This is a genomic window from Dorea sp. AF36-15AT (assembly GCF_003477705.1).
Classification (GTDB): Bacteria; Bacillota; Clostridia; order Lachnospirales; family Lachnospiraceae; genus Claveliimonas; species Claveliimonas ammoniilytica.
In genome coordinates, this window is record NZ_QUDV01000001.1 from 173014 (window position 1) to 403699 (window position 230686).

Consider the following 230686-nt stretch of genomic DNA (forward strand, 5'->3'; position numbering starts at 1 on the left):
TGCACCGAGCAATTCTAACATATCCAAAGCACTTGGCAGGATTAATAAAAAGCTGATCAGTGGATCAGCGAAAAGATATTACAAAGAAAAAGCACTGCCTCTGGTTGAAAAAGAGCAATATGACAAGGTCCTTTTAGTAGCCGGCATGACTTGTGCATTCACTTCAGATATGTTTTGTGAGATGCGGAGATTACAAAGACAGGCAGAATTTATTTTGTACCAGTGGGATTCAGAAGTGAATCTCCCATATTGTAAGAGTATACATCCATATTTTGACAGGATCTATACATTTGAAAAGGCAGATGCAGAACGGAATTCGATCTATCGGTTTATGCCGACGTTTTACACAAGAATTTATGAAAAAATCGGAAAAAAAGAGCGGTCGGTGCCAAGGTATGACTGTTTCTATGTAGGAACCGCACATCCTAAGAAATATCTGGAAATCAACCGGATGGCGGAAGATTTGAAACCGGAACTGCCAAGGCAGTTTATATATCATTACATTCCGTCGGTTTTGAAATACGTATATCATAAAGTGACGGCAAAGGAATACCGGCATGCGAGATATCGAGATTTTCAGAAAGTTAAGCTGTCTGGTGCGGACATTGTGAAGGGGATGGAGGTATCCACCTGCATTCTGGATGCTCCGCAGGGAGGTCAGACAGGCCTTACACTCAGGTGTTTTGAATGTATGGGAGCGAAGCGAAAATTGATTACGACGAATGTCGATATTGTGAATTATGATTTTTACAGAAAGAGTAACATTCTGGTATACCCGGGAACAGAAGAAGAGAGAAAAGCCTTTTTTGAAAATCCCTATGAGGATCTTCCGGAAGAATTGTACAGAAAATACAGCATGAACAGCTGGATGAAACGGTTGTTATCAGGCGAGGAATCTTAAAAACTACCGGAAAATCATTGAAATTTTACTGTAAATGGGGTAATATGTAAGGCGAGTTGTTACGCTTGTTAACAAATTGTTACAAAAGAAAGGATGTTACGATGGCGAGAAGATCACACAGACGGAGAAAACATGGCTTTGCTTCCTGGTCAATTGGGAAGAAGTTGGGTGTGATTCTTGGTGGTACATTTGCAGCAGTTGCAGCGACGGGTGTTGTACTTGTAGCCAGTAAGATGACGAAGATAGAGACAACGGAACTTGATACAGATAAGTTGAATATAGCGGAGACCAGTGAAGAACAGGAGACTGGCTATCTGAACGTTGCACTGTTTGGCCTGGATTCCAGAGAAGGGGATCTTGGCAAGGGCAATCGAAGTGATACGATGATGATTGCCAGCCTGAACAAGGCGACCGGAGAGGTGAAACTGGTTTCAGTATACCGAGATACGTTACTGGAACTGGATGATGGCAGCTATAATAAGGCGAATGCAGCCTATGCGTTTGGCGGACCGGAAGGTGCCATTTCAATGATCAACCGCAGTATGGATATGGATATTTCCAAGTATGTTGCAGTGAATTTTAATGCACTTGTTGATGTGATTGATGCATTAGGTGGTCTTGATATTACACTGACAGATGCGGAAGTAGTGCATATGAATAACTATTGTGTAGAGACATCTAAAGTTACGGGTGCGGATTACACAAAGATTGAACCGGAAGTTGCAGGTACTTATCATTTGAATGGAGTGCAGGCAGTGTCTTACAGTCGTATTCGATATACAGGAGGAGGCGATTTTGAACGTACCTCCAGACAACGTCATGTACTGGAATTGATTGCTGAGAAAGCGCAGAGTGCAAGCTTCAGTACCTTGAATAAGATTATTGACAAAGTATTTCCACAGGTATCTACGAATTTCACGATTGCAGAGATGATCGCATATGCTAAGAATATTGCAAAGTATAAACTGGGGGACAGCATGGGATTCCCGGATAATAACTCATTCGATATGTTGGATGTTGTAGGTAGTGTGGTAATTCCAGAGACGCTGACTTCGAATGTGGAGGATGTACATAAGTTCCTTTTCGGGGATGATGGTTATACCATTTCTTCGAATATTACAGATATGGAAGCTGGCATTCGAGAGAAATGCACACATAAGGCAACCAGTGATTCTGTGATTGAGAGTGATGATGATTACGGATCTGGTTCCGGAACATCCAATGATTATAGTAATTCTGGAAGTTCGAATAGTAACTATAACAACAGTTATAATAATAACTATAATAATAGTTATAATAATTCGGGCAGTTCAAGTGGTACAGGCAGCGGATCAGGAACAGGCGATTCAGGCGGCGGAAGTGATTACGGAGACTACGGCGGAGGATCTGACGGAGATTATTCTGGGGAAGACTATGATTAATAAGTCGTGTGAGATACGGGAAAGGATAAAGTAAGTTATGAAGAAACTGAAAAAATTAGCTGCACTGATGCTTTGTACAGCTATGACATTTATGATGTGTGGTATAGTATCATCGGCAGCCAGTGGCCAGCTGAGATTTTCTGATCCGTCTACAACAGTAGGTGCAACGGTTGAGATTACTGCAAAGCTGAGTGCGGATGAAAGTCTGAGCAAAGCCAGTGCAACACTGACATATGATACAACAGCATTAAAGTTTATCAGTGGAGAGCATGCGTCAGCATCTAATGGACAGATTGAACTGGAAGGATCTGGAAGCGGCAATACAGAGATGAGCTGGACATTGAAGTTTCAGGCATTATCTGAGGGGACTACGACAGTAAATATTTCCAAAGTAACAGCCAGTGCGTCTTCGGGAGACGATGTGACAGTTGTAGAGGGTAGCTCGACCGTTACGATCGGAGAAGGGGATCCGTCTCTGATCACAGATGATGAAGAGACTACAGAGTCATCTGGTAATGGTGGGGATATTGAGATTGACGGACAGACTTATTCTGTTGTTACAGATATTCCGGAGGTATTGATTCCAGATGGATTTGTAACGGCTGATATGCCTTATAATGGTAATACTTATGCGGCGACTAAGCAGGAAAGTGGTAAGATGTATGCCATTTATCTGAAGGATGCCAATGAGGAAGAAGATTTCTGGCTGTATGATCCGGATAAAGATAAGTTTTCTCCATTTGAGCAGGTAAGTATTTCCAGCAATCGTTACATCGTTCTGTTATCGGAGGATAAGACCAAAGATCTGCCGGATACATTGCAGAAGACGACGATGACGGTAGAAGGAAAAGAGTTCCCTGCATGGCAGAATACGGACGCCAGTTCTTATTATGTGGTATATGCAGTGAACAGTGATGGAGAAGAAGGTTTCTACCAGTATGATACGGTAGATGAGACCTATCAGAGATACACACCGGAGACGAAAGATAAAGAAGAAGACACAACAAAGCTTGGTGGACTTCTGAATAAACTGCGCGCAAATCTGGATAGGGTAATTCTGGTCGCATGGGGAATCTTCCTTGTGATGCTGATTATCCTGATTATTCTTGCAATCAAGCTGCGTCATCGCAATCTGGAACTTGATGATCTGTACGAAGAATATGATATTGATGATGAGCCGGAACCGGTAAAAGAGAGCAAGAAAGAGAAAAAGGCAAGAAAGAAAGCGGAAAAAGAAGCAAAGAAGTCCAAGAAATCTAAAAATAAGTCGGAAGATGATTTCTATGATTTTGATGACGAAGATGATGAATATGATCTGGATGACGATTATGAAGATGAGATGTATGAGGACGAGGATGACTATGATGAATACGATGAGTATGAAGAGGAGCCATTCAAAGAATACAATCCTTCCGATTATGAGGATGACAGTGATATCGATGATCTGGATGAAATTCTGAATGCACGTGTGCGCGTGAAGAAGAGTGCGCCACGAAGAACTGTACAGGCTTCGGCAAGACCGAAAAGTAATCAGAGAAGAGTAGGTCACTCAGAAGCAGATGATACATTCAAAATGGATCTGATCGATCTTGATTAAAACATCAAAGGAGGATGCGGAATATTGTATCCTCCTTTTGTGTATATAATGAAGCAACAGGGAGTATAAAACTTGAAAGGAGAACATTCATTATGTGTGGAATTGTAGGTTATGTAGGAGAGAGTCAGGCAGCGCCAATCCTGCTTGAGGGACTGGAGAAGCTGGAGTACAGAGGATATGACTCTGCCGGTATTGCAGTTTATGACGGAAAGAAAATCAATATGAAAAAAGCAATGGGACGGCTGAAAGTGCTGAATGAACTGACTCATGGAGGCGAGTTGCTTCCGGGTAAGCTTGGAATCGGTCATACCCGTTGGGCAACGCATGGCGCACCGTCTGATATCAACGCTCATCCGCATTTTAATAAAGATCAGAGTATCGTGGTGGTACACAATGGTATTATTGAGAACTATCTGAAATTAAAACATCGTCTGGAAAGCAAAGGATATGAGTTTGTATCAGAGACAGATACAGAGGTTATTGCACATCTTCTGGATTATTATTACGACAGAGATCCGCTGGAGGCAATCACGAAGGTTATGCACCGTATGGAAGGATCTTATGCACTTGGAATTATCTTCGCAGATCACCCGGAAGAGATGTATGCAGTACGTAAGGACAGCCCGCTGATCGTTGGACACACCAAAGATGGAAGTATCATCGCATCGGATGTACCGGCAGTGTTGAAATATACCAGAGATGTTGTATTTATTCAGAATGAAGAGATTGTAAAGCTGACAGAGGATAAGCTGGAGTTCTACAATATTGATGAAGAAGTGATTGAAAAAGAGACCACTCACATTGACTGGGACGTGAATGCAGCTGAGAAGGGCGGATACGAGCATTTCATGCTGAAGGAGATGTATGAACAGCCGAAGGCTATTCTGGATACATTTTCACCAAGAATCAAAGGCAATGAAGTCGTTATTGATGAACTTGGAATGAGTGATGATGAGATTCGTGCAGTTAAGAAGATTATGATCGTTGCCTGCGGTTCTGCTTATCATGCAGGTGTGACTGGCAAGTATATTTTTGAAGGACTGACCAGAATTCCAGTGGAAGTGGATACTGCTTCTGAATTCCGTTACCGTGATCCGATTATTGAAGACGGAACGTTACTGATTGTGATCAGCCAGTCCGGTGAGACAGCAGATTCACTGGCTGCAATCCGTGAGGCACATGCTAAGGGTGGTAAAGTGCTTGGTATTGTCAATGTAGTAGGAAGCTCTATTGCCAGAGAGGCAGATAATGTTATGTATACATGGGCAGGTCCGGAGATTGCAGTGGCAACTACCAAGGCATATAGCTGTCAGCTGATCGCAGAGTATCTGCTTGCAATGAAGTTTGCTCATGTAAGAGGAAAGATCAGTGACGCAGAACTTGCTGATATGATCGAGGATATGAAAGAACTGCCGGCACAGGTGGAGATGCTGCTGAATAATAAGAAGAATGTCCAGAAATTCGCTAACCGCTATCTGGCTGCAAAGGATATCTTCTATATCGGTCGTGGAATCGATTATGCGATCGCAATGGAAGGTTCTTTGAAGATGAAAGAGATTTCTTATGTACATTCTGATGCTTATGCAGCAGGAGAGTTGAAGCATGGTACGATTTCTCTGGTTGAGGACGGTACATTGGTAACGGCCATCCTGACACAGGAGAATCTATACAAGAAAATGATCAGTAACATGGAAGAGGTTAAGACCCGTGGAGCCTTTGTTATGGCAGTGACTAATGTGGATAATACAGAGGTTGAGAGAAATGCGGATTATGTAATGTACATTCCGAAGACGAATAAGTACTTTACCAATACACTTGCGATCATTCCGCTGCAGCTCTTCGGTTACTATGTAGCAGTTGGAAAAGGTTGTGACGTGGATAAGCCGAGAAATCTGGCGAAGTCTGTTACAGTAGAGTAGGAGTTACTATGCATTATGATTATCTGATCGTGGGCGCAGGACTGTTTGGTGCAGTGTTTGCCCACGAGGCTACCGAACGCAGCAAAAAATGTCTGGTCATTGACAGACGAGATCATATCGGAGGAAATATTTATACAGAGGAAGTGGAAGAAATTCAGGTACACCGCTATGGCGCACATATTTTCCACACTTCCAATAAGCAGATCTGGGACTATGTGAATCAGTTTGCTGAATTTAATAACTATATTAATTCACCGGTGGCAGTGTATAAGAATGAACTGTATAATCTTCCGTTCAATATGAACACGTTCAGTAAGATGTGGAACATCCGTACACCGCAGGAGGCGAAGGATATTATTGCTGCGCAGATTGCGGATCTGAATATTACAGATCCGTCCAATCTGGAAGAACAGGCACTTTCACTGGTTGGAAAAGATGTTTATGAGAAGCTCGTAAAGGGATATACTGAGAAACAGTGGGGCAGAGACTGCAAGGAACTGCCGGCATTTATCATCCGCAGACTTCCGCTTCGATTTACTTATGATAATAATTATTTTAATGATCGTTATCAGGGAATCCCGATCGGAGGCTATACTGCGATCGTGGAGAAGCTTCTGGAAGGTTCAGATGTGCGAACAGGTGTGGACTTCCTGAAAAATCGGGATGAATACGAAGCACTGGCTGATAAAATCATTTACACAGGTATGATTGACGAGTATTATGATTATAAACTGGGCGCGTTGGAATACCGCAGTGTGCGTTTTGAAACAGAGACACTGGACTGTGAGAACTATCAGGGCAATGCAGTTGTGAATTATACAGAGCGCGAGGTACCGTATACTAGAATTATTGAGCATAAGCACTTTGAATTTGGTAAGCAGAAGAAAACAGTTATTTCCAGAGAGTATTCTTCCGAGTGGGAAGTGGGAGATGAACCGTATTATCCGGTAAATGATGAGAAAAACGGAGCATTATATGCCCGTTATCAGGAACTGGCAGCGCAGGAAGACAAGGTAATCTTCGGTGGACGACTGGGCGCATATCGGTATTATGATATGGATAAGGTGATAGAGGCTGCGTTAGAACTGGTTTTCAACATTTTTTGATGATTTGGTCACACTTTCAACACAATTTACGACTAGACTAACAGATATAGAAAAGATAAGGTATCCGTGGTCTGACAGTGGATTACGGTTGAGGAAGGAGACTTAGATATGGATAACCAGTATAATTATTATGATCCGAATAAAGAGGATAAGAACAATATATTTGATGAACAGCCGCAGGGAATGAATGGCGGGCAGACGGGAATGAATGGTCAGCTGCCAAAGAAGCATCACAAGTGTCCAAGATGGGCGAAGCTGGCAGGATCGGCAGTTGCCTTTGGTGTGATCGCAAGTTGCACCTTTATGGGAGTGAATGCGGTGGCAGGTAAGTATTTCGGTACGAATACCACACAACAGACATCCGGCAACAAGAGTACAACGTCCAAGAACTCTGACAGTACATCCACATTGAAGCTGAGCCAGTCATCCAGTACGGTGACTTCAGATGTGTCTGATATTGTAAATAATGCAATGCCATCAGTAGTAGCTATCACGAATATGAGTGTACAGGAAGTACAGAGTTACTTTGGAGGCACACAGCAGCAGGAGAGCACAAGCTGTGGCTCTGGTATTATTATTGGTAAGAATGACAGTGAGCTGCTGATCGTTACCAATAATCATGTGGTGGAAGGTGCTGAGACGTTGACCGTATCCTTTGCAAATGAAACTTCAGTAGAAGCAAGTATCAAGGGTACAGATCCCAGCAAGGATCTGGCAGTTGTTGCAGTTCCATTGGATTCCATCGATGATGATACCATGAATGCAATTTCAATCATCACATTAGGTGATTCCGATAAGCTGCAGGTGGGTGAGCCGGTAATCGCAATCGGTAATGCTCTTGGTTATGGACAGTCAGTTACAACCGGTATCGTATCTGCACTGGACAGAAATCTTGACATGGAAGGTTTTGACAGCAAACTGATCCAGACAGATGCAGCAATCAACCCTGGTAACAGTGGTGGTGCACTTCTGAATGCCAACGGTGAGCTGGTCGGTATCAATACAGCAAAGGTAAATGCCAATGCAGTCGAGGGAATGGGTTATGCAATTCCTATTTCGGATGCTACATCTGTTATTGAGAATCTGATGAACCGCGAAACGCGTACGAAAGTGGACGAAAGCGAGCAGGGATTCCTTGGTATCGAAGGATATGACGTTACTTCTGAAAAAGCAGAGATGTACTCAATCCCGACCGGTGTATTTGTAAGATCCGTAGAGGATGGAAGCGCAGCAGATAAAGCTGGTATTACAGCAGAGTGTATTATTACCAAATTTGACGGAATTACTATTGACAGCATGTCCACATTGCAGTCACAGATGCAGTATTTCAAAGCTGGTGACAAAGTGGAAGTAGTCATTGAAGTTCCGAATAAGAACGGTACAAAATACGAGGAGAAGACGGTAACGGTCACTCTTGGTGAACGTTCCAAATAAAACTAAACAAAGGAGAGAAAGCATGTATTCATTTGACGAGGTAAGAGAGGTTGACAATGAGATTGCAGAAGCGATCGAGAGCGAGATGAGCAGACAGAATTCACACATTGAACTGATTGCTTCTGAGAACTGGGTGAGCAAGGCTGTTATGGCAGCAATGGGAAGCCCGTTGACCAACAAGTATGCAGAAGGGTATCCGGGAAAGCGTTATTATGGTGGATGCCAGTGCGTTGATGTAGTGGAAAATCTGGCGATTGAACGTGCAAAGGAGCTGTTTGGCTGTGATTATGCCAATGTACAGCCACATTCCGGAGCACAGGCTAATCTGGCGGTATTTTTCGCAATGCTGGAGCCGGGAGACAAAGTCCTGAGTATGAATCTGGATCAGGGTGGACATCTGAGCCACGGTTCACCGGTGAATATTTCCGGTAAATATTTTGACATCGTATCTTACGGAGTCAATGATGAAGGCTTTATCGATTATGATAAGGTGCGGGAGATCGCACTGGCTGAGAAGCCGAAGATGATCATTGCAGGAGCAAGCGCTTATGCGAGAACAATTGATTTCAAGAAATTCCGTGAGATTGCTGATGAGGTGGGAGCATATCTGATGGCAGATATTGCACACATTGCAGGTCTGGTAGCCACAGGACTGCATCCAAGTCCGATCCCGTACGCTGATGTCGTAACAACTACAACACACAAGACACTGCGCGGTCCAAGAGGCGGTATGATCCTGTGCAATGAAGAAGCTGCTAAGAAGTTCAACTTCAATAAAGCAGTATTCCCTGGTATTCAGGGAGGTCCACTTGAGCATGTGATTGCTGCAAAAGCGGTATGCTTTAAAGAAGCACTTCAGCCGGAATTTAAGACTTATCAGGAGCAGATTTTGAAGAATGCAAAAGCACTCAGCAAAGGTCTGATGGACAGAGGCGTGAAGATTGTATCCGGTGGTACAGATAACCATCTGATGTTGGTAGACCTGAGAGGCCTGGAGCTTACCGGTAAAGAGCTGGAGAAGCTTCTGGACGAGGCGCATATTACATGTAACAAGAACACCGTTCCAAATGATCCGAGATCACCATTTGTAACCAGTGGTGTGCGTCTGGGAACACCGGCAGTAACATCCAGAGGAATGGTAGAAGAAGATATGGATAAGATTGCAGAGGCAATTGCTCTGGTTGTGAAAGAGCCGGAGAAGATTGGAATGGCAAGATCCATCGTAAAAGAACTTACAGAAAAATATCCATTAGTATAATGATGATACTGACAACAGGTCTGGCGTGTGCCAGGCCTGTTGTTTTAGATATAACAGAGACTTTCATTCACCTTTCATTCGAGTTTTCCATAGTATGATACTGTAAATATTCTGAAAGGAGTAAATGAAAAATGCCGAATTACCGTTATCATACACCGGAATCAAACAGGCGTGGTTACTGTGGATGTTCATCCAGCATGAACGGATGTAATCAACAGCAGTCAAATGTCCGCCCCCAGCGGGAATCCTGCGAAGTCCATTACTGCGATTGCGATACTGCCGGAGAAATGTCCTGTGCAGTAAAGGGTCGCTACGATACTCTGGGCGATATGGCAGTTGCCATGGCTTATGTCCCTTGGCAGATGTGGCGAAATGTCTTGGATGTAGAGAAAGGTCTCTGCTGTGGAACTATTTTCGAAGACTTAAACAAACCATTCTGTGGAACAGGAGGTGTCCGTAGATGAATGACAATAAGCCTTGCAGACAGGAGTTGATGAATCGAATCAATGCCGCCAGTTTCGCTGTAGACGATGTAAAGTTATTTCTGGATACCCATCCCTGCGACAAGGATGCCATGGAATATTTTGAAAAATATCAGGAAATGCGCAAATGTGCTCTGCACGAATATGCCAAATACTACAGTCCGCTCACCATCGATACTGTGCGCACAGACTCCTGTGAAAACTGGAGTTGGATCGATGAACCGTGGCCATGGCAGGAAGGGGGATGCTAGTATATGTGGAATTATGAGAAACGACTGCAATATCCGGTAAAAATCAGCCAGACTAATCCACAGATGGCACAAGTGATTATCAGTCAGTTTGGTGGACCTGACGGCGAGCTTAGTGCATCTATGCGTTATCTGTCACAGAGATATACCATGCCATATAAAGAAGTAACAGGAATACTCACAGATATTGGAACGGAAGAACTTGCCCATATGGAAATGATCTGCGCCATTGTCTATCAGCTCACCCGTAACCTTACAGTCGAACAGTTAAAGGAATCCGGATTTGACAAATACTATGTGGATCACACACTTGCTCTGTGGCCACAGTCAGCCGGAGGTATACCATGGAGTGCCACAACTTTCCAGTCCAAAGGTGATCCAATTACCGATCTGCACGAGGATATGGCAGCCGAACAGAAAGCTCGCACGACCTATGACAATATCCTCCGTTTGGTAAAGGATCCGGAAGTTGCTGATCCGATCCGATTCCTTCGGGAACGTGAAATTGTGCATTACCAGAGATTCGGTGAAAGTCTGCGGATCGTACAGGATCGTCTTGACAGCAAGAATTTCTACGCATTCAATCCGGAATTCGATAACAGACGCTCTGGAAAATGCTGTGACTAAACAATCCGTAGGCATCATAGTTGGGGGCTTTTGCCCCCAACATCTTTTTATATTAAAATAGGGGGGAATCGGCATACTGATTTCCCCTAAAATATTGCTTGATAACAATTAAAACGTGAATGAAACGGTTGTATTTGGGGTTTGATATCGTTATAATATGGAGTTAGTATAGCGTGAGTCTGTGCTTGCAGGACACGTATGGATAGGAGAGTGTAGATATTTATGGGAGAAATCAGACATATGTCCGAAGCCAGGAGAAGAAAGAAACGGACGTCTGCCAGACCTGCACCTGCAAAAAAGAGAAGACCTGCGGTGAGGTATTTTGATTACAGTATGTTGGCAGTTTTGGTGTTTCTGGTATGCTTTGGACTGATTATGCTGTACAGCAGCAGTTCATATAGTGCTCTGGTAAAATATAATGACAGTATGTATTTTCTGAAAAGACAGGTGCTTTTCTGTGGCATGGGATTTTTCGCAATGTATTGGATCTCGCAGATTGATTATCATATTTATGCGAAATATGCAGAAAAGCTTTACTGGTTTTCGATTGCCCTGTTATTTCTTGTGAGACTGACACCTCTTGGAAAAGAGGTAAATGGTGCGAAGCGTTGGATTCGTCTGCCGATGAACCAGCAGCTTCAGCCGGCAGAGATTGTGAAGCTGGCAGTGATTCTTTTAATTCCGATTATTTTGTGTCAGCTTGGAAACCGGGCGCATAAAAAAGACGGAATTGTAAAAGTGATCATCTGGGGCTTTGGAGCAGCCGCGGGTGTGTATTTTCTGACCAGTAATTTGAGTTCTGCGATAATCGTAGCAGGGATTACGGTGTGTCTTTTGTTTGTAGTCCATCCGAAGACAAAGCCGTTTATGGTGCTTGCGGGTGGTGGACTTACAGCAGCGATAATTGCTGTAGCAGTGTTGAACCGTATGATTCAGGATGCCGGTTCCAGTGGAAGCTTCCGTTTGCGTCGTGTGCTGGTATGGCTACAGCCGGAACAGTATGCGTCAGGCTCCGGTTATCAGACACTGCAGGGATTGTATGCGATCGGTTCTGGCGGATTTTTCGGGAAGGGACTTGGTAACAGCGCACAGAAGATGATCATTCCAGAGGTACAGAACGATATGATCCTTTCGGTTATCTGTGAAGAATTAGGAGTGTGTGGTGTGATTATTATATTGGTGCTTTTTGGACTGTTATTGTACCGGTTGATGTTTATTGCACAGAATGCACCGGATATGTACGGAGCATTGGTTGCCAGTGGCATTTTCGCCCATATTGCGATCCAGGTGATTTTGAATATAGCGGTTGTGACCAACACAATACCAAATACGGGTGTTACACTTCCGTTTATCAGCTACGGAGGTACGTCGATTTTGTTCCTGATGGCAGAAATGGGAATTGCGCTCAGTATATCGAGACAGATACGTGTGGAAGAATAGTGCAAAAACACTCTTTTCAATCCCTGTATAATGTGCTATTATATATTAAGTGGTTTTTGATACTACATATAATAGAAGCGAATGACGAACATCGACGCTTGCGGGAGGAAATGAAATGAGTTATAAGATTATCGTTGATAGTTGTGGAGAATTATCCCCGGAGATGAAGGCTTCCGGATATTTCGCAACAGCATCTTTGTCGATTGATGTGGACGATTATCATGTGATAGATGATGAGACATTTAATCAGAAAGAATTTTTGGAGAAAGTGGCGGCCAGTCCCAATTGCCCGAAGTCTTCCTGTCCGTCTCCGGATACTTATATGGAGAAGTACCACTGTGATGCAGATCATGTGTATGCAGTGACGTTGTCGGCAGAATTGAGTGGCTCATACAATAGTGCAGTGTTGGGAGTGGAGTTATACAAGGAAGAGTATGGCGAGAAGAAGATCCATGTATTTAATTCCAAGTCAGCATCTATCGGAGAGACTTTGATCGCAATGAAGATCGCAGAGTGTGAAGATAAAGGAATGACATTTGGAGAGGTTATTGACACGGTAGAGACGTATATTGAGGATCAACATACGTACTTTTTATTGGAATCGCTTGAGGCGCTTCGTAAGAACGGTCGCCTGACCGGATTGAAAGCGATGGTAGCTACAGCACTCAGTATCAAGCCTGTTATGGGCGCTACGCCAGAGGGAACAATCTGTCAGTTGGGACAGGCACGAGGTATGAAGAAAGCCCTGGTGAAGATGGCAGATGAGATTGCTGCTCATGAGGAGCATGCAGAGGATAAGATCCTTGCGATCAGCCATTGTAACTGCCCGGCGAGAGCTGAAGAGTTGAAGAAGCTGCTGTTGGCCCGCCTGCAGCCGAAGAATGTGATTATTTTGGATACAGCCGGAATCAGCAGCCTGTATGCATCAGATGGCGGTGTGATCGCAGTTATTTAACATTGTTCTGTCGATGATTCTATGATATACTATAGAAAGTAGTTGTCAGATGGGAAGTGTGTGACAGCAGCCAGATCAGAAGTATAAGGAGTACATGGATATGAGTCAGGCAAAGGTTGATCAGTATAAAAAGGATAAAATGAATCGTAAGAAGAATATGCAGAAGGACAAAGCGAAGCGTGCATTTCGTCGTATCGCAGTCGGGGTTGTCAGCCTTGTGCTGGTAGGATGGCTCGGATATTCTGTATATAATGTGTACGATTCTAATAAGCCACAGCAGACAGCAGAGATTGATTACAGTGCGATCACGAATTATCAGCAGAGTCTGGTTACAACAGATGGTGAATAATAAGTGGCAGATAAGCCCAATAATTTCATAAAAGTGTAACAAAGTGGAGGATTCCCTGTGAATCAGATGAAATAATCTGATTTGCAGGGATTTTTTTGTGTGAGTAAGCGAGTTGTAAATAGGGATTTTTCAAAAATGGGGGTTGAAATGACCTAAAATATGGGTTACAATGGTTTCAAGTGGTAGAAAGTGGTGAAAAGTGGTATAAAGTGGTTCGAAAGTGGAAGAGAATCCTTTGTACGTTTCAGGAAGGCTGCTGGGGAGCGGCCGAATGAAAGAGGGTGAGTTCCAATGACGTTGAAAGGAGAATACAGTCATAACATCGATCCGAAGGGTCGATTGATCATTCCAGCTAAGCTGCGTGACGGATTAGGGGAGCATTTCGTCATCACAAAAGGAATGGAAAACTGCCTGTACGTCTACCCGGAAGCTGAATGGAACGCCTTTGAAGAAAAACTTAACGCCTTACCAACCACCACAGATAAAAATGCCCGCAAGTTTGCATACTTCTTTCAGGGGTCTGCAACTGACGGCGAACTTGACAAACAAGGAAGAACACTGATCCCTGCGGTCTTAAGAGATTATGCGATGCTCAGCAAAGAGGTTGTATTTATCGGTATGGGGAAGCGTGCCGAGATATGGGACAAGGCCAGATGGGATGCGAAGAATGCTGAAGTGGAAGCTGATATTGAGGATATCGCATCTGAGATGGAAGCAAGCGGATTCAGTATCTAGGGGAGAAAGATATGGAATTCAAACATGTATCAGTATTATTGCAGGAAACGGTTGACGGATTGAACGTTAAACCGGATGGCATCTATGTGGATGGCACACTGGGCGGTGGAGGACACAGCTATGAAGTGTGCACCAGATTGGGTGCGAAGGGGAGTATTATAGGAATAGACCAGGATGAGGCGGCAATCGAAGCTGCGAGCATCCGATTAAAGGACTTCGGGGAGAAAGTCACAATAGTCCGAAGCAACTACTGTGATATGAAGTCCAGGCTTCATGAATTGGGAATTGACAAGGTCGATGGGATCATGCTGGATCTGGGCGTATCATCTTATCAGTTAGATACGGCAGATCGGGGATTCTCCTATCGCGAAGATGCACCTCTGGATATGCGGATGGATCAAAGGTCAGAGATGACAGCCAGAGACATCGTCAATGACTACAGTGAGATGGATCTCTATCGCGTGATCCGCGATTACGGGGAGGACAAGTTCGCAAAGAATATTGCCAGACATATCGTCCGGGAACGCGCGAAGAGACCTATCGAAACGACTGGAGAACTGACAGAGGTAATCCGCCATGCAATCCCAATGAAATTTCAAAAGAAAACAGGTCATCCGGCCAAACGGACGTTTCAGGCAATCCGTATTGAGCTGAACAGAGAATTGGATGTACTCAGGGATTCTCTGGATGACATGATCGATATGTTGAATCCGGGAGGAAGGTTATGTATTATTACCTTCCATTCTTTGGAAGACCGGATCGTGAAGAGTGCATTTAAGAAAAATGAAAATCCATGTACCTGTCCGAGTGATTTTCCGGTATGCGTATGTGGTAAAGTCTCAAAAGGACGAGTAATTACCAGAAAGCCAATTCTTCCAAGCGAGGAAGAAATGGAGGTTAACAGCAGATCCAAGAGTGCCAAGCTCAGGATCTTTGAACGGAGTTAAATGATTAATTAGTAGAAAGGGGAGAGGGGTATGGCAGCAAGAACATCTGCAAGAAGACGAGTTCAGAATCAGCGGGTATCTGGTTCGGCAGGAATGTATGTATATGGCAATGCTGTTCCGAAGCCAGCCTACGAACCGCAGCGCAGAACTGCAGAGCCGGCGAGACGTCAGCATGTAAGTCATCAGGTGAAGCAGAATCGCAAGAAAGCCATGGGGATTAACAAAGCTTACGTGGTGTTTCTTTCGGTTGCAGCAATTTTAATGCTGGTAGTCTGTGTGCAGTATGTACAGTTACGTGCAGAGCTTACAAACCGCTCCAAGAATATTACAGCACTTCAGGAGGAACTTGCGAATCTGAATGAAGCGAATACGACAAAGTACAATGCAGTGATGGATTCCGTGAATCTGGAAGAGGTTCGTGAGAAAGCCATGGATGATCTGGGAATGGTATATGCCAATGAGAACCAGGTGGTAGAATACGATAATCCCGATGGAGATTATATCAAGCAGTATGAGCAGATTCCGGATGAAGGAGTTGTTGCCAGTTCTGCAAAAACGAATGAATAAGGTGGAAATATGATCAGAAAAGTAAAATCCTATTTGATAAAGAAATTTCCCAAATTTATGCAAAAGAAGCTGGTATTGCTCTATGGAGTTATTATACTGGCTTTTGTTGTTCTTGTGGGAAGGGTAACTTATATCAATGCCAGATCCGGCGATGAATACACCAGAGTGGTGCTGGAGCAGCAACAGTATGATAGTCAGACGATCCCTTATAAGAGAGGAGATATCACAGACCGTAATGGGACAAAGCTTGCAACGAGTGAACGAGTGTATAATGTGATCCTAGATGTGAAAGCATTAAAGAGTGATGATGCCTATGAGACGCCGACGATCGCTGCGCTGGTGGATTGTTTCGATCTGAAAGAAAGTGATATTCAGAAAGTAATCGAGGATAATCCGGACAGCAGATATCAGATTCTGAAAAAAGGGGTGGAATATGCAACTGCCCAGAAGTTTGAGAAGCTGACAGCGGATACGGAGAATAACTCTAATATTAAGGGCATATGGCTGGAAGAAGATTATGTGAGAAAATATCCATATAATACACTGGCAAGTGATGTGATTGGTTTTACTTCTGACGGTAATGTGGGAAATAATGGTATCGAGGGATATTATAACTCTACGTTAAATGGAAGTGACGGACGCAGATACGGATATCTGGATTCAGATTCGACGGTAGAGAGAACGGTGAAAGAGCCGACCAATGGAGATACCGTAGTGTCTACGATTGATCTTCAGGTACAGAGTATCGTAGAAAAACATATTCTTGCATTCAATGAAGAACATAAGAATTATGCCTATGATGGCGAAGGTAGTAAAAACACGGCGGTAATCGTAATGAATCCACAGAATGGAGAGATCATTGCAGAAGCGAGTTATCCGAATTATGATCTGAATAATCCAAGAGATCTTTCCGGTTATTATACGGAAGAGCAATTAAAGGCAATGTCAGATGATGATAAACTGGAAGCATTGAATTCTCTGTGGAAAAATTTCTGTATCAGCGATACGTATGAGCCTGGATCAACTATTAAACCGTTTACGGTAGCAACAGCATTGGAGACTGGAGCATTGAAAGGAGACGAGACCTTCTATTGCGGCGGTATGCTGCATGTGGGAGATCACGATATTCACTGTATCAATCGGGAAGGACATGGCACACAGACCATCAAAGAGGCTGTGCAGAATTCCTGTAACGTGGCATTGATGCAGATCGGAGCATTGATCGGTAAAGACAACCTTAGCAAGTATCAGCATGTATTTGGATTTGGTGAGTTGACAGGTATTGATCTTCCGGGAGATGCCTCTACAGAAGGTCTGTTGTATACGCCGGAAAATATGGATGATGCCAGCCTGGCAACCAACTCATTTGGACAGAACTTTAACGTAACTATGACACAGTTGGTATCTGGTTTCTGTTCTCTGATCAATGGCGGCGATTATTATGAGCCACATGTGGTAAAACAGATCCAGAACGAGAATGGCAATGTGATCGAGACGAAGAATCCAGTGCTTGTAAAACGGACTGTTTCCCAGGAAACCAGTACCATGGTCAAGGACTACATGCGTGGTGTAGTTGAAAATGGTAGTGGTAAGAAGGCTAATCTGGAAGGCTACGAAGTAGGAGGTAAAACAGGCACAGCCGAGAAGCTTCCTCGTGATAATGGTAAGTATTTGGTATCTTTTATCGGTTATGCACCACAGGAGAATCCGGAAGTGGTTGTGTATGTGGTTATCGATGAGGTCAATGATTATGATCAGGCACAGAGTTCTTATGCGGTACAGATGGCAGCCGATATCATGAAAGAGATTTTTCCATATCTCGGAATTACAACGGTGGAAGGATATGAGCCGACAACTGATGATGCATCAACAGCTGACAGTACATCAACAGACACTGCTGTGGAAAGTACAACTACAGACAGTACTTCTACAGGAACTGCATATACCAATGGTACATCGGGAAGTTCAGACAGTCCGTATGAAGGATACGAACTTGCATCGGATGGATACTACTATGGTATGGATGGGTATTACGATAAATATGGTAATTTCTATACCTATTAAACATAAAAAAGAATAAATAAGCATAACCCCACAAGACGAACCGTAAACTGTATGGAATCGTATTGTGGGGTTTCTTGATTGAAGAACAGAACATATAACAGAAAAAAGATATGTGTCGTATTCCTTGCGGCTCTTGGAATTGTAATCTTTCTGATAGGGAGAATGGTGTATCTGATGATCTTTGAAGCGGAGTATTATCAGAAAAAGGCAGAGGCACTGCATGAACGGGAGCGTGATATCAAAGCGGCAAGAGGGGAGATCATTGATTGCAATGGAACGGTACTTGCTACGAATAAAACAGTTTGTACGATTTCGGTCATTCACAGTCAGATTAAAGATCCGGAGCGGGTGATCCGTTCTCTCTCAGAACTTCTCGATATGGATGAAGAAGCAGTTCGGAAAAGGGTAGAGAAGGTGTCATCTATTGAAAGGATTCAGACAAATGTGGAGAAAGAAATAGGAGATAAGATCCGGGATCTGGAACTTGCAGGAGTAAAAGTGGATGAAGATTTTAAACGGTATTATCCGTATCATGAACTGGCGTCTACAGTGCTTGGATTTACCGGAGGAGATAATCAGGGAATCATTGGTCTGGAAGTGAAGTACGAGGACTGGCTGGCGGGAACGGATGGCAAGATTCTGACCGTGACGGATGCCAGGGGTGTGGAGCTAGATAAGATCGCAGAGGACCGATTAGAACCGGTGCCGGGGAAAACATTGCAGCTCAGTATGGACTACAATATTCAGATGTATGCGCAGCAGATGGCTGAGAAGGTCATGGAAGAAAAACAGGCAGATGGCGTATCGATCATCCTGATGAATCCTTCGAATGGGGAACTGTATGCAATGGTAAATGTGCCGGAATTTGATCTGGATGATCCGTTTACTTTACCGCAGGGGACAGTGGGACTTACGGAAGAAGAAAAACAGGATGCGCTCAATCAGATGTGGAGGAATCGCAGTATCAATGACACATATGAACCCGGATCTGTATTCAAGGTGGTGACGGCGGCTGCCTGTCTGGAGGAAGGCGTGGTCACTACGCAGGATCAGTTTCATTGTCCGGGATATTATGTGGTGGAAGACCGTAGAATCCGTTGTCATAAAATAGGCGGACATGGATCAGAGACTTTTGTGCAGGGGATCCAGAATTCCTGCAACCCGGTATTTATTAATATTGGTCTGCGGCTTGGCGTGGATCGGTTCTGTGATTATTATGATCAGTTTGGTCTGCTTGGAAATACAGGCGTGGATCTGCCGGGCGAAGCATCTACCATTATGCATCAGCGGAAGAATATCGGGCAGGTGGAGCTTGCAACCATGTCTTTTGGACAGTCCTTTCAGGTGACACCTATCCAGATGGCGACAACATTCAGTTCTATTATTAATGGAGGCAACCGTGTGACACCACATTTCGGGAAACGGGTATTGGATCAGGACGGAACGGTGGCGGAGACATTTTCGGATAAAAAAGGGAAACGGATTTTATCAGAAGAAACATCAGCAACAATGCGTGCACTTCTGGAAAGTGTTGTGTCAGAAGGTGGTGGTAAGAATGCTGCTGTAGAAGGTTATCGTATTGGAGGAAAGACAGCGACTTCCCAGACACTGCCACGTAGTGCGAATAAATACATTTCCTCTTTTGTGGGATTTGCGCCGGCAGATGATCCGCAGATTCTCGGGATGTGTATTATCTATAATCCACAGGGAGTGTATTACGGAGGGACTATAGCGGCTCCTGTAATCGGAAAAATCTTCGAAAATATCCTTCCCTATCTTGGCATTGAAAAAGAATAAGAAATGAAGTATACTGTTTTAAGTTAGAAAAAAGCAAAAGAGACGATGAGGTGTGTTATGGATTATAAAATATTTATTCCGGTATTGGTGTCATTCGCGTTAAGTGCAATTATGGGACCAGTGATCATTCCTGTACTGAGGAACCTGAAGATGGGGCAGACAGAGAGAGAGGAAGGAGTAAAAGAGCATTTGAAAAAAGCTGGAACGCCAACTATGGGAGGCGTGATCATCCTGCTCAGTATACTGATTACTTCGTTGCTTTACATCAGAAGTAATCCGCAGATCATTCCGGTACTTTTTGTGACGATCGGTTTTGGCCTGATTGGATTCCTGGATGATTATCTGAAGGTAGTCATGAAGCGTTCGGACGGATTGTTTCCAAAACAGAAGATGGCGTTACAGATTGTAGTAACAGCAATCTTTGCATATTATCTGGTGAAAGTGGCAGGCATTTCTTTGAAAATGCTGGTTCCGTTTTCAGGTGGAAGGTATCTGGATCTTGGATGGCTTGCAATTCCGGTACTGTTCTTTGCAGTGATCGGTACAGTCAATGGTGTGAACTTTACGGATGGACTTGACGGATTGGCTTCCAGTGTTACTGTACTTGTGGCTACGTTCTTCACTGTGGTTGCGATTGGTACCAAGAGCGGGATTGAGCCTGTGACCGGAGCAGTTGTAGGTGCGCTGCTTGGATTCCTTCTGTTCAATGTATATCCGGCAAGCGTGTTTATGGGAGATACAGGCTCCCTGGCATTAGGAGGATTTGTGGCTTCCGCGGCGTATATGCTTCAGATGCCGTTATTCATTATTATTGTAGGTCTGATTTATCTGGTAGAGGTACTGTCAGTTATCATTCAGGTTACCTACTTTAAGAAAACCGGTGGAAAGAGAATTTTTAAGATGGCACCGATCCATCATCACTTTGAACTTTGTGGCTGGTCAGAGACCAGAGTTGTGGCTGTATTTTCTATTATTACAGCATTGCTTTGCATGGTTGCGCTGATGGCTATGTAACAGATTAGGAGGATATCATGGATATAGCAGGAAAAAATGTGCTGGTGTTCGGTTCTGGTATCAGCGGAATCGGAGCAGCAGGACTTCTGGAAGAACGAGGAGCGTCTGTGACGCTTTATGATGGCAATGACAAGCTGGATGTGGAGGAGATCCGCGGCAAGATGAAGGATGGCGCGAAGACGGATATCGTGTTGGGAGAGTTCCCGGAAGAGCTTCTTGGTAAACTTGATCTGGTGATCATCAGTCCCGGTGTGCCGACGGATCTTCCGATCGTGAATCGCATGCGGGAATCAGATATTCCGGTAGTAGGCGAGATTGAGCTTGCATATGAGCTTGGCAAAGGAGAAGTACTTGCGATTACCGGTACCAATGGTAAGACTACGACGACAGCACTTCTTGGAGAGATCATGAAGGCTGTATATGACAGCGCATTTGTAGTTGGTAATATCGGAATCCCTTACACCAATGTAGTAGATGAGACCAGAGATGATTCTGTGATCGTAGCGGAGATGAGCAGTTTCCAGTTGGAGAGTATTGTAGACTTCAGACCGAGAGTATCTGCTATCCTGAATATTACACCGGACCATCTGAACCGTCATCATACGATGGAAGCATACATACAGGCTAAGAAAAATGTGGCGATCAATCAGACAGCAGAAGATACCTGTGTATTGAATTATGAGGACGAAGTACTTCGTGAATTTGGTGAAACATTGCAGACGAAGGTTCTATATTTCAGCAGCAAGCGTAAACTGGATAAAGGAATCTATCTGGATGATGGTAACATCATTTACCGGAATCCGGATGAATGTCTGGTGTGCAATGTAAAGGAGCTTAAACTTCTTGGTGTACACAATTATGAGAATGTAATGGCAGCAGTTGCTATGGCAGCAGCTTACGGTGTGCCGATGGACAGTATCCGTAAGACGATTAAAGAATTTGCAGGAGTAGAACACCGTATTGAATTTGTGGCAGAGAAGAATGGTGTGGCATATTACAATGATTCCAAGGGGACGAATCCGGATGCTGCGATCCGTGGAATTCAGGCAATGAACCGTCCAACGTATCTGATCGGTGGTGGTTACGATAAACAGTCCGAGTATAAAGAATGGATTGAGAGTTTTGATGGCAAAGTAAAGAAACTGCTTCTGATCGGACAGACCAGAGAAAAGATTGCCAAAGAGGCAGAAGAGTGTGGATTTACGGATATTATGCTGTTAGATACATTTGAAGATGCGGTGCTTACAGCTGCAAAGCTTGCTGAGCCAGGAGAGGCAGTGCTTTTGTCTCCGGCATGTGCAAGCTGGGGGATGTTTAAGAACTACGAAGAACGCGGAGATAAATTTAAAGAAATTGTAAATTCTCTGTAAGGAGGCTTGGCGCTTCGTGCCGGACTTGAAAAAGAAAAGCTATGATCACACATTGTTGGTGACACTGTTTCTGATTATGATCATCGGACTGGTGATCCTGTACAGTACCAGTGCCTACAATGGGGAAGTGAAGTTTCATGATTCTTTTTACTATCTGAAGAAGCAGCTGTTTGCGACAGGACTTGGCGTTGTGGCGATGTTTGTGATGGCCGGGACGGACTATCATTTCTGGAAGAAATTCGCGATTCCGGCGTATCTGGGTGCAATCCTTCTGTCGATTGCAGTCGTATTGTTCGGTGATGAATATAACGGTTCCAAAAGATGGTTGTCTTTGGGACCGTTTTCATTTCAACCGTCCGAATATGCCAAGGTGGCAGTTATTCTGTTCCTGGCATATCTTGTGACGAGAAATGTGGAGAAGATGAGCAGTATCTGGACGATGCTTCGGATTATGCTGTGTGTACTGCCGGTAGTTGGTCTGGTGGGGGCCAGTAATTTGAGTACGGCAATTATTATATTGGGGATTGCTGCAGTGCTGATCTTTGTGGCAAGTCCCAGATATGCACAGTTTATCTGGATGGGGGTGCTGGGATGTGGCTTTATGGCTGTGTTTCTGGCACTGGAGAGCTATCGCCTAGAGCGAATCGCAATCTGGCGTAATCCGGAACAGTATGAGAAAGGGTATCAGACGCTGCAGGGACTGTATGCGATCGGCTCCGGTGGATTATTCGGCAGAGGACTGGGTGAGAGTATTCAGAAGCTTGGTTTTGTGCCGGAAGCGCAGAATGATATGATATTTTCCATTATATGTGAAGAATTGGGGCTGGTGGGAGCAGGCTTTGTACTGATATTGTTCCTGGTTCTGATATGGCGGTTCTTTGTGATCGCGACACATGCAGAAGATCTGTTTGGTGCGCTGATCGGAACAGGAGCCATGGCACATATGATGATACAGGTGATTTTGAATATATCGGTAGTGACCAATACGATTCCTAATACGGGGATCACACTTCCTTTTATCAGTTATGGAGGAACATCAGTAGTGTTTCTGCTGCTTGAGATGGGGCTGGTGCTCAGTGTGTCGGCCGGATAATGGATAAAGAGATGGGAAACTACGCAGGAGGAGTATAAATGGCAAAGAAACGGAGAAGAAGGAGAAAAAAGAATCACAGAGTGTATGCATTAGTAACGCTGGTTCTGGCAATTGCGATCATAGTGATCGGATTTGGACTTTTGTTCTATGTACAGAAGATTGAAGTAAGCGGCAATGATTATACAGAAAACGAGATGATAACAGAATCGATGCAGAAGGATACGCTGTCATTCAATTCGGTTTATCTGCTGGTAAAATATCGCTTTCTGAAGCATGATACACCGAAGAGCCTGGATTCTATGAAGGTAAGTCTGAAGAGTCCATGGACAGTAAAAGTAACGGTAAAGGAAAAAACGATTATCGGATATTTAGATGAAGGCAGTGAGTATGCGTACTTTGACAAAGACGGAAAGATTGTGCATAAAAGTACGGAACTTAGGGATGGCGTGCCTGGGATTGAAGGCATAGATGCCGGCAGCACAAAGCTGTATCAGAAAATGAAAGTAAAGAGTCATAAGCTCCTGCAGGCAATCCTTAATGTGGCTGTGGAAGTGAAGAATTATAATTTGACACCGGATCGGATTGTGTATGAGGATGATGGGATTAATCTGTACTTTGGTGCTATCTGTGTACAGCTTGGTACAGATATTACGACAGAGAAGATGGCGCAGATCTCACCGATCATCGCAAAACTCGAGGGTAAGAGCGGTGTACTTCATCTGGAGTATTATGAGAATGATTCCAATGTGATCACGTTCTCTGAGGAAGAGGCAGATGGGTCATCAGAAGATGATACGACATCAGAAGACGATGCAACATTAGAAGATGATACAACATCAGAAGATTCACCGGATGACAGTTATGGCACATCAGACTTTCAGGGAACTTATTATGGAGAATAGTTGTGAATATTATGAAAAATCGGTAAATTCCTATTGATATTTTGCCAAAAAGCTTATATTATAATACTATATATGGCAGAGTCTGTGTGCATCTGATGTATCAGACATGGTCGATATGGGATGTATATTTATATAATAAGGATGACGAAGGAGGAGAAACTCTTGCTGGAAATTAAGACAAACGAATCAGAAGCAGCGGCAAAGATAATTGTTGTAGGTGTCGGCGGCGGCGGTAACAACGCTGTGAACCGTATGATCGACGAGCAGATTGCCGGTGTTGAATTTATAGCTGTTAATACAGATAAGCAGGCACTTCAGTTGTGCAAGGCTCCGACACTGATGCAGGTTGGAGATAAGATTACAAAAGGACTTGGCGCTGGTGCCAGACCGGAGATCGGTGAGAAAGCTGCTGAGGAAAGTGCAGAAGAGATTTCGGCAGCACTGAAAGGTGCGGACATGGTATTTGTTACCTGTGGTATGGGTGGCGGTACCGGTACAGGAGCCACACCGGTAATCGCACGTATTGCCAAGGAGCAGGGTGCACTTACTGTTGGTGTTGTAACCAAGCCTTTCCGTTTTGAGTCTAAGACTCGTATGAACAATGCTCTTGCTGGTATTGAGAAGTTAAAAGAAAGTGTAGATACGCTGATTGTCATTCCAAATGACAAGCTGCTTGATATTGTAGACAGACGGACAACCATGCCGGAAGCTTTGAAGAAGGCTGACGAGGTATTGCAGCAGGGTATTCAGGGTATCACAGACCTGATCAATGTACCATCACTGATCAACCTCGACTTCGCTGATGTACAGACTGTTATGACAGATAAGGGCATTGCTCATATCGGTATCGGTCAGGGACGCGGCGATGATAAGGCTCTGGAAGCTGTTAAGCAGGCTGTTGCCAGTCCGCTTCTTGAGACTACGATCGCGGGTGCATCTCATGTTATCATCAATATTTCTGGTGATATCACTCTTATGGATGCAGCAGATGCAGCTGAATATGTTCAGGAACTTGCAGGTGAAGAGGCTAATATTATTTTTGGTGCTATGTACGATGATTCAAGAGCTGATGAAGCTACAATCACAGTTATTGCTACGGGCTTACATAACGTAGGCGGCACAACCTCTAAATTAAAATCCAGACTGGAAGGCGTACAGCGTCAGGGTATGGTTCCACCGGCATCTTCTTATGAGAGACAGTCATATACTGAGAGACCGACTTACGCATCACATGCAGCTAAGCAGGATATGGGAGCTGCACCGACTTCTAACGGTGGTACAACAGCAGTTCCAAGAAGAACAGTAGGCGGTACATCACCGACACTGGATACACCGAAGATCCCGACTGCTAAGGTGAAAGAGCAGTCCATTAAGATTCCGGATTTCTTCAAAAAATAATTAATATTGACACGATTCGAAGAACCGTTGTAACGGCAGATGTTTTATTCTGCAATTACAGCGGTTCTTTTACGTAATAGTCATTATTGCAACAAAAAAAGGAAAGAATCTTGGCAGTAAAAATGTTATGCGTCTGTTCTGTTTTTGACAAAATATTTATCTTTCGTTCTCTATAATAGGTCTTGTTTGATTACCAAATCGATTTAGTATTCAGAAGAAAAAACAGAAAAAAACGAATTATTATTCAAGAGAGGATATCGTGTGTATTATGAGCTGTATATAGACGTATTATTTCTGGAGAATTTCCTGATGGACTACATATTGCTCCTGATCACAAAGCATGTACTGCGTTCTCGTGAGCCTGTCTGGCGGATCTGTTTGGCAGCACTTGCCGGGGCGCTTGCAACCTGCGTAGTGGTCGCTGTCAGGATACCTTATACGTTTATAAAATATGGACTTTTTTATTTGATTATTCCTGGAATTATGCTGATAGTGGGATTGAGGATCCGCAAAGGACCGGAGCTTGCAAGGGGAATGATTACTCTGTATATCGGTGGATTCCTGACAGGAGGGATATTTTCCTTTCTCGGACAGTATGCACAGGTTGGAAGTCTGTTCTTTGCACTTGCGGTAGCGAGCTATTATCTGGCTTCCGGGGCGCTGAAAATGTTATCACTGTTATTTCATTTTGGAGAGATCCACTGTGAAGTACGGCTGGTGTATAGGGAAAGAACGTGTTCGGCAGCGGCTGTGATTGATACAGGAAATCATCTGCGGGATCCGGTGAGTGGGAAGGCAGTCAGTATTATCACAAGGCATATGGCAGAGAAGCTGATGTCTTTGGAAGAATTGAAAAGTCTGCGCAAGATTGAATATCACACCATCGGAAAAGGCAGAGGAATGCTGCCGGTGGTTACCATCGACAGCCTGTGGATTGAAGGAGAAGAGCAGAGCTATGAGAAACCCATGATCGCAGTAAGTGATGACGCCTCTTTTGGAACGAGATATGACATGATATTAAATCCAGATATATAGCAGGAGGGTGTAATGATGAGTATGGCAGCAGGACTTGGATGGAAGATATTTCCACAGGTGAGAACATTTTTATTTCCGGAAACGAAAGAAGTTTTTTATATTGGTGGTGCCGATATCCTTCCGACACCGTTAAATGCAAGAGAGGAAGCGGAAGCTATCTCCGGGATTGGCACCGAGCGGGAGGAGGAAGTGAAAAAGAAGCTGATTGAGCATAACCTCAGACTGGTCGTATACATAGCTAAGAAGTTCGATAATACAGGAGTTGGTGTGGAGGATTTGATTTCCATTGGTACGATCGGACTGATCAAGGCGATCAATACCTATGATCCAGAGAAGAAGATCAAGCTTGCAACCTATGCATCCAGATGTATTGAAAATGAGATTTTGATGTATCTCAGGAGAAATAATAAGACCAGGCTGGAAGTGTCCATTGATGAGCCGTTAAATGTGGACTGGGATGGGAATGAATTGCTGTTGTCAGATATACTGGGGACGGAAGAGGATACAATCACCCGGGATCTGGAGCATGAAGCAGAGTGCAGAGTACTTCTGAAAGCGCTTGGAAGACTGAGCAGAAGGGAGCAGATGATCGTCCGGATGCGCTTCGGGATCGGTACCGGAGACGGGGAGGAAAAGACTCAGAAAGAGGTGGCGGATATACTTGGGATCTCCCAGTCTTATATCTCAAGACTGGAGAAGAAAATCATGCAGAGATTGCGCAGAGAAATGGTAAAATATGTGTGAATGTAGTATAATAAACCTAACAATAGAACCGTGACAGATACATAAGAAAAAGGGGATGACGGTATGAAACTTACGTTTATAGGAGCAGCCCATGAAGTGACTGGAAGCTGTCATTTGCTTCAGGCATGTGGCAGGAATATTCTGATTGACTGTGGTATGGAACAGGGACCGGATCTGTATGAGAATCAGGAGCTTCCGGTTAATGCGGGTGACATCGATTACGTATTATTGACTCATGCGCACATCGATCATTCAGGTAAGCTTCCTCTGCTGGCAAAAGAAGGATTCCGGGGTGAGATCATTACGACATTTGCTACAGCAGATCTGTGTGATATTATGCTGCGTGACAGCGCGCACATCCAGGAATTTGAGGCAGAATGGCGCAACCGAAAGGCAAGACGAAGCGGTGCAGAGATCTATGAACCAATGTATACCATGGCGGATGCAGATGCAGCGATACGTCTGCTGGCTCCGTGTGATTATAATCAGAGGATCACACTGTGTGAAGGCATTGAGGTAAGATTTACCGATGTGGGACATTTGCTCGGATCAGCCTGTATTGAGATCTGGATCAATGAGGATGGCGTGTCTAAAAAGATTGTATTTTCCGGAGATGTAGGCAATCTGAACCAGCCGATCATCAAAGATCCTCAGTGTGTAAAAGAGACAGATTATGTGGTGATCGAATCTACATACGGGAACCGGACACACGGAGATAAGATTCCGGATTATGTAGGCGAATTTACCCGTATTTTGAAAGAGACATTTGACAGGGGCGGTAATGTAGTGATCCCATCCTTTGCCGTAGGAAGGACGCAGGAGATCCTGTATTTTATCCGGGAGATTAAGGAAGAGAACCGGATTCCGGAGTATCCGGATTTTGAAGTTTATGTGGATAGTCCACTGGCGATTGAAGCTACCAGAGTGTTCAATAAGAATGTAAAGTCCTGCTTTGACGAGGATGCTATGAAGCTGATCGAACAGGGTATTAACCCACTGGTATTTCCAGGATTAAAGACGTCTATCACGAGTGATGACTCTAAGGAGATTAATTTTGATGAGAAGCCGAAGGTTATCATCTCAGCTTCCGGCATGTGTGATGCAGGACGTATCAGACATCATCTGAAGCACAATCTCTGGCGTAAAGAATGTACCATTTGCTTTGTAGGATATCAGGCAGTGGGAACTCTTGGACGAAAGCTTGTAGAAGGTGCAGAGTGCGTTAAGATCTTTGGCGAGAGTATTATGGTCAATGCGAAGATTGAATGCCTGCAGGGGATCAGTGGTCACGCAGATATGAACGGACTTCTGGCATGGCTGCATGGTTTTGAGAAGAAGCCAGAGAGGATCATGGTCGTACATGGTGAGGATCATGTGACAGACAGCTTTGCAGAGCTTGCATCCAAAGAGATCGGATGCCCGGCATTTGCACCGTATTCCGGTGGTTGTGTGGATCTGGCGACGAATACGGTGATTACGGCAGGTACACCGGTACCGAAGAAGGCTGCTGAGAAGCCGGCAAGAGCACGTGCCAATGCTGCATTTGAACGTGTGGTTGCAGCTGCTAAGAGACTGCTGCAGGTGGTTCTTAAGAATGAAGGACTGGCGAACAAAGATCTGGCCAAATTCGAGACACAGATTCAGAATCTGGCAGACAAATGGGATCGTTAATGTCAAGGACTAAAAATTTTTTTATTTTCCTCAAGGGAGAATAACACCTGACCATATGGAGAGAATTTCTACTAGATAGAGCTGTGGATACAGCCAATATACATCTGGTGGAGGTTCGTAATGGCACAGGGAAAAGTGGAAATATGTGGAGTGAATACAGCAAAGCTTCCTATCCTGAGTAATCAGGAGAAGGAAGCTTTGTTTGCGCGTATCAAGGCAGGGGATGAAGAGGCGAAAGAACAGTATATTAAGGGAAATCTGAGATTGGTGTTAAGTGTTATCAAACGGTTCGGTAATAGCAATGAAAACCCGGATGATCTGTTTCAGATCGGATGTATCGGTCTGATCAAGGCAATCAATAATTTTAATACGGAGCTGGATGTGAAATTCAGCACTTATGCTGTCCCGATGATAATAGGGGAAATCCGAAGATACATGCGGGACAACAACAGCATACGGGTGAGCAGATCGTTACGGGATACGGCATATAAGGCAATCTATGCCAGGGAAACCTATGTGAAGCGTAATCAGAAGGAGCCTACGGTGGAAGAAATCGCGCAGGAGATAGGTATCTCAGGTGAGGATATTGTCTATGCGCTGGACGCCATACAGGTGCCTATGAGTTTGCAGGAGCCGGTCTATAATGACGGTGGGGATCCACTGTACGTGATGGATCAGATTAGTGACCGCAAGAACAAAGAAGAAAAATGGGTGGAGAATCTGTCGCTGGAAGCGGCATTGGACCGCCTTGGAGAGCGGGAAAGGTATATCATAGAGCTTCGATTTTTTGAAGGAAAGACACAGATGGAAGTGGCAGATATGATCTGCATTTCCCAGGCACAGGTGAGCCGTCTGGAGAAATGTGCCCTCAAAAGTATGCGCCAGTATCTGAGTTAATTAGCGGTTGCTTTTTCATTCCTTTCATACTATGATAGATACAGAAAGGAGCGGATTATGAAAGCATGCATTTTTGACCTTGACGGAACATTGACAGACACACTTGATTCAATGGTATATTCAGTGAACCTGACTTTGCAGGAGATGGGGCTTACTGAGATCAGCAGAGATCAGTGCCGAAGATTTGTAGGGAATGGAGCACGGAAGCTGATAGAAGATGCGTTGAATGCAGCAGGCGATAAAGGAGCGACACGGATTGAAGAGGGAATGCAGGTATATGGCAGAGTCTTCGGGGAGAACTGTACGTACCATGTAGCACCTTATGCAGGGATCCCGGAAGCATTGGAAGAGCTGAAGGACAGAGGAATAAGGCTTGCAGTGTTGTCGAATAAGCCGCATCAACAGACCCTAGATGTGGTAGAGACCTTTTTCGGAAAAGAGTTGTTTGATTATGTACAGGGACAGATGGATGGAATTCCGCGCAAACCGGATCCGGCTGGTATCCATTACATTCTTAAGAATATGCAGATTCCTGAATCAGAGTGCTTGTATGTGGGAGATTCTGAGGTGGACATTGTCACAGGACGTGCGGCAGGAGTTAAGAGCGTTGGCGTAGAATGGGGCTTCCGTGACAGGAAGACACTTGAGTCTGCAGGAGCAGAGCATATTATTACTACACCGGATCAGTTATTACAATTCGTATCATAGTCGTGAGGGAGGATAAGAGATATGTATGAATACGATGAAGAATGTCTGCAGGCGTTTCTGGAACAACAGGGCAAGCTCTTTGATGAGCCGGTAGCTGATACGCTGGAAGAAGCAGAGGCATTTTTGGAAGATTGCATGGCAGCAGTTGTGAATAATATCGAAGAAGTTAAGGAATTTCTGGAAGAAGAGGGCATGGATGTAGATGGCATGTCAATGGAAGAGATTGAGGAAGCCGCAGAAGTATTTGCACTGCCGAGCGGACAGTATCTGATTGTAGAAGGATAGAAGAATCTGAGATAAAAATTGAAAAAGAAGAATAAGAACTGAGAAGCCGCAGCTAATTAGCCGCGGCTTTTTTCAATGCCTCATCGACAGCATTTATGATTGCCTGAGAGGTATAATGGGTCTCTTCTGTGTACTGGATATCATCGAGAGACTGGTTGGCGACGATCTGGTCGGCAATCTCCTCAATTGCCGGTTGAAGTAATGGATACATGGCAGAGACTGTCTCATTCAGATTGGAGAAATGAATGGATGTGATCTCGGTTTCTGAGACGGTTACTTCCAGCGAAAGCGTGGTATCTCCAACCGTCAGATCTGAAGTATAGACGCCTGGATTATATTTGGCTGTTTTGTTATGACTGCCCCGTACTTTAGGCAGAAACATGAAAATAAGCAGCAGGATCAGTACTATGGCTAAGACAGCAAAGATCGCTGTATAAATGATCTCTTTCATGTGTAAGACAACGATTCTGGTTTTGGAACTCATAATGGCCTCCTTATCAGTGGTCCTGGTATTATTTCTATAAATGTATGCAGGGAGGAAGGGATTTATGCGTGACAAATGGGAGCTTCTCTTGTAGAATAAGGAACGGAGGTAAGAACGATGTATATTATTGCAGGACTTGGTAATCCTACGAAACAGTACGAAGGTACAAGACATAATGTAGGATTTGATGTGATAGACCGCATTGCGGATGAATATAATATTTCTGTAGAGACACGGAAAGGAAAAGCACTGACGGGCACCGGGATCATTGCGGGACGCAAAGTCCTTCTGGCAAAGCCGCAGACTTATATGAATCTCAGCGGGGAGAGTCTCCGGGCACTGACAGATTTTTATAAGATCGATGTAGAGACAGAACTTCTTGTGATCTATGATGATATTAGTCTGGATGTGGGACAGCTCCGGATTCGTAAGAAAGGAAGTGCCGGAGGTCATAACGGAATCAAAAGCATTATCAGCCATTTGGGTACGAATGTATTTCCAAGGATCAAAGTAGGTGTCGGTGAGAAACCGTCCGGCTATGATCTGGCAGATTATGTGCTGGGACATTTTTCTAAGGATGACAGAGCAAAGATGCAGGAAGGCTATACCAGAGCCATGCACGCAGCAGAGATGCTTGTGGCGGGTGATGTAGAGCAGGCCATGAACGAATATAATAAAAAAGCAAAACAGGAGGCGTAGAGGCAGATGCAGGCGCTGATAGGGCCGTTGCAGGAACTGGCTGAATTTGAAGCAATTCAGAAAGAAAAACAGAAAGAAGCCGGAGTACTGCAGATATCCGGCTGTGTAAATTCTCAGAAAACGCATATGATGTACGCACTGGGCGATGGCTGTAAATACAGAGTCATCGCTTGTTCCAGTGAGTCAAAAGCAAGACAGGTATATGAGGAATATCATATGCTGGATCCGGAGACTTATTTTTATCCGGCAAAGGATTTCCTTTTTTATCAGGCAGATATCCGCAGCAAGGAACTTCAGGAATCCCGCATGACAGTAGTACAGGCAATTCTGGAGGAAAAATCGTTGACTGTAGTGGTGTCTTTTGATGCATTTATGGATGCACTTCCAGTGAAAGGTGCTATGAAAGACCGGGTGATCCAGATTGAAAACGGACAGACACTGGACTTTGATGAGATCCGGAAAGCGTTGACGGAGAATGGCTATGACAGGGAAGAACAGGTCGACGGACCGGGACAGTTTGCGATCCGCGGTGGTATCCTGGATATTTATCCGTTGACCGGGGAGCTTCCTGTGCGTATTGAGCTGTGGGGAGATGAAGTGGATTCTATTCGAAGCTTCGATACAGACAGTCAGCGTTCCGTGCAGAATCTGGATGAGGCAGTGATCTATCCGGCAGATGAGCTTCCGGGAAGGCCGGGAAAACGAGTGTCATTTCTGGAATATTTTCCGCCGGAAGATACGTTGGTATTTTTGGATGAACCGACCAGGCTGGTAGAAAAGGGCGAGGCAGTAGAACAGGAATTTGTAGAAGCGCAAGCAAAACGCGTGGAAAGTGGTTATGAAGTATCGGATGATGAGATGGAGCTGTATGAGACGGCAGAGATCGTAAAGCGGATGAATACCTATTACTGCATTGGATTGTCTGCGCTTGAAACTCATGGCAATGGTTTTAGATTCCGGAATAAATTCAGCATTAATACGAAGAGTGTGAATCCGTATAATAACAGTTTTGAGATGCTGACGAGAGACCTGAAGCGTCTGAAACGGAATGATTACAGAGTGATATTGTTGTCAGGTTCCAGAACCAGGGCGAAGCGTCTGGCGGAGGATCTGCGAGATTATAATCTGAGCAGTTATTACAGTGAAGAGCAGGACAGAGAAGTGCAGCCTGGTGAGATTATGACAGCTTATGGTCATGTGGCAGAGGGCTATGAGTATCCGATGCTGAAGTTTACGGTGATCTCGGAAACAGACATTTTCGGTAAAGTGCGTAAGAAACGCAAGCGTAAAAAATACGAAGGCCGCAAGATCCGTGACTTTACGGAACTGAAGGTGGGCGACTATGTGGTACATGAGAATCACGGTGTCGGCATTTACCAGGGGATTGAGAAGATTGAATCGGATAAGATTGCCAAGGATTATATGAAGATTTCATATGCAGCAGGCGGTAATCTGTACATTCCGGCAACGCAGCTGGATCTGATCCAGAAATACGCCAGCGCCGATGCCAGGAAGCCAAAGCTGAACCGTCTTGGCACGCAGGACTGGACCAGAACGAGAAAACGCGTCAAAAGTGCGGTACAATTAATTGCAAAAGATCTGGTGAAGTTGTATGCGGCAAGACAGGAGCAGGAAGGTTTCGTATATGGCGAGGATACCGTATGGCAGCGGGAATTTGAAGAGATGTTTCCGTTTGAGGAGACAGAAGATCAGATGCTTGCCATTGATGCGGTAAAACAGGATATGGAGAGCACTAAGATCATGGATCGTCTGATCTGTGGGGATGTGGGCTATGGCAAGACGGAAGTTGCAATCCGTGCGGCATTTAAGGCAGTGCAGGAGAATAAGCAGGTCGTATATCTGGTGCCGACGACGATTCTTGCCCAGCAGCATTACAATACCTTTGCCCAGCGTATGAAGGAATTTCCGGTGCGGGTGGATCTGATGTGCAGATTCCGGACGGCAGCCCAGCAGAAGAAGACTATCGAGGATACGAAAAAAGGCCTGGTAGATATTATTATCGGTACCCACCGGGTGCTCAGTGATGATCTGGAATTCAAAGATCTGGGGCTTTTGATCATTGACGAGGAACAGCGTTTTGGTGTTCAGCATAAGGAGAAGATCAAGAAGCTGAAGGAAAATGTAGATGTGCTGGCGCTTACGGCAACACCAATCCCGCGTACCCTTCATATGAGCCTGATCGGAATCCGTGATATGAGTGTGCTGGAAGAGGCACCGGAAGAGCGTATGCCGATTCAGACGTATGTGATGGAATATAATGACGAGATGGTGCGGGAAGCTATCCAGAGGGAGTGTGCCCGCCAGGGACAGGTTTATTATGTCTATAATCGGGTGGATAATATTGCGGAAGTCAGCGCGCATATTCAGAAGCTGGTGCCGGAAGCGGTGGTAGCCTATGCCCATGGACAGATGCGGGAACATCAGCTTGAGAAGATCATGCTGGACTTTATCAATGGCGAGATTGACGTGCTGGTATCGACCACGATCATTGAGACAGGACTGGATATTTCCAATGCCAATACTATGATCATCCACGATGCAGACCGGCTGGGACTGTCGCAGTTGTATCAGCTCCGTGGACGTGTGGGACGATCCAACCGTATGGCATATGCGTTCTTAATGTATCAGAGAAATAAATTACTGCGGGAAGAAGCAGAGAAGCGTCTGGCAGCGATCCGTGAATTTACGGATCTTGGGTCTGGATTTAAGATCGCCATGAGGGATCTGGAGATCCGGGGCGCAGGTAACCTGCTGGGAGCAGAGCAGCATGGACATATGGAAGCGGTTGGATATGATATGTACTGCAAAATGTTGAACGAGGCAGTGCGTACGCTGAAAGGTGAAGCGGAGGATGAGGGCTTTACGACTACAATGGATCTGAATGTAGATGCATTTATTCCGGATTCATATATTCCGAATGAGTATCAGAAGTTGGATATCTACAAACGGATCGCGGCGATTGAGAATGAAGAAGAGATGGAAGATATGACGGAAGAGCTGATCGACCGTTATGGTGATATTCCTCGAAAGGTTATGAAGCTTCTGGAAGTGGCAACGCTGAAGGCATTGGCGCATAGTGTTTATGTGACAGCAGTGGAGCAGAAAGGTGAGCAGTATATATTTACCATGTACGAGAAAGCGAAGGTGCGTCCGGAGAAGATACCGGAGCTGATCCAGCAGTACAAAGGGGATCTGACCTTTAAACCAGAGGAGCCGCCGGTGTTTATTTATGAAGAAAAGAAGAAGAACCGGAAGGCGAAGGCTGTGGATGCTCTGGTAGTTGTGAAAAATGTCTTAAATGCCATGAAAGCATTGCTTGATACTTAAAATAATGCTAAAATTAATAGATGTTGTGGGTGATATAATGAAGCATCCACATGAGAAGCAGGAGGAAATGCAATATGAAAAAAAGACTGGCAATGCTTGTGCTGGCAGGTGCGATGGTAACGTCATCACTGACAGGATGCGGGCTGAAAGATAGTGCCACTGTGGCGACGGTAGCAGGAGATGAGATTCCGGCAGGACTTGCGAATTTCTATGCAAGAATGACGCAGGCACAGTATGAGAGTATGTATTCCAGCTATCTGGGAGATAATATGTGGACGACGGAAGCATCCGAAGGCAAGACTTATGAGAAGCTTGTAAAGGATGAGGTGTTGAAGGATCTGGAGAATATGTATCTCTTGGAAGATCATATGGATGATTATAAGATCAGTCTTTCGGATGATGAGAAGAAAGCGATTAAAGATGTTGCCAAGGAATTTAGCAAGGATAACGACAAAGACGATAAGGAAAAGGTATCTGGAGATACTGAGTATGTAGAGCGTTATCTGACACTGGCTACGATCAAGCAGAAGATGACGGATGCCATCGAAGCAGAGGCAGATACGAATGTAACAGATGATGAGGCGAAGCAGAAAGCCATGCAGTATGTACTGTTCTCGATTAACACGACAGATGCCAATGGTGTCTATCAGTCACTCAGCGATGAAGAAAAAGCCAATGTAAAGGCGAATGCAGAGGCATTTGCGGAAGGTGCGAAAGAGACAAGTGATTTTGAAGGCTTTGCACAGACACAGGGATATACGGTATCGGAAGCAAGCTTTGACGGAGAGGGATCTGCATCCGTACCAGAGGCACTTGCGAAGGCAGCAGATGCACTGGATGAAGGCGGCGTGACAGACTGTATTGAGACAGATAATGGCTATTATGTAGCGAAGGTTACCAGCCTGTTTGATCAGGAAGCAACCGAAGAAAAGAAACAGACGATCATTTCCCAGAGAAAACAGGACAAGTATGATGAAGTGATTAAGGGCTGGAGAAAGAAAGGCGACATCAGTGTGAAGAAGAGTGTGTGGAAGAAAGTAGATTTTAATGATCTGAAGGTTACTCTGCATACAGAAGACAGCGAGAAAAGCACGGATTCAGCCAACTAAAAGCTAATAAAGACATGACCTCTGAGTCGCTAATGCCAGATGGCAGACGGTTCGGAGGTCTTTTTAATAATGTCAGGAGCATTATATTAAAGCGCTAAAACGTTAAAGGAGGAAATACATGCTTCAGATACAACATATCTGTAAAGAGTATCGGACGGGGAATCTGGTACAGAAGGCACTGGATGATGTAAGTCTGAATCTGCGGGATAATGAGTTCGTGGCAATCTTAGGTCCCAGCGGTTCCGGTAAGACGACGCTGTTGAATGTGATCGGTGGACTGGACCGGTACGACAGCGGTGACCTAATCATCAATGGAATATCCACGAAGAAATACAAGGACAGAGACTGGGATTCTTATCGGAATCATACCATCGGATTCGTATTCCAGAGTTATAATCTGATTCCGCATCAGACGGTACTTGCCAATGTGGAACTGGCGTTGACCATTTCAGGTGTCGGTAAGGATGAGCGCAGAAAGCGTGCAGTGGATGCGTTGGAGAAGGTGGGACTTGGCAATCAGCTCCACAAGAAGCCGAGTCAGATGTCCGGTGGACAGATGCAGCGAGTGGCGATCGCGAGAGCGCTGGTTAATGACCCGGATATCCTTCTTGCAGATGAGCCGACCGGAGCACTGGACAGTGATACCAGCGTACAGGTGATGGATCTTTTAAGGGATGTGGCGAAGGACAAGTTAGTAGTCATGGTTACCCATAATCCGGAACTTGCAGAACAGTACGCTACCCGAATTGTGAACTTAAAAGATGGAAAGATCTGTTCCGATACGGATGAATATATGCTAAATGAACCTGCTATGAAAGAACCGGAGCATAAGAATATGGGCAAGTCATCCATGTCATTTCTGACAGCACTGTCCCTGAGTTTTCACAATCTGTGGACGAAAAAAGCGCGTACGTTGCTGACATCATTTGCAGGATCTATCGGTATTATCGGCATTGCACTGATCCTTGCACTGTCCAATGGTGTTAATGGCTATATTAAATCCGTGGAAGAGGATACATTATCTGAATACCCGTTGCAGATCCAGAGTACGGGATTTGACATATCATCTATGATGGTAGGAAATGCAGCGGCGGCATCGGATAAGGATAACAGTGGTAAGAAGTCGGATGGTAAAGTCAAGGTCATGGAGATGGTGACGAATATGTTTTCCCAGATGAATTCCAATGATCTGAAATCTCTGAAAAAATATCTGGACAGTGACGAGTCCGGGATTGAAAAGTATACGACTGCAGTAGAGTATACGTATGGAGTGACACCGCAGATCTACAGACAGGATGCAGACAGTGTGCGTCAGGTGAATCCGGATCAGTCATTTGCGGCACTTGGACTTGGATCGACCGTGGGAACGAACAGTATGATGTCTTCGATGATGAGCACCAATGTGTTCTATGAGATGCCGGAGAATGCGAGGCTCTATAAGAATCAATATGAAGTGAAGGCAGGACGCTGGCCGGAGAATTATCATGAATGTGTGCTAGTGCTTACTTCCAACGGAAGTATCAGTGACTTTATGCTGTATACATTGGGACTCAGAGACCAGATGGAACTGGATGATATGATTCGGGAGTTTGCAAATGAGGAAGATATCCAGACACCGACAGATCTGGGAGAATATACCTATGATGATATTCTGGGTAAGAAGTTCAAACTGGTGAACAGTGCAGACTATTATGAATATGATAGTCAGTATAATGTCTGGAAGGATAAGACGGACAATGAAGAATACATGAAGAATCTGGTGAATCATGGCGAGGATCTGGAGATTGTAGGAATTGTACAGCCGGGTGAGGATGCCAAGGCATCGGCACTGACACCGGGTATTAATTATCCGGTATCTCTGGTGCGTCATGTGGCAGAGAATGCAGCGGACAGTGAGATCGTAAAGACGCAGTTAGCTGATTCCGGTACGAATGTATTTACCGGAGAGACCTTTGGAGAAGACAGTGACAGTGGATTCGATATGAATTCTCTGTTTACCGTCGATGAATCAGCACTGCAGAAAGCATTTGGCATGGATGGAAGTTCATTGAATGGATTGAGCGATGCGTTGGCACTTCCGTCGTCTATGAATCTGCAGGATGCATTTACACTGGATGGCGGTTCTATGAATCTGTCTGGCATGGTGGATCTCAGCCAGATTAATCTGGATGTATCGGATATGCCGGAGTTTAATCTTGGAGATATGCTGTCACATCTCGATATTACGATGAAGCCAGGTGGCATGGAGAAAATGATCCAGATTCTGAATGAAGGATACAGTGAATATGTGAAAAGCCATCCGGAGGCAGATTATTCTACACTGGGAGAACATTTTTCGGAGTATCTGACAACGGATGATGCGAAGAATATTATCCGCAAATATCTGGGATCCATCCTGCAGCAGAATGGGGATGTGGTGATCACAACAGCACAGATGCAGAATCTGATCACTCGTGTCATGACTGGTATGCAGAGTTATGTACAAGGAAAGACAGAGACAAGTGCTGACTACTTTGGAGAATATCTGCAGGAGTATCTGCAGACCTCGGAAGCGAAGCAGATTATGACAAACTGGGCGAATGAGGTGTTTGGAGCAGCTGCGTTTGACATTTCGGATGCAGACCTTCAGGGAATGGCGAGGGAACTTGCACAGGGCTATTCAACATATGCGAATGCTAACGGCTATCCGGATCCGGCGCAGATGGGACAGCATTTTGTGAAATATATGCAGACCGAAGACGGACAGAAACGATTGATGCAGGGGATGTCAGAAGCCATCGATATGGACAGTCTGCAAAGCCAGCTTACAGCTGCTATGAATGATTATATGAAGCAGGTGATGGGTGCTTATACAGGTGCGTTGTCAGAAGCACTACAGACACAGATCACATCGGCAATGCAGCAGATTATGACTCAGCTTGCAGCCGGACTTCAGACCGGTATGCAACAGACGATGGCGCAGATCGGAAGTAATCTGCAGAACGCGTTAGGAAGTGCGATGCAGATTGATGCGGATGCATTTGCAGATGCATTCCAGTTCCATATGACGGAACAGGATCTGTCAGAGCTTATGATGTCCATGAGTAATACCCAGAGCGCGAACTACGACAGCAACTTAGAGAAGCTTGGCTATGTGGACTTTGATGAACCGGGACAGATTTCCATTTACCCGAAAGACTTTGATAATAAAGAAAAAGTGGTAAAACTTCTGGATGATTATAACCAGAGAATGGAAAAAGAAGGAAAGGATGAACAGGTGATTTCCTATACCGATGTGGTAGGAACACTCATGTCTTCCGTAACCGATATAGTGGATACGATCAGCTATGTACTGATTGCATTTGTAGCCATTTCGCTGGTGGTTTCTTCTATTATGATCGGTGTCATTACGTACATCAGCGTGCTGGAGCGTAAGAAAGAGATCGGTATTCTCAGGGCAATCGGAGCATCTAAGAGGAATATCTCACAGGTGTTTAATGCAGAGACCTTTATCATCGGTCTGTGTGCAGGCCTGATCGGTATCGGACTTTCGTTATTGCTTCTGATACCGGGCAACATGATCATTCACCATGTGGCAGATAATACAAGTGTCAATGCGGTGCTGCCTCCGGTGCCGGCGGTAATCCTGATTGCACTCAGTGTAGTGCTGACGCTGATCGGCGGACTGATTCCGTCAAAGAAAGCGGCGAAGAGCGATCCGGTAACGGCGCTCCGTACGGAGTAGAAAAGTTCATAACAGAATAGAATAATAAAAAAATCCGCTTGCAGGAATCGGGATACGCATTCGTATATAGGTTCCTATAAGCGGATTTTTAATTCCAGTGCGTCAGACAAATATCGGTCAGACCTACTGCATATGTTTCATCAGTAACTGATTGACCAGTTTGCCGTCGGCTTTGCCCTTTACCTTAGGCATCAGAGTCTTCATGATGCGGCCTTTGTCCTTGCCGGTAGGAGCATCAATGCCAAGCTCGGCAAGTGTTGCCTGAATGACAGCTTCGATCTCGTCTTCATCCATCATCTTAGGAGCATAGGCTTCCAGAACAGCCAGTCTCTTCTTGCATTCCTCAATAATGTCGGTGCGGTCAGCAGGAGTCAGTTCCAGAGTTTCCTTTGTCTGTTTGATCTCTTTCATGATAACCTGAGTCTCTTCTTCCGGAGTCAGGTCAGCACGCTTGTCAATGGCTTTGTTTTTCAGTGCTGCAAGCAGAAGGGATAAGGTGTCTTTCTTTTCCTTTTCTCCGGCTTTCATTGCCTTGACCATATCGGCTCTTACTTCATCAATTTTACTCATGTGCTTGTCCTCCTTGTTTACAAATATGTTTATATATTAACAGATGTGCAGAAGGATTGCAATTGCGGAACCGACCATGTATGATAAAAGTAATTGAACGATGGGGAGGAAAATATGAGAAAAGCAGTATTATTTGATATGGATGGCGTGATCACGGATACGGAACGTTTTTATGTAGATGGCATGCTGGATTTGTTGAAGAGAAATGGGATTCATCTGGAGCCAACAGATCTGCAGGAGTTCTTTGGCAGTCCATTACTTCATAATTGTACGGTGTTGCAGGCGCGTTATCATCTGGCGAAGACACCGCAGGAGTGTATGGATGAAGTGGTTACCTACAGAGATCAGCAGATTCAGATAGGTGGTCTGCAGCCGATGGACGGCGTGCTGGAATTGATCCGTGAATTGCACGATGCGGATGTAAAAATGGCTGTGGCATCCAGTTCGACGATGGATAATATTGTTCATAATATGGAGACATTGGGGATTAAAGGATGTTTTAAGGCGTTGGTCAGCGGTGCGGAATGTGAACATGGGAAACCGGCGCCGGATGTGTATTTGAAAGCGGCAAAAGAGATAAGCATGAAACCAGAGGAGTGTGTGGTGATTGAGGACGCATATAATGGCGTAATCGCAGCAAAGACAGCGGGTATGTATTGTCATGCATATGTGCCACCGCAGGCATACCGACAGGATGTCAGTCTGGCAGATGATGTGATTACATCCTATCGGGATGTGACGGTGGAAGATATATTGGCGAATAATTAATAGATGAATATAATCAGCGCAGATTCTTACGGCATTTGCCGGTAGAATTACGTACGATCAGCTGGGGTTCATATTCCAGGCGGACAGTATAAGAAGGCTGTCTGCCGGAATGATCCTGGCTGTGTTTTTTGTGGATAAGATCAACGGCTTCATGACCTTTCTGAACAGTGGCATGCTCAATCGTAGTCAGGGAGATCTGCTTCATGGAAGCGAGCGGAATATTGTCGAATCCGCAGACGGAATAATCGAATGGAATTTTATATCCCAGTTTTGTGATCGCATCCATAATACCCAATGCAGTCATATCATTATTACCGATAAATGCGGTGGAGGCAGTACCATTTTGCAGTGCTTCGATGGTTCGGTCATAGCCGTTCTGATATTCGGCCCGATCGCCCGGATATTTTGCGAATTCCTTTCTTGATGTAGAAAGAATTTCCAGATGATCTTCCGGGAGTCCGTGTTCTTCCAGACATTGTCTGATACCTGCCAGTCTGCGGATTCGGCCAACTTCCTGACCATGTACAGGAGTTGTGACATATGCGAGATGTGTATGACCAAGTGAAAGAAGATGCTCAGCAATCATCATGGCTGGCTTCTTGCTGTCCAATACGACGGCATCAAAATGATAGCTACCCGGTTTGTCACCTATGGAAATGACTGGAACTTTGCCCGCCAGTTCATTCAGTTTAGGAATCTGAGCCATCGGATAGAGAACGATGATACCGGCTAACTGGTTTCTTGCCAGCAGATCAAGATAGATATGTTCAATCCGGGCATCACGGAGCGTAGTCACAGTCAGAACAGTATATTTATGTTGGTTCGCCTGTTCAATGATCGAATGGAGCAGCATGGAATAATATCCGCCGGACAGATTCGGACAGATGGCAATGATGGTATTTGCCAGAGCCTTGCTCTTGCGGCTGACATCAGGAACCTGTTCGGCATAGCCCATCTGTTCAGCCATAGCGCGGACTTTATCTACGGTATCCTGTGAAAATGATACCCGCGGCTTTTCGCTGAGGATCATGGACACGGTAGACTGGGAAACACCCAATGCTTCTGCAATATCTCTGGTCGTGACTTTCTTTCTTTTCCCCATAAATGTATGTACCTCCGGCCTATGATTAATCAAACAATTTTGATTAATAAACAGCTATTAATCAAAGTGACTTTTGATTATTAATATTATATGTTTGATTAATCATGGAGTCAAGAACAGTACTATAAATCAAAGGGAAAATGAATCGTGAGGAAAAGAGCAGTGAGAAAGCAGAGAAAAATGTTAATTAATCAAAACGAATGATTAGTAGTAAATATAAGAAAATGACGGAAAACTGCCGCCTAGAGCATTTGACAGAGAGAAAAAAACGTGATTTAATCACAGCGTAATAAGAACGGAACGAAATTGGAGAGGAGATTAAACATGAGCGTAATTACATTTGTATGTGCAGGACAGATGGCATCAGCACTGACATTCCCGGCATTTGAAAACGGACACGAGGTACGTCTGGTTGGCTCGCCGTTGGATCGCGAAATCATCAACGGACTGAGAAAAGACAATTATCATATTACATTAAAAAGAACACTTCATGATGGTATTAAGTATTATCAGATTGAGGAACTTGAAGAAGCACTGGAAGGCGCGGATTTGATCATTGGCGGTGTCAGCAGTTTTGGACTGGACTGGTTCTGCGATGAGATTCTGCCGGTGCTTCCGGAAGAAGTGCCGCTTCTTACTGTGACCAAAGGAATGGTAGACCGGGAAGACGGAACGATGGTACCTTATCCATACATTTTTGAAGAGCGTCAGCCGGAAGGAAAACATCTGAACTTTAATGCGATCGGAGGTCCTTGTACCAGCTATGAACTGGCAGATCATGATAACAGTCATGTGGCATTTTGCGGTAAAGATCCGGAGACATTAAAATATATCCGTTCATTGATGGCAACAGATTATTACCATATCAGTATTTCTACCGATGTGGTAGGTGTAGAGTGTGCGGTTGCACTGAAGAATGCTTATGCTCTGGGAGTTACTCTGGCGGTAGGACTGGCTGAAAAGAAAGATGGTAAGATCGGTGCACAGCACTACAATTCACAGGCAGCTCTGTTTGGTCAGAGTATGAAAGAAATGGGTAAACTCCTGAATCTTGTCGGCGGAAAGCCGGAACATCTGGTGCACGGTGTGGGAGACCTGTATGTGACGGTATTCGGCGGAAGAACAAGAATGATCGGAACTCTGCTTGGACGAGGACTGACTTTTGAGCAGGCAATGGAAGATTTGAAAGGTGTGACACTGGAATCTATCGTGATCGCTACCAGAACGGCAAGAGCAGTGAAGAAGCTTGCGGAGAGAGGTAAAGTAGATTTGAAGGAATATCCACTTCTGATGCATATCGATGTAATTCTCAATCAGGGCGCAGAAGTGGATATCCCGTGGGATGCATTTACATGGGATGATCTGGATTAGAATAATACAAAATCCTTATATTAATCAGAAGTGCGGCTGACTTTTGGGTCGGCCGCTTGTCAACGCTATGCTTCTATGATATTCTGGAGCCGTTCCTTTGTTCAAAGTTTATTGTTTTAGAGTTTTATGATGATGGAGTGAGCGAATGACAATGTGGGTAATCGCAACGTTTGTTGCATTTTTTGTGAAAGGTGTCTGTGGATTTGCGAACACACTGGTATTTACATCGATTCTTAGCTATGGGACAGCGAATGCAAATATATCACCGACGGAGCTTCTGATCGGATATCCGATGAATCTGCTGATGACATGGAATAATCGAAAGGAATTAAAGACAAAAGTCTGGCTGCCGTTATCTTTACTCGTATTGTTTGGCAGTATTCCGGGAGCTTTTATTTTGAAGAACGTAGATGCGGGCATTATAAAAGTATTTTTCGGGATTGTAGTGTCGGTGCTGGGAGTTCAGATGTTTCTGCAGGAATATCAGCATAAGACATCCAAACCATCAAAAATAACAATGCTGATCATGGGAATAGTTGGCGGAATGCTTTGTGGACTTTTTGGAGTTGGAGCCATGCTGGGTGTATGCGTGACGCGTATGACAGATACGATGACTGAATTCAAGGGCAATGTGAGTATGGTGTTTGCAGTGGAAAACACGATCCGCCTGATTACATATGCTGTGTTGGGACTTTTTACGATGTCGGCAATCCGCACGGCCATGATTCTGATCGTAATTGCACTGATCGGTATGTTTACGGGTATGCAGTGCAGTAAATTCATGAAAGATACTACAGTTAAAAAGATAGTTATTATACTACTGATTTTATCGGGAATATCACTGATCATTCAAAATATATAATTTATACATAATCCTCCTGGATTTCCACATACTATCCATACATTACAATATGGAAAAATATGTAGAAAACAGGAGGATTAATTATATGAAAGCCACAGGAATTGTCCGCCGGATCGATGATCTGGGGCGGGTGGTGATACCGAAGGAGATACGAAGGACGCTCCGCATTCGAGAGGGCGATCCGTTAGAGATATTTACAGACCGGGAAGGGGAAGTGATCCTGAAGAAATATTCGCCGATCGGAGAGCTGGCGAATTTCGCCGGGCAGTATGCAGAGAGCATTGCACAGGTATTGGGGTGTCTTGTGTGTATCTGTGATACCGATCAGGTGATCACAGCATCGGGAAATGGCAGGAAGGAGCTGCAGGATAAGTATATCAGCAGTGCATTGCGGAAGGTCATGGATGGAAGAAAGACGGTGCTTGCTTCCGAAGGCAGCCGGGACTATGTAAGGATTGTGGCAGAACAGGAGGCAGTGTATGCAGAAGAGGTGATTGCACCGATTATTTGCGTAGGGGACAGCATAGGAGCAGTGGTACTCCTGAACCAGGATAGTAAGAAAGGATTTGGAGAGCCGGAAAAGAAGGCTGCATTATGCGCGGCAGGATTTCTGGGGCGTCAGATGGAATAGATTATTTTGCGAATATATTTCCAAAGCCTGTCATAAGGATAAGTAGACTGGATGAATGACAGGAGGGGTACGATGAAAGCAAACGGAGCAGTATCGGGAAAGATTGGCTGGTTGTTGAAATCACTGTTGGCGGCATATGCACTGACCGGGATTCTGCTGCTTGGCCTGGCGATGATTCTGTATAAATTAAATGTGGAAGAGAGTGTGGTGTCTGCCGGGATTATCGGAATCTATGTGACATCTACATTTTTCGGAGGATTGATTATTGGAAAGATGGCGAAGGTGAGGAGATTTTTCTGGGGACTGCTACTGGGAGTTAGCTATTTCCTGTTACTTTTAATCATTACACTGGGTGTGTATCGGACACTCGATGGAGCGGTGGCAGGCTTTGCCAGTACATTTTTCCTGTGTGCCGGAGGAGGAATGTTTGGAGGTATGATATCCTAAGAAAAAGATTGCGAAACTCATGTCAAAATGTTATAATGACGTAAGTTAAGCAAAAGTAAGGAGGGATACGGTCATGAAACATGTAAAATCATTGAACAAACCCATGAACAGCAACCTGGAGAAAAAGGGATGCGGTGAGTGTCAGACATCTTGCCAGTCAGCATGTAAGACATCCTGCACAGTAGGAAATCAGACTTGCGAGCAGAGCAAATAGTTCTGAAATAATATGAATACTCGGGACAGCGGTCTTTTGGGTCGCTGTTTCTTGTTGTATAGGAATCTTTATTTCCCATGATGAAATAAATGAGATAAATAAAAAAGAAATATAATTATAATAGAAAGGGGTACGATATGATTCATCAGTACCGTAATAATGGATACAATATCGTGATGGATGTCTATAGTGGAGCAGTTCACGTGGTAGATGATGTCTGTTATGATGTGATCGCTGAGGTGAACCGGGCAGAGGAAGAACCGACAGCAGAAAGCCTGAAGACTCCAGAGGTGAAGGCAGGACTTCTTGCGAAGCTTGGTGGTCGCTATGAGGCGGCAGATATTGAAGATGCCCTGTCAGACGTGATTGAACTGACAGAAGGCAATCAGTTATTTATGAAAGATATATACGAAGGTATGGTTGAGGTTGTTAAGGAACGTAAGACCGTGGTAAAGGCATTGTGTATGCACATTGCCCACGACTGTAACCTGGCGTGCAGATACTGCTTTGCAGAGGAAGGCGAATATCATGGACGAAGAGCTATGATGAGTTATGAAGTAGGTAAAAAAGCGTTGGATTTTCTGATCGCTAATTCCGGCAGCAGACGGAATCTGGAAGTGGATTTCTTTGGCGGAGAGCCGTTGATGAACTGGCAGGTAGTTAAGGATCTGGTAGCATACGGAAGAGAACAGGAAAAGAAGTTCAACAAGCATTTCCGATTTACTGTTACGACCAATGGTGTTCTGCTGAATGACGAGATCCAGGACTTTATTAATAAGGAAATGGATAATGTAGTACTGTCACTGGACGGCAGAAAAGAGATCAATGACAAGATGCGTCCATTCCGTAACGGTAAGGGAAGCTATGATCTGATCGTGCCGAAGTTCCAGAAGCTTGCAGACAGCAGAAATCAGGAGCGTTATTACATAAGAGGTACATTTACCCGCAACAACCTGGATTTCTCCAACGATATCCTGCATTATGCTGACCTTGGATTCAAGCAGATGTCCATTGAGCCGGTGGTTGGAGAAGAGACAGATCCATATGCGATCCGAGAGGAAGATCTGCCACAGATCTTTGAAGAATACGACAAGCTGGCAAAGGTTATGATTGAACGTGAAAAAGAAGGAAAAGGTTTCAACTTCTTCCATTTTATGATAGACTTAGAAGGTGGACCTTGCATTTACAAACGTTTGTCCGGATGTGGTTCCGGTACGGAATATTTATCTGTAACTCCATGGGGAGATCTGTATCCATGTCATCAGTTTGTAGGACAAGATGAATTCCTGATGGGTAATGTGGACGAAGGTATTACGAAGCCTGAGATCGCAGATGAATTCAGAAGCTGTAGTGTATATTCCAAAGATAAATGCAGGAACTGTTTCGCTAAGTTTTATTGCAGCGGTGGCTGCATGGCTAACGCATATAATTTCCATGGCACGATCCATGATGCATACGACATTGGATGTGAGATGCAGCGGAAGCGTGTGGAATGTGCGATCATGATGAAAGCTGCACTTGCGGAGCAATAAAGAGAAAGGAATATAAGACATGAACAAAAAGAAAGGCATTATCAGTCTCATTCTCACAGTCGTTCTGATCGGATTGCTGGGATTCACGACAATCGTAGGATTCGGCGATGCCCATATCGGAGCTTCTAAGAATATCAAACTTGGTCTGGATCTGGCAGGTGGTGTAAGCATCACTTATCAGGTTAAGAATGACAATCCTACGAGTGAAGAAATGAGCGATACGATCTACAAGCTGCAGAGGCGTGTAGAACAGTACAGTACCGAGGCATCTGTATATCAGGAGGGAGACGACCGAATCAATATCGAGATTCCGGGTGTAACAGATGCAAATAAGATTCTTGACGAGCTTGGCAAGCCGGGTTCTCTGGAATTTCAGGATCCGAATGGTGAGACAGTAATTACCGGATCTGATGTCAAGACAGCGACTGTTAAGACAGGTCAGGACGATCTGAATAACAAAGAGTATTCAGTAGAGTTAACATTGAACGATGACGGAACAAAGAAGTTCGCAGATGCTACAACGGAGTTTGTGGGTCAGCAGATTTCAATCATATATGATGGTGAGACTATTAGTGCACCTAGCGTAAAACAGGCTATTACTGGTGGACAGGCATATATCACCGGTAACTTTACATACGAAGAAGCGGAGAATCTTGCTTCTACGATCCGTATCGGAGGTTTGAAGTTGGAATTGGAAGAACTTCGTTCTAACGTAGTAGGTGCTCAGCTTGGAGCGCAGGCAATCAGCACCAGTGTAAAGGCAGGTATCGCAGGCCTGGTACTGGTATTCCTGCTGATGTGTTTCCTGTATCTTCTGCCTGGACTTGCATCCAGCCTGGCATTGGTTATTTATACAGGACTGGTACTGGTTATCCTGAATGCCTTTGATATTACACTGACCTTACCGGGTCTTGCGGGTATTATTCTTGGTATTGGTATGGCAGTAGACGCCAATGTTATCATCTTCGCCCGTGTGAAGGAAGAGATGAGCAAAGGCAGAAGCGTGCGCAATTCTTTGAAAGAAGGTTTCCACAAGGCAATGTCAGCCATCGTAGATGGCAATGTAACTACCCTGATCGCAGCAGCGGTACTGTGGCTGAAGGGCTCCGGTAGTGTTAAGGGATTTGCCCAGACACTGGCAATCGGTATCATCGTGTCTATGTTTACGGCACTGGTGATCACACGTATGATCGTATATGCGTTCTATGCAGTCGGTATCCACAGTGAGAAGCTGTATTATAGACCGAAGAAAGAACGCAAGCCATTTGACTTCGTGGCAAAGAGAAGAGTATTCTATCCGATCGCGGCAGCAGTAATCATTGCAGGATTTGTCGTAATGGGAGCAGGCTCTGCATCAGGAAGAGGTGCATTTGCATACAGTCTGGAGTTTGAAGGCGGTACTTCTACAACGGTAGAATTCGACAAAGACTACAGCATTGACGAGCTGGATGAAAAGGTTGTTCCTGTAGTAGAAGAGGTTACAGGAGATAAGAACGTACAGACACAGAAAGTTGCTGGAGGCAACCAGGTTATCATTAAGACCAAGACTCTGGATCTGGATACTCGTGAGAAGCTGAATCAGGCTATGGCTGATAACTTTGGCGTAGATGCTTCTACGATCACAGCTGAGAATATCAGTTCTACTACAAGTAAAGAGATGCGTCAGGATGCCGTTATTGCGGTTATCGTTGCTACTATCTGTATGCTGATCTACATCTGGTTACGATTTAAGGATATCCGCTTTGCGGGAAGTGCGGTACTGGCGTTGATCCATGACGTACTGGTGGTTATCGCATTCTATGCGGTATCCAGAATTTCTGTGGGTAATACCTTTATCGCATGTATGTTGACAATCGTTGGTTACTCTATCAACGCAACCATCGTTATCTTTGACCGTATCCGTGAGCAGTTGAAGACAAAGACGAAGAATGCAGACCTGAAAGAGATCGTTAACGATAGTATTACGCAGACACTTACCAGAAGTATCTATACATCACTGACAACCTTTATCATGGTATTCTGTCTGTTTATTATGGGCGTAAGTTCTATGAGAGAATTTGCATTACCACTGATGGTAGGTATTCTGGCAGGAGCATATTCTTCTGTATGTATCACCGGTACACTGTGGTATACATTGAAGAGCAAGTCAAAGAAAAAGAAATAAAAGTAACTGTTAGAAGTGACGGTTACAGACAGCCATGCCGGTTCAGGCGTGGCTGTCTTTGTATAATGAAAGTATGAAATGGAGAATATTATGGAACGCTGGGTATTGCTTAGAAAAGGTGCAGACTATCAGGCGATCGGAGAAAAATTTCATATTGCGCCGAGGATCGCATGCCTGATCCGCAATCGGGAAGTGATCGGAGATGAAGCCATTGATCAGTATCTGAATGGCACGATTGCAGATCTGCATGATGGTATGCTGATGAAAGGTATGGATCAGGCGGTGGATATTCTGATGGAAAAGATTCGGGAAGGTGCAAGGATACGTGTGATCGGAGATTATGATATCGATGGCGTGAATGCAACCTATATTCTGCTGGAGGCACTGGAAGGACTGCGCGGAGAGGTAGATATGGATATTCCGGATCGGATTACGGATGGATATGGTCTGAACCGCAATCTCATTGACCGGGCATTTGACGATGGTATTGATACGATCATTACCTGCGATAATGGAATTGCGGCGGAATCAGAGATTGCATATGCAAAAGAAATGGGAATGACTGTGATCGTTACGGATCATCATGAAGTGTCGTATACAGATGAAGGAGAAGAGCGGATTTATCATTTGCCGCCAGCAGATGCAGTGGTCGATCCAAAGCAGCCAGGATGTGAATATCCATTTAAAGGACTTTGTGGAGCCGCGGTAGCGTATAAATGCATGGAATGTCTGTATGAAGCCATGGGAGAGGATTCGACAGACCTGGATTATCTGCTGGAACCAGTTGGCATTGCAACCATTGGAGATGTGATGGATCTGACAGATGAGAACAGAATCTTTGTAAAACAGGCACTGGAAATGATGGGACACAGCTCTAATCCAGGACTTCGTGCACTGATGCAGTGTACGGGGGTACCGATAGATCAGGTGCGTGCATATCATGTCGGGTTTGTGCTTGGCCCATGTATCAATGCGGGAGGCAGACTGGATACGGCAAAACGTGCACTGGCACTTCTCAGAGCAAAAAATGAACGGGATGCCATGGTACTTGCCGGCGACTTGAAGGCATTGAATGACAGTAGAAAGGAACTGACCGAGTGGGCAGTAGAAGAAGCTGTCCATATAGTGGAGGAAAAAGGATATCTGGATGATCGTGTATTGGTGATTTATTTACCGGATTGTCATGAAAGCATTGCCGGAATTGTAGCAGGAAGGATCAGAGAGCGGTATTACCGTCCGGTATATGTGCTGACCGACAGCGAGGATGGCGTTAAAGGATCAGGCAGATCGATTGAAGCATATCATATGTTTGAAGAACTGATTAAGTGCAGTGATTTGCTGACAAAGTTTGGCGGGCACAGACAGGCAGCAGGACTTTCAATGGAGCCGGGAAAGGTAGACGCATTTCGCAGAAGATTAAATGAGAACTGCACGCTCACAGAAAAAGATCTGCAAGAGAAGGTCTCAATAGATATGGAACTTCCATTTTCCAACATTACAGAACAGTTTATCGAAGAGCTGGAACTGTTAGAACCATTTGGAAAAGGCAATACCAAGCCGGTATTTGCAGTGCGGAATGCAGAACTCTTATCTGCCAGAATAATCGGCAAAGAGCGTAATATGCTGAAGTTTCAGATTCGGGATGACAGCCGTGTGACGATGGAAGCATTATACTTCGGAGATGCGTCTGTATTTATGGAAACAGTGACTGCCAGATATGGAAGAGACTGCGCAGAACGGCTACTTGCAGGTAAATCATCCGGTATTCGGATGTCATTTACTTTTTATCCGGGTATTAATGAATACATGGGTAACCGAAGTATGCAAATTATCATTACCCATTATATGTAATTATAATTACCTATAAATAGGTATAATATGTAAAAGAGTTTGAAAACATTGTATCCAAATGCTATACTATAAAATAGTATATTCGATACTGAAAGGAAGGAGGGCATTGATATGGCAGATGTGAAGAAACAGATGGAGCCGAGCAGCAGTATCAGACCGGAAGTTATTACAGAGAACCAGGCAATTGGTCTGGAAGTTGTAGATGGTCATGCAGTGAAAGCACCTGCAGATTATCAAGACCCTGAGGAATTATATCAGATTCTGATTAACAAAGTGAAAACGTATCATCCGTCAGAAGATGTGTCCATGATCGAGAAAGCATATAAGCTTGCAAAGGAAGCTCACAAAGGACAATTCCGTAAATCTGGAGAAGCATACATCATTCATCCCCTGTGGGTAGCCATTATACTGGCGAATCTGGAACTGGATAAGGAGACAATCGTAGCCGGAATACTCCACGATGTGGTAGAGGATACGGTTATGACAGATGAAGAGATACGAAAAGAATTTGGAGATGAGGTAGCACTTCTGGTAGATGGTGTTACCAAGTTGGGACAGTTGTCTTATTCTGCAGATAAGCTGGAAGTACAGGCAGAGAACCTGAGAAAGATGTTCCTGGCTATGGCAAAGGATATCCGTGTTGTCATTATTAAGCTGGCTGACCGCCTGCATAATATGCGGACGCTGCAGTTTATGCGCCCGGAGAAGCAGAAAGAAAAAGCAAGAGAGACGATGGACATTTATGCACCAATCGCGCAGAGACTTGGTATCTCCAGGATTAAGACGGAGTTGGATGATCTGTCTTTAAAATATCTGAAGCCAGAGGTGTTTTATGATCTGGTAGATCAGATCAATGCACGTAAGACAGAACGAGAAGAATTTATCCAACAGATTGTTGAGGAAGTATCTAATCATATTAAGAATGCGAATATTGATGCGGATGTTTACGGAAGGGTAAAGCATTTCTTCAGTATCTATAAGAAAATGGTGAATCAGGATAAAACAGTTGACCAGATTTATGACCTGTTTGCTGTACGCATTGTAGTAGATTCCGTCAAGGACTGTTATGCGGCACTGGGTGTGATCCACGAGATGTATACACCGATTCCGGGCAGATTTAAGGATTATATCGCTATGCCAAAGGCGAATATGTACCAATCTCTGCATACGACACTGATGAGTTCTGCGGGACAGCCGTTTGAGGTGCAGATCCGCACTCATGAGATGCATAAGACTGCAGAATATGGTATTGCAGCACACTGGAAATACAAAGAGTCCAATGATGGCAAGAAGAGTGTGAAAGTTCAGGAAGAAGAGAAGCTGAACTGGCTCAGGCAGATCCTGGAGTGGCAGAGGGACATGTCTGATAACAAGGAGTTCCTTTCTATGCTGAAAGGAGATCTGGATCTGTTTAAAGAAGATGTATATTGCTTTACGCCAAACGGAGAAGTAAAGCGTTTGCCGAATGGCTCTACTCCGATTGATTTTGCCTACGCGATCCACAGTGCGGTAGGTAATAAGATGGTCGGTGCCAGAGTGAACGGTAAGCTTGTAACTATTGATTACAAGATTCAGAACGGAGACAGAATCGAGATCCTGACTTCGCAGAATTCCAAAGGACCAAGCCGTGACTGGTTGAACATCGTGGCGAGTTCACAGGCGAAGTCTAAGATCAATCAGTGGTTTAAAAAGCAGTTTAAAGAAGAGAATATTATACGCGGTAAGGAACTGATGGCAGTTTACTGCCGGTCTAAGAGTATTGAGATTACGAATATTACCAAGCCGAAGTATCAGGAGATTGTGCAGAGAAAATACGGATTCAGAGATTGGGAGTCTGTACTTGCGGCGGTTGGACATGGCGGCTTAAAAGAAGGTCAGGTAGTGAACCGACTTGTGGAGGAATACAGCAAGGAGCACAAGAAAGAGATTACCAATGAGGCTGTTCTTGAAAAGGTAGCAGAAGCGACCAAGAATAAGGTGCACATTGCGAAGTCTAAGAGTGGTATCGTGGTCAAAGGTATTGATGATGTGGCTGTTCGTTTCTCACGTTGCTGTAATCCGGTGCCGGGTGACGAGATCGTGGGATTTGTAACCCGCGGAAGAGGACTTTCTATTCACCGTACGGACTGCGTGAATATATTAAATCTGACGGATGCTGAAAGAGCCCGTCTGATCAATGCAGAGTGGGAAAGCACTGTTACCGGCAAAGAAGGCGGTCAGTATCTGACAGATATCAAGATGTATGCTGAGGACAGACAGGGACTTTTGATGGAGATGTCTCGTGTATTTACGGAAGAGAAGATAGACGTTAAGACTATGAATGTGCGCACAAGTAAGAAGAATACAGCCACGATTGAAGTTGGATTTATCGTACACGGCAGAGAGGAACTGGAGCGTGTAGTTAAGAAACTGCAGCAGTTATCAGGTGTGATCGATATTGAACGTACAGCTGGCTAATCCGACGGGAGGATAATGTATGAATTTTGGAATTGTTGGAACGAATTTTATTTCTGACTGGTTTGTAAATGCAGGAAGACACTGCGAAGGATTCTGTGTACAGGCAGTGTATTCCCGCACCATGGAGAAGGGAAGAACTTTCGCAGATAAGCATGGAATTCCAGATTGCTATGATTCACTGGAAGCACTTGCATCAGCAGATAATGTGGATGCAGTGTATATTGCAAGCCCGACAGCCTGTCATGCAGCACAGAGTATCCAGATGCTGAATGCAGGGAAACATGTACTCTGTGAGAAACCGGTAGCGTCTAACGAGAAGGAGCTCCGGGCAATGCTTGCAGCAGCAAAGGAACATGGTGTGGTCTTTATGGAGGCAATGAAGCTGGTGATCAATCCGGCATTTGATGCTATTATGGAGAATTTGCCAAAGCTTGGTAAGATCCGAAGAGTAACATTTCAGATGTGCCAGTATTCCAGCAGATATGATAAGTTTAAGAATGGAATCATTGAAAATGCATTCCGTCCGGAATTATCCAATGGAAGCCTGATGGATATCGGTGTCTACTGTGTACATCCGATGGTAAAGATTCTTGGAAAACCAGACCGTGTGATGGCATCCTGTGTGAAACTGCATAACGGTGTGGATGGCATGGGGACAATTCTTGCATCCTATGATGAACAGGGAGCACAGGCAGAACTGATCTATTCTAAGATCACAGATTCGCCGGTTCCAAGCCAGATTCAGGGAGAAGATGGCACGATGTATATGGAAAGCCTTCCTATCCTAACGAAGGTATGGATCAGATACCGGGATAAGAGCAGGGAAGATATTTCATTTGAACTGGAAGATCCTGATAATAATATGAATTATGAGATTGCAGAATTTATGCGCATTGCGGAAGCGAATGGATCCGCTGAAACACATAACCAATATTCGGTATGGGAGATGCAGGTTATGGATGAAGCGCGCCGTCAGATGGGAATTGTATTTCCGGCTGACAGAGTATAAGAGTGTATAGGTATAATATAGGCAGAGGGATAGAATATGACAGTAAAACAATTTCTGGCAGGTCCGATTGGGACAAACTGTTATTTATTGATCAATGAAAAAACAAAAGAAGCGGTTATCGTAGATCCGGCGTCCTGTCCGGATTATATGATGAATTATATTAAGACGGAAGAGATTAAATTGAAAGCAATTCTGCTTACACATGCGCATTTTGACCATATTATGGGAATTGATGATGTTCTTAACAAATATGGTAAGATGCCGGTATATGTGCATGAGGCAGATAAGCCGATGCTGGAGGATCCGCAGCAGAATATGACGATGTCCTGTGGCTTTCCTTATGCTTACAAAGGGGCACAGGCAGTACAGGATGGTCAGGTGTTGTCACTGATCGGTTATGAAATCAAAGTTCTTCATACACCGGGACATACACCGGGAGGATGCTGCTATTATATTGCATCGGAACATGTGCTGATCAGTGGAGATACGCTGTTCCAGCAGTCTATCGGAAGAACGGATTTCCCTGGCGGAAGCATGAGTGATCTTGTCCGTGCAGTGAAAGAGAAGCTGATGATACTTCCAGAGGATACCGTGGTATATCCCGGACATATGGGAACGACCACAATCGCAGATGAAAAGAGAATGAATCCATTTTTGTAGTGAATGGATCATTTAGTATAGTAAGAAGAGAAAGAGCCGGGCATCTGATGTGATTTCAGATGCCTGTTCAAGTAAAGGAACTATTATGATAAAGATAGAAGCAAAAGAAGAACGGTATCTGTACAATGCGTATCATATGATCAAGGCCTTTTATGCATCGGAAGAGGTCGAACAGTGCTGCAAGAAGAATCAGAAGGAAGATCTGAAACTGACGGAGACAGACGGAACATCACAGATTTTTACAATAGATACAGACCATACCCATTGTGTGAACGATATCCGGCGAGAGCTTGACAGAAAGGTATATCAGTATCTGGTTCATCGAACAGGTAAAGAACTTGCGTGGGGGATGCTGACCGGAGTCCGACCTGCTAAGCTTGCTACAAAGGCGGTAGAGCAAGGTGTAGAGAAAACAGAGTTTATAAAGCAATTCCAGGAAGAATATCTGGTGTCAGCGGAAAAGGCAGGACTTGCATATGACATTGCAGTGCGGGAGCGGGATGTATTATCTGAACTCGATTATAAGGATGGCTACAGTCTGTATGTAGGGATTCCGTTCTGTCCGAGTGTGTGTAGTTACTGTTCGTTCAGTTCTGGACCGATAGATAAATGGCGAGATCAGATTCCGGCGTATCTGGATGCGCTTTGCAAAGAACTTACATATATCGGAAAAGTATCCTCAGAGAAGAAACTGAATACCATTTACATCGGAGGCGGTACACCTACCAGCCTGGATGCAGAGCAGCTGGATCAGATTCTGACCTGTATTGATCAGTCATTTTCCAGAGAGCATCTGCTGGAATATACGGTGGAAGCCGGAAGACCAGATAGTATTACGGAAAAGAAACTTCAGGTGATAAAACGGCATGGAGTTACACGTATTTCTATTAATCCACAGACTATGCAGCAGAAGACGTTGGATCGGATTGGAAGAAAGCACAGTGTGCAGGAAGTAAAAGACATTTACCGGATGGCACGGAAACTTGGATTTGACAATATCAATATGGATCTGATCGCTGGGCTCCCAGGAGAGGGGCTGGAAGATATGAAGGATACGCTTGCGCAGATCCAGGAGCTTGCGCCGGACAGCCTGACTGTGCATTCACTTGCAATCAAGCGTGCGGCGCAGATGGGGCAGGAGAAGAGTACTCTTGGCTATGTGCGGGATCTGGAGGAACAGACGGAGCATCCGGAAAGAATGGCAGAGACATTATCAGCGATGATCGAATGTGCGCATGAGACGGCCTATGAGATGGAACTAGTGTCATATTATCTGTACCGGCAGAAGAATATTGCGGGTAATTTTGAAAATGTTGGTTATGCAAAGGTTGACAAAGCCGGAATATACAATATACTTATTATGGAAGAAAAACAGTCGATTATTGCGGCAGGTGCAGGTGCATCAACCAAGATCGTACTGCCAGTGCCTGTTCCTGTACCAGGCAGCAGGAATGGAAAAACCACGACATTGATTCGTGTGGAAAATGTAAAAAGCATTCGGGATTACATTGCCCGGATTGATGAAATGATAGAGCGAAAAGGAGAATGGTTATGGCATTAAAGAAGAAACCAGTCACCGGTATGAAGGACATGATGCCGGACGAGATGGAGATCCGTGATTACGTGATCCACCTGATCAAAGAGACTTATAAGACATATGGATTTACCTCGATGGAGACACCATGTGTAGAGCATATTGAGAACCTGTGCAGCAAGCAGGGGGGAGATAATGAGAAGCTGATCTTTAAGATCCTGAAGCGTGGCGAGAAGCTGAAGCTTGAGACTGCAAAGGATGAGGCAGATCTGGTAGACGGAGGACTTCGTTATGATCTGACTGTACCGCTTGCAAGATACTATGCAAATCATGCTAACGATCTGCCGTCACCGTTCAAGGCATTGCAGATCGGTAATGTATGGCGTGCAGACCGTCCGCAGAGAGGACGTTTCCGTCAGTTCATGCAGTGTGATATTGACATTCTCGGTGAGGCATCGAACCTCGCAGAGATCGAGCTGATCCTTGCAACGACAGCAATGCTTGGTAAGCTTGATTTTACGAATTTTACAGTAAAGATCAATGACCGTAATATCCTGAAAGCCATGGCGGCTTACTGTGGATTTAAGGAAGAAGATTATGATGAAGTATTTATTATCTTGGATAAGATGGACAAGATCGGTAAAGATGGCGTAGCAGAAGAACTCTGTGAGATGGGTTATGACAGATCAGCTGTTGATCAGTATCTTGGATTGTTTGATGAGATCACACCGGATGTATCCGGTATCCGCTATCTGAAAGAGAAGCTTGGCGATTGCCTGAAAGATGAGACGGCAGACGGTATGGGACAGATTATTTCCAGCGTAGAAGCCGCAAAGGAATGTGACTTCAAGTTACAGTTTGATCCGACACTGGTGCGTGGACAGTCATACTACACAGGAACCATTTTCGAGGTGACGATGGATGACTTCGGCGGCTCTGTTGCCGGAGGTGGAAGATATGATAAGATGATCGGTAAATTTACCGGACAGGACACACCGGCATGTGGATTCTCTATCGGATTCGAGCGTATTGTCATGCTGCTTCTGGAAAATGGATATCAGATTCCGTCTAAGCGTGCAAAAAAAGCATATCTGCTGGAGAAGAAGATGCCGCAGGAAGGCATCCTGAAAGTGCTGAATCTTGCCAAAGCAGATCGTGCGGCAGGCAAGCAGGTGTTGATCGTGAATATGAAAAAGAATAAAAAGTTCCAGAAGGAACAGCTGGCAGCAGACGGTTACGAAGAAATCGTGGACTGCTACCGTGATTCCATAATGGAGCTGTAAGATTGATAGCTATACAATCAATATAGAAGTTAATATAGAAGAGAACAATCGAGGAGGATTATCATGGCTGAGTCAATGAAAGGACTTAAGAGAACGCACAGATGTGCGGAGCTGTCAGCAGCTAATATCGGCGAGACAGTTACAATTATGGGATGGGTGCAGAAGAACAGAAATAAAGGTGGACTGGTGTTTGTGGACGTGAGAGATCGTTCCGGTATCATCCAGATCGTGTGTGAGGAAGGAAAGACGGATGCCGCAGTAATCGAAAAGGCGACAAAGCTGCGTTCTGAATATGTAGTAGCTGTAGTTGGTACGGTTGCAAAGCGTTCCGGTGCAGTGAATGAGAACCTGGCAACAGGAGAGATCGAAGTACTGCCGACAGAACTTCGTATTCTGGCAGAGGCTGAGACACCTCCGTTCCACATTGAAGAGAATTCTAAGACAAAAGAAGAAATCCGTCTGAAGTACCGTTATCTGGATCTGAGAAGACCGGATATGCAGAGAAACCTGATGATGAGAAGTAAAGTAGCGACTCTCACCCGTCAGTTCTTAGCAGAAGAAGGATTCCTTGAGATTGAAACTCCGGTACTGATCGGAAGTACACCGGAAGGAGCCAGAGATTATCTGGTGCCAAGCCGTATCCATCAGGGACATTTTTATGCGCTGCCACAGTCACCACAGCTGTTTAAACAGCTTCTGATGTGCTCGGGCTGTGACCGTTATTTCCAGCTTGCCAAATGTTTCCGTGACGAAGACCTTCGTGCGGACAGACAGCCGGAATTTACACAGATCGATATGGAGCTGTCTTTCGTAGATGTTGACGATGTAATTGAAGTCAATGAGAGACTGCTTGCCAAACTGTTCAAAGAAGTGCTTGGCGTAGAGGTATCTCTGCCAATTCAGCGTATGACATGGCAGGAAGCGATGGATCGCTTCGGTTCTGACAAGCCGGATATCCGTTTTGGTATGGAACTGAATGACGTTACAGACGTTGTACGTGACTGCGAGTTTGTCGTATTTAAGAATGCGATTGAAAATGGCGGAACTGTTCGCGGTATCAATGCCAAAGGACAGGGCGGTATGCCGAGAAAGAAGATTGATAAGCTTGTTGCATTTGCTAAGGATTACGGTGCAAAGGGGCTGGCATATATTGCAATCCAGGAAGATGGTACAGTCAAGTCTTCATTTGCCAAATTTATGACAGACGAGCAGATGAAAGCCCTGATCGATGCAATGGGAGGAGAGAACGGAGACCTGCTTCTCTTTGCGGCAGATAAGAATAAAGTCGTATGGGCAGTACTTGGCGCACTGCGTCTGGAACTGGCTGCACAGATGGATCTGTTAGATAAGAATGAATACAAATTCCTGTGGGTAACAGAGTTCCCGCTGCTTGAGTGGAATGATGAGCAGAACCGTTTCACAGCAATGCATCATCCATTTACCATGCCGATGGAAGAAGACCTGCAGTACATCGACAGTGATCCGGGACGCGTTCGTGCGAAAGCATACGATATCGTACTGAACGGTAACGAGATCGGCGGGGGAAGTGTACGTATCTTCAATCCTGAGATCCAGAGCAAGATGTTCGAGGTACTCGGATTTACACCGGAACAGGCACAGGAGCAGTTCGGATTCCTGCTGACAGCATTCAAGTACGGAGTACCGCCGCACGCAGGACTTGCATACGGACTGGATCGTCTGGTAATGCTGATGGCCAAGGAAGACAGCATCCGTGACGTAATCGCATTCCCGAAGGTAAAGGATGCCTCCGATCTGATGACAGAAGCTCCGACAAGAGTTGCACAGGAGCAGTTGGATGAACTGGGGCTTGCAATTACCGCAGAGACAGAAGAATAAGAAAATCATGAGATACCCGTTTGGACAAGATCTGAACGGGTATTTTTTGCAGGACGAGTAGGGGCAACCTACTCGATTAATATTGCACAAAACTTTGAGCAGACCTCAGATAGTGGAGCAAAAATGAATCTTTTACAGAAATATCTTTTTGTAGCGCTTGACAATTTCCGGAGTATTAAGCACAATGAAAGTAGCAAAATGGTGATAAATAATCGGTTAGAAGCATGGCTTGCTTTTATGTGTATGGATGATCCGGATGATATACTGAGAATTATAGAGAGTTGTCCGGACTTTAAGGAAATGTACGAGCAAATTTATGATATCTGCCGGAATCTGGATGGAGTGATGAGAATGTTTTCAAAAGAATTGCAGGAACTGGATCGCAACAGTGTAGAGCTGATGGTAGATGAGATGCAGAAAGATCTGGATAAGACCAGAGAGAAACTGGTTGAGACGAGAAAGAAGATGGAGACAAAGGACCAGCAACTGGTGGAAACGAGAAAGAAGATGGAGACAAAGGACCAGCAGCTGACAGAGAAGGATAAAGAAATAGAGTTGTTAAAGAAAGAATTGGAAAATATGAAGAAGTTGTACGAGGAGAATAAGTAAGATGCTGGAAGTGAAGTTCTATGATACAGTTGCGGATGGACTGTTAAAGTTCGCAGTGATTATTTCAAGATATGATGGAAAGTGGGTGTTTTGCAAACATAAAGAAAGAGATACTTATGAAGCACCAGGCGGACACAGAGAAGAGGGCGAAGCTATCTTTGATACTGCAAAGAGAGAACTGCAGGAAGAGACGGGAGCAGTTAAGTTTTCTGTAGAACCTGTATGCGTGTATTCTGTGACCGGTAAGAACCGGGGCAATGATACCGGAGAAGAAACATTTGGATTATTGTGCTATGCAGATATAGAAGAATTTTCCGGAACATTGGACAGTGAGATAGAAAAGGTTGTGCTGTTGGAAGAGCTTCCGGATAATTGGACTTATCCGCTAATACAGCCCAAACTGATTGCAAAAGTTGTAGAATGTAAACTATAAGAATGCGTGTAGTCTTTTGTGGTAAACATAAACGATTACAAATATGGTTGATTGTGAAAGAGTCTGTCATTTGACAGGCTCTTTTATACGCCTAAACTCAGTTAAATTCAATCAAACTCGTGCAAACGATACAAAAACAGTTGTGGATATTTGTGAATTAGTTTGATTGACTGTGACTGAATTTGGTGATATATTGATATCAGAAAGAGAACAGGAGGGAAAATGATGATTTACACGGTTACATTTAATCCGTCTTTGGACTACATTGTATCGGTAGAGAATTTCCAGCTGGGTCTTACCAACCGTACCAGTTCGGAACTGATGCTTCTGGGAGGCAAGGGTGTCAATGTGTCGACCGTTCTTATGAATCTGGGAATTGAGAACACAGCACTTGGATTTGCGGCAGGCTTTGTTGGAGATGAGATTGTCAGACAGATGGAAGAGATGGGTGTACAGAATGGATTCATCCGGATTGAAGAAGGAGTGTCCCGAATCAATCTGAAGTTAAAGTCTATCGATGGAACGGAGATTAACGGACAGGGGCCTGTGATCAGTCCGGAGCATGTAGAAGAACTGATGAAGCAGCTTGACAGACTGGGAGAAGGGGATGTGTTATTCCTTTCGGGAAGTATTCCGTCATCGATGCCAGATGATGCATATCAGAAGATCATGGAACGGCTGGATGGCAGAGGAGTACAGATTGTCGTGGACGCAACAAAAGATTTGTTGCTGAATGTACTGGAATATCATCCATTTTTGATCAAACCGAATAACCATGAACTGGGAGAACTCTTTGGCGTGGAACTTAAGACCAGAGAAGAGGTTATTCCGTATGCGAAGAAGCTGCAGGAAAAAGGCGCAGTCAATGTGTTGGTTTCTATGGCTGGCGAAGGGGCAGTACTTATTGATGCAAATGAAGACGTGTACATGGCACCGACACCGAAGGGAACGCTGGTTAATGGCGTGGGCGCAGGAGATTCTATGGTGGCAGGATTTATGGCCGGATGGCTGGAAAAGCAGGATTATGAACATGCATTCTGTATGGGTGTGTCTGCAGGAAGCGCCAGTGCATTTTCAGAACATCTGGCAACAAAGGCTGAGATTGAAGCAGTGTATCAGCAGGTAACGGGTAATAAGTAGTCTATAAGAGGTATAAGAGTAGTCAGGAGGAAGGAAGAATGAGAATCACAGATTTGCTGGATAAGAGAAGTATTTCTCTGGATGGAGCCCCGAAGAAAAAGCGGGAAGCCCTGGATATGGCAATCGATATGGGCGGTCCGTTCAATAAAGCGACATACGTATTCGGCACAGCAGCAATCGCAGCAGGTAACTATGACATTATGGCAGCGGTTATGATCGGTGGTATGGTACCTCCTTGTGCTATCGCACTTGCAACACTGTTGTTCAAAGATAAATTTACCAAAGAAGAGCGCAATCCCATTTGCGGCAGCAGATCCGATTCATGTACTTCCGGCATGTATCTGCTAGCGCTGGTAGTTGGAACGATTGTAAGCGCAATCCTTCTCGGTGTTCTGAAGAAAAAGGTTGCATAATTAAGGGTGACGTACTATTGACTGGCAAATGTGAATGCGGTATGCTAATTACAGGACATGTAAGGAGAACGCATATGCTTACAGAACAGAGATATGAACTGATATTACGGTTATTAGAAGATAAAAAAAGTATAACAGTAGCTGAGGTCCGGGATCTTCTCCGGACCTCAGAGTCTACCGTAAGAAGAGATATTACGGCACTGGATAAGGCTGGCAAGCTGACCAAGGTATTCGGTGGAGCAGTGGCAAAGAATTATCAGACATTTACTCCGGCAGAGCCTACAGTGGCTCAGAAGCAGGATGTGAATCTGGAAGAGAAAAGACGGGTTGCCAAGTACGCAGCGTCTTTGATCGAACCGGGTGATTTTGTATATCTGGATGCCGGAACAACAACGGCGATGATGTTAGATTATCTGCTGGATGACAGTGTGACATACGTGACAGATGGTGTGGCGCATGCCCAGCGTCTGGTAAAGAAAGGCATGAAAGTTATCCTGCTCGGTGGTGAATTAAAAGCCAGCACCGAGGCAGTGATCGGTACGCAGGCAGTTCAGATGCTGATGAATTATCATTTTACGAAAGGCTTTTTTGGAACGAACGGTATTACTCAGAAGACAGGTTTTACTACACCAGATATTAATGAAGCTTCTGTGAAGAGTGTGGCGATGGAGCAGTGCAAAGAATGTTATATTGTGACGGACTCATCCAAATTTGATCTAATCAGTCCGGTAAGCTTTTCGACGTTTTATGGGGGCACGATTCTGACCGACCGGATTGTAAGCGGTTATGAAGGTATGAAGCATATTATAAAAGTTCCTTAAAAAAGTTGTTGACAAATCGCAAACGCCGTAGTAGAATAATTATTGTTCTGATGCGGAACAATTCAATATGCGACAGTGGCTCAGTTGGTAGAGTACAACCTTGCCAAGGTTGGGGTCGCGGGTTCGAACCCCGTCTGTCGCTCTTATAAAAGCAATTGTTTCCATCAGAACAACTGAATATGCGACAGTGGCTCAGTTGGTAGAGTACAACCTTGCCAAGGTTGGGGTCGCGGGTTCGAACCCCGTCTGTCGCTCTTGATAAAGAGATTTTCGATTTGCTTCGGAGATCTCTTATTTTTTGTACTGCAACAATTCAAGGAGAGGAGAACTGCATGGAGCTTCAGATTTATCATTCAGTAAATGAAGGTTTATACCTGTGGAATGGAACGAGTGGTCTGTTGATTGACGGACTGCATCGGGGAAGGAAAACAGGATTTTCTGATACATCGGAGCAGTATATTTGTATGATGCGTCAGGGAAGGAGTTTTTTTGCCAAACCTAATGACCTGCTTTTTACCCATATTCATGAGGATCATTATGATCAGACACTGGTGAACGAGTTTCAGCAAAGGTATCCGGGACGTATTGTCTATGCTCCGGGACTTGACAAAGATAATATTCAGCCAGTAGTATTAGAACATGGCATTGCCAGAATGCAGATTGAAGAATATGAGGTTTATGCATTTACTACGGTACATGACGGGAAGATTTATGAAGACGAACCGCATTGTTCGTATCTGATCCGTTGGAAGAACCGTTGGATCTGGGTCAGTGGAGATGCAATCCTTGTACCGGAGCTTGCAGATAGGATGCGAACATATACGGGGCAGGACAATGTCTGGAAAGCGTTTGTAATGGTCTATCAGATCAGCAGTGAAAGTGGAAAAGCTTTCCTGAAAAAGCTTGCACCGGAACAGATCTGTCTGTACCATCTTCCTTATCCGGAGGATGACAGATATCATTTTTGTAATCTTGCAGAGCAGAAATGCAGGCAGTGCAAAGCAGAAGGGCTTCCGGTGAAGATAATCGCATCGGACAGCTTTATAGATAGTTAATACAGAGGATAAGATAAAAGGAGACAAGGTATGAAGACAGTGAAAATTGGATTACTTGGACTTGGAACAGTAGGCGGAGGTGTCTACAAATTGATCGAGAGACAAAAGAGTGAGATGGTCAGTAAGACCGGAGCGGATGTGGAGATTGCTAAGATTCTGGTTCACAACCGGAATAAAAAGCGTGAAGGCATTAATGAAAGTTTGCTGACGGATCAGTGGAAAGACATTATAGAAGATAAAGAGATTGACATTGTAGTTGAAGTGATGGGCGGTATTGAACCTGCAAAGACAATCATCACAGAAGCACTGAAAGCCGGCAAGAATGTAGTAACTGCTAATAAGGATCTGCTGGCAGTATGTGGTGAAGATCTGCTGGAGATTGCAGCAGCACATCATGTGGATCTGATGTTTGAGGCAGCAGTAGCTGGCGGAATCCCGATTATGCGTCCGCTTCGTCAGTGCCTGGCTGGTAATGAGATTACAGAGGTTACCGGTATTGTCAATGGTACGACGAACTATATTCTGACGAAAATGTTTGAGCTGGGGATGAGCTTTGAGGAAGCCCTCGCCAAAGCAACGGAGCTTGGTTATGCGGAAGCGGATCCGACAGCAGATATTGAAGGCCTGGATGCCGGACGCAAAGTGGCAATTATGGCTACTTCCGCATTTCACAGCAAGGTCGTATTTGATGATGTGCATATCGAGGGTATTACTAAAATTACAGCCCAGGATATCAAGTATGCAAAAGAATTTGACAGTGTGATCAAGTTGATCGGTATTGCCCGTAATACGGAGAGTGGTATTGAGGCATGCGTATATCCGATGTTGCTTTCATCTGAGCATCCATTAGCATCTGTGCGCAATTCCTTTAATGCGGTATTTGTACATGGTGATGCAGTGGACGATGTTATGTTTTACGGCCGAGGTGCGGGAGAATTTCCGACAGCCAGTGCTGTGATGGGAGATATTATCGATGTGATCCGTGATATGGTAAATGGATGTACCGGACGTATCAGTAATACCTGCTACAGAGAACTCCCGGTGAAAAAGTGCAGAGATATCAGAAGCAAATTCTTCCTTCGTATGCAGGTGGAGAACCGTCCTGGCGTACTGGCTTCGATTGCAAGTGTATTTGGGGAGCATAAGGTCAGCATCAACAAGGTGGTTCAGAAGATTATTACAGACGGTATGGCAGAGGTCGTAATCGTTACGGATGCTGTTAAGGAATATCATATGCAGGATGCGCAGGAAGAACTCCTTCGTATGCCTATAGTGAAGGAGATCAGCAGTGTCATCAGAGAATATTAAACAGGGGAATCCTCTTGCAGAGGAAAAGATCGGGCGTTTGATCGCCCGGTTTGCTGTGCCGGCGATCATCAGTATGCTGGTCAGTTCGCTATATAATATTGTAGACCAGATATTTATCGGACAGGGTGTAGGAATGCTTGGCAATGCGGCGACCAATATTGCTTTTCCGGTATCTATTATATGTACAGCTACGGCACTTCTGCTGGGAATCGGAAGTGCATCGAATTATAACCTGGAAGCAGGGGCGGGAAGAAATGACCGTGCAGCAGGGATCGCAGGCAACGGACTTGCTATGCTGGTAATCTGTGGTGTGGTAATCGGTGCAGTTGTATTGATTTTTCTGAATCCATTGCTGCACCTGTTTGGTGTGACGAAAGAGATCCTGCCATATGCGCAGGATTATACAGGAATTACGGCAATTGGTATTCCGTTTCTGATCCTCACTACCAGCGGTAATCATCTGATCCGTGCGGACAGAAGTCCGACGTATTCTATGACCTGCATGTTAACAGGAGCGATCCTGAATACAATACTGGATCCGCTGTTTATCTTTGTGTGTCACTGGGGCATCAAAGGTGCAGCAGCGGCAACTGTGATCGGTCAGGTGGTATCCGGCCTGATGGTAATCTATTATTTTAGCAAAAAACGGAAGATGGATCTGAAACGAAGTATGTTTGTACCAAAGGCGGGGTATCTGAAGATGATCGTATCGCTTGGGATGGCGTCCTGCATTAATCAGATTGCCATGGCAATTGTGCAGATTACCATGAATAATACTTTGCGGTATTATGGAGCACAGTCCATGTATGGATCGGAGATTCCGCTTGCCTGCGTGGGAGTTATTTCCAAGGTGAATATGGTCTTTATGGCAATTGCAATCGGCATTGCCCAGGGGTGTCAACCGATTTGGGGATTTAATTACGGAGCCCATAATTATGATAGGGTAAGGGAAGCTTATAAGAAGGCATTTGCCATCTGTATTGTGCTTGGCGTAGTGTTTTTTGGATGTTTTCAGTTGTTTCCAAGACAGATTGTCAGTATTTTCGGTTCGGGGAGCGAGGCGTATTTCCATTTTGCGGAACGGTATTTCCGAATTTTTATGTTTGTTACGTTTTTGAATGGCATTCAACCGATGTCTTCAGGATTCTTTACATCCATCGGAAAATCGAAGCTTGGTATCGTAGTATCCCTGACCAGGCAGATCATTTTCCTGTTGCCATTGATTCTGATTTTTCCGTTATTCATGGGAATCGATGGAGTAATGTATGCGGGACCGATTGCGGACGGCGCAGCAGCTCTTGTAGCAATTATATTTGCAGAACGAGAAATGAAGGCTTTACAGCAGGGTAACGTTGTGCTAGAATGATACCCGAAACAAAATAGAATTAAGAAACGCAGAGTAGGAATATGCGCGTCAAGTGCCAGCCGGACGGGGAGTTGTCGGTAGGACGAAAAGTGAAAGAATCACTTGCGGTGCACATTCCGCATCCCGCTGCTACACATAACGGTAAATACCTGCTATGAGTAGTTTTACGGGCTACTGCAAAGGAGGTATTTTTTTATGAGCAATTTGACCAAATCATTTCGAGACTCCTTTCATGAGCTGAAAGACGTAAAGGCGTTGGCAACGACAGCAATGCTTCTTGCAATTGCTGTCGTGTTAGGATTCTATACCCTTCAGGTGACAGATTTCATCAAGATCGGTTTTGCATTTATTGCAGATGAGATGACCGGCATGATGTTTGGACCTGTAGTCGGTGGACTGATGGGAGCGGCGGCGGATATCGTGAAATATCTGGTACGTCCGACGGGAGCATTTTTCCCTGGCTTTACCATCAGCGGAGCACTGAGTGGTGTGATCTACGGAGTGATTCTGTACAAGAAACCACTTAGCATTAAGCGAATTGCATTGGCGAATGGACTGGTAATGATCTTTGTAAATATCTGCCTGAATACATACTGGCTGACATTATTATACGGTCAGGCATTTATGGCAATTCTTCCGGCGCGCGTGATTAAGCAGATTGTATTATTCCCAATCTATGTGGCATTATTTTATGGTGTAAGTAAGATTATGGGAAAAGCGCATCTCTTTACTATGGTAAAAGGAGAACGTGCATAAAGCTTTTACAGATGCATAAAACTGCAGGCATGAAGAATTCTGAAAGATGTTCTTGATTTTCGGAAAAAAATATAGCATACTATCTATAGGGTGTATAATTTTTAATTAAGAAAGGGTGATAGTATGCAGGAGAGATTACCTGTAGGCTTCCTTTTCAAGCAGATTAATACCGTATACGAGAAAGATATTAATAACCAGCTTAAGGGAATTGGAATTACATCTTCTCAGTGTGAGGTATTAGATTATCTGTTCCATTGTGATAAGGAAGAAGTGAATCAAAGAGACATTGAGAAAGCGTTGAACCTGAAGAATCCTACCGTGACCGGACTCTTACAGAGGCTGGATGAGAAGGGGTATGTACTGATCGTACCGAATGCTAAGGATAAGAGAAAGAAGAACGTGTATCTCACAGAAAAGGCATATGATATTCAGCGAAGAATGGAAGCAGACCGGAGACGGATCGATAAGAACCTGACACTGGGAATGACCAGAAGAGAAGTACAGGCACTTCAGAAGATGCTGAATCGCGTATTATATAATGTAAGTGATGTGTAATGACAAGAGGTTTTGTCCAAGAGGGCGAAGCCTCTTTTTTATGATGCCAGAGTCAAAAGGTCTTTCATCCACATGAGCTTGCTCATAAGTGGATGAAAGACCTTGGGACTCGCCCCGATATGAGCTTAAAAGCGGGATGATAATCCCACGATATGCGAATGGTGGGTAGGATTGTGGGAGTGTGTAACACAGAACAATCCGTTGGCATCATATGAAAGCAACAGTTCTATCCACATGAGCTTGCAAATTAATCATGTTAAAGTACAGAAGTGAGAAAACACTATCATTAATCATATTGCAATACATGCATTCCTATGATAAACTTTTAAATGTAAATGAGAATCGATTTCAATATTAAAGAATAGAGGTTGATATATGAGCGTTGTAATTATTGGTGGAAATGAATGTATGGAAAGACAGTATAAGAAGATCTGCGAAAAGCATAAATGTAAGGCAAAAGTATTTACCAGAATGAAAGGTAATCTGAAGACGCAGATCGGACAGCCGGATCTTGTGATCCTGTTCACGGCAACCGCGGCGCACAAAATGGTAAAATGCGCGATCAAAGAAGCACAGCGTTCCGGATCAAGAATTGAGAGAATCCACAGCAGCAGTGCAAGTGCACTGGAAGGTGTACTGGCAGAATGTGTAGCAGCTAATTAATTACTCCTTTGTGATAAATCATTATGAAAAGGACATATCCGCTTTTGGATGTGTTCTTTTTATGTTACAATAATTAAAATGCCAGTGAGAGTGTGCAGCACAAAGCGATCCGCAGGCATCATAGTTGGGGCTTTTGCCTCAAACGCCATATTAATATTCAAGGAGGATATAGATACATGAGTTATGCTGATAGAGTGTTTATAGATATGTGCCGTGACATTATTGACAACGGCACCAGTACGGAAGGTGAAAAGGTGCGTCCGGTGTGGGAGGATGGCACCAGCGCTTATACGGTTAAAAAGTTTGGAGTGGTGAACCGTTATGATCTGTCTAAGGAATTTCCGGCGCTGACACTTCGAAGAACTGCGATTAAGAGCTGTACGGATGAGATGCTCTGGATCTGGCAGCAGAAGTCGAACAATATCCATGATCTGCATTCGCATGTCTGGGACAGCTGGGCAGATGAGAATGGTTCTATTGGCAAAGCGTACGGATATCAGCTTGGTGTGAAGCATCAGTACAAGGAAGGTATGATGGATCAGGTTGACCGTGTAATCTATGATCTGAAGAATAATCCATACAGCCGTCGTATTATGACCAATATGTATGTACATCAGGATCTGCATGAGATGGCGCTCTATCCATGCGCTTACAGTATGACATTTAATGTAACCAAGGATAAAGACAGCGATAAGCTGACGCTGAATGCGGTGCTAAACCAGCGCTCCAGTGACGTGCTGACTGCCAATAACTGGAATGTATGCCAGTATGCGGTATTGTTGCATATGCTGGCGCAGGTATGTGATATGAAGGCTGGCGAACTGGTGCACATGATTGCTGACGCACATATTTATGACAGACACATTCCGATGGTTGAGGAACTAATCAACAGAGAGCCGCTGCCGGCACCGAAGTTTTGGCTGAACCCGGACATTAAAGACTTTTATCAGTTTACAAGGGATGATGTAGCATTGATTGATTATGAGACGCATGAACAGATTAAGAATATTCCGGTAGCAGTATAAGATGCAACATAGAATAGATAAGAAAGGATGACGAGAAATGAATTTGATCGTAGCAGTAGATAAGAACTGGGCAATTGGATATGGTAACAAGCTGTTGGTAAGCATTCCGCAGGACATGAAGTTTTTCCGTGAGACCACAAGCGGTAAAGTGGTTGTAATGGGAAGAAAGACTCTGGAAAGTTTCCCGGGAGGACAGCCACTTAAGAAACGCACCAATATTGTACTGACTGGGAATCCAAATTATGAGGTGAAAGATGCAGTGGTAGTGCATGATATTGATTCCCTTCTGGAGGAATTAAAGCAGTATCCGGCAGAAGATGTTTACGTGATCGGCGGCGAGAGTGTGTATCGGGCCTTGCTTCCGTATTGCGATAAGGCATATGTGACAAGGATCGATCATGCATATCTTGCAGATACGTATTTTCCAAATCTGGATGAAGATCCGGAATGGAAAATGACTAAAGTCAGCGACGAGCAGACCTATTTTGATCTGGAATATGTATTTACAATTTACGAACGGGTATAGAGAATATGAAGATTTTGACGATTACGGCACAGAAACCACATAGCACGGGCAGCGGTTTTTACCTTACAGAAATGGTAAAAGGTTTTGCGGCTCTCGGACATGAGCAGGCGGTATTGGCAGGCGTATACAGGGAAGATACGGTGGATTTTCCGGCTGGAACAGTGTTTTATCCGGTACATTTTAAAACAGAAGAACTCCCATTTCCTATTGCGGGAATGTCGGATGAGATGCCTTATGAAAGCACCATATATGGTCAGATGAACGAAGAAATGGTGGAACGGTTCAAAGCTTCTTTTGCATCTTCAATTCGAAAGGCGGCAGAGGAGTTCCGACCGGATCTGGTGATTTGTCATCATCTGTATCTGGTGACATCCATTGCCAGAGAGGTGCTGCCGGAATGCCGGGTATGTGGATTCTGCCATAATACGGATCTCAGACAGATGAAAAAGATTCCACTGGAACGGGAATATATCCGAACACAGATTCCGAAACTGGATGCGGTCTATGCACTGCATGAGGAGCAGAAGAAAGAGATTATGGAGATATATCCGGTAGAGGAAACGAAGATCACAGTTGTGGGCAGTGGATATAATGCATCCGTATTTCACAGGCTCAGTCAGCCGGAAGTTTCGGAAGAAAAGAACGACAAGCATTCATATCGCATTATTTATGTTGGTAAGATTGCGGAAAAGAAAGGCGTGGAAAGTCTGGTGCGAAGTCTTCGGTATCTGCATATGAATGCAGACGAACTGGAAGTGGATCTGGTGGGAGGTGCCGGCAATCATGAAGAGTATCAACGGATATTGAGGCTCGCGGAAGAATCCAGGTATCCTGTGCATTTGCTGGGAAGACTTTCGCAGGCTGATCTGGTAGCATCTTATAATCGAAGTGATTTGTTTGTGCTGGCATCCTACAGCGAAGGACTGCCGCTTACTATAATAGAAGCAATGGCGTGTGGCTGTAAGGTGATCGTAACGGATCTTCCGGGCATCCGTCCCTGGGTAAGCGCAAATGTGGAGAATGCTCCGATATTATATCTGGAGCCGCCGGAGATGGTGAATACAGATGATCCGATTTCAGACAGCCTGGAGAAGTTTGAAAAACGACTGGCGCAGTTGATTGAAGAGAGCAGAAAGATGCCATATCAGGGAGTTCCGGATCTGAGTCGGATTTCATGGGAGAATATTTGTCGCAAGGTGCTGTGTTATTAATAAAACGAAGGTTGACAATACAGAGGGCATCGAGATATAATAATTTCAATAACAGTTCGGAGCGATTAAGGTTCTGAATCATTGATAAATGCTATGACAGGGAGGAGTACATAAGTAGCCAGAAGCCAAGAGAGAAGATGGGTGGTGTGAATCTTCAAGATGGACTTATGGAAGTAGCCCTTGAGCAGTGGATTGAACGCTGTCATAATTATAATAAGACGGTTAGTAGGTTTCAACGCAGTTCCAGCGTTATGGGGAGCGGTATCGGATGCCGGGGGCATTCTGTACTGACAGAGAGCAGAGATGATATCTCTGAAATTAGGTGGTAACACGGATAGTATATTCGCCCTAAGCGTTAGCTTAGGGCGTTTCTTTTTCGTAATATTTACCGGTTATGAGAGGCAGGATACAGAGACAAGGAGGTATACATATATGAGAAAAATCAGTGGAAATAAGCTGCTTGTAAAGGCACTGAGAGAAGAGGGTGTGGATACATTATTTGGATATCCGGGAGCCTGTACCATTGATATCAGTGATGAATTATATAAGCAGGATTACACGAAAGTGATTCTTCCAAGACAGGAGGTAGCTCTGGTTCATGAGGCAGATGCTTATGCAAGATCGACAGGAAAGGTGGGCGTGTGTCTGGTGACCAGCGGACCTGGCGCAACGAATCTGGTGACAGGACTTGCTACCGCTTATTATGACAGTGTACCGTTGGTATGTTTTACCGGACAGGTATCAAGACCTTTGATCGGTAATGATGCATTTCAGGAAGTAGATATTGTTGGTATAACCAGAAGTATTACCAAGTATGGAGTCATGGTTAAGAATCGTGATGATCTGGGACGGATTATTAAAGAGGCGTTTTACATTGCGAGATCCGGAAGACCGGGACCGGTTGTTATTGATCTTCCAAAGGATGTAATGGCTGAACTTGGTGATCCGGAGTATCCGTCAGAAGTTAATATCCGCGGTTATAAGCCGAATACGATGGCGCATGTAGGACAGTTAAAACGTGCGATAAAGATGTTGAATAAAGCGAAACGCCCATTATTCCTGGTAGGTGGCGGTGTGAAGATTTCACATGCCACCGAAGAATTTACAGAACTGGTGAATATTACCAATGTTCCGGTTGTTACAACGATCATGGGAAGAGGTGCGATTTCGACAAATCATCCATTATATATAGGAAACCTTGGTATGCACGGTGCGTATGCCTGTAACATGGCGGTCAGTGAATGTGATCTGTTGTTTTCAATCGGAACCAGATTCAATGACCGAATTACCGGTAAGCTGCATTCTTTTGCACCGAAAGCGCAGATCATTCATATTGATATTGACACAGCAGCAATTTCTAAGAACGTAAAAGTCGATGTACCGATCGTTGCAGATGCAAGAGATGCTCTGACCAGAATGTTGGAATATGTAGAACCTTGTGAGACAAAACAGTGGATAGAGCAGATTGGTGCATGGAAGGAAGAACATCCGCTAGCTGCAAAAGAAAAGCCAATCATGACTCCGAAGGATATTATCGAGACTATTAACCGGGTATTTGATGAGCTGATCCTGGTAACAGATGTGGGACAGCATCAGATGTTTACAGCGCAGTTTGCGGAGATAACAGAGAAAAAACAGCTTCTGATGTCCGGTGGGCTTGGAACTATGGGATACGGTCTCCCAGGTGCTATTGGAGCAAAAATCGGTAATCCGGATACTCCGGTCGTATCCATTTCCGGAGACGGCGGTATGCAGATGAATATCCAGGAGTTAGCGACAGCTGTACTGGAAGAATTACCGATTATTTCCTGCATTTTCAATAATAATAATCTGGGTATGGTACGCCAGTGGCAGAAGTTATTCTATGGAAAGAGATATTCCATGACCTGTCTTCATTCCGGAGCAGCCTGTCGCGGTAAATGCGGAGAGGTGGAATGCCCACCGTATACACCTGATTTTATCAGGCTGGCAGAGAGCTATGGTGCAAAGGGAATCCGTGTAACGAAGAAAGAGGATATTGAACCGGCGTTCCGCGAAGCAATGAAGAGTAAAAAGACACCATATATTATCGAATTCGAGATTGATCCGGAAGATCTGGTGTATCCGATGGTAGAGCCGGGCGGTACACTTCGCGACCTGATTATGGATTGCTAATGTATGACGGTAAATCAGTAGTGGAAGGGAGATAAACGGTATGACACACAACACAATGAAGAAGAGATGGATATCCCTGTTCGTAGAGAATCAGGCAGGTGTACTTTCCAAGATTTCCGGACTGTTTTCAGGTAAAGCCTATAACCTGGACAGTCTGACTGTAGGTACAACGGAAGACCCTACGGTATCGCGTATGACCATCGTGACCATTGCAGACGATGAGACTTACGAACAGATTAAAAAACAGCTCAATCGTATGATCGAAGTAATCAAGGTGATTGATTTTACAGATACATTCGTATGGATGAAAGAGATCATGTACGTCAAGGTGCGCAGATGTGACACTGCCGATAAGGCAGAATTGTTTCAGATCGCTGAGACTTTCAAGGGCAGAGTGGTAGACTATGGAAAAGACAGTGTATTGCTGGAATTTGTTCAGAGCTTTACGAAGAATGATGCAGTAGTGAATCTGATGAAAGAAGAGTTTAACAGTATCGAAGTCGTACGCGGTGGAAGTGTCGGAATCGAGTCTATCAGTATGATGGAGAAATAGTGTGGTGAGGAAATTCAGAACTCGCCACGCCAATTCGCAAAATCTGTCATCGTTGATGCCAGACGCAACAGAGTTGCTTGCTATTTTGCTCATTTGTGTGGCGGCAGCTCTATCCAGAGCTGTACATGGTATAAAATGAATCCATTTTTGTGCAAGCACAATCGGATTCATTTTATACCAGTAGTTCTGAATAGCTGACCTGTTATAAATAAAACCGAGCGCACTCTTGAATTTTGCTATTAATGGTATTATAATGACTTTATTAAATGAAATGACTAGTTACAGAACGGAGGAATGATAATCATGGAAAAGAAGAATATTGACTGGTCTAATATTGGTTTTGGTTATGTGCAGACAGATAAGAGATATGTTGCAAATTATAAAGATGGAGCATGGGACAAAGGTGCTCTTACAGATGATCCTAACATTGTAATGAATGAATGTGCCGGTGTACTTCAGTACGCACAGACATGTTTTGAAGGTCTGAAGGCATATACGACAGAGGATGGACACATTGTTACATTCCGTCCGGATCTGAATGCTGAGCGTCTGATGGATTCTGCAGCACGTCTTGAGATGCCGCAACTTCCAAAAGAGCAGTTTATTGATGCGGTTGATCAGGTGGTTAAGGCTAATGCCGGATATGTACCACCGTATGGATCAGGAGCTACCTTGTATATTCGCCCATATATGTTTGGTATTAACCCTGTTATCGGTGTGAAGCCGGCAGATGAGTATCAGTTCCGTATGTTCTGTACTCCGGTAGGTCCATACTTCAAAGGTGGCGCTAAGCCGATCACAATCAGAGTAAGTGATTTTGACCGTGCAGCACCGCATGGTACCGGACATGTTAAGGCCGGACTTAACTATGCAATGAGCCTTCATGCTATCGTAGATGCACATCAGCAGGGATATGATGAGAATGTATACCTGGATGCTGCTACAAGAACTAAGATTGAAGAGACGGGCGGAGCTAATATTATCTTCGTAACAAAAGATAATAAAGTAGTTACACCGAAGTCTGATTCTATTCTCCCATCTATTACGAGACGTTCTCTGATGTATGTCGCAGAGCACTATCTTGGTCTGGAAGTAGAGCAGAGAGAAGTATATCTGGATGAAGTAAAAGACTTCGCAGAATGCGGACTGTGTGGTACAGCAGCAGTTATCTCACCGGTAGGCAAGATCGTAGATCACGGTAAAGAGATTTGTTTCCCAAGCGGTATGGAAGAGATGGGACCTGTTACCAAGAAGTTGTATGAGACACTGACAGGTATCCAGATGGGCAGAATCGAAGCTCCGGAAGGATGGATTCACAGAATTCTGTAAGATATATGATTTGATTGCTAATAAGAAGAAAGTACAGAAATGTATTTTCTTCTTATTTTTTTCTGAAAACAAACAGTATATAACAGTTGACAACAGTTGGTTGCTGTTATATACTGTTTATACAAGGAGGCGATACAGTGAAGTTGATTATAAATAATTCCTCCATGCAGCCTATTTATGAACAGATCGTTTCGCAGATCAAGGCAGAGATCATGAAGGGAGCACTGAAGGAAGATACAGCACTTCCATCAGTCCGTGCATTGGCGAGAGAACTGAAAGTCAGTGCGTTGACGGTGAAGAAAGCATACGATGAACTGGAAGCAGAAGGCTTTGTCGTTACTGTTCATGGGAAAGGAAGCTATGTGTCCTGCGCAGGGCAGGAGATTATGCTGGAGGAACGGCGCAAAGAAGTGGAGAGTGATCTGGAACAGGCAATTCGCAAGGGAAGAAGCTGTGGCATGAGTAACCGGGAGATTATGGAAGTATTTCAGATTATATTGGAGGATCAGGGATAATGATAGAGATTAGACAGTTGCAGAAGAATTATCAGGATTTTCACCTGGATTGCTCGTTGCGGGTGGAAGATGGCATGATCACTGGATTAGCAGGGAAGAATGGGGCAGGAAAAAGTACGACATTTAAAGCAATACTGGGATTAATTCGTGCAGATGGCGGTGAAGTAGAGGTTTTTGGAAAGAAAGTAGCGGATCTTGGAAAGAAAGACCGGGAACAGATGGGCGTTGTTCTTTCAGATTCTGGAATTAGTGAATACTTGACCGTGGAGGATTTGATACCGGTTATGAAGAATCTGTATACAAAGTTTGATGAGAAATCATTTCGTGAACGATGTGAGCGTTTTAATCTTCCATGTCATAAAAAGATTAAGGATTTTTCGACCGGAATGAAGCGAAAACTCCAGATTAATCTGGCACTTTCCCATGAAGCAAAATTATTGATTCTGGATGAACCGACAGCCGGGTTGGATGTGAGTGCCAGGGAAGAACTTCTGGATATGCTGCGCGAATATATGGAGCCAGGAGATCGTTCGATTCTGATCAGTTCTCATATTGCAACAGATCTGGAAGGATTCTGTGATGATATTTATCTGATTAATGATGGCAAGATTGTACTTCATGAAGACACGGATGTATTACTTGGTAAATATGGGGTATTGAAAGTGACGGAAGAACAATATTGGAAAATTGATCGGAAATATATGGTTGCGGTCAGAAAGGAAGAATACGGATATCGATGCCTCACCAATGAAAAACAGTTTTATCTTGAAAATTATCCGGACATTGTTATAGAAAAAAGTGGTATTGATGAATTGATTCTTATGGAAAAGAAGGAGAAATAGATATGAAAGCAATGCTGATTAAAGATTGGAAGTTAATGAAAGGGCAGAAGCAGTTTATATTTATCTTATGTATATTTCTGGCTGTGTTTGGAGCAACCAGTAATAATCTCGGATTTCTGATTTCTTATATGACATTGATGGCTACGATATTCAGTATATCAACAATCAGCTATGATGAATATAATAATGGAATGGTATATTTATTAGCACTTCCGATCAGCCGCAGGAAATATGTAGAGGAGAAATACTTATTTTGTTTACTGACATCTTTGATAGTGTCAGCAGTGTCCCTGATGGTTACTCTGGGCATTGGAATTGTCCGGTCGACCAATGCAACATCAGAAGATCTGGTGCTCAGTGCGGCAGCAGCCCTGGGAATGGGTGCTTTGATATGTGGCTTTATGCTTCCAATACAACTCAAATTCGGACCGGAGAAAAGTCGAATTGCTATGGCAGTAATGGGAGCTGCAATTTTTGCAATCGCATATGTCATGGCGTGGATTGGTAAAAGAATGGGTACAGATATGGAAAATGTTCTTCAGAACTTTAACAATCTGTCAGAAGGGGTGATAGCGGTCGGCGCAGTCGTGATATGTCTGGCTGTACTGCTAATATCAATATTTATCTCTGTTCATGTGATGGAAAAACGAGAATTTTAGATATGTTTGATCTAACAATGTACAAAGAAAGAGGAAGCTGGTCAGGATACAGCTTCCTCTTTCTTTGCTATTCTGTGACTTTCAATAATCAATCGCACAGTTCGATAAAGGAAAGTCTTATATTCTTCAATTGGCAATGGCTCCTGATACAGAATAGAGTTGTATCCGGCAGAACCGGCAAGCTCAACAATGGTAAAGAGCATAACATCTACATTGTCATAACTGTAATCATCCTCTTCCACCAGTTCTATAAATTCGTCATAAATCTCGCTGTTATCGGACTCTCCGGTGAGGAGAGTATTACGCAGAGCACCCATAACCAGATTCTTAGATATGAAGTTCATAAGTGGCAGATCCTTTACCAATGTATTGATAATGTGATCAATGATAAAGATCAGCTGATTCTCCAGACCATTTACCTGAGCTTCTCGCATGGATCTGCCTGCTTTTTGAAATAAATCGCTGGTCTTATGTGCTACTAATTTGTTCTTGATATCGTATTTGTCTTTAAAATACAGATAAAATGTCCCCTTTGCCACGCCTGCCTGTCTGACAATATCAGAGATGGCAGTTGCATTGGTGCCCTTTGTGGTAAAGAGCTCATATGCAGTGTTCAAAAGAGCTTCTCTTTTGTGTTTCTTGTTCTCATCCACTTTTCCCATAATAAATTACCTCTTAACGATAATTATAACCAATCAGATTCGGATTGCAAGTGGTTTTGGATAAAAATGACTAAAAGTCATATTTTTTTGAAGAAAGTATTGACTGATGGTCATTTTTAAGATATAGTGCTAATTGAATAAATGACTGATGGTCATAAAACGAAAGGAAGTCAGAGAATGGTTAAAGTTGGGAAGAAAATTGTTAAGTACAGAGTCGTTATTCTGATCCTGTCTGTTCTCCTGCTTATCCCATCTGCAATGGGATATTTTGGAACAAGGATTAATTACGATGTACTTACCTATCTGCCTGAGAATATTGAGACGATGAAAGGGCAGGACATTATGGTTAATGACTTTGGAACAGGTGCATTTTCCATGTTGATCGTGGATGGCATGGAAGATAAGGATGTTGCAAAGTTAAAAGAGAAGGTTGAAGATGTCGACCATGTAACAAAAGTATTGTGGTATGATTCCGTATCGGATATATCAATCCCAGAGAGCATGCTGCCAGATAAGTTCTATAAGGCATTTAATTCCGAGACAGGTACGATGATGGCAGTGTTCTTTGATGAATCCACATCAGCGGACAGTACGATGGATGCCATTACACAGATCCGCAAGATTGCGGGTAAGCAGTGCTTTATCAGTGGTATGTCAGCAATCGTTACAGATACCAGAGACTTAGCTGAGAAAGAGACACCGCTGTATGTATTGATTGCGGTAGTTCTGTCAATTATTGTCCTCAGTATTACAATGGATTCTTTTGTAATCCCGGTGTTATTCCTTTTGAGTATCGGAATGGCGATTGTGTATAACCTGGGAAGTAACTATTTCTTTGGAGAAATATCATATATTACAAAGGCACTTGCAGCGGTTTTGCAATTGGGTGTTACGATGGATTATTCCATCTTCCTGATGCACAGTTATCAGGAACAGCAGGTGAGATATAATGGCGATAAAGAGCGTGCAATGGCACATGCTATTTCACAGACATTTTCATCTGTAATCGGTAGTTCCGTTACCACTATTGCAGGATTTTTCGCATTATGCTTTATGAGCTTTACTTTGGGAAAAGATATTGGTATTGTAATGGCAAAAGGCGTTGTACTTGGAGTGCTTGCATGTGTAACGATTCTTCCATCTATGATCCTGTGCTGTGACAAACTGATCGAAAAGACCAGCCATAAGCCGCTGATCCCGAACATTAACCGGCTGTCAGATAAGGTGACAAAGCACTATAAAGTATATGTATTATTATTCCTCATATTGTTACTCCCTGCTATTTATGGCAATAACCACACGGGCGTATACTACAATCTGGATGAGACACTGCCTAAGAATCTGCCGAGTATCGTTGCTAATGAGAAATTGAAAGACGATTATGATATGAACTCTACCCATATTCTTCTGGTAGACAGTTCTGTAGATTCAACAAGTGTTAATAAGATGCTGAAAGAGATTGATAAAGTTGACGGCGTAAAGTGGAGTCTTGGACTTGACAATATCGTTGGACCTGGTATCCCATCAGATATGATTCCAAGCAAATTGACCAGTATGCTGAAGACGGATAAATATCAGATGATCATGATTAATTCTGTATATAAGACAGCATCGGATGAAGTTAATAACCAGGTAGATGAGATCAATAAGATCGTAAAGAAATACGATAAGGGAGCATTGCTGGTAGGTGAGGCACCTTTGACGAAGGACCTGATTGATATTACAGATACAGACTTTAAGATGGTAAGTGCAGTATCTATTGGTGTGATTTTTGTGATTATCCTGTTACTGTTTAAGTCCATCAGCCTTCCGATTATTCTGGTAGGTGTTATCGAATTTGCAATATTCGTAAATATGGGTATTCCTTATTACACAGGCACACAGCTTCCATTTGTGGCTTCCATTGTAATCGGTACCATTCAGCTGGGAGCAACCGTTGACTACGCGATCCTGATGACGACCAGATATCGCAGAGAGCGAAGCCGCGGCGCAAGCAAACATGATGCGATCACTACAGCACATAAGGTATCGGCACAGTCTATTATCGTCAGTGCGCTGAGTTTCTTCGCAGCAACGTTTGGTGTAGGTATGTACTCTAACATTGATATGATCAGTTCATTGTGTGTATTGATGGCACGAGGCGCAATCATCAGTATGATCGTAGTAGTATTCATCTTGCCATCTATGTTCATGGTATTTGATAAAGTCATCGTAAAGACCAGTAAGGGATTTCTTCCACAGTCTGGCGATGATAATAAGAAGAATCAGAATAATAATGATAACAGTAATGATGCTCTTACAGATGGAGCACAGGCATAACAGGAGGTTACGGATATGAACAAGAAGAAAAATATGAGAAGAATGGCTGGAGCCATGGCAGTTGTAGTAGCTGCCGGTGCAGCTGGAACTTGTGGATATCAGAGAAGTGCGATTACTGCAAAGGCAGCTGAGGTAGATACTGAAAAGCTGGAACAGGTAGCAGAAAACGCACTGTCCACCAAGAGTGATGATACAGAAGAAACAGGAACAACAAAGGAAGAATCTGTATATGTAAAAGCCGATCCATCCGGTAAAGTAAAGAAGACAACCGTAACCGAATGGCTGAAGAATACAGGAAATGGTGAATTGTCAGATACTTCTGATCTGAGTGATATCAAGAATATCAAAGGTGATGAGGAATACAAAGAGTCTGGCGACGAACTGAGCTGGGAAGCAGTCGGCGATGACATTTACTATCAGGGAACTACAGACAAGGAACTCCCGGTAGGTGTAAAGATCAGCTACAAGCTGGATGGAAAAGACATCAGCGCCGAGGATCTGCAGGGCAAAGATGGTAAGGTAGAGATCCATATCAAGTACTCTAACACATCCAAGTCTACGCAGGATGTAAATGGAGCAAGTGAGGAAGTATTTACACCATTTACCATGATCACAGCAATGTTGCTGCCAGCAGATCAGTACGAGAATGTACAGATCGACAATGGTAAAGTCATCTCTGATGCAGAACGTCAGATTGTAGTAGGACTGGGATTCCCGGGACTGAATGATAACCTGAAACTGGAAGACAGTGATCTGGAGCTTCCGGAAGAAGTAACGATTACAGCAGATGTTAAGAATGCAACGGTAGAGCCATCTATCACAGTCGCTACTACAGACTTCTTACAGGATCTGGATACAGATAATATTGATGATTTCAGCGACCTGAGCAATTCTATCGATGAGTTGAAAGATGCAACTAATCAGCTAGTAGATGGATCGAAAGAAGCTGCAGATGGTGCAAGCCAGCTGGCAGACGGAGCCGGAACACTGAAGAGCGGTACAGCAGCACTTGCAACAGGTGCTAATACATTGGTAGCAAAAGTCCCAACACTGGTACAGGGCGTGACAGCACTGGATAATGGTGCAAGCGATATCCAGGGAGGTCTGAAGACATTACAGGCATCTGTAGATCATAAGAAAGATGTAACCAATCCGAAAGATCAGTCTGGACTGGTAGAAGGTGCAGCAGATTTGAGCACAGGTGTGAATGATTATACGAATAATGTAGCAGCGCTGAAAGCCGGAATGGAAGCAACGAGTGAAAAACAGCCTAAGTCATTGATGCAGGGGGGAAGTGAACTGGCAGCAGGCGCAAAAGCACTGCAGGCTGGTGTTGAAACATTAAGTACTAATTTAGGAACATTGACAGGGTATACAGACAGTGCGAATAAGAATGCATCAACAACAGCAACTAAGGCAGCAACTCTTGCAAACACTGTAGCAGGACTTACGGCTACAGCGAATGTGGCAGATATTAATGTGACCAAGACAGCAACGTTCGATGACGGTGAGTTGAGAACAGCGTTGAAAAATGAGGGAGTTGCAGATGAGAATCTTGACGCAGCAGTGAATGCTGTAAAGAAAGTGGGAGCAACGGTTACTGTTACAAAAGCTGATTTGGATGGTAAAGTAACAGCATCCGTAAATGGACTTGCAGGCGCAACGGAATTGGCAAATGAGACTGCACAGGTGGCTAGAAATGCAGCAACAGATGCTGCTTATGCAGATGGAACGGCAAAAGGAATCCAGACAGCTGTAGACAAGGGCGATGGAACAGAGAAAAATCCAGTAGGACTTGTGAAATCTTCAAAAGCAGTGGCAGATGGAGCGGCAACAGTTAATGGTGGACTTCAGAGTGTAAATACGAATCTGGGATTATTAACATCTAACAATACAAAGCTTCAGACCGGAGCAGCAGCATTATCTGTAGGATCACAGAAAGTATCCGCAGGTGTTGCTGAGTTGGCAGCTGGATCTGATGAGCTGAAAGCCGGAACAAGTACTCTTGCAGCCGGAGCAAGCGTTCTTGCAAGCGGAGCTACACAGCTTGGCTCAGGAGCAACAGCACTGGATGAGGGAACAGGCACATTGAAGACTGGTGCAGACGCACTTGCAGCTGGCAATGAGACATTGGCAGAAGGTATGGCTGAGTATAAGGCAGAGGCGATTGATAAGCTGACATCACTCTTTGATGGAGATATTGCAAATGTGACAACCAGACTGAAAGCTATTACAGATGCAGGTAAGGATTACAAATCATTCGCAGGAATTAAGTCTGATATGAGCGGACGCACAAAGTTCATCATCGAGACAGAGGGAATTGACGACTAATATCATCGAAAATATATGGCACATGGAGATGTCGGGAAATCAGCAATGGTTTCCCGATGTTTTTACTTTACAGGAAATTGCTTTCCTGTAAAGTAAAAACCGCTCCGCGAGGATGCGCACTGCGGCGGATAAGGTAGATGTCGCAAGCGACCGCCGCAGGCGCGAGAATGTGCCAAGGCACATTCTTTGTTCTGGTTATATATTTCTTAACTAATAGAGTTGATATATGAATTTATTCTGTGTTAAGATAAAAAACACGTGGAATAATCAATATTAGGAGGAAATTATAATTATGGTTGGATATAAGAATATTGATAAAAAAGCGAAATTAGAATTAAGAGATCAGCTGACTTATCAGCAGGGACAGGTAGTCAGCAAGACTCTGGTACAGAATGATGCAGTCAGCGTGACATTATTTGCATTTGAGAAGGACGAAGAGATCAGCACACATGAGTCTGGCGGAGATGCGATGGTAACTGTACTGGAGGGAACGGGAAGATTCACGATTGAAGGAGATGTATTTATCCTTCATGAGGGTGAGACGATCATCATGCCTGCAAAGAAACCGCATGCAGTATACGGAGAAGAGCGTTTTAAGATGCTTCTTACAGTTGTATTCTAGCGGATTGATTATGAATGACAGAACAGATAGTATAGATATTATACGAGTGAGGAATTAATATGGAAGCATATACAAGCTTTGCGGAAGTTTATGATACTTTCATGGATAATGTACCTTATGAAGAATGGGCAGAATACCTGGCAGAACTGCTTCAGGAATACGATATTGAAGATGGGCTGGTATTGGATCTTGGATGTGGAACCGGAAGTCTTACTGAGATCCTGGCTACAAAGGGGTATGACATGATTGGCGCAGATGGATCAGCAGAGATGTTGGAAATTGCCATGGAGAAGAAAGCACAGAGTGGTCATGACATCTTGTATTTGTTGCAGGATATGCGAGAATTTGAACTTTATGGTACGGTACGTGCTGTGGTAAGTGTCTGTGATTGTGTGAATTATATTACAGATGAGAAAGAACTGGAGCAGGTATTCCGTCTGGTGAATAATTATCTGGATCCGGAAGGTATATTTATTTTCGATTTTAATACAGAGTACAAATACAAAGAGATTCTGGGTGAACAAACCATCGCGGAAGATCGTGAGGATTGTAGTTTTATCTGGGATAATTATTATTATGAAGACGAAAGCATGAATGAGTACGAGCTGACACTCTTTATTAAAGAGCAGGACAGCAACCTGTACCGCAAATACCAGGAAATGCATTATCAAAAAGCCTATACATTGGATGCAATGCGGGAGCTTATAGAGTGGTCAGGACTGGAATTTGTGACTGCTTATGATGCCTATACGAGAAAGGCGCCGACAGAGACCAGTGAACGTATCTGTGTGGTAGCAAGAGAACATGGTAAGGGTGTTCCGAATTAGATGTGCAGGTATAATTTAAAGATAGATTAGATCAAGGACAGAAGAGAAAGGAGTTTTTTATATGACAGATTATATTGTCAGAGCGACAGCGGCAGATGGACAGATCCGTGCATTTGCAGCTTATACAAAAGATGTAGTAGAGGAAGCGAGAAGGCGTCATAATACCAGTCCTACTGCGACGGTAGCATTGGGACAGTTGCTGACAGCTGGTACAATGATGGGAGCTATGATGAAGAATGATACCGATATTCTTACATTGCAGATCCGCTGCGACGGACCATTAGGAGGTCTTACCGTAACCGCTGATAATCAGGGTAATGTCAAAGGATATGCAGTTCATCCGGATGTGGATGTACCGGTAAAGAATGGACAGATCAATGTGGCTGATGCATTGGATCTTGGTGTGCTGAATGTTATTAAAGATATGGGACTGAAAGAGCCATACGTGGGACAGACCATTCTGGAGACTAGTGAGATCGCAAAGGATCTGACATATTATTACATGAATTCAGAGCAGGTTCCATCTTCTGTAGGACTTGGCGTGTTGATGAACAAAGATAACACAGTAAAATGTGCAGGTGGATTTATCATTCAGCTGATGCCATTTGCAGAAGATGCAACGATCGATAAGCTGGAAGAGAACTTGAAGAATGTAACATCTGTTACAGAGCTGCTGGATCATGGATGTACACCGGAAGGACTGTTGGAAGCACTTCTTGGCAATCTTGGAATTGAAGTTCTGGATACACTTCCGACACAGTTCCACTGCAACTGTTCAAAAGAGCGTGTGGAAAAGGCGGTTGCCAGTGTTGGACGTGAGGATCTCCAGGCAATGATCGATGATGGTGAAGATATTGAAGTGAAGTGCGATTTCTGTAACAGCACTTACAAATATACAGTGGATGAGCTGAAAGAGATTCTGAAAGAGAGCAACGAAGAAGAGTAAATTGAATAAGACTTGCATGAGAGATTGCTGCAAAAGCAATAGACAAGGAGAAAGGCATGAAACAGGGATTTGTAAAGGTTGCAGCAGTGACACCGTATATCCGTGTTGCTGATGTGGAGTTTAACAAGGAACAGATCTGCAGGAAAATGGATGAAGCGGCAGCGTCTGGAGCGAAGATTATCGTATTTCCGGAGCTCTGCGTGACAGGCTATACATGTAGTGATCTGTTTACACAGGATGTACTTTTGGATCATGCAAGAGAGGTTTTAACAGAGATTGCAGCGCATACCAGAGATATGGATGCGTTGGTATTTGTGGGCGCGCCGCTGGCAGTAGATGGGGAACTGTATAATGTGGCTGCGGCTATGAATCATGGGAAGATTCTTGGACTGACAACGAAGACATTTTTGCCGAATTACGGGGAATTCTATGAGATGCGTCAGTTCAGAGAAGGGCCGGAAAAGGCCAGAGAGATTGAATTTGATGGGGAAATGGTGCCGTTTGGACCAAAGATCCTGTTTACTGCAAAGCAGATGGAACATCTGATTGTGGCAGCTGAGATCTGTGAAGATGTATGGTCGCCGGTGCCGCCAAGCATCGAAGCAGTACGAGAAGGTGCAACAGTGATCGTGAACTGTTCCGCCAGTGATGAGACAATCGGAAAGGCAACATATCGTGAAAGCCTGATTGAGGGTCAGTCAGCAAGACTGATCGCAGGATATATTTACTCCAATGCAGGAGAAGGGGAATCCACTACGGATCTGGTATTTGGCGGACACAATCTGATTGCGGAGAATGGCACAATTCTGGCGGAAAGCAAACGGTTCGAGAATGGAATCATCTATTCAGAGATTGATGTGAATCGTCTGATGAGCGAGCGGAGAAAGAATACGACATTTAAGACAGCAAAGGAACGTACGCTGACGCGTGTGCCGTTTGATATCGAGATTACAGAGACAGAGCTGACCCGTGTATTTCCGTCGCGTCCGTTTGTGCCGAGTGAGAACAGAGAACGAGCAAAGCGTTGTGAAGAGATTCTGACCATTCAGGCAATGGGGCTGAAAAAGAGATTGGAGCATACCCATGCAAAATGTGCGGTGGTTGGTATTTCCGGTGGACTGGATTCTACACTGGCTCTGCTTGTGACGGCAAAAGCATTTGATGCTCTTGGATTAGACAGAAAGCACATTATTTCTGTGACTATGCCATGTTTTGGAACCACAGACCGTACCTATAATAATGCATGCAAGATGTCATTATCACTGGGCGCGGAGCTTCGTGAAGTACCGATCGCAGCAGCGGTTATGCAGCATTTCAAAGATATCGGTCATGATCCGGAAGATCACAGCGTAACCTATGAGAACAGCCAGGCGAGAGAGCGTACCCAGGTCATTATGGATATTGCCAATGCCAATGGCGGTATGGTCATCGGTACCGGTGATATGTCAGAACTGGCACTTGGCTGGGCAACTTATAATGGAGATCACATGTCGATGTATGGTGTAAACGCATCTGTACCAAAGACACTGGTACGCCATCTGGTGCAGTATTATGCAGATACGACAGATGATAAGGAACTGCAGGAGGTTCTGTACGATGTGTTAGATACACCGGTAAGTCCGGAACTTTTGCCGCCAAAAGATGGCAAGATCGCACAGAAGACGGAAGACCTTGTAGGACCATACGAACTGCATGACTTCTTCCTGTATTATTTTCTGCGTTTTGGATATGCACCGTCCAAAATCTATCGGATTGCAAAGTATTCATTCGCAGGAGAATACGATGACGAGACCATATATAAATGGCTCAGAACCTTCTGCTGGCGATTCTTCGCACAACAGTTCAAACGTTCCTGTCTGCCAGATGGCCCGAAGGTCGGAACCGTAGCACTGTCGCCGAGAGGAGACTGGCGTATGCCGAGTGATGCATGCGTGGCAAGCTGGATGCGGGATCTGGAGCAGGTAGTAAGATAATTTGTGAAATATGAGGTGTTCATATGAGAAAAATAACTTGTTATCTGTTCCTTATCCTCATAATGCTGACCGTGACAGGCTGCGGTTATACGAGAGAAGAGAAAAAAGCGATGAAACGTTATGAAAAACAGGGACGTGAAAATGCGAAGAATTATATCAAAGAGAAGTATGGATTTGACGCAGCGATTAAGAAACTGACCTGTGAGACATACAATTCTGGTCCGGTGCCAGATTTTTCACCTTCACCGACTGGAAATGTGTTTGTGAAAATGAATTATCATGGAGAAGATTTCTCGGTTGTTATTTCCGGAGAGAATACGAATACGGATGGAATTGACAATTATCAGCTTAAAAAGATTGCCACAGCATTGAAACAGGAGCTGTATGAAATTACGGGATTTCATGCAGATGGTGTATATGTGAGTTATGGAGAATATGGATCGACAAATGAAGAAAAGAATGGAATGATTCATACATTTTATGACGGAGAGAATTTAGCAGAAATTCTGCAAAATGAATCTTCTAGAGCAGTTATATCCTATGTGAATCATCCAGTGGATCAGATTCCTGTATCGGAAGTGAGCTGGAAGACTGGTGTGGATACCATGTTGCTGGTAGATTATGAGAGTCAGGAAGCGTATCAGTCAGTCTGCCAGCCATATTATAATCTGACTGGATGGCCGATTGAGAATGGTATTGAAGATCAGCTGTATCTGGTGAATGGGTATCGCGTTGTAAATGCGGGCGAAGATAGTTATATGAAATGTGAGAAGAAAATTCAGGATGATATCATTTTAATTACCGAGAAGCCTGAAGAACGAGTTGATCTTGAAAAGTCTGTGTTGGATTCACCGGATAACTGGAACGGAAATGGTTTTATTGATGCGAAACAGGTGGCTGACGCGTATGATGTTGAGACGGGATCTGCAAAAGTATATGTGTATTTTCCAGTGAGAAAATTAAACACAAAAGATGTAGACCGTGCACAGTTGGTTAAACAGTATCAGTATCAGGGCAGGACTTGCTATGATAATATAATCAGCAGAGTGACTGATGATGGAAGATATATCCATGGCATTGTCTACACGAGAGATGAGTTGGAGATAAAAATATCAGTGTTTGTAGATCAAAAATAAAAGTAAAGGACAGAGCTCTGAAAATCTCTCTCAGGTTCTGTCCTTAATCATTAATGACATGTTTTATATGCACAAAAATTGAAACAGTCTTACAGCTTGATATTCTTGAACAGTGATCCAAGGCTTGTTCCAATCTCTTCTGCTTTCGGGATCTCTACCTTTTCTACAATCTCTTCTTCCTCCGGTTTTTCTTCCAGTGCTTTCATGCTGAGACTGATCTTGCCATCTTTGACGCCGATGACTTTAACTTGAACCTCGTCACCTTTCTTCAGTACGTCGCCGACAGATTTGACGCGTTTGCTGCTGATCTGGGAGATGTGTACCAGACCGGACAGACCATTTTCCAGACGGATGAATGCACCGTAGTTCTGAATGCTTTCTACGACACCTGACATAACGCTTCCTGTCTGAATAGCAGCGATCTGCGCTTCACGCTCTTTCTGTTCTTCTTCCTTCAGAATCTCGCGGGCTGAGAGTACCAGACGGTTCTCTGCTTCATTTACATCAATAACGATGACATCTAATTCTTTCAGAAGATAATCTTCCAGATTCTCAATGTAAGAGAGGGACATTCTGGAAGCAGGGATGAATCCGCGCAACCCTTCGACCATGGCAATTGCACCGCCATTTACAATACCTTCGATCTTAATATGAAGGCGGGTCTTGTTGTCCATATAACCTTTGACCACGTTCCATGGATTGGCATCGTCAAAGTGTGCCTCATAGTTAGCCATACTTTCGGCCTGTGTTGCTTCGTTCTGCATAATTTCTTCGCTCATAATGTTCTGTCCTTTCCTCACTGCGTAGCAGCTTTCTCAATCAATTAGTAATATTATATCATAGAGATAACTACAGTTCAAAAGAAAATACGAAGATATGTGAAAATGCGGTTGACGAAAGCTAAAAAAAATGGCAATCTAGATAATAGAGGAATATATTCCAGGGAGATGTATGTATGAATAACAAAACAAAACAAACATATGTAATTGGACATAAGAATCCGGACACAGATTCTATATGTTCAGCAATTGCTTATGCACATCTGAAGAAAGAGATTACCGGAGAGAGGTATTCTGCCAGAAGAGCAGGACAGATTAATGAGGAGACACAGTATGTACTGAAGCGTTTTCAGATGCGGGCACCTAAGCTTTTACCAGACGTTAAGCTACAGCTGCAGGATGCAGAGATCAATAAGATTGAGGGCTGTGGACCGAATGTATCAATTAAGCGTGCATGGGAACTGCTGAAGAAGCAGAAGATGAAGACACTGCCGATTTTAGAGAACGATGAGCTGCTTGGTATTATCACAGCAGGAGATATCGCAAGCTCTTATATGGATATTTATGATAATACGATCCTGGCAGGGGCTAAGACACAGTATAGTAATATCATTGACACCTTGGACGGAACACTGATCACGGGAGATCCGGAAAAATATTTTACAAAAGGTAAGGTATCCATTGGAGCTTCCAGTCCGGATCTGATGACAGAATTTATCGCACCGGACGATTTGGTAATCTTGGGGAACCGTTATGAATCACATTCCTGTGCGATTGATATTAATGTCAATTGTATCATCGTGTGCCAGAATGCAGTGGTATCAGAGGTATTGGTACGGAGAGCAGAGTCACAGGGAATTGTGATCATCCAGACACCGTATGACACATTCAATGTAGCGAGATTGATCAATCAGAGTATTCCGGTGAAGCATTTTATGACACCGAAGGATCAACTGTGTAAGTTCTACATAGATGATTATATTGATGATATTCGTGAAGTAATCACGAAGCGTACATTCCGAGAGTTCCCAATTCTGAATAAGCAGGGCAAGCTGCAAGGATTCGTATCCAGACGTCGTGTCATGAATGTAAGTAAGAAGCAGGTGATCCTCGTAGATCATAATGAGAGATCGCAGGCAGTAGATGGACTGGAAGAAGCAGAGATTATGGAGATCATCGATCACCACAGATTGGGGAATATTGAGACTGCAGGTCCAGTATATTTCCGGAATCAGCCAGTAGGATGCACGGCTACGATTGTTTATCAGATGTATCAGGAGCATGGAGTAGAGATTACACCACAGTATGCAGGTATTCTGTGTTCAGCGATTATTTCCGATACATTGATGTTCCGTTCTCCGACTTGTACAGCAATCGATATCTCTACCGCAGAGCATCTGGCTCGGATCGCAGATGTTAATATGGAAGAACTGTCGGCAGCGATGTTTAAGGCAGGAAGCAATCTGGAAGGAAAGACTCCGAAAGAACTCTTCTACAGAGATTTCAAACAGTTCCGTGTAGGAGATATGCAGTTTGGCGTTGGTCAGATTAATTCTATGGATGCAGAAGAGATTAAGAAGATGAAGGAGATGCTGAAGGATTATCTGCAGAAAGCATTGAGAGACAATCGTGTAGATATGATATTCTTTATGCTGACTAATATTATGACAGAATCTTCTGAGATTCTGTGCTGTGGACAGAATGCAAAGCAGATAGTGATCGAAGCTTTTGACCTTCCGGAGGATTCAGAAGAGATCATACTTAAGAAAGTGGTGTCCAGAAAGAAGCAGGTCGTACCGCTTTTGATGTCTACATTGCAGCATTAAGACAACATTGGGAGAGCAGGATGACGAAAGAAACATGGAAAGCAGGTAACATGATTTACCCTTTGCCGGCCGTTATGGTTAGTGCGGCAGACAAAGAAGGCAATCAGAATATTATTACGATAGCATGGACCGGAACTGTGTGCACGAATCCGGCGATGTTATATATTTCCGTCAGACCGGAACGATACACCTATCATATGATCAAAGAGACGGGTGAATTTGTGGTGAACCTTACGACGAAGGATCTGGTCTATGCGACAGACTGGTGCGGCGTGAAGTCTGGCAGGGATGTAGATAAGTGGAAAGAGATGAAACTGACACCGGAGAAAGCAGAGAAGCTTGCATATGCACCGATGATTAAGGAGAGTCCGGTGAATATCGAGTGTAAGGTGACAGAGATCAAAGAACTTGGAAGTCATCATATGTTTCTGGCGGAAGTGCAGGCAGTGCATGTGGATCAGGCATATATGACAGAGACTGGCAAGTTTGAACTGAATAAGACAGGACTGGTTGCATATTCTCATGGTACTTATCTGGAGACTGGGAAACCAATCGGCACATTTGGTTACAGCGTGCATAAAAATAAAAAGAATACTAAGAATAAAAAGAAGAAAAAATAATAAAAGACGTTTGCGTGACTATCGTTCATGCAAACGTCTTTTTATCTTGTATTATCGGTTCTCCAAAGGCTTTACCTTTATTCGGTAGATTCGCTTTAACAGCAGTGCAGACAGGATTACGGAAACGATCTCTGCAATCGGGATAGCCCACCATACCATATGTAATCCGAACAGCTTAGCAAAGATAAATGCGACCGGAAGGATGACGAATAACTGTCTGGCAGCAGATACGAGCAAGCTGTAGACGCCATTTCCCAGTGCCTGGAATACAGATCCGGCTACAATACAGAATCCAGCGAACAGGAAACTGAGAGAAATAATCCGCAGTGCCGGTTCTCCGATGGACAGCATATGTTCGGAAGCATTGAACAGCGCTTTCATCAGGAAGCCTGGAATGGTCTGGAAAATGATCAGACCGATTACCATAATCCCGATCGCGATCAGGATACTCATGCGGATTGTGTCGGTAATACGTTTTTTATGTCCGGCACCGTAATTGTATGCGATGATCGGGATCATTCCATTATTCATACCAAATACCGGCATGAAGATAAAGCTCTGCAGTTTGAAATATACACCATATACGGTTGCGGCAGTAGAAGAGAACATCAGCAGGATCTTATTCATACCAAATGTGGTGATAGATCCGATCGACTGCATGATGATTGATGGTACGCCGACGCGGTAAATGGCTGATATGGTCTGCTTACAAGGACGGAAGCTTCTCATGTTAATGCTGATTTCGCGGTTCTTCTTTATATTGAAGTAGAAAGAGAGAAGAACAGCGATGACCTGACCGATTATAGTGGCAATTGCAGCTCCGGCAACTTCCAGTCTGGGCAGACCGAACAGTCCGAAGATCAGAATCGGATCCAGAATAATATTAATGATCGCGCCGAGTCCCTGAGTGATCATGTTGTAAATGGTCTTGCCTGTGGACTGTAGCAGTCTCTCAAATGTAATCTGCATGAAGATACCGACAGACATGACACAGATGATAGTCATGTACTGTGTACCGTATTTGACGATCAGCGGGTCGCTGGTCTGCGCTGAGAAGAATGCATGCGAACAGGTAATGCCGATCACAGCGAATACGATACAGCTTATGATGCCGAGAAAGATACCGTTGCGGGCAGCGCGGTTGGCGCCCTTGAAATTCTTCTCGCCTAAGTTCCTTGACAGTAATGCATTGATACCGACTCCGGTTCCGGATGCCACTGAGATCATCAGAGTCTGGATCGGAAATGCCAGTGATACAGCTGTAAGAGCTTCTTCACACAACTTGGCAACGAACATGCTGTCTACAATGTTATACAGAGCCTGCACGAGCATGGAGATCATCATCGGCAGGGACATAGAAATAAGTAGTTTGGGAATAGGCATGATGCCCATTTTGTTTTCTGTTTGTACTGTCTGACTCACGAGTACTCTTCCTTTCTTAACTATAAAAATATGTGAATATTTTACCGGGGTTATCCGGTCTGTAACAAAGCGTACAGCGGCAATTATAACATTTTCATATATATAATGCAATGTGCAACATACCCTATTTAGCATTTTCATATGATAAATAAGGAAAATGTGTGAGGTATGGAAACGGATTATGAGAATGAATGGAAAAAAAGATGGTGTGCTGATGGCGTGTTACGCCTGTTTACTGGTGATTGGCGGATTATTAACATGGTTGAAATATGACTATAATGCAGTAAAAATGGAGGATGTGCGAGAAGCATGTGGCTATGTCAGCGCATCAGCGATGCCTGTTGAAACACCAAAGATTGCGCTTACATTTGACGATGGTCCAAGCGCTGCGTGGACACCGGCTCTGTTGGATGGGCTGAAAGAGAGGGGCGTGAAAGCAACCTTCTTTTTAATAGGAGAAAATGCAGATAAAAATCCGGAGATTGTGAAACGTATGGCCGAGGAGGGACATCTGATCGGCAATCATACCTATCATCATGTGGAACTCACAAAGGTATCGGAAAATGAAGCACGGCTGGAACTTGCAGATACCAGTGCTGTGATTGTCAGGATCACAGGAAAAGAGCCGGAGTATATGCGTCCGCCGTTTGGCGCATGGCAGCGAAAATTAGAACAGGAGATCCAGATGCTTCCTGTGCTTTGGACCATTGATCCACTGGACTGGACGACGGAGAATCAAGATGAGATCGTAAATAAAGTAGTGACGGAGGCAGAAGAAAATGATATTATTCTATTGCATGACTGTTATAAAAGTTCGATAGAAGCCGGCCTCCGGATCGTAGATATTCTTCAGGAGGAAGGCTTTATGTTTGTAACGGTAGATGAATTACTATTGAACTGATGAAATGAAAAGGTTAAGAATACAAAAGAGAGTTGAAAGGACAGATTTGAGATGGATTTATTTGAATATGTAAGAGAAAAGAATCTGGAGAAGGAAGCACCGCTAGCGTCACGGCTTCGTCCGACGACGCTGGAAGAGGTGGTAGGACAGCAGCATATTATAGGAAAGGATAAGCTTTTATATCGGGCTATTAAGGCGGACAAGCTGAGCTCCATTATCTTCTATGGACCGCCGGGAACTGGTAAGACGACGCTTGCTAAAGTGATCGCGCATACGACCAGCGCGGAATTTAGGCAGATCAATGCCACGGTTGCAGGTAAAAAGGATATGGAGGATGTAATAAAGAAAGCGCAGGATCTGAAAGGAATGTATCAGAAGAAGACGATCCTTTTCGTAGATGAGATTCACCGCTTTAACAAAGGGCAACAGGATTATCTGCTTCCGTTTGTGGAGGACGGTACGATCATACTGATCGGAGCAACGACTGAGAATCCGTATTTTGAGGTGAACAGTGCGTTGATTTCCAGATCCAGTATCTTTGAACTGAAACCGCTGAGTAAGGAAGATATTAAAAAGCTTTTGGAGCGTGCGGTATATGATGTCGATAAAGGTATGGGAAGCTACGGCGCAGTGATCGATGAGGAGGCACTCGATTTTCTGGCAGATGTGGCAGGCGGTGATGCGAGAAGCGCACTGAATGCGGTAGAGCTTGGAATCCTTACTACGGAACGGAGCACGGATGACAAGATCCATATTACAATCGATGTGGCTGCTGAATGTATTCAGAAACGAGTCATGAATTATGATAAAACCGGAGACAATCATTACGATACCATTTCTGCATTTATCAAAAGCATGCGTGGCTCAGATCCGGATGCGGCAGTATATTATCTTGCTAAGATGCTTTATGCCGGCGAGGATATTAAGTTTATTGCCAGACGTATTATGATCTGTGCGGCAGAAGATGTGGGTAATGCAGATCCGATGGCGCTCACTGTGGCAGTCTCGGCATCACAGGCAATTGAGCGGATCGGTATGCCTGAGGCACAGATCATTTTGTCTCAGGCAGCAATCTACGTGGCAACTGCACCAAAGAGCAATTCTGCGGTCAATGCGATTTTTGAGGCAATGGATAATGTTAAGAAAATGAAGACCACAGTGCCGTCATATCTCCAGGACGCCCATTACGGCGGTGCGGCTAATATGGGACGGGGCATCGGTTATAAATACGCACATGATTATCCGAATCATTATGTGGAACAGCAATATCTCCCGGATGAGATCAAGGATGAGAAATTTTACCATCCAAGTGATAATGGACATGAGAAAGATATCAAAGAATGGATGAATTTTCTAAAAAATGTATAAACGGTGTTGACAAATGAAACACCTGGTGATAGATTAATAACTGTAAAGATTAGCACTCGAAAGAAGTGAGTGCTAATAAGCTGAAAGGAGGAAGCCAGATGCAGGCAAGAGAAGAGTTAAGCGAAAGAAAGCTTACGATATTGCATGCGATTATCCAGACATATCTGGAGACAGGTGAGCCGGTAGGTTCCAGAACGATTTCCAAGTATTCGGATCTGAACTTGAGCTCAGCGACCATTCGTAATGAGATGGCCGACCTGGAAGAACTGGGTTACATCCTGCAGCCACACACATCTGCCGGAAGGATTCCATCAGATAAAGGATACCGTTTATATGTGGATATGCTGATGGAAGAGAAAGAGCAGGAGCTCAACGATATGCAGGAGCAGATGCTTGAGAAAGCCGACAAGATGGATCAGTTATTGAGTCAGGCAGCAAAGGTTCTGGCGAATAACACGAATTATGCGACGATGGTTTCCGCACCAGTGAATAATGCGAATAAGATTAAGTTCATTCAGTTATCCAATGTGGATGAAGAACAGTTACTTGCAGTTATTGTACTGGGAGGTAACGTGATCAAGAACAAGATCATTACCATGGATGAGCAGCTCAGTAATGAGAACCTGCTGAAGCTTAACATGCTTCTTAATACGAGTCTGAATGGTATGTCTATTGAAGAGATTAATCTTGGACTGATCGCCAGACTGAAGGAGCAGGCAGGTATTCACAGCGCAGTAGTCAGTGATGTGTTGGATGCAGTCGCAGATGCCATTCAGGTAGATGACGGTATGCATATTTACACCAGCGGCGCGACCAACATTTTCCGTTATCCGGAGTTATCCGATAAACAGAGCGCGCAGGAGATCATCAGTGCTTTTGAAGAGAAGCAGCAGTTATCCGAATTGGTGACACAGACACTGGCACAGGAAGACAACACAGGTATTCAGGTATACATCGGTGATGAGACGCCTGTACAGACAATGAAGGACTGCAGTGTTGTGACAGCTACATACGAGCTGGGAGAAGGAATGAAAGGTACGATTGGTATCATCGGACCAAAGCGTATGGATTATGAACATGTATTAAAATCGCTGAAGAAGCTGCAGAGCGAATTGGATGCGATTTTCCATAAATCAGAATAGAAGAGAAAGGTGGTATACCATTGGAGAAAGAAAAAGATATTAATCATACAGAAAAGACTCAGGAAGAGATGGTAAAGGAAGCTGTAGAAGAAGCTAAGAAGGCTGCTTCGGAAGCAGAAGCTGAGAAGCCTGAGGCTGAAGCCGAAGAACAGGAAAGTTCAGAGGAAACAGCAAAACAGGCAGAAGCCGATAAGGAAGAAGCTTCAGAAGGAAAGAAGGGAAAGCTTTTCGGTAAGAAGAAAAAAGACAAAAAGGACGAGAAGATTGAAGAGCTGACAGACAGACTCACTCGTCAGATGGCAGAGTTTGATAACTTTCGTAAACGTACAGAAAAGGAAAAGTCCCAGATGTACGAGATTGGTGCGAAAGATATCATAGAGAAGATCCTTCCGGTTGTTGATAACTTCGAAAGAGGTCTTGCAGCAGTGGCAGAGGATGACAAAGAAGATCCATTTGTTCAGGGAATGGATAAGATTTACAAACAGTTGATGACCACCCTGGATGGTATCGGTGTGAAACCGATCGAAGCAGTTGGTCAGGAATTTAACCCGGATTTCCACAATGCAGTGATGCATGAGGAGAATGAAGAAGCCGGTGAGAATACGATCACCGAAGAATTCCAGAAGGGTTATATGTATCGTGACTCCGTAGTGAGACACAGTATGGTAAAGGTTGCAAATTAAGGAGGAAATAGACATGGGAAAAATTATTGGTATTGATTTAGGTACAACAAACAGTTGTGTAGCTGTTATGGAAGGTGGTCAGCCGACCGTTATCGCTAATACAGAAGGAGCAAGAACGACACCATCTGTTGTAGCATTTACAAAGACAGGCGAGCGTCTGGTAGGTGAGCCTGCAAAGCGTCAGGCAGTAACTAATGCAGAGAAGACAATCTCTTCTATCAAGAGAGAGATGGGTACAGATTATAAAGTAACGATTGATGGTAAGAAATATTCTCCACAGGAGATTTCAGCAATGATCCTTCAGAAGCTGAAAGCTGATGCAGAAGGATACCTCGGTGAAAAGGTTACAGAGGCAGTTATCACTGTTCCTGCATATTTCAATGATGCTCAGCGTCAGGCTACCAAGGATGCAGGTAAGATCGCAGGACTTGATGTAAAACGTATTATCAATGAGCCTACAGCAGCAGCTCTTGCTTATGGTCTTGACAATGAGAGAGAGCAGAAGATCATGGTATATGACCTTGGTGGTGGTACATTCGATGTATCCGTGATCGAGATCGGTGACGGCGTTATCGAAGTACTGTCTACAGCTGGTAACAACAGACTTGGTGGAGATGACTTTGACCAGAAGATTACAGATTATATGCTTTCTGAGTTCAAGAAACAGGAAGGCGTAGATCTTTCTACAGATAAGATGGCACTGCAGAGACTGAAAGAAGCAGCTGAGAAAGCTAAGAAAGAACTTTCTTCTGCAACAACAACGAATATCAACCTTCCATTCATCACTGCAACAAGTGAAGGACCGAAGCATTTTGATATGAACCTTACAAGAGCTAAATTCGATGAATTAACTCACGATCTGGTAGAGAAGACAGCTGAGCCTGTAACAAGAGCTCTGGCAGATGCTGGTATCACGGCTTCTGAACTTGGTCAGGTACTGCTGGTTGGTGGATCTACACGTATCCCGGCTGTACAGGACAAAGTAAGACAGATGACAGGCAAAGAGCCTAGCAAATCTCTGAATCCTGATGAGTGTGTAGCACTTGGTGCTTCCGTACAGGGTGGTAAGCTTGCAGGAGATGCCGGCGCAGGTGATATCCTTCTTCTTGATGTTACTCCACTTTCACTGTCTATCGAGACAATGGGCGGTGTGGCTACAAGACTGATCGAGAGAAACACTACAATTCCTACTAAGAAGAGCCAGATCTTCTCTACAGCAGCTGATAATCAGACAGCTGTAGATATCAACGTAGTACAGGGCGAGAGACAGTTTGCAAGAGATAACAAATCACTTGGACAGTTCCGTCTGGATGGTATTCCGCCGGCAAGACGTGGTGTACCACAGATCGAAGTTACATTTGATATCGATGCCAACGGTATTGTAAATGTATCCGCTAAGGATCTTGGAACAGGTAAGGAACAGCATATTACAATCACAGCTGGTTCTAATATGTCTGATGATGAGATCGATAAGGCTGTAAAGGAAGCAGCAGAGTTCGAAGCTCAGGACAAGAAACGTAAAGAAGCAATCGATGCTAAGAATGATGCAGACGCTATGGTATTCCAGACAGAGAAAGCTATGGATGAAGTTGGCGACAAGATCGATGCAGCAGACAAGGCTGCTGTTGAGGCAGATTGCAAAGCACTGAAAGAGCTTCTTGAGAAAGTAAATATGGATGATATCTCCGATGCACAGGTTGCAGAGATCAACGCTGGCAAAGAGAAACTGATGCAGAGTGCACAGAAGCTGTTTGCTAAGGTATATGAGCAGTCACAGGGTGCACAGGGCGCAGGTCCTAACCCAGGAGCAGGCGCAGGTCCGAATCCGGGACCGGCTCCGGAAGGATTTGACGGAGATGACGTTGTAGACGGAGATTATAAAGAGGTATAATCCTTGAGTGACCAGGGAACTGGTACTAAGGTGGTTCTGCTGGACCGGTGGAGGTGACGAAACCGGTCTGGCAGATTTCTTTGTATAAAAATATTTATGTAAAAACTGCATGTTTTGAATTAAGGAGAAGTGGTTATGGCGGAGAAACGCGACTATTATGAGGTGCTTGGAGTCAGCAAGGATGTTGATGATGCAACTCTGAAGAAAGCATACAGAAAGGTTGCTAAGAAATACCATCCGGATATGAATCCGGGAGACAAGGAAGCTGAGAAGAAGTTCAAAGAAGCTTCGGAGGCATATGCTGTACTTAGTGACCCGGAGAAGAGAAGACAGTATGATCAGTTCGGTCATGCGGCATTTGAAGGCGGTGCAGGTGGTGCCGGCGGATATGGTGGATTTGATTTTAATGGTGCTGATTTTAGCGATATATTCGGCGATATATTTGGAGATCTGTTTGGCGGCAGTCGCAGAGGCGGCGGTCGTGCAAATCAGGGGCCAATGAAAGGTATGAACATTCGTAAAGCAGTGCGCATCACCTTTGAAGAGGCTGTGTTTGGATGTGAAAAAGAGATTGATGTAGTATTGAAAGATCCTTGTACCAAGTGTAATGGTACCGGAGCTAAGCCGGGTACTTCACCGGAGACCTGTAGCAAATGTGGCGGCAAAGGTCAGGTTGTATATACACAGCAGTCATTGTTTGGTATGGTACAGAATGTACAGACTTGTCCGGACTGTGGCGGAACCGGTAAGATTATCCGTGAGAAGTGTCCGGATTGTGGAGGTACGGGATATACATCCAGCAGAAAGAAGATTTCGGTATCGATTCCTGCAGGTATTGATAATGGTCAGAGTGTACGTATTCGCGAAAAGGGTGAACCAGGTGTAAATGGTGGACCGAGAGGAGATCTGCTGGTAGAGGTGGCTGTATCCAGACATCCAATCTTCCAGAGACAGGATATGCATATCTTCTCTACCGTACCGATTTCCTTTGCACAGGCAGCACTTGGCGGTGATGTGAAGATTAAGACGGTAGACGGGGATGTTATTTATACGGTTAAGCCAGGCACAAAAACGGATACAAAGATTCGATTAAAAGGCAAAGGTGTACCGTCTGTACGTAATTCTCAGATCCGTGGAGATCACTATGTAACGCTGGTAATCCAGACACCGGAGAAGCTGAGTGCAGAGGCGAAAGAGGCACTGCGCAGGTTTGATGAACTGTCCGGTAATTCACTGAATCAGGATCTGGATGACAAGAAGCACAAAGCGAAGAAAAGTTTCAAAGAAAAAGTAAAAGAAGCGTTTGAAGATTAACAGATTTGTGCATAGGGGGATATATGATCTTACTCAGTAAAGAAGAAATAGAAAAGCTGATTGATCCAAATGAAATGATGGATCAGATTGAAGAGGCATATCGATTGTATGGAGAGAATCAATTCTTCATGCCTCCTCGCCCGGTGATTGAACATGATAATAAGTCGTTGATTTATATGCCATGTTATACGGATGATGTGATTGGCACCAAGATTCTGACGATATTTCCGGAGAATTCAAAGCTTGGACTTCCGTCTATTGATGGCGTAATCCTGTTGAATAATGCTGTGACAGGTGCTCCGGAAGCATTGCTTGACGGACAGTCTGTAACTGCCTGGAGGACAGGTGCAGTTGGCGGTGTGGGTATCCGTCATCTGTCACGTAAGGATTGTCATACAGTAGGCATCATAGGAGCAGGAGCGCAGGGATTCCATCTGGCATTATATGCATGCGCAGCCAGAGATATCCATACCGTATACATTTACAATCACAGTGACAGAGATCTTACAGATTTTATTGCAAGATTGGAGAAAGCGATTGATAATCCGAATACAAAAGTGGTATGGTGTAAGAAGACAGAAGAACTGGTGAAACACAGTGATATTATCTGTACTGCTACACCATCTGCCGTTCCGGTACTTCCGAACGATAAGGAACTGCTGCGTGGCAAATGTATTATCGCAATCGGATCATACACACCGGAGATGCGTGAGATACCGGATGCCATCTGGGATCTGACGGATAAGGTATATATCGAGCTTCCGTATGCATGTGAGGAGGCGGGTGATCTCAGTCAGCCGATTGCAGAGGGAAGATTGAAAAAAGAGCAGGCGGTTCTTATGAGTGATTTCCTGAAATCCGATGCAGATGAAGACCAGATTGCGGCGGGTACAACATATTTCAAATCCGTAGGAATGGCACTCTTCGATATATGTGTGGCACAGAAATTATTAGCAAAGTCAAAGGAGAAACAGCAATGAAAGTAGTAGCAACAGAAAAAGCACCAAAAGCATTAGGACCATATTCGCAGGGATACGTACACGCCGGTGTACTGTACACGGCAGGACAGATTGCAATTGATCCAGCAGTGAACGATGTGACTGCAACTACGATTGAAGAACAGACAGAGCAGGTATGCAAGAACCTGGGTGAAGTTCTGAAAGAAGCAGGAACAGATTTTGCACATGTACTTAAGACCACATGTTTCCTGGCTGATATGGGAGACTTTGGTGCATTTAATGAAGTATATGGTAAGTACTTTACATCCAAACCAGCAAGAAGCTGTGTCGCAGTAAAGACTCTTCCAAAGGGAGTTTTGTGTGAAGTAGAACTGATTGCAGCAGTAGAAGAGTAGGAGGAATCATCATGGCAGAACAGCAGAATGGATGCACACCATCCGATTGTGCCAGCTGTGCGCAGGGGGCTACATGTGGAAAGAAACCGGTAGATTTGCATGAACCGGCGAATCCATATTCTCATGTTAATAAAGTGATTGCCGTAGTTAGCGGCAAGGGTGGTGTCGGCAAGTCTATGGTAACTGCATCGCTGGCACGTATGATGCGTGAGCAGGGATTTTCTGTAGGTATTATGGATGCAGATATTACAGGACCATCTATCCCTAAGATGTATGGTATCCATGAATCTGCAAAAGGCAGTGATGCAGGGATGTTTCCGTGTGAGGCAAAAGATGGCACCAGAATCATGTCAGTCAATCTTTTGCTGGAACATGAAGAAGATCCTGTTATCTGGCGTGGACCTGTGATCGCAGGCGTTGTGAAGCAGTTCTGGACAGATGTCATGTGGGGCGATCTGGACTATCTCTTTATTGATATGCCGCCTGGAACCGGTGATGTACCGCTGACAGTATTTCAGTCGCTTCCGGTGGATGGCGTAGTGATTGTCACATCACCACAGGATCTGGTCAGAATGATCGTGAAGAAAGCATATAATATGGCGGATGCAATGAATATTCCGGTACTTGGTATTGTAGAGAATTACAGTTATCTGAAGTGCCCGGATTGCGGTAAGAAGATTTCCGTGTTCGGAGAAAGTCATATTGATGAGATCGCGGAAGAACTCGGGGTTCCGGTAATTGGCAAGATGCCGATCGATCCGGCACTTGCGGAAGCGGTAGAGTCTGAGAAGTTCTATGAGAGCGATAATCCGTATCTTGCAGATGCAGTGAACAAATTATAATATCTGGATGTGCAGATTCTATAATTACAGATTTAGAATGATAGAAGCAGTGTGTATAGGATGTACATGCTGCTTTCTTTATATCTATGATTATAGATTAAAACTATAAGTGGGCTTGCTTATACATATTATCAATTAGACAGTCACGAGGATATATAGGATAATTAAGATGTTATATATAAGTCAATTTAGGAAAGAGAGGGTACGAAAATGACTTTATGTGATTCAAAGAAAAAACTTGCGCTGGCAGGCGCAGGCTGTGGCGTTGTAGCTGCAGTTCTTGCATTCCTCGGCAACCCGGCAAACATGGCATTCTGTATTGCCTGCTTTGTCCGTGATATGGCTGGTTCACTGGGAATGCATCAGGCGGAAGCAGTACAGTATGCGAGGCCAGAGATCATCGGACTGGTACTGGGTTCCTTTATTATCTCTGTTGCAACGAAGGAGTATCGCTCAACAGCAGGGTCATCACCGATGATTCGTTTTATCCTTGGTATGATGATTATGATCGGTTCTCTTGTATTCTTAGGATGCCCATTGCGTATGGTGATCCGTATGTCAGCAGGAGATCTGAATGCATGGGTAGCATTGATCGGATTTATTCTTGGTGTTGCTACAGGAACATTGATGTTGAAAAAAGGTACTACACTTGGACGTTCACATGAGACCAATCAGGCTAATGGATCAGTGATTTCAATTTTAATGATTGTAGTTTTGATTCTCGCACTGTGCACAAGCCTTCTGAAAAGCAGCACAGCGGGACCGGGAAGTATGCATGCACCAATCATCGCTTCATTAATCGGAGGTCTTGTGTTTGGAGCATTTGCTCAGAAATCAAGAATGTGTTTTGCTGGCGGTATCCGTGACGTGATTCTTATGAAGAATTTTGATCTTTTGACAATTATCGGAAGTCTCTTTGTAGTAATGTTGATTTTTAATGTAGCTACAGGCAGATTTGTTCTTGGATTTGATACTCCGGGAGTGATTGCACATTCAGATCATCTGTGGAGTATCCTTGGTATGTATGTAGTTGGTTTTGCAGCAGTACTTGCCGGTGGATGCCCACTTCGTCAGCTGATTCTTGCAGGGCAGGGATCTTCTGATTCGGCCGTGACTGTGCTTGGAATGTTCATAGGTGCTGCACTGTGCCATAACCTTGGACTGGCTTCCAGTGGTACAGCAATTAATCCTGAGACTAAGAAAGTTGTTGCCGGAGCTGTAACAGCTAATGGTAAGGTGGCGGTAATTATTTGTATTATCGCATGCTTTGTGATTGCATTTACTAATAAACGCAAAATTGCAGCAATCACAAACAAATAAGTATCAATAGAATAAAAATCCGAATGAAAGGAAGGCAACCATTATGGTAGAAGTAGATGCAAGAGGATTATCCTGCCCAGAGCCAATCATGCTGACAGCAGAGGCACTGTCAAGTGCAAACGGACCGGTTAAGGTACTCGTAAGCGAGCCACATCAGAAGACGAATGTTGAGAAGCTCGCCAAGGATCGTGGCAAGAAGACATCGGTTACAGAAGACGGTACAGACTTTGTGATTATAATTGAATAAGGTATAATGAAATGGAGCAGTTCTGGGAAAAACAGGGCTGCTTCTTTCTTATCTATGTGACCTTACATTTATCTTACATTTGCGGTTTTGGGAGGAAGTGTATGGTAACCTGTGGTAAAATATGCGGATAAGGAGGAATGGGGAAATGTATCGAATCCTGATTATAGAAGATGATTTTACGATGGCAGAAGCCATGAAAAAACAGATTGAATCATGGGGCAATGAAGTGCGTCTGGTATCGGATTTTCAGAATGTGATTCATGAATTTATAGAATATGATCCACACATGGTGCTGATTGATATTATGCTTCCGTTTTTTAACGGTTATCACTGGTGTAGCGAGATACGGAAGATTTCCAATATTCCGATAATTTTCATTTCTTCAGTATCTGATAATATGAATATTATTATGGCAATGAATATGGGGGCAGATGATTTTATTCCGAAGCCGGTGGATCTGAATGTAATGATCGCAAAGATCCAGGCGGTACTTCGAAGAACCTATGACAGAAGTAATCAGGTGCCGGTGCTGGAATGCGGAGGAGCAGTATTGAATCTGAATGATACGACGCTGAATTGGAATGATCAGAAGATTGAACTGACGCGGAACGAATTTCGTATTTTGAAGACCTTGATGGAAAATCGTGGCAAGATTGTCAGTAGAGATACGCTTATGACAAGGCTTTGGGAAGATGACTGTTATGTAGAAGAGAATACTTTGACTGTAAATGTAACCAGACTTCGTAAGAAATTAGAACAGGCGGGTCTGAAAGATTTTATCACGACCAGAGTGGGACACGGATATCTGATTGAATTGCCGGAGGAACATGAGTGATGAAAAAGGAACGGATAGGAGAACTGCTGAGATGGTATATGCGCGAGCATAAGCGGTGGATCTGGTTGGTTATATTACTGGGTGTGATCTATGGAAGCGTGTTTTATCTGTATAATGTTCCGGTAGAAGCGGCGGCGTATGGAACGGTACTTGGTGTGACCTTTCTTCTGGTTATGAATGTGTTATGGTTCTGGAAGTTCTGCAGAAAGCACCGGAAGAGAATGGAATTGATACCAGGAATTGAGTATGCATACCGAGATATGCCGGAGGCAGATACATTGGCAGAAAAAGATTACCAGCAGATGGTTATGGATCTTGGAAAGAGTTGCTATGAACACCTTGTGGAACTGGAGAATCAGGAGCAGGAGAGCAAAGAGTATTATACAATCTGGGTACATCAGATTAAGACGCCGATCGCTGTGATGCGGATGATTCTGCAGGAGGAAGATACCAGACAGAACAGAGAGCTTTTGGCAGAGCTGTTTCGGATTGAACAATATGCGGAAATGGCACTGTCCTACATTCGTCTGGAAAGCCGTGAGTCGGATTTTGTAATAAAAGAATATAATCTGGACGATATCATACGACAGGCAATCCACAGGTATGCACCACAGTTTATTCGGAGAAAATTGCGTCTGGTGTACGAGCCGACAGAAGTAAAAGTATTGACGGATGAAAAGTGGCTGTTATTTATTTTAGAGCAGATTATTTCCAATGCGGTGAAATATACGCCATCGGGAACCATTACGATCCGGGTGACGGAAGATAAAAAATTGTCGGTGGAGGATACCGGGATTGGCATTGCGCCAGAGGATCTGCCGAGAATATTTGAAAAAGGTTTTACCGGATATAATGGAAGAAATGATAAAAAGGCGACAGGACTTGGGCTGAATCTTTGCCGAAAAGCGGCCGAACATCTGAATGTCGGGATCGCAGTTGAGTCAAAGCCGGGAGTTGGCAGCTGTTTTACACTGGATCTGAAGGAACGTCAGTTTAATATTGAATGATTGGATAGCGTCTTTCAAAAATGTCACATGAGATGGTTATATTGTCACTGGAATCGATGTCTGACAGAGCAGGGCAGGTCTATACTGATAGCAGAACAGAAAAGGAGGTTATAGATAATGACTATTTTAGAAGTATCATGTCTGAAAAAAGTATATACGACTCGTCTGGGTGGCAATCAGGTACAGGCTCTGGCGGATGTGTCATTTTCGGTAGAAGAAGGAGAATACGTGGCGATCATGGGAGAGTCCGGATCTGGTAAGAGTACGCTGCTGAATATTCTGGCAGCACTGGATCGCCCGACAGGAGGAAGAGTGAAACTGGATGGAAAAGATATAGGGCTGATCCGAGACAAGGAGATTACAAAGTTTCGCAGAGAAAATCTTGGATTTGTATTTCAGGATTTTAATCTGCTCGATACGTTCAGCCTGAGGGATAACATTTTTCTTCCGTTGGTATTATCCAGAAAAAGCGTGAAGGAGATGAACAGCCGCCTGCTTCCGATCGCGCAGAAGCTTGGTATCAGAGAGCTGTTGGATAAGTATCCATACGAAGTGTCAGGTGGTCAGAAACAGCGTGTGGCTGTAGCACGGGCGCTGATCACAGATCCAAAACTGATTCTTGCAGATGAACCGACCGGAGCTCTGGACTCCAGATCAGCAGATGATCTTCTGCGTCTGTTTGGAGAAGTGAACGAAGAAGGTCAGACGATCCTTATGGTGACACATTCCGCAAGAGCAGCCAGCAGAGCAGGAAGAGTATTGTTTATTAAGGATGGAAGAGTTTTTCATCAGATCTACCGTGGTGACAGTACAGATGAGCAGATGTATCAGAAGATTTCGAATACACTGACATTGCTCGCGACAGGTGGTGAGATGTGATGAAAAAAGGATTTTATGTGAGACTGGCTGCAAATAACATCCGAAAAAATGGTAAACTTTATATTCCGTATCTATTTACCTGTGTGCTGTCGGTGGTTATGTTCTATGTGATGATGTCTTTAAGCCTGGATCCTGCGGTGAAAAAGATGTTTGCAGGGGGAACGCTGAGCCTGATCATGAGGTATGGAACCGTGATCGTAGGTATCTTTGTATTTGCGTTTTTAATGTATTCTAATGCTTTCCTGATGAAACGGAGACAGCGGGAATTTGGAATATTTAATATCCTTGGAATGGAAAAACAGCATCTGGGACATGTGCTTTTTTTGGAAACTATGATGGTGGCAGCGGGAAGTGTAGTGCTTGGTATTCTTTTTGGTATTCTTTTCAGTAAGACCATGTTTTTGATGCTCTGTAAAATAATCGGACAGAAAAATGTATTTGGCTTTTTCATTTCAAGTAAAGCAATACTTGTTACCGCATTTTTATTTGCGGTGATACATTTCTTAATCTATCTGAAAAGCAGAAGGAAGATTCGTGTTTCTCAGCCGATTGAATTGCTACGTGGCAGCAGCGTGGGAGAACGGGAGCCCAAAAGTAAATGGATTCTGGCAATTTTGGGAGCTGTAGCATTAATTGAAGGATATTATCTGGCCTTGTCTGCGAAAGGAACCATAGATTCTATAAAGGTATTTTTTGTAGCAGTTATTCTGGTTATTCTTGCGACCTATCTGCTATTTATAGCAGGCAGCATTGTGATCCTTAAGATGCTCAGAAAAAACCGCAGATTCTATTATAAACCGGAGCATTTCATCAGCGTTTCGGGAATGATGTACCGGATGAAGCAGAATGCAGCGGGTCTTGCGAGCATTTGTATCCTGTCTACGATGGTATTAGTTATGTTGTCGTCTACCGGAAGTTTGATGATTGGAATGGAAGATATGGTACAGGCGCGTCATCCGAATGATTTTGGAATATATATGGATACATCTGATATGGAAAAGAATCAGGAAGTTCTTGATAAGATTAAAATACATTGCGAAGAATATCAGATCGCGGAAAAGGATACGACGGATTATCGATATTATACAGTGACTGGATGTCTGCAGAAGGATAATGTGTTGTTTGATCAGACAAAGTTTGATTATTTAAATGATAATGGCAATCTCAGGATTATGATGGTAATGCCATTGTCCGGGTATTGTGCAATGACAGGGGAAAAAGTAGAATTGTCCGGACAGGAAATGCTTCTGGGAACAGGACGTAATTCATATAAATATTCGAATATGAAACTGATGGATCAGGTGTATAAGGTCAAAGGGAAGGTTCGGCATTTCGAAGGAAATGGTCAGGTGAATTCGAATGTTCTGGATTCCTTTACGGTTGTGCTTGCAGATGATACATTTGATGCATTGTACCAGCAGATTAAGGATGCATATAGATATGATATGAAAATATATGAATATTATGGGTTTAATGTATCGCTGAACAAAGATGCACAACTTAAGCTAAAGGATTATATGTGGCAGGCGGTGCAGGATCAGGGCGCAGACAGTATAGATATCGAATGCAGAGAAACGTCCAGAAATGATTTTATTGGAATTTACGGAGGCATGTTTATGCTTGGCATGTTCCTTGGAACCCTTTTTATTATGGCAATGGTGCTGATCATTTATTATAAGCAGGTCTCAGAAGGCTATGAAGACCGGAGACAGTTTGAGATTATGCAGAAGGTAGGTATGTCTCAGCAGGAAATGAAGAAAGTCATCCGTTCCCAGATTCTGATGGTGTTCTTCCTGCCATTAGTGGCAGCGGGTGTGCATATGGCAGTTGCATTTGGTGTATATCTGGGATTTGCAGTTCTTTATATTCTGATCTACAGTCTGACGGCGAAAGCATATTACAGGATTGTAAAGAGGGCATAAGTATTTTGAAATCCAGAAAAATGAGAATCGTGTATTGACGAAACGAACGTGTGTTTGTATAATAATATCAAACATACGTTCGTTTTTGCGCAGATGAAACGAGGGTACAGAAAGAAGAAAAAGAGGAGGAGCGAAGATGCAGATTTCAGAGAATATGTCTGTGATGGAGAAGCTGCGGATATTGACGGATGCCGCCAAGTATGATGTGGCCTGTACTTCTAGCGGTACATTCAGGGGGAATGACGGTACAGGGATCGGAAGCTGTGTGCAGATGGGAATTTGTCACAGTTTTGCGGCAGACGGCAGATGTATCTCTCTGCTTAAGATCCTTTTTACCAATGAATGTATCTTTGATTGTAAGTATTGTATTAACCGGAGAAGTAATGTTGTTCCGAGGGCATCTTTTACTCCGGATGAGATCTGTGAGCTTACGATAGAATTTTATCGGAGGAATTATATTGAGGGATTATTTTTAAGCTCCGGGATACTGAAGAGTCCGGACTATACGATGGAACTGATCTGTGCGGCACTTGAGAAGCTGAGAAAGGTATATCGCTTCCAGGGCTATATCCATGTGAAGGCGATTCCCGGAGCCAGTGAGGAACTGATACAGAGGGCGGGATTTCTGGCAGACAGGATGAGTGTGAATTTGGAACTTGCTACGGCAGAAGGATTAAGAACGCTGGCGCCGCATAAGACCAGAGATAAGATTCTGAAGCCTATGCGGCTGGTGCAGAATGGCAGAAGCCAGAATGCTTATGAATTAAAAGTATACCATCATGCACCGTCTTTTGTGCCGGCAGGACAGAGCACACAGATGATCGTAGGAGCGACACCGGAGACGGATTATCAGATGCTCCATGTGGCAGAGACGTTATATCAGCGGTTTGATTTGAAGCGGGTGTTTTATTCAGCATTTGTGTCAGTGAATGTGGATAAGGCGCTTCCGGCTAAAACAGATCAGGGACCACCGCTTCTCAGAGAGCATCGCCTGTATCAGGCAGACTGGCTTCTTAGGTATTATAAGTTTGAGGCAAAAGAACTGCTGACAGAGGAGGAACCTAATTTCAATCCGTTGTTTGATCCGAAGTGTAACTGGGCGCTCAGACATCTGGAGTATTTTCCGGTGGAAGTGAACCGCGCACCTTATGAGATGCTTCTGCGGGTGCCGGGACTTGGGTACCGGTCGGCAGGACGGATCGTCCGGGCCAGAAGGCTTGGCACATTGGATTTTCAGGATCTGAAGAAGATAGGAGTAGTATTGAAGCGGGCAATGTATTTTCTAACCTGTAATGGGCGTATGATGTATCCGGTGAAGCTGGAACAGGATTATATTGCGAGGAATCTGCTGGATGCAGGAGAAAGGCTGCCACAGGAAGTGCGTGGTATGACGTATCAGCAGTTATCGTTGTTTGATGATGTGAGATTTGGCGGTGGTGTGAATGAAAAGAATTTATGTGTGTGAGAATGAAGTGACAGGACTTTTTTCTGCGCTTTACGATGCGTGGAAGTACCTTGTGCCGGACCATGGAGCAGAGTGTGGAATCCGTTTCCGCGGTCACCTGGAGCAGGAGTTGTTCTGTGAATATACAGAAGTTGAATCGAATGAGAAGAAGGCACTATCGGTGGAACGCATGATTTTATCCCATATGGGGTGGTATGCGTATAAGCTGATCTATCAGGCAGCTCTTTCCGATGATCCAGACAGGGGAGATGTGATCCTTGGGACGATGCTTGCTGCCAGAGAGATCCCGGACAGCAGAAGAATCATGGATCACCTGGGGAATGCGCAGGTGGAACAGACTTTTGAACTTAGCAGAACGGTGAATAATGAGACGACCAGATGGATTGAACTGATACGTTTTCGGGAACTGGAACAGGGAATCCTATATGCCAGATTTGAACCTAAGTGCAGAGTGCTTTCCTGTGTGGCACCACATTTTGCAGAACGGTTGTCGGTTGAAAACTGGATGATACATGATGCGGTGCATGAAGAATATGCGGTGCATGAGGCTGGCAGACAGTGGATATTGGTATCCGGTGAGCATGTGGATGAAGACAGGTTCAGCTCATACTCAGCGAAGGAAGAGAAGTTCAGTGAATTGTGGAAAGAATTTACAGATGCGATCGCGATTAAGGAGAGAAAGAATCCACGATGTCAGATGGGACATCTACCGTTATGGTGCAGAAAGAATCTGGTGGAATTTGAATAACGATCCGATATAGTGTACAATGGTTCATAACAAATCGGAAAGAAAGATGGAAGTTATGGACAGACAAAAAGTAAAGATCTCAGTCCGTAATCTGGTGGAATTCATCCTTAGGAGCGGAGACATTGACAATCGAATAGCAGCGCAGGACAAGGATGCTATGCAGATGGGAGCAAAGCTTCACCGCAAGATTCAGAAACGAATGGGGGTCTCTTATCATCCGGAGGTTACGCTACGCCGGGTGGTGGAATTTGATACATTCGACATACAGGTAGAAGGTCGGGCAGATGGAATTATTGAGGAAGAACGGATATGTATCGATGAGATTAAAGGTGTGTTCAAGGATCTGGAGCGGATGGAAGAGCCGGTTCCGGTACATCTGGCACAGGCGAAGTGTTATGCCTGTATTTATGCAAGAGAAAAGGAATTGACTGAGATTGATGTGCAGATGACTTACTGTAATATGGAGACAGAGGATATTCGCAGGTTCCGTGAGTCATATAAGGCAGACGAGCTGGAAGAATGGTTTATGGATCTGATGCATCGGTATGAGAAGTGGGCAAGATTCCAGATTGAATGGCGGGAAGAACGCAATGCATCTGTGAAGCAGGTGGAGTTTCCTTATGATTACCGAAAGGGACAGCGAGAACTGGTATCGTCAGTATATCGAACGATCCTGCGAAAGAAGAAATTATTTATTCAGGCACCTACAGGTACGGGGAAGACTCTGGCAACCGTGTTTCCTGCGGTGAAGGCAGTGGGTGAAGGGCTTGGAGAAAAGATTTTTTATCTGACAGCAAAGACGATTACCAGAACGGCAGCCGCAGGTGCATTTAATACGCTGAAAGAACAGGGATTGAAGTATAAAGTGATTACGCTGACTGCAAAAGAGAAGATCTGTTTTTGCGATAAAGCGGAATGTAATCCTGAGTACTGTTCTTATGCAAAGGGACATTTTGACCGGGTGAATGATGCAGTTTATGAATTGATCACAGGACAGGATGCAGTCACCAGAAGCGTGTTGGAAGAACAGGCGGAGAAGTGGCAGGTATGTCCATTTGAACTGGGGCTTGATACTGCAATTTGGATGGATGCCGTAATCTGTGATTATAATTATGTGTTTGATCCCAACGCTCATCTGAAGCGTTTTTTTGGAGAGGGTGTAAAAGGAGATTATTTGTTTCTGATCGATGAGGCACATAATCTGGTAGAACGCGGCAGGGAAATGTACAGTGCCAGTCTGTGCAAAGAAGAAATCTTGCGGGTGAAGCGACAGGTAAAGCATATCGATGTGAGACTGACAAAGTGCTTGGAAGAGTGCAACCGACAACTGTTGGAACTAAAGAGAAACTGTGATGGTGTGACAGTGCTTGACAGTGTCATGCATGTTTATCTGAAGCTGTTATCACTGATGGCGGAGATGGAACGGTTCCTGGAGGATTATAAGCAGTTTGCAGAGCGCGAGGATGTACTGAAGTTATATTTTGAAGTACGTATGTTTATTACGGTGTATGAGAAGCTGGATGAAAATTATCTGATCTATGCAGAACTTGCAAAGGATGGAGAGTTTTTCCTCCGCCTGTTTTGTGTGAATCCTGCGGTGAATCTCAAAGAATATATTGAGAAAGGGAATAGTACGATATTGTTTTCGGCTACATTACTGCCGATACAGTATTATAAAGAACTGCTCAGCACAGAGAAGGATGATTATGCAGTGTATGCGGAAACGGTATTTGAAGAAAGCCAGAGCAGATTATTGCTGGGAACGGATGTGAGTACCAGATATACCATGCGAGGCGAGACGATGTACCGACGGTATGCAGAATACCTCTATGAGATGGCATCTGCCAAAGAAGGCAATTACATGTCTTTCTTTCCATCTTATCATTTTTTGGAACAGGTATATGACGCTTTTGTAGAATTAGTAGACAGGAAACAGAGCACATCAGAAGGAAGAGAAGCGTATAATGTCGGACAGATTGAGTGTCTGGTACAGGCACCTTATATGTCGGAAGAAGCACGGGAAATCTTTCTGGAAGGGTTTGAAGAGGAACGTGAGGGAAGTCTGATGGGATTCTGTGTTATGGGCGGAGTTTTCTCGGAAGGGATTGATCTTGCGAAAGAGCGCCTGATCGGAGCGGTGATCGTGGGAACAGGGCTTCCGCAGGTCTGCCTGGAGCGGGAACTTTTGAAGAATTATTTTGACGCCAGAGGTCAGAATGGTTTTGATTATGCTTATGTATATCCTGGAATGAACAAAGTACAGCAATCGGCAGGAAGAGTAATCCGGACGGAAGAAGACAGAGGTGTGATTCTTTTGCTGGATGAACGTTTTCGGGAAGCCAGATATAGAAATACCTTTCCACGAGAGTGGAAAGGCATCCAGTATTGTAATATTCATAATGTGAGAGATCAGATTCAAAGTTTCTGGTCCGGCAGTTCGGTAAAGTAAGTTAAGAACTCTGTCACAGCCGGAGATACCGGAAGTTTATCGTTGTAGACAACAGCAAGTTCTCTCTGTGGCAGGGATTCTCTGGTTTCTACAATAAAGAGTTCATCGGAATCATCAGGTACACAGTAGTCAGGAACAAAGGCAACGCCTAATCCGATACGTGCAAGGTCGATCAGCAGGTCATTACTGCTGAGTTCTGCTTCCGGAACCAGTTCCAGCTGGTGCTGCTGAAAGAGACTATGCAAGAATTCGCTTGTGGTACTCTGCTTGTCCAGCATCAGAAGCGGATACTCAGAGAGTTCTGCAAGTGAAAGCTTTCGATCTTTTAACTGCGAGAAAGACTGGTTAGCTACAAATACATCCCGGAACTGTTTGATCCGTTTGATAGACCAGAGATTGTTCAGGTAAGCATTTGGATAGTTTACGACGATAAAGTCTGCCTGCCCGTTTTTCAGGATATCAACACAGCGGATAGAAGTTGCATTGATGACTTTGATATGCAGATTCGGGAATGCCTGATGAAACCGTTCAATATATGGCACCAGAAAATACCGACATATTGTGTCACTGGCGGCAATTCGGATCTGTCCACCGGTAGTGATGGATTCCAGAAGCTGTGATTCGCCGCGGCGGATCAGGCTGATCGCCGGTTCGATGTGACGGAGCAGAATCTCGCCTTCCGGAGTCAGGCGCACCTTCTTAGTGCTGCGGATGAAGAGAGTCTGAGACAATTTTCCTTCCAGCGCTTTAATAGACTGGCTGACTGCCGATTGAGATATGTAGAGCTTTTTAGAAGCTTCTGAAAAGCTTAAAGTAGTTGCTACATAGTAAAATACTTTATATAATTCATAATTAATATCCATTGCAAATTCCTCCCATTAGGAAATATTATAAGGGAAAAAGGATGGAATGACAATAAAGAATAGACAAGGAGAAATAAAATGAAGCAAACACAGAAGATTTCTGCAGTGATTATGATGTTTTTACTGATAGGTGTACTTTTGCTGACCAGTTTTCAAGTGGCAATCTATGGTGATAGTCAGTACAGATTCTATGAAAGAGAATATAAGAAGTATCAGGTGGCAGACAGTCTGAATATGACGATGGATAACATTATGGATGTGACAGACCAGATGATGGCATATCTGATCGGAAATAAGGCAGAACTTTCGGTAATTACAGATGTAGATGGTGAAACACAGGATTTCTTCAATGAACAGGACAGGTTTCATATGGGAGAAGTAAAGAATCTGTTTCTTGGAGGACTTAAGATACGTAATATTATGCTGGTGGCAGTACTGCTGATCTTGATACTGCTGGCGGCACGGAAAGCAGATATGATAAAGCTGCTTCCAAGGGCGTATTTTGTGACACTTGGCATTACTGGTGTGATAACAATAGTGTTAGGAGGACTGTTTGCTTCAGATTTTGATAAATATTTTCGCATTTTTCATGAGATATTTTTTGATAATGATCAATGGATGTTTGACCCGGCGACAGACTATATGATCCGTATGCTTCCGGAGGGATTCTTTTATGATTTCGTATTCCGCATCGGAGGATTTTTTGTAGGAAGTCTGGCAGTATTAGGGGTTGTATCTGCAGTTTGCATCTTCATGGAGAAACATAAAAAGAAAAATTAAGTGATTAGATAGACTTATAAAAGAGTTAAGTTATATTAATTTCATTAATAACATCAGGCGTGGTATGATAAGACATAGATAAGAAGGCGTCCGGCCTTACAGCAACATTTAGTAGAGAAGAACCATATGGAGGAAGTTTTATGAGTAATGTAAAACGGGTGTTTGTTGAGAAAAAGGGAGAATACGCAGTTCAGGCAAAGGGTCTGTTACATGAGATTAAGGGCTATCTTGGAATTAAGGATGTAGAAAGTGTAAGAGTCCTGATTCGCTATGACGTAGAGAACCTGTCTGATGAGACGTTTGAGAAGGCATGCAGAGGTATTTTTGCTGAGATGCCGGTAGATATTTTATGGAAAGAGAGCGTTCCGGTCATGCAGGGAGACAGTGTGTTTTCTGTAGAGTTCCTTCCGGGACAGTTTGACCAGAGAGCTGATTCGGCAGAGCAGTGTGTGCAGTTTATTAAGGAGGATGAGAAACCGGTTATCCGTACAGCTACGACTTATATTATTCATGGAAAAGGCGATAACTGTATTTCAGCAGAAGAGTTAGAGGCAATCAAGAATCATTGCATTAATCCGGTAGATTCCAGAGAAGCAGAAGAAGAGAAGCCGGAGACGTTGATCACAAAGTTTGATGAGCCGGAGGATGTAAAGGTATTTGATGGATTCCAGACGATGGATGAAGAACATCTGAAAGCATTATATGATTCGCTGGGACTTGCAATGACATTCCGTGACTTCTGCCATATTCAGAATTATTTTGCAGGAGAAGAACACAGAGATCCGACTATGACAGAGATCCGGGTACTGGATACATACTGGTCAGATCACTGTCGTCATACAACGTTCTCTACAGAATTGAAGGATGTAACTTTTGGTGATGGTGATTACAGAGAGCCGATTGAAGGCGCATATAAGCAGTATCTTGCTGATCACAGCGAGATCTTTAAGGGAAGAGAAGATAAGTTTGTCTGCCTGATGGATCTTGCACTGATGGCGATGAGAAAGTTGAAAAAAGAAGGTAAGTTACAGGATCAGGAAGAGTCTGACGAGATCAATGCCTGCAGCATTGTAGTACCTGTAACTGTTGATGGTGTAGAAGAAGAGTGGCTGGTGAATTTCAAGAATGAGACGCACAACCATCCGACAGAGATCGAGCCATTTGGTGGTGCTGCTACCTGTCTGGGAGGTGCAATCCGTGATCCATTGTCAGGACGTACCTATGTATATCAGGCTATGCGTGTGACTGGTGCAGCGGATCCGACAGTATCTGTAAAAGAGACGATTAAGGGTAAGCTTCCGCAGAAGAAACTGGTACGTGAAGCAGCTCATGGATACAGCTCATACGGTAACCAGATCGGACTGGCAACCGGAGCAGTAAAAGAGATTTATCATCCGAATTATGTGGCTAAACGTATGGAAATCGGAGCAGTTATGGGAGCAGCACCGAGACGTGCGGTTATCCGTGAGACTTCAGATCCGGGAGATATCATCATTCTTCTTGGTGGACGTACCGGGCGTGACGGCTGTGGTGGAGCTACCGGTTCTTCTAAGGTACACACAGAAGAGTCTATCGAGACCTGCGGTGCTGAGGTACAGAAAGGTAATGCACCTACAGAGCGTAAGATTCAGAGACTGTTCCGCAGAGAAGAGGTCAGCAGTCTGATTAAAAAATGTAATGACTTTGGAGCAGGCGGTGTGTCTGTAGCAATCGGTGAACTTGCAGATGGTCTGCAGATTGATCTGGACAAGGTGCCTAAGAAATACGCAGGACTTGATGGTACTGAGATTGCAATTTCCGAATCTCAGGAGCGTATGGCAGTTGTCGTAGATCCAAAAGATGTAGATGAATTTATGGGATATGCCAGCGAAGAGAATCTGGAAGCTACTAAGGTGGCGGTTGTAACAGAAGATCCAAGACTGGTGCTTAATTGGAGAGGCAAGGATATCGTGAATCTGTCCCGTGCATTTCTGGATACCAACGGAGCACATCAGGAGACTACGGTAGCAGTAGATATTCCAAACCGTGCAGATACAATTCTCACAGATGAAGTGGAAGTGACAGATGTAAAGGAGAAATGGCTGGAGACATTAAAAGACCTGAACGTATGCTCACAGAAGGGCCTGGTAGAGATGTTCGACGGTTCCATTGGTTCTGGTTCCGTATTCATGCCTCATGGCGGCAAATATCAGCTGACAGAGACACAGGCAATGGTCGCGAAGCTTCCAGTACTGAAGGGCGACTGTGATACTGTAACGATGATGAGCTATGGATTTGATCCATATCTGTCAAGCTGGAGCCCATTCCATGGTGCAATCTATGCAGTGACAGAGTCTGTAGCTAAGATTGTGGCAGCAGGTGGAGATTATAAGAAGATTCGTTTTACTTTCCAGGAGTACTTCCGTCGTATGACAGAAGACCCGCACAGATGGAGCCAGCCGTTTGCAGCACTGCTTGGCGCATATGATGCACAGCTTGGATTTGGACTTCCGTCTATCGGAGGTAAAGACAGTATGTCAGGTACATTTGAGGATATTGATGTACCGCCGACACTGGTATCATTTGCAGTAGATGTGGCAAAAGAAAAAGATATTATTACTCCGGAACTTAAGAAAGCGGGAAGCAAGCTGATCTGGATCAAGACTCCAAAGGCAGAGTATGATCTTCCGGATTATGAGAAACTGATGGCAGTTTACGAGAAGTTCTCGGAGGGAGTGCATACAGGTAAGGTATTATCTGCATATGTATTGGATCGTCACGGTGTAGTTCCGGCAGTTAGCAAGATGGCATTTGGTAATAGCATGGGCGTGAAGCTGTCTGACGAGATTCCGGCAGGTCAGTTGTTTGCACCGGCATTTACAGATATCGTGGCTGAGGTGGAAGCTGATAAGATTGATGAACTTGGATTTGAATATGTTGAGATCGGTGAAGTGACTGCAGAGCCGAACTTTGTATATGGTAATACCATAATCACAATGAAAGAAGCAGTGGACGCATGGAAAGAGACTCTGGAAAGAGTGTTTAAGACCGTATCCGGAGAGGAAACAGGAAGTGCAGTTCCGGAAGTGGGAGAAGAGAAGTCTGCTGACGGCAAACTTGGAGAAGATGGATTGTTCCGTGCATCTAAGGTATATGTATGCGAGCATAAGATCGCACAGCCGACAGTATTCATCCCGGTATTCCCTGGAACCAACTGCGAATATGACAGTGCCAAGGCATTTGAGCGTGCCGGAGCAAAGGTGATCACCAAGGTATTCCGCAATATGGATGCGTCAGATATCCGTGATTCGGTAGAAGTATTTGAAAAAGCAATCAGTCAGTCGCAAATCATCATGTTCCCGGGCGGATTCAGTGCAGGTGATGAGCCAGATGGATCAGCCAAATTCTTTGCAACTGCATTCCAGAACGCAAAGCTGAAAGAGGCAGTGCAGAAGCTTTTGAATGAGAGAGATGGTCTGGCACTTGGTATCTGTAATGGATTCCAGGCACTGATCAAGCTTGGTCTTGTGCCAAACGGAGATATCGTAGGACAGGATGAGAATGCACCGACACTGACATACAATACGATTGGACGCCATATTTCCAAGATGGTATATACCAAAGTGGTTACAAATAAATCTCCATGGCTTCAGAAAGCAGAGCTTGGCGGAGTATATACCAATCCTGCATCTCATGGAGAGGGACGTTTTGTCGCTAACAAGGAATGGCTTGCAAAACTCTTTGCAAATGGACAGGTAGCAACCCAGTATTGTGACCCGGAGGGCAATATTACCATGGATGAAGAGTGGAATGTCAATGGATCTTACTGCGCGATCGAGGGAATCACAAGCCCGGACGGAAGAGTGCTTGGTAAGATGGCACATTCCGAGAGACGGGGACGTTCTGTAGCAATTAATATCTATGGTGAGCAGGATATGAAAGTATTTGAATCAGGTGTAGAGTATTTTAAATAAGTTGATTGAAATGTGTGGCAGCCCTCTGGGAAGTATATCCCGGAGGGCTGTCTGTGCGTTGATGCAAAAAATGTGGCAGATTCGAAAATAAAGCATTTATAGTTTATAGATGATATGCGAGAATAAAAAGTATAAAATAGGGACAAAAGAATTGATTATTTTTGTCTTTTTTGCAGGAAAACGGAGATTGGATTGCAAAAAAAACAAAAAACAGCAAAAAAACCTCTTGTTTTTTGATGGTTCGTAATATAATATGATATGAGAAAAATATATGCAATTAGGAGGACAAAAGAATGTCATACGTTGATGAGGTTATTGCAAAAGTTATTGAAAAGAACCCGGCACAGCCAGAGTTCCATCAGGCAGTAAAAGAAGTGTTGGAGTCACTGAAGCCAATCGTTGATGCTAACGAAGAGAAATATCGTAAAGAGGCTCTTCTCGAAAGACTTGTTGAGCCAGAGAGACAGATTCTGTTCCGTGTACCTTGGGTAGATGATAACGGACAGGTTCAGGTCAACAAGGGATTCCGTGTACAATTTAACAGTGCAATCGGTCCATACAAGGGAGGAATCAGACTTCATCCATCAGTAAACATCGGTATTATCAAGTTCCTTGGATTCGAGCAGATCTTCAAGAACTCCCTGACAGGACTTCCGATCGGCGGAGGTAAAGGTGGTTCGGATTTCGATCCTAAGGGCAAATCTGACAGAGAGATTATGGCATTCTGCCAGAGCTTCATGACAGAGCTTTGCAAGCATATTGGAGCTGATACAGACGTACCTGCAGGAGATATCGGAACAGGTGCAAGAGAGATCGGATATATGTTCGGACAGTACAAGAGAATCCGTAACGTATACGAAGGAGTTTTGACAGGAAAAGGACTTACATACGGTGGTTCACTTGCAAGAACAGAAGCTACAGGATATGGACTTCTGTATCTGACAGAAGAACTTTTGAAAGTTAATGGTGATGATATTGCAGGCAAGACGGTTGTTGTATCTGGTGCTGGTAATGTAGCTACATACGCTATTGAAAAAGCACAGCAGCTTGGTGCTAAGGTTGTTACATGTAGCGATTCTACAGGTTGGGTATATGATCCGGACGGAATTGATGTGGCAGCACTGAAAGAGATCAAAGAAGTAAAACGTGCAAGACTGACAGAATATAAGAATTACCGTCCGAATTCAGAATATCATGAAGGACGTGGTGTATGGTCTGTTAAGTGTGATGTCGCACTCCCATGTGCTACACAGAACGAACTTCACATTGAAGATGCTAAACAGCTTGTTGCTAACGGATGCAAGATGGTTGCAGAAGGTGCTAACATGCCTACTACAATGGAAGCTACAGAGTACCTGCAGGAGAACGGAGTTATTTTCGCACCTGGTAAAGCAGCTAATGCCGGCGGTGTCGCAACATCTGCACTGGAAATGTCTCAGAACAGCGAGCGTTTGAGCTGGACATTCGAAGAAGTAGATGCTAAGCTTCAGGGAATCATGGTAAATATCTGCCACAACATGGTAGATGCTGCTGAGAGATACGGACACAAGGGCAACTACGTAGTAGGTGCTAACATTGCCGGATTTGAGAAAGTAGCAAATGCAATGCTGGCTCAGGGAATCTGCTAATTTCGACTTAGAATCATAGATTGTAATCTGATATAGAATGACGGGATGCCATAACATATAATGTGTTGTGGCATCCTTTTTCGTTTTATGCTATAGTTAATTCAAGATTTTAGGATGCATGAATGAGTAAAAGGAGGCTTTTATGAAGGTATTAGTATGTAATGCGGGAAGTACCTCGCTGAAGTTTAAATTATTTGATATGCCGGAAGAACGTGTGCTTGCAACAGGCAAGATTGAACGTGTGGGAAGTGAGGATAATGCAATCTTCCATTATCAGGACGCGGAAGAATATGCGGTGAAGTTAGAAAAGCAGTGCATTCCTACGTATACAGACGGTATTCAGAAGTTCCTGGACTGTCTGTTGAATCCGGAGCACAGAGTATTAAATTCTCTGGAAGAGCTGGAGAGAGTAGGATTTAAGACGGTGCTGTCGAAGGATCATTATGGCGTGCATGAGCTTACACCAGACGTGCTGCAGGGCATGGAGGATTATATGGTGATTGCTCCGGCACATAATACACCTTATCTGAGTGCAATCCGTCAGTTCCAGAAACTGACACCGGATGCGAAGCTTGTAGGTGTGTTTGAAACGGCATTTCACAGAACCATTCCGGCAGAACGTTATATGTATGGTATTCCTTATGAATGGTATGAGAAATACGGTATCCGCAGACTCGGCTATCACGGGGCATCCCATGAATATATCTCTGATACAGTGGCAGAAAAATACGGATCTACAGGAAAAACCATTTCCTGTCATTTGGGTGGAAGCTGTTCTTTGTGTGCGATTGATGATGGCAGGAGTGTAGACACCAGCTTTGGAATCTCGCTGCAGGTAGGAATCAATAATTCCAACCGTTGTGGTGACATTGATCCATTTATTATTCCGTTTTTGCAGAAAGAGGGAATGGATCTGGATGATGTTCTTTATGGATTGACTAAGAACGGAGGCCTGCAGGGCATTTCGGGTGTGAGCAATGATCTTCGCCTGGTAGAAGAAGCTGCAGCAGAAGGCAATGAGAGGGCGAAGCTTGCGGTTGATATATTCTGTAACGATATTGTGCGTTATATTGGTATGTACTACGCAGAGCTTGGAGGACTGGATCATCTGGTGTTTACGGCAGGTATTGGCGAGCATAATGCAAATATCCGAGCTAAGGTGTGTGGCAAGCTTGCACATATGGGTATCTGGATCGATGAAGAGAAGAATCAGGCGGTCGGTAACGAGGCGGCATGTATTTCTAAAGATGATTCTCCGGTGACAATAGAAGTGATTCCGGCTAATGAAGAACTGGGCGTGGCACGGAAAACATATGCTTTATAATTGCGTGAAAAGTATATAAAAAATATTTTTTTAAAAAAATTCAAAAAAGGTGTTGACATTTGCCTTGAAATAATTGTATAATAGCGAAGCAGGTTGAGGGAAACAACTTAACCTGCTGAACGAAAGGGATCTTAGCTCAGCTGGGAGAGCATCTGCCTTACAAGCAGAGGGTCACAGGTTCGAGCCCTGTAGGTCCCATTACAGCAACAAGCTGTAAGCAGTTCGATAAGAACTGAATATAGAGTATGGCGGGATAGCTCAGTTGGCTAGAGCACACGGTTCATACCCGTGGTGTCGCTGGTTCAAATCCAGTTCCCGCTACTGAAAAGAAGTTCACGAATGTGAGCTTCTTTTTTTGTGCAATAAGCCTCCGTGTAGAAAACTTTTTTTGAAAAAGCAGAATACATATGCTATCCTTTAGGAGAACCCTGCCTGCGTATACAGCAGACAGAAACTACGAAAAATATCCAGGGAGGATGATATATATGAGAATAGGTATGGGATATGATGTCCATAAATTAGTAGAAGGAAGAGACCTGATCCTTGGCGGTGAGAAGATACCGTATGAAAAGGGACTTCTTGGTCATTCAGATGCCGATGTGCTGATCCATGCGATTATGGATGCGCTGCTTGGAGCAGCGGCACTGGGGGATATCGGGAAGCATTTTCCGGATACAGACCCGGCATATAAAGGAATCTCCAGCGTGAAGCTGTTACAGCATGTAAGAGGGCTTCTGGAAGAGCATCTCTACGTAATCGGCAATATTGATGCTACGATCATTGCACAGCGCCCGAAGATGGCACCGCATATTGAGGCAATGCGGGCGAATATTGCAGAAGCACTTGGAATTGAAGTAGACCAGATCAATATTAAGGCAACAACCGAAGAAGGGCTCGGTTTCACCGGAACTGGGGAAGGGATATCCTCCCAGGCGATTGCAGCACTGGAAAGCATCCGAGATTACAGCTATGCGGTAGGTACTGGTGCAGAAAGCGGATGCCAGGGATGTGGCGGATGCCCGAAAGGAGCAAAATAGATGAAAGTTAGACATTTGGAGCAGACAGAGCATGGACTTACCAGACCGTTGTATGAAGAAGTGTTCAGTGAGGACAGTAAGCGCTTCGTAGATTATTATTATACCGAGAAAACGAAAGATAATCAGATTTATGTGGCAGAAGAGGATGGAGGAATCCAGGCAATGCTGCATCTGAATCCGTATGAACTGAATGTAAATGGCATGAAAAAGAAGGCAAATTATATCGTGGCGGTTGCGACCAGAGAGTCATATCGGGGACGTGGCTTTATGAAAGCACTGCTAGAGATGGCGTTGAAGGATATGTATCGGGAAGGTGAGAGTTTTACCTATCTGATGCCAGCGGCAGAAGCAATCTATACGCCGTATGGATTTCGTACAGTGTATGAGCAACAGTTGGAGTATTGTCCAATTGGAGAACAAGGAGAAGTGCAGCTGGAAAATGGCATCACCTGTCAGGTGCGTCCGGTGGCAAATCAGGATATTCCGATGCTTGTGAATGCGGAAAATGCAGCGTTGGAAGCAGAAGGCTATCAGGTATATACGCTGAAAAGCGAAATGTATTACGAGCGGCTGATGAAAGAATATGCCAGTGAGGGTGCGAAGCTGATGCTGTATTATCTGAATGGGCATCTGGTCGGAAACTGTCCGTATGTCCCGGAGCAGGAAGAGGAAGAAGCACCGAAGATTATGATCCGTATTACGGATGCTAAACGGATGCTGTCGTCCGTGAGTCTGCGTGAACTTACCGCGGTGTGCTTTCAGATTACGGATCCGATCATTGAAGAGAATAACCGTACGGTGGTAGTGACCGGTACGGAACATTCTGGCGTAATGCTGATGGACGGTAAAGAAGAGAACAGCGAGGGTACAGTGTCGGTGGAAGCGCTGGGTGAATTATTGTTTGGAGTAAAGACAGTAAAAGAAATATGTCTGGAAGAAGGAGTCTCCATGTCAGATCGGATGAAGGAAGAAATGAAGAAGATTATACCATTGTCTAAGATTCGTCTGGACGAAGAGGTGTAGCAGAAAACAGAAGCGTGCGGAAATATTCTTTAGAAAATCTTTGGAAATTCCGAACGCTTCTTTTAAGAATGAATCCCTATACTAAAGGCGTAGATGAAACAGGAGGCTGATTGGAATGAGTGGAACATATAATCATGTATTGATTGTGGAGGATGACAAGGAAATACGGGAAGGAATTAAGATATATCTAAAGAGCCAGGGATATCAGGTGTATCAGGCAGCAGATGGTGTGGAAGGGCTGGAAGTGATAAACCGGGAAGAAATTCATCTGGCAATTGTCGATATTATGATGCCGAGGATGGATGGAATCACCATGACGGCAAAGCTGCGGGAAAAATATGACTTTCCGGTTATCTTTCTTTCTGCCAAATCAGAAGAAGTAGATAAGATTCTGGGATTGAACATGGGAGCTGATGACTATGTGACGAAGCCATTTACCCCAATGGAACTGCTCGCCAGGGTAAACTCTCAGCTCCGCAGATACAGCAGATTTATGGAACGACTCGGTGCAAAAGAACAGCAGGAGCATGTGTATACGGTAGGAGGTCTGGAACTCAATGAGGATACCGTGGAAGTAACAGTGGACGGTGAACTGGTGAAAATGACTCCCATCGAGTATAAGATTTTGCTGCTGTTGATGAAGAACCCGGGAAGAGTATTTTCGGCAGATGAGATCTATGAGCGTGTCTGGAATGAAAGAGCGATCAATACGGATACAATCATGGTTCATGTCCGCAATATCCGGGAGAAGATTGAGATCAATCCAAGAGAGCCTAAATATTTGAAGGTGGTGTGGGGAGTTGGATACAAAATTGAAAAACAGGCATAAATTATTTGTGGTAATATGGGTGCTTTTTGTACTTTGCCTCAGTGTTAATCTCGATAACATGTATATGACTACGTCAGAGGCGGCAAACGATGTGGCGGCAGAAATGGTAGTAATGGCAGTGGCTGCGTGGATATTTCCGATGTTCCGATTTTTTGAGACGGGCAATGAAAAAATATTTTATGCGCCTCTTGAATTGGTAATCCTTGTTGGATCCATTGCTGTGGGAACCGGCGTGTTCGGAGGACTTCCATGGCTGATGATGCGGGAGGATGGAACTGGAAAAATGCTGTGGGGCATGGCTGTTATCGCAGCCGCTTACTGGTGTTCTGGCTGTGTACGTCAGGTTTATGTGATGGGAGTTTCGGCTTATGTGAAAGAACGGGTGCTTCTGGTGCGCTATGGGAAACAGATTCCGGGATGGTGCAGTAAGGCAATAAAAAAAGCACAGAAAGGGATAGAGAAAGTATATTGTTCCTTTGATAATATTGATTTCACCGACCGGAATAATAAAACAATATTGAAAATCGTGCTGATCAATGCGCTGATTCTGACGGTAATTACCGTATTGTGGTTCTATGGAATCGTAGCAGTTGTGATTTATTCAATCATATTATTCTTCATTTTGCGTAAGTATTTTAACGATCTGAAGGATAAATATGCATTGCTGTTAAATGCGACCAATCAGATGGCAGAAGGTAACCTGAATGTAGAAGTGACCGATGATCTGGGTGTGTTTAATCCATTTAAGAAAGAACTGGAGAAAATTCAGGATGGTTACCAGAAAGCGGTAGACAAAGAGGTGAAAAGCCAGAAGATGAAGACGGAACTGATCACGAATATGTCGCATGATCTCAAGACTCCGCTGACCGCGATTATTACTTATGTGGATCTTCTGAAACTGGAAAAGGATGAGGAGAAGCGGGAAGAGTATATCCAGATACTGGAAAAGAAATCTCTGCGCCTGAAGGTGCTGATCGAGGATCTGTTCGAGATCAGTAAAGCAACCAGCCAGACGGTAATTCTCAACAAGATGGATGTGGACGTGGGAAATCTGTTTAAACAGGTAAAGCTGGAGTTGGACAGCAGATTTGAAGAAGCAGAACTGAGCTTTCGCTGTACCTGGCCGGAGGAAAAGCTGATCTGTGAACTGGACAGTCAGAAGACGTACCGCATATTTGAAAATCTGCTGGTGAATATTTCCAAATATGCCATGCACGGAACCAGAGTATATACGAAGGTATGCCGGGAAGACAATGAAGCTGTGATTCAGCTTCTCAATGTGTCTGCGGCAGAGATAACGGTAAAGGCAGAAGATCTGACGGAGCGTTTTGTGCGGGGGGATGTATCCCGCAATACAGAAGGCTCCGGACTTGGACTTGCGATTGCCAGAAGCTTCACCGAATTACAGCAGGGAACCTTCTGTTTGACGGTAGAAGGAGATATGTTTAAAGTGGAAGTCAGATTTCCACTTAAAGCGGTTAAAAATGTTGACAATTCGCCGGAATTCGCATAAGATATAATCTATATGAGAAAGACGCAGAACGAAGAGAGTAAGAAATGGCGGAACTGGCAGAGAGGGATTGTCACCGGCTGTAAGCAGTCCTGAGGGAAGTGTTTCTGAAGTGCATTCGGGAGTCGGTCTGGTGAACCATTGTCTGTGAGTCAATTATTAGCCGGGCACGTAAGACGCACGTTACGCGTACAGGAGTGGAGAATCAGACAGATACGAAAAGTGTCAGAAGTCAGGTTCTCTATAAGAGTGGAACCGCGGAGTTAAGCTTCGTCTCTTTTATAAGAGACGGAGCTTTTATTTGTATCGCGACGAGTCAAAGTCCTAGCTTGCTAAGGACCTTGACGACCGCGTACAATCTCGGAATGTGCCTTTTGGCACTTCCGATGATTTACGTTCAGAACAGCATTTTGGAAGTGGCTCTGAACGGATATAATAACATGCGGACTACTTTTTAGTGTGAATGAAAAGGAGAGTTTTGTATGGGAGTGTTATCCTATATACGGGAAGAGATTAATGTGATCAGGGAAAGGGATCCCGCGATCAAGTCCAATATGGAAGTGTTTCTTTATCCAAGTTTCAAAGTGATATTGAGTTACAGGATTGCACATAAGCTGTATCTCGGTAAGCATTATTTTCTGGCAAGATGGATTTCCCAGAGAGCTACCAGAAAGACGGGTATTGAAATCCATCCGGGAGCAACTATCGGCAAGGGGTTATTTATTGACCACGGAAGTGGTGTGATCATCGGAGAGACAGCAGAACTTGGCGACAATGTAACATTGTATCAGGGGGTAACTCTTGGCGGTACCGGCAAGGAACAGGGCAAGCGTCATCCTACCCTGAAAGATAATGTTATGGTCAGTGCCGGAGCAAAGGTGCTTGGATCATTTACCATAGGAGAGAATTCGAAGATCGGAGCAGGATCTGTGGTGCTGAATGAAGTGCCGCCGAATTGTACTGTGGTTGGTGTTCCGGGACGTATCGTGAAGATGGGTAATCTGAAGATCCCGAGAGCGGATATGGATCAGGTACATCTTCCGGATCCGGTTACCAGCGATATCAGCCAGCTGCAGCGAGATAACATTATGCTGAAAGAACGAGTCAGTGAATTGGAAAAAGAACTGAGAAAGAATAATAAAGATAAAGCAAAAAAGGAGAAGAAGAATGAGACTGTATAATACCATGAGCAAAAGAAAAGAAGAATTTGTACCGGTCGAAGAAGGTAAGGTAAGAATGTATGTCTGCGGACCAACCGTATACAACTTTATTCATATTGGTAATGCAAGACCAATGATCGTGTTCGACACCGTGCGCAGATACTTTGAATACAAAGGATATGATGTGAACTATGTATCCAACTTTACAGATGTAGATGATAAGATCATCAAGAAAGCGATCGAAGAGGGTGTTCCGGCAGAGGAGATTTCTCAGCGTTATATCGAAGAGTGCAAGAAGGATATGGATGGCATGAACATTGAGCCGGCTACTACTAATCCGCTGGCTACACAGGAAATTGACGGGATGATCGATATGATCAGCACTCTGATCGAGAAAGGCTATGCATATGAGAAGAACGGAACCGTATACTTCCGTACCAGACAGTTCAAAGATTATGGCAAATTATCTCATAAGAATCTGGATGATCTGCGTTCCGGTAATCGTGCCCTGCTGGTAAGCGGTGAGGACGAGAAGGAAGATCCGCTGGATTTCGTACTCTGGAAACCAAAGAAAGAAGGCGAGCCGGCATGGGAGTCTCCGTGGAGTGATGGACGTCCGGGATGGCATATCGAATGCTCTGTAATGTCAAAAAAATATCTGGGCGAGCAGATCGATATTCACGCTGGTGGTGAAGACCTGGTATTTCCACATCATGAGAATGAAATCGCACAGAGTGAGGCATGCAACGGCAAAGAATTTGCCAAATACTGGATGCACAATGCATTTCTGAACATTGATAACCACAAGATGAGTAAATCTCTCGGCAACTTCCGTACAGTCCGTGAGATCAGCGAGCAGTATGATCTGCAGATACTTCGCTTCTTTATGCTGAGTGCACATTACAGAAGTCCACTGAACTTCAGCGCGGAACTGATGGAGGCATCTAAGAACGGTCTGGAGCGTATTCAGAACGCGGCAGATAACCTTCGCTACATGATGGAACAGGCAAAAGAAGAATCCATGACGGATGCTGAAAAAGATAATCTGGCTAAGACAAAAGAATTCGTAACTGCATTTGAAACTGCAATGGAAGATGATTTCAACACAGCAGATGCAATCGCAGCAATCTTTGATCTTGTTAAATATGCTAATACAACAGCCACGACAGAAGGTTCAAAGGAATATGCAAAGGCACTTTATGACCTGCTTGTAAAACTTACTGATGTACTGGGACTTATTGTTGACAAGAAGGAAGAAATACTGGATGATGAGATTGAAGCACTGATCGCAGAGCGTCAGGCAGCAAGAAAAGAGAAGAACTTTGCAAGAGCCGATGAGATCCGTGATGAACTGGCGGCAAAGGGAATTGTACTTCTGGATACCAGAGAAGGAGTAAAATGGAAAAAAGCATAAAGTGGGATTTTGATACTTATATGCAGGAGATGTTTCAGATGCAGGAGGTGGAGGCGGAGACCTATTCACCTCTTGCATTGGCATATATCGGGGACTGCATATTTGATTTAGTGATTAAGAACCTGGTACTGAACCGGGGCAATAAACAGGTGAAAAAGCTCCACAAGGAGACCAGTCAGATCGTACAGGCCTCCAGTCAGTCGAAAATGATGCGTGTGCTGCAGGACGAACTGACGGAAGAGGAGCATCAGATCTATAAGCGCGGACGTAATTCCAAGACGATCAGTCCGGCAAAGAATCAGTCTGTGACAGATTACAGACGCGCCACCGGATTCGAGGCACTTATGGGGTATCTCTATCTGCAGCGCAGATATGAGAGAATGCTGGAACTGATTAAAACGGGACTGGACAGTCTGGATAACAATGAGGAGCAGTCATGAAAGAAATGAATGAGAATTATGAAGAGAGTAAGAGTCTCGTAATAGAAGGAAGAAATGCAGTGCTGGAAGCACTGCGTTCTGGCAAGCCGATGGATAAGCTGTATGTACTGGATGGATGCCAGGACGGTCCGATCCGTACAATCGTGCGTGAGGCGAAGAAGCATGATGTGATCCTGCAGTTTGTTACAAAGGAACGCCTGAATCAGCTTTCAGAGACCGGAAAGCATCAGGGCGTGATTGCACATGCGGCAGCTTATGAGTATGCGCAGGTAGAAGATATGTTGGAACTTGCAAAGAGTCGTGGCGAAGATCCGTTCATTTTCCTGTTGGATAATATTGAAGATCCCCATAATCTGGGCGCAATCATTCGTACAGCTAATCTGGCGGGAGCACACGGCGTGATCATTCCAAAGCGCAGAGCGGTAGGACTTACTGCGACAGTAGCGAGAACATCGGCAGGAGCACTGAATTATACGCCGGTTGCCCGTGTGACTAATCTGAAGAAGACGGTAGAAGATCTGAAGAAGCAGGGACTGTGGTTCGTATGTGCAGATATGGATGGTACGGTGATGTACGACCTGGATCTGAAAGGACCGATCGGTCTTGTGATCGGCAATGAAGGCGAAGGTGTCAGCCGTTTGATGAAAGAAAATTGTGATTTTGTTGCAGGTATACCGATGAAAGGTGATATTGATTCCCTGAATGCATCGGTGGCGGCAGGTGTACTGGCTTATGAGATTGTCAGACAGAGATTGGGATAAAGACTCAGAATGAGACTTGAATTTTAATAAGAACAGGAGCAGTTATGGGCACGTCAAACTATGAGCAGCTGACAGATGAGCAGCTGATTCGCAATCTTCGAGATGGTGATAAGAAGATTATGGATTATATCATGGAAAAGTATAAAAATGTAGTGCGCAAAGAAGCGAAAGCAATGTATCTGATTGGCGGAGAGAATGATGATCTGATCCAGGAAGGGATGATCGGTCTGTTTAAAGCGGTGCGTGATTATGATACGGAGCAGGAAGTGTCCTTTGGAAGTTTTGCCAGACTGTGCATCCGAAGACAGATGTACAGCGCGGCAAAAGCTTCCGGTCGGAAGAAGCATATACCGCTTAATTCCTATGTGTCTTTTTACGAAGAAGCGGAACAGGGAGGCAGAGAGTATGTGCTGGATACTATTGAAGCGGGTGTGGAGAGCAATCCGGAGCATGCGATGATCATGCAGGAATCCATGAACCGCATCGGAGAGAAACTGGAAGAGAGTTTGAGTGATCTGGAAAGCAGAGTGCTGTATCTGCACCTTCTTGGAACGGATTATAAGACGATCGCAGGGCTTCTCAAGAAGAGCCCTAAAACCATAGATAATGCATTACAGAGAATCAAAAACAAAGCCGGGAAGATTCTGAATAAGTAAGAATCTTCCCGGCTTCTTTTCTCTAAGCTGTTGAGCGGAATCGAACCGCCGACCTCCGCCTTACCAAGGCGACGCTCTACCGACTGAGCCACAACAGCACGCATAAGATATATTTCATATGCAACGTGATTAATATACAATATAAGAGCGTAGTTTGTCAATGGTAAATTTGAAAATATTGTATTGTGGGTTAACTGGAATTATGATAAGATAAAACACATGATGAGAAAGACAATGAGGAGGAAACCCATGGGAGAAGAAGTAGTTTCAAAGAATTTTATTGAACAGGAGATAGATAAGGATCTGGCTGAAGGCAGATATACAGAGGTCTGCACCAGATTCCCGCCGGAGCCGAATGGTTATCTGCATATCGGACATGCCAAGTCTATCCTGCTTAATTCAGGGCTGGCTAAGAAGTATCATGGAACATTCCATCTTCGATTTGATGATACGAATCCAACAAAAGAAGATACTGAGTATGTAGAGTCTATTAAGACAGATGTAGAGTGGCTGGGTGCTGACTTTAAGGATCATCTGTATTTTGCGTCTGATTATTTTGATCAGATGTATGAATGTGCGGTGAAGCTGATCAAGAAGGGCAAGGCTTATGTCTGTGATCTTAGTGCTGATGAGATCCGCGAGTACCGCGGTACACTGACAGAGCCTGGTAAGAACAGCCCGTACAGAGACCGCAGTATCGAAGAGAATCTGAAGTTGTTTGAAGAAATGAAGAACGGCGCATATAAGGATGGAGAGAAGGTACTTCGTGCGAAGATCGATATGGCTTCACCGAATATCAACATGCGTGATCCTGTTATCTATCGTGTGGCACATATGCATCATCACAACACCGGTGATAAGTGGTGCATTTATCCGATGTATGACTTTGCTCACCCAATTGAGGATGCGATTGAGAAGATTACACACTCGATCTGTACACTGGAGTTTGAAGATCACAGACCGCTGTATGATTGGGTAGTAAGAGAGTGCGAGTTTGACCCGGCACCGCGTCAGATTGAGTTTGCCAAGTTATATCTGACTAATGTAGTAACCGGCAAGCGTTATATCAAGAAGCTGGTACAGGATGGCGTGGTAGACGGATGGGATGATCCAAGACTGGTATCTATTGCAGCACTGAGAAGAAGAGGATTCACACCGGAGTCACTGAAGATGTTCGTAGATCTGTGTGGTGTATCCAAGTCTCAGGGATCTGTAGATTATGCAATGCTTGAGTACTGTATCCGTGAAGATCTGAAGATGAAGCGCTCTCGTATGATGGCAGTGCTTGATCCGATCAAGCTGGTTATTGATAATTATCCGGAAGGAGAAGTAGAGTGGCTGGAAGCCGAGAACAATCTGGAGAATCCAGAGCTTGGCAAGAGAAAGATTCCATTCTGCAAGGAACTGTATATCGAGCGTGATGACTTCATGATTGAGCCACCGAAGAAATATTTCCGTCTGTTCCCGGGTAATGAAGTACGTCTGATGCAGGCATACTTTGTAAAGTGTGTAAGCTATGAGACAGATGAGAATGGCAATGTGACAGTTGTACACTGTACTTACGATCCGGAGACTAAGAGCGGAAGCGGATTTACAGGACGTAAGGTCAAAGGTACGATCCACTGGGTAGCAGCACCGTATGCAAAACAGGCAGAGGTACGTCTGTATGAGAACCTGATCGATGAAGAGAAGGGTGTGTATAATGAAGAAGACGGATCTATGAACATTAATCCGAATTCTCTGGAAGTGAGAAAGAATTGTTTTGTAGAGCCGAACTTCGGCGATGCAAAAGCATATGACAGCTTCCAGTTTGTGAGAAACGGATATTTCTGTATTGATGCAAAGGATTCTACACCGGATGCACTGGTATTTAACCGTATTGTATCTCTGAAGAGTTCTTTCAGACTGCCTAAGAAATAAGAGAATAAACAGATGAATGAACTGACTATGACACTGGCGTCCCGTAATGGGACGCCTTTGTACGAACAGATATATTTATATATTAAAGAAAATATTGTAAGCGGCAAATTCGTATACCACGAGAAGCTTCCGTCTACCAGATCGCTGGCAAAGCATCTTGAGGTGAGTCGGAGTACAGTAGATCTGGCTTATGAACAGCTTTTATCGGAAGGATATATTGAATCAGAACCTTATCGGGGTTACTATGTAGCGCAGATTGAGGGTCTGTATCAGATCAGAGAAGTGAAGAAGCGACAGATACCGGAAGTACGGGAGAAGGAAGAGACCTGTCGTTATGATTTTACGCCAAATGGTGTAGATTTGAAGAGCTTTCCTCATAATGCCTGGAGGAAACTCTCCAAGGAGATCCTGCTGGATGACGAGGTGGAGTTATTTCGCCTGGGTGATCCTCAGGGAGAATTAAGTTTTCGAAAAGTAATCTGTGATTATCTTTATCAGGCGCGTGGGGTGAAATGTGATCCCCATCAGATTATAGTAGGAGCAGGAAATGATTATCTTCTGATGATGCTGTGCTCTGTAATCGGAAGAAATCATGTGATTGCAGTAGAGAATCCGGCATATAAGCAGGCGTATCGTCTGTTTTCCAGCCAGTCATATCCAGTAGAGCCAATAGAGATGGACCGTTATGGTATGCGGGTGGATATGCTTCGGGAATCTGTAGCGGATATTGCATATGTGACGCCATCCCATCAGTATCCTACCGGTATCGTGATGCCAATGAAGCGTAGGATTGAACTGCTCGGATGGGCGAATGAATCAGAGAAGCGCTATATCATCGAGGATGATTATGACAGCGAGTTCCGATATAAGGGCAAGCCGATCCCGGCACTTCAAGGAAGCGATGCGAACGGTAAAGTGATCTATCTTGGTACATTTTCCAAATCCATTGCCCCGGCGATCCGCATGAGCTATATGGTGCTGCCGGAAGAGTTGGCGACAGTTTATCATGAAAAATGTGGATTTATCAGTTCGACGGTTTCCAAAGTAGACCAGCTTATCGTGCAGCATTTTATTGAAGAAGGATATTATGAGAGACATCTGAATAAGACGCGTGCCCTGTATAAGGGAAGACATGATGTGCTGCTCAAGGGTTTGCAGCCTTTGTCAAAGGTCTGCAAAATATCAGGGGAAAATGCAGGAGTACATCTGTTGTTGACATTTCATTCCGGAATTACAGAAAAGGAATTGATCAGACGAGCTGCAGAAGAAGGAATTAAAGTGTATGGATTATCTGATTATGTGATTGGGGAAATGCAACAGGGGGCAACGGTTTTGCTTGGATATGCAAATCTTTCAGAAGAAGAAATACGTGAATCTGTAAAAATATTGTGTAGAATATGGAGTGCATAATAAGAAACTGTTTTTGTGTGTTATAATAGTCATACGAGAATTAATATTGAGGGAATGAGAATGAAAAATAATAAGAAGAAAATATTCAGTTGCATTTATATTGTGATGAATATTGTTCTTATCGGTATGATTAGCTCCATCAGCTGGACGACAAAGGATTATTCTGTTAATCAGAAAAAGAATGCGCATCTTATTGGAGTTAGTTATATGACAATGAATAATGAATTCTATAAGATCATCAGTGAAGAAATCAATGCAAAGGTGGAATCAGAAGGAGATCAGTTGATACTCAGGGATCCGGCGCTGAATGCGGAACGGCAGATTGAACAGATTGAAGAGATGCTGGATAAGGGAATTGATGTATTGGTGGTGACTCCTGTAGATTGGCAGAGTCTGACCTCTGTGCTGAAACGTGCAAAAGAGCAGAATGTTTATATAGTGGTGGTTGATTCGGACGTAGAGGATGAGCGGCTGGTTGATTGTACGATAACATCGGACAATTATTCGGCAGGTGTTATTGTCGGAGAATATTTTCTGACACAGTGTAATCAGGCTAAAGTGGTGGTTATGACACATAAAGTTGCCAAATCCGGACAGGATAGAGTGCGTGGATTTATTGATACGGTGAGTGGGCATGAAGGGATTACCATTGTGAAGGAGATTGACTGCGAAGGACAGTTGGAAATTGCAATGCCGAAATTGCAGCAGGTTATAGATGAGGGTGTAGATTTTGATAATGTATTTTGTCTGAACGATCTGTCTAGTATTGGTGTGGTGGCAGCTCTGGATGAGAAGCAGTTGCTGGATCAGGTTGGTGTGTATGGGATAGATGCCTCGCCAGATTCAAAATCTCTGATATATGAAGGGATGATGAAGGCATCTGCAGCACAGTACCCATCGGAAATCGGAAACGAAGCGGCAGAAGTTATTTATCGTTTGCTAGAGCATAAGAAGGTGGAAAAAAAGATACTGATTCCAGTAGAACTGGTTACGCAGGACAATGTCGAAGAATTTGAAATAGACAGATGGCAATAGCTAGGGAGATAGAATATGAATGAAAATCGTATATTGAATCATATACTCAGGGTTATGAAGAATTTGAATTTTTTGATTATTCTGTATACATCAGTAATGATATTCTGTGGATTACAGGGGTATATTCAGGAGAATACGGCAATGAATTTTCTGGCTCAGGTGAATACACTGCCGGAAGCACCGTGGAAGATTCCGGTTCTTACGATATGTTTATTCGGTTGTTGTGTATTGTTAATGAATATGGAAAATATTCAGGGAAGAGGTCTTGTCCTAAAAGTTTGTCTGGAACTGGGAATCGCTGTATGGATCAGTTCTTTTCTCGGATTTAGCTATACAGGTATGATTCTGCTTATTCTTGCTGATACGATAAGGTATATTCCGAGGACAAAAGGACAGATTCCATTTGCGGTTATCATAGGTCTGTTTTATCTGTTGATCGATTATGATCTGATCACAATTTGTCGGGATATCATACCGTTGGATGCGTATCTTGCATATTATCAGAAGGATGTTACAGCTGTTTGGCTTGGAATCAGAAATGTTGCATCTTCGTTGAATGTATTGGTATTTATTATTTATATGATCATGTTGGTGCGGGTGCAGATGAATGAAAAAGAGCGCATTATGGTTTTAAATGAACGCCTAGATGCACTGTACAGTGATTTGCTGGATGCTAATGTCCAACTGGAAGAATATGCCAGAGAATCTGTGAAAATGGCTGAAACTAAGGAAAGGAATCGCTTGGCTCGTGAGATTCATGATACGATTGGCCATGCTCTGACGGGAATTATTACGGGTATTGATGCATGTATGGCACTTATGGATGTGGCGCCGGAAGTCGCAAAAAAGCAGTTGGGTGCGATTGGAGAAGTAGCAAGACAGGGAATGACAGATGTACGTCGTTCTGTACGTGCATTAAGACCGGATGCATTGGAGAAGTTTGATTTGGAGAATGCATTAAGCAGAACGATTAACGATATGTGTACAGCGACTAATGCTGAAATTGAATATCAATGTGATACCCGGTTGGATTGTTTTACAGAAGACGAAGAAGATATGATTTACAGGATTGTCCAGGAAAGCATTACAAATGCGATTCGGCATGGTCATGCTAATTATATCCGGGTGTTGATCGGACGCACAGGCGATACGTTGCAAATCAGCGTCAAAGATAACGGAATAGGATGTAAAGATATTAAGGAAGGATTTGGACTGCATCATATGAAAGAACGACTTGAGATGCTGGGTGGAAGCCTGAGATACAATGGGAAAGAAGGATTTGAGGTTGAAGCCTGTATTCCGATTCGCCGGGGAATGGAGGAAGTGTAAATGATCAGGATTTTAATAGCGGATGACCAGGAATTAATCCGGCAGAGTCTGCAGATTGTTCTTGGATTAGAGCATGATTTTGAGGTGATTGGTACAGCAGGAAATGGGCGCGAAGTAATACGCTTTGTGAAAAAGCAGAAACCAGATGTCATATTGATGGATATCAGAATGCCGGAAATGGACGGAGTAGTATGTACGAAAGCGCTCAAAGAACAATATCCGGAGATTAAAATTGTAATCCTGACTACGTTTGATGATGATGAATATGTGTTTAATGCATTGAAGTATGGAGCCAGTGGATATCTGTTAAAAGGAGCGTCTACGCGGGAATTAGCGGAAGCAATCCGCAAAGTATATAACGGGACTGCAATGATTAACGGAGATATTGCATCAAAGGTAGTGAAACTGTTTTCCAGAATGGCTCAGACGAATCTGACTATCCAGGTGGACAAGCAACAGACGGAAAGTTTGAAACCAATGGAAATGCAGATGGTTGCACTGATAGGAAGAGGAATGTCTAATAAAGAAATTGCTGCAAAACTCAGTTTGTCAGAAGGAACGGTAAGAAACAGTATCAGTGTGATTCTGAGCAAGTTGTCGCTGAGGGATCGCACACAAGTTGCTATCTGGGCGGTTCAGACAGGTGTGGCAAATATGGAATATGGGGATGAGGTATAATGGATAAATTCAGTCGCAGAAAAAATGTGATCATTGGAGTGCTGTGTGCCATTATACTCATATTCACTACAGTGATTCAGTCAGATATGTACAAAAGAACTGCCTGGGGTACGAAGCATGTGATTACAGTTGGTGCTTTTTCAGACAGCTATTGGGAAGTACAGAATGGATATTCCTACTATATTCTGAACGATGCAATTCAGCGGTTTGAAGAACAGTATCCTAATGTGAAGGTTAGATTTGAGAGTGGCATTATGAAAGAAGACTATTCGGAGTGGCTGGCAGAGAAAATGCTGTCAGGTGATACACCAGATGTGTTTTTTGTACTGCCAGATGATTTTAACGGATTGGCAGAACTTGGTGCATTGAAAGATCTGTCGGATTTTACGGCTGATGATTCAACATTTGATGACGGACAGTTTTATGATTCTGCTTATGCCTATGGCCAGTTGGAAGGTGTGCAATTTGCACTTCCATATGAATGTGCACCGAAGTTGATGTTTGTCAATAAGTCGATACTGGATCGGGAAGATATAGCTATGCCGGAAAAAGATTGGACCTGGAATGATTTTTATGAGATTTGTAGTAAGGTTACGAAAGACACGGATGGAGATGGAGAAATTGACCAGTTTGGAGAAGTTGGATATTCGTGGAGAGATGCTTTTACTTCCAACGGTGTAGAACTGTTCAATCAGGATGGAACACAATGTTATCTTGCCGGGGAGAATACCAAAAAAGCAGTTACATTTATGGACAGACTGGAAGAGTGCAGTGGCGGAGTCAATGTTGGAAGTCGAGATTTTGATAAAGGTAATGTGGCATTCCAGCCAATGTCATTTTCGGAGTATCGGGCATATAAGTCTTATCCTTTGAGTGTGAAAAAGTATTCTGGATTCGAATGGGAATGTATTCCTATGCCGTCGGGACCGAATGGGGATAATGTCTCTTCGTTAGATACACTTATGGTCGCTATGAACAGAAATACGAAAAATGCGAAGTATGCCTGGGAATTTATGAAAATTCTGACATATGATAAAGCGATACAGTCTGAAATATTTAAATACTCGGAAGGGGCATCTGTATTAAAGTCAGTTACAGATTCTGACAAGGCACCACAGGAACTCGGACAGCACATTGATGGATCGGGTATACTGGATCAGCAGATATTGAGCGACGCGATAGAAAATGCAGCAGTAGCACCTAGATTTCGAAATTATGATTACGCTGTGGCGGAAATTGATCGTGCAATTAATGAAATAATAGCAGGACAATCCAATATTGGTACGGAACTTATTATCTGGGATCGATCAATCAACAGAAAACTAAAGAACAGTGGCTGGTAATTACAATTGTTTTCGGGAAAAGATGACAAATGTAACAGGAAAAGCATGACACTTGTGAGATGAACAAGTGTCATTTTTTTTATATAGTTATACCAGAAACAAAAGGAAGAAAGAAATGAGGTGTTAAGGATGAAGTACATAGTATTGGTTAGCCATGGAATGATGGCGCCAGGACTGCACAATGCATTATCAATGATTGTTGGAGAGAACAGAAAAGACATTCTTTCTACCAGTCTTGAGAATGGAATGGGGGCTGATGTTTATACGGAAAATGTTCGCAAATGTATATCCTGCATTACTCCGGAAGATGAAATTCTTTTGCTGGGAGATCTGATTGGTGGTTCTCCGCTTACCATTGCTTCTAATGTAATTGCAGAAGCAGGATTGCTGCCAAATACAGTAATCATTGGTGGGATGAATCTGCCATTGGCATTGAATGCTGCACTTATGAAAGATGCGGTTGATTTGAAAGATATGCCGGACATGATGATGCCAGAGGCAAAAGACGGAATCGCAGAATTTAAAGTAGACGTTGTAGAAGAAGATGATGATATTTAAGGAGGAAGAAGAAAATGTCAGTTTCATTTATTCGTGTTGATGATCGTATGATCCATGGTCAGACTTGTACAAGATGGGCTTTGGAATATCCATGTGATGGATTAATTGCAGTTAATGATGCAGCAGCCAAGAATCCGATTCTGAAGTCTGCATATAAGAGTGCAAGTGGCAAAAAGACATTTGTATGGACGTTAGAAGAATTTAAAGCAAAATGTGAAAAGGTATTACAGAGCAAAGACAACTATTTCCTGATTACTAAAAATCCGATTGATATGGAAACAATTCTTGTAAAACAGGGATTCAAACCAGGAGTTGACACAGTGATTATCGGACCTTGCAATGACAGACCGGGAACCACAAAACTTGGAAACAATCAGTCTATTACACAGGAAGAGGCGCAGGCACTGGAAAATATTATGAATGCCGGATACAATGTGGAATTTGCATTGATCAAGGAAGAGGCAATCGGAAACTGGACAAAATTCAGAGGTCAGTTCGGATTTAAATAAGAGGAGGAAATGAGATGCAGATTAGTTGGATTCAAGCTATCCTGCTGGGATTGTTTGCATGTTTGTCAAGCATGCCTGGTATGGGTGGATCATCAATTGGTAACTATACATTAGGTCGTCCGTTGATCGGTGGTCTGGTATGTGGAATTATCCTGGGAGATATTCCGACAGGTATTATGGTTGGCTGCGCAATGCAGGTTGTATATATCTCTCTGGTTACACCGGGTGGAACAGTATCTGCTGACGTGCGTGCAGTCAGCTACATTGGTATTCCGCTTGCAATGGTTGCATTAAACAGTTATGGATTAGATGCAGCTTCTACAGAAGGTGCTGCACTGGCAACATCTTTCGGAACCATGGTTGGTACTCTGGGAACAGTGCTTTTCTATGGAACAGCTACCATCAACTTGCTGTGGCAGCATATGGGATGGAAAGCAGTAGAGAAGAGAGAGTATAAGAAATTATACCTTGTCGATATGGGACTTCCTTGGATTTCACATCTTGTTTGTTCATTCATCCCGACTATGATTATGTGTAAAATGGGAGCGAACGTAGTTGAATTGATCAAGACAGCTCTTCCAATGGATGGAATTGCTATGAAGACACTGTTTACTGTAGGGGCATTACTTCCTTGTGTCGGAATTGCTATCCTGCTGAAGCAGATTGTAAAGAATATAACAGATTTTGTCCCATTCCTGTTTGGATTCGTTTTAGCAGCATCTATGGGAATTAATCTGGTATCAGCAACAGTTGTTGCTTCTATGTTTGCTATTCTTACATACAGATTGAAAATGGCAACAATTAACAAACCAGCTGTAGCAGATGGTTTTGACGATGAAGAGGAGGATATCTAATCATGGAAAAGAAATTATCGAAAAAAGCCTTATTAAAATCTTTCCATAATTGGTATTATGGACACCTGACCTGTTTCTCTCAGGAGCATATGCAGACATTTGGTTACCTTTGCTCTATGCTTCCACTGGTAGAAGAACTGTATGATAATGAAGATGATAAAGCAACTGCTATGAATACATATACAGCATTCTTTAACACCGAACCACAGCTTGGTTCTGTAGTTGTAGGTATCACTGCAGGTCTGGAAGAATCACGTGCAAATGGTGCAGAAGATGTAGATGAAGAGACAATCAATGGTCTTCGTGCCGGGCTTATGGGACCTATCGCAGGTATTGGTGACTCTCTGGTAGTAGGAACAGTTATTCCGATCCTGCTTGGTATTGCCATGGGAATGTCAACAGGCGGATCACCACTTGGAGCAATTTTCTATATTATTGTCTGGAACTTATTTGCATACTTTGGAATGAGATTCATGTATTTCAAAGGATATGAGCTTGGTGGAAAAGCAGTAGAATTTCTGATCGGAAAACAGGGTGAAGCATTAAGAGATGCAATTGGTACTCTGGGTGGTATCGTTATTGGTGCGGTATCCGCAACGTGGGTAAGTGTAACTACTTCTCTGCAGCTGTTAAATGATGCTGGTGAGCCATATCTTGTATTGCAGGATAAACTGGATGCAGTATTTCCTGGTTTACTCACAGCTGCATTTATTATTTTGTGTTGGTTTTTGATGTCTAAGAAGAGACTTTCACCAATCAAGGTAATGCTGTTGCTTGTAGTAATCGCATTTGTTGGTGTATTAGTTGGATTCTTTGATCCAAATCTTGCATATTAATTAGGAGGTAATATCATGAATGCAGATGAAAGAAAGTACTTATCGCAGGAAGTGGAAATGCAGACACAGGCTCTTCGTAAAATCGCACTCTGGAAGAACTGTGCAATCGCTGTTTCTACAATAGGAATGGCACTGCTATATGCAGGAATTGCAGGTGCTGTTAATCAATCGCTTTTCTGCATTCTTGGTATTGTTATCATGGCTGTAGGACTGTTCTGCGGTCTGATTATTAATCTTGGATTAAAAAACGGAAGAAGAAATGTAGAGAAAATGCTTGTTGTACTGAAAGGTGAATGAAATTCATGAAATATAGTTTGATTTGTACAGACATTGACGGAACTTTGCTGGATCAGAATAAAGTATTACTTCCTCAGGTAAAAGAAGCATTGAAAAAAGAAGCGGATAAAGGTGTGAAGATTGCATTGGTTTCCGGGCGGATGCCTGCAGGAGTAGAACTCATTGAGCAGGAATTAGGAATTTCATGCGTGAAAGTATGTCATGCAGGTAGCTATATTCTGCTTGGTGATCAGCGTATTAGTAATAAATATCTGCCGGTAGAGACTCTTGAAAAGGTCTATAATACAATTGCAAAAGCACATGGTTTGCAATTATGGATTTTTTGTGAAGAAACCTGGTACGTAACTGGAATTGACAAGTTCATTGAAAAAGAGATTGTTGATATTAAACAGCAGCCAATTGTTGTTGATATAAAAGATCTTGTGGAACAGTGGAAAAAAGAAGGAAAAGGCCCGAACAAGATATTGCTTGCGGCTGATCCGGAAGAAATTCGTATCATGTATCAGGAAATTGAAAATTATAACTGGCCGGAAATTGATTATGCATGTTCAGCAGATACATTTATTGAACTTTTGCCAAAAGGAATTAACAAAGGTGAAGCCGTCTGTGAGATATGTGATCGATTAGGTATTAAGTGCGAGGAAGTGGTGGCATTTGGAGATCATGAACTGGATATTCCATTGCTCGAGGCTGCGGGTATCGGTATTGCAATGGAAAATGCAATTCCGGAACTGAAAGAAAAAGCGGACTATGTGACAAAAACAAATAATGAAGGCGGAATCGCATATGCGCTGGAGAACTACCTTGCAAAATAAAAAGATATTAAGAAACACTCTCCTAAATATAGTAACCCGAAAAAAGATGCTGTCCGGAATATGTTCCGGGCAGCATCTTTTCAGATTACTATATTATTCGTTTTTAATAAGTATCTTACTCGTTTTCTTCAGTATCCTCGGCATTTTCTTCCTCAGAAGGTGTTACAGTTTCCTCTGTTTTATCTTCTTTCGTTTTATCTTCTTCAGCTTCAGCCTTAGGAGCAGTGTTCAGCGGAACATATTCACGTTCAGAAGAATCGGAATCTTCGGTGGTAAAATCGTCATCGAATTCATCCAGAAAATCATCAGAGTTATCTTCCTTTTTAAGATAATAAGCTACTCCGGCAGCAACTGCACCACCAACAGCAGCAAGACCTAATGCACGTTTGAAAAATTTTGACATGGGTATGACTCCTTTCTAGTCTTTTCTGACATTTACGTCATATACAAATGTATTGTAATACTTTTTGACAGAAAAAGAAAGGCGTGCGATATAAAATTTTACTAAAATACCAGAGCTTTCCTGCTCTGGGAAAGATTTCTTGTGAAGCATATGGAAATGTGCTACACTGAGTATCAGATTTAAGGGATAGATATACATTTGTGAGGAGAATATTAGAAATATGGAGAAGAAGAAGCTGAGAAAAGTCCAAAGCGGTTTATTTCGAATTATATTCAGTCGTACCGGACTTGTGTTGGTTATGATTTTACTGCAGATTGGTCTTTTTGTGGTGTCCATGAGCAGACTGCAGCAGTATTCACAAGTGATCAATGGTTTCTTTCGCATACTAGGTATTATCGTGCTGATTTATATTATTAATTCAGAGGATAATCCTGCATTTAAGATGACCTGGATGCTGTGTGTCGTGGCATTTCCGGCAATCGGATCTTTGTTTTATGTATATGTGAAGAGCAAAGTTGGAACCAGATGGGTAAGAGGACGACTGCGGAATCTGAAGTTAGAAGAGCGCCCTTATATGCAGCAGGACAGGAGGGTACTGCAGGAACTGAAGGAAGAAGGTCCCGGCAAGGCGAATCTTGCGGCGTATCTTTCTAGTCAGATGCATTTTCCGGTATATAAGAATACAGAGATCACGTATTTCCCATTAGGAGAAGATAAGATGCAGGCACTTTACCGGGAACTTGAGAAGGCGGAGCATTATATTTTTTTGGAGTATTTTATTGTAGCAGAAGGACATGTGTGGGATACGGTACTGGATATTCTGAAGCGTAAAGCAGATGAAGGGGTAGAAGTTCGCTTTATGTATGATGGCATGTGTGCAATTTCAAATTTCCCATATTATTATTACAAAAAAATTCGCAAAATGGGCATCCAGTGCCGGGTGTCTAATCCGATCATCCCATTCCTGTCTACGGTGCAGAATAGCAGAGATCACCGTAAGATATGTGTAATTGACGGCAAGGTTGCGTTTACCGGCGGAGTCAACCTGGCAGATGAGTATGCCAATGAAATCACACGTTTTGGTCACTGGAAGGATACGGCGATCATGTTGAAGGGCGATGCAGTACAGAGTTTCACTATGTTGTTTTTGGAAATGTGGGCAGTCAATCAGATGGAACCTGCGGACTGCCAGAACTATCTGACACCGAAGCATGTAGTGCCGGATCCACCGCATGGTTATGTGATTCCGTATGGAGATCATCCGTATGATAATGAAAATGTAGGCGAAGAAGTGTATTTCCATATTCTGAATCATTCCAAGAAGTATGTGCATATCATGACGCCGTATCTGATCCTGGATAGTGAGATGATTACAACGCTTACCAGAGCAGCGAAAAGCGGTATAGAGGTGATCATTATTATGCCGCATATTCCGGATAAATGGTATGCTTTTGTACTGGCACATACTTATTATAAAGAATTGATTCAGGCGGGGGTAAGCATCTATGAATATACGCCGGGATTTGTACATGCCAAGGTGTTTGTATCTGATGATGATACTGCAACTGTAGGAACAATTAATCTGGATTACCGCAGCCTGTATCTGCATTTTGAATGTGGCACATATATCTATGATCATCCGGTCGTTGCGGATATTGAGCAGGATTTTCAGGAAACACTTAAAAAGTGTCAGAAAATCAGCCTGACAGAAGTGGAGAACAGACCAGTTACATATAAGGTGATGGGGCAGATTTTACGATTAATTGCACCTTTGATGTAAATAACAATGTACAAAAAAATTATTTTATAGTATAATATCAGATGGCTGTTATAAGAATAGCTTCACAATAGTCATCAGCAAGATGAATAACACAGGAGGAATTGTTATGGTTAGAGCAGTAGTTGGCGCAAACTGGGGAGACGAAGGAAAAGGTAAGATTACAGATATGCTTGGCGAAAAAGCCGATATCATTGTTCGTTTTCAGGGAGGTGCCAATGCGGGACATACAATAATTAATAATTACGGTAAATTTGCACTTCACACATTACCATCAGGTGTGTTTTACGGACATACTACAAGCATTATCGGTAATGGTGTCGCACTGGATGTTCCGGTGCTGTGCAATGAGATCCAGTCTATCGTAGACAGAGGTGTGCCGAAGCCGAGAATTCTGGTTTCCGACCGAGCACAAATGGTAATGTCATATCACAAGAAGTTTGATGCATATGAAGAAGAACGTCTGGGCGGCAAATCATTTGGTTCTACCAAGTCAGGCATCGCACCATTCTACTCAGATAAATATGCAAAGATTGGTTTTCAGGTAAGCGAGTTATTTGATGATGAGCTTCTGAAAGAAAAAGTTGTACGTGTTGCAGAGCAGAAGAACGTATTGCTTGAGCACCTGTATCACAAACCGGCAATTGATCCTGATGAGCTGTATAATGAATTACAGGAATATAAAGAGTTAATCGAGCCATATGTATGCGATACATCTCTATATCTTTACAATGCGATCAAAGAAGGTAAAGAGATCTTGCTGGAGGGTCAGCTTGGCTCACTGAAAGATCCGGATCATGGTATTTATCCAATGGTTACATCTTCATCTACATTGGCTGGATACGGAGCAATCGGAGCAGGTATTCCTCCATACGAGATCAAGCAGATTGTTACTGTATGTAAGGCATACTCAAGCGCAGTCGGAGCAGGAGCTTTCGTAAGCGAAATCTTTGGTGATGAGGCTGACGAACTGAGACGCCGTGGCGGCGATGGTGGAGAGTTCGGTGCAACAACCGGACGTCCAAGACGTATGGGATGGTTCGACTGTGTAGCATCTAAGTACGGATGCAGAATGCAGGGAGCTACAGATGTAGCATTTACAGTGCTGGATGTACTGGGATATCTGGATGAGATTCCAGTATGTGTAGGATATGAAATTAACGGAGAAGTGACAACAGACTTCCCAACTACACATCTGCTTGAAAAAGCAAAACCAGTATTCAAGACACTTCCGGGATGGAAATCTGATATTCGCGGTATCAAGAAGTATGAAGATCTTCCGGAGAACTGCCGTAAGTACGTAGAATTCATCGAGGAACAGATCGGATATCCGATTACAATGGTTTCTAACGGACCGGGTCGTGAAGATATTATTTACCGTCAGGCAAAATAAATGTATAAATATTTCTGAATTACAGATAATAACTCTGAACTATGAAAAGGAGGGAATCTGTAATGCCAGAATTGAAATGTACAGTACAGACTTGTGTGCATAATAAGCAGTATTACTGCGATCTGGATCATATCCAGGTAGGAGGAGAACATGCAAAGTGGGCGGATGAGACCTGCTGTGACAGCTTCGAGGAGCGCACAGGTGACACATACAGCAATGTAACTGGTCAGGCTTCAGCTAACAGTAGTATTCGATGTGAGGCAACAGAGTGCCGTTACAATCAGTCGTGTAAGTGCCATGCTGGTAAGATCAGTGTGGAGGGCGGAGATGCCTGTCAGTGTAGGGAGACAGAATGCGCAACTTTCTGTTGTTAATGCCTGAAAAGGAATGAAAATAAGAAGACAGGGTTACAGTGAATGATTTGCTGTAGCCCTGTTTTTGTGTTATACTAAGCAAATAGCATAACATGTCAGGAGCACAAGAAATGGAAGATAAGAAAAAAGAAAAAGAGTCAGAGACTCCAAAGGGCTATTATAGTAATACACCGAGGATTGGAAATAACGGGCCATCCAGACTGAGACGTGAGATCAGCAAAGGAATGACTTTTTTTGTAGTGATTGCAGCGAGTATTGCATTTTACTTTGCACTGTTGAGACTAACGAATATATCCGGTGTATTCAGCAAAGTGTTGGACGTGCTGAAGCCGATTCTGTACGGATTATTAATTGCATTTTTGCTGAATCCGATCGTGAAGCAGACGGATAAGTTACTGATTCCGATATTGAAAAGAAAAATGAAGAATGAGGCGAGGGCAGAGAAACTGTCCCGTACAGCAGGAATATTGCTGGCGTTGATTATTATGATATTGCTCATCAGCGGATTAATCAATATGCTGATCCCGGAATTATACAAGAGTATTCGTGATCTGGTGTTTACTCTGCCACGTCAGATCAATCTTTTAGTTAATCAGATCGGAGATATTCAGGCAGATGAATCCAATACCGGAGTCATGATGCGGACATTTATCAAGCAGGCGACCAGTACATTTCAGGACTGGTTAAGCAATAATCTGTTTACACGAGTGAACGAGGTTATGGGAAGATTGACTAATGGATTGATTGATTTTGTTAGTGAGATATTCAACGCATTGATTGGTGTGATTGTATCAATCTATGTATTATACAGTAAGGAGACTTTCGGAAGACAGTGCAAGAAGATGACTTATGCATTGCTCAGCCCATCTCATGCCAATGTGGTACTGCATATTACACAGAAGGCCAATGATATATTCGGTGGATTCCTGATTGGTAAGATTATTGATTCTGCGATTATCGGAGTGCTTTGCTTTATAGGACTGTCATTTTTGAATATGCCATATACAATGTTGGTCAGCGTAATTGTAGGAGTGACTAATGTAATACCGTTCTTTGGACCATATATCGGTGCAATTCCGAGCACATTGCTGATTCTGTTAGCAAATCCGATTAAAGGCATCTATTTTTTGATTTTCATTCTGCTGTTACAGCAGTTGGACGGTAACTTTATCGGACCGAAGATTCTTGGTAATTCTACAGGACTCAGCTCGTTCTGGGTAATCTTTTCAATCCTGCTTGGGGGTGGATTATTTGGATTTTTGGGAATGCTTCTTGGTGTGCCGACATTTGCAGTCATTTACTATATCATTGAACTTATCATTGATGGAAGACTGCACAGGAAGAATCTTCCGGAAAGTTCGGATTACTACGATGAATACAGTTTTGTAGATGATACTGGTAAGTATGTGATATCCAGAGAGACTATGGAGAAAAAACATAAAGAAAAATGTGAAAAAGAAAAAAGCATGAAAGAAAAAGGGGAATAACTATGCCGATTCGTGTACAGAATGATCTCCCAGTTAAGGAGATATTGGAAAGTGAAAACATATTTGTGATGGATGAGCACCGTGCGACACATCAGGACATCCGTCCGATTCAGATAGGACTTCTGAATCTGATGCCATTAAAAGAAGATACCGAGCTTCAGATCCTGCGGTCTTTATCCAACACACCGCTGCAGGTGGATGTGACATTTGTGAGAGTATCCGGCCATGTATCTAAGAATACATCAACCAGCCATATTAACAAGTTCTATCAGTCTTTTGATGAGATTAAGAATCGCCGTTTTGACGGATTTATCATTACCGGGGCACCGGTAGAGCAGATGCCGTTTGAAGAAGTGGATTATTGGGATGAACTGATGAAGATCATGGATTGGACCAAGACGAACGTAACTTCGACATTGCATCTGTGCTGGGGAGCTCAGGCGGGTATTTATTATCATTTTGGTATTGATAAAGTACAGGTGGATCATAAGCTGTTTGGTGTGTTCAAGCATAAGGTGCTGAACCGCAGGATTCCGCTTGTAAGAGGATTTGATGATGTGTTTTATGCACCGCATTCCCGTCATACGGATGTGCCGATAGAGAAGTTACGTGCGGATGACCGCATTACAATCCTTGCAGAGTCAGACGAAGTGGGACTGTTTCTAGCTATGGCACAGGAAGGACGACAGATCTTTGTGATGGGCCATCCGGAATATGACAGAGTGACGCTGGATGGAGAGTATAAGCGTGACCTTTCCAAGGGACTTCCAATTGATATGCCGAAGAATTATTATCCGGATGATGATCCGAATAATAAACCGGTATTGACATGGAGAGCAGCAGCCAATAACCTGTATACAAACTGGCTCAATTATTACGTCTATCAGGCGACCCCGTATGACCTGGAGGGAACACCGTTCTAAGCCCAGTAAAATCAACGGATTCCGCTATTTTAAAGCATTCTGCCGTCTATGTTAAAATCACTCGATTTTGATGTAAATTAATATAAATTTGCATATCGTGAAAGTTGAAATGGAGACAAAATATTAAGCATTATGAGGCGTATGGATTTTGAAATTCATACGTCTTATTTGTATCGCTACGAGTCAAAGTTCTAGCTTGCTAAGAACCTTGACGACCGCGAACAATCTCGGAAGGTGGTATGACATGACAGATAATATGCGAGATATTATTTTGAAATAATGTCCATTTTTGTGGGAAAAAGGACGATGTGTAAAATATGTCTGTATGGTATATTGGGAAAAAGACAATTGTTGTGTAACAATGCCTGATTGCCCTCGTTGTAAAACTGATTTACGGTTCGAAAGACAGGGGCACTTTTGTCAGAATATACAGGCGGATTGAATAGCAATAGCAAATTAAGGGGGAGCAGAACAATATGAAAAAGTTGAAAAGAACAAAAGGTTTACTTGCATTTTTGCTTGCACTGTGTATCTGTGCTATACTTCCATCTGCAACTGTGCTTGCGGAAGATGAGAATGATTCTGTAGATGTAATGGATTCTCCTGGTGGCGGAACTATTACAGTGGAAACAACTGTCAGAAACAATTTTACCGATTTCAATGTAACAGATGATATTAACTTAACTATAGGTGAGGATTATATTATCGATTTTACGAAAGAAGATATTCTGTCATATGCGCTAAGGTCTATGGTAGATTTAGAGAAAACAAAGTATTACCAATTCGCTAATTCGGACAAAAACAGCCTTATAGAGACAGAAAACATCAGTGATGCCTTTTTAAAAATCGTAGGGAATAAAGCTGAGAATAAAGCCGTGATGACTTTAATGGATGAAGCGAATGCAGGAGCCTCTTATCCATTGCAATTTATGCGTACCGAATATACGGGTGCTATATTGACGTATCTCGGCACTGACTATGATGAACAGACCGGTAACGCTGTAATAAAGGAAATAAGAGATGATTACTATACCAGATATCATTTTAATTGTAAGTTGAATCTAAATACTTCGGATATCGAAAGCGGCATCATCAAGAATATTCGTATCGACAATGCAACGCTTTCTTTTAAAACAAATGAGACACCAACTTTTACTGCAAAAGTATCCGATGGATACGGAGATTTCTACACCCTTTCCGGCCAGGACTGGAGCGTAGGACCATGGGCTAACAGTGATCAGATCATACATGCGACAGAAAGATCTGACGAATATGTATTTAAAGCCTTTGAAAAAGGGAAAAAATATAATTATTCTGTTTTTATAGATTTGACCTCTGCAGCAGCGGAAAAGAATTGTAAATTTGATGAGAACACGAAGTTGATTCTAAATGGAAAGGAAGTGACTTATTCTTCCATGGAAGTGGCTGCTGATCATGCGTATTTCTATGACATTGCAGAGATGACGCCAGTCAGCGAAGTGACTCCACAGCCTGAACAGGACACTCCCCTTCCTGGTAAATCCGATGACAAGGATGCCAAGAATAAGGATCAAAAGAGCATTCTGGTTATCAAGGATCAGAAAATCAATCCAGCTGTTAAGACAGGCGACTATGCGGATCCATTGCTTTGGGTCATCATTCTGCTGCTGGCAGTAACCGGTGCTGGCACGGCAGTCTTTTATAAGAGAAAGAACTAGCTGAGAATGTCCATTTTTATAGAAAAAACGACGATGTGTAAAATATGTCTGTATGGTATATTGGAAAAAAGACACTCGTTGTATAAAAATGGAGGAAACATTATGAGAAAGAGATTTTTGAGCATCCTGTTTGCTTTATGCATAATGCTGTGCCTTGTACCAGTTACGGTTTTTGCTGAGGAAAATGCAGGAGAAATACGTGGTCCAAATGACGGCGCTGTTTATCATAGCGGGGATGTTATTCCGGTACGATGGACGTTGAATACCGTTAAAGCAGATGACAAGATGACGGTGGAATTGCTGGATCAGTCAGGAAGTCAGAACCATAGCTGGGGTGATTTCAGAGCTGATCTTGGTGGCGCAAATATTCTGGTTCCGGCTGGCATTACTCCGGGAAGCTATATTCTGCGCTGCACACTGAAACATCTGCCTGAAGATGCTGTTACGGAACCAGGTGTCGTGTGTGGAGAGGTGACGATTCTGGTAAATACTGTTCCGGAAATCGCCATAAATGGCGCGGATAGAGTTTGTAATACGCAAGATTATACATTTAGTTTTACACTTCCAGAGGGAGTAAAAAGTATTTGATATTGTTATATATGCAAGGACTGAGAACAGATTCGGTTTTACGGCTCGAAAGACAGTGACAATTTTGACAGAACACACAGGTGGTACAGCAACATGTATGCATAAAGCTGTCTGTGAGGTCTGCAAAGCAGAATACGGTGAAAATGACCCGTCGAGGCATGGAAATCTGATACATGTTGATGCGAAAGCTTCAACAGCTGTTTCGGAGGGCAACATAGAGTACTGGTATTGTAGTGAATGTGGAAAGTATTTTGCGGATGTACAATTGCAAGTATAGTGATTGTTTATAGAAAGAAAAAAGCATAATGGATTAAAGTATTAATAAATTTTTTCCAATATGAAAAAAGGCAGTAAATACACTTATCTATCTAACGATGGAGGGGAGTCATTTATTGCCTTTTTTGTGTTATACTGTTAGTAAGATATGAACTGTGAAATAAGTCTGTTTTTAAAACAAATGGATTGGAGTGGAAGAGTATTGAATATTATTTCGAATGATACAGAAAATTTCTTGTGGAATAAGATGTATGATGTATACAAATTCAAGCCTGGGACGAACCACCAATGTGAATGGATACAAATTCCATGCGAGAGTAAGGTGTACTACAAAGATACGCCTTGGACGGCTGAACAGGAAAGTATTATTAATTCTTGTTTTGAAGAATTGACAGATGATGAAATGTATGCGCTTGATTGGCAGCATGACTGTTTTACATTTTTGCCAAAGGAGCATATTCCTTTTGAGTATGAAGAGTATGATTCGGATAGAAAGTGTCAGGTATATTTTCCTACATATTATCCGAATGGTGATTATCATTTCTTTGTTGATAAGGAATGGAAATATGGGCTGTTCGGTCATCCTTGGAAACATGAAATTGTTGTGATGGGAGAAAAGCTGATAGAGATGTTTGAGAAAGAAAAAGTTAGCTTAGGAATTTAAGATTAATAAAAGGAGTTTGATGTGAGGGATAAAAAAGCACGGATTAAAACAATATTAGCTTTTGGAACGGTATTGATAGTGGTTATGGTGGCGTGGCTTCTAAATCAATTCGATCGCTCCGGGGATGTACTTCCTAATGAGAATACTACGATAAATCTTTATGGAGAGATGCATGGTTATAAAGAATTTTATGACATTGAATTTCAAGAGTGGAAGAAATTCTATGATGAAGGATGTCGCAATCTGTTTATAGAATTGCCATATTTTAGCGCTGAGTTTTTGAATGAGTGGATGAAAGAAGATTCGGATGAACTGATTGATAAGTTTTTTGAAGAGATTAAAGGCACGGCAGGAGATAATGAATATTTTTATGAGTTTTTTCATGAGATAAAAGAATATTGTCCGGAGACGATATTCTATGGAACCGATGTGGGGCATCTGTACAATACTGCCGGGGTGAGATATCTTAGATATCTGGAAGAAAACGGGCTTACTGATTCTGAGAAGTATTCGTTAGCTAATGAAAATATACAGCAGGGAATTACATATTATGAATCCAATGATTCTGCTCGGAGAGAATCGTATATGGTATCCAATTTTATAAATGCTTATGAACGATGTGGTGGTGGCAAAATCATGGGAATCTATGGAAGCTATCATACAGATTTTCACAATTCTAACGTAATGGTGGTAAAGCTTAAGGAAAAATATGGTGATAGAATGAGTGCAGTCAGAGTAAAGACAATTGTCTTTGAGCAAATGGACGAGCCGTATGATTTCGGATTTTGTATTACTGGTGTCGTATTCCTGCTGATGTTGTTTGTTCCCAATATCATGTGGACGCGTAAGGGGAAACCAATCGGATACGTTGAAAGTGCAAAAAAAGAAAATAAAGTATTGCTGATGTTTGAACGTATTGGGCAGGTCATAGTAAGTACGTCACTTGTGATTTTTCCGGCACTTAATCCCAAAGTAATGGTACTTGTTGACGGATTGTACTTTGAATGGAAAATTATAATTTGGATGATGGCATTAACTTTGATGATTTTATATGAATGCTATTGGATGAAATATTTCAAGAGCTCCAAGACGATGAAAGATTATTATAGTTCTTTTATGGGATTTCCGTTAGCAGGGGCGACGCTTCCGGTCATGGCGGTATTGCTATTAGGAATTTATTCAGAAAATGTAATTGTAATTTGCTCAGCAATTATTCTTGGAATTGGTCATATCGGAATACATTACATGCATAAGAAAGAGATTAAGCGGAATATGGACAAGTTTATGATTTAAGGATAGAATGATTTGCAAGAGGAGTGCTAGAATCATGAATGAAAAATACCCCATGCTCTTGTCACCGGGCAGCATTGGAAAAGTAGAATTGAAAAACAGAATCGTCATGAGTGCTATGGGGATGAATCAGTCGGACGATGGCTTTGTCAATGACGCAGTGATTGAACATTATGTTGCCAGAGCCAGAGGCGGTGTCGGACTTATCGTTGTGGAAGTTACTTGTATTGATGCACCACTGGGGAAAAATACAGGAAATCCGCTCATTCTTGATGATGACAAATACATTCCCGGGATGCAGAGGCTGACAGATGCGATTCATGCAGAGGGAGCAAAATGTTTCCTGCAGATCAGTCATGCCGGGCGTGGAGCATTTCGCAGGATAACGGGCATGCAGCCGGTTGCACCGAGTGCAGTGGCAATGCCGTATTCTACGATGATGGAGTTGTCGAATGAGACACCGAGAGAGCTTACTGTTGAAGAGATTCATAACATTGAAGAAAAGTATGCGCAGGCAGCACTTCGGGCGAAAAAGTCAGGATTTGATGGCGTGGAAATTCACAGCACAGGATATTATCTTGGACAGCAGTTTTTGTCTTCCGTGGCAAATGTGCGGACGGATGAGTATGGTGGCAGCAGAGAGAACCGAATTCGGTTTCATCTGAACATCATACAGAGAATCCGTGAACTTTGTGGGAATGATTTTCCAATCGTGGTGAAGCTCAGTGCTGCAGAAAGCGGAAAAGATGCCGGAATCACCGTGAAGGATGGCATTTATTACGCGAAAAGGCTGCAGGATGCGGGCGTGGATGCGCTTGAAGTTCTAGCAGGCGTGTGGAGCAGTGAGAAAGAGAATACCGTGAAGGGTTCAGAAACAGAATGCCAGACAGCGGGTCTGTGCCGGATTCTGAAGCAGGGGATTCGTAAAATGACGGGGAAGGCTCCTGTGATAAAAACGATCGGCGGCGGACAAGTGCAGCATCCGCAGGAAGCAGAGCAGGTACTTGAATTGCATCAGTGCGAGTTCATTTTTGTGGGAAGAGAATTACTGGTACAGCCGGATTTTGTAAAACTGATTGAAGAAGAAAGAGAAGATGAGATTAAGCATTGCATTGGATGCGGAACCTGTTCGCGTGTGCAGCTTCAGAAGAATGAGGCATGCAGGTGTGTGTTGAATCCTCAGGTTGGACGAAAAATAAAGGAGAACAGAGTATTATGAAATGTGAAGGGAAAATAGCATTGGTTACAGGTTGTACTAGCGGCATCGGTAAAGCAACGATGTACAAACTGCTGGAAGAGGGTGCAGATGTCTATATGTTAGTTCGTAATCTGAAACGAGGGAAAAAACTTGCGGAAGCGACAGAAGAAAAATATCCGGGAAAGGTAAGAGGAGTCCTTTATTTTGAATGTGATAAGTTGGAAACTATAGAATCTTCAATCAAGGAAGCATATGAGGATGCCGGCAGAATCGACATTTTTATTAATAATGCGATTGGTGGAGCCTCTGCGGCAAAGGATAATCTTACGGTGACTGAGACCAGTCATGAGACTTGTATGGGATTGATGGAATCTATCCTGGGCGTCAGTGCAGAGTGCGCCAGAGTGGTAATTCCGCTGATGATCGCGGGAGGCGGAGGCTCGATCGTTAATGTATCGTCATCCACAGGAGTTCAGCCGGATGTGTCTCGTACCTACTATGGAGTCGCAAAAGCGGCGGTAAATATGCTGACGCAGCAGATTGCGGTTCAGTACGGAAGACAGGGAATTCGGTGCAATGCAGTTCTGCCGGGATTTACCGTGTCGAAAGCGACCGAGAAAGCCATGCCGAAAGAATTTAAGGAAGCGTGGCTGAAGCATACACTGATCAGACGGCTTGGCACACCACAGGATCAGGCGAATGCAATCGTATTTCTGGCATCGGATGAAGCATCCTGGATCACCGGACATCTGATGGAAGTGTGTGGCGGTTATGGACTGGCAGCAAATATGTATGGTGACATTGTGGAGCCTCCGAAGGTGTAATATTGGAAAATGAAAAACTGATGTAAGGATACTTTTTGGCATTTTTGTAAAGAGGTATCCTTTTTGATTTAAAATAAAATGAAAAATATTGTAAAAAATTAAAAATGTCTGAAAAATTATGTTAAAATCTGGTGATATTTGCTACAATGAATTTATACAAATTGAAGAAAAGGTTTGTGTATGATAAAAGAAAATGTGAGGATATTATGCTGGCAAGGATAGAGATGAGATTAAAAAGTTCAGAAAAATTAGCATATCAGATGAGTTCGCTTTTTCATGGAGCATTAATGGAAATGCTTCCAATGGATTATGCAGAGTATCTACATTTGTCCCAGTTGCATCCATATACGCAACATTTAGAGTGCCGAAATGGAGAATGGTATTGGATTGTATCGTGCTTAAATCGAGAGGCGGTGCAGAAGATTATTAAGGGTGCTTTGTGGACGTTAGAGAGTATTGAGATAAAAAAACAAAAGATTCATATCGATATTGTAGATAAAAAATATAAAGAAATGGCATATCGAGAATTGATGGAGCAATTTTATGATAAAGAATATGCCCGGTATATAACTATTCATTTTATATCGCCTACAGCATTTAAACAAAATGGAACATATGTCTTTTATCCAAATCTGCATTGTATTTTTCAGAGCCTGATGAATAAGTATGATTCGGCAAATGGTGAAGAAGGAATGTTTGATAACGAGACATTAGAGCAGTTGAATGAAAATGCACAGATAGTTCGATACGATTTGAAAAGTGTTAGCTTTCCGTTGGAAGGAGTACGTATTCCGTCTTTTATTGGCAAAGTGACAATTAAAATTGACGGAGCACATACAATGGTTAATTTTGCGCATATGCTATTTGTAGTTGGAGAATATTCGGGAGTAGGAATAAAAACATCTTTAGGAATGGGATGTATTAAGATACTGGAAGGGAGGAAAAAAGAGTGATAGCGGATAAACAAATTAAATTGATTATAGGAAGTCTGCTTCATGATATTGGCAAAGTAGCATATCGCAGCGGTGATGGAAGAAATCATAGTGAGAGCGGTTATCAATATCTTAAAGCAGAAACACATATATCTGATGAAGAAATTTTGGAATGTATCAGATATCATCATGGAATATATTTGCGGAAAGCGGATATTTCAAAGGATTCTAATGCATATTTAACGTACTATGCAGATAATGTGGCTGCTTTTGCAGATCGACGAGAAAAGGATGAAAAGGAAGAAGGTTTTGATAAATCAATTCCATTGGATAGTGTGTTTAACATTTTGAATGGAAATCATGAAAAAAAGCATTATGCTATGCAGATATTACAGCCTAAGGGAGATATTAATTATCCAACAGATGATGATGTGAGTCTGGATGATCATTTTTATCGGGAAGTTATACGGAATATTACAGATAACTTGAAAGGAATAGAAATCAGTGAAGAGTATTTGAATTCATTATTATCAGTTTTGGAAGCTAATTTGACTTATATTCCGTCATCTACATCTAAGCGTGAATTGGCAGATATATCACTTTATGATCATGTAAAAATGACAGCAGCCATTGCAAGCTGTGTGGAACAGTATCTGTTAGAAGATGGGGAAAAGGATTATAAAAAACGTCTGTTAGAACGAGCACGGCAGTCTTATGATGAAAAAATGTTTCTGCTATATTCAATGGATATATCAGGAATACAAAAATTTATATACACAGTTGGTGAACAGGGAGCTCTTCGTGGACTTCGTGCAAGAAGTTTTTATCTGGAAATTATGATGGAGCACATTGTAGATGAATTGTTGAGCAGAGTTGCATTGTCAAGAGCAAATCTGATTTATACTGGAGGCGGTCATTGTTATATATTATTTCCGAATACAGAAAATGTGCGGAAATTGGTTGAAACATATCAAAAAGAATTGAATAAATGGCTCATGGACACATTTGGAACAGCACTATATGTTGCAGGGGGATATGCGCAGGCCAGTGCAAATGCGCTTCGTAATGTACCGGAAGGTAGTTACGAAGAATTGTATTTAACAATTTCACGTATGATTTCGAGCAAAAAGTCAAATCGTTATACAGCGGAGGATATATACAGACTGAATCATCGAAAAAAACGCGATGGAGAAAGAGAATGTAAAGTCTGCCGTCGTCTTGCACAATTGGAGGGTGATAAATGTGACTTGTGCAATTCACTTGAAAAAATGTCAGGAAACATTTTGTATAAGGACTATTTTGTGGTAACTAGTAATCCGAAAGAAGGGGCATTGCCATTGCCGGGTGACAGATATTTACTTGCTGGTGAAAAATCAGATGTATTGAGATGGATGGATCAGATTGATTATGTGCGGTCTTACACAAAAAATGATATTTATACGGGGAAACATGTGGCTACAAAATTGTGGGTTGGAAGCTACACGACGGGGGATACATTTGAAAAACTGGCAGATAAATCCAGTGGTGTCAAGCGGATTGGAATATTGCGTGCTGATGTAGATAACCTTGGAACAACGTTTGTGAGAGGATTCCAGCAGAATGATGGAGATAATACTTATGTAACCTTATCAAGAACGGCTGCATTATCTCGACAATTATCACTTTTCTTTAAACTTTATATTAATAAAATATTGGAGAATGGAAATTCGATGCTGTTATCAGATGGTGGTGCGAGAAATGTAACAATTGTGTATTCAGGTGGGGATGATGTGTTCCTGGCAGGTTCCTGGAATGATGTTGTGGCGGCATTTGTGGATATAAGATCAGCATTGGAAAAATTCACACAGGGGACATTGACAATTTCAGGAGGAATAGGCGTGTATCCTTCAAAGTATCCAGTAAATATTATGGCGAAAGAGGTTGAACAATTAGAAGATGCATCAAAACAGGCAGATAATAAAAATGCAGTCACAGTCTTTTCAAAGGAACACACATATTCATGGGCGGATTTTATTTCGTCAGTACTTGGAGAGAAGTTTCAAGTTATTGATGCTTATTTTGGTCAGGCAGAAGAGCATGGAATGGCATTTTTATATCATCTTACAGAACTGTTAAGAGAGGATAAGGATAAAATCAATTTTGCCAGATATGTTTATTTGCTGGCGAGGATGGAGCCTGATGAGGAACAAGAAGAGCAGCATAGAGCAGCATATCGCAAATTTTCTAAAGAAATGTATGAGTGGAGTAAGAATGCAGCAGATCGAAGAGAATTGATTACAGCGATTTATCTATATGTGTATTTGAATCGAGAAAGAGAGGAAAATGAGTGATGAAATTAACAGAGGATAATTATGTGGAAATTGCAGAACATGCGATACAAAATTTGTGTATGCAAAAGGATAAACGCGGCAAAATAGTGAACTTAGTTACAACGTCTAAGATTCGAAATCTACTGGCAATGACAGCAGGTATATATAATGAAGTTGTGAATATGCAGAATGATAAACTGCCGGCAGATATTATAGGACGCATTAATTATCTGAAAATTCGATTTGTGTACGAAGCCGGACGAGAACCATTGGTTGGTAAATTAGTAGAAGAGGCTGATATATTGAAATGTCTGGATGAAATTAAAGGAAGCAGAAGCAGGTATATATTGTTCAGCAGGTATATGGAAGCTCTGGTAGCATACAGAAAATATTATGGTAAGCTCAACGGAATGAAAGATGAATAAATGGGAGGTTCAGGTATGTTTGCAAAACTTGAGATAAGTGGAATAATAGAAACAGTAACTGGATTACACATAGGAGGCTCTGGAGCATTTTCAGCAATAGGCGCTGTAGATTCGCCGGTTATTTGCGATGAACGTACGAGAACTCCTATGATTCCGGGAAGCAGTTTAAAAGGGAAAATGAGAACATTGTTAGCGAAAAGATATAATGAGAAGATTGCCGAAAAACCGGATGATGATACGGAATGTCTTATCAGGTTGTTTGGAAGTGCAAAAAAAGGACACGTACGTACAAGCAAAATCTTATTTAGCGACATGTTTTTAGATAACTGGGAAGAATTGAAACATGCAGGGCTCACAAGCCCGACAGAAATTAAATTTGAAAACAGTATTAAAAGAACGACGGCTGTGGCTAATCCGCGTCAGATTGAGCGTGTGGTGCGTGGCGCACAGTTTCCAATGCAGCTGATCTATGAAGTGACAGATGAAGATACTGAGGAACAAATTTTGCATGATATGAAGATATTGAATGATGGGTTTAGATTGTTGGAGTATGATTATCTGGGCGGTAATGGATCCAGAGGTTATGGGAGAGTTAAAATAAGTGATATAGAGGTCTGCGTAGTTGTCGGCGAAGTATCTGATGATGTGGTTGATCAGTGTCAGGAAATACTAAATCGTTAAAGGAGCGTCTTATGAAATATTCAATTTATAAATTAGAATTTCAGACAGGTGTTCATTTTGGAACAGGAATGCTGAACGAAAGCACTTATATCTTTCAGGCAGATCAGATGTTCTCAGCATTGTATATTGAAGCATTGAAACTGCATTTAGAACAGAAATTATATGAAGCTGTCAAAAAGAACAAATTAAGGATTTCTGACGCATTACCATATGTTGGCCGACACTATATGGTACCTAAACCAATGATTTACATCGAACCAAAAGATCGAGGAGAATCTGAACAGAAAAAAGCATATAAGAAGTTGAAATTTCTTCCGATTGAAAAACTTGGAGAATATCTTGATGGAGTGATGGATCTGGCAGATAATCCGATGAACAAATTTGGTCAATATTATCAACAGACAATGTCTTTTGTAAGAAATGAGGAGGACACACTTCCATTTCGGGTAGGAACGTTCTATTTCAATAGAGGAAATGGCTTATATCTTATTGTGGGATATGCAAGCCGGGATGAAAAGGAATTAGTAGAAGGATTACTGGATGCATTATCTTATACTGGAATTGGCGGGAAAAAGTCGGCTGGTCTTGGAAAATATAGTTTGAAGACTGGACGTATGCCAGAAGAATTTCGAGAATTTTTAGGTAAAACATCGGATCGTTATCTGCTTTTATCAGGAGCACTTCCAACGGATGCGGAATTAGAGAAAGTCTTACAAGGTGCGTCATATCAATTACAGAAGAGATCAGGTTATGTAGGATCGGATAGTTATGCTGATGAATGGAGGAGAAAGAAAGACTTATACGTATTTGAGTCAGGATCTTGTTTCATGTGTCAATTTGATGGAGATATCTATGACGTATCAGATGGCGGGAATCATCCAGTTTATCGATATGCCAAACCATTATTTATGGGGGTGTGAGTATGAAAGACTATTTAAAACATTATAGAGTGACGATACGGGCATTATCTCCCATTTATATAGGATCTGGTGTACAGCTTGGCAAAAAGGAATATCTTTATATGCCTTGGAATCATCGAGTTATAGTCCCTGATTTTGAAAAAATGTATATGACTGTTCAGAAAAAGGGATTGCAGAGAGAGTTTGATAGTTACATGATGAATTCGCGTAATAATCTTCCATCGCTTAGTCAATGGATGAAACAGCATCAGTTCCGCAATGAAGATTATGAAGTGTGGAAACGCTATGAGATGGATGCGGGAGATGCATTTGCTACACAAACTGGAAGACCGAAAGGAATTGACACATTTATTAAGGATGCGTATGGTAAGCCATATGTACCGGGAAGCAGTATTAAAGGAATGTTTCGGACTGCATTGATTGCGTGGGAGATTCAAAATAATCCGCGATATTATGCCAGAACAAAAAGAGAAATTGAACGCAGTGCCAGAGAACGAGCATCGCGAAAACAATGTCTTGCAAAGGAAACAGATTATCTGGAACAGCAAGTGTTGTATACACTGAACAGAGATGAAACGAAAGCCGGCAGTGCAGTGAATGACAATATGTCAGGTCTGCATGTGGGAGACAGCGTTCCTATTTCTGTGGAACAATTGACGTTGTGTCAGAAGATTGATTATACATTAGAGCGAGAAGAAAAATGCCTTCCATTATTGAGGGAAGTTTTGAAACCTGGGACAGAGATTACATTTGACGTATCAATTGATACTACATTATGTCCTTATTGCATGGAGGATATAATGGAAGCATTGAATGTGTTTAATGGCATGTGTAATAGATACTTTTATGCAAGATTTTGCAGAAGTACTAAAGATAAAGATATAATATGGCTTGGAGGTGGAGCAGGATTTCCGTCTAAAACAGTGCATTATGCACTGTTTGGAGGCGATGCATATCGCGTAATTGATAGTATATTTAAGAATACATTGGGAGTATCGTATAATAAGCATAAACATTCAAAAGATATACGTTTAAAACTTGCACCTCATGTATGTAAATGTACAAGATATAATGGTAAACTGTATGATATGGGAAGGGGACAGATATCATATACAGAAACATAGAGTTTGCGCCGATGTGCTAAAAATAAGGCGTTCTGCTATATTTCAAGGTTTTCAATAAGAAATATTTTCTGGTTTGCGGAAGTGAACCGCAAACCGGGAAATGCGCCCTGATAATCAGAGGGATTGTGAGGACAGGATAGATAATAGATATCCCCGAGAGGGGACGAAAACTATTATACAGTTTTTGATAATACAGTATGTGTTTTTGATAGATAATAGATATCCCCGAGAGGGGACGAAAACAGGTACACCACATACATACGTTACAACACCACTTATAGATAATAGATATCCCCGAGAGGGGACGAAAACTTTATCGAGGTCTTTTATAAGGTCTTGCAAGTCCTCATAGATAATAGATATCCCCGAGAGGGGACGAAAACGATTCTTTGTTTCTCTTGCCTTCTCTTGCTGTTCATAGATAATAGATATCCCCGAGAGGGGACGAAAACACTCCTGTTTCTTTTGCTTCTACTCTGCCTTTAATATAGATAATAGATATCCCCGAGAGGGGACGAAAACCTTAACTCCTTCACTGATTGTTTTTTGTTTATCTATAGATAATAGATATCCCCGAGAGGGGACGAAAACACAGCACTAGACTTTCGTTGATACCTGTCTTTCCATCATAGATAATAGATATCCCCGAGAGGGGACGAAAACCCTGTTCTGCACTTTTCAAACTGAACTTTTGTTGTATAGATAATAGATATCCCCGAGAGGGGACGAAAACTGTTCGGTGAAGGCTTTTGCTGGTTGACCATATCATAGATAATAGATATCCCCGAGAGGGGACGAAAACTACATGTGTAGTGTTAATAAAATTATAAGTAACATAGATAATAGATATCCCCGAGAGGGGACGAAAACTTGTCAACAATTTAATAGATAATTTGTTCATCTTATAGATAATAGATATCCCCGAGAGGGGACGAAAACCATGCCAATACCTCCCCCCAGTCGATCGATTCAATAGATAATAGATATCCCCGAGAGGGGACGAAAACTTCGACAAACATTTTCAGTAATTTTTAAAGTGATTTATAGATAATAGATATCCCCGAGAGGGGACGAAAACTCTAACTTCTTCAAATCCTCAATCTTCCACGGCTCGATAGATAATAGATATCCCCGAGAGGGGACGAAAACAGTATCAACCTATCACGGTTGTGACTTTAGGCTATGGATAGATAATAGATATCCCCGAGAGGGGACGAAAACCAATGCATGTTTTAATTGTTTCGTATTTTTTATGCCGATAGATAATAGATATCCCCGAGAGGGGACGAAAACGTTTAAGTTTTTTACTTAAGCAGTATGTAAAATAAGGATAGATAATAGATATCCCCGAGAGGGGACGAAAACGGTATAGTAATTGTTGGTACTTTATCCATCACAAGATAGATAATAGATAACCCCGAGAGGGGACGAAAACTTTCTTTTCCTCCTTATGAATGAATTCTTTCGTAGCTGATAGATAATAGATATCCCCGAGAGGGGACGAAAACGTGTTCCAGTCCACTATGTGAAGATCTGCGTTGCGATAGATAATAGATATCCCCGAGAGGGGACAAGAACTAATGCCATGTCATAGAGTGTACAGATCAAGAACTTCTCAAGAGAAAATAGCTGCCCCGTTAGGGGACTGAGTCAAAATACTTAAGCGAGTATAAGATAAATGATAAAATGAGAAAGAGAGTAGAGAAAATGAGTTATTTATATGTATGTGAGCAGGGGGCGAGTATAGGTGTTAAAGATAATCGATTTCAGGTGCATTATAAGGAAGGTCTGATCAAAAGTATTCCAGTAGAAACGATGGAAGTGATAGAGGTATTTGGAAAAGTACAGATTACAACGCAATGTTTAGAAGAATGTTTAAAGCGTGGAATTAATATTTTATTTTATTCAACAAATGGGGCATATTATGGAAGGCTGATTTCGACATCTCATGTTAATGTTCAACGTCAACGTATACAGGCATCCATTGCTAACAACGAAGAGTTTAAGCTTCAATTTTCAAAAAGAATTATTGAGGCAAAAATACGCAATCAGAGTGTTGTGTTGAGAAGATATGCAAGACATTCACAGCAGGACATTCAGAGAGCAATTGTTGAAATGAATAATATGTATAAAAAAGTATCTTCAGTGGTCAGTATAGAACAAATCATGGGATATGAAGGTACTGCTGCAAAAATATATTTCCGGGTACTTGGAGAATTGATAGATTCAGAATTTGCATTCAAAGGACGGACGAGAAGACCACCGACTGATCCGTTTAACTCTATGATAAGTCTGGGATATTCTGTTATTTTGAATGAGCTATATGGTAAGATAGAAGGAAAAGGCTTGAATCCATATTTTGGTGTGATGCATAAAGATCGTGAAAAACATCCTACACTGGCAAGTGATCTCATGGAAGAGTGGAGAGCAGTATTGATTGATTCTACCGCGATGAGTATGCTGAACGGACATGAACTGACAAAGGACAATTTTTACTCTGATATTGATCAACCGGGAGTGTTTTTGGATAAAGATGGATTTAGGCGATATATTAAAAAACTGGAAGTGAAATTTAGAGCTGAGAATAAATATCTGACGTATATTGATTATAGTGTGAGCTTTCGACGGGCAATTGATTTGCAGATTAATCAGTTTGTACGAGCAATTGAGACAGAGAATCCAGACGAATATCATCCAATAGTCATTCGGTAGTTGTAAGGGAGATAAGATAGTAGATGGAAAATTATTTTTGGAATACTACACAGATTTATGCCGATAAGAAATTATATGTTTTGATTATATATGATATTGTGGATAATAAAAGACGAGTTCGTTTCGCTAAGAAGATGAATGGATATGGTTTCCGAGTGCAAAAATCTGCGTTTGAAGCAATGATATCAGAAAGCCTGTACCGACAGCTTTTGTCGGAAATTCCGGGATTGATTAATAAAGAAATGGACAGTGTTAGAATTTATAAAATTAGGGGCGAAGGAGAGGTTACATTATATGGTGTTAATGATAAAATAGAAAATGAAGAAGTAGTAATTATATGAGTAATTATACGAGGTGTGTAAAGGATGAACAAAGTAATATTATTTACTCCAGTTGGAGGAACAGATCCAATATCGTCTACAAATTGCAGAGACGGTTCGATGTTGCATATCTGCAGGATGTATAAACCAGACAAGTTGATTATGTATATGTCTAAAGAAATGCTGGATTATCAGGATCAGGATGATAGATATAGGTATTGTCTGGACCGCTTGGCAGAACAGCAGAAGAGAGTAATGGAGTATGAAGTTATTGAACGACGGGAACTGACGAAGGTACATGAGTTTGATTATTTTTATGAGGATTTTCGTGCGATCATTGAAAAAATATATCAAGAAATGGATTCTACAGATACACTTTTGCTAAATATATCGTCAGGTACTCCGGCGATGAAGAGCGGATTAGCAGTATTGCAGACACTGGGAGAGTTTCCGGCCAAATTGATTCAGGTATCAACGCCGGAAAGAAAAATTAATGAACATATGCATAAAGATTATGATGTGGAACTTTTGTGGGAATTGGATGAAGATAATGAAGAACCATGTGAAAATCGTTGTAAGGAGATTCAGTGTCCTACATTGTCTAAGATAAAAAAAGAAGAGATTATAAAGAAACACATTAAAGTATATGATTATCAGGCAGCACTTGAAGTGGCGGATACAATGTCTGCTGAAAATACAAAAAAATATAGAGAACTTTTGTATCTGGCATCTAGAAGAGTTCTGCTAGATTTTGCAGGTGTAGATCAAGCGGTTAAGAAGACAGGCTTTCAATGTCTGCCTATAAAGACTTCGTCTGATCGAAAGTATTTTGAATATGCATTAAATGTTGAGATTAAATTAAAACGCTCGGAATATGCAGACTTTATTCGAGCAATCACGCCATTGGTAGTAGATATGCTAGAACTTATATTGAAGAAACAATGTGGTGTTGTGATTGATGACTATTGCTCATTCAGAAAAAGACGTGGAGAAACTATTCGTGAATGGTCACCAGAAAAGCTGAATAATACAGAAGTAGGAGATAATTTAAAAAAATATTACAGATCTAAAGGTAAACAATTTCAAATGGGAAATGTATATTCAGATGCATTGCGTGGTTTGCTATTAATGATGAATACAGATGTTCGGTTAAACGCACTTGTGGATGATATTAGAAAAGTGGAGAGCAGGATTCGGAATTTGGCTGCACATCAGATTATATCTATTACTGACAAGAAAATTCAGAAGGAGACAGGATTTGCAGGTGAGCAGATTATGGAAAAATTAAAAGAATTATTTACATATACAGCGATTCCAATAAAAAAGGAATATTGGAAATCATATGAACTTCTTAATGAAAAGATTTTGGAACAGATGGGTTAAAATAGAAGATATAAAAAATAATAGAAGTAAATCAAAAGATTTTCTTGACATACTCTGTTACACTGTCGTACAATAGCACTTGTAAATAGTAAAACCGTTGAGAAAGAGGAGTAAGTTATCAGCGTGAAGTTAAAGAGAGTGGCAGGTGGTGAGATTGCCATACGGAACGGATAGCTGAATGGACTTTCGAGGGCAGCCGGAAATCGAAAGAAATTATGGCCTGTCGGGAACCGAACCCGTTATCAATCAGGGATGTATGTTAGTACATGAGAAGAGTGGACGCTAGTCAAGTTGAGTGGTACCGCGATAATGATGATAATTATTACCGCCTCAAACATTTTGTTTGGGGCGGTTTTCTTTATTATTTGGACGAAGTTCACTGATTATCTCTCCTAACATGAAACTTATAGCAGAGAAAAGGAGAACAGTATTATGAAAAAGAAAACAATCGCAATTATGATGACAGCAGCAATGGTGATGGCTATGGCAGCAGGATGTGGCAGCAAGGAGTCCTCAGCTTCAGACGGAGACAACAAGGAAGCAAGCTACAAGATTGGTATTCAGCAGTTTGCAGAGCACGGATCACTGGATAACTGCCGGGAAGGTTTCCTGGAAGGACTGGAAGAGGAAGGCATCAAGGAAGGAGATAATCTGAAGGTAGAAGTTAAGAATGCAATGGCAGATACTGCTACCAATGCTCAGATCGCGGATTCTTTTGTATCTGATAATATGGATTTGATCTGTGCAATTGCAACACCGAGTGCACAGAGCGCATATAATGCAGCAATGGATAAAGATATTCCGGTTGTGTATACAGCAGTTACTGATCCGGTTGCAGCAGAGCTTGCGGACAAGGATGGTAATCCGGTAGGTAATGTAACAGGAACTTCTGATACACTCCCGGTTGAGGAACAGCTGAAAATGATCCGGGAAATGATGCCGGATGCTAAGACAATCGGTATCCTGTATACAACCAGCGAAGCAAACTCCGTATCAGCCATTGCAACATATGAATCATTAGTAGATAAATATGGATTTACATTGGAGACAAAGGGAATCAGCCAGACATCAGAGATCGCACTTGCAACAGACGATCTGCTGACCAAAGTTGACTGCATTACCAATCTTACAGATAACACCGTAGTAGCATCTCTTCCTACTATTCTGGAAAAGGCGAATGAAAAAAGTATTCCGGTATTCGGAAGTGAGATTGAACAGGTGAAGATCGGTTGCCTGGCCGCAGAGGGTATTGATTATATCCAACTTGGCAAACAGACAGGTAAGATCGCTGCACAGATTCTGAAGGGCGAGAAAAAAGCATCAGAGATTCCTTATGAGATTATTTCTGAGCCAGGTTTCTATGTAAATACAAAAGTAGCGGAGAATCTTGGAATCGAAGTTCCATCTGACCTTGCTGATTCGGCAGTAGAAAGCTTCGATACAATTTCTGAATAAGTTAACGGAGGCATTTTTCATGGATTTTGTAATATCAATTTTAGAGCAGGGGCTGATCTACGGGATACTGGCTCTTGGAGTATATATCACCTATAAGATTCTGGATTTTCCGGATCTGACCGTAGATGGAAGCTTTCCGCTGGGCGGTGCGATCACGGCATATTTCCTGACAGGAGGGATGAATCCTTATCTGACACTTCTGCTGGCATTTGCGGCAGGAGCAGTAGCTGGTATCTGCACTGGACTGATCCATGTGAAATGCCGTGTCCGCGATCTGTTATCTGGTATTATTATGATGACAGCACTGTGGACGATCAATTTGTATGTGGCGGGAACGGCGAATGTTCCGTTGTTTTCACAGCAGACAATATTTAAAAATGATACACTGAGCAATATGATCCCAGAAGGTATTCAGGCATACACTACATTGATCATTGTAATCGTTCTGGTAGTGATCAGCAAAATTCTGTTGGATCTGTATCTGGAGACCAAATCCGGTTATCTGCTTCGCGCAGTTGGTGATAATCCGACACTGGTTACATCTCTTGCAAAGGATCAGGGGAATGTAAAGATCGTGGGCCTTGCAATTGCAAACGGTCTGGTGTCACTGGCAGGCAGCGTATTCTGTCAGGAAGAGCGTGTATTTGAAATCTCAATGGGCACTGGTGCTATCGTTATCGGACTTGCGAGCGTTATCATTGGCACCAGCCTGTTTAAGAAGCTTACCTTATTAAAGGCAACCTCGGCAGTGCTGATCGGTTCTGTGGTATATAAGGCATGTGTGGCAATCGCACTCCGCAATTTCGAACCACAGGCAATGAAACTGATTACGGCAGTATTATTCCTGGCAATCCTGGTGCTTGGTATGGAACGCAGAAAGAAGGTGAAGACGGATGCTGGAGCTTAAGCATATCCACAAATATTACAATCCGGGCACAGTCAATGAGATGTGCCTGTTTCAGGATTTTAACTTGACAATCGAAGATGGAGAATTTGTCTCTGTAGTAGGAAGTAACGGTTCCGGTAAGACGTCTATGCTCAATATTATCTGCGGAAGTATTCCGGCAGAAGGTGGACAGATCTGCATTGGTGGAAAGGATATTTCCAAAGAAAAGGAATATCAGAGAAACCGTCGTATTGGTCGTGTGTATCAGAATCCGGCAGTGGGAACCTGTCCGTCGATGACCATTCTGGAAAATATGTCTCTTGCAGATAATAAAGGTAAGAGCTATGGATTTGGCAGAGGAACGAATAAAGCAAGGATCGATTACTACAGAGAACAGCTCAGCCAGCTTGGACTCGGGCTGGAAGATAAGATGGATGTGAAAGTAGGCGTGCTGTCGGGCGGACAGCGTCAGGCAATGGCACTGCTCATGTCCACAATGACTCCGATCGAATTTTTGATCCTGGATGAGCATACGGCAGCGCTTGATCCGAAGACTGCAGAACTGATCATGCAGCTTACCGATAAGATCGTAAAAGAAAAGAAACTGACGACCATCATGGTTACACACAATCTCCGTTATGCAATGGAATATGGCAATCGTTTGCTGATGATGCATCAGGGAGAGGCTATCCTTGACAAGAAGGGCGAGGAAAAGTATAGTATGTCTGTGGATGACGTTCTCAAATTATTCAATGAGATCAGCATCGAATGCGGAAATTAAAGGGGAATGTGACAGATGGCAAAGAGAATTGCAAAGTTTGAAAAGGTGAGCTTCGCACAGTTCGAAGCAGCCTGGAAAGATACATTTGACGAGAGTAGTACAGAGAAGATTCAGAAAATCTATGACGGAATCGAACTCCCAAAGCGTGCAACCAGCGGATCTGCCGGGTATGATTTCTATGCCCCGGTTGATTTTACCATTGCACCGGGAGAGACGGTAAAGATTCCGACCGGTATCCGGGTACACATGGAAGAAGAGTGGGTGCTGAAGTGTTATCCGAGAAGTGGACTTGGATTTAAATATCGTCTGCAGCTTAACAATACGGTCGGTATCATCGACAGTGACTATTATTATTCTGACAATGAAGGACATATATTTGCCAAGATTACCAATGATTCGAATGAAGACAAAACGGTAGAGCTGAAAGCTGGTAATGGATTTATGCAGGGAATTTTTGTGGAATATGGCATAACGGTGGACGACAACGTGCAGACAGTGCGCAACGGCGGATTTGGCAGCACAACCAAGGCATAGATGCCGGAACAGAAAGCGTAATAAGAATGAGATAAGAACCGATATGCAGGGCAGATGCTCTGCATATTTTTTTTGTATGTGGGCATGCTATTTCTGATATATGTCTGAATGACAGAAATGGAGGAGTGGATATGCCTGAATACAGAAATGCCACTGCGTCGCTGAAGGAAAATACAGCCTATGTGAATGAGATTCTTCCGGTGCAGGAGAGCTTTGATATTGTTCAGAGAAATATGATGATCGGAGGCCGGGAGGCAGCATTTTTCTTTGTGGATGGATTTACGAAAGACGAATCAATGTTGAAGATTATGGATTCTATGATGTCAATTACGGAAGAAGATATGCCAAAGAGTGCAACGGCATTTTCAAAAAGTCATATCCCATATGTGGAAGTGGATATTCTGGTGGGGTTTGACCAGATATTTCATAATATTTTATCCGGAACAACAGCGCTGTTTATTGATGGATACGAAGGCTGCTTTATCATAGATTGCCGTACGTATCCGGCAAGGAGCGTGGATGAGCCGGATAAGGACAAAGCACTTCGCGGATCCAGAGACGGATTTGTAGAGACGATTGTGTTCAATACTGCACTTATGAGGCGTAGAATCCGGGATCCACATCTGATTATGAAAATGATGGAAGTGGGAGAAAGTACAGGGACGGATGTGGCAGTCTGTTATATGGAGGATCGGGTAGATCCGGAACTGTTGAAGAAACTATTGCGTAAAATCAGTCAGATACGGATTGATGCTCTGAGAATGAATCAGCAGAGTCTCGCAGAATGTCTGATGAAACGTAAGTGGTATAATCCATTTCCTAAGTTTAAATATACAGAACGTCCGGATACAGCAGCGGCATGTCTGCTGGAGGGAAAGATTGTAATTATGGTGGATAATTCTCCGTCGGCAATGATTCTTCCAACATCAATCTTCGATATTGTGGAGGAGGCAAATGATTATTATTTTCCGACCTTAACAGGCGTGTATCTTAAGATTTCCAGAGGGTTAATTGCTTTTATGACGGTATTTCTGACACCTGTGTATCTGCTTTTTATGCAGAATCCGCGGTGGCTGCCAGAGACATTTGAATTTGTTGCGGTGCGGGATATGGTGAATGTACCGCTTATCTGGCAGCTTTTGATTCTGGAACTGGCTATCGACGGCCTGCGGCTAGCTGCAATGAATACGCCGAATATGCTAAGTACGCCGTTGAGTGTAATCGCAGGTCTCGTATTGGGAGAATTTTCAGTATCGTCCGGGTGGTTTAACAGTGAGATTATGCTCGCAATGGCGTTCGTCTCTGTGGCAAATTATACACAGCCAAATTTTGAACTTGGTTATGCACTGAAATTTATGCGTCTGCAGCTATTGATTTTGACTGCGCTTTTGAACTGGGCAGGATTCGTGCTAGGTGTGCTGGTGGTGGTCGGAAGCATTTGTTTTAATAAGACGCTGACCGGACACAGTTATCTGCATATTAGCCGAAATTAGTAAAAAAATGATGTGAAATTTTGGCGTGGGAATCTCTTGAATTTGTGGACAGATGGAGTAAAATCTTATATGATTAGGTCATGAATGACAGAGGGGACGAGGAGGTAGACCATGCGAGATTATATCATTACAGTAAACAGTACCGTTGATACGGGGAAAGAATGGCTGGAAGAACGCAATGTGCCGGTGATTCCATTGAAATATACAATAGATGGACAGGAGTATACAGATATGTATGGACTGTCAGACAAAGAATTTTTCCAGAAGCTGAGAGAGGGTAAGATGTCAGTGACCTCTCAGATCAATCCGGAGGAAGCAAAAGAAATGCTGGAGCCATATGTAAAAGAAGGAAAGGATGTGTTACATCTGGCATTTTCATCAGCACTCAGCGGCACTTGTAACAGTATGAAGATTGCTGCGGAAGAATTGCAAGAAGAGTATCCGGAGGCAAAGGTCATAGTAGTGGATACGCTGTGTGCATGTATGGGAGAGGCGATGCTTCTATATTATGCGTTAAAGCAGAAAGAAGCAGGCAAGACAATTGAAGAAGTGGCACAGTGGGTAGAAGAGAATAAACTGCATGTTTGTCATAATGTAACGGTGGATGATCTGTTCCATCTGCACAGAGGAGGGCGCATATCCAAGACAGCGGCAGTGCTTGGAACCATGGTAAAAGTAAAACCGATCATTCATATGGATGATAATGGTGCGCTGCAGGTAATCGGTAAAGAGCGCGGTCGTAAGAAATCCCTGCATAAGATTGTCGACATGGCAGTGGAGCGTTCTGAGGGATGGGACAATGAGATCATTATGATCACCCACGGTGATTGCCTGGAAGATGCAGAGTATGTGGCGAAGCTGGTTCGTGAGAAAATGGGCATTGAGAATGTATTTATCCATAATATTGGAACGGTTATCGGCAGTCATACCGGTCCGGGTGTAGTAGCTACATTCTGCATGGGAAATAAACGATAAAAAAGTATTGACACAAGAGTAGAAGCGTGGTATATTAATTTTTGTGTGAAGAAAAGAAAGTAGAGTATCCGCTCTCACCATAGCACAATCGGGTGACTATTGGTTCAATATATTGCATAATATTAATCTTTTGTTTGAAAGGATTTTTATGTGGATAGATGAGTGGATAGTCAGTGACTGTTCACTCATTTTGTATTAACAGATAACAGATGCAGAGATGTATCAGACAATCTATCATGGAGGTGTACGACAATTAGCGATTTAATGATTAACGAGCAGATCAGGGACAGAGAGGTACGTGTAGTAAGCGCAGATGGAGAGCAGCTTGGAGTGATGTCTTCAAGAGATGCTATGAAGCTTGCAAGAGAGGCAGAGCTGGATTTGGTTAAGATTGCTCCTAAGGCACAGCCGCCGGTATGTAAGATTATCGACTACGGCAAGTACAAATACGAACAGAGCCGCAGAGAGAAAGAGGCCAAGAAGAAGCAGAAGACGGTGGAAGTTAAGGAAGTACGCATGTCACCGAACATCGATGCTAACGATCTGAATACAAAGGTAAATAATGCCAAGAAGTTCATTCTGAAAGGCAATAAGGTTAAGGTAACTTTGCGTTTCCGCGGAAGAGAGATGGCTCATGTTCAGCAGAGCAAGCACATTTTGGATGATTTTGCAGATATGCTGAAGGATGTTGCACAGGTTGAGAAGCCGGCCAAACTCGAAGGACGTAATATGAGCATGGTTTTAACCGTAAAACGTTAAAAATAAAAAATACATTAAGGAGGATTTTATCATGCCAAAAATTAAAACAAATAGAGCCGCTGCTAAGCGATTCAAAAAGACAGGTACAGGAAAATTAAAAAGAAATAAAGCTTACAAGAGCCATATCTTAACCAAGAAGTCTACAAAGAGAAAAAGAAATCTCAGACAGTCTACAATTACTGATGCAACAAATGTAAAGAACATGAAGAAAGTATTACCATATCTCTAAGATCTGGTAATTGTTGAAGGAGGATATAAGACATGGCAAGAATTAAAGGCGGATTGAACGCTAAGAAGAAACATAATAGAACCCTGAAACTGGCAAAGGGATACAGAGGAGCACGTTCTAAGCAGTACAGAGTTGCTAAGCAGTCTGTAATGAGAGCACTTACTTCTTCATATGCAGGAAGAAAGCAGCGCAAACGTCAGATGCGTCAGCTGTGGATCGCTCGTATCAATGCAGCAGCAAGAATGAATGGTCTGTCATACAGCAAGTTCATGTATGGACTGAAGCTGGCTAATGTTGACATGAACAGAAAGATGCTTGCAGAGATGGCTGTTAATGATCCGGCTGGATTCGCTGCAGTAGCAGAAGTTGCAAAGAGCAAATTAGCTTAATTGTAATAAATAATTTAAACTTTTTAAAAAGTTTTAAAAACATTGACAACCGTTCGGGGATGTGCTATTATAATCTTCGGACGGAATAAGTCATGCGGAAGTGTCGGAACTGGCAGACGAGCAAGACTAAGGATCTTGTGATCAATGCGATCGTGTGGGTTCAAGTCCCATCTTCCGCATAGGGCAATCTGAGTAATCAGGTTGCCTTTTGTTATATTTACAAGACGAAACAAGATTTATTCATTTAGGTATTGACATTTATCTATTCATTCGATATAATATTTAATGTTCAGCGGAAGTGTCGGAACTGGCAGACGAGCAAGACTAAGGATCTTGTGATCAATGCGATCGTGTGGGTTCAAGTCCCATCTTCCGCATAAAGGCAATCTGAGTAATCAGGTTGCCTTTTTTGTATTGCGACGAGTCAAAGGCCTAGCTTGCTGAGGACCTTGACGACCGCATACAATCTCGGAATGTGCCTTTTGGCACTTCCGACGATTTGTGCATAAGCCGCAATGCAGAAATCAAGTTTGCGTGCCACGTACCGGATGAGTGATTTTTCCGTATAAACAATGTTCTCCTACATAACACTTTTACAAACTAAAAAATAAAATTGATAAATATGGATTTGAAACGGTAAAATATTGATATAAAATTCAAAATGTAAAAATATAATGTTGACACATGATGATTCTGCTACTATAATGTGATTGTAGGAGATGGAGACATGAGAAAAAAAGTAGATGATCCACGTCTGATGATCAAGGTATGTGATCTGTATTATAATCAGAATGCTAGCAGACAGGAGATCGGGCAGGAACTGGGACTTTCCAGACCGACGATTGCAAGGCTTTTGGATTCGGCAAGAGAACAGGGACTTGTCCGCATTGAAATTCCGGATCTGGATACCATAGCTTACTGGGAACTGGAGAAAAAACTGGAAGAAAAGTACGGCCTTAGACAAGTACTGGTGGTAGATGGCAGTGATGACAAAGATGCACTGGAGAGTGCGCTTGGAAGTTCGGCAGCCAGATATTTGCAGTATGCGATCAAGGATGACAGTATTGTAGGTGTATCGATGGGATCTACCCTTCACCACATGGTATCGGCATTACAGAAGGCTCCGGCAGAGCGGGTAACTTACGTGCCATTAGTAGGTGGCATGGGAAGACTTCGGATGGAACTTCATGCCAACAGTCTGGCGGAGAAGATGTCAAGGTTGGGAGATGGAACATTTATCCCATTGCACGCACCGGCGAGAGTATCCAGTACACTGGTGCGGGATGAGCTGATGAAGGAAGAGAGCGTGCAGGATGCAGTGAAGCTGATGAACCGGATTGATGTGGCACTGGTGGGAATCGGTTATCCGAATGAACATTCTGCGATCAAGGCGACAGGTTATTATAAGGAAAATGAGATAGAGTCGCTAGTGTCGAGAAGGGCTGCCGGGGAGTTGTGTATGCAGTTCTATGATATCGAAGGCCATACTGGGCCGTATGCATCGGATAATGCTGTGATCGGCATGGATATTCACCGGCTATGTAAAGTGCCCTGTTCCGTTGGTATTGCCGGAGGAAAAGAGAAGTTGTCGGCAATTCAGGGTGCGATCAATGGAAAATATATCAATGTGTTAATAACAGATACGGAGTGCGCCAGAGCACTGTTATCTGATGAGGAGGAAGAATAAGATGAATGAGATTCTGAACATGACGATCAATGAGATGCCGCAGACAGAGTTTGACTGTTCCTGTGGACGCCATCATAATTTCAGTGTCCACGATATGTCTATCCGCAAGGGAGCAATCGAGGATCTTCCAAAGATGGCGGAACCATTTAAAGATGGCAAGATTCTGGTAGTGTATGATAATCATACATATGAAGTGGCAGGAAGAAAGGCAGTACAGCTTCTGAAAGACAATGGTTTCAACATCAAAGAGCTGATGTTTGATACCGGAGACGATATTCTGATCCCGGATGAGAAGACGCTTGGACGTATTCTGCAGGAGCAGGATCTGGATACAAAGCTGATGATTGCAGTAGGATCCGGTGTTATCAATGATTCGGTCAAATTTGTGACATCCCGTACCGGACTTCCTTATATTATTGTGGCAACAGCGCCATCTATGGACGGATACGTGGCAGACGGAGCACCAATCGTATCTCATGGATATAAGTATTCCCCGGTTGCACATCTGACTTATGGATTGATCGGAGATACAGACATTCTTCAGACTGCACCACAGGATCTGATCCAGGCTGGTTATGGTGATGTGGTTGGTAAGATTACGGCAATCACAGACTGGGATCTGTCTGTAAAGGCAAATGGAGATTACCGTTGCGATACCTGTGTGACATTGGTGAAAAGAGCGTTAGATAAGTGCTTTGACAAAGCAGAAGGCTTAAAGAGCAGAGATGCAGAATCACTTGGAGCACTTCTGGAAGCACTGACACTGACGGGAGTGGCAATGGCACTGGTTAATATTTCTCGTCCGGCATCCGGAGCAGAGCATATGCTGTCACACTTCTGGGAAATGGATTATATTGCGAGAGGTTTGAACCCGAACCATCATGGTATTCAGGTTGGTGTGGCAACTCCTGTAATCGCAAGATTTTATGAAGAATTGGCAGACATTCTTCCGGAAGGAACCGGAGAACTGTGTCCGCCTCATGAAGAGATTGAGGCATTGCTTGCCAAAGGAGGAGCACCGATCAGCCCGAAGGAGATCGGCATCAGCAGAGAGTTATTCCACGAAAGTCTGATGAAGGGATATACGGTCAGACCAAGATATTCCGTACTGCAGTTTGCAAAGGATAAGGGAAGACTGGAACAGATTGCAGACAAGATTACAGAAGAGATCTATGGTTAAGAGGTGTAGTATGCTGAGTAAAGAAGAAGCCTTAAAAGGTGTGAAATTATTTGTACTGGATATGGATGGAACCGTCTATCTGGGAGATCAGCTGATCGAGGGATCGCTGGATTTTATCCGTCAGGTAGAAGCGTCCGATGATATGGACTTTGTGTTTTTTACCAATAATGCATCTAAGGTGCCATCCGTATATGTCGAGAAGCTTCATAAGATGGGATTGGATGTGGATGAAAACAAGGTCATCACAGCAGGTGATGTGTGTGCAGAGTTCCTGAAAGTAAATTATCCGGGAGCAAGAGTGTATCTGAATGGTACACCGGTTCTGGAAGAGAACTGGAAAGAAAAGGGAATCCAGTTAGTGGAAGAAGACCCGGACGTGGCTGTACAGAGTTTTGATACGACACTGACTTACCACAAACTGGACAGAATTTGTCACTATGTAAGAAATGGTGTGCCATTTATTGCAACACATATGGATACAAACTGCCCGACCGAGTATGGATTTATGCCGGATTGTGGCGCAATGTGCAGTCTGATCACAGATTCTACCGGAGTGAAGCCGAGATTCCTTGGCAAGCCTTGGAAAGAAACGGTCGATATGGTAGCCGAGATTACCGGATATCAGCCATCTGAGATGGCATTTGTTGGTGACAGACTTTACACAGATGTGGCAACCGGTGTTAATAATGGAGCGAAAGGCTTCCTGGTACTGACCGGAGAGGCAGATATGCAGACGGTGGCAGAATCGGATGTAGAACCGACCTGCATTTACGAATCACTGAAAGAAATGAAAACATATTTATAATGCCAGAGTAAGATAAAGACATATAAGGAGGACGAAACTTATGAAAATCGCATTTGGATGTGACCCTAACGCAACAGAATTTAAACTTCAGTTAATGGACTATGTAAAAGGACTGGGACATGAAGTGGCAGATTTCGGAAGTGATGATCCGATTTATGCGAACACAGCTATTGAAGTTGCACAGGCAGTTGCCGGTGGTAAATACGACAGAGGTATCGTAGTATGCGGAACCGGAATCGGAGTATCAATTGCAGCTAACAAAGTAAAAGGTGCTTACGCAGCATGTATTCATGATGTGTATCAGGCACAGCGTGCGGAGCTTTCTAACCATGCCAATATTATCACTATGGGATCACAGGTTATTGGAATCCAGCTTGCAAAAGAACTGGTAAAAGAGTATCTGTCTGTAGAATGGGATCCAAACTGCAGATCTGTGGACAAGGTTCAGAGAATCGTTGATTTTGAAAACGAACAGTAAAAATATATCAGATGGGAGTCAATTCCCCAGCTGATATAGCCTCCGGCAGGATTGCAGAGGTGCGCAGTAGAAGTATGTCATGCAATTGCATGACGCGCACCTCGCGGCAAGAATGCCGAGGCATTCTTGAAAATAGGAGAGTCGGGGATTTTAAAGTCTCTGACTCTTTTTTGACATTTTTCATAAAGATATGTAATATGATATATATAAGATGCCAGGTTTCCAAAGTCATACAGATGGGTGCTTGCACACATGTCTGTATGACCTTGGAAACCGCCCCGATATGAGGATAAAAGCACTGCGAAGCAGTGCGATATCCGAATGGCGGGTGTAGATTACGGGAGCACGAAGTGCGGAGCAATCTGCAAGGCATCGTAAGAAAGGAAAGAGGATAAAAGCACTGCGAAGCAGTGTGATATCCGAATAGCGAGTGTAGATTGCGGGAGCACAAGGTGCGGAGAGGAGGTAACCGGTATGATGATTCGTGAACAGCTTGAATTGCGTGAAATAGAGATATTAAGTCCCTATGCGAGTTTCAGCAGAGAGTCAAGAGGACGGGAACGTGAGGAAGAAGAATGTGATATCCGTCCGGTGTTTCAACGGGATCGTGACCGGATCCTTCACAGCAAGGCATTTCGTAGGCTGAGGCAGAAGACACAGGTGTTTTTACAGCCTATGGGAGATCATTATCGGACGAGACTTACCCATACGCTGGAGGTGTCACAGAATGCAAGAACGATTGCCAAGGCACTCAGACTGAATGAAGATCTGGTAGAAGCGATTGCGCTTGGACACGATCTTGGTCATACACCGTTTGGACATGCCGGAGAGCGGGCTTTGAATGAAGTATGTGAATTGGGGTTCAAGCACAATGAGCAGAGTGTACGCGTAGTCGAAGTGTTGGAAAAACAGGGGAAGGGGCTGAATCTCACCTGGGAAGTGAGGGATGGAATCCGTAATCACAAGTCCAGCGGACGTCCGGCAACATTGGAAGGGAAACTGGTGCAGTTATCGGATAAGATTGCCTATATCAATCATGATATTGATGATGCTGTACGAGGCGGCATTTTAAAAGAGGAGGATCTGCCATCAGAATATACCGACATATTGGGACATTCCAGCAAAGCCAGGCTGAATCGCATGGTGCATGATGTGATTACGCAGAGTATGGATCGTCCGGAGATCCATATGTCGGATGAGGTGTGGAAAGCCATGCGTGGGCTGAGACAGTATCTGTTTGAACATGTATACCTGAATCCGGTGGCAAAGGGAGAAGAGGCGAAGGTGATGCATATGATTACGAATCTTTATCATATTTATATGGAAAAACCGGAACTCATGCCGGAGCAGTTTTTGAATATGCTGGAAAATGGCGCCGCGTCAAGAGAACAGATAGCGTGTGATTATATCGCAGGTATGACAGATTCCTACGCAGTTCATACATTTGAAGAATATTTTATTCCGAAATGTTGGAAAAATTAAAGGAAATCAGAAAGTTCTGTCGAATTTATATAAATAGGGAGTATTTTGAGTATTCCCAAAGACTAGAAAAGAGGATGCAGCAGATTTATGTATTATCCCGAAGAATTAATAGAGGAAGTACGACAGAAGAATGATATCGTGGATGTGCTGTCCGGCTATGTGAAGCTTCAGAAAAAGGGAAGTTCTTATTTTGGACTATGTCCATTTCATAATGAGAAGTCCCCGTCTTTTTCGGTTAGCAGACAGAAGCAGATGTACTACTGTTTCGGGTGTGGAGCCGGAGGAAATGTATTTACATTTCTGATGGAATATGAGAATTATTCATTTCCGGAAGCAGTAAAGGTACTGGCAGACCGGGCAGGAGTAGACCTGCCGGAGATCGAGTATTCTAAGGAGGCCAGAGAACGGGCTGACCTGAAGAGTACATTACTTGAGATCAATAAGTTGGCGGCCAAGTATTTTTACGCGCAGCTTAAGACAGAACAGGGCAGAACGGCATATACATATCTGAAGAAGCGGGAACTGAGTGACGAGACGATTGTGGCATTTGGACTGGGCTATTCTAACAAATACAGTGACGATCTGTATCGGTATCTGAAAACCAAGGGCTATACGGATGAGGTACTGATGCAGGCAGGACTCATTTCCATGGACGAGCGTCACGGACCGTATGACAAGTTCTGGAATCGTGTTATGTTTCCGATCATGGATGCCAACAATCGAGTGATTGGATTTGGCGGACGTGTGATGGGAGATGGTAAGCCTAAATATCTGAATTCACCGGAGACACCGATTTTTGATAAGAGTCGGAATCTCTATGGACTTCACCGGGCAAGAAGTTCCAGAAAACCGTATTTCATACTATGTGAGGGTTATATGGATGTGATTGCCCTGCATCAGGCAGGCTTTACCAATGCAGTCGCATCACTGGGAACGGCACTTACGCCGGGACATGCATCACTGATCAAGCGGTATGTGAATGAAGTATATCTGACTTATGACAGTGATGAAGCAGGAACAAAGGCAGCTCTGAGAGCAATGCCGATTTTGCGGAATGTGGGGATTACGGCAAAAGTAATCCGCATGGATCCATACAAGGATCCGGATGAATTTATCAAGAATCTGGGGACGGAAGCATTTGAGGAACGGATTCAGAAAGCACGCAATGCATTTATGTTTGGACTGGAGATGCTGGAGCGGGATTATGATCTGAATACACCGGAAGGAAAGACCGGATTTATGCACGAGGCGGCGAAGAGACTGGCGGTATTCGATGAAGAGATCGAACGCAGTAATTATATAGAAGCAGTTGCAAAGGCATACCGGGTTAATGTGGACGAGTTAAGGAAGCTGGTGGTGCGGACGGCAGTACAGACAGGACTTGCAAAGCCTGTGGAGAAGCCGAGAACCACGAGAAACCGTGAAAAAGAGGCGGACGATGGTATTTTGAAGTCGCAGAGAATCCTTCTGACATGGATGATCGATGATGCGAATGTCTTACAGCAGATCCGGAGAGTGATCCGGTCAGATGATTTTACCGAGCCACTTTATCGGACGGTAGCAGAACTTCTGTATCAGCAGATGGATGAAGGCTTAGTGAATCCGGCACAGATCATGAATCATTTTTCAGATGAAGAGGAACACCGCAAAGTGGCAGAATTGTTCCATACAAAGATTAGAGAATTAACCACTAGGGAAGAGCAGGAAAAAGCATTGAATGAGACCGTGCGTCGTGTTAAGCAGAACAGTCTGGATGAGATGGCGAGGAGACTGGAGCCGACAGACATTGCGGGACTCCAGAAACTGATGGAGGATAAGCGGGCACTTCAGGATGCAAAGGGACTGCATATTTCCATAATTTAAGGATAAAATATAAACAAGCAGTGAGAGGATGGACATTACATGGAAGAGAACATTGTAAAATTTGAGGAAAAGCTGAAAGAACTGGTAGCTCTTGGAAAAAAGAAAAAGAGTGTCCTTGAGATTCAGGAGATCAATGACTTTTTCTCAGATATGGAGCTTAGCCCAGAACAGATGGAGCAGGTATTTGAATATCTGGAAGCGAAGGGGATTGATGTGCTCCGAATCAATTCGGATACAGATGACGATGATGATATGGAAGTTATATTGTCAGATGAAGACGAAGTAGATATGGAAAAGATCGACCTGTCTGTTCCGGATGGAATCAGTATCGAAGATCCGGTACGTATGTATCTGAAAGAGATTGGTAAAGTACCACTTTTGTCTGCGGAGGAAGAGGTTGAGCTGGCAAAGCGTATGGCAGAAGGCGATGAAGAAGCTAAGAAGCGTCTGGCTGAGGCGAATCTTCGTCTGGTAGTCAGCATTGCAAAGCGTTATGTGGGACGAGGTATGCTGTTTCTGGATCTGATCCAGGAAGGTAACCTGGGACTGATTAAGGCGGTTGAAAAATTTGATTATCAGAAGGGATTCAAGTTCAGTACTTATGCAACATGGTGGATTCGTCAGGCCATTACAAGAGCAATTGCGGATCAGGCAAGAACGATTCGTATTCCAGTGCATATGGTTGAGACAATTAACAAATTGATTCGTGTATCCAGACAGTTACTTCAGGAATTAGGACGTGAACCTACCCCGGAAGAGATTGCAGAAGAGTTGGACATGCCGGTAGAACGTGTACGTGAGATTCTGAAGATTTCACAGGAACCGGTGTCTCTGGAGACACCGATCGGTGAAGAGGAAGACAGCCACCTGGGTGATTTTATTCAGGATGACAATGTTCCGGTACCGGCAGAGGCAGCAGCAGCGACATTGCTGAAAGAGCAGTTGGATGAAGTGTTGGATACTCTGACAGAGAGAGAACAGAAGGTACTCCGTCTTCGTTTCGGTATGAATGATGGTCGTGCACGAACTCTGGAAGAAGTTGGTAAGGAGTTTGACGTTACCAGAGAGCGTATTCGTCAGATTGAGGCGAAGGCACTTCGTAAGCTTCGTCATCCGAGCCGTAGTAGAAAACTGAGAGATTATCTTGAATAAGAAAGAGGCGCCTATGGAACTATCAAAAAGACTGAAAGCTGTTGCCGGTCTTGTGACAGAGGGCGCCTCTGTTGCTGATATCGGAACAGATCATGGCTACGTACCAATTTGGCTGATCCAGTCCGGACGAGCAGCAAAGGTGATCGCAATGGATGTAAATGAAGGTCCTCTGGAGAGAGCCAGAGGGCATATACGGTCAAAGAGACTGGAAAATGTGATATTTACCAGAAAATCAGATGGACTGCAGGCATTACAGGTGGGAGAAGCAGACACGATGATCGCAGCCGGAATGGGGGGCGGTCTGGTGATAAGAATTCTGGAGGATTCGCCGGAGATTACAGCAGATTTGAAAGAATTTATCCTGCAGCCACAATCAGAGATCCACAAGGTCAGAGAATATCTGAATCAGTATGGTTACCGGAGTGTGGAAGAGGATATGGTAGAAGAGGATGGCAAATACTATCCGATGATGAAACTGGTGCATGGAGAAGAAGCGCCATATTCACAGGAGGAGTTGTATTATGGGCGCTTACTCCTGAAGAAAAAGAATCCAGTATTATATCAGTTTCTTCAGAGAGAACATAGCTTAAAAAAGGGGATCGCTGATAGGTTGGGAGATCAGACTGGAAAAGGAGCAGAGAGCAGACGGAAAGAGCTTCAAGACGAACTGGAACGGATTGAGCATGCAATTGCTTCTTATGAAATATAGAGAAATAGAGCAGCAAAATGAGGTGATACAGATGTTATGTCAGGAAATTATAGAAACATTGGAGGCACGTTACCCTGGAAGCTGTGCGATGGACTGGGATAATGTGGGACTCCTTGTGGGAAGAAGGAAAAAAGAAGTACATCACATTTATGTGGCAGTGGATGCAACGGATGAAGTGATCGAGGAAGCAATCGAAGCACAGGCAGATATGCTTGTGACGCATCATCCGATGATATTTTCTGGGATGAAACGAATAACAGAAGATGATTTTATCGGCAGAAGAGTATTGCGCCTGATTCAGAATGATATAGCATATTATGCGATGCATACCAATTATGATGTGATGGGAATGGCAGAGCTTTCGGGTGAAGTACTGGGACTTAAAAATGCAGAAGTACTGGATGTAACCTGTCAGAGTCCGTTAGATGGCAGCCCGCAGGGGATCGGCCGTGTAGCAGATTTGGAAGATCCGATCTGTCTACAGGAATGTTGCGAACTGGTGAAAGCGAAATATGAACTGGAAGCAGTAAAAGTATTCGGAGATCCGTCTGCAGAGATCCGTCGTGTGGCAATCTCTCCGGGAGCCGGCAAGAGTATGGTATCGACAGCATTTGCGGCGCATGCAGATGTACTGATTACAGGAGATATTGACCATCACACCGGAATTGATGCGGTTGCACAGGGGCTTATGATCATAGATGGTGGTCACTATGGGATTGAGAAAATATTTGTACCGGATGTGGCAGCGTTTCTCCGGGAGAAATGTCAGACGATCGATGTAGTGGAAGCACCTGTATGTAATCCATTTCAGATCGTATAAGGCAGAAAGGAGCGATGGATATGGCACAGGAAATGGTCAGTGTTCAGATTGGTGAAAAGGTATATCAGTACGAGAAAGGTACAACGTATCGAGAGATTGCGTTAGCTCATCAGCAGGATTATGAAAATGACATTGTGTTGGTATTTGTTAATAAGAAGCTTCAGGAATTGAGAAAAACATTGAAGACAGATTGCGAGATGCAATTTGTCACAACAGGGGATCAGATTGGATATGCAACTTATAAGCGCAGTATGAATCTGTTACTGGTAAAAGCAATCTATGATGTGTGTGATCACGCTCCTGAGACGAAAGTGAGGATACATTTCTCAGTCAGTGATGGGCTGTACTGCACAGTGGAAGGCGCCGTGGTAAATACTGAGTTCTTAGAGAAAGTTAAAGTACGGATGCAGGAAATGATCCGGCGGGATATTCCAATCAACAAACGGACGGTCGATACCGATGATGCAGTTGCATTGTTCCGCCAATATGGTATGGAAGATAAAGAGAGACTGTTTGCATATCGGAGAGTATCAAAAGTAAATCTTTATAGTATCAATGAGTTTGAAGATTACTTTTACGGATATATGGTGCCGAGTGCCGGATATCTAAAATGGTTTGAATTGTATCCATATGAGGCAGGATTTGTTATTCAGATGCCGACAAAACAGGCACCAAAAGTGGTGCGTCCATTCCGCCCGGCCGAGAAGCTGTTCCATGTTCAGAAAGAATCTGTACACTGGGGAGATATGCAGAATATTGAGACGGTTGGTGCATTGAATGATGTGATCGTAAAAGATGGACCGGGAGAAATGATCCTGGTGCAGGAAGCGTTACAGGAAAAGAAGATTGCGGATATTGCGGCACAGATTGCGGCCGATCCGAAGGTTAAATTTATCCTGATCGCAGGACCGTCATCTTCCGGTAAGACAACATTTTCCCATCGTCTGTCCGTACAGCTTAAGGTAAATGGCATGGTGCCGCATCCGATTTCTGTAGATAATTTCTTTGTAGAACGAGAAGATACACCAATAGATGCGGATGGAAAGTATGATTTTGAGAGTCTTCAGACGGTAGATGTCAAGCTGTTCCATGACTGTATGCTCCGTCTGCTGAATGGAGAAGAAGTAGTGCTTCCGACCTTCAATTTTAAGACAGGACACAAGGAATACATCTCTAAGCCAAAGAAGATGGGGGTAAATGATGTGCTGGTAATTGAAGGCATTCACTGTCTGAATCCCAAAATGACGGCAGGACTGCCGGATGAGAATAAATTCAAGATTTATATCAGTGCGTTGACACAGCTGAATATTGATGAGCATAATCGAATTCCGACTACTGACGGCAGACTGATTCGCCGGATCGTACGGGATGCCAGAACCAGAGGCACATCGGCGAAGAATACGATCGCTATGTGGCAGTCAGTACGCCGGGGTGAAGAGAATAATATTTTCCCATATCAGGAAGAAGCAGATGTAATGTTTAACTCATCGCTGATCTATGAACTGGCGGTATTGAAAGAATATGTAGAACCTCTGCTGTTTGGAATCGAGCATGACTGCCCGGAATATCCGGAAGTGAAGCGATTGCTGAAATTTCTGGATTATTTTGTGGGAATTGGCAGTGAAAGAGTGCCGGCCAATTCGCTGTTGAGGGAATTTGTAGGCGGAGGATGCTTCCAGTTGTAAAAATACAGAATATACCAATGTATATGTCATTATAAAAAGGACAGATTGCAAAGGATAAAGCCTGCTGGCAGGTATGTTTGCATACTGTCCTTTATTTTGCATATGAGTTAAGCAAATTATCGAGTCTTACTATAAAATTCCGCGATCTTATCCATTCTTGCTGTCATATTCTGGAACAGCATATCAACTAATGTAATTGCGGTCATGGATTCTACGACAACTACGGCACGCGGTACGATGACCGGGTCGTGGCGTCCGTGGATCGTGAGTGACAGAGGCTTACCATCCTTGTCTACGGTATCCTGTGGTTGTGAAATGGATGGTGTAGGCTTAATGGCTGCACGGAGAACAATTGTACTGCCATCGCTCATACCGCCCAGCACACCACCAGAATGATTGGTTTCTTTATATATGCCATTTGAATTAGAAGAAAATGCATCGTTATTCTGGCTCCCGGAAGCTTTGGCTGCCTGGAAGCCATCACCGATCTCGAAGCCCTTGACAGCACCGATAGACATCATAGCTTTGGCGAGGTTGGCATCCAGCTTTTCAAAAACTGTCTCGCCGATTCCTGCTGGCATATGGTCTACCCGGCATTCGATGATACCGCCGGAGGAATCCTGTGATCGGATGCATTCCTCAAGATAAGCAGAAGCTTTTTCGGCGTACTGATTATTTGGCATATATAACCTATTATCTGTGATTACACTATAGTCATAGTCCTGTTCCGGAATGCTGACCGGTCCGATGGACTTGGTGTAAGCCATAACCTGGATGCCAAGAGATTCCAGAATCTTACATGCAACAGCACCGGCAGCTACACGACCGATGGTCTCGCGCCCAGAAGAACGTCCGCCGCCACGGTAATCACGAAAGCCATATTTGGCATCGAAGGTGTAATCGGCATGTCCCGGACGGTAAGTGTTCATGATATTACTATAGTCACGGGATTTCTGATCCTGATTGCGTACCAGAATGGAGATTGGAGTTCCGGTAGTGTGTCCTTCAAAGACACCGGATAAGATCTCCGCCTGATCACTTTCTTTGCGCTGGGTAGTGAATTTACTCTGTCCCGGTTTGCGTCTGTTTAAATATTTCTGAATATCTTCTTCTGACAGGGGGAGATCTGCCGGACAGCCGTCGATCACAACGCCGACGCCTGCACCATGAGATTCTCCCCATGTCGTAATTCGAAAGATTGTTCCATATGATGAACCTGCCATAGTGTGTGTAATCTCCTTTATGAAAACGTGTTTTCTGCTATTATAGCGCAGGAATATAAAAAAGGCAATTTGTGGAACGAAAAGTAGAATGAAAAGGGGTGCGGGAGTGTTGCGGATGAATAGAAATGTGGTAAAATAAAGAAAATTATCTGCTGGTGCAGGAGTAAAGGGAGGGTAATATGAAGAAAACAGATACAAAATACCAGGCGTTTATCCAGATTCTTCGAGAGGAATTGATTCCGGCTATGGGATGTACGGAGCCGATTGCACTTGCATATGCTGCGGCGATTGCAAGAGATACTCTTGAAGCAATTCCAGAACGAATCGAAGTGGAAGCGAGTGGAAGTCTGATTAAAAATGTGAAGTCAGTGATCGTGCCTAATACTCAGCAGTTAAAGGGGATTCCGGCAGCTGTGACAGCAGGTATTATTGCAGGGAGTGCAGAAAAAGAACTTGAAGTAATTGCTGAGGTGTCAGAAGAACAGATTCAGGAAATGAAACGATATCTGGAACAGACGCCGATTACGGTAAAGCCACTGAACAGTGGGATTACATTTGATCTGATCATTAAGGCATATAAAGGGACATCGTACAGTAAGATCCGGATTGCGAATTATCATACAAATGTTGTGTTAGTGGAGAAAGATCATAATATACTGGAACAGAAAGAGATTAATGAAGAGACAGAAGAAGGACTGACGGACCGGTCATTATTATCTATGGAAGATATATGGGATTTTTCTCAGACTGTAGATATTGAAGACGTGAGAGCAATCATTCATCCACAGATTGTCTGTAATATGGAGATTGCAGAAGAAGGAATCCGTGGTGATTATGGTGCAAATATCGGTTCAGTATTGCTTGGCATGGGAGAAAATAATGTGCAGACTCGTGCAAAGGCTATGGCAGCGGCAGCTTCCGATGCAAGAATGAACGGATGTGAATTACCGGTTGTGATTAATTCTGGAAGTGGTAATCAGGGAATAACAACATCTGTTCCGGTTATTGTATATGCAAGAGACTTGAAGGTAAGTGAAGAGCAGATGTATCGTGCATTAGTATTAGCGAATCTGACTACGATACATCAGAAGACACCGATTGGAAGATTATCTGCTTATTGTGGGGCTGTCAGCGCTGGTGTAGGCGCGGGAGCAGGAATTGCGTATTTGTGTGGCGGAGGATATAGAGAGATTATTCATACGGTAGTAAATGCTGTGGCAATCGTATCTGGAATGGTATGTGATGGAGCAAAAGCGTCGTGCGCTGCCAAAATAGCTTCTTCTGTGGACGCAGGGATCCTTGGATATTATATGTATAAAAACGGACAGCAATTCTATGGAGGTGACGGACTGGTCACAAAAGGCGTGGAAGCAACATTGAAAAATATTGGTCGTCTGGGGAAAGAAGGAATGAAAGAAACAAACCGGGAAATCATTCGTATTATGACGGAAGAACCATGCTAAAAATGGTAAATTCTACTGTACTTTTGGAAATTACCGTATTATAATTGGGTTTGTATTTATAATTGTGAGGAGTATATGATACATGCGAGATAAGAAAAAGAAGAATAAAAAGAACAACTTTTCTTCTATCGCCGGGGATGATATCGAGATTATCGATGATGAAGAACTGTTGTCAGGACTTCTGAATGATGAAGAAGTAGATGATTCTGATGTTGAAGAGGAGTATGAAGAGTCGGAATTAGAACTGGATGATGATCAGTCAGATTCGGATCAGGACGATGATCTGGATTATGATGAAATAGACGATTTGGATGACGATCTTCCGGATGAAGAGGATGATAAGATCATTGAGGGTGATGAACTTATTGAAAAGCATCGTAAAAAGAAGCGCAGAAGACGCATTATTTTAATTGTGCTCTTGGTCTTGATAGCGTTATATGGTGCAGTGTCAGTTTATTTTAGTTTCCATTTTTTCCCAAATACGAAGGTAAACGGAGTGGGCTTTTCACTGAGCAGTGCGGAGCAGGTACAGGCTCATATGAAGGAAGAAGTCAAAGGATATGCATTAAGGATGAAAGAATCTGATGGCGATACAGAGACGATTAGTGGAAGTGATATTGATATTGAGTATGTTGCTGATGATTCTGTTGAAAAGCTGATCAAGAAGCAGAACCCATTACTTTGGATTACAGGACTCTGGAAGCAACAGAATATTGAATCGTCTGTAGGCGTGAAATATGATAGAGATAAGCTTGCTAAAGTAATTGAGAATCTGGATTGCATGGCAGAAGAGAATCAGATACCGTCTGTATCTGCAAAGCCGGAATTTACAGGTGAGAAGTTTGAAGTAGCCGCAGAGCAGATCGGAACGGCAATCGACAAGGATAAATTTGCAGAGACCGTTACAAAAGCGATCAATGGGTTTCAGTCAGAGGTTGATCTGATGAAGGAAGACTGCTATATTCTGCCAAAATATACGAAAGATTCACCGGAAGTCGCGAAGGCATGCGAGAAGATGAACAGCGAACTGGGAGCGAATATTACACTGGACTTTTCTCCGAACACAGAGGTCGTGGACAGTTCGGTAATCTCTCAGTGGATTACAGTAGATGATAATATGCAGGTAGCCTTTAATCAGGATGCGGTTAAGCAGTACATAGCAGATCTTGCTGCAAAGTATGATACAGTTGGCAAGACAAGAAATTTTACTACTGCAACAGGTAATGTCGTACAGGTAGAAGGTGGTGGTTATGGCTGGAAGATCGATCAGGATGCAGAGTACAATGCATTGATCACCAATATCCAGGATGCAGAGACCGTGACCAGAGAACCAAATTATTCCAGCCGTGCAGCAACACATGATGCTAATGATTGGGGTACTACGTATGCAGAGGTGGATCTGACAGCACAGCATATGTATTTTATCCAGAATGGTCAGATTGCTATGCAGTGTGATATCGTGACCGGTAATCCGAATAAAGGTAATGCAACACCACAGGGAATGTATTCTCTGTATTACAAGCAGCAGAATCAGGTGTTACGAGGAAAGAAGCTGGAAGACGGAACCTATGAGTATGAGTCACCGGTAGATTACTGGATGCCATTTAATGGTGGTATTGGATTTCATGATGCGTCATGGCAGTCTGCTTTTGGAGGCGTGCGTTATCAGACATATGGTTCTCATGGATGTGTGAATATGCCTCCGGCATCAGCTGGTGAATTGTATAATCTTATTCAGGCGGGAACACCTATAATCTGTCATTATTAATCAGAACCAGTGAAACGCGTTTCGGTGAGAACCGGGGCGCGTATTCTATGTATCGCGCAATAAGAGAATGAAAGGAATAAAAGTATGTACGAATTATTGAAAAAAGACGGCAGGGCCAAGCGTGGGCGTCTGCATACCGTACACGGTGATATAGAGACACCGGTGTTTATGAATGTAGGTACAGCGGCGGCTATCAAAGGTGCGGTATCTACGGCTGATTTGCAGCAGATCGGTACAAAGGTAGAACTTTCTAATACTTATCATCTGCATGTAAGACCTGGTGATCAGGTAGTGAAGAAAATGGGAGGTCTGCACAAATTCATGGTGTGGGACAAGCCGATTCTTACAGATTCTGGTGGATTCCAGGTGTTTTCACTGGCAGGACTTCGTAAGATAAAAGAAGAAGGTGTATATTTCCAGTCACACATTGATGGTCATAAGATATTCATGGGACCGGAAGAGAGTATGCAGATCCAGTCTAATCTTGCATCTACGATCGCAATGGCATTTGATGAATGCCCATCCAGTGTTGCAGACCGTGATTATATGCAGAAGTCGGTAGACCGTACCACCAGATGGCTGAAGCGTTGTAAGGCAGAGATGGATCGCCTGAATAGTCTGCCGGATACAATCAATAAGCATCAGATGTTATTTGGTATCAATCAGGGCGGTATTTACGAAGATATTCGTGTTGCCCATGCTGATGAGATTTCCAAATTGGATCTGGACGGTTATGCAGTTGGAGGTCTGGCAGTTGGAGAATCTCATGAAGATATGTACCGAATTCTGGATGAGGTGGTGCCGCATCTGCCAGAGAATAAACCGACCTATCTGATGGGTGTTGGAACACCGGCCAATATTCTGGAAGCGGTAGATCGTGGCGTAGACTTCTTCGACTGCGTATATCCGAGCCGTAATGGGCGGCATGGACATGTATATACCAAACATGGTAAGCTGAATCTGTTTAATGCCAGATTTGAGCTGGATGACAGACCGATTGAGGATGGCTGCGGCTGTCCGGCTTGTCAGATGTATTCCAGAGCATATATCCGTCATCTTCTGAAGGCAAAAGAGATGCTGGGAATGCGTCTCTGCGTACTTCATAATCTGTATTTCTATAATCACCTTATGGAAGAGATCAGAGATGCGATTGATGCAGGACGTTATAAGGAATATAAAGAAGAGACACTGAGGGGATTTGAAACGCCGGAAGATTAATTTATGTATAATAGCGGAAGATTATAAAGAGCTTATAAAGAAATAGAAAAAAACCTTGATGAATAGCAGAAAATTGTGTATGATAGCAATAGTGTTTTTTTATCAAGATGGCAGGAGGAATAGATTATGTTTACATTAGCATCAGGATTAGCTAACAGCCCACTTGGACTGATTCTTATCTATGCAGTTATTATCGGTGTGTTTTGGTGGTTCCTTATGAGACCACAGAAAAAGGAGCAGAAGAGACTTACACAGTTGCTTTCAGAACTGGAAGTTGGAGATACTGTTCTTACAACAAGCGGATTTTATGGTGTGATCATTGATATCACAGACGATGATGTGATCGTAGAATTCGGAAGCAACAAGAACTGTCGTATCCCAATGCAGAAATCAGCAATCGTTCAGGTTGAGAAGCCGGACGCTGAATAAGAGCAAAAGGAATGGAGTGTTCTCTGTTTAAAACAGAGGACACTCCATTTTTTTGCGTTTTTAAACCATGAAGGGTTGAAAGCAATATAAAAATACGATAATATAAAAGATAAAACAGACATAACTGTAGATATTGGGATGAAAGGAAGGATCATATGAACCTGAAAATTGGTGTGATTAAAGGGGACGGAATCGGTCCGGAGATAGTAACAGAGGCTATGAAAGTCCTGGATAAAGTAGGAGAGGTATATGGTCATACCTGTGAGTATGAACAGCTTCTGATGGGGGGAGCATCTATTGATGTACACGGAATTCCACTGACGGACGAGACAGTAGAGACAGCAAAAGCATGCGATGCAGTGTTGATGGGATCTATCGGAGGAGATGCTAAGACATCACCATGGTATAAACTGGAGCCATCAAAGCGTCCGGAAGCAGGACTTCTTAAGATCAGAAAAGCATTGAATCTTTTTGCCAATCTGAGACCGGCAGTGTTGTATGATGAACTGAAAGGAGCCTGCCCATTAAAAGAAGAGATCACAGAAGGCGGCTTTGATATGATGATCATGCGTGAACTGACTGGTGGATTGTACTTCGGTGAGCGTAAGACAGTAGAAGAAGACGGAGTACTGAAGGCATATGATTCCCTTACATATAATGAAAATGAGATCCGCCGCATTGCAAAAAGAGGTTTCGATATTGCGATGAAGCGTAGAAAGAAAGTAACAAGCGTAGACAAGGCAAACGTGCTGGATTCTTCCAGATTATGGAGAAAGGTTGTTGAAGAAGTAGCTGAGGATTACCCGGAAGTTACGTTGGAGCATATGCTGGTAGATAACTGTGCAATGCAGCTGGTACGTGATCCGAAACAGTTTGATGTTATCCTGACAGAGAATATGTTCGGAGATATTCTTTCTGATGAAGCAAGTATGGTGACCGGTTCAATCGGAATGCTGGCAAGCGCGAGCCTGAATGAAACGAAGTTTGGTCTCTATGAGCCAAGCGGCGGTTCTGCACCGGATATTGCAGGCAAAGGCATTGCAAATCCGATTGCTACCATTCTTTCAGCAGCAATGATGCTTCGTTTCAGTTTTGATCTGGATAAGGAAGCAGATGCGATCGAACAGGCGGTATCTCAGGTATTGAAAGATGGATATCGTACGATTGATATTATGTCAGAAGGTAAAAAGCAGATCGGCACTGTGGAAATGGGCGATCTGATTGCAGGATATATCAAATAACAGGTTACAGGAGGAAGATAAAATGAGAAGTGATACAGTTACAAAGGGAAAACAGCAGGCACCGCATCGCTCACTTTTTAACGCACTAGGATTGACAAAAGAAGAGATGGAGAGACCATTGGTCGGTATCGTAAGCTCTTATAATGAGATCGTTCCGGGACATATGAATCTGGATAAGATCGTGAACGCTGTAAAGCAGGGCGTAGCAATGGCAGGAGGAACACCAATTGTATTTCCGGCGATTGCTGTCTGTGACGGAATTGCTATGGGACACATTGGTATGAAATACTCTCTGGTAACAAGGGATCTGATCGCGGACTCTACAGAGGCTATGGCTATGGCTCATCAATTTGATGCTCTGGTTATGGTACCGAACTGTGATAAGAATGTGCCGGGACTTCTGATGGCGGCAGCAAGAGTGAATGTGCCGACTGTATTTGTCAGTGGCGGACCGATGCTTGCCGGACGCGTGCAGGGTAAAAAGACCAGTCTTTCCAGTATGTTTGAGGCAGTAGGAGCTAATGCCGCAGGTACACTTTCTGATGAAGGCCTGCTTGAATTTGAGAACAAGACCTGTCCTACCTGTGGATCATGTTCTGGTATGTATACAGCTAACAGCATGAATTGTCTGACAGAGGTACTTGGAATGGGACTTCGTGGAAATGGTACGATTCCGGCAGTATATTCTGAGAGAATCCGTCTTGCAAAACATGCAGGTATGAAAGTTATGGAAATGTGGGAGAAGAACATTCGTCCAAGAGATATTATGACAAAGGATGCAATCCTAAATGCGCTGACAGTAGATATGGCATTGGGATGCTCTACCAACAGTATGCTGCATCTTCCGGCAATCGCACATGAGATCGGTATGGACTTTGAGATTGATTTCGCAAATGGAATCAGCGAGAAGACTCCAAACCTCTGCCACCTTGCACCGGCAGGTCCAACCTATATGGAAGATCTGAATGAAGCCGGTGGTGTCTATGCAGTTATGAAAGAACTGGATAAACTTGGACTGATCCATAAGGAGTGTATGACAGTTACAGGTAAGACTGTAGGAGAGAATATTGAGTATGCAGCGAACCTGAATCCAGAAGTTATCCGTCCGGTAGAGAATCCGTATTCTAAGACTGGTGGACTTGCAGTTCTTAAGGGTAATCTTGCGCCAGACGGAAGTGTTGTAAAGCGTTCTGCGGTTGTAGATGAAATGCTGGTACACGAAGGTCCTGCAAGAGTATTTGAGTGTGAAGAAGATGCGATTGCAGCAATCAAGGGTGGCAAGATCGTAGCAGGTGATGTGGTTGTAATCCGTTACGAAGGACCAAAGGGAGGTCCTGGTATGCGTGAGATGCTGAATCCAACTTCAGCCATTGCAGGTATGGGACTTGGCTCAAGTGTGGCACTGATCACAGACGGACGATTCAGCGGAGCATCCAGAGGAGCTTCTATCGGTCACGTATCGCCGGAGGCTGCTGTAGGCGGACCAATCGCGCTGGTAGAAGAAGGAGATATTATTAAGATCAATATTCCGGAGCTTACGCTTCAGCTTGATGTATCGGATGAAGTGTTGGAAGAGAGAAGAAAGAACTGGACACCTAGAGAACCTAAGGTAACAACAGGATATCTTGCAAGATATGCTGCGATGGTTACATCAGGCAATCGTGGCGCAGTACTGGAAGTACCTAAGAATAAATAGTGATATACAGAGAGGATTAAATATGCAGTTGACAGGAGCAGAAATCGTAATCGAATGCCTGAAAGAACAGGGCGTAGATACTGTGTTCGGTTATCCGGGCGGAGCGATTTTGAATGTATACGATGAATTATATAAACACAGTGATGAGATCACTCATATCCTGACATCCCATGAACAGGGAGCAGCACATGCGGCAGATGGATATGCAAGAGCTACCGGCAAAGTGGGAGTATGCTTTGCAACCAGTGGACCGGGAGCGACCAACCTGGTTACCGGTATCGCAACCGCTTATATGGATTCTATTCCGGTAGTGGCAATTACCTGTAATGTGGGTGTAGCACTTCTTGGAAAGGACAGTTTTCAGGAGATCGATATTGCCGGTATTACAATGCCGATTACCAAACACAATTATATCGTAAAGGATGTCAATGATCTGGCAGATACAATCCGTAAAGCGTTCGTAATCGCACAGACAGGACGTCCGGGTCCGGTATTGATTGATATCCCGAAGGATGTTACAGCAAATAAGACAGAATATGTACCTGAGAAGATTACACCGGTACAGCCGTCAGAAGATATCTGCAGAGAAGATCTGGATCATGCACTGGCTATGATTCGTGAATCCAGGAAGCCATACATATTTGTAGGCGGAGGTGCGGTATTATCCGGAGCTTCCAAAGAATTGTATGAGTTTGTTAAGAAAGTGGATGCGCCGGTTACCGATTCTTTGATGGGAAAAGGTGCATTTCCTGGTACGGATGATTTGTACACAGGTATGCTTGGCATGCATGGCACGAAGACTTCCAACTACGGCGTCAGTGAATGTGACCTCCTGATCGTACTTGGAGCGAGATTCAGCGATCGTGTTACAGGCAATGCTAAGAAATTTGCAAGCCATGCCAAAATCCTTCAGTTTGATGTAGATGCGGCTGAAATGAATAAAAACGTATTGATTGATGAAGGCGTGATCGGAGATCTGAAAGTGGTACTCAGTCAGATTAATAAAGAACTGGAGCAGCAGGATCATGCAGATTGGATTGCGAAAATCCGCGATTATAAAGAGAAATATCCGCTTACTTACCATCCGGAAGGATTGACAGGTCCATATGTGGTAGAAGAAATCTACCGTCAGACGGAAGGTAAAGCAATTATTGTCACAGAGGTTGGACAGAACCAGATGTGGGCAGCGCAGTTTTATAAATATACAGAGCCGCGTACATTGTTGACATCCGGTGGGCTTGGAACCATGGGATATGGACTTGGTGCATCACTTGGTGCCAAGATGGGACGTCCGGACAAAGTGGTTGTCAATGTGGCAGGAGACGGATGTTTCCGTATGAATATGAATGAGATCGCAACAGCGGTCAGACATAATATCCCGATCATTCAGGTGGTTGTCAATAACCATGTACTTGGTATGGTACGTCAGTGGCAGGATCTGTTCTACGGACAGAGATATTCAGCTACGGTACTGAATGATGCAGTTGACTTTGTAAAGCTGGCAGAAGCAATGGGAGCTGCAGGATTCCGTGCAACTTCCAGAGAAGAATTTCAGGAGACATTTGCAAAGGCACTACAACTTGGTAAACCTGTGGTTATCGATTGTCAGATTGATTCGGATGAGAAGGTGTGGCCAATGGTTGCACCGGGAGCCGCAATCAGTGAAGCGTTCGATGAACACGATTTAAATAATAAGTAAAACGGAGGATACAAAGATGAGCAGAGTGTACAATTTTTCAGCAGGCCCGGCAGTACTGCCGGAAGAGGTTCTGAGCGAAGCAGCAGCAGAAATGATGGATTACAACGGAACAGGAATGTCGGTAATGGAAATGAGTCACCGCTCGCAGGCCTTCCAGGAGATTATCGACACTGCTGAGGCAGATCTGAGAGAACTTATGAATATTCCGGATAACTACAAAGTACTGTTCCTGCAGGGAGGAGCATCGCAGCAGTTTGCGATGATTCCTATGAATCTTATGAAACACGGAGAAGCAGATTATATCGTAACCGGACAGTGGGCGAAAAAAGCATGGCAGGAAGCTCAGAAGTATGGTAAGGCGAATAAGATTGCAACTTCCGAGGATAAGACATTTTCCTATATTCCGGATTGCTCTGATCTGCCAATCTCAGAGAATGCAGACTATGTGTATATCTGCGAAAATAACACAATATACGGAACGAAATACAAAGAGCTTCCAAACACCAAGGGTAAGATCCTGGTATCTGATGTATCTTCCTGCTTCTTGTCAGAGCCGGTAGATGTAAGCAAATATGGCATTATTTATGGTGGCGTGCAGAAGAATATCGGACCTGCAGGTGTTGTGATCGTGATCATCCGAGAGGATCTGATCTCTGATGATGTACTGGAAGGTACACCGACTATGTTAAAATATAAAACACATGCAGATGCCGGATCACTCTATAATACACCGCCGGCTTATGGCATTTATATCTGTGGCAAGGTATTTAAATGGCTGAAAAAACAGGGCGGTCTGGAAGCAATGAAAGAACGCAATGAGAAGAAAGCAAAACTTCTCTATGATTATCTGGATGAAAGTCGTCTGTTCAAAGGAACGGTTGAAAAGAAAGATCGCTCACTGATGAATGTACCATTTGTGACAGGGGATAAAGAACTGGATGCCAAATTCGTAAAAGAAGCGAAAGAAGCCGGTTTGGAGAACCTGAAAGGCCACAGAACTGTAGGTGGTATGCGTGCAAGTATCTACAATGCGATGCCATATGAAGGTGTTGAAGCACTGGTGACATTTATGAAGAAATTTGAGGAGGCAAATCTGTAATGTACAAATATTATTGTTTTAATGCAATTGCAGAATGTGGACTGGCGAATCTCAGTGAAGATTTTGTACCAGTCAGTGATGCTAAGGATGCGGATGGAATTCTGGTAAGAAGTGCAGCACTTCACGAACTGGAATTTGGCAAGAACCTGAAGGTGATTGCGCGAGCAGGAGCCGGTGTGAATAATATTCCACTGGATCGCTGCGCAGAAGAGGGAATCGTAGTGTTTAATACACCGGGAGCTAATGCGAATGGTGTAAAGGAATTGGTTATTGCAGGCATGCTCTTGGCATCCAGAGATATTTTGGGTGGTATTAACTGGGTACAGGAAAATGAAGAAGACGGTAATATTGCCAAAGATGCCGAAAAAGCAAAGAAAGCTTTTGCGGGTTGCGAGCTGGAAGGAAAGAAACTTGGTGTAATCGGTCTTGGAGCCATCGGTGTACTGGTAGCCAACGCAGCACAGCATCTGGGAATGGATGTGTATGGTTATGATCCATATCTGTCAGTGGAGTCTGCATGGAAGATTTCCAGAGGAATCCATCATGCAAGAACTGTGGATGAGATTTACAGTGAATGTGATTATATTACGATTCATGTACCGGCACTTGACACTACAAAGGGCATGATCGATGCAGATGCTATCGGTTTGATGAAAGATGGCGTGGTTGTACTGAACTTTGCCAGAGATGTGCTGGTGAACAGTGAAGCTGTGGTAGATGGATTGGTATCCGGTAAGATTAAGCATTACGTGACTGACTTCCCAACACCAGAGATCGCAGGTGTAAAGGGAGCTATTGTCATTCCGCATCTGGGAGCTTCTACAGCAGAGGCAGAAGAAAATTGTGCGAAGATGGCAGTCAAAGAGATGCGTAATTATCTGGAATATGGTAATATTAAAAACTCTGTCAATTATCCAAACTGCGATATGGGATACCCGGGAGATAACAAGAGAATTACACTTCTTCACCACAATATTCCGAATATGATCGGTCAGATTACAGGGGTTCTGGCAAAGGATAATATGAATATTGCAGACATGTCCAATAAGAGTAAAGGCAGTTATGCATATACCATGATCGATGTGGATTCTGACATTCCGGAATCTGTGAAGCAAGATCTGGAGGCAATTGATGGTATCCTTCGTGTACGTATTTTGAATTAGTATGTAATTATAATAAATGACGGTTTTACAGAATTGTTACGATTATTATGAATTAGTTAAGAAAGTAATACTGTAATTCTTAATTCTTGAAAAAACGACACCCCTTTCTTGTGTACACGAGAGAGGGGTGTTATACTTTCGGTAGTGTGTGTACAGAAGAAGAATGAGGGGTTTACGGATGAATAATGACAGACTCTCTAATAGAAAGAGACGGTTAAAACAAATACAACGCAGAAGACAGATACGAAGAATCATGGCCGCAGGAAGCCTGTTTTTGATGATAATAGTAGCATTTCAGGTAGTTCGGGCAGTAGGGAAAAGTCGTATTGCACAGATCACTTTACAGGCAGATAATCAGTCGATCATGCAGGATGAAAAAGTACCGACATTAACCGCATCAGCAAGCTGTGAGGAAAAGAAGGAAAAGAAGGTTCTGGATAAAGATAAAGGTTATACAGTAAAGGATCTGTTGAAGGAACTGAACAGCGGAAAAGATTATTCCATTGAGTGTGATGCAGACGGAACAAAGGAAGGAAAATTCCCGATTAAGCTGATTCTTTCTAAGGAATTGTCTAAGAAGTTAGAGTCTGACTGGGACGGAAAAGCGAATATAGTTGTTACAAAAGGATATCTGACAGTTAAGAATAAAATCGGTAAATGGAAAGGCAACAAGTTTCAGAAATACGATGGAAGTTATGTAGAGAATGATTTTGTAGTATCCAAAGGGAAAACTTATTATTTCGGCAGTGATGGGAAAAAAGTCAGCGGATGGCAGGAGATTAACGGTAAAAAGTACTTCTTCACAAAAAAAGGAGCAATGGAATCTTCCGAATGGAAGAAAGATGGAGATCATACATATTATCTTACAGAGAATGGCTCAGCGATGACGGGTTGGATGAAACTGGGAGACGATACTTATTATTTTGATGCAGACGGCATCATGCTTACCGGAAAGCAACGGGTAGGTTCTGATAAATGTGTATTCGGAAAGGATGGCAAATTACAGTCTAAGGAAATGAAGATCGATCCGGATAAGCCAATGATGGCATTGACTTTTGACGATGGCCCGGGAGAACGGACGCATGAGCTTCTGGATATGCTGGAGAAATACGATGCGCATGCGACATTCTTTATGCAGGGCATTCACGTGAGCAAATATGCTGATGACGTGGAGAGAATGAAGGAGATTGGCTGTGAGATCGGTAATCATTCTTATGATCATCCGCAGCTTACCGGAGAAGCAGATGGTGGAGCATCGCAGGTGGCAAAGACCAATGAGCTTCTGAAACAGGCATGTGGTCAGCCGGCTACGGTTCTCAGACCACCATATGGAGCAGTTAATGATCAGGTGAAAGCGGCAGTCGGTATGCCGATGATTCTGTGGAACATTGATACGCTTGACTGGAAGACCAAGGATACACAGAGCACGATTGATTGTGTATTGAATACAGCGGATGATGGAGATGTCATATTGATGCATGATATTCACAGTTCAACAGTAGATGCGGCTTTGCAGTTGATACCAAAGTTGATTGAGAATGGATATCAGCTTGTGACAGTATCGGAAATGGCGGAAGCTCGTGACATTATACTTGAGAATGGAAAAGTGTATACAGATTTTAATAAATAGCAGGATATGATGTCTGAGTGTAGATGATTATGCATGATAAAACGCCCGATCGGTGAATAACCGACCGGGCGTTAATTCTTGGAATTATTGATTTTTACGTTTTTCCAACAGTGCGTGAATCTTGTCTGTAGGATTCAGTACATTACTGATGGATTTGTCGTGATTCAGTGACTCAATGATCAGTGCGATGAATTTGCTCATGTCAGCGATAGCGAAGTAAGGTTTGTCATTTACCTCCGGTGGGAGATAGGTCAGGTTGGTGGTTACAACTTTATTGATATATCCTTTTTCATAATATTCGTCAAAGTGAGCGAATCCGTCTGTAAAGAGTCCGAAAGTAGTGCATACGAACACGCGTCCTGCGCCTCGCGCTTTTAACTGTTTGGCTACGTCCAGCATACTGTCGCCGGAAGAGATCATATCGTCAATAACGATCAGATCTTTACCTCTCAGGTCAGAACCAAGGAACTCATGAGCAACGATCGGATTCTTGCCATTTACGATAGTAGAGTAATCACGGCGTTTATAGAACATGCCCATGTCTACCCCAAGTACGTTGGACAGGTATACGGCACGGTGCATAGCTCCTTCATCCGGACTTACGATCATCAGATGGTCTTTGTCAATGATCAGATCAGGTACTGCGCGGAGCAGAGCCTTCATGAACTGATACTGTGGTGAAAAATTATCAAAGCCGATCAACGGAATTGAATTCTGTACACGGGGATCGTGAGCATCAAAGGTAATGATATTCTCTACGCCCATATCTACCAGTTCCTGCATAGCCAGTGCACAGTCCAGTGATTCACGCTTGGTACGCTTGTGCTGGCGGCTTTCATACAGGAACGGCATAATAACAGAGACACGGTGAGCTTTTCCCTGAGCTGCTGAGATGATACGCTTCAGATCCTGATAGTGATCGTCTGGTGACATGTGATTCTGAAAACCGTTAACCGTATAGGTCAGATTGTAATTGCACACATCTACCATTAAGAACAGATCAGAACCACGGATGGATTCGCCGATATAACCTTTAGCCTCGCCGCTTCCAAAACGTGGGCATTTGCAGTCAATCAGGAAATTGTCGGAATGATAATTGGCAAAAAGAGGAGAATTCAGGATCTCTGTCCGTGCCTCCTTACGGAAATTAACAATATGATCGTTTACTTTTTCTCCCAGTCCTCTGCAGCTTTCTAGTGCAGCAATCTTAAGTGGAGCTACAGGTAAAGACTGCTCAAGATATTTGATATTTGTCATTTGTGTCTCCTAACATTTGATAAGTTTATAGTGCCTACATATTACTTATATCACTTTTCTTATAAAAAGGTCAACCAATTCTGAAGAAATGTGTTATAATGAGCGATAGCTAAATTGATTTAGAGGAGGAAGTTATGGGAAAACCAGTAGTAGCCATCGTTGGAAGACCGAATGTAGGTAAGTCTACATTGTTCAATGTACTGGCAGGAGAGATGATTTCAATCGTGAAAGATACTCCGGGTGTTACAAGAGACCGCATCTATGCGGACGTGAACTGGCTGGACCGGGATTTTACACTGATAGATACCGGCGGTATTGAACCGGAGAGTAAAGATATTATTATTTCGCAGATGAGGGAGCAGGCACAGATTGCCATTGACACAGCAGATGTGATCGTTTTTATCACAGATGTGCGTCAGGGTCTGATCGATGCGGATTTTAAGGTAGCAGATCTTCTGCGCCGTTCCGGTAAGCCGGTCGTGCTGACGGTTAATAAAGTAGATAACTTTGACAAGTTCATGCCGGATGTATACGAGTTCTATAATCTGGGTATCGGGGATCCGGTGCCGATTTCTGCATCTTCAAGACTGGGTCTGGGAGATTTTCTGGATGAAGTGGTTGCACATTTTCCAGAGCATACAGGTGAGGAAGAAGAGGATGAGCGCCCACGTGTAGCTATCGTAGGTAAGCCTAACGTAGGCAAGTCTTCGATCGTGAACCGTCTGGTCGGCAAGCAGCGTGTGATCGTGTCCAATGTGGCAGGAACCACTCGTGATGCCATTGACACTGAGATTGTGCATAATGGCAAGGAATATGTGTTCATTGATACCGCAGGACTTCGCAGAAAAAATAAGATCAAAGAAGAACTGGAGCGGTACAGTATCATCCGTACCGTAACAGCGGTAGAGCGTGCCGATGTGGTGCTGGTAGTGATTGACGCTACAGAGGGTGTAACAGAACAGGATGCCAAGATTGCAGGTATTGCACATGAGCGTGGAAAGGGTATTATCATTGTGGTTAACAAGTGGGATGCCATTGAGAAAAATGACAAGACCATGCGTGAATATGAGAGTAAGATCCGTCAGGTGCTGTCATTTATTCCTTATGCAGAGATTATGTATGTATCTGCTGAGACCGGACAGCGGTTGCCGAAGATGTTCGATGTAATCGATATGGTAATAGAGAATCAGACACTTCGCATCGCAACAGGTGTGTTGAATGAGATCATGACAGAAGCGGTAGCGATGCAGCAGCCGCCGTCAGATAAGGGTAAGAGATTGAAGCTCTACTATATTACACAGGTAGCGATCAAGCCGCCGACATTTGTAATATTTGTGAACGACAAAGAACTGATGCATTTCTCCTATACCAGATATCTGGAGAACCGGATCAGAGAAGCATTTGGTTTCCGTGGAACTGCACTGAAATTCTTTATCCGCGAGAGAAAGGAGAAAGATCAGTAACTATGGAACGATTGATATGTTTGGTGATCGGATATGTGTTTGGTCTGATCCAGACCGGATATCTCTATGGCAAAAGCCAGCATCTGGATATCCGCAAATATGGAAGCGGTAATGCAGGAACGACGAATGTTCTGAGGACACTTGGCTGGAAAGCCGGAGTGATTACATTCTTGGGAGACTCGTTCAAATGTATCATTGCAGTAGTGTTAGTTCACTTGATTTTTGGAAAGACACATGCAGATATCATACAGGTACTTGCTATGTATACCGGTATGGGAGTCGTACTGGGTCACAATTATCCATTTTATATGAATTTTAGAGGAGGAAAAGGGATTGCAGTTACAGCAGGGCTGATTGCCAGTACGACCAATTGGTGGATCACACTGATCTGTGTAGTAGCTTTCCTAGGAGTAACAATATGCACAAAATATGTGTCTGCCGGATCACTTACACTTGTTGTGACCTACATGATCTGTGTAATCGTGTATGGACAGATGGGTGGATATCATGTGACTGGCGGACATCTCTATGAGATCTATGGGATTGCCGTATTGTTAGTGATTTCTGCATTCTATAAGCATAAGGCGAATATTGTCCGTCTGATGAATGGTACGGAGAATAAATTATCAGTAGGTAAGAAATCATAATCGGGAGTATGATCTGATAAGGAGGTATAAGATGGCAAATATCGGAGTAATCGGAGCAGGAAGTTGGGGAACTGCACTGGCATTGCTTCTGGATAAGAATGGGCATGCAGTGACAGAATGGTCGCACAGACCGGAGGAAGCGGAAGAGCTAAGCAGAACCAGAGAACATAAGTCAAAGCTTCCGGGAGTGAAGCTGCCGGAGACGATGAGATTTACCGGAGATTTGGAAGAGGCAGTTACAGGTAAAGAGGTGTTGATCATGGCGGTGCCGTCTACAGCGGTACGAAGCACAGCTGCTAAGATCAGACCGTACCTTACCAAAGGACAGATTGTTGTAGATGTGGCGAAAGGTATTGAAGAGAATACACTGATGACTTTGAGCCAGCAGATTGAAGAGGAATTACCGGATGCGGATGTGGCAGTTCTTTCAGGACCAAGCCATGCAGAAGAAGTAGGAAGAGGACTTCCGACCAGCGTGGTAGTGGGTGCGAAGACACGTGAGACTGCGGAATATCTGCAGGGATTATTTATGAATGAAGTCTTTCGTGTGTATACAAGCCCGGATATGCTTGGCATGGAGCTTGGTGGATCATTGAAGAATGTGATCGCATTGGCTGCAGGTATTGCGGATGGACTTGGATACGGAGATAATGCAAAAGCAGCATTGATTACCAGGGGTATTCATGAAATCTCAAGACTGGGTGTTGAGATGGGTGGAGCTATTGAAAGCTTTACCGGTCTTACCGGAGTTGGCGATCTGATCGTAACCTGTGCCAGCGTGCACAGCCGTAACCGCAAAGCCGGATACCTGATCGGACAGGGCAGAACCATGCAGGAAGCTATGGACGAAGTCAAGATGGTGGTGGAAGGTGTTTTTTCTACCAAGGCAGCAGTTAAGCTTGGTAAGAAATATGGCGTGGATATGCCGATTGTAGAACAGGTCAATGCAGTTCTTTTTGAAGGAAAAGATGCAGCAGAGGCTGTGAATGATCTGATGATGCGTAGTGGTAAACCGGAGCATACAGCGAAGCCGTGGAGCTAACGGACTGGCTATAGTATAAAATAAGAATAATTTAGGAAGGCGTCGGGATGATCCCGGCGCTTTTTCTATGCATATTTTCCAGTGTGTCCCAATATAATGGGGTAAAGAGGTGGACAAAGGTGAATAACAAGACAAATAATCTGGAAAGTATCTGGAAAATCTTGCCGCTGCGAATCAGAGATCCGTTATCTGCACAGATATCGGATAAGGATGTTTTGCAGGAGATCAGGCTTCGGGCAGGTCAGAAAGTATTATTTTATTGTGACGGACAGGAGCATACGCTTAAAACGAAGGAGAACTGTATGATAACGCCGGAGGAGGTACAGGAGACGATTCAGTATGCGACAGGCTATTCTCTGTATGCGTATGAACAGGAACTGAAGCAGGGATATATTACCATTGAAGGGGGTCATCGGATCGGGATTGCCGGACAGGTCATAATGGAACAGAATGGCGTACGTAATTTCCGATATATTTCATCGGTGAATATCCGTGTTGCACACCAGGTCAGAGGCTGTGCGGATGCTGTGATGCCATATCTGACGAGTCAGGGCAATGTATACAGCACACTGATCATTGCACCGCCCGGATGTGGCAAGACGACTCTTCTCAGAGACATGATCCGACAGATTGCGAATGGATGTGATCATTTAAAAGGAAAGACAGTTGGGGTGGTGGATGAACGGTCAGAGCTTGGAGGGTGTTATCTTGGAATCAGACAGAATGATCTTGGAGTCCGAACGGATCTTCTGGATGCATGCCCGAAGACAGATGGTATGCTGATGCTGATCCGGAGTATGGGACCAGAGGTGATCGCGGTGGATGAGATTGGAAGCGCAGAAGAAGTTGGGATTCTTCGCTATGCCATGCACTGTGGTTGCAGAACGCTTGCGACGGTACATGGAGAGAGTTATCAGGAGATTCGAGACAAACCATTATTTGAAGATTTCTTTCGGATGCAGTTATTTGAACGATATGTTGTGCTTTGCCGTGGAGAACGGATAGGACAGCTGGAGGGAGTCTACGATCATCAGGGAACAAAAATATGTTGAAGTCTGTAGAAAGAGTGATGCTATGCTGAAGCTTACGGGAGGATTTCTCATTATTTTGGCAGGAAGCCTGCTTGGAGGCTGCCTTGCCTGGGAGCAGGACAGGATCTGTCAGGAAATGAGATATCTGCAGGGACTGATGCTACGGCTTCGAGGAGAATTGTGGTATTCGAGAACGATGCTTCCTGACATTTTCAGAAGGCTTGCGAGAGAAGTGAAAGAGCCATATGACAGATGGCTTTCCGAAATGGCAGATCGGATGTGCAGAAAAGATGGAGGGAATCTGGTGGAAATATGGAGTCAGGGAGTGGAAATTCATCTGACAGAAAATATGATCCCGGAAAAGGAGAGACAGCGGCTTATGGAACTTGGCAGTTTTCTTGGACATGCGGATATAGAAATGCAGATTCGTTATCTGGATCGTTATCTGGAAGAATTTGCAGATGCCATAAAGGAAAGACAGTCGATGCTTGGTGAAAAGAAAAAGCTGTATCGTAGTCTGGGAGTGATCGGCGGTATTCTGATTGCGGTGATGCTGATATAAGAGGAGGATACATGGGGGTAAATCTGATATTTAAGATAGCGGCGGTGGGTATTCTGGTGTCAGTACTGGGACAGGTGTTGAAGCATAGTGGAAGAGAAGAACAGGCGTTTCTGACGAGTCTTGCAGGACTGATTCTGGTATTATTCTGGATCGTGCCATATATTTATGATCTGTTTGAATCCATACGGGATCTGTTTTCCCTCTGAGCAGTGTTAGACTACTACGGGAGATATGTCGATTCGAAATTTTATCTGTAATAGATGTGGAAATGGGGGATGTATATGAATATGCTGCAGGTTGCAGTACTGGGAGTGGCGGGTGTACTTCTGGCGGTGCAGTTTAAGGGCGGAAAAACAGAATACAGTACATATATTGCACTGGGAGTGAGTGTGCTGATTTTCACAGCAGTACTTGGACAGTTGGAAGTGTTGGTGGATACTGTGCGTGAGATTGGAGATACCATAGGATTAGATGGAGTTTATATTCGCACAATGTTGAAAATGATCGGAATCACATATGCAGCAGAGCTTGCTTCGAGTATATGTAAGGATGCTGGATATCAGACGGTTGCAGTACAGATTGAGATGTTCGGAAAACTGTTAATTATGGTATTAAGCGTTCCGATACTGTTGATGGTACTACAGGCAATCGGAGAATTCCTGACATGAAAAAACAGAGCTCATACGGGAGAATTCTTCTGGTAAGAATAAGTATGTTGGCGATGACGGTGATAGCAGCCTTGTGGTGGCAGGAAAAAACGGAGAGTATGGGTATAGTATATGCCAGTGAGACTGAAGACGTGCAGATATCAGACAAGACGCAGAATATGGAACTGTTGGAATCAATGGATTTTACAGATATTGATCGGATGATGGAAGACCTTTTTCCACAGGAAAGGATGGAATTTGCGGATGCGGTCAGACAGATTATGATAGGAAATACGGATGTTGGCCGAGATGCTATAAAAGAAATGCTACGGGAGAGGATACTCGGAGCCTGGGAGGTGAACAGAAAAAGCATTTTATATCTGATTCTTTTGGCGATTGCATCAGCAGTATTCATCGGTTTTTCTGATATATTTCAGACCAGGCAGGTATCACAGATTAGCTTTTATATGATCTATCTTCTTGTGATGGGAATCTGTCTGGCATCATTTCAGGCAGCATCGGAATGGATGGCAAATGGAGTGCATACGTTGACAGGTTTTATGAAGGTGTTGTATCCGGTGTACTTTGCAGCAGTTACAGTCGCGAAGGGAAGCATCAGTTCCCTTGCATTTTATCATCTTGCGATTATTCTTATTGTAGTAATTGAAGAGTTGCTACTTCATCTGATCGTACCGGGAATTCATATGTATGTGATAATAAGGGTGATGAACAGCTTGCAGTCAGAAGATTATCTGTCTAAATTTGCAGAGCTTCTGGAGACGGCAATCGGCTGGGGACTTAAGACTCTGATGGGTGGCATGATCGGGTTAAATGTGATACAGGGGATGCTTGGACCGGCAATTGATACTGTGAAACGAAGTGCAGTGACAAGAGGAATGGAGATGGTTCCGGGGGTAGGAGATCTGCTTGGCGGTACGGCAGAGGTTGCCCTTGGCACCGCTGTGCTGATAAAAAACAGTATCGGTATCGTTGGAATGTTCCTGTGTCTTGTACTCTGCCTTGCACCATTATTGCAGCTTGCGATGATCACACTTGGGTACAAGCTTGCAGCAGCACTGGTCCAGCCTGTATCGGATAAAAGAATCATAGAATGCATCAGTGGTGTAGGCGAAGGCTGCAAGATGCTTATGAATTGTATCTTTGTTACCGGGATTTTATTTCTGGTGACGGTTGCTATTGTGACCTATACAACAGGAATGTGATGAGGGATTAAATGGAAAAATTATATGAGTGGGTTCGCCAGATTGCATATGTGATGGTACTGATTTCGGTGATTATGCAGCTTGCGGCTGGAAAACAGTACCAGAAGTATATCAGGCTGTACACGGGAATCGTTCTGATTCTTTTTATGCTTGTTCCGGTGTTTCGGATATTTGGAACAGATACGACAGGATTCATGACTGAAGCTGAAAAAAAGTATACAGAGATGGTGGAGCAGATTGAGACAAAGTCAGCAGAACTTGAGGAGGAAGATGTGGAGAAAAGTCTGGAAGAATCAGAAGAGGAGCAAACAGAAGCAGGGCGGATAGAAGTGGGGGAGATTCGGATTGGAAGATAAGAAGCAGGTACCGAAGATAGACTGGAAAAAGCTTGTCGGGAAATGTAAGGATCTGTGTCATAGAAAAGACCGTCTACTGATTATACTGCTTACAGGCATTCTTTTGTTGGTAATTGCAGTGCCGTTCTCTGGGGAGGGTGATGCGGAAATGGGATTAATGCATTCTGGTAAAACGAAAGATCCCTCGGATAATACTTCAAATGAAATGGCCGGAAATGGTAACGCGGAAACATATGCAGATTATTTGGAACAGAAACTGGCGAAGGTTCTGTCGGAAGTACATGGGGTAGGACAGACAGAGGTTATGATCACCATGGCATCTTCTTCAGAAAAGATTCTTGGCGCAGACAGTGAGTCGGAGAGTGAGTCAGTGAAGGAGTCAGACAGTCAGGGTGGCAGCAGAAGTACGATTCAGAGTCGGAGTTCCCAGACAGCAATCTATGATGGTGGTGAAAGCAGCCAGGGAGCGCCTTATGTGACAAAAGAACTGACACCGGAGGTGGCCGGAGTCATCGTAATAGCAGAAGGTGGTGATGACCCGGTGGCAGTAGAGAATATTATAGAAGCCGTTCAGGCATTATTCGAGATAGACACGCATAAAATAAAGGTAATGAAACGTAATTAAATTCATCGCAAGGAGGAAAGTAGTGTGAAGCATAGGGTGCGGAGAAATCAACTGGTGATCGCGGGACTTGCAATTATGATCGCAGCAGCAGGATATCTGAATTATTCCGGCAAATTGCTGGGAGGGAAGAATCAGTCTAAGGAGACCAGCAGTGACCTTGCTAATATGGAGCTTCTGGATATTTCGGAGGAAGATCTGTCGGCAGCAAATGGAGATATTAAGAGCAATGATAATGAGGAAGATGGTACCGTGGATGGAACGCCGGGTGAAGCGGTTCTGACCAGTGGCAATGCCAGCGCAGTGGTGGCAGAAGCAAAGGTAACCCGAGAACAGGTGCGGGCAAAGAACAAAGAATCTTTGATGGAAATCATTGATAATAAGAATCTCAGTGATGCGCAGAAGCAGGAGGCAGTGGATCAGCTCCTTTTGATGACAGATCTGGCGGAAAAAGAAGCGGCAGCAGAGACAATGCTGGCGTCGAAAGGATTCAAAGAAGCAGTGGTAAGTCTTACTTCTGATGGGGCAGACGTGGTAGTCAGTGCGGCAGAACTGTCTGAGGCGAATCGGGCGCAGATTGAGGATATTGTTACCAGAAAAACGGGAGTAGCAGCAGAAAATATTGTAATTAATCCGGTTGCAGCAACAGAAAATTAAATTAAAAAACGAGTTGGAAAAGCAATGAGAAAGATCAGAAAGTCTCTGAAGATCAGAAGAGTGATATTCAGGGACTTTTTAACGTATTTTTAACAAGAATTATGATGGAAATAATTGACAAAAAGTTTATTAGTAGTATAATCAGAATCGTGTGAAAGTTTAGTGAAAACATATTTTGGGTTTAGAAATATTGTGATTCAAAATAAAAGTTACAAAAGGAAAGAAGGAACGGTATGGAACTGGAATACGTGAATGAACATATCGGGAGAAAGATTAAAGATCTGCGCAATCAGAACGGACTGACACAGCAGGAATTGGCAGACAGAACAGAGCTTACCAAGGGATTCATTTCCCAGCTTGAACGGGGACAGGTATCACCGTCAGTAGGAACGCTGCTGGATCTGATTGAATGTCTGGGAACAACGGCATCAGATTTCTTTAAAGAGACAGAAGAAGAACAGATCGTTTTTTCTGAAAATGGATTTTTTGAAAAGGTTGATGATGTCGGTAATCAGATACAATGGATCGTGCCGACAGCACAGAAGTATCAGATGGAGCCGCTTCTTGTGACGATTGCGCCGCATCAGCGACTGGATGAAGATAAACCGCACAGCGGTGAGGAATTCGGGTATCTTATTTCGGGAAGAGTGAAGCTGCATCTGGGAGAGAAGGTCTATCAGGTAAAAGCGGGAAACAGTTTTTATTATCCTGCAAAGGAGAAACACTGGATCGAGAACCCGGGCAGCAGGCCGGCAAAATTCATATGGGTTAGTACACCACCTAATTTTTAGAGAAAGCAGAATGGGGGATAAAGATGGAGAACACAAAGAATATCATTGAATTAAAACATATTACCAAAACATATGAGGATGGATTTACTGCAGTTTCCGACTTTAATCTGGAGGTAAAACAGGGTGAGTTCATTACATTTCTTGGGCCATCAGGATGCGGCAAGACAACGACGCTCCGCATGATCGCAGGATTTGATATTCCATCAGGAGGCGAGATTCTGTTAAATGGAAAGTCGATCACAGAATTGCCGCCGAATAAGCGGCCGATCAATACGGTTTTTCAGCGTTATGCATTATTTCCGCATATGAATATTTTTGACAATATCGCATTTGGATTGAAGCAGAAAAACACACCAAAGAGTAAAATTGTAAAAAAGGTTAAGAAAGCATTGGAACTTGTGGATCTGGAAGGATTTGAGAACCGGAGCGTGAGTACACTGTCCGGAGGTCAGCAGCAGCGTGTGGCAATTGCAAGAGCGGTTGTCAATGAACCGCAGATTCTGCTTCTGGATGAGCCTCTTGGCGCACTGGATCTGAAGATGCGTAAGGAGATGCAGTTAGAACTGAAAGCCATGCACAGAGAGCTTGGTATTACGTTTATCTACGTAACCCATGACCAGGAAGAGGCACTTACCATGTCAGATAAGATTGTGGTTATGTCGGAAGGTAAGATGCAACAGATCGGCACACCGGAAGACATTTATAATGAGCCGATCAATGCATTCGTAGCAGATTTTATCGGAGAGAGTAATATCTTTAACGGAATTGTAACAGGAAAGTTGAAAGCTCGTTTCTGCGGTGGCGAATTTGTCTGTGTGGATGATATGAAGGAAGGTACACACATTACAGCAGTCGTGAGACCGGAGGATGTGCAGATCGTTGCTCCTGAAAATGGAACGATCCGTGGTACGGTGACATCTGTGATCTTTAAGGGAATGCATTATGAGATTACGATCGAGTCCGGTAAAAATGAGATCGTAGCTCAGTCAGTCAATGTGGCGAAGGTAGGTCAGCGCGTGGGCATTACAGTGGAGCCTGACAATATCCATCTGATGATAACAGAAGATCACACCAACTTCTTTAAGGTTGAGATTAATAAGAATAAAGAACTGGAATACAATGATAATGTTCTGGATGTGAGTCTGACTGATATTATTAAGGGCAGTTATTTTGATGAAGATGGTGATCTGGTAGATTCTAATGGCATAGAGATTGACACCAGAAAGATCCGTGTGACAGCAGCAATCCAGCCGAGGGATATCCGTATGACAGATGAGCAGGAGGAAGGACTGGTACAGGGATATATCAGTAATCTGATCTACGAGGGAGACCACTATAGCTATGTCATTCATACGGATCTGGAGCATGATTTTGTTGTGGATGATGAATACCTGTGGAATATGGATGACCAGGTGGGGCTGATCATGCCGGTTGACAAAATGAAATTTACAGTAAAAAGGTAGGAGGAACGCAAAATGCACAGAAGAACATTTTCCAGAAAAACACTGGGAATACCGTATGCTATATTCTTGCTGCTGTTTGTAGCAATGCCGCTGCTGGTACTTGTGTATTATGCATTTACCAATGGACAGGGCGAGTTTACGGTTATGAATCTGGTGGGATTTTTTACCAATCCTAATACACTTGGCACGTTGTTTTACAGCTTTGGCGTGGCAATCGTGACGACAGTAGTCTGTCTGCTTTTGGCTTATCCAACAGCATATATTCTGGCAATCAGCAAATGGAAGTCTAAGACGGTGATCCTGCTTTTATTTGTGATGCCGATGTGGATCAATTTCTCCCTGCGTATTACCGCGTTGAAAGAGATTCTGACATTTATCGAAGGAAATCTTGCATATCACCCATTTCTGAATACGGTTATTGGTATGACTTATGATTTTCTTCCGTTTATGATATTACCGATCTATACGACCATATCCCGTCTGGATGGCTCGCTGCTGGAAGCAGCAAGGGACCTGGGGGCGGGAGAGATGCAGGCATTCTTAAGAGTGACATTACCATTATCCGTTCCGGGAATCATCAGCGGCGTATCAATGGTGTTTCTTCCGGCAATGACCAACTATGTAGTACTGGATATGCTGTATAACAGTACCTATATTATGGGCAGCCTGATAGGAAGTTATTTCTCTGCATACAACTGGCATGGCGGATCGATGATCGCACTGGTACTTCTGGCAATTATCTGTCTGTTTACACTGCTTGGCGGAGGGCAGGAAGATGAAAATGCGAGAGGAGGTTCCTTGCTGTAATGAAAAAGACTGGAAAAATGATATTTATAGGACTTGTGCTCGCATTTCTGTATCTGCCGATTCTTGTGCTGGCAGTCTACAGTTTTACGAAATCAACGAATATTGGGGCAATCCGTGGATTCTCCATGCATAACTATGTGACGTTATTTTCAACACCGGAGCTGGTGAATATGATCACAGGAACCATTGCACTGGCACTGGGAGCATCGGCACTGGCAACGATACTTGGAACAGTAGGGGCCATCGGTTCTTTCTATTCTAAGAAGAGAACCGCAACTATGTTAAATACATTGAATCAGATTCCTGTAGTGAATGCGGATGTAGTGACCGGATTTTCTATCTGTATCTTACTGGTAGTGGTACTTGGAATCAGCAAGGACACATTTATTCCGCTGGTAGCAGGACATGTGACACTTTGTGCGCCGTTTGTATTCTTGTCGGTGATTCCGAAGCTAAAACAGATGGATTCCAGTATCTATGAGGCGGCGTTGGATCTTGGGGCAACACCGTTTACGGCACTTACCAGGGTTGTGATTCCACAGATCATGCCAGGTATCGTATCCGGATTTGCGTTGTCTGTAACGCTGTCGCTGGATGATTATTTTGTGGCAACTTACACGAAGCCGGCAACCTTTGATACGATCAGTACCTATGTGGTAAATGCAACCAAGGGTGCGCAGACCAATATCAAGACAGCACTATGGGCACTTTCTACAGTAATATTTGTGTGTGTTGTGCTACTGGTATTGATTATGAATATACGGTCTCACAGGGCAGAAAGGAGAGGATCATGATGGCAGGAATGAAATCAGGAATAAAGAGCAGCATTATCTTTGGATTAATTCTGAGCCTTGGTCTTACTTTGTCTGGTGGTATGCAGGTAAAGGCTGCAGATGATAAAAAAGCAGATAAAAAAGCAACAAATGAAAAGACAGTGACACTTAGAATCAGTAACTGGGAAGAGTATCTGGATGAGGGTGACTGGGACGAAGAGGATACCATTGATCTGGAGAGTGGAGACATCATCGGTGAGAATTCTATGGTGGAGGATTTTGAGGACTGGTATTACGAGACTTATGGTATTCACGTAAAGGTGGAGTATTCGACCTATGGAACCAATGAGGATCTGTATAATATGCTGACACTGGGAGATACTTATGATCTGATATGTCCTTCCGAATATATGATCATGAAGCTGATGAAAGAGGGAAGACTGGAACCTCTGTCAGATCATTTTTTCGATACTTCCGATCCGGAGAACTACTATATTAATGGAGTATCCCCATATATTAAATCGGTATATGATAACAGCAAAGTAGATGGAGAATCCTGGAGTAAATACGCTGCAGGTTATATGTGGGGACTGACCGGTATTGTATATAATCCGGAAGAGGTGACCAGAGAAGAGGCTTCCAGCTGGAAGATTCTGGATGATCCAAAGTATAAAAGTCAGATTACGATCAAGGACAATGTGAGGGATTCTTATTTTGCGGCACTGGGAGCTTTAAAATCAGATCTTTTAACATCAGATGCATTTAAGAATGACCCGAATTACCATGATAATCTGGAAAAAGAAATGAATGATGCATCACCGGAGACCATTGCAGAAGTGCAGGAATATCTTCAGGATGTGAAGAAGAATGCATTCTCCTTTGAGTCAGATTCCGGTAAGGCAGATATGATCACCGGAAAGGTAGTGGCTAATCTTCAGTGGTCAGGCGATGGGGTGTATACACTGGATCAGGCAGATGAGGATGATTTTCCACTGGAATTTGCGGTACCGGAAGAGGCAACGAATATTTATTTTGACGGCTGGGTGATGTTAAAGAGTGGAGTTCATGATGACGCTGCAAAGCAGCAGGCAGCAGAAGCATTTATTAATTTTACATCCAGACCGGACAATGTGATCCGTAATATGAATTATGTAGGATATACATCGGTGATTGCCGGCGGTAATGACCCACGGATTTTTGAATATGCAGACTGGTGTTACGGCGCTGAGGATGATGAGACGGATGTGACACCGTATGACCTGAGTTATTTCTTCTCAGGAGAAGGGACAGAAGGAGAATATGTGATCCATGCACCGACTGATCAGGTGGACCGACAGTTGTTTGCACAGTATCCGGATCAGGACGCTATTTCCAGATCATCGATCATGCTGAATTTTGATGATACACAGAATCAGGAAATCAACCAAATGTGGATCAGCGTCCGATGCTATGATGTGAGGGATATACCAATCTTGGTATGGGGGCTTGCAGGAACGGGAGTTCTGTTGCTTGCAGGTCTTATGATCCGTAAGAAAGTTCGTCAGAGAGGAAACCTGTGATTGTAGATTTTTGAATCTTATGATATACTAAAAAACAGCGTAAAATTACGAGACGGATTTTAAGGCTGAAACTAGGATAAAACTAAGATTGAAAATAAGAAAAATGCAGGAGTGTTGCAGTTATGGCAGAACTTACAAATGAGATAAAAGAACAGATAAAAAAGAGAAGGACGTTTGCGATCATATCCCATCCGGATGCCGGTAAGACGACTCTGACAGAGAAGTTTCTTCTCTACGGAGGAGCAATCAATCAGGCAGGAAGTGTTAAGGGTAAAGCGACCGCGAAGCATGCAGTATCTGACTGGATGGAGATCGAGAAGGAACGTGGTATTTCCGTAACGTCTTCCGTACTTCAGTTTAACTATGACGGATATTGCATCAATATTCTGGATACACCGGGACATCAGGACTTCTCAGAAGATACCTATCGTACATTGATGGCTGCGGATTCAGCAGTGATGGTTATCGATGCATCCAAGGGTGTTGAGGCACAGACACGTAAGCTGTTTAAGGTATGTACCATGCGTCATATTCCGATCTTTACATTTATCAATAAGATGGATCGAGAGGCAATGGATACCTTTGAACTGTTAGATGATATTGAAAATGAGCTTGGTATTGCTACATGTCCGGTGAACTGGCCGATTGGTTCCGGTAAGAGATTCAAGGGTGTGTATGACCGTAATGAGAAAGAGATCGAGTTGTTCTCCGACACCAGAAAGGGTACAACACAGGGAACCGTGCGTAAGATCAGCCTGGACGATCCGGAAGTGGAGACATTACTGGAAGAAGGACAGATGAAACAGTTATTGGAAGAGATTGAGCTACAGGACGGAGCAGGAGCGGAATTTGATATGGAGCTGGTAAGCAAGGGAGAACTGTCGCCGGTATTTTTCGGATCCGCACTGACCAACTTTGGTGTGGAGACATTCCTTCAGCATTTCCTGGACATGACTACATCACCGCTTCCGAGAAAATCTGATCAGGGCATTATCGATCCAATGGAGGAGCCGGACTTTTCTGCATTTGTATTTAAGATTCAGGCTAATATGAATAAAGCACACAGAGACCGTATCGCATTTATGCGTATCTGTTCCGGTGCATTTGAAGCCGGAATGGAAGTGTGGCATATCCAGGGGGGTAAGAAAGTACGTCTGTCACAGCCACAGCAGCTGATGGCGAGTGAGCGTAAGATCATCGAGAATGCATACGGAGGAGATATTATCGGTGTCTTTGACCCTGGTATTTTCTCAATTGGAGATACACTGACAGCATCCTCTAAGAAATTTGCGTACGAAGGCATTCCGACATTTGCACCGGAGCATTTTGCAAGAGTGCGTCAGGTTGATACTATGAAGAGAAAGCAGTTTATCAAGGGAATCAACCAGATCGCACAGGAAGGTGCGATCCAGATCTTCCAGGAATACAATACCGGTATGGAAGAGATTATCGTCGGAGTAGTCGGCGTACTGCAGTTTGATGTATTGAAGTATCGTCTGGAGAATGAATATAATGTAGAGATTCGTCTGGATACACTTCCTTACGAGCATATCCGTTGGATTGAGAATGAGGATATCGACTTGGATAAGATTAAGGGAACTTCTGATATGAAGAAGATCAAAGACCTGAAAGACAGACCGCTGTTACTTTTTGTTAATGACTGGAGCATCCGCATGGTGCTGGATCGTAACGAGGGTCTGGAGCTGTCTGAGTTCGGACGTTCTTAATCTTGCTGTAATCTGCATCGTATCTGTGAACTTATCGTTTGCATTTATGAATAAATTTGTTATAATCTTAGTGTGACATATGACATACATCCAACAGGAGGTTTATTGATATGGGAAAAGAAGAAAGAAATATATATACAATTCAGAAAGATGAGAGCATCGGTGAAGTAAAGATTGCGGATGAAGTTGTAGCTTCTATTGCAGCATTCGCAGCTATGGAGGTAGAAGGCGTAGCTTCTCTTGGTGGCATGACAAAGGAGATTATGGGCAAGCTTGGTATGAAGTCTCCTGCAAGAGGCGTAAAAGTAGAAGTGCTGGAAGGAATCGTAACAGTGACACTCACGATGAACGTGCTGTACGGATACGGTCTGGTAGAGATATGCGGTAAAGTACAGGAAAAAGTGAAGTCAGCGATTGAGAATATGACAGGACTTACAGTTGCTGATGTAAATATCCGCATTGCCGGAGTGGATGTACCGGAGGAAGTATAAGTGAGAAGAACAGAGCAGAGAGAACATATATTGAGAGTGATTTTCGGCACAGAGTTCTATCCGCCGGAAGAATTAGATGAACAGATCGATTTGTACTTTGAGCAGACAGGGATCGATGATGAGAAAGACAGAGCATACATTGGTGAGAAGGCGAAGAAGATTGCGGCGAAAGTGCCGGAGCTTGATAAATTGATCAATGAGCATACGACAGGATGGAAAACGGTCCGCATGAATAAGGCGGATCTGTCAATTCTGCGTCTTGCTGTGTATGAGATGAAGATGGATGAAGATGTGCCGGTATCTGTAGCGATCAATGAAGCAGTGGAACTGGCTAAGAGATATGGCGGTGAAGACAGTCCGTCATTTGTGAATGGTGTTCTTGCCAGAATCATAAAATGATGGGAGTATGAGCATGACGAATGTGTATACAGTCAGACAGGTAAATGCATACATCAGAAATATGTTTACCCAGGATTTCATGCTGAACCGTATCTATGTAAAAGGCGAAGTCTCGAACTGTAAGTATCACACATCGGGACATATATATTTTTCCTTGAAGGATGAGTCTGGAACGATTGCCTGCGTGATGTTCGCGGGGCAGCGCGGCGGGCTCTCTTTTCATATGCGGGATGGACAGCAGGTGGTCGTTTTTGGTGCAGTCAGCATCTATGAGCGTGCAGGAGCATATCAGCTCTATGCAAAGGAGATCCGATTGGATGGAGAAGGCGTATTGTATGAGAAATTCCAGATGTTAAAGAAAGAGCTGGAAGAGATGGGGATGTTTGCCCCGGAGTATAAGCAGGAGATTCCGGCATATGCGAAGACAATCGGCGTGGTAACGGCATCGACCGGTGCAGCAATCAGGGATATTATGAATATTACAGCCAGAAGGAATCCCTATGTGCAATTGATCCTGTACCCTGCGCAGGTGCAGGGAGAGGGCGCAAAGGAGAGTGTTGTCCGTGGAATCCATGCGCTGGAGCATTACGGTGTAGATCTGATGATCGTGGGACGCGGAGGCGGATCTATCGAGGATCTGTGGGCGTTTAATGAAGAAGAAGTGGCGAGGGCTGTGTTTGAATGCAGTGTTCCCGTGATCTCAGCGGTGGGACATGAGACGGATACGACGATCATTGATTATGTGGCTGATCTTCGTGCACCGACACCATCTGCTGCTGCGGAACTTGCAGTATGGGACTATTATCAGTTTCAGGAAAGCTTGAGGAGCTGCAGGCAGAAGATGAACCGGATTATGTATCAGCGCCTGGAGTTGTATCATATGAAAGTAGAAAAGCTTCGCACGAGGTTGAATTATCTGCATCCGGAGACGATGCTGCGAGAACGGAGACAGCATATTGCAGATGCATCTGACAGAATCAAAGCCTTGATGGATCAGAAGCTTAAGATGAGCAGACATCAGCTGGAACTTCGGAAAGAACGTCTGAAAGGTCTGTCACCGTTAGATAAGCTTAATCAGGGTTATGCATTTGCAGAGCAGGAGACAGATGGCAGAAAAGGATCGATCCGGAGCATTGGGCAGGTACAGACAGGTGATGCCATAACGATTTATGTTGCAGATGGAAGAATTGAGGCAGAAGTGACAGGAGTCCAGGAGGAACGTTATGAATAGGGAACAAGATAATCAGAATGAACAGGAGTGCACGCTTGATGAGGTGCTTATGGAACTGGATCAGATTCTGAATGATATGGAGGAAAAGAATTCTCTGGAGGAGACATTTAAGAAGTATCATAAAGGAATTGATCTGTTAAAAACCTGTAATGATAAGATAGAGAGAATAGAAAAACAGATTCAGATACTGGATGAGGAGGGGAATATACATGAGTTCTAATTACGCAGAGTTACGTGATAAAAAGGTCAAAGAGATTGAGGAGATATTAAAGTCTTATCTTCCGGAGCAGAACGGTTATCAGAGGATTATCATGGATGCTATGGAATACAGCCTGATGGCGGGAGGCAAGCGTCTGCGTCCGATGCTGATGCAGGAGACTTACCGATTGTTTGGTGGAACAGAAAAGGTAATAGAGCCGTTTATGGCAGCGCAGGAGATGATACATACTTATTCACTGGTACACGATGATCTGCCGGCCATGGATGATGATGAACTGCGCCGTGGAAGAAAGACAACCCACGTGGTCTATGGTGAGGATATGGGAATCCTTGCGGGAGATGCATTGCTCAACTATGCGTTTGAGACAGCTGCAGCAGCATTTGATGAATATCCGGAAAAGGCATTACAGATTGGTAAAGCTATGAAGATTCTTGGTAATAAAGCGGGAATCTATGGAATGCTTGGCGGTCAGGTAGTGGATGTAAAAGAGACCGGGCATGCGGTGGATAAGGATGTGCTTGATTTTATTTATGCACTGAAGACAGGTGCTTTGCTGGAAAGTTCTATGATGATCGGCGCAACACTTGCAGGTGCGGATGATGAAAGTATTGCATTGATTGAAAAGGTGGCATCTAAGGTTGGACTTGCCTTTCAGGTTCAGGATGATATACTGGATGTTACAAGTACAGCAGAAGTGCTGGGCAAACCAATCCACAGTGATGAGAAGAACGAGAAGACCACGTATGTGACACTTCTCGGCATTGATAAGGCAGAAAAAATCGTAGAGAAGGAATCTGTAGAGGCAATTGAGCTCTTAAAGAGTCTGCCTGTAAGAAATGATTATTTGGAATGGCTGCTTACTCAGCTGATTCACAGAAAAAAATAAATGATCTGAGTACAGATCAGAAAGTACAGGAGTTAGTATGAAAGAACGATTGGACGTATTACTGGTAAAACGCAATTTGGCAGAGTCAAGAGAAAAGGCGAAAGCAATTATCATGTCAGGCAATGTATTTGTTGATGGAGAACGAGAAGATAAAGCAGGAACGTCATTTTCGGATGATGTATCGATTGAGATTAAGGGACACACACTTCCATATGTAAGCCGGGGCGGTCTGAAGCTTGAAAAGGCAATTCAGAACTTTGATGTATCGGTAGAAGGCAAGGTGTGTACCGATGTGGGCTCGTCGACCGGAGGCTTTACAGATTGTATGCTGCAGAATGGAGCGGTCAAGGTGTTTGCCATCGATGTGGGACGTGGACAGCTTGCGTGGAAGCTCAGACAGGATGAGCGTGTGGTATGCATGGAGAAGACCAATATCCGTTATGTATTACCGGAAGATCTGGGAGAACCAATCGACTTTTCGTCTATTGATGTATCTTTCATTTCTCTGACTAAAGTACTGCTTCCGATCCATAATTATCTGCGTGCACACGGTCAGATTGTGGCACTGATCAAACCACAGTTTGAAGCTGGTCGTGAGAAGGTTGGTAAAAAAGGTGTGGTACGAGAGAAGAGTACTCATATTGAGGTAATTGAGATGGTAAAGGATTATGCACTTTCCATCGGGTTTGATATTCTGAATCTGGATTTTTCACCGATACGTGGTCCGGAAGGCAATATCGAATATTTGATTCATCTGGAAAAATCAGATGCTGAGACCGGACAGATCACCGGGTATGCAGATACAGAGAAAACTGTCGATGACGCGTTTAATACGCTGGCAAAATAAAGGAAAGACAGAACAGACATGGAACGATTTTTTGTAGTAACGAACGAAGGCAAAGATAAAGACGGACAGGTAACAGGGCGTGTGAAAGCACTTTTGGAAGCGCGTGGAAAGAGTTGCACTCTCTGTGAAGATGCATGGAAGGATATGACGGCGGATTCCATGCCGAAGGATATTGACTGTGCAATTGTCATCGGAGGTGATGGTACTCTGATCGGCGTGGCAAGACTTCTGAAAAAAGAAGTGCCGATCATGGGCATTAATATGGGAACGCTCGGTTATCTTACCGAAATAGAAGTAGATCGTATTGAAGAATCACTGGATCAGATTTTGTCCGGACATTATATGCTTGAGGACCGCATGATGTTAGATGGTATCTTTGATGATGGCGGGGAAAATGTAGCACTGAATGATATCGTATTATCCAGAAAAGGTAATCTTCGGATTATTCATTTTAATGTGTATGTCAATGGGACATTGCTCAATTCCTATGAGGCAGATGGCATTGTGATTTCCACGCCGACAGGTTCGACGGCATATAATCTGTCAGCGGGCGGACCGATTGTGGAGCCGACAGCATCGCTGATCGTGATTACGCCAATTTGTTCTCATGCGCTTAATACCAGTAGTATTGTGTTGTCGGCAGAGGATGAGATAAGGATTGAGATCGGAGAAGGCAGACATGGCAGATCAGAGGAAGTGTATATATCCTTTGACGGAACGGATACCAGAGAGATTGTTACAGGGCAGACCGTTACGATCCGAAGATCTGCGATGATCACAAAGCTTATGAAACTGAGCAAAGTTGGCTTTTTAGAGATATTGCGCAGAAAAATGAAAGGAAACTAGGATATGAAGATCAACAGGCATGCGAAGATTATAGAATTGATTAACAAATATCATATAGAGACGCAGGAGGAACTGGCAGAATATCTGAATCAGGAAGGGTTCAAAGTGACACAGGCAACGGTATCCAGAGATATTCGTGATCTGAAGCTTACGAAAGTTCCGTATGAGGGTGGCAGACAGAAATATGCAGTTCATCAGACTGTAGAGACAGAGATGAATGAAAAATATATACGTATCCTGCGGGATGGTTATGTGTCTATGGATATGGCACAGAATATTCTGGTGATCAAGACGGTATCAGGTATGGCGATGGCAGTATGTGCTGCGATTGATTCTTTGAAATGGAATGAAGTTGTAGGCAGTATTGCAGGTGATGATACGATCATGTGCGTGATCCGTTCAACGGATGATGCGGTGAAAACCATGGACAAAATCAGTAAAATCGTATTGTAGAATACGGCAGGATTGTAGTGGGATATTGTAGGAGGAACTATGCTGCAGAATTTACATGTGAAGAATCTGGCTCTGATTGATGAAAGCGAAGTGGAGTTTGGCCCGGGCTTAAATATACTGACAGGTGAGACCGGTGCCGGTAAGTCGATACTTTTGGGATCGGTCAATCTGGCACTTGGGGGAAGATACAGTAAGGATATTCTGCGTAAAGGCGCGCAGTATGGATTGGTGGAATTAACTTTTCTTCCGGAAGAGCGAGAGCTTACAAAGCTTGCCGCGCTTGATATTTATCCGGAAGAAGGAGCAGTCGTTCTGACTAGGCGGCTAATGGATGGACGCAGCACATGCAGGATCAATGGAGAGACAGTAACGATGTCACTTCTGAAACAGGCGGCAGGGATTTTGATTGATATTCATGGTCAGCACGAGCATCAGTCGCTTCTCTATAAGAAGAACCAGCTTCAGATACTGGATGCCTTTGGCGGAAAGAAGATACAGAAACTTTCGGCAAATGTAAAGACTGCATATAAGACTTACCGGGACAGTAAAAAAGAATGGGAGCAGGCGAATCTGGATGAGGGAGAACGTGCGAAAGAGGTCTCGTTTCTGGAATTTGAAATCCAGGAGATCCGGGCAGCAGAGCTTATTCCAGGCGAAGATGAACGGTTAGAAGCTGACTATAAGCGGATGAATTCGGCACGTAATATCCTGGAAAATGCATCTGAGGCATATGAATGTACAGGTGGAATGTCCGGAGATAATGCAAGCGACATGATCAGCCGTGCAATTCGCTGTATGATTGACGCTTCCAGGTATGATGATAAGGCGGCAGAATTATCGGAGCAACTTGTGGAACTGGATGGTCTGTTGAATGATTTTAACAGGGAGCTTGCAGAGTATCAGTCTTCACTGGAATTTTCAGATGAAGAGTATCATGAGACAGAAGAACGTCTGGATACGATCAATCATATGAAGACTCGTTATGGAAATACGATACCGGAGATTTTAGCTTATTGTGAAGAAAAGGAAGAGCGTCTGCAGAAGCTGCAGGATTATGACAGTTATCTGGCGCAGCTGCAGAAAGAATTAAAGCAGCGCAGACAGGAACTGGAGGCGGCAGCAGAGCAGCTTAGCAGTGAGCGTAAAGCACAGGCATTACAGTTAGAAAAAGCGATTGAGACGGAACTCAAGGATCTGAACTTTGCAGAGGTACAGTTCCAGATTCATTTTGATAAATTAGCAGATTATACGGCAGATGGCGTAGATGATGTGGAATTTCTGATTTCTATGAATCCCGGACAGCCTGTGAAACCATTGGCAGAAGTGGCATCTGGAGGTGAGCTTTCCAGAACGATGCTTGCGATTAAGACAGTAATGGCAGACCGGGATGAGATCGAGACGCTGATCTTCGATGAAATCGATGTGGGTATCAGTGGACGGACAGCACAGAAGGTTTCTGAGAAGATGGCAGTGATCGGCAAGAACCATCAGGTGATCTGCATTACCCATCTGGCGCAGATCGCAGCCCAGGCAGACCAGCATTATCTGATTGAGAAGACAGTAGATGGAGGCGTGACAAGAACAGAGATCCGCAAACTATCTGAAGAAGAAAGTATAGATGAACTGGCACGTATACTTGGAGGAGCTGAGATTACAGAAACGGTACGGATGAGCGCCCGTGAAATGAAATCTATGGTAAAGTCCAATACTGTAAAGAATAAAAAATAATATAGAGACGCATAATAAGCAGGTACGAAAGTGCCTGCTTTTTTGTGCAATAAGCCGATAGGCGAGATGACATTGATTGCACATCGAGTAGGTTAATACCTACTCAATTATTCGATGATTTTTGAATGGGAGGATGGATATGCGTAAATTCTGGTACAGAAGAATTCTTATCATGATACTGGTGCTGTCAGTCAGCGTAGGTGGAAGTTACTGTCTGCTACAGTTACAACAGAGTAATCTGGAACGTGAAGTTGCTGCTGAACCGTCAGAAACCATGGTAATCCCAGGCGGAATGCCGGTGGGAATTTATCTGGAGACAGATGGGGTTATGGTGCTTGGAACAGAGGCGGTAGAAGATAAAGATGGGGAGAAACATGAGCCGGCAGCTCATCTGGTGAAAGAAGGGGATTATATTGTCGGTGTGGGAGATGATGAAATCAGAAATAAATCAGAGCTGATCGCAGCCGTGAAATCTCTAGAGCAGCCGGAGATAGTACTGAAAGTCAGACGGAAAAATCAGAAGATCAATATACGGATGAGAGCTGTTGAGTGCAGTGTGGACGATTATAAACTGGGAATATGGGTAAGAGATAATGCTCAGGGACTTGGAACAATCACTTATCTGACGGCGGACAGTACTTTTGGCGCACTGGGACATGGGATTCATGATACCGATACGGGAGAGCTGCTGAAAATATCCAGGGGCGTACTTTATTCCACCAGTATTCAGGATGTGCAGAAAGGAACAGAAGGATACCCTGGAGGTATGGAAGGGATTATTGTATATAACAGCTATAATATGCTGGGAAGTATTACAGAAAATACAGAGCAGGGCATTTATGGAGAACTGGATCGGGTGGATACACTTTTTCGTAATGCAGAGCCTGTAAAAGTAGCAGGAAAAGACGAAATCGAAGAGGGAAATGCACTGATCCGGTGCGCGGTAGATGGATGTGTGAAAGAATATCATGTACAGATTACGGAGATAGACAGAAAGGCGTCAGAGATCAATAAGCGTCTGGAGATTGCTGTGACTGATCCGGAACTTCTGGATAAAACCGGGGGAATCGTGCAGGGAATGAGTGGCAGTCCAATCCTGCAGAATGGAAAACTTGTAGGCGCAGTAACCCACGTCTTTGTCAATAGTCCGACAAAAGGTTATGGAATTATTTTGGAAGATATGTTGAAAAAACAGTGAAAATCTCGTTAGATAGATTGATTTTACGACATGAATTTCTTGAACTCCGTAAAATGTAAAATTATAATTATTTTTACAATATATGCACGATGTATTGCAATACCAGTGATAGGAGGAATAGAAGAATGGAAGCAATCAGAGTGGCGATAGCCGACGATAACGAAAGAATTCTGGAATTACTTGACGAGATTATCCGTAGTGATAATGAACTGAAACTGGTAGGAAAAGCTGACAACGGAGAAGATATATGTACCATTATCCGCGAAAAAGAGCCCGATGTGGTGCTGCTGGATTTGATCATGCCGAAAATGGACGGATTAAGTGTAATGGATCAGATCAATCACGATCGGAAGATACGCAGACGTCCGAATTTCATTGTGGTAACGGCGGTGGGACAGGATCGTATTACAGAGAGTGCATTCAGTAAAGGGGCGCAGTATTATGTGATGAAACCATTTAAAAACGAAGTGTTGCTGCATCACATTAAGGACACTGTGAAAGGGAAGCATGCACCGGTCACGGCAAAGACGGAAACTGTCATGGAATCACGGGAGATGACGGAGGAAGATCTGGAAGCGAAGGTGACAGATATGATCCATGAGATTGGAATTCCGGCACACATCAAAGGCTATCATTACCTGAGAGATGCCATCATTATGGCGGTAGAGGATATGGATGTGTTAAACGCAGTGACAAAAGTGCTGTATCCGACGGTGGCTAAGAAACATAAAACCACATCCAGCAGAGTGGAACGTGCAATCCGTCACGCGATTGAGGTAGCGTGGAGCAGAGGAAAACTGGATACGCTGGATGAACTGTTTGGGTATACGGTGAGTAATGGAAAAGGGAAGCCTACAAATTCTGAATTCATTGCTCTGATAGCAGATACGATTCGGTTGGAATACAAAAAGAGATAAAAACCTTTTCTTTTTGTTAAAAATACGGTACAATCTTACGTAAGAAGGAATGTTTGTTCAGATGGAGGAATGAGATATGAAGAAAATACTATTTGCAACTTCCGAAGCAGTACCGTTTGTCAAAACCGGAGGGCTGGCTGACGTTGCAGGTTCATTGCCAAAGTATTTTAATAAAAAAGAGTATGATGTCCGCGTGATGCTTCCAAAGTATCTGTGTATCAAGGAAGAATGGCGCAACAAGATGGAATATGTGACTCATTTTTATATGGATTGGAAATGTGACTCTACATATGTAGGCGTATTGAAGCTAGTTCACGATGGCATTACATTTTATTTTATTGATAATGAGGGATACTTTGGTGGATTCACACCATATGGAGATATATTTGGAGATGTTGAGAAATTTGCATTTTTCTCAAAGGCTGTGCTCAGTACATTGCCATTGATCGATTACCGACCGGATATCATTCACTGTCATGACTGGCAGACAGGACTTGTACCTGTATATCTGGATAATTTCCGCTTTGGCAATGAGTTCTTCCGCGGTATACATACAATTATGACCATACATAACCTGAAGTTTCAGGGAACCTGGGATACCAAGCGGATTCGTGAGATTACAGGACTTCCGGATTATTATTTTGCACCGGACAAGCTGGAAGCTTATAAGGATGCCAATTACCTGAAAGGCGGTATCGTATATGCAGACAGAGTAACCACAGTAAGTAAGACTTACGCAGAAGAAATTAAGACTCCGTTTTATGGAGAAAAGTTAGACGGATTGATGAATGCAAGATCGAATTGTCTGACAGGTATCGTGAACGGACTTGACTATAATGACTGGGATCCGGCCGAGGATGAGCGTATCGATTATAACTTCTCTGTGGAAGATTTCCGTAAGAAGAAGGTTAAGAATAAGACTGCGCTGCAGAAAGAACTGGGATTAAAAGTTGATCCGAAGGCAATGATGATCGGTATCGTATCCCGACTGACAGACCAAAAGGGACTGGATCTTGTGGCTTACGTGATGGATGAACTGTGTCAGGATGCCATCCAGATTGTGGTACTTGGTACTGGCGAAGAACAGTATGAGAATATGTTTCGTTACTTTGCCTGGAAGTATCCGGATAAGGTATCAGCAAATATATACTATTCTGATCCGATGTCACATAAGATCTATGCAAGCTGTGATGCATTCCTGATGCCGTCACTGTTTGAACCTTGTGGACTGAGCCAGCTTATGAGCCTGCGTTATGGTACACTTCCAATCGTCCGTGAGACCGGGGGACTGAAGGATACGGTAGAGCCGTACAATGAGTATGAGAAGACAGGTACTGGCTTCAGCTTTGCTAATTATAATGCGCATGAGATGATGGCTGCAGTTCGTTATGCAGAGAAGATTTATTACGATAAGAAGAGAGATTGGAATAAGATCGTTGAAAGAGCGATGAAGAAAGATTTCTCATGGAACAATTCCGCCAGACAGTATGAGGAGTTATACGACAGCTTATAGGAGTAACGGGAGAAGGAAATGGATACAAGAACGAAAGAGGCAGTTCGTTACTTGGGATATGGCAATCATGCGGTAGATGGACAGACGCTGGAACTGATCAGAGATTCATTTGAAGAACTGGACAGAGTAGCAGACAAACGCATCATCTATCGCATTTTTGACGTGAATGTGACAGAAAACGAAAGCCTGGATATCGGCAAATTACATATAACAAGCAGAAATTTATCAAAGAATCTGTGTGGCTGTAAGGAAGCGTTTGTGTTGGGAGCGACCCTCGGAATCGGTATTGATCAGCTGCTTAGACGTTATTCGCTTACAGATATGTCGAGAGCGGTGGTGATACAGGCATCTGCGGCAGCAATGCTGGAAGAATACCTGGATACCTGGCAGAAAGAGACAGCAGCAAAGCTTGAAGCCGAAAAACAGTATCTCCGGCCGAGATTCAGTCCGGGGTATGGTGATTTCAGTATCAGCCATCAGGAGATGATCCTGCGTATGTTGAATGCAGAGAAAAGTATCGGTCTGACACTGACGAATGGCGGGATGTTGAATCCTACCAAATCTGTGACAGCGGTTGCCGGTATCAGCAGGACAAAAGAACGATGTCCTGTGCATGGATGTGAGGCGTGCAGGAAGACAGATTGTGCATATCGAAGGGAGACATAGATGTTAAGAGACAGATTAGGAAAAGAGCTGCTGTTCTTTGACGGCGGTATGGGAACACTTCTTCAGGAAAAAGGATTACAGCCGGGAGAGCTTCCTGAGGTATGGAATCTGGAACATGCAGAAGAAGTGATGGAGATACACAGAGAATATTACAAAGCGGGAAGTGACATTGTACTTGCCAATACTTTTGGAGCCAATGCATTAAAGTTTCACGATGACAGATACGGATTGAAAGAGATCATTACAGCAGCCATTACAAATGCCAGAAAAGTTGCAGACAAAATAACAGCTGAGGAACATAGAGAAGTTTATGTTGCAATGGATATGGGACCTACCGGAAAGCTGCTGAAGCCAATGGGGGACCTGTCATTTGAAGATGCGTATGAGACGTATGCGGAAGCTGCTCGATATGGAGAGGAAGCAGGCGCAGATCTCATTCATATTGAGACTATGAGTGATACCTATGAGGTAAAAGCAGCGATACTGGCAGCCAGGGAAAATACAAGTCTTCCGGTGTTTGTGACTATGATTTTCGATGAGAAAGGAAAACTTCTGACTGGCGGCGATGTGCCGGGAGTTGTGGCAATGTTGGAAGGCCTTCGGGTCGATGCGCTTGGCATGAACTGTGGCCTCGGACCAAAACAGATGATGCCGATTCTGGAAGATTTAATGAAATATACATCTCTTCCTGTTGTAGTGAAGCCGAATGCCGGACTTCCGAAGCAGAAAGATGGGGAGACATATTATGATGTAGAACCAGAAGAATTTGCAGAATATATGCGAAAGATCGTAGATATGGGGGGATGTATCATCGGTGGATGCTGCGGTACAACTCCGGCACATATCCGAGAAATGGTGAACAGATGTCGTGATATGCAGATTCATGAGCCGGTGAAAAAGACGGATACGATCGTATCTTCTTATGGCGGTGCAGTAGTCATTGGGGATAAGCCGGTAGTGATCGGAGAACGTATTAATCCGACCGGTAAGAAGAAGTTAAAAGCAGCGCTCAAAGAACACGATATGGATTATATTCTCAAAGAAGCTATTATGCAGCAGGATAATGGAGCACACATTCTGGATGTCAATGTAGGACTTCCGGATATCGATGAGCCTGCGGTTATGGTAGAAGCAATCCGTGAGATCCAGAGTGTAACGAGCCTGCCACTGCAGATTGATACAGTAGATGAGACGGCTATGGAAGCAGCTATGCGCATCTATAATGGCAAGCCGATGGTGAACTCTGTGAATGGTAAACAGGAGATTATGGATCAGGTATTTCCGCTGATTAAAAAATACGGCGGTGTGGTAGTTGGTCTGACAATCGATGAGTCAGGAATCCCGGATACCGCAGAAGGAAGGCTTGAAGTAGCACAGAAGATTATCAAAGAGGCTGCTAAGTACGGTATCGATAAGAAAGATATCGTGATTGATGTGCTGGCAATGACAATCAGTTCAGATCCTGACAGTGCAAGAATCACACTGGATGCAGTCAAATTAGTCCGTGAGAAATGCGGCGTTCGTACGGTACTGGGAGTGTCCAATATTTCCTTTGGTCTGCCTTACCGTCCGGCGGTCAATTCTAATTTTTATACTATGGCAATGCAG

209 protein-coding genes, 7 tRNA genes, 1 pseudogene, 1 CRISPR repeat array, 1 riboswitch and 3 other annotated features (2 of these 222 running past the window's edge) are annotated in these 230686 nt (G+C 43.5%); of the genes and pseudogenes, 206 read left to right on the top strand and 11 right to left on the bottom strand.

Annotated elements, in window-relative coordinates; translation table 11 throughout:
* The 29 genes from DWZ93_RS00725 to DWZ93_RS00865 all read left to right on the top strand — a co-directional run.
* Nucleotides 1–901: the 3' portion of a hypothetical protein gene (locus DWZ93_RS00725; protein WP_118451696.1), read on the top strand. 101 nt of this gene lie to the left of the window's left edge; the window shows 901 of its 1002 coding nt (coding positions 102–1002); its start codon lies off the left edge, out of view; it ends in the stop codon at nucleotides 899–901.
* Between the two features lie 101 nt (nucleotides 902–1002).
* Nucleotides 1003–2322 (top strand): LCP family protein, encoded by a 1320-nt coding sequence (locus DWZ93_RS00730; RefSeq protein ID WP_118451697.1) that lies wholly within the window; start codon nucleotides 1003–1005, stop codon nucleotides 2320–2322.
* Nucleotides 2323–2359: 37 nt separating this feature from the next.
* Complete coding sequence (locus DWZ93_RS00735; RefSeq protein ID WP_118451698.1) at nucleotides 2360–3919, top strand: cohesin domain-containing protein; 1560 nt, start codon at nucleotides 2360–2362, stop codon at nucleotides 3917–3919.
* A 92-nt stretch (nucleotides 3920–4011) separates the two neighbouring features.
* Entirely contained in the window at nucleotides 4012–5838 is a 1827-nt protein-coding gene (glmS, locus tag DWZ93_RS00740; RefSeq protein ID WP_118451699.1) for a glutamine--fructose-6-phosphate transaminase (isomerizing), read from the top strand.
* A gap of 8 nt (nucleotides 5839–5846) precedes the next feature.
* The gene (glf, locus tag DWZ93_RS00745; protein WP_118451700.1) at nucleotides 5847–6944 is read left to right on the top strand and encodes a UDP-galactopyranose mutase; all 1098 of its coding nucleotides are present in this window, start codon (nucleotides 5847–5849) and stop codon (nucleotides 6942–6944) included.
* Between the two features lie 108 nt (nucleotides 6945–7052).
* The gene (locus tag DWZ93_RS00750; protein WP_118451701.1) at nucleotides 7053–8378 is read left to right on the top strand and encodes a S1C family serine protease; all 1326 of its coding nucleotides are present in this window, start codon (nucleotides 7053–7055) and stop codon (nucleotides 8376–8378) included.
* A gap of 22 nt (nucleotides 8379–8400) precedes the next feature.
* Nucleotides 8401–9636, top strand: a complete 1236-nt coding sequence (gene glyA, locus DWZ93_RS00755; RefSeq protein WP_118451702.1) for a serine hydroxymethyltransferase — start codon at nucleotides 8401–8403, stop codon at nucleotides 9634–9636.
* Between the two features lie 131 nt (nucleotides 9637–9767).
* Nucleotides 9768–10100: a spore coat associated protein CotJA gene (locus DWZ93_RS15120; RefSeq protein WP_330421694.1), complete on the top strand. Its 333-nt coding sequence runs from the start codon at nucleotides 9768–9770 to the stop codon at nucleotides 10098–10100.
* Nucleotides 10097–10369: a spore coat protein CotJB gene (locus DWZ93_RS00765; protein ID WP_118383281.1), complete on the top strand. Its 273-nt coding sequence runs from the start codon at nucleotides 10097–10099 to the stop codon at nucleotides 10367–10369. The genes DWZ93_RS15120 and DWZ93_RS00765 overlap by 4 nt, the downstream gene beginning before the upstream one ends.
* A 3-nt stretch (nucleotides 10370–10372) precedes the next feature.
* Nucleotides 10373–10993 (top strand): manganese catalase family protein, encoded by a 621-nt coding sequence (locus tag DWZ93_RS00770; protein WP_118451703.1) that lies wholly within the window; start codon nucleotides 10373–10375, stop codon nucleotides 10991–10993.
* 222 nt (nucleotides 10994–11215) lie between these two features.
* Nucleotides 11216–12433 carry a putative peptidoglycan glycosyltransferase FtsW gene (locus DWZ93_RS00775; protein WP_330421695.1) on the top strand — a complete coding sequence of 406 codons (1218 nt, stop codon included), beginning with the start codon at nucleotides 11216–11218 and terminating at the stop codon, nucleotides 12431–12433.
* Nucleotides 12434–12548: 115 nt separating this feature from the next.
* Nucleotides 12549–13388, top strand: a complete 840-nt coding sequence (locus tag DWZ93_RS00780) for a DegV family protein (RefSeq protein ID WP_118451704.1) — start codon at nucleotides 12549–12551, stop codon at nucleotides 13386–13388.
* A 100-nt stretch (nucleotides 13389–13488) separates the two neighbouring features.
* The gene (locus DWZ93_RS00785) at nucleotides 13489–13737 is read left to right on the top strand and encodes a hypothetical protein (RefSeq protein WP_118383298.1); all 249 of its coding nucleotides are present in this window, start codon (nucleotides 13489–13491) and stop codon (nucleotides 13735–13737) included.
* Nucleotides 13738–14028: 291 nt separating this feature from the next.
* Nucleotides 14029–14472, top strand: a complete 444-nt coding sequence (gene mraZ, locus DWZ93_RS00790) for a division/cell wall cluster transcriptional repressor MraZ (protein ID WP_118451705.1) — start codon at nucleotides 14029–14031, stop codon at nucleotides 14470–14472.
* Nucleotides 14473–14483: 11 nt separating this feature from the next.
* A complete protein-coding gene (rsmH, locus tag DWZ93_RS00795) occupies nucleotides 14484–15419 on the top strand; it encodes a 16S rRNA (cytosine(1402)-N(4))-methyltransferase RsmH (protein WP_118451706.1) in 936 nt (311 codons plus the stop codon).
* A gap of 30 nt (nucleotides 15420–15449) precedes the next feature.
* Nucleotides 15450–15986 (top strand): hypothetical protein, encoded by a 537-nt coding sequence (locus tag DWZ93_RS00800; protein WP_243061044.1) that lies wholly within the window; start codon nucleotides 15450–15452, stop codon nucleotides 15984–15986.
* A 9-nt stretch (nucleotides 15987–15995) separates the two neighbouring features.
* Complete coding sequence (locus DWZ93_RS00805; protein ID WP_118451707.1) at nucleotides 15996–18050, top strand: peptidoglycan D,D-transpeptidase FtsI family protein; 2055 nt, start codon at nucleotides 15996–15998, stop codon at nucleotides 18048–18050.
* Nucleotides 18051–18128: 78 nt separating this feature from the next.
* On the top strand, nucleotides 18129–19847 hold the full coding sequence (locus DWZ93_RS00810; protein WP_118451708.1) for a peptidoglycan D,D-transpeptidase FtsI family protein: 1719 nt from the start codon (nucleotides 18129–18131) through the stop codon (nucleotides 19845–19847).
* A gap of 57 nt (nucleotides 19848–19904) precedes the next feature.
* Nucleotides 19905–20861, top strand: a complete 957-nt coding sequence (gene mraY / locus DWZ93_RS00815) for a phospho-N-acetylmuramoyl-pentapeptide-transferase (protein WP_118451709.1) — start codon at nucleotides 19905–19907, stop codon at nucleotides 20859–20861.
* Nucleotides 20862–20878: 17 nt separating this feature from the next.
* Nucleotides 20879–22231 (top strand): UDP-N-acetylmuramoyl-L-alanine--D-glutamate ligase, encoded by a 1353-nt coding sequence (murD, locus tag DWZ93_RS00820; RefSeq protein WP_118451710.1) that lies wholly within the window; start codon nucleotides 20879–20881, stop codon nucleotides 22229–22231.
* Nucleotides 22232–22247: 16 nt separating this feature from the next.
* Nucleotides 22248–23324, top strand: a complete 1077-nt coding sequence (locus DWZ93_RS00825) for an FtsW/RodA/SpoVE family cell cycle protein (protein ID WP_118451711.1) — start codon at nucleotides 22248–22250, stop codon at nucleotides 23322–23324.
* A 38-nt stretch (nucleotides 23325–23362) separates the two neighbouring features.
* Complete coding sequence (locus tag DWZ93_RS00830; protein WP_118451712.1) at nucleotides 23363–24226, top strand: cell division protein FtsQ/DivIB; 864 nt, start codon at nucleotides 23363–23365, stop codon at nucleotides 24224–24226.
* 162 nt (nucleotides 24227–24388) lie between these two features.
* Nucleotides 24389–25624 carry a cell division protein FtsZ gene (gene ftsZ, locus DWZ93_RS00835; protein ID WP_118383306.1) on the top strand — a complete coding sequence of 412 codons (1236 nt, stop codon included), beginning with the start codon at nucleotides 24389–24391 and terminating at the stop codon, nucleotides 25622–25624.
* Nucleotides 25625–25885: 261 nt separating this feature from the next.
* Nucleotides 25886–26659 carry a sigma-E processing peptidase SpoIIGA gene (locus DWZ93_RS00840; protein ID WP_118451713.1) on the top strand — a complete coding sequence of 258 codons (774 nt, stop codon included), beginning with the start codon at nucleotides 25886–25888 and terminating at the stop codon, nucleotides 26657–26659.
* Nucleotides 26660–26671: 12 nt separating this feature from the next.
* Nucleotides 26672–27403, top strand: coding sequence for an RNA polymerase sporulation sigma factor SigE (gene sigE, locus DWZ93_RS00845; protein WP_118383308.1), 732 nt, complete (start codon nucleotides 26672–26674; stop codon nucleotides 27401–27403).
* A gap of 63 nt (nucleotides 27404–27466) precedes the next feature.
* Nucleotides 27467–29074 (top strand): MBL fold metallo-hydrolase RNA specificity domain-containing protein, encoded by a 1608-nt coding sequence (locus tag DWZ93_RS00850; protein WP_118451714.1) that lies wholly within the window; start codon nucleotides 27467–27469, stop codon nucleotides 29072–29074.
* 120 nt (nucleotides 29075–29194) lie between these two features.
* Nucleotides 29195–29971 (top strand): RNA polymerase sporulation sigma factor SigG, encoded by a 777-nt coding sequence (gene sigG, locus DWZ93_RS00855; RefSeq protein WP_118383309.1) that lies wholly within the window; start codon nucleotides 29195–29197, stop codon nucleotides 29969–29971.
* A gap of 57 nt (nucleotides 29972–30028) precedes the next feature.
* A complete protein-coding gene (locus DWZ93_RS00860; RefSeq protein ID WP_199665863.1) occupies nucleotides 30029–30679 on the top strand; it encodes an HAD family hydrolase in 651 nt (216 codons plus the stop codon).
* Between the two features lie 21 nt (nucleotides 30680–30700).
* Nucleotides 30701–30964, top strand: a complete 264-nt coding sequence (locus tag DWZ93_RS00865; RefSeq protein WP_118451716.1) for a glyoxalase — start codon at nucleotides 30701–30703, stop codon at nucleotides 30962–30964.
* Between the two features lie 52 nt (nucleotides 30965–31016).
* On the opposite strand, the gene DWZ93_RS00870 is transcribed toward DWZ93_RS00865, so the two are convergent.
* A complete protein-coding gene (locus tag DWZ93_RS00870; RefSeq protein WP_118451717.1) occupies nucleotides 31017–31448 on the bottom strand; it encodes an FMN-binding protein in 432 nt (143 codons plus the stop codon).
* A 117-nt stretch (nucleotides 31449–31565) separates the two neighbouring features.
* On the opposite strand from DWZ93_RS00870, the gene pth reads away from it, so the two are divergent.
* From pth to DWZ93_RS00890, 4 genes are all read left to right on the top strand, one after another.
* Nucleotides 31566–32147 carry an aminoacyl-tRNA hydrolase gene (pth, locus tag DWZ93_RS00875; protein ID WP_118383312.1) on the top strand — a complete coding sequence of 194 codons (582 nt, stop codon included), beginning with the start codon at nucleotides 31566–31568 and terminating at the stop codon, nucleotides 32145–32147.
* Nucleotides 32148–32153: 6 nt separating this feature from the next.
* Nucleotides 32154–35495, top strand: coding sequence for a transcription-repair coupling factor (gene mfd, locus DWZ93_RS00880; RefSeq protein ID WP_118451718.1), 3342 nt, complete (start codon nucleotides 32154–32156; stop codon nucleotides 35493–35495).
* Between the two features lie 74 nt (nucleotides 35496–35569).
* Nucleotides 35570–36604 carry a peptidyl-prolyl cis-trans isomerase gene (locus DWZ93_RS00885; protein ID WP_118451719.1) on the top strand — a complete coding sequence of 345 codons (1035 nt, stop codon included), beginning with the start codon at nucleotides 35570–35572 and terminating at the stop codon, nucleotides 36602–36604.
* Between the two features lie 118 nt (nucleotides 36605–36722).
* Nucleotides 36723–40328 carry an ABC transporter ATP-binding protein/permease gene (locus tag DWZ93_RS00890; RefSeq protein ID WP_118451720.1) on the top strand — a complete coding sequence of 1202 codons (3606 nt, stop codon included), beginning with the start codon at nucleotides 36723–36725 and terminating at the stop codon, nucleotides 40326–40328.
* A 123-nt stretch (nucleotides 40329–40451) separates the two neighbouring features.
* Here the strand turns inward: DWZ93_RS00890 and DWZ93_RS00895 are convergent, their stop codons facing one another.
* Complete coding sequence (locus tag DWZ93_RS00895) at nucleotides 40452–40898, bottom strand: GatB/YqeY domain-containing protein (protein ID WP_118383316.1); 447 nt, start codon at nucleotides 40896–40898, stop codon at nucleotides 40452–40454.
* Between the two features lie 114 nt (nucleotides 40899–41012).
* Here DWZ93_RS00895 and DWZ93_RS00900 point away from each other — a divergent pair, with 114 nt between their 5' ends.
* Entirely contained in the window at nucleotides 41013–41666 is a 654-nt protein-coding gene (locus DWZ93_RS00900; RefSeq protein WP_118383317.1) for an HAD family hydrolase, read from the top strand.
* Nucleotides 41667–41679: 13 nt separating this feature from the next.
* On the opposite strand, the gene DWZ93_RS00905 is transcribed toward DWZ93_RS00900, so the two are convergent.
* Entirely contained in the window at nucleotides 41680–42768 is a 1089-nt protein-coding gene (locus DWZ93_RS00905; protein ID WP_118451721.1) for a LacI family DNA-binding transcriptional regulator, read from the bottom strand.
* 324 nt (nucleotides 42769–43092) lie between these two features.
* On the opposite strand from DWZ93_RS00905, the gene DWZ93_RS00910 reads away from it, so the two are divergent.
* From DWZ93_RS00910 to DWZ93_RS01090, 36 genes and pseudogenes are all read left to right on the top strand, one after another.
* Entirely contained in the window at nucleotides 43093–44139 is a 1047-nt protein-coding gene (locus tag DWZ93_RS00910; protein WP_118451722.1) for a glycerol-3-phosphate dehydrogenase, read from the top strand.
* 145 nt (nucleotides 44140–44284) lie between these two features.
* Nucleotides 44285–45001 (top strand): sulfite exporter TauE/SafE family protein, encoded by a 717-nt coding sequence (locus tag DWZ93_RS00915; RefSeq protein ID WP_243007065.1) that lies wholly within the window; start codon nucleotides 44285–44287, stop codon nucleotides 44999–45001.
* Nucleotides 45002–45086: 85 nt separating this feature from the next.
* Complete coding sequence (spoVT, locus tag DWZ93_RS00920) at nucleotides 45087–45632, top strand: stage V sporulation protein T (protein ID WP_118383319.1); 546 nt, start codon at nucleotides 45087–45089, stop codon at nucleotides 45630–45632.
* A gap of 72 nt (nucleotides 45633–45704) precedes the next feature.
* A complete protein-coding gene (locus DWZ93_RS00925) occupies nucleotides 45705–46079 on the top strand; it encodes a TIGR04086 family membrane protein (RefSeq protein ID WP_118383320.1) in 375 nt (124 codons plus the stop codon).
* A 73-nt stretch (nucleotides 46080–46152) separates the two neighbouring features.
* The gene (gene scfA, locus DWZ93_RS00930; RefSeq protein ID WP_118383321.1) at nucleotides 46153–46293 is read left to right on the top strand and encodes a six-cysteine ranthipeptide SCIFF; all 141 of its coding nucleotides are present in this window, start codon (nucleotides 46153–46155) and stop codon (nucleotides 46291–46293) included.
* Nucleotides 46294–46430: 137 nt separating this feature from the next.
* Nucleotides 46431–47825, top strand: a complete 1395-nt coding sequence (gene scfB, locus DWZ93_RS00935) for a thioether cross-link-forming SCIFF peptide maturase (protein ID WP_118383322.1) — start codon at nucleotides 46431–46433, stop codon at nucleotides 47823–47825.
* 19 nt (nucleotides 47826–47844) lie between these two features.
* Nucleotides 47845–49989, top strand: coding sequence for a protein translocase subunit SecD (gene secD / locus DWZ93_RS00940; protein WP_118451723.1), 2145 nt, complete (start codon nucleotides 47845–47847; stop codon nucleotides 49987–49989).
* 90 nt (nucleotides 49990–50079) lie between these two features.
* The gene (recJ, locus tag DWZ93_RS00945; protein ID WP_118451724.1) at nucleotides 50080–51840 is read left to right on the top strand and encodes a single-stranded-DNA-specific exonuclease RecJ; all 1761 of its coding nucleotides are present in this window, start codon (nucleotides 50080–50082) and stop codon (nucleotides 51838–51840) included.
* Between the two features lie 132 nt (nucleotides 51841–51972).
* Nucleotides 51973–54297 carry a RelA/SpoT family protein gene (locus tag DWZ93_RS00950; RefSeq protein ID WP_118383357.1) on the top strand — a complete coding sequence of 775 codons (2325 nt, stop codon included), beginning with the start codon at nucleotides 51973–51975 and terminating at the stop codon, nucleotides 54295–54297.
* Nucleotides 54298–54316: 19 nt separating this feature from the next.
* Nucleotides 54317–55306, top strand: coding sequence for a Gfo/Idh/MocA family protein (locus tag DWZ93_RS00955; protein ID WP_118451725.1), 990 nt, complete (start codon nucleotides 54317–54319; stop codon nucleotides 55304–55306).
* Nucleotides 55307–55342: 36 nt separating this feature from the next.
* Complete coding sequence (locus DWZ93_RS00960; RefSeq protein WP_118451726.1) at nucleotides 55343–55966, top strand: MBL fold metallo-hydrolase; 624 nt, start codon at nucleotides 55343–55345, stop codon at nucleotides 55964–55966.
* Nucleotides 55967–56051: 85 nt separating this feature from the next.
* A complete protein-coding gene (hemZ, locus tag DWZ93_RS00965; protein WP_118451727.1) occupies nucleotides 56052–57527 on the top strand; it encodes a coproporphyrinogen dehydrogenase HemZ in 1476 nt (491 codons plus the stop codon).
* Nucleotides 57512–58783 carry a histidine--tRNA ligase gene (gene hisS, locus DWZ93_RS00970; protein WP_118383324.1) on the top strand — a complete coding sequence of 424 codons (1272 nt, stop codon included), beginning with the start codon at nucleotides 57512–57514 and terminating at the stop codon, nucleotides 58781–58783. Before hemZ ends, hisS begins: the two co-directional genes overlap by 16 nt.
* A 63-nt stretch (nucleotides 58784–58846) precedes the next feature.
* Nucleotides 58847–60640: an aspartate--tRNA ligase gene (gene aspS, locus DWZ93_RS00975; RefSeq protein ID WP_118383325.1), complete on the top strand. Its 1794-nt coding sequence runs from the start codon at nucleotides 58847–58849 to the stop codon at nucleotides 60638–60640.
* Between the two features lie 198 nt (nucleotides 60641–60838).
* Nucleotides 60839–61249, top strand: coding sequence for a coiled-coil domain-containing protein (locus tag DWZ93_RS00980; protein WP_147364647.1), 411 nt, complete (start codon nucleotides 60839–60841; stop codon nucleotides 61247–61249).
* Between the two features lies 1 nt (nucleotide 61250).
* Complete coding sequence (locus tag DWZ93_RS00985) at nucleotides 61251–61682, top strand: NUDIX hydrolase (RefSeq protein WP_118451729.1); 432 nt, start codon at nucleotides 61251–61253, stop codon at nucleotides 61680–61682.
* A gap of 225 nt (nucleotides 61683–61907) precedes the next feature.
* Nucleotides 61908–62822: a 1-phosphofructokinase gene (gene pfkB, locus DWZ93_RS00990; protein WP_118451730.1), complete on the top strand. Its 915-nt coding sequence runs from the start codon at nucleotides 61908–61910 to the stop codon at nucleotides 62820–62822.
* A gap of 116 nt (nucleotides 62823–62938) precedes the next feature.
* Nucleotides 62939–63235: pseudogene (locus tag DWZ93_RS00995) on the top strand (PTS fructose transporter subunit IIC); the annotation flags it as partial.
* 74 nt (nucleotides 63236–63309) lie between these two features.
* On the top strand, nucleotides 63310–64056 hold the full coding sequence (locus DWZ93_RS01000; protein ID WP_118451731.1) for a DeoR/GlpR family DNA-binding transcription regulator: 747 nt from the start codon (nucleotides 63310–63312) through the stop codon (nucleotides 64054–64056).
* Between the two features lie 69 nt (nucleotides 64057–64125).
* Nucleotides 64126–64198: transfer RNA gene (locus DWZ93_RS01005), tRNA-Gly, on the top strand.
* Between the two features lie 39 nt (nucleotides 64199–64237).
* Nucleotides 64238–64310, top strand: a tRNA-Gly gene (locus tag DWZ93_RS01010).
* A gap of 78 nt (nucleotides 64311–64388) precedes the next feature.
* Nucleotides 64389–65111 carry a hypothetical protein gene (locus tag DWZ93_RS01015; protein WP_118451732.1) on the top strand — a complete coding sequence of 241 codons (723 nt, stop codon included), beginning with the start codon at nucleotides 64389–64391 and terminating at the stop codon, nucleotides 65109–65111.
* 30 nt (nucleotides 65112–65141) lie between these two features.
* Complete coding sequence (locus DWZ93_RS01020) at nucleotides 65142–66419, top strand: homoserine dehydrogenase (RefSeq protein WP_118451733.1); 1278 nt, start codon at nucleotides 65142–65144, stop codon at nucleotides 66417–66419.
* The gene (locus DWZ93_RS01025) at nucleotides 66400–67785 is read left to right on the top strand and encodes an MATE family efflux transporter (protein WP_199665865.1); all 1386 of its coding nucleotides are present in this window, start codon (nucleotides 66400–66402) and stop codon (nucleotides 67783–67785) included. The genes DWZ93_RS01020 and DWZ93_RS01025 overlap by 20 nt, the downstream gene beginning before the upstream one ends.
* A 27-nt stretch (nucleotides 67786–67812) precedes the next feature.
* Nucleotides 67813–67916: riboswitch (THF riboswitch) on the top strand.
* Nucleotides 67917–67980: 64 nt separating this feature from the next.
* Nucleotides 67981–68541: a folate family ECF transporter S component gene (locus tag DWZ93_RS01030; protein ID WP_118451734.1), complete on the top strand. Its 561-nt coding sequence runs from the start codon at nucleotides 67981–67983 to the stop codon at nucleotides 68539–68541.
* Nucleotides 68542–68664: 123 nt separating this feature from the next.
* Complete coding sequence (locus DWZ93_RS01035) at nucleotides 68665–69096, top strand: MarR family winged helix-turn-helix transcriptional regulator (protein WP_118383333.1); 432 nt, start codon at nucleotides 68665–68667, stop codon at nucleotides 69094–69096.
* A gap of 375 nt (nucleotides 69097–69471) precedes the next feature.
* Nucleotides 69472–69759: a DUF2325 domain-containing protein gene (locus DWZ93_RS01040; protein ID WP_118383334.1), complete on the top strand. Its 288-nt coding sequence runs from the start codon at nucleotides 69472–69474 to the stop codon at nucleotides 69757–69759.
* 176 nt (nucleotides 69760–69935) lie between these two features.
* Nucleotides 69936–70784: a thymidylate synthase gene (gene thyA, locus DWZ93_RS01045; protein WP_118451735.1), complete on the top strand. Its 849-nt coding sequence runs from the start codon at nucleotides 69936–69938 to the stop codon at nucleotides 70782–70784.
* Between the two features lie 37 nt (nucleotides 70785–70821).
* Complete coding sequence (locus DWZ93_RS01050; RefSeq protein ID WP_118383336.1) at nucleotides 70822–71310, top strand: dihydrofolate reductase; 489 nt, start codon at nucleotides 70822–70824, stop codon at nucleotides 71308–71310.
* 5 nt (nucleotides 71311–71315) lie between these two features.
* Nucleotides 71316–72521 (top strand): glycosyltransferase family 4 protein, encoded by a 1206-nt coding sequence (locus DWZ93_RS01055; protein WP_118383337.1) that lies wholly within the window; start codon nucleotides 71316–71318, stop codon nucleotides 72519–72521.
* An 84-nt stretch (nucleotides 72522–72605) separates the two neighbouring features.
* Nucleotides 72606–72875, top strand: a binding site (T-box leader).
* Nucleotides 72876–72953: 78 nt separating this feature from the next.
* Nucleotides 72954–74675, top strand: coding sequence for a biosynthetic-type acetolactate synthase large subunit (gene ilvB, locus DWZ93_RS01065; protein WP_118451736.1), 1722 nt, complete (start codon nucleotides 72954–72956; stop codon nucleotides 74673–74675).
* Nucleotides 74676–74715: 40 nt separating this feature from the next.
* Nucleotides 74716–75228 (top strand): acetolactate synthase small subunit, encoded by a 513-nt coding sequence (ilvN, locus tag DWZ93_RS01070; RefSeq protein WP_118383340.1) that lies wholly within the window; start codon nucleotides 74716–74718, stop codon nucleotides 75226–75228.
* Between the two features lie 303 nt (nucleotides 75229–75531).
* Nucleotides 75532–76557 carry a branched-chain amino acid aminotransferase gene (locus tag DWZ93_RS01075; RefSeq protein ID WP_118383341.1) on the top strand — a complete coding sequence of 342 codons (1026 nt, stop codon included), beginning with the start codon at nucleotides 75532–75534 and terminating at the stop codon, nucleotides 76555–76557.
* A 137-nt stretch (nucleotides 76558–76694) separates the two neighbouring features.
* Entirely contained in the window at nucleotides 76695–77072 is a 378-nt protein-coding gene (locus DWZ93_RS01080) for a GntR family transcriptional regulator (protein WP_118383342.1), read from the top strand.
* Nucleotides 77072–77914 carry an ABC transporter ATP-binding protein gene (locus DWZ93_RS01085; RefSeq protein WP_118451737.1) on the top strand — a complete coding sequence of 281 codons (843 nt, stop codon included), beginning with the start codon at nucleotides 77072–77074 and terminating at the stop codon, nucleotides 77912–77914. Before DWZ93_RS01080 ends, DWZ93_RS01085 begins: the two co-directional genes overlap by 1 nt.
* Before the next feature lie 2 nt (nucleotides 77915–77916).
* On the top strand, nucleotides 77917–78573 hold the full coding sequence (locus DWZ93_RS01090) for an ABC-2 transporter permease (protein ID WP_118451738.1): 657 nt from the start codon (nucleotides 77917–77919) through the stop codon (nucleotides 78571–78573).
* 41 nt (nucleotides 78574–78614) lie between these two features.
* On the opposite strand, the gene DWZ93_RS01095 is transcribed toward DWZ93_RS01090, so the two are convergent.
* Nucleotides 78615–79235 (bottom strand): TetR/AcrR family transcriptional regulator, encoded by a 621-nt coding sequence (locus tag DWZ93_RS01095; RefSeq protein WP_118451739.1) that lies wholly within the window; start codon nucleotides 79233–79235, stop codon nucleotides 78615–78617.
* Between the two features lie 177 nt (nucleotides 79236–79412).
* Between DWZ93_RS01095 and DWZ93_RS01100 the strand changes: the two genes are divergently transcribed.
* The 7 genes from DWZ93_RS01100 to DWZ93_RS01130 all read left to right on the top strand — a co-directional run bounded on the left by DWZ93_RS01100 (nucleotide 79413) and on the right by DWZ93_RS01130 (nucleotide 89389).
* Nucleotides 79413–81554 (top strand): efflux RND transporter permease subunit, encoded by a 2142-nt coding sequence (locus DWZ93_RS01100; protein ID WP_118451740.1) that lies wholly within the window; start codon nucleotides 79413–79415, stop codon nucleotides 81552–81554.
* A 15-nt stretch (nucleotides 81555–81569) separates the two neighbouring features.
* Complete coding sequence (locus DWZ93_RS01105) at nucleotides 81570–83885, top strand: hypothetical protein (RefSeq protein ID WP_118451741.1); 2316 nt, start codon at nucleotides 81570–81572, stop codon at nucleotides 83883–83885.
* Nucleotides 83886–84177: 292 nt separating this feature from the next.
* A complete protein-coding gene (locus tag DWZ93_RS01110; RefSeq protein WP_118451742.1) occupies nucleotides 84178–84507 on the top strand; it encodes a cupin domain-containing protein in 330 nt (109 codons plus the stop codon).
* A 59-nt stretch (nucleotides 84508–84566) separates the two neighbouring features.
* Complete coding sequence (locus DWZ93_RS01115) at nucleotides 84567–85334, top strand: class I SAM-dependent DNA methyltransferase (protein WP_118451743.1); 768 nt, start codon at nucleotides 84567–84569, stop codon at nucleotides 85332–85334.
* Nucleotides 85335–85395: 61 nt separating this feature from the next.
* A complete protein-coding gene (gene hslO, locus DWZ93_RS01120; RefSeq protein WP_118383350.1) occupies nucleotides 85396–86280 on the top strand; it encodes an Hsp33 family molecular chaperone HslO in 885 nt (294 codons plus the stop codon).
* A gap of 56 nt (nucleotides 86281–86336) precedes the next feature.
* Nucleotides 86337–88253 carry an NAD(+) synthase gene (locus tag DWZ93_RS01125; RefSeq protein ID WP_118383351.1) on the top strand — a complete coding sequence of 639 codons (1917 nt, stop codon included), beginning with the start codon at nucleotides 86337–86339 and terminating at the stop codon, nucleotides 88251–88253.
* Nucleotides 88254–88276: 23 nt separating this feature from the next.
* Nucleotides 88277–89389, top strand: a complete 1113-nt coding sequence (locus DWZ93_RS01130) for a hypothetical protein (RefSeq protein ID WP_118451744.1) — start codon at nucleotides 88277–88279, stop codon at nucleotides 89387–89389.
* A gap of 89 nt (nucleotides 89390–89478) precedes the next feature.
* On the opposite strand, the gene DWZ93_RS01135 is transcribed toward DWZ93_RS01130, so the two are convergent.
* The gene (locus DWZ93_RS01135; RefSeq protein ID WP_118451745.1) at nucleotides 89479–90168 is read right to left on the bottom strand and encodes a S1 RNA-binding domain-containing protein; all 690 of its coding nucleotides are present in this window, start codon (nucleotides 90166–90168) and stop codon (nucleotides 89479–89481) included.
* A gap of 176 nt (nucleotides 90169–90344) precedes the next feature.
* Here DWZ93_RS01135 and DWZ93_RS01140 point away from each other — a divergent pair, with 176 nt between their 5' ends.
* Together DWZ93_RS01140 and DWZ93_RS01145 are read left to right on the top strand one after the other, a co-directional pair.
* Complete coding sequence (locus DWZ93_RS01140) at nucleotides 90345–91994, top strand: putative manganese-dependent inorganic diphosphatase (RefSeq protein ID WP_118384058.1); 1650 nt, start codon at nucleotides 90345–90347, stop codon at nucleotides 91992–91994.
* A gap of 20 nt (nucleotides 91995–92014) precedes the next feature.
* On the top strand, nucleotides 92015–92614 hold the full coding sequence (locus DWZ93_RS01145; RefSeq protein ID WP_118384059.1) for a flavin reductase family protein: 600 nt from the start codon (nucleotides 92015–92017) through the stop codon (nucleotides 92612–92614).
* A gap of 51 nt (nucleotides 92615–92665) precedes the next feature.
* Here DWZ93_RS01145 and DWZ93_RS01150 read toward each other — a convergent pair whose 3' ends face one another.
* On the bottom strand, nucleotides 92666–94036 hold the full coding sequence (locus DWZ93_RS01150) for an MATE family efflux transporter (protein WP_243007118.1): 1371 nt from the start codon (nucleotides 94034–94036) through the stop codon (nucleotides 92666–92668).
* Between the two features lie 289 nt (nucleotides 94037–94325).
* On the opposite strand from DWZ93_RS01150, the gene DWZ93_RS01155 reads away from it, so the two are divergent.
* The 18 genes from DWZ93_RS01155 (at nucleotide 94326) to DWZ93_RS01240 (ending at nucleotide 114403) form a co-directional block, all read left to right on the top strand.
* Nucleotides 94326–94937 (top strand): polysaccharide deacetylase family protein, encoded by a 612-nt coding sequence (locus DWZ93_RS01155; RefSeq protein ID WP_243061095.1) that lies wholly within the window; start codon nucleotides 94326–94328, stop codon nucleotides 94935–94937.
* Between the two features lie 51 nt (nucleotides 94938–94988).
* Nucleotides 94989–96305, top strand: a complete 1317-nt coding sequence (locus tag DWZ93_RS01160) for a replication-associated recombination protein A (protein WP_118451747.1) — start codon at nucleotides 94989–94991, stop codon at nucleotides 96303–96305.
* A 98-nt stretch (nucleotides 96306–96403) separates the two neighbouring features.
* Nucleotides 96404–97447 (top strand): heat-inducible transcriptional repressor HrcA, encoded by a 1044-nt coding sequence (gene hrcA, locus DWZ93_RS01165; protein WP_118384061.1) that lies wholly within the window; start codon nucleotides 96404–96406, stop codon nucleotides 97445–97447.
* Nucleotides 97448–97515: 68 nt separating this feature from the next.
* Nucleotides 97516–98130: a nucleotide exchange factor GrpE gene (gene grpE / locus DWZ93_RS01170; protein ID WP_118452057.1), complete on the top strand. Its 615-nt coding sequence runs from the start codon at nucleotides 97516–97518 to the stop codon at nucleotides 98128–98130.
* 13 nt (nucleotides 98131–98143) lie between these two features.
* Entirely contained in the window at nucleotides 98144–100021 is a 1878-nt protein-coding gene (gene dnaK / locus DWZ93_RS01175; RefSeq protein ID WP_118451748.1) for a molecular chaperone DnaK, read from the top strand.
* 135 nt (nucleotides 100022–100156) lie between these two features.
* Nucleotides 100157–101335: a molecular chaperone DnaJ gene (dnaJ, locus tag DWZ93_RS01180; RefSeq protein ID WP_118451749.1), complete on the top strand. Its 1179-nt coding sequence runs from the start codon at nucleotides 100157–100159 to the stop codon at nucleotides 101333–101335.
* Nucleotides 101336–101358: 23 nt separating this feature from the next.
* On the top strand, nucleotides 101359–102315 hold the full coding sequence (locus DWZ93_RS01185) for an ornithine cyclodeaminase family protein (RefSeq protein ID WP_118451750.1): 957 nt from the start codon (nucleotides 101359–101361) through the stop codon (nucleotides 102313–102315).
* Entirely contained in the window at nucleotides 102312–102689 is a 378-nt protein-coding gene (locus DWZ93_RS01190) for a Rid family detoxifying hydrolase (protein ID WP_118451751.1), read from the top strand. The genes DWZ93_RS01185 and DWZ93_RS01190 overlap by 4 nt, the downstream gene beginning before the upstream one ends.
* An 11-nt stretch (nucleotides 102690–102700) precedes the next feature.
* Nucleotides 102701–103531: an Mrp/NBP35 family ATP-binding protein gene (locus tag DWZ93_RS01195; RefSeq protein WP_118384066.1), complete on the top strand. Its 831-nt coding sequence runs from the start codon at nucleotides 102701–102703 to the stop codon at nucleotides 103529–103531.
* A 210-nt stretch (nucleotides 103532–103741) separates the two neighbouring features.
* Entirely contained in the window at nucleotides 103742–104851 is a 1110-nt protein-coding gene (gene yedE / locus DWZ93_RS01200; protein WP_118451752.1) for a YedE family putative selenium transporter, read from the top strand.
* A gap of 43 nt (nucleotides 104852–104894) precedes the next feature.
* Nucleotides 104895–105098, top strand: a complete 204-nt coding sequence (locus DWZ93_RS01205) for a sulfurtransferase TusA family protein (RefSeq protein ID WP_118384068.1) — start codon at nucleotides 104895–104897, stop codon at nucleotides 105096–105098.
* A gap of 145 nt (nucleotides 105099–105243) precedes the next feature.
* On the top strand, nucleotides 105244–105933 hold the full coding sequence (locus DWZ93_RS01210) for a response regulator transcription factor (protein WP_118451753.1): 690 nt from the start codon (nucleotides 105244–105246) through the stop codon (nucleotides 105931–105933).
* Nucleotides 105933–106940, top strand: coding sequence for a sensor histidine kinase (locus tag DWZ93_RS01215; protein ID WP_118451754.1), 1008 nt, complete (start codon nucleotides 105933–105935; stop codon nucleotides 106938–106940). The genes DWZ93_RS01210 and DWZ93_RS01215 overlap by 1 nt, the downstream gene beginning before the upstream one ends.
* Before the next feature lie 117 nt (nucleotides 106941–107057).
* Entirely contained in the window at nucleotides 107058–107819 is a 762-nt protein-coding gene (locus DWZ93_RS01220) for an ABC transporter ATP-binding protein (protein ID WP_118384070.1), read from the top strand.
* Complete coding sequence (locus DWZ93_RS01225) at nucleotides 107819–109741, top strand: FtsX-like permease family protein (RefSeq protein ID WP_118451755.1); 1923 nt, start codon at nucleotides 107819–107821, stop codon at nucleotides 109739–109741. Before DWZ93_RS01220 ends, DWZ93_RS01225 begins: the two co-directional genes overlap by 1 nt.
* 136 nt (nucleotides 109742–109877) lie before the next feature.
* A complete protein-coding gene (locus tag DWZ93_RS01230) occupies nucleotides 109878–111206 on the top strand; it encodes a putative DNA modification/repair radical SAM protein (RefSeq protein ID WP_118451756.1) in 1329 nt (442 codons plus the stop codon).
* On the top strand, nucleotides 111184–111954 hold the full coding sequence (locus DWZ93_RS01235; RefSeq protein WP_118451757.1) for a TIGR03915 family putative DNA repair protein: 771 nt from the start codon (nucleotides 111184–111186) through the stop codon (nucleotides 111952–111954). The genes DWZ93_RS01230 and DWZ93_RS01235 overlap by 23 nt, the downstream gene beginning before the upstream one ends.
* A gap of 55 nt (nucleotides 111955–112009) precedes the next feature.
* Nucleotides 112010–114403, top strand: coding sequence for an ATP-dependent DNA helicase (locus DWZ93_RS01240; protein ID WP_118452058.1), 2394 nt, complete (start codon nucleotides 112010–112012; stop codon nucleotides 114401–114403).
* On the opposite strand, the gene DWZ93_RS01245 is transcribed toward DWZ93_RS01240, so the two are convergent.
* Nucleotides 114370–115266 (bottom strand): LysR family transcriptional regulator, encoded by an 897-nt coding sequence (locus DWZ93_RS01245; RefSeq protein WP_118451758.1) that lies wholly within the window; start codon nucleotides 115264–115266, stop codon nucleotides 114370–114372. The two genes, DWZ93_RS01240 and DWZ93_RS01245, sit on opposite strands and share 34 nt — an antisense overlap.
* Nucleotides 115267–115344: 78 nt before the next feature.
* Between DWZ93_RS01245 and DWZ93_RS01250 the strand changes: the two genes are divergently transcribed.
* The 15 genes from DWZ93_RS01250 to sigH all read left to right on the top strand — a co-directional run bounded on the left by DWZ93_RS01250 (nucleotide 115345) and on the right by sigH (nucleotide 131781).
* The gene (locus DWZ93_RS01250; protein WP_118384074.1) at nucleotides 115345–116046 is read left to right on the top strand and encodes a TIGR01906 family membrane protein; all 702 of its coding nucleotides are present in this window, start codon (nucleotides 115345–115347) and stop codon (nucleotides 116044–116046) included.
* Between the two features lie 140 nt (nucleotides 116047–116186).
* On the top strand, nucleotides 116187–119999 hold the full coding sequence (locus DWZ93_RS01255; RefSeq protein ID WP_118451759.1) for a phosphoribosylformylglycinamidine synthase: 3813 nt from the start codon (nucleotides 116187–116189) through the stop codon (nucleotides 119997–119999).
* Nucleotides 120000–120292: 293 nt separating this feature from the next.
* The gene (gdhA, locus tag DWZ93_RS01260) at nucleotides 120293–121627 is read left to right on the top strand and encodes an NADP-specific glutamate dehydrogenase (protein WP_118384076.1); all 1335 of its coding nucleotides are present in this window, start codon (nucleotides 120293–120295) and stop codon (nucleotides 121625–121627) included.
* Nucleotides 121628–121769: 142 nt separating this feature from the next.
* The gene (locus DWZ93_RS01265; protein WP_118451760.1) at nucleotides 121770–122951 is read left to right on the top strand and encodes an acetate/propionate family kinase; all 1182 of its coding nucleotides are present in this window, start codon (nucleotides 121770–121772) and stop codon (nucleotides 122949–122951) included.
* A 125-nt stretch (nucleotides 122952–123076) separates the two neighbouring features.
* A tRNA-Val gene (locus DWZ93_RS01270) sits at nucleotides 123077–123149 on the top strand.
* Nucleotides 123150–123198: 49 nt separating this feature from the next.
* Nucleotides 123199–123272, top strand: a tRNA-Met gene (locus DWZ93_RS01275).
* A 164-nt stretch (nucleotides 123273–123436) separates the two neighbouring features.
* Nucleotides 123437–123988, top strand: a complete 552-nt coding sequence (gene ispF, locus DWZ93_RS01280) for a 2-C-methyl-D-erythritol 2,4-cyclodiphosphate synthase (protein ID WP_118451761.1) — start codon at nucleotides 123437–123439, stop codon at nucleotides 123986–123988.
* On the top strand, nucleotides 123989–125011 hold the full coding sequence (locus DWZ93_RS01285) for a GNAT family N-acetyltransferase (protein WP_118451762.1): 1023 nt from the start codon (nucleotides 123989–123991) through the stop codon (nucleotides 125009–125011).
* 115 nt (nucleotides 125012–125126) lie between these two features.
* Nucleotides 125127–125840 carry a response regulator transcription factor gene (locus DWZ93_RS01290; RefSeq protein WP_118451763.1) on the top strand — a complete coding sequence of 238 codons (714 nt, stop codon included), beginning with the start codon at nucleotides 125127–125129 and terminating at the stop codon, nucleotides 125838–125840.
* A complete protein-coding gene (locus DWZ93_RS01295; protein ID WP_243061046.1) occupies nucleotides 125812–127353 on the top strand; it encodes a sensor histidine kinase in 1542 nt (513 codons plus the stop codon). Before DWZ93_RS01290 ends, DWZ93_RS01295 begins: the two co-directional genes overlap by 29 nt.
* A 15-nt stretch (nucleotides 127354–127368) precedes the next feature.
* Nucleotides 127369–127631: a binding site (T-box leader), on the top strand.
* Between the two features lie 201 nt (nucleotides 127632–127832).
* Nucleotides 127833–128531: a serine O-acetyltransferase EpsC gene (gene epsC / locus DWZ93_RS01300; RefSeq protein WP_118451764.1), complete on the top strand. Its 699-nt coding sequence runs from the start codon at nucleotides 127833–127835 to the stop codon at nucleotides 128529–128531.
* A complete protein-coding gene (cysS, locus tag DWZ93_RS01305; protein WP_118451765.1) occupies nucleotides 128518–129924 on the top strand; it encodes a cysteine--tRNA ligase in 1407 nt (468 codons plus the stop codon). The genes epsC and cysS overlap by 14 nt, the downstream gene beginning before the upstream one ends.
* Nucleotides 129909–130364 (top strand): Mini-ribonuclease 3, encoded by a 456-nt coding sequence (locus DWZ93_RS01310; protein WP_118451766.1) that lies wholly within the window; start codon nucleotides 129909–129911, stop codon nucleotides 130362–130364. Before cysS ends, DWZ93_RS01310 begins: the two co-directional genes overlap by 16 nt.
* Entirely contained in the window at nucleotides 130361–131125 is a 765-nt protein-coding gene (gene rlmB, locus DWZ93_RS01315; RefSeq protein WP_118451767.1) for a 23S rRNA (guanosine(2251)-2'-O)-methyltransferase RlmB, read from the top strand. Before DWZ93_RS01310 ends, rlmB begins: the two co-directional genes overlap by 4 nt.
* A gap of 44 nt (nucleotides 131126–131169) precedes the next feature.
* The gene (gene sigH / locus DWZ93_RS01320; protein WP_118451768.1) at nucleotides 131170–131781 is read left to right on the top strand and encodes an RNA polymerase sporulation sigma factor SigH; all 612 of its coding nucleotides are present in this window, start codon (nucleotides 131170–131172) and stop codon (nucleotides 131779–131781) included.
* Nucleotides 131782–131806: 25 nt separating this feature from the next.
* Here the strand turns inward: sigH and DWZ93_RS01325 are convergent.
* Nucleotides 131807–131879 (bottom strand) — tRNA-Thr (locus DWZ93_RS01325).
* Nucleotides 131880–132030: 151 nt separating this feature from the next.
* Between DWZ93_RS01325 and DWZ93_RS01330 the strand changes: the two genes are divergently transcribed.
* From DWZ93_RS01330 to DWZ93_RS01385, 12 genes are all read left to right on the top strand, one after another.
* A complete protein-coding gene (locus DWZ93_RS01330) occupies nucleotides 132031–133701 on the top strand; it encodes a glutamine--tRNA ligase/YqeY domain fusion protein (protein WP_118384086.1) in 1671 nt (556 codons plus the stop codon).
* A 12-nt stretch (nucleotides 133702–133713) separates the two neighbouring features.
* A complete protein-coding gene (gene pdxR, locus DWZ93_RS01335; RefSeq protein ID WP_118451769.1) occupies nucleotides 133714–135111 on the top strand; it encodes a MocR-like pyridoxine biosynthesis transcription factor PdxR in 1398 nt (465 codons plus the stop codon).
* A 60-nt stretch (nucleotides 135112–135171) separates the two neighbouring features.
* Entirely contained in the window at nucleotides 135172–136146 is a 975-nt protein-coding gene (locus DWZ93_RS01340) for a sugar ABC transporter substrate-binding protein (RefSeq protein WP_158574267.1), read from the top strand.
* A gap of 15 nt (nucleotides 136147–136161) precedes the next feature.
* Nucleotides 136162–137475: a sensor histidine kinase gene (locus DWZ93_RS14900; RefSeq protein ID WP_118451771.1), complete on the top strand. Its 1314-nt coding sequence runs from the start codon at nucleotides 136162–136164 to the stop codon at nucleotides 137473–137475.
* The gene (locus tag DWZ93_RS01350; protein ID WP_118451772.1) at nucleotides 137476–138153 is read left to right on the top strand and encodes a response regulator transcription factor; all 678 of its coding nucleotides are present in this window, start codon (nucleotides 137476–137478) and stop codon (nucleotides 138151–138153) included.
* Nucleotides 138153–139496, top strand: a complete 1344-nt coding sequence (locus tag DWZ93_RS01355; protein WP_118451773.1) for an extracellular solute-binding protein — start codon at nucleotides 138153–138155, stop codon at nucleotides 139494–139496. The genes DWZ93_RS01350 and DWZ93_RS01355 overlap by 1 nt, the downstream gene beginning before the upstream one ends.
* Nucleotides 139497–139625: 129 nt before the next feature.
* Nucleotides 139626–140054, top strand: a complete 429-nt coding sequence (locus tag DWZ93_RS01360; RefSeq protein WP_118451774.1) for a PTS sugar transporter subunit IIA — start codon at nucleotides 139626–139628, stop codon at nucleotides 140052–140054.
* Between the two features lie 14 nt (nucleotides 140055–140068).
* Complete coding sequence (locus DWZ93_RS01365; RefSeq protein WP_118384093.1) at nucleotides 140069–140563, top strand: PTS system mannose/fructose/N-acetylgalactosamine-transporter subunit IIB; 495 nt, start codon at nucleotides 140069–140071, stop codon at nucleotides 140561–140563.
* 14 nt (nucleotides 140564–140577) lie between these two features.
* Nucleotides 140578–141417 (top strand): PTS mannose/fructose/sorbose/N-acetylgalactosamine transporter subunit IIC, encoded by an 840-nt coding sequence (locus DWZ93_RS01370; protein ID WP_118451775.1) that lies wholly within the window; start codon nucleotides 140578–140580, stop codon nucleotides 141415–141417.
* Between the two features lie 2 nt (nucleotides 141418–141419).
* Nucleotides 141420–142253, top strand: a complete 834-nt coding sequence (locus DWZ93_RS01375) for a PTS system mannose/fructose/sorbose family transporter subunit IID (RefSeq protein WP_199665576.1) — start codon at nucleotides 141420–141422, stop codon at nucleotides 142251–142253.
* A 15-nt stretch (nucleotides 142254–142268) separates the two neighbouring features.
* Nucleotides 142269–142550 carry a hypothetical protein gene (locus DWZ93_RS01380; protein WP_118451776.1) on the top strand — a complete coding sequence of 94 codons (282 nt, stop codon included), beginning with the start codon at nucleotides 142269–142271 and terminating at the stop codon, nucleotides 142548–142550.
* 5 nt (nucleotides 142551–142555) lie between these two features.
* Complete coding sequence (locus DWZ93_RS01385) at nucleotides 142556–143365, top strand: HAD family hydrolase (RefSeq protein WP_158574268.1); 810 nt, start codon at nucleotides 142556–142558, stop codon at nucleotides 143363–143365.
* A 115-nt stretch (nucleotides 143366–143480) separates the two neighbouring features.
* Here the strand turns inward: DWZ93_RS01385 and DWZ93_RS01390 are convergent, their stop codons facing one another.
* Entirely contained in the window at nucleotides 143481–143768 is a 288-nt protein-coding gene (locus DWZ93_RS01390) for a hypothetical protein (RefSeq protein ID WP_199665867.1), read from the bottom strand.
* Between the two features lie 220 nt (nucleotides 143769–143988).
* On the opposite strand from DWZ93_RS01390, the gene cls reads away from it, so the two are divergent.
* The 41 genes from cls to DWZ93_RS01600 all read left to right on the top strand — a co-directional run bounded on the left by cls (nucleotide 143989) and on the right by DWZ93_RS01600 (nucleotide 186427).
* Nucleotides 143989–145548, top strand: coding sequence for a cardiolipin synthase (gene cls / locus DWZ93_RS01395; protein ID WP_118451778.1), 1560 nt, complete (start codon nucleotides 143989–143991; stop codon nucleotides 145546–145548).
* Between the two features lie 106 nt (nucleotides 145549–145654).
* Nucleotides 145655–146938 (top strand): adenylosuccinate synthase, encoded by a 1284-nt coding sequence (locus DWZ93_RS01400; RefSeq protein WP_118451779.1) that lies wholly within the window; start codon nucleotides 145655–145657, stop codon nucleotides 146936–146938.
* Nucleotides 146939–147000: 62 nt separating this feature from the next.
* The gene (locus DWZ93_RS01405) at nucleotides 147001–147312 is read left to right on the top strand and encodes a DUF1540 domain-containing protein (RefSeq protein WP_118451780.1); all 312 of its coding nucleotides are present in this window, start codon (nucleotides 147001–147003) and stop codon (nucleotides 147310–147312) included.
* A gap of 110 nt (nucleotides 147313–147422) precedes the next feature.
* Nucleotides 147423–148799 carry an AI-2E family transporter gene (locus DWZ93_RS01410; RefSeq protein WP_243061049.1) on the top strand — a complete coding sequence of 459 codons (1377 nt, stop codon included), beginning with the start codon at nucleotides 147423–147425 and terminating at the stop codon, nucleotides 148797–148799.
* 2 nt (nucleotides 148800–148801) lie between these two features.
* Nucleotides 148802–149722: a homoserine O-acetyltransferase MetA gene (gene metA / locus DWZ93_RS01415; protein WP_118451782.1), complete on the top strand. Its 921-nt coding sequence runs from the start codon at nucleotides 148802–148804 to the stop codon at nucleotides 149720–149722.
* Between the two features lie 476 nt (nucleotides 149723–150198).
* The gene (locus tag DWZ93_RS01420) at nucleotides 150199–151419 is read left to right on the top strand and encodes a hypothetical protein (RefSeq protein WP_118451783.1); all 1221 of its coding nucleotides are present in this window, start codon (nucleotides 150199–150201) and stop codon (nucleotides 151417–151419) included.
* A gap of 102 nt (nucleotides 151420–151521) precedes the next feature.
* The gene (locus DWZ93_RS01425) at nucleotides 151522–152007 is read left to right on the top strand and encodes a hypothetical protein (protein WP_118451784.1); all 486 of its coding nucleotides are present in this window, start codon (nucleotides 151522–151524) and stop codon (nucleotides 152005–152007) included.
* 457 nt (nucleotides 152008–152464) lie between these two features.
* Complete coding sequence (locus DWZ93_RS01435) at nucleotides 152465–152947, top strand: DUF2716 domain-containing protein (RefSeq protein ID WP_279220005.1); 483 nt, start codon at nucleotides 152465–152467, stop codon at nucleotides 152945–152947.
* Between the two features lie 21 nt (nucleotides 152948–152968).
* Nucleotides 152969–154240: a hypothetical protein gene (locus DWZ93_RS15125; RefSeq protein WP_330421701.1), complete on the top strand. Its 1272-nt coding sequence runs from the start codon at nucleotides 152969–152971 to the stop codon at nucleotides 154238–154240.
* A gap of 34 nt (nucleotides 154241–154274) precedes the next feature.
* The gene (locus tag DWZ93_RS01445) at nucleotides 154275–155456 is read left to right on the top strand and encodes an oxidoreductase (protein ID WP_118451787.1); all 1182 of its coding nucleotides are present in this window, start codon (nucleotides 154275–154277) and stop codon (nucleotides 155454–155456) included.
* Complete coding sequence (locus DWZ93_RS01450; protein ID WP_158574270.1) at nucleotides 155453–156259, top strand: SDR family NAD(P)-dependent oxidoreductase; 807 nt, start codon at nucleotides 155453–155455, stop codon at nucleotides 156257–156259. The genes DWZ93_RS01445 and DWZ93_RS01450 overlap by 4 nt, the downstream gene beginning before the upstream one ends.
* A 176-nt stretch (nucleotides 156260–156435) precedes the next feature.
* Nucleotides 156436–157212 (top strand): CRISPR-associated endoribonuclease Cas6, encoded by a 777-nt coding sequence (cas6, locus tag DWZ93_RS01455; RefSeq protein ID WP_243061052.1) that lies wholly within the window; start codon nucleotides 156436–156438, stop codon nucleotides 157210–157212.
* The gene (gene cas10 / locus DWZ93_RS01460) at nucleotides 157209–159521 is read left to right on the top strand and encodes a type III-A CRISPR-associated protein Cas10/Csm1 (protein WP_118451788.1); all 2313 of its coding nucleotides are present in this window, start codon (nucleotides 157209–157211) and stop codon (nucleotides 159519–159521) included. Before cas6 ends, cas10 begins: the two co-directional genes overlap by 4 nt.
* On the top strand, nucleotides 159521–159925 hold the full coding sequence (gene csm2, locus DWZ93_RS01465; RefSeq protein ID WP_118451789.1) for a type III-A CRISPR-associated protein Csm2: 405 nt from the start codon (nucleotides 159521–159523) through the stop codon (nucleotides 159923–159925). Before cas10 ends, csm2 begins: the two co-directional genes overlap by 1 nt.
* A gap of 15 nt (nucleotides 159926–159940) precedes the next feature.
* Nucleotides 159941–160606, top strand: coding sequence for a type III-A CRISPR-associated RAMP protein Csm3 (gene csm3, locus DWZ93_RS01470; RefSeq protein ID WP_118451790.1), 666 nt, complete (start codon nucleotides 159941–159943; stop codon nucleotides 160604–160606).
* Nucleotides 160607–160617: 11 nt separating this feature from the next.
* Nucleotides 160618–161526, top strand: a complete 909-nt coding sequence (gene csm4 / locus DWZ93_RS01475) for a type III-A CRISPR-associated RAMP protein Csm4 (RefSeq protein ID WP_118451791.1) — start codon at nucleotides 160618–160620, stop codon at nucleotides 161524–161526.
* 2 nt (nucleotides 161527–161528) lie between these two features.
* A complete protein-coding gene (gene csm5, locus DWZ93_RS01480) occupies nucleotides 161529–162650 on the top strand; it encodes a type III-A CRISPR-associated RAMP protein Csm5 (RefSeq protein ID WP_118451792.1) in 1122 nt (373 codons plus the stop codon).
* 136 nt (nucleotides 162651–162786) lie between these two features.
* A CRISPR array of direct repeats spans nucleotides 162787–164228; the repeat unit is 35 nt; unit sequence ATAGATAATAGATATCCCCGAGAGGGGACGAAAAC.
* 129 nt (nucleotides 164229–164357) lie between these two features.
* Nucleotides 164358–165362 carry a CRISPR-associated endonuclease Cas1 gene (gene cas1, locus DWZ93_RS01485; RefSeq protein WP_118451793.1) on the top strand — a complete coding sequence of 335 codons (1005 nt, stop codon included), beginning with the start codon at nucleotides 164358–164360 and terminating at the stop codon, nucleotides 165360–165362.
* 23 nt (nucleotides 165363–165385) lie between these two features.
* The gene (gene cas2 / locus DWZ93_RS01490; RefSeq protein ID WP_118451794.1) at nucleotides 165386–165703 is read left to right on the top strand and encodes a CRISPR-associated endonuclease Cas2; all 318 of its coding nucleotides are present in this window, start codon (nucleotides 165386–165388) and stop codon (nucleotides 165701–165703) included.
* Between the two features lie 24 nt (nucleotides 165704–165727).
* A complete protein-coding gene (csm6, locus tag DWZ93_RS01495; protein ID WP_118451795.1) occupies nucleotides 165728–167065 on the top strand; it encodes a type III-A CRISPR-associated CARF protein Csm6 in 1338 nt (445 codons plus the stop codon).
* Nucleotides 167066–167153: 88 nt separating this feature from the next.
* Nucleotides 167154–167401 (top strand) — a binding site (T-box leader).
* A 96-nt stretch (nucleotides 167402–167497) separates the two neighbouring features.
* The gene (locus DWZ93_RS01500) at nucleotides 167498–168520 is read left to right on the top strand and encodes an ABC transporter substrate-binding protein (RefSeq protein ID WP_118451796.1); all 1023 of its coding nucleotides are present in this window, start codon (nucleotides 167498–167500) and stop codon (nucleotides 168518–168520) included.
* Nucleotides 168521–168539: 19 nt separating this feature from the next.
* Nucleotides 168540–169427 (top strand): ABC transporter permease, encoded by an 888-nt coding sequence (locus tag DWZ93_RS01505; RefSeq protein WP_118451797.1) that lies wholly within the window; start codon nucleotides 168540–168542, stop codon nucleotides 169425–169427.
* On the top strand, nucleotides 169414–170187 hold the full coding sequence (locus DWZ93_RS01510) for an ABC transporter ATP-binding protein (RefSeq protein WP_118451798.1): 774 nt from the start codon (nucleotides 169414–169416) through the stop codon (nucleotides 170185–170187). The genes DWZ93_RS01505 and DWZ93_RS01510 overlap by 14 nt, the downstream gene beginning before the upstream one ends.
* 15 nt (nucleotides 170188–170202) lie before the next feature.
* Nucleotides 170203–170721, top strand: a complete 519-nt coding sequence (locus DWZ93_RS01515) for a dUTP diphosphatase (protein WP_118451799.1) — start codon at nucleotides 170203–170205, stop codon at nucleotides 170719–170721.
* Nucleotides 170722–170852: 131 nt separating this feature from the next.
* Entirely contained in the window at nucleotides 170853–172214 is a 1362-nt protein-coding gene (locus DWZ93_RS01520) for a spore germination protein (RefSeq protein ID WP_118451800.1), read from the top strand.
* A 111-nt stretch (nucleotides 172215–172325) separates the two neighbouring features.
* Nucleotides 172326–173189 carry a DegV family protein gene (locus DWZ93_RS01525; protein WP_118451801.1) on the top strand — a complete coding sequence of 288 codons (864 nt, stop codon included), beginning with the start codon at nucleotides 172326–172328 and terminating at the stop codon, nucleotides 173187–173189.
* Nucleotides 173190–173453: 264 nt separating this feature from the next.
* Nucleotides 173454–173948: a translation initiation factor IF-3 gene (gene infC / locus DWZ93_RS01530; RefSeq protein WP_118451802.1), complete on the top strand. Its 495-nt coding sequence runs from the start codon at nucleotides 173454–173456 to the stop codon at nucleotides 173946–173948.
* 31 nt (nucleotides 173949–173979) lie between these two features.
* The gene (gene rpmI / locus DWZ93_RS01535) at nucleotides 173980–174177 is read left to right on the top strand and encodes a 50S ribosomal protein L35 (protein ID WP_004846382.1); all 198 of its coding nucleotides are present in this window, start codon (nucleotides 173980–173982) and stop codon (nucleotides 174175–174177) included.
* Between the two features lie 32 nt (nucleotides 174178–174209).
* Nucleotides 174210–174566, top strand: a complete 357-nt coding sequence (gene rplT / locus DWZ93_RS01540) for a 50S ribosomal protein L20 (RefSeq protein ID WP_118384226.1) — start codon at nucleotides 174210–174212, stop codon at nucleotides 174564–174566.
* Between the two features lie 94 nt (nucleotides 174567–174660).
* Nucleotides 174661–174745: transfer RNA gene (locus DWZ93_RS01545), tRNA-Leu, on the top strand.
* Nucleotides 174746–174858: 113 nt separating this feature from the next.
* Nucleotides 174859–174943, top strand: a tRNA-Leu gene (locus DWZ93_RS01550).
* Between the two features lie 350 nt (nucleotides 174944–175293).
* Complete coding sequence (locus tag DWZ93_RS01555; protein ID WP_118451803.1) at nucleotides 175294–176253, top strand: sugar-binding transcriptional regulator; 960 nt, start codon at nucleotides 175294–175296, stop codon at nucleotides 176251–176253.
* 1 nt (nucleotide 176254) lies between these two features.
* On the top strand, nucleotides 176255–177433 hold the full coding sequence (locus DWZ93_RS01560) for a sn-glycerol-1-phosphate dehydrogenase (protein ID WP_118384228.1): 1179 nt from the start codon (nucleotides 176255–176257) through the stop codon (nucleotides 177431–177433).
* 10 nt (nucleotides 177434–177443) lie between these two features.
* On the top strand, nucleotides 177444–178238 hold the full coding sequence (locus DWZ93_RS01565) for an HAD-IIA family hydrolase (protein ID WP_118451804.1): 795 nt from the start codon (nucleotides 177444–177446) through the stop codon (nucleotides 178236–178238).
* Nucleotides 178239–178278: 40 nt separating this feature from the next.
* Nucleotides 178279–178716 carry an RpiB/LacA/LacB family sugar-phosphate isomerase gene (locus tag DWZ93_RS01570; protein ID WP_118384229.1) on the top strand — a complete coding sequence of 146 codons (438 nt, stop codon included), beginning with the start codon at nucleotides 178279–178281 and terminating at the stop codon, nucleotides 178714–178716.
* Nucleotides 178717–179190: 474 nt separating this feature from the next.
* Nucleotides 179191–180198 (top strand): deoxyguanosinetriphosphate triphosphohydrolase, encoded by a 1008-nt coding sequence (locus tag DWZ93_RS01575; protein ID WP_118451805.1) that lies wholly within the window; start codon nucleotides 179191–179193, stop codon nucleotides 180196–180198.
* An 87-nt stretch (nucleotides 180199–180285) separates the two neighbouring features.
* Complete coding sequence (dnaG, locus tag DWZ93_RS01580; RefSeq protein WP_118451806.1) at nucleotides 180286–182061, top strand: DNA primase; 1776 nt, start codon at nucleotides 180286–180288, stop codon at nucleotides 182059–182061.
* Between the two features lie 39 nt (nucleotides 182062–182100).
* Nucleotides 182101–183213 (top strand): RNA polymerase sigma factor RpoD, encoded by a 1113-nt coding sequence (rpoD, locus tag DWZ93_RS01585; RefSeq protein WP_118384232.1) that lies wholly within the window; start codon nucleotides 182101–182103, stop codon nucleotides 183211–183213.
* A gap of 13 nt (nucleotides 183214–183226) precedes the next feature.
* Nucleotides 183227–183922 carry a tRNA (adenine(22)-N(1))-methyltransferase gene (locus tag DWZ93_RS01590; RefSeq protein ID WP_118451807.1) on the top strand — a complete coding sequence of 232 codons (696 nt, stop codon included), beginning with the start codon at nucleotides 183227–183229 and terminating at the stop codon, nucleotides 183920–183922.
* A 31-nt stretch (nucleotides 183923–183953) separates the two neighbouring features.
* Entirely contained in the window at nucleotides 183954–184742 is a 789-nt protein-coding gene (locus DWZ93_RS01595; protein WP_118451808.1) for a Nif3-like dinuclear metal center hexameric protein, read from the top strand.
* Between the two features lie 20 nt (nucleotides 184743–184762).
* The gene (locus DWZ93_RS01600) at nucleotides 184763–186427 is read left to right on the top strand and encodes a nucleoside kinase (RefSeq protein WP_118451809.1); all 1665 of its coding nucleotides are present in this window, start codon (nucleotides 184763–184765) and stop codon (nucleotides 186425–186427) included.
* A 116-nt stretch (nucleotides 186428–186543) separates the two neighbouring features.
* Here DWZ93_RS01600 and aroC read toward each other — a convergent pair whose 3' ends face one another.
* Complete coding sequence (gene aroC / locus DWZ93_RS01605) at nucleotides 186544–187650, bottom strand: chorismate synthase (RefSeq protein ID WP_118451810.1); 1107 nt, start codon at nucleotides 187648–187650, stop codon at nucleotides 186544–186546.
* A gap of 179 nt (nucleotides 187651–187829) precedes the next feature.
* Here aroC and DWZ93_RS01610 point away from each other — a divergent pair, with 179 nt between their 5' ends.
* The 10 genes from DWZ93_RS01610 to DWZ93_RS01655 all read left to right on the top strand — a co-directional run bounded on the left by DWZ93_RS01610 (nucleotide 187830) and on the right by DWZ93_RS01655 (nucleotide 201056).
* Complete coding sequence (locus tag DWZ93_RS01610; RefSeq protein WP_118384236.1) at nucleotides 187830–189113, top strand: L-cysteine desulfidase family protein; 1284 nt, start codon at nucleotides 187830–187832, stop codon at nucleotides 189111–189113.
* An 82-nt stretch (nucleotides 189114–189195) separates the two neighbouring features.
* Nucleotides 189196–190881, top strand: a complete 1686-nt coding sequence (locus tag DWZ93_RS01615) for a L,D-transpeptidase family protein (RefSeq protein ID WP_118451811.1) — start codon at nucleotides 189196–189198, stop codon at nucleotides 190879–190881.
* Between the two features lie 84 nt (nucleotides 190882–190965).
* A complete protein-coding gene (gene tgt / locus DWZ93_RS01620) occupies nucleotides 190966–192099 on the top strand; it encodes a tRNA guanosine(34) transglycosylase Tgt (protein WP_118451812.1) in 1134 nt (377 codons plus the stop codon).
* 126 nt (nucleotides 192100–192225) lie between these two features.
* A complete protein-coding gene (yajC, locus tag DWZ93_RS01625; protein WP_118451813.1) occupies nucleotides 192226–192528 on the top strand; it encodes a preprotein translocase subunit YajC in 303 nt (100 codons plus the stop codon).
* 155 nt (nucleotides 192529–192683) lie between these two features.
* The gene (gene leuB / locus DWZ93_RS01630) at nucleotides 192684–193769 is read left to right on the top strand and encodes a 3-isopropylmalate dehydrogenase (protein ID WP_118384240.1); all 1086 of its coding nucleotides are present in this window, start codon (nucleotides 192684–192686) and stop codon (nucleotides 193767–193769) included.
* 22 nt (nucleotides 193770–193791) lie between these two features.
* A complete protein-coding gene (gene ilvD / locus DWZ93_RS01635; protein WP_118451814.1) occupies nucleotides 193792–195465 on the top strand; it encodes a dihydroxy-acid dehydratase in 1674 nt (557 codons plus the stop codon).
* A gap of 22 nt (nucleotides 195466–195487) precedes the next feature.
* On the top strand, nucleotides 195488–197164 hold the full coding sequence (gene ilvB, locus DWZ93_RS01640; protein WP_118451815.1) for a biosynthetic-type acetolactate synthase large subunit: 1677 nt from the start codon (nucleotides 195488–195490) through the stop codon (nucleotides 197162–197164).
* 16 nt (nucleotides 197165–197180) lie between these two features.
* A complete protein-coding gene (gene serC, locus DWZ93_RS01645; RefSeq protein WP_118451816.1) occupies nucleotides 197181–198263 on the top strand; it encodes a 3-phosphoserine/phosphohydroxythreonine transaminase in 1083 nt (360 codons plus the stop codon).
* On the top strand, nucleotides 198263–199426 hold the full coding sequence (locus tag DWZ93_RS01650; protein ID WP_118451817.1) for a phosphoglycerate dehydrogenase: 1164 nt from the start codon (nucleotides 198263–198265) through the stop codon (nucleotides 199424–199426). The genes serC and DWZ93_RS01650 overlap by 1 nt, the downstream gene beginning before the upstream one ends.
* Before the next feature lie 178 nt (nucleotides 199427–199604).
* Complete coding sequence (locus DWZ93_RS01655) at nucleotides 199605–201056, top strand: polysaccharide deacetylase family protein (protein WP_118451818.1); 1452 nt, start codon at nucleotides 199605–199607, stop codon at nucleotides 201054–201056.
* Between the two features lie 84 nt (nucleotides 201057–201140).
* On the opposite strand, the gene DWZ93_RS01660 is transcribed toward DWZ93_RS01655, so the two are convergent.
* Complete coding sequence (locus tag DWZ93_RS01660; RefSeq protein ID WP_118451819.1) at nucleotides 201141–202313, bottom strand: ribose-phosphate pyrophosphokinase; 1173 nt, start codon at nucleotides 202311–202313, stop codon at nucleotides 201141–201143.
* Nucleotides 202314–202447: 134 nt separating this feature from the next.
* Between DWZ93_RS01660 and der the strand changes: the two genes are divergently transcribed.
* The 31 genes from der to DWZ93_RS01815 form a co-directional block, all read left to right on the top strand.
* On the top strand, nucleotides 202448–203776 hold the full coding sequence (gene der, locus DWZ93_RS01665) for a ribosome biogenesis GTPase Der (protein WP_118384312.1): 1329 nt from the start codon (nucleotides 202448–202450) through the stop codon (nucleotides 203774–203776).
* 2 nt (nucleotides 203777–203778) lie between these two features.
* Complete coding sequence (gene plsY, locus DWZ93_RS01670) at nucleotides 203779–204423, top strand: glycerol-3-phosphate 1-O-acyltransferase PlsY (protein ID WP_118451820.1); 645 nt, start codon at nucleotides 203779–203781, stop codon at nucleotides 204421–204423.
* 31 nt (nucleotides 204424–204454) lie between these two features.
* Complete coding sequence (locus tag DWZ93_RS01675) at nucleotides 204455–205465, top strand: NAD(P)H-dependent glycerol-3-phosphate dehydrogenase (RefSeq protein WP_118384310.1); 1011 nt, start codon at nucleotides 204455–204457, stop codon at nucleotides 205463–205465.
* Nucleotides 205466–205584: 119 nt separating this feature from the next.
* Nucleotides 205585–206517, top strand: coding sequence for a stage III sporulation protein AA (spoIIIAA, locus tag DWZ93_RS01680; RefSeq protein WP_243061055.1), 933 nt, complete (start codon nucleotides 205585–205587; stop codon nucleotides 206515–206517).
* 22 nt (nucleotides 206518–206539) lie between these two features.
* Nucleotides 206540–207058, top strand: coding sequence for a stage III sporulation protein AB (locus DWZ93_RS01685; RefSeq protein ID WP_118451822.1), 519 nt, complete (start codon nucleotides 206540–206542; stop codon nucleotides 207056–207058).
* An 11-nt stretch (nucleotides 207059–207069) separates the two neighbouring features.
* Nucleotides 207070–207264, top strand: a complete 195-nt coding sequence (gene spoIIIAC, locus DWZ93_RS01690; protein ID WP_118384307.1) for a stage III sporulation protein AC — start codon at nucleotides 207070–207072, stop codon at nucleotides 207262–207264.
* Nucleotides 207265–207339: 75 nt separating this feature from the next.
* Nucleotides 207340–207726, top strand: coding sequence for a stage III sporulation protein AD (gene spoIIIAD, locus DWZ93_RS01695; protein WP_118384315.1), 387 nt, complete (start codon nucleotides 207340–207342; stop codon nucleotides 207724–207726).
* The gene (locus DWZ93_RS01700; RefSeq protein WP_118451823.1) at nucleotides 207723–208928 is read left to right on the top strand and encodes a stage III sporulation protein AE; all 1206 of its coding nucleotides are present in this window, start codon (nucleotides 207723–207725) and stop codon (nucleotides 208926–208928) included. Before spoIIIAD ends, DWZ93_RS01700 begins: the two co-directional genes overlap by 4 nt.
* Before the next feature lie 11 nt (nucleotides 208929–208939).
* Nucleotides 208940–209284, top strand: coding sequence for a stage III sporulation protein AF (locus tag DWZ93_RS01705; RefSeq protein ID WP_118384305.1), 345 nt, complete (start codon nucleotides 208940–208942; stop codon nucleotides 209282–209284).
* Nucleotides 209274–209909 carry a stage III sporulation protein AG gene (locus DWZ93_RS01710; RefSeq protein ID WP_243061057.1) on the top strand — a complete coding sequence of 212 codons (636 nt, stop codon included), beginning with the start codon at nucleotides 209274–209276 and terminating at the stop codon, nucleotides 209907–209909. The genes DWZ93_RS01705 and DWZ93_RS01710 overlap by 11 nt, the downstream gene beginning before the upstream one ends.
* A gap of 24 nt (nucleotides 209910–209933) precedes the next feature.
* The gene (locus DWZ93_RS01715) at nucleotides 209934–210563 is read left to right on the top strand and encodes a SpoIIIAH-like family protein (RefSeq protein WP_118451824.1); all 630 of its coding nucleotides are present in this window, start codon (nucleotides 209934–209936) and stop codon (nucleotides 210561–210563) included.
* A gap of 233 nt (nucleotides 210564–210796) precedes the next feature.
* Nucleotides 210797–211354 (top strand): cupin domain-containing protein, encoded by a 558-nt coding sequence (locus DWZ93_RS01720; protein ID WP_118384303.1) that lies wholly within the window; start codon nucleotides 210797–210799, stop codon nucleotides 211352–211354.
* Nucleotides 211355–211377: 23 nt separating this feature from the next.
* Complete coding sequence (locus DWZ93_RS01725) at nucleotides 211378–212817, top strand: ABC transporter ATP-binding protein (protein ID WP_118384302.1); 1440 nt, start codon at nucleotides 211378–211380, stop codon at nucleotides 212815–212817.
* 12 nt (nucleotides 212818–212829) lie between these two features.
* On the top strand, nucleotides 212830–213624 hold the full coding sequence (locus DWZ93_RS01730) for an ABC transporter permease (protein ID WP_118451825.1): 795 nt from the start codon (nucleotides 212830–212832) through the stop codon (nucleotides 213622–213624).
* A complete protein-coding gene (locus DWZ93_RS01735; protein ID WP_118451826.1) occupies nucleotides 213624–214418 on the top strand; it encodes an ABC transporter permease in 795 nt (264 codons plus the stop codon). Before DWZ93_RS01730 ends, DWZ93_RS01735 begins: the two co-directional genes overlap by 1 nt.
* Nucleotides 214415–215956, top strand: coding sequence for an extracellular solute-binding protein (locus DWZ93_RS01740; protein ID WP_243061058.1), 1542 nt, complete (start codon nucleotides 214415–214417; stop codon nucleotides 215954–215956). Before DWZ93_RS01735 ends, DWZ93_RS01740 begins: the two co-directional genes overlap by 4 nt.
* 122 nt (nucleotides 215957–216078) lie before the next feature.
* Nucleotides 216079–217683: a peptide chain release factor 3 gene (locus DWZ93_RS01745; RefSeq protein WP_118451827.1), complete on the top strand. Its 1605-nt coding sequence runs from the start codon at nucleotides 216079–216081 to the stop codon at nucleotides 217681–217683.
* A 110-nt stretch (nucleotides 217684–217793) separates the two neighbouring features.
* Nucleotides 217794–218174, top strand: coding sequence for an Asp23/Gls24 family envelope stress response protein (locus DWZ93_RS01750; RefSeq protein ID WP_118384299.1), 381 nt, complete (start codon nucleotides 217794–217796; stop codon nucleotides 218172–218174).
* A complete protein-coding gene (gene nusB, locus DWZ93_RS01755; protein WP_118384298.1) occupies nucleotides 218175–218573 on the top strand; it encodes a transcription antitermination factor NusB in 399 nt (132 codons plus the stop codon).
* Between the two features lie 13 nt (nucleotides 218574–218586).
* Complete coding sequence (gene xseA, locus DWZ93_RS01760) at nucleotides 218587–219804, top strand: exodeoxyribonuclease VII large subunit (RefSeq protein ID WP_118451828.1); 1218 nt, start codon at nucleotides 218587–218589, stop codon at nucleotides 219802–219804.
* Nucleotides 219797–220024: an exodeoxyribonuclease VII small subunit gene (gene xseB, locus DWZ93_RS01765; RefSeq protein WP_118451829.1), complete on the top strand. Its 228-nt coding sequence runs from the start codon at nucleotides 219797–219799 to the stop codon at nucleotides 220022–220024. The genes xseA and xseB overlap by 8 nt, the downstream gene beginning before the upstream one ends.
* Nucleotides 220014–220910 carry a polyprenyl synthetase family protein gene (locus DWZ93_RS01770; protein ID WP_243061061.1) on the top strand — a complete coding sequence of 299 codons (897 nt, stop codon included), beginning with the start codon at nucleotides 220014–220016 and terminating at the stop codon, nucleotides 220908–220910. Before xseB ends, DWZ93_RS01770 begins: the two co-directional genes overlap by 11 nt.
* A gap of 37 nt (nucleotides 220911–220947) precedes the next feature.
* Entirely contained in the window at nucleotides 220948–221757 is an 810-nt protein-coding gene (locus DWZ93_RS01775) for a TlyA family RNA methyltransferase (RefSeq protein WP_118384294.1), read from the top strand.
* 18 nt (nucleotides 221758–221775) lie between these two features.
* A complete protein-coding gene (locus DWZ93_RS01780) occupies nucleotides 221776–222603 on the top strand; it encodes an NAD(+)/NADH kinase (RefSeq protein ID WP_118451831.1) in 828 nt (275 codons plus the stop codon).
* Nucleotides 222604–222606: 3 nt separating this feature from the next.
* Nucleotides 222607–223056, top strand: coding sequence for an arginine repressor (argR, locus tag DWZ93_RS01785; RefSeq protein ID WP_118451832.1), 450 nt, complete (start codon nucleotides 222607–222609; stop codon nucleotides 223054–223056).
* A gap of 39 nt (nucleotides 223057–223095) precedes the next feature.
* Nucleotides 223096–224784 carry a DNA repair protein RecN gene (gene recN, locus DWZ93_RS01790; RefSeq protein ID WP_118451833.1) on the top strand — a complete coding sequence of 563 codons (1689 nt, stop codon included), beginning with the start codon at nucleotides 223096–223098 and terminating at the stop codon, nucleotides 224782–224784.
* Nucleotides 224785–224923: 139 nt separating this feature from the next.
* On the top strand, nucleotides 224924–225982 hold the full coding sequence (spoIVB, locus tag DWZ93_RS01795) for a SpoIVB peptidase (RefSeq protein ID WP_118451834.1): 1059 nt from the start codon (nucleotides 224924–224926) through the stop codon (nucleotides 225980–225982).
* 125 nt (nucleotides 225983–226107) lie between these two features.
* Nucleotides 226108–226899 carry a sporulation transcription factor Spo0A gene (gene spo0A, locus DWZ93_RS01800; RefSeq protein WP_118451835.1) on the top strand — a complete coding sequence of 264 codons (792 nt, stop codon included), beginning with the start codon at nucleotides 226108–226110 and terminating at the stop codon, nucleotides 226897–226899.
* A 76-nt stretch (nucleotides 226900–226975) separates the two neighbouring features.
* Entirely contained in the window at nucleotides 226976–228412 is a 1437-nt protein-coding gene (glgA, locus tag DWZ93_RS01805; protein WP_118451836.1) for a glycogen synthase GlgA, read from the top strand.
* 18 nt (nucleotides 228413–228430) lie between these two features.
* Complete coding sequence (locus DWZ93_RS01810; protein ID WP_118384288.1) at nucleotides 228431–229078, top strand: vitamin B12 dependent-methionine synthase activation domain-containing protein; 648 nt, start codon at nucleotides 228431–228433, stop codon at nucleotides 229076–229078.
* A protein-coding gene (locus DWZ93_RS01815; RefSeq protein ID WP_118451837.1) for a homocysteine S-methyltransferase family protein crosses the window boundary here: on the top strand, nucleotides 229079–230686 show its 5' portion. The gene runs 798 nt beyond the window's last position; only the first 1608 of its 2406 coding nucleotides appear in the window; the start codon lies at nucleotides 229079–229081; its stop codon lies beyond the right edge, outside the window.

Bases quoted from the DNA above. Each gene is read 5' to 3' on its own strand.
- DWZ93_RS00860 (WP_199665863.1), top strand. From the start codon at position 30,029: ATGAAAGCATGCATTTTTGACCTTGACGGAACATTGACAGACACACTT.
- plsY (WP_118451820.1), top strand. From the start codon at position 203,779: ATGGAACGATTGATATGTTTGGTGATCGGATATGTGTTTGGTCTGATC.
- DWZ93_RS01410 (WP_243061049.1), top strand. From the start codon at position 147,423: ATGGAAGATAAGAAAAAAGAAAAAGAGTCAGAGACTCCAAAGGGCTAT.
- DWZ93_RS01140 (WP_118384058.1), top strand. From the start codon at position 90,345: ATGAATAACAAAACAAAACAAACATATGTAATTGGACATAAGAATCCG.
- DWZ93_RS00890 (WP_118451720.1), top strand. From the start codon at position 36,723: ATGCTTCAGATACAACATATCTGTAAAGAGTATCGGACGGGGAATCTG.
- DWZ93_RS01285 (WP_118451762.1), top strand. From the start codon at position 123,989: ATGAAAGTTAGACATTTGGAGCAGACAGAGCATGGACTTACCAGACCG.
- DWZ93_RS01385 (WP_158574268.1), top strand. From the start codon at position 142,556: ATGAAATATAGTTTGATTTGTACAGACATTGACGGAACTTTGCTGGAT.
- DWZ93_RS01420 (WP_118451783.1), top strand. From the start codon at position 150,199: ATGAAAAAGTTGAAAAGAACAAAAGGTTTACTTGCATTTTTGCTTGCA.
- hslO (WP_118383350.1), top strand. From the start codon at position 85,396: ATGACAGATTATATTGTCAGAGCGACAGCGGCAGATGGACAGATCCGT.
- DWZ93_RS01705 (WP_118384305.1), top strand. From the start codon at position 208,940: ATGGAAAAATTATATGAGTGGGTTCGCCAGATTGCATATGTGATGGTA.
- DWZ93_RS01245 (WP_118451758.1), bottom strand. From the start codon at position 115,266: ATGGATATTAATTATGAATTATATAAAGTATTTTACTATGTAGCAACT.
- rpmI (WP_004846382.1), top strand. From the start codon at position 173,980: ATGCCAAAAATTAAAACAAATAGAGCCGCTGCTAAGCGATTCAAAAAG.
- DWZ93_RS00865 (WP_118451716.1), top strand. From the start codon at position 30,701: ATGTATGAATACGATGAAGAATGTCTGCAGGCGTTTCTGGAACAACAG.
- DWZ93_RS01515 (WP_118451799.1), top strand. From the start codon at position 170,203: ATGGCAAAGAGAATTGCAAAGTTTGAAAAGGTGAGCTTCGCACAGTTC.
- DWZ93_RS01600 (WP_118451809.1), top strand. From the start codon at position 184,763: ATGGCACAGGAAATGGTCAGTGTTCAGATTGGTGAAAAGGTATATCAG.
- DWZ93_RS01590 (WP_118451807.1), top strand. From the start codon at position 183,227: ATGGAACTATCAAAAAGACTGAAAGCTGTTGCCGGTCTTGTGACAGAG.
- mraY (WP_118451709.1), top strand. From the start codon at position 19,905: ATGGATTATAAAATATTTATTCCGGTATTGGTGTCATTCGCGTTAAGT.
- DWZ93_RS01775 (WP_118384294.1), top strand. From the start codon at position 220,948: ATGAAAGAACGATTGGACGTATTACTGGTAAAACGCAATTTGGCAGAG.
- spoIIIAC (WP_118384307.1), top strand. From the start codon at position 207,070: ATGGGGGTAAATCTGATATTTAAGATAGCGGCGGTGGGTATTCTGGTG.
- DWZ93_RS01230 (WP_118451756.1), top strand. From the start codon at position 109,878: ATGCAGATTTCAGAGAATATGTCTGTGATGGAGAAGCTGCGGATATTG.
- DWZ93_RS01655 (WP_118451818.1), top strand. From the start codon at position 199,605: ATGAATAATGACAGACTCTCTAATAGAAAGAGACGGTTAAAACAAATA.
- glf (WP_118451700.1), top strand. From the start codon at position 5,847: ATGCATTATGATTATCTGATCGTGGGCGCAGGACTGTTTGGTGCAGTG.
- hrcA (WP_118384061.1), top strand. From the start codon at position 96,404: ATGCAGGCAAGAGAAGAGTTAAGCGAAAGAAAGCTTACGATATTGCAT.
- scfA (WP_118383321.1), top strand. From the start codon at position 46,153: ATGAAACATGTAAAATCATTGAACAAACCCATGAACAGCAACCTGGAG.
- glyA (WP_118451702.1), top strand. From the start codon at position 8,401: ATGTATTCATTTGACGAGGTAAGAGAGGTTGACAATGAGATTGCAGAA.
- rsmH (WP_118451706.1), top strand. From the start codon at position 14,484: ATGGAATTCAAACATGTATCAGTATTATTGCAGGAAACGGTTGACGGA.
- DWZ93_RS01145 (WP_118384059.1), top strand. From the start codon at position 92,015: ATGACGAAAGAAACATGGAAAGCAGGTAACATGATTTACCCTTTGCCG.
- DWZ93_RS01520 (WP_118451800.1), top strand. From the start codon at position 170,853: ATGCCTGAATACAGAAATGCCACTGCGTCGCTGAAGGAAAATACAGCC.
- DWZ93_RS01240 (WP_118452058.1), top strand. From the start codon at position 112,010: ATGGACAGACAAAAAGTAAAGATCTCAGTCCGTAATCTGGTGGAATTC.
- sigG (WP_118383309.1), top strand. From the start codon at position 29,195: ATGGCACAGGGAAAAGTGGAAATATGTGGAGTGAATACAGCAAAGCTT.
- DWZ93_RS01205 (WP_118384068.1), top strand. From the start codon at position 104,895: ATGGTAGAAGTAGATGCAAGAGGATTATCCTGCCCAGAGCCAATCATG.
- spoVT (WP_118383319.1), top strand. From the start codon at position 45,087: ATGAAAGCCACAGGAATTGTCCGCCGGATCGATGATCTGGGGCGGGTG.
- yajC (WP_118451813.1), top strand. From the start codon at position 192,226: ATGTTTACATTAGCATCAGGATTAGCTAACAGCCCACTTGGACTGATT.
- DWZ93_RS01190 (WP_118451751.1), top strand. From the start codon at position 102,312: ATGAAAGTAGTAGCAACAGAAAAAGCACCAAAAGCATTAGGACCATAT.
- DWZ93_RS01555 (WP_118451803.1), top strand. From the start codon at position 175,294: ATGAGAAAAAAAGTAGATGATCCACGTCTGATGATCAAGGTATGTGAT.
- DWZ93_RS01750 (WP_118384299.1), top strand. From the start codon at position 217,794: ATGGGAAAAGAAGAAAGAAATATATATACAATTCAGAAAGATGAGAGC.
- DWZ93_RS01055 (WP_118383337.1), top strand. From the start codon at position 71,316: ATGAAGATTTTGACGATTACGGCACAGAAACCACATAGCACGGGCAGC.
- DWZ93_RS01650 (WP_118451817.1), top strand. From the start codon at position 198,263: ATGTACAAATATTATTGTTTTAATGCAATTGCAGAATGTGGACTGGCG.
- murD (WP_118451710.1), top strand. From the start codon at position 20,879: ATGGATATAGCAGGAAAAAATGTGCTGGTGTTCGGTTCTGGTATCAGC.
- DWZ93_RS00730 (WP_118451697.1), top strand. From the start codon at position 1,003: ATGGCGAGAAGATCACACAGACGGAGAAAACATGGCTTTGCTTCCTGG.
- DWZ93_RS01560 (WP_118384228.1), top strand. From the start codon at position 176,255: ATGAATGAGATTCTGAACATGACGATCAATGAGATGCCGCAGACAGAG.
- DWZ93_RS01615 (WP_118451811.1), top strand. From the start codon at position 189,196: ATGCGAGATAAGAAAAAGAAGAATAAAAAGAACAACTTTTCTTCTATC.
- csm4 (WP_118451791.1), top strand. From the start codon at position 160,618: ATGAAATATTCAATTTATAAATTAGAATTTCAGACAGGTGTTCATTTT.
- DWZ93_RS00910 (WP_118451722.1), top strand. From the start codon at position 43,093: ATGAGCGTAATTACATTTGTATGTGCAGGACAGATGGCATCAGCACTG.
- infC (WP_118451802.1), top strand. From the start codon at position 173,454: ATGATTAACGAGCAGATCAGGGACAGAGAGGTACGTGTAGTAAGCGCA.
- argR (WP_118451832.1), top strand. From the start codon at position 222,607: ATGAAGATCAACAGGCATGCGAAGATTATAGAATTGATTAACAAATAT.
- metA (WP_118451782.1), top strand. From the start codon at position 148,802: ATGCCGATTCGTGTACAGAATGATCTCCCAGTTAAGGAGATATTGGAA.
- DWZ93_RS01125 (WP_118383351.1), top strand. From the start codon at position 86,337: ATGAAACAGGGATTTGTAAAGGTTGCAGCAGTGACACCGTATATCCGT.
- csm3 (WP_118451790.1), top strand. From the start codon at position 159,941: ATGTTTGCAAAACTTGAGATAAGTGGAATAATAGAAACAGTAACTGGA.
- DWZ93_RS01425 (WP_118451784.1), top strand. From the start codon at position 151,522: ATGAGAAAGAGATTTTTGAGCATCCTGTTTGCTTTATGCATAATGCTG.
- epsC (WP_118451764.1), top strand. From the start codon at position 127,833: ATGGGAGTGTTATCCTATATACGGGAAGAGATTAATGTGATCAGGGAA.
- ilvB (WP_118451815.1), top strand. From the start codon at position 195,488: ATGCAGTTGACAGGAGCAGAAATCGTAATCGAATGCCTGAAAGAACAG.
- DWZ93_RS01115 (WP_118451743.1), top strand. From the start codon at position 84,567: ATGGAAGCATATACAAGCTTTGCGGAAGTTTATGATACTTTCATGGAT.
- yedE (WP_118451752.1), top strand. From the start codon at position 103,742: ATGACTTTATGTGATTCAAAGAAAAAACTTGCGCTGGCAGGCGCAGGC.
- DWZ93_RS00765 (WP_118383281.1), top strand. From the start codon at position 10,097: ATGAATGACAATAAGCCTTGCAGACAGGAGTTGATGAATCGAATCAAT.
- aroC (WP_118451810.1), bottom strand. From the start codon at position 187,650: ATGGCAGGTTCATCATATGGAACAATCTTTCGAATTACGACATGGGGA.
- DWZ93_RS00750 (WP_118451701.1), top strand. From the start codon at position 7,053: ATGGATAACCAGTATAATTATTATGATCCGAATAAAGAGGATAAGAAC.
- DWZ93_RS01350 (WP_118451772.1), top strand. From the start codon at position 137,476: ATGATCAGGATTTTAATAGCGGATGACCAGGAATTAATCCGGCAGAGT.
- DWZ93_RS01155 (WP_243061095.1), top strand. From the start codon at position 94,326: ATGGAGGATGTGCGAGAAGCATGTGGCTATGTCAGCGCATCAGCGATG.
- recJ (WP_118451724.1), top strand. From the start codon at position 50,080: ATGGAACGCTGGGTATTGCTTAGAAAAGGTGCAGACTATCAGGCGATC.
- DWZ93_RS01330 (WP_118384086.1), top strand. From the start codon at position 132,031: ATGGGAGAAGAAGTAGTTTCAAAGAATTTTATTGAACAGGAGATAGAT.
- DWZ93_RS01360 (WP_118451774.1), top strand. From the start codon at position 139,626: ATGAAGTACATAGTATTGGTTAGCCATGGAATGATGGCGCCAGGACTG.
- ilvB (WP_118451736.1), top strand. From the start codon at position 72,954: ATGAGAAAAATCAGTGGAAATAAGCTGCTTGTAAAGGCACTGAGAGAA.
- rlmB (WP_118451767.1), top strand. From the start codon at position 130,361: ATGAAAGAAATGAATGAGAATTATGAAGAGAGTAAGAGTCTCGTAATA.
- DWZ93_RS01035 (WP_118383333.1), top strand. From the start codon at position 68,665: ATGCAGGAGAGATTACCTGTAGGCTTCCTTTTCAAGCAGATTAATACC.
- DWZ93_RS01435 (WP_279220005.1), top strand. From the start codon at position 152,465: ATGGATTGGAGTGGAAGAGTATTGAATATTATTTCGAATGATACAGAA.
- spo0A (WP_118451835.1), top strand. From the start codon at position 226,108: ATGGAAGCAATCAGAGTGGCGATAGCCGACGATAACGAAAGAATTCTG.
- DWZ93_RS01810 (WP_118384288.1), top strand. From the start codon at position 228,431: ATGGATACAAGAACGAAAGAGGCAGTTCGTTACTTGGGATATGGCAAT.
- DWZ93_RS01510 (WP_118451798.1), top strand. From the start codon at position 169,414: ATGCTGGAGCTTAAGCATATCCACAAATATTACAATCCGGGCACAGTC.
- DWZ93_RS01365 (WP_118384093.1), top strand. From the start codon at position 140,069: ATGTCAGTTTCATTTATTCGTGTTGATGATCGTATGATCCATGGTCAG.
- DWZ93_RS01290 (WP_118451763.1), top strand. From the start codon at position 125,127: ATGAGTGGAACATATAATCATGTATTGATTGTGGAGGATGACAAGGAA.
- ilvN (WP_118383340.1), top strand. From the start codon at position 74,716: ATGACACACAACACAATGAAGAAGAGATGGATATCCCTGTTCGTAGAG.
- rplT (WP_118384226.1), top strand. From the start codon at position 174,210: ATGGCAAGAATTAAAGGCGGATTGAACGCTAAGAAGAAACATAATAGA.
- DWZ93_RS01450 (WP_158574270.1), top strand. From the start codon at position 155,453: ATGAAATGTGAAGGGAAAATAGCATTGGTTACAGGTTGTACTAGCGGC.
- DWZ93_RS01445 (WP_118451787.1), top strand. From the start codon at position 154,275: ATGAATGAAAAATACCCCATGCTCTTGTCACCGGGCAGCATTGGAAAA.
- thyA (WP_118451735.1), top strand. From the start codon at position 69,936: ATGAGTTATGCTGATAGAGTGTTTATAGATATGTGCCGTGACATTATT.
- DWZ93_RS01770 (WP_243061061.1), top strand. From the start codon at position 220,014: ATGAGTTCTAATTACGCAGAGTTACGTGATAAAAAGGTCAAAGAGATT.
- grpE (WP_118452057.1), top strand. From the start codon at position 97,516: ATGGTAAAGGAAGCTGTAGAAGAAGCTAAGAAGGCTGCTTCGGAAGCA.
- DWZ93_RS01375 (WP_199665576.1), top strand. From the start codon at position 141,420: ATGGAAAAGAAATTATCGAAAAAAGCCTTATTAAAATCTTTCCATAAT.
- DWZ93_RS00775 (WP_330421695.1), top strand. From the start codon at position 11,216: ATGGGAGAAATCAGACATATGTCCGAAGCCAGGAGAAGAAAGAAACGG.
- csm6 (WP_118451795.1), top strand. From the start codon at position 165,728: ATGAACAAAGTAATATTATTTACTCCAGTTGGAGGAACAGATCCAATA.
- cas1 (WP_118451793.1), top strand. From the start codon at position 164,358: ATGAGTTATTTATATGTATGTGAGCAGGGGGCGAGTATAGGTGTTAAA.
- DWZ93_RS01740 (WP_243061058.1), top strand. From the start codon at position 214,415: ATGATGGCAGGAATGAAATCAGGAATAAAGAGCAGCATTATCTTTGGA.
- ispF (WP_118451761.1), top strand. From the start codon at position 123,437: ATGAGAATAGGTATGGGATATGATGTCCATAAATTAGTAGAAGGAAGA.
- csm5 (WP_118451792.1), top strand. From the start codon at position 161,529: ATGAAAGACTATTTAAAACATTATAGAGTGACGATACGGGCATTATCT.
- der (WP_118384312.1), top strand. From the start codon at position 202,448: ATGGGAAAACCAGTAGTAGCCATCGTTGGAAGACCGAATGTAGGTAAG.
- DWZ93_RS01595 (WP_118451808.1), top strand. From the start codon at position 183,954: ATGTTATGTCAGGAAATTATAGAAACATTGGAGGCACGTTACCCTGGA.
- glgA (WP_118451836.1), top strand. From the start codon at position 226,976: ATGAAGAAAATACTATTTGCAACTTCCGAAGCAGTACCGTTTGTCAAA.
- DWZ93_RS01575 (WP_118451805.1), top strand. From the start codon at position 179,191: ATGATGATTCGTGAACAGCTTGAATTGCGTGAAATAGAGATATTAAGT.
- DWZ93_RS01220 (WP_118384070.1), top strand. From the start codon at position 107,058: ATGACTATTTTAGAAGTATCATGTCTGAAAAAAGTATATACGACTCGT.
- DWZ93_RS00950 (WP_118383357.1), top strand. From the start codon at position 51,973: ATGGAGCCGAGCAGCAGTATCAGACCGGAAGTTATTACAGAGAACCAG.
- cls (WP_118451778.1), top strand. From the start codon at position 143,989: ATGGAGAAGAAGAAGCTGAGAAAAGTCCAAAGCGGTTTATTTCGAATT.
- dnaJ (WP_118451749.1), top strand. From the start codon at position 100,157: ATGGCGGAGAAACGCGACTATTATGAGGTGCTTGGAGTCAGCAAGGAT.
- DWZ93_RS01110 (WP_118451742.1), top strand. From the start codon at position 84,178: ATGGTTGGATATAAGAATATTGATAAAAAAGCGAAATTAGAATTAAGA.
- dnaK (WP_118451748.1), top strand. From the start codon at position 98,144: ATGGGAAAAATTATTGGTATTGATTTAGGTACAACAAACAGTTGTGTA.
- DWZ93_RS00895 (WP_118383316.1), bottom strand. From the start codon at position 40,898: ATGAGTAAAATTGATGAAGTAAGAGCCGATATGGTCAAGGCAATGAAA.
- glmS (WP_118451699.1), top strand. From the start codon at position 4,012: ATGTGTGGAATTGTAGGTTATGTAGGAGAGAGTCAGGCAGCGCCAATC.
- DWZ93_RS01265 (WP_118451760.1), top strand. From the start codon at position 121,770: ATGAAGGTATTAGTATGTAATGCGGGAAGTACCTCGCTGAAGTTTAAA.
- DWZ93_RS01105 (WP_118451741.1), top strand. From the start codon at position 81,570: ATGAACAAGAAGAAAAATATGAGAAGAATGGCTGGAGCCATGGCAGTT.
- DWZ93_RS01130 (WP_118451744.1), top strand. From the start codon at position 88,277: ATGAGAAAAATAACTTGTTATCTGTTCCTTATCCTCATAATGCTGACC.
- DWZ93_RS01570 (WP_118384229.1), top strand. From the start codon at position 178,279: ATGAAAATCGCATTTGGATGTGACCCTAACGCAACAGAATTTAAACTT.
- DWZ93_RS01160 (WP_118451747.1), top strand. From the start codon at position 94,989: ATGGATTTATTTGAATATGTAAGAGAAAAGAATCTGGAGAAGGAAGCA.
- DWZ93_RS15120 (WP_330421694.1), top strand. From the start codon at position 9,768: ATGCCGAATTACCGTTATCATACACCGGAATCAAACAGGCGTGGTTAC.
- aspS (WP_118383325.1), top strand. From the start codon at position 58,847: ATGGCTGAGTCAATGAAAGGACTTAAGAGAACGCACAGATGTGCGGAG.
- DWZ93_RS00905 (WP_118451721.1), bottom strand. From the start codon at position 42,768: ATGGGGAAAAGAAAGAAAGTCACGACCAGAGATATTGCAGAAGCATTG.
- DWZ93_RS00915 (WP_243007065.1), top strand. From the start codon at position 44,285: ATGACAATGTGGGTAATCGCAACGTTTGTTGCATTTTTTGTGAAAGGT.
- cysS (WP_118451765.1), top strand. From the start codon at position 128,518: ATGAGACTGTATAATACCATGAGCAAAAGAAAAGAAGAATTTGTACCG.
- DWZ93_RS00735 (WP_118451698.1), top strand. From the start codon at position 2,360: ATGAAGAAACTGAAAAAATTAGCTGCACTGATGCTTTGTACAGCTATG.
- DWZ93_RS01020 (WP_118451733.1), top strand. From the start codon at position 65,142: ATGAAGACAGTGAAAATTGGATTACTTGGACTTGGAACAGTAGGCGGA.
- mfd (WP_118451718.1), top strand. From the start codon at position 32,154: ATGCAGGCGCTGATAGGGCCGTTGCAGGAACTGGCTGAATTTGAAGCA.
- DWZ93_RS01685 (WP_118451822.1), top strand. From the start codon at position 206,540: ATGCTGAAGCTTACGGGAGGATTTCTCATTATTTTGGCAGGAAGCCTG.
- pfkB (WP_118451730.1), top strand. From the start codon at position 61,908: ATGATTTACACGGTTACATTTAATCCGTCTTTGGACTACATTGTATCG.
- DWZ93_RS01660 (WP_118451819.1), bottom strand. From the start codon at position 202,313: ATGACAAATATCAAATATCTTGAGCAGTCTTTACCTGTAGCTCCACTT.
- DWZ93_RS01215 (WP_118451754.1), top strand. From the start codon at position 105,933: ATGAAAAAGGAACGGATAGGAGAACTGCTGAGATGGTATATGCGCGAG.
- recN (WP_118451833.1), top strand. From the start codon at position 223,096: ATGCTGCAGAATTTACATGTGAAGAATCTGGCTCTGATTGATGAAAGC.
- DWZ93_RS00985 (WP_118451729.1), top strand. From the start codon at position 61,251: ATGCTGGAAGTGAAGTTCTATGATACAGTTGCGGATGGACTGTTAAAG.
- DWZ93_RS01355 (WP_118451773.1), top strand. From the start codon at position 138,153: ATGGATAAATTCAGTCGCAGAAAAAATGTGATCATTGGAGTGCTGTGT.
- DWZ93_RS01255 (WP_118451759.1), top strand. From the start codon at position 116,187: ATGAGTAATGTAAAACGGGTGTTTGTTGAGAAAAAGGGAGAATACGCA.
- DWZ93_RS01565 (WP_118451804.1), top strand. From the start codon at position 177,444: ATGCTGAGTAAAGAAGAAGCCTTAAAAGGTGTGAAATTATTTGTACTG.
- DWZ93_RS01250 (WP_118384074.1), top strand. From the start codon at position 115,345: ATGAAGCAAACACAGAAGATTTCTGCAGTGATTATGATGTTTTTACTG.
- spoIVB (WP_118451834.1), top strand. From the start codon at position 224,924: ATGCGTAAATTCTGGTACAGAAGAATTCTTATCATGATACTGGTGCTG.
- mraZ (WP_118451705.1), top strand. From the start codon at position 14,029: ATGACGTTGAAAGGAGAATACAGTCATAACATCGATCCGAAGGGTCGA.
- secD (WP_118451723.1), top strand. From the start codon at position 47,845: ATGAACAAAAAGAAAGGCATTATCAGTCTCATTCTCACAGTCGTTCTG.
- rpoD (WP_118384232.1), top strand. From the start codon at position 182,101: ATGGAAGAGAACATTGTAAAATTTGAGGAAAAGCTGAAAGAACTGGTA.
- DWZ93_RS00800 (WP_243061044.1), top strand. From the start codon at position 15,450: ATGGCAGCAAGAACATCTGCAAGAAGACGAGTTCAGAATCAGCGGGTA.
- DWZ93_RS01135 (WP_118451745.1), bottom strand. From the start codon at position 90,168: ATGAGCGAAGAAATTATGCAGAACGAAGCAACACAGGCCGAAAGTATG.
- DWZ93_RS01735 (WP_118451826.1), top strand. From the start codon at position 213,624: ATGAAAAAGACTGGAAAAATGATATTTATAGGACTTGTGCTCGCATTT.
- DWZ93_RS00830 (WP_118451712.1), top strand. From the start codon at position 23,363: ATGGCAAAGAAACGGAGAAGAAGGAGAAAAAAGAATCACAGAGTGTAT.
- DWZ93_RS01075 (WP_118383341.1), top strand. From the start codon at position 75,532: ATGGAAAAGAAGAATATTGACTGGTCTAATATTGGTTTTGGTTATGTG.
- pdxR (WP_118451769.1), top strand. From the start codon at position 133,714: ATGAATGAACTGACTATGACACTGGCGTCCCGTAATGGGACGCCTTTG.
- DWZ93_RS01030 (WP_118451734.1), top strand. From the start codon at position 67,981: ATGAGCAATTTGACCAAATCATTTCGAGACTCCTTTCATGAGCTGAAA.
- hisS (WP_118383324.1), top strand. From the start codon at position 57,512: ATGGTTATGGCATTAAAGAAGAAACCAGTCACCGGTATGAAGGACATG.
- DWZ93_RS01525 (WP_118451801.1), top strand. From the start codon at position 172,326: ATGCGAGATTATATCATTACAGTAAACAGTACCGTTGATACGGGGAAA.
- DWZ93_RS01095 (WP_118451739.1), bottom strand. From the start codon at position 79,235: ATGGGAAAAGTGGATGAGAACAAGAAACACAAAAGAGAAGCTCTTTTG.
- DWZ93_RS01050 (WP_118383336.1), top strand. From the start codon at position 70,822: ATGAATTTGATCGTAGCAGTAGATAAGAACTGGGCAATTGGATATGGT.
- DWZ93_RS00925 (WP_118383320.1), top strand. From the start codon at position 45,705: ATGAAAGCAAACGGAGCAGTATCGGGAAAGATTGGCTGGTTGTTGAAA.
- DWZ93_RS01675 (WP_118384310.1), top strand. From the start codon at position 204,455: ATGGCAAATATCGGAGTAATCGGAGCAGGAAGTTGGGGAACTGCACTG.
- sigH (WP_118451768.1), top strand. From the start codon at position 131,170: ATGGGCACGTCAAACTATGAGCAGCTGACAGATGAGCAGCTGATTCGC.
- DWZ93_RS01405 (WP_118451780.1), top strand. From the start codon at position 147,001: ATGCCAGAATTGAAATGTACAGTACAGACTTGTGTGCATAATAAGCAG.
- DWZ93_RS01015 (WP_118451732.1), top strand. From the start codon at position 64,389: ATGGAGCTTCAGATTTATCATTCAGTAAATGAAGGTTTATACCTGTGG.
- cas2 (WP_118451794.1), top strand. From the start codon at position 165,386: ATGGAAAATTATTTTTGGAATACTACACAGATTTATGCCGATAAGAAA.
- DWZ93_RS00805 (WP_118451707.1), top strand. From the start codon at position 15,996: ATGATCAGAAAAGTAAAATCCTATTTGATAAAGAAATTTCCCAAATTT.
- DWZ93_RS00960 (WP_118451726.1), top strand. From the start codon at position 55,343: ATGACAGTAAAACAATTTCTGGCAGGTCCGATTGGGACAAACTGTTAT.
- DWZ93_RS01040 (WP_118383334.1), top strand. From the start codon at position 69,472: ATGAGCGTTGTAATTATTGGTGGAAATGAATGTATGGAAAGACAGTAT.
- DWZ93_RS01610 (WP_118384236.1), top strand. From the start codon at position 187,830: ATGAAGAAAACAGATACAAAATACCAGGCGTTTATCCAGATTCTTCGA.
- DWZ93_RS01730 (WP_118451825.1), top strand. From the start codon at position 212,830: ATGCACAGAAGAACATTTTCCAGAAAAACACTGGGAATACCGTATGCT.
- DWZ93_RS01235 (WP_118451757.1), top strand. From the start codon at position 111,184: ATGAAAAGAATTTATGTGTGTGAGAATGAAGTGACAGGACTTTTTTCT.
- sigE (WP_118383308.1), top strand. From the start codon at position 26,672: ATGATGAGTATGGCAGCAGGACTTGGATGGAAGATATTTCCACAGGTG.
- DWZ93_RS01500 (WP_118451796.1), top strand. From the start codon at position 167,498: ATGAAAAAGAAAACAATCGCAATTATGATGACAGCAGCAATGGTGATG.
- DWZ93_RS01340 (WP_158574267.1), top strand. From the start codon at position 135,172: ATGAAAAATAATAAGAAGAAAATATTCAGTTGCATTTATATTGTGATG.
- scfB (WP_118383322.1), top strand. From the start codon at position 46,431: ATGATTCATCAGTACCGTAATAATGGATACAATATCGTGATGGATGTC.
- DWZ93_RS01090 (WP_118451738.1), top strand. From the start codon at position 77,917: ATGAAAGCAATGCTGATTAAAGATTGGAAGTTAATGAAAGGGCAGAAG.
- DWZ93_RS01370 (WP_118451775.1), top strand. From the start codon at position 140,578: ATGCAGATTAGTTGGATTCAAGCTATCCTGCTGGGATTGTTTGCATGT.
- leuB (WP_118384240.1), top strand. From the start codon at position 192,684: ATGAACCTGAAAATTGGTGTGATTAAAGGGGACGGAATCGGTCCGGAG.
- DWZ93_RS00900 (WP_118383317.1), top strand. From the start codon at position 41,013: ATGAGAAAAGCAGTATTATTTGATATGGATGGCGTGATCACGGATACG.
- DWZ93_RS01720 (WP_118384303.1), top strand. From the start codon at position 210,797: ATGGAACTGGAATACGTGAATGAACATATCGGGAGAAAGATTAAAGAT.
- spoIIIAD (WP_118384315.1), top strand. From the start codon at position 207,340: ATGAATATGCTGCAGGTTGCAGTACTGGGAGTGGCGGGTGTACTTCTG.
- DWZ93_RS01100 (WP_118451740.1), top strand. From the start codon at position 79,413: ATGGTTAAAGTTGGGAAGAAAATTGTTAAGTACAGAGTCGTTATTCTG.
- pth (WP_118383312.1), top strand. From the start codon at position 31,566: ATGTATATTATTGCAGGACTTGGTAATCCTACGAAACAGTACGAAGGT.
- DWZ93_RS01000 (WP_118451731.1), top strand. From the start codon at position 63,310: ATGCTTACAGAACAGAGATATGAACTGATATTACGGTTATTAGAAGAT.
- DWZ93_RS00955 (WP_118451725.1), top strand. From the start codon at position 54,317: ATGAATTTTGGAATTGTTGGAACGAATTTTATTTCTGACTGGTTTGTA.
- DWZ93_RS01185 (WP_118451750.1), top strand. From the start codon at position 101,359: ATGATCTTACTCAGTAAAGAAGAAATAGAAAAGCTGATTGATCCAAAT.
- DWZ93_RS01400 (WP_118451779.1), top strand. From the start codon at position 145,655: ATGGTTAGAGCAGTAGTTGGCGCAAACTGGGGAGACGAAGGAAAAGGT.
- DWZ93_RS01780 (WP_118451831.1), top strand. From the start codon at position 221,776: ATGGAACGATTTTTTGTAGTAACGAACGAAGGCAAAGATAAAGACGGA.
- serC (WP_118451816.1), top strand. From the start codon at position 197,181: ATGAGCAGAGTGTACAATTTTTCAGCAGGCCCGGCAGTACTGCCGGAA.
- DWZ93_RS01725 (WP_118384302.1), top strand. From the start codon at position 211,378: ATGGAGAACACAAAGAATATCATTGAATTAAAACATATTACCAAAACA.
- DWZ93_RS14900 (WP_118451771.1), top strand. From the start codon at position 136,162: ATGAATGAAAATCGTATATTGAATCATATACTCAGGGTTATGAAGAAT.
- csm2 (WP_118451789.1), top strand. From the start codon at position 159,521: ATGAAATTAACAGAGGATAATTATGTGGAAATTGCAGAACATGCGATA.
- DWZ93_RS01225 (WP_118451755.1), top strand. From the start codon at position 107,819: ATGAAAAAAGGATTTTATGTGAGACTGGCTGCAAATAACATCCGAAAA.
- DWZ93_RS01745 (WP_118451827.1), top strand. From the start codon at position 216,079: ATGGCAGAACTTACAAATGAGATAAAAGAACAGATAAAAAAGAGAAGG.
- DWZ93_RS00885 (WP_118451719.1), top strand. From the start codon at position 35,570: ATGAAAAAAAGACTGGCAATGCTTGTGCTGGCAGGTGCGATGGTAACG.
- xseB (WP_118451829.1), top strand. From the start codon at position 219,797: ATGAATAGGGAACAAGATAATCAGAATGAACAGGAGTGCACGCTTGAT.
- DWZ93_RS01195 (WP_118384066.1), top strand. From the start codon at position 102,701: ATGGCAGAACAGCAGAATGGATGCACACCATCCGATTGTGCCAGCTGT.
- dnaG (WP_118451806.1), top strand. From the start codon at position 180,286: ATGTATTATCCCGAAGAATTAATAGAGGAAGTACGACAGAAGAATGAT.
- ilvD (WP_118451814.1), top strand. From the start codon at position 193,792: ATGAGAAGTGATACAGTTACAAAGGGAAAACAGCAGGCACCGCATCGC.
- DWZ93_RS01310 (WP_118451766.1), top strand. From the start codon at position 129,909: ATGGAAAAAAGCATAAAGTGGGATTTTGATACTTATATGCAGGAGATG.
- DWZ93_RS01380 (WP_118451776.1), top strand. From the start codon at position 142,269: ATGAATGCAGATGAAAGAAAGTACTTATCGCAGGAAGTGGAAATGCAG.
- DWZ93_RS00870 (WP_118451717.1), bottom strand. From the start codon at position 31,448: ATGAGTTCCAAAACCAGAATCGTTGTCTTACACATGAAAGAGATCATT.
- DWZ93_RS00770 (WP_118451703.1), top strand. From the start codon at position 10,373: ATGTGGAATTATGAGAAACGACTGCAATATCCGGTAAAAATCAGCCAG.
- DWZ93_RS00980 (WP_147364647.1), top strand. From the start codon at position 60,839: ATGGTGATAAATAATCGGTTAGAAGCATGGCTTGCTTTTATGTGTATG.
- DWZ93_RS00780 (WP_118451704.1), top strand. From the start codon at position 12,549: ATGAGTTATAAGATTATCGTTGATAGTTGTGGAGAATTATCCCCGGAG.
- hemZ (WP_118451727.1), top strand. From the start codon at position 56,052: ATGATAAAGATAGAAGCAAAAGAAGAACGGTATCTGTACAATGCGTAT.
- tgt (WP_118451812.1), top strand. From the start codon at position 190,966: ATGTACGAATTATTGAAAAAAGACGGCAGGGCCAAGCGTGGGCGTCTG.
- DWZ93_RS01505 (WP_118451797.1), top strand. From the start codon at position 168,540: ATGGATTTTGTAATATCAATTTTAGAGCAGGGGCTGATCTACGGGATA.
- DWZ93_RS01210 (WP_118451753.1), top strand. From the start codon at position 105,244: ATGTATCGAATCCTGATTATAGAAGATGATTTTACGATGGCAGAAGCC.
- DWZ93_RS01390 (WP_199665867.1), bottom strand. From the start codon at position 143,768: ATGTCAAAATTTTTCAAACGTGCATTAGGTCTTGCTGCTGTTGGTGGT.
- DWZ93_RS00785 (WP_118383298.1), top strand. From the start codon at position 13,489: ATGAGTCAGGCAAAGGTTGATCAGTATAAAAAGGATAAAATGAATCGT.
- DWZ93_RS01700 (WP_118451823.1), top strand. From the start codon at position 207,723: ATGAAAAAACAGAGCTCATACGGGAGAATTCTTCTGGTAAGAATAAGT.
- DWZ93_RS00850 (WP_118451714.1), top strand. From the start codon at position 27,467: ATGAAACTTACGTTTATAGGAGCAGCCCATGAAGTGACTGGAAGCTGT.
- gdhA (WP_118384076.1), top strand. From the start codon at position 120,293: ATGTCATACGTTGATGAGGTTATTGCAAAAGTTATTGAAAAGAACCCG.
- xseA (WP_118451828.1), top strand. From the start codon at position 218,587: ATGACGAATGTGTATACAGTCAGACAGGTAAATGCATACATCAGAAAT.
- DWZ93_RS01085 (WP_118451737.1), top strand. From the start codon at position 77,072: ATGATAGAGATTAGACAGTTGCAGAAGAATTATCAGGATTTTCACCTG.